Genomic DNA, 230,686 nt, shown 5'->3' with positions numbered 1-230,686 from the left:
GCAGAAGGTTTGCTGGATTATAAGATAGTGGCGTTCAGCGTAGACCCGGGGGTAGATACACCGGAAACGATGCAGGAATATTTAGCCCAGTATTCGGTGCCTGATGAATCCAAATGGCATTTGCTTACAGGGTATACGCAACCTGAGATAGCCGAGTTTGCGAAAGATAATTTCAGCTCTTTTGTACGGGATGATCCTGAAAGCGACCAAGTCATACATGGCACAAGTTTTTACCTGGTGGATCAAGAGGGGGTTGTCGTCAATAATTACGACGGCTTCGAAAATGTGCCAGTGGAAGACATTAAGAACGACTTACGCGAATTACTGGAAAAAAAGTAAAAAACCGGTCATAGACCGGTTTTTTCTTTGCCCAAAAGATCTCTGATTTCGAGAAGGATTTCCTGGGTTTTGTCCAGTACTTCCGGCTCTTCGTCGGCAGGGATGTCTTTTTTGCGTTTTAGCTTGGTGAAAATACGGATAACCATGAAGATTGAAAAGGCAATGATGAAAAAATCGATAATCGATTGAATAAATAATCCGTAATTCAAGACCACGTCATTGAACGTATAGCTCCAGTTTTCAACGCTGACTCCGCCGACCAATATTCCGACCAGCGGCATAATGATATCTTCCACCAATGAAGAAACCACTTTACCAAAAGCGGCGCCAATTATGACTGCTATGGCTAGGTCAAGGACATTTCCTTTTAAGGCGAATTTCTTAAAGTCTTCCCACATAACATTCACCTCCTATTATTAATTGTCAATCATAGCACAAGAATACTAATAATCCAGCTGAATATTGATTGTTTATATGACAGCATTCTTTTTGGGAAAAGGCAATAGAAGAGAGTTTATGCTACACTGAAAAAAATGAATAAATAGGTGTGGGAAAATGAAAAAGAAAAAATTGCCAATTAGATGGAAGCGGAAAATCGGTTGCCTCATCCTGTTCATTCCAGCGGCGATTGTCGCGCTGACAATCGGTATCCTCACTTTTACGATGATTAATTCCGCTTCGGTGTTTGACGCCATAAAAAAAGCACCCAGCCACTTAGTGGAGTTGGAAGTTCCTGACGAGTATATTCCGCTTTATAAAGAAGCAGCAGATGCCTACAGCATTCCCTGGACATTGCTGGCTGCCCATCACCGGATCGAAACAAGATTTTCCAGGATGGATCCATTGCTGTCTCCAGTTGGGGCAGAAGGGCATCTTCAGTTTATGCCTTGTACATTTGTCGGCTGGAGCCACCCGACTTGTTCGGGCAAAGGACAAGGAGAAATCAGTGAAGAGGACAAGACAAGCCTTGATGTGATTGCTTATTACGGTGGATACGGAGTTGATGGCAATGGAGACGGCATTGCAGATCCCTATAATTTAACGGATGCCTTGTACAGTGCAGCTAATTATTTGTCGCACAACGGTGCCGCTGAAGGCGATTTGGAAAGTGCAGTTTACCAGTACAACCACAGCGAAGAGTATGTTGCCGATGTGCTTCATTATTACCGTCTATATGAAGAGGAATATAATTAAATGCAAATAAAAAAAGAGTGGACGATGTCCACTCTTTTTTTTGTTAGGCTCTACGGCCTTTTCTCATAGATCCCATAATCAGGCTAAGAACGAATACGAAGATCAAAGCACCGATCAATGCTGGGATGATTGCTACGTCCCAAATAACAGGACCTAAATCTCCAAGAATTAATCCACCTAACCAGGCACCAACGATACCCGCGATGATGTTACCGATAATGCCGCCTGGAACATCCTTGCCTAAAATCATTCCTGCGATCCAACCGATGATACCACCCATAATAAGATACAAAATAAAACCCATTTTTTCCAGCTCCTTTAGAGTAATGTATAATTGCTACACTCTAGATATAACCGGATTCAGGACATTTGAAACATAAAAAGGCAAAAAGATTATAAAATATTTGCGCCCAAGGTTGTGGCGAAGTGGCGCAAAGCCCACTCATGGCCCTCTTGATCAAAGCTGGCGACGCCCTTTTCATGGATGAAAATTTCAAATCCTTCATTATAGGCATCAACAGCTGTATGCAGCACACAGATATCCGTGCAGACCCCTACGATGTGGATTTCTTCAATCCTCCGTTCCCGCAAAAGCAGTTCTAAATTGGTTCCGGCAAATGCACTGTATCTTGTTTTGTCCATCCAAATGATTTGATCCTGATGCTTTTTATAGATGTCTGCAAGGCGGCCATATAAGTTTCGGCCGGCAGTTCCTCTTATATTATGGGGTGGAAAAAGTTTTGCTTCCGGATGAAAAGAATTATTCTCTTCATGCAGATCGACTGGCATGATCACCAATTCCTCATCAGCAAGAAACTCTTCCGTCAAGGTACAAATCTTCTCTTCAATGGCCTGTCCAGGCTTTCCGCATGTCAGTGCACCATCGTCCGCAACAAAATCCACCGTGTAATCGACAACCAATAACGCTTTTTTCATACCATTCACTCCAATCCAATCCTTTTTCTTGATTATAAACCTAAATCAAAAATTATCGTAAGTAAAAATCCTTGCTACAGGCAATTGTTTTCAGTATAATCAGACTATTAAAGAAAGAAGGGGTGGTCCTGATGCAATACGAAAACATTGAAAAGCTAGACCGGCAAGCAACGATCTTTGTTATTATCCATACTTTGCTCATTTTCAATTTTGCTTTGGATTTCGGTTTTTTCATATGACCGGAAACCAAAAAACAGCCTATCCCTTTTTTATCGGGATAGGCTGTTTTAATGTGTCCCTCTTTTCAGGCGAACCAAGGAGTCTTTGAGGATCCGTGATGCCGAATCGAGTGAGACACCCAGTATTTCCTGAATTTCTTCCAGGTTTTTATGCTCAACAGAATAAAGGTAATGAACATAAGCGAAACGGATATCACCCGAGCGCATCGGCATGCCGACAAAAGAGGAAAGTGCTTCCGTGTAATCAGACAGCGATCCCATCTGGAACATGGTGTATTCGTTTTTTACTTTGGATGACAGCAAATACGGCGTGCCGCGGAAAATGGCACGTTCAATTCCATCAAGCATGACAGGGATCTCTTTTCCCGAAAAGTCCAGACGGCATTGATAGCCATCTTTCTTTTCAACGGCCAAAGCCAGTTTCCCATCGCGGTCATCAAAATTATCCACATCGATGGCCACCATATCGCGCAGGCGAAGTCCGCGCAAATAAAGGATATAAAGAATCTTGGCATTCAATGATAATTGGACGGCTTCGAGTACGGCATCTTTCTTCTTCAGAAGGTCTTCGTAGTCTAAATAGATATCGGAAGGCGTCAAATCAAGTTTTTCGCTGAATTTAAATTTGGGCATGAAATCGTTCGGAATGCGCCCGATCTGCCACATATAATCAAACCATCTTCTGATGTAAATCAGTTTTCGGTTCAAGGTGCTGTCTTTAATGCCGGATGCATGCTGATCCTGCAGAAATTGTTGGATATCGGAAGGGCGGATATCATGCGGTTCCACCGGTTTTTTATAGGTATGCCGAAGAAAGGCGAAGAGCGAGCGGATCAATTGGACTTCATGGACTACTGTGTTCGGGCTAATGCCGTTGTCCAGCCTAAATTTCTCATAACCGTAAGGCATCATTCGTCACCTCTTCTAAGGGATTTCCTTAAATTATACCATTATTACCGGAAAATAGAACGTATTTTCCCTTGTCCATAAGGAAAGTGAAACTTGGCAGATGGGGTCTGCGGGAAAGCCGTGGGCAAAAGACAGGATGCCATCCCGTTCATGTATATAATTCTGACTGAATAGGGTATGTTAATAGGGATAGGCAATTAAACGGAATGAAGGTGGAAATCAAGATGTTTAAAGAAGACAACGCAAAAATCAGAAACCAAATACTTCAAGCAGTAGAAGGCATGACTGATGAAAAGCTGAACCAAAAGCCGTCGGCCGAAGAATGGTCGCCGATTCAAATTCTAGACCATCTTCAACTAATGGAGAACACAATTGCAAAAGGAATTTCCCATGAGCTAACGAAAGAAGGGGGCCACAAAGCGCTGAAAAAGCCGATCGGGTTGACAGTCAGCCGTTCATTCAAGGTGAAGGCACCGAAACATGTGGTGCCGACTGATGAATTCGTTACACTCGAAGAAATGAAAGAACGTTTGAATGCCTCACATAATTTCCTGTACGAAGTATTTGGAAGCGCAACTCCTGAACAACTAGAACAAAAATCGATGGATCATCCGGTGTTTGGAAAAGTGCCGCTGATTCAGTGGTTTCCGTTTGTGGGGCTGCATGAAAAGCGCCATTTCAAGCAGTTGGAGAAGACATTAAGTAAACTCGATTGATTCTGGGAATAGTCATTCGAAAAACTTATCACAATGTATAATTTTAATGTAATTTACTTATGCTCCCACTTTCGGTATGATGGAAGAGGAGAAAAGCGCTGTCACGGGCCTTTTCATAAGATTCAAAGGAGGAACACACACATGGCAAAGAGCAGTTTGCACAACAGCCGCACTTCTTTTGAGCTAAATGGCAAAACGTATAACTATTATCGTTTAGCTGCATTAGAAGAAGCAGGAGTCGCTAAAGTATCACGCCTCCCTTATTCGATTAAAGTTCTATTGGAATCCGTATTGCGTCAGCACGACGGGTATGTAATCAAAGACGAGCACGTTGAAGAATTAGCAAAATGGGGCAAAGATGCCAACAAAGAAGCAGAAGTTCCATTCAAGCCTTCACGCGTTATCCTTCAGGATTTCACTGGCGTACCAGTAGTCGTCGATTTGGCTGCACTACGTTCAGCAATGGCTGAAATGGGTGGAGACCCGAACAAAATCAACCCTGAAATTCCAGTGGATCTTGTAATTGACCACTCTGTACAGGTTGATTATTACGGCACAGAAGATGCACTTCGCATCAACATGGAGCTTGAGTTCGACCGCAATGCTGAGCGTTACCAGTTCCTTAGCTGGGCTCAAAAAGCTTATGACAACTACCGTGCGGTTCCACCTGCAACGGGTATTGTTCACCAAGTTAACCTTGAGTACTTGGCAAACGTTGTCCATGCAGTCGAAAACACAGACGGCACGTTCGAAACCTTCCCTGACACATTAGTCGGAACAGATTCACATACGACGATGATCAACGGAATCGGTGTTCTTGGATGGGGCGTTGGCGGTATCGAAGCTGAAGCTGGCATGCTTGGACAGCCTTCTTACTTCCCAATTCCGGAAGTTATTGGCGTTAAAATGACCGGTGAACTTCCAAACGGTGCAACTGCAACCGATTTGGCGTTAAAAGTAACACAAACATTGCGTAAAAAAGGCGTAGTTGGTAAATTTGTTGAGTTCTTCGGCCCTGGCGTTACAACATTGCCGCTTGCTGACCGCGCAACGATTGCCAACATGGCTCCAGAATACGGCGCAACTTGCGGATTCTTCCCAGTTGACGAAGAAGCACTTGACTACATGCGTTTGACTGCACGTGATGCAGACCAAATCGCTGTCACTAAAAAGTATTTGCAGGAAAACGATATGTTCTTCACTGTTGAAAACGAAGATCCGATCTACACAGACCTTGTGGAAATCGACCTTTCTGAAATCGAACCAAACCTTGCAGGACCGAAACGTCCACAGGATTTGATTCCTTTGTCTCAAATGAAACCTGAGTTCAACAAAGCTGTAACTGGCGAAGAAGGACCACACGGTTTTGCACTTGATGCAGCTGAAATTGCGAAATCAGCAACGGTTAACTTCAAAGACGGCAGAACTGCTGAAATGAAGACTGGTGCCTTGGCGATTGCAGCAATTACATCGTGTACAAACACTTCTAACCCATACGTAATGCTTGGTGCTGGATTAGTAGCGAAAAAAGCAGTTGAAAAAGGATTGACTCCACCTGCTTACGTGAAAACTTCATTGGCTCCAGGATCTAAAGTTGTTACAGGTTACTTGAACGATGCTGGTTTGTTGGATTACATGAACCAAATCGGTTTTAACCTTGTCGGCTACGGCTGTACAACATGTATCGGCAACTCGGGTCCATTGCTTCCTGAAATCGAAGAAGCGATTCTGGATAACGATTTGCTGGTTTCATCTGTATTGTCAGGTAACCGTAACTTTGAAGGACGTATCCACCCGCTTGTAAAAGCCAACTACTTGGCATCTCCAATGCTGGTTGTTGCTTATGCACTTGCTGGTACAGTGGATATCGACTTTGCAACTGAGCCGATCGGCACAGACAAAGAAGGCAAAGACGTCTTCTTCAAAGATATCTGGCCTTCAACTGAAGAAATCAAAAAAGTCGTTAAAGACACAGTCACTCCAGAATTGTTCCGCAAAGAGTACGAGCATGTATTCAACGAGAACGAAGCTTGGAACGCGATTGAAACAAACGACGATTCGTTGTATGAATTTGATGCAACATCAACGTATATCCAAAACCCGCCGTTCTTTGAAGGTCTTTCAAAAGAGCCGGCTCCGATTCAAGCGTTATCTGGCCTTCGTGTCGTTGCGAAATTCGCAGATTCCATCACGACTGACCACATTTCACCAGCTGGTGCCATCGGCAAAGATACGCCAGCCGGACTATACCTTCGTGAAAACGGCGTAGAGCCACGTAACTTCAACTCTTACGGATCTCGCCGCGGTAACCACGAAGTCATGATGCGCGGAACTTTCGCCAACATCCGTATCCGTAACCAGGTAGCTCCAGGAACAACTGGCGGTTACACAACTTACTGGCCAACTGGCGAAACAATGGCAATTTATGACGCTGCCATGAAATATCAGGAACAAGGCACAGGACTTGTTGTCTTGACTGGTAAAGATTACGGCATGGGCTCTTCACGTGACTGGGCTGCTAAAGGAACATTCCTTCTAGGCATCAAAACAGTCATCGCTGAAAGCTATGAGCGTATTCACCGTTCAAACCTTGTGATGATGGGCGTTCTGCCATTGCAGTTCGTTAACGGCGAAAGCGCTGATTCTCTTGGATTGACTGGCCACGAAACCATCAGCGTCAACTTGACTGATGACGTGAAGCCACGCGACGTCCTTACTGTTACAGCTACTGCTGAAAACGGTAAAGTGACTGAGTTCCAAGTCTTGGCACGTTTCGATTCCGAAGTGGAAGTGGATTATTTCCGCCACGGCGGCATCCTGCAAATGGTGCTCCGCAACAAATTGCTAGAAGTATAAGAACCATATGAAAAGGCTGCCGGAGAATTCTCCGGCAGCCTTTTTTGTTATATAAAGAAGAAATATCTTGTATACTGGTAAAGAGAAACTTCAATCAGTGGGGTTCATCCCCACTGATTGTTAGTTGATCCAATCGGACTTTTACGGTCAGTGGATCTCCCGCTTGTAGAAGCGGGAGTCTTACTGCCCGTTAAAGCGGGATAAAGAGGTGAAATGGACATGTACATAAGCGAAAAAGAAATAGAAATCCGTTACGCGGAAACCGATCAGATGGGTGTTGTTTATCATGCCAATTACATCATTTGGCTGGAAATCGGGCGGACCAAGTTGATTGAGGACCTGGGATTCACATATGCAGGCATGGAGAAGGACGGTTATTTGTCTCCGGTGACCGACATCTCCATTCAATACAAAGCGGCTATGCGGTATGGGCAAAAAGCCTATGTTCGGACATGGGTGGAGGAACATGGACGCCTGCGCACCAAATACGGCTACGAAATCGTCCATGAAGACGGGACAGTCGCCGCAAACGCAACATCCGAACACGTTGTCGTCAAAAAAGAAACATTCCGCCCGGTCTCCATCAAAAAAATCTATCCGGAATGGCATGAGAAATACGAAGAAATCAAAAGGCAGGCTGCTGATGGCGTTCGGAATTAAGCGGGATGAACTGGAACGCTGGAAACAGGGAGTCAATAAGGGCCAGATTTCATTTTTAACCCATTACTGGGTGGATGACCGTTTTCCAGGATGCAGCACGGTCACTAAGGTCGGCTGCTGTGACCTGGAGAAGCTGGAATCCTGGGGCAGGCAGTATGGTTTGCAGCGTGAGTGGATGGATTTGCGGGGAAATTACCCGCATTTTGATTTGTTCGGAGATCGCCAAAAGGCCATTCTGCAGCGCGAAGGCCAATTGGAGCAACTGAATAAACTGCAAAATAAAAAAGCATGAATAGCTCATGCTTTTTTATTTTGTATATGAATAATCAAGTTCGTGCAAGTCATCATTAACGCTGACCTGTAGATTATGCCCATCAAAATACCAGACATCGGTTTGTTCAATAAAATAGGTGACTTGGTCCTGTTCTACTTGGACAGCCATCTCATGCGGATGATCTTTGGTTACGCCCAACGAAAACCCGGGCTGCAGCTTGCTGGAACCGCCATAGCGGACGAAAAAGCGAACTGCTTCTCCAGGCGCAACTTCCATCTCTTCCTTAAACCAGTCCAATGCGTCTTCACTGATGTTAATCTGCATATCACACGTCCTTCCACTGGGATTACCAGTTGATTTTCGGCTCTGTACCCGCGCGGATGCGGGAAATATTGGCGCGATGACGGAAAATGATGAAAAAAGCCAGAATGTAGATGACAACCATAAATAGGTAATCTCCTGTAATGAGTGCATAAATGGTGGTGTAGATGATGGCTACCACCGCCAAGATGATTGATGATAAAGAGACCATTTTGGTGATTTTCAGTGCAATCAGCAGTACAGCGACCGCCATGACGAACAGGGGCCATTGATAGCCGAGCAGAATACCGCCTGAAGTAGCCACTGCTTTGCCGCCTTTAAATTTGGCGAACACCGGATAAATATGGCCGATGACCGCGATGACGCCGAATGCCAAGGGATGGATATCGGTTGCGATGTAAAGGGGGATCAGTGTTGCAGCCGTACCTTTCAGAATATCCAGCAGGGTCACCGCAATTCCGGCTTTTTTGCCGAGTGTCCGGAAAGTGTTGGTGGCACCCAAATTCCCGCTTCCTTTGGTCCGGATGTCGGTGTTGTAGAATAATTTCCCGACCCATAAGGCAGACGGAATCGAGCCGAGCAGGTAAGCTAATAGAATGGGAAACAGTATAGTCATCATGAACTCCTTTAACACAACCTTATTTTGTAGTTCCAGTTTACCATGACTGAAGATCTTTGAACAATAGACGGGAGATTATTCAACAGGCAGGACGAATTCGTGTATGATAGAATAAAAAGGACAGGTGATGACCTTGAACAATCCTAGCCGTGAAGAAATCAAAAACGTACTCGACAATGCGAAAACAATTGCTGTTATCGGCCTTAGCCCAAACCCGAGCCGGACTTCCTATATGGTATCGGAAGCCATGCAACGGGCAGGTTATCGCATCATCCCAGTCAATCCGCAAGCAGATCGAGTGCTGGGTGAAAAAAGTTACGCCTCTTTGAGTGAAATTCCAGAAAAAGTGGATATCGTCAACGTTTTCCGGCGCAGTGAGTTTTTAGGGGATATTGCTGAAGAGTTCATGAAAATCGATTGTCCGGTGTTCTGGACCCAATTAAATGTAGTGGATGAAAATGTATTCAATCGCTTGGCTGACGCAGGGTATACAGTCATTATGGATCGTTGCATCAAAGTGGAACACGCCATTCTGAAATAAGGCATTACCGCTAAAGGGCGCTCAGCGCTCTTTTTCTATGAAGTTTGACAGATGGCTATAAAATAGAATACGATTAAGAGAGATTAATATGCGAACAAATGTTTGTTGGAGGGAATTAGATGGCTAAAATTCAAAGTACGGCATACAACGAAGAAGCAATTCAGGTACTCGAAGGCTTAGATGCCGTTAGAAAACGTCCAGGGATGTATATCGGTTCGACGGATACACGTGGACTTCACCATTTGGTCTATGAGATTGTCGATAATTCAGTCGATGAAGCACTCGCAGGCTATGGAGACAGAATCACCGTTACTATCCACGAAGACAATAGCATCAGTGTGCGGGATTACGGACGCGGCATGCCTACAGGAATGCACAGAAGCGGAAAACCCACTCCAGAAGTGATTTTGACGGTTCTTCATGCTGGCGGAAAATTCGGCCAAGGCGGCTATAAGACCAGTGGCGGCCTTCACGGCGTCGGCGCGTCTGTTGTCAACGCCTTGTCCAGCTTTCTGGAAGTGACGATTTACCGCGACGGCAAAAAGTACCGCCAGCGCTTTGAGAACGGCGGCAAGCCGGCCACGACCCTGGAAGAAATCGGTTCGACAAAAGAAACGGGCACGATGATCCACTTTTTGCCGGATGAAACCATTTTCTCTGTGTCCAAATACAATTACGAAACGATTTCGGAACGTCTGCGCGAGTCGGCTTTCTTGTTGAAAGGACTCAAGATCGAGCTGTTTGACCAACGGACAGAAGCCAAGGATGTGTTTCATTACGAAACCGGCATTGAAGCGTTTGTCGCTTATTTGAATGAGGAAAAAGACGTGCTGCATCCTGTCGCCTATATCGAAGGGCAGCAAGATGAAATGGAGATCGAATTTTCATTCCAATTCAATGATGGCTATTCCGAAACAATCCTGTCGTTCGTCAACAACGTACGGACCCGCGATGGCGGTACGCACGAAACCGGCGCAAAAGCGGCCATGACACGGGTCTTCAACGACTATGCCAGAAAAATCAACTTGCTGAAGGAAAAAGACAAAAACCTTGAAGGCTCCGATATCCGCGAAGGATTGGCGGCCATCGTTTCTGTCCGCATCCCAGAAGGCATGCTGCAGTTTGAAGGACAGACAAAGAGCAAGCTTGGAACCAGTGAAGCAAGAAGCATCGTTGATTCTGTTGTTTCCCAGAAATTGATGTACTTCCTGGAAGAAAATGCTGACCTCAGCGCTTCTCTGGTACGAAAAGCAATTCGTGCATCACAGGCTCGCATGGCTGCCAGAAAAGCTAGGGAAGACGCGCGAAACGGCAAAAAGCGCAAGAAATCGGATGCACTGCTGTCCGGTAAATTGACGCCTGCCCAATCCCGCAATGCCTCGAAAAACGAATTATACTTGGTGGAGGGAGACTCGGCCGGAGGTTCTGCAAAACAGGGACGCGACCGGGCCTTCCAGGCGATCCTGCCGCTGCGCGGAAAAGTCGTCAACACCGAAAAAGCGAAGCTTGAAGAAATCATGAAAAACGAAGAGATTTCAACCATCATCCACGCGATTGGCGGCGGGGTATCTTCCGACTTTTCGATTGATGATATCGCTTATAACAAAGTGATCATCATGACCGATGCAGATACGGACGGAGCGCATATTCAAGTGCTGCTGTTGACGTTCTTCTTCCGCTATATGAAGCCGTTGATTGAAGCAGGCAAAGTATTTATCGCATTGCCGCCTCTCTACAAAGTATCCAGAGGCATCGGCAAAAAAGAAGTGATCGATTACGCATGGACAGAAGCTGATCTGGATGCATCAATCAAGAAAGTCGGAAAAGGCTACACGCTGCAGCGATACAAGGGTTTGGGTGAGATGAATGCAGACCAATTATGGGAAACGACCATGAACCCGGAGACCCGTACGCTGATTCGCGTTACAATTGAAGACAGTGCGCGTGCTGAACGTGGCATCACCACCTTGATGGGGGATAAAGTGGAACCTAGGCGCCGCTGGATTGAAAATAATGTCGACTTCGGAATGGAAGAAGACAGCAATATTCTTGAAAATGATTTGATTCACGCTGAGGAGGAACTTGTATGACACAAACCGAAAAATTTCAGGATTTGCCACTGGAAGAAGTGATCGGCGATCGGTTTGGCCGTTACAGCAAATACATTATCCAGGACCGGGCGTTGCCGGATGCCCGTGACGGGTTAAAACCTGTTCAGCGCCGGATTTTATATGCGATGTACCACGAAGGCAATACCAATGACAAGGCATTCCGTAAATCGGCAAAAACTGTCGGTAACGTCATCGGCAACTACCACCCGCACGGAGACAGCTCTGTTTACGAGGCGATGGTGCGTTTGAGCCAGGATTGGAAGATCCGCCACATGCTCGTTGAAATGCACGGCAACAACGGCTCAATGGACGGAGATTCACCTGCCGCGATGCGCTACACCGAAGCCCGCCTGTCTGCTATTTCTTCTGAACTGTTGCGGGATATCGACAAACGAACAGTGGATTTCATTCCCAACTTTGATGATTCCGATATGGAACCGACCGTTTTGCCGGCCCGATTCCCGAACCTTTTGGTCAACGGATCGACCGGGATATCTGCCGGTTACGCCACGGACATCCCACCGCACGCCCTTCATGAAGTGCTGGATGCGGTATTGATGCGCATGGACAATCCGCAAGCGACGGTCGCAGAACTGATGACCGTCATTAAAGGGCCGGATTTTCCGACCGGCGGCATCATCCAGGGAATTGACGGGATCCGCAAAGCCTATGAAACCGGCAAAGGCAAAATCATTGTCCGTTCAAAAGCCCGAGTGGAACCGTTAAAAGGCGGAAAAGAGCAGATCGTCATTACGGAAATTCCTTTTGAAGTCAATAAAGCCAATATGATCAAAAAAATCGATGATCACCGATTCGACCGCAAACTTGAAGGCATCTCCGAAGTGCGTGATGAATCCGACAGAACCGGATTACGGATTGTCATCGAATTGAAGAAAGATGTCCAGGCTCATGGGATTTTGAGTTATCTCTATAAAAATACCGATCTGCAGGTCAGCTATAACTTCAATATGGTGGCGATCTACAAACGCCGTCCGACAATGATGACTTTGCAGACGATGCTGGATGCCTATATCGATCATCAGAAAGAAGTCATCACCAAACGATCGGAGTTTGATCTGCAAAGAGCAAGTGATCGCATGCATATTGTGGAAGGCCTGATGAAAGCTCTGTCGATTCTGGACAAAGTGATCAAGACCATCCGTTCTTCAAAAGACAAGCGCGATGCCAAAAACAACTTGATTTCGTCATTCGATTTTTCGGAAGCGCAGTCGGAAGCGATCGTTTCCCTGCAACTATACCGGTTGACCAATACCGATATCACGGACCTGCAAAAAGAAGAAAGCGACCTGAAAAAACTGATCGCTGAATTGACAGGCATCCTGACCAGTTCCACAAAATTAAAGAATATCATCAAGAAGGAATTGGCAAACATCCGCAAGCAATTTGCGGAACCGCGCCGATCAGTTCTAGAAGACAAAATTGAAGAAATCACCATCACACGCGAAATCATGATCCCGAGCGAAGAAGTGGTGGTGACGGTAACCAAAGAAGGCTATGTCAAGCGGACCAGTACACGTTCGCATGCGGCTTCAAACGGCAAGGACTTTGCGATGAAAGAATCGGATCATCTGCTGTTCGAAGGCAATTTGAATACGCAGCATACCATTCTGATTTTCACTACGGCAGGAAATTTCGTCTTCCAGCCGATCAATGAATTGCCTGACATCAAATGGAAAGACCTGGGCCAGCATTTATCCAGCATCGTACAATTGGATGCCAATGAATCGATTCTTGCAGTGTATCCATTTGAAAACTTCGATGCAGATGCCAGCATCCTGACCGTTTCAAAACTGGGGCAGGTCAAACGGTCTGCCTTGAAGGACTATCATATTCAGCGCTATTCGCGCGCCATTAAGACAATGAACCTAAAATCTGGCGATGCCATGATCTCTGCCGCATTGGTGACAAAAGAAACAGAATTGTTCATCGGCACCAAGCAAGCCTACGGAGTTCGTTTCCCGCTTGAAGAAGTGCCGCTGACCGGACTCCGCACCGGAGGAGTCAAAGGCGTCAACTTGAAAGACGGGGATGAGGCTGTTTCAGCGGTCATGATCGATCCGCAAGTAAAGCAGGAACTCGTGTTGATCACCCACCGCGGCGCAGCGAAGAAAATGAAGCTGCAGGAGTTTGAAAGCGGCAGCCGTGCGAAGCGCGGTGTAGTCATGCTCCGCGAATTGAAATCGAATCCTCACCAGGTCGTGGCTGTAGTCGGTGCAACCGGAAAAGAAGAAATCATTCTGGAAACCGACAAAGGCGCCCGCCTCTCACTGATTGCGAATTCGTTAAAAAATGTAGACCGTTATTCAAATGGTTCATTCATCGCTGATGAAGCAACCGATGGAAAAGTAGTTGCTGCGTACCGCGTTGATTTAAAAGAATGACTTAATAACCCGCCCCTTTATTCAAAGGGGTGGGTTATTTTTTATTCAATAATATTCATTTGTTTATCTTATGGGAGCAAAGCGTTTAAATTCATCCTTATTCAAGTTGGGAATCGCAGAAAAGTGAGTTGAATAAAAATGAATCGAACGATTGTTTCTGATTGCCTGATTGCTGTCTGCTGCAGAGGCTTCCAATTCGTTATAAGGCAAGCCGGAAAAACTTTTCATTGAATTGTCGCAATTTTCTCACCAAGTAAGTGCTCTGATGTGTTAGAGTAGTGAGATAAATAAAAATAAGAAGGTGACATCTATGGCTAAGAGCAACATCACAGAGCTTGACAGAGAAGTAAAGCTAGCTAGAGTATCAGTGGAAGAAATTATGGTAGCCAACCAGGCGCTCAAGGATGTCGTCAATAAAACGCCTTTGCAGAAAAACGAACTATTGTCCGCACGGTATGAATGCAATGTCTATTTGAAACGTGAGGATCTGCAGGTGGTCCGCTCCTTTAAACTGCGCGGGGCCTATAACTTCATCCGCAGCCTGAGCAAAGCAGACCGTGCCAAAGGCGTCGTATGCGCCAGTGCCGGCAATCACGCACAGGGCGTCGCCTACTCGTGCTTCGCACTCGGCATCGAAGGAAAGATCTTCATGCCATTGACGACACCTCGCCAAAAAGTATCACAGGTCAAACGTTTCGGTGGAGACAAGGTATCGGTTGTGTTGACGGGGGATACCTTTGATGATTCATTCACTGCAGCGATGGAATACTGCACGGCGGAAGAAAAGGTCTTTGTGCATCCGTTTAACGACAGCCGCATCATCGCGGGTCAAGGGACGGTTGCAGTGGAAGTGCTGAATGACATGCAGGAGCGGGTCGATTATATGTTCTGCGCAATCGGCGGAGGCGGATTGGCGTCCGGTGTCGGATCCTACTTAAAAGGAATCAGCCCCTCGACAAAACTGATTGGCGTGGAACCGGCCGGTGCTGCAGGCATGAAAGCATCGCTTGCAAATGGCCAGGTGACGCGTTTGGACACCATTGACACCTTTGTCGATGGTGCAGCAGTCAAACAGGTCGGCGATCTCTCCATGGCCATCTGTGCGGATGTATTGGATGATATCGCTTTGGTGCCGGAAGGCAAGGTCTGCACGACGATTTTGCAGCTGTATAACGAAAATGCCATTGTGGCAGAACCGGCCGGCGCCTTGTCCGTTGCTGCCCTTGATTTCTATAAGGATGACATCAAAGGCAAAAACGTGGTATGCGTCATCAGCGGCGGCAACAACGACATTGAACGGATGCAGGAAATCAAAGAGAAATCCCTGATCTACGAAGGGCTGAAGCATTATTTCATCGTCACGTTCCCGCAGCGCGCAGGAGCGCTCCGTAAATTCATGGAGCAGGTTCTGGGTGAAACGGATGACATCACCCATTTCGAATACACGAAACGGACGAACCGCGAAGAAGGGCCGGTGCTGGTCGGCATCGAACTGAAATGCCAGGAAGACTACGAACCGCTTGTCAAACGCATGACAGAAAACGGCTTTCCGTATAAAGACCTCAATAACGACTCCCTGCTGTTTAATTTATTGATTTAACAGCTGTGTTGACTAAGTAAAAGGACGTTTACCAGATGTGTCGGCATATATCTGGGCGTCTTTTTTTGTTTGCCGAAAATATGGACAATATGGAGGCCATTCTCAAATGGTATAGTAGAGTGAGCTATATGAAGGGGTGGATCGAGTGGAAAATCGTTGTTTATGGGCTCAAAGCAATGCGGTTATGCAGGCCTATCATGATGAGGAATGGTGCAGGCCGAGCCGGGATGACCGGTACATTTTCGAAATGTTGACGCTCGAAGGCGCACAGGCCGGTTTATCGTGGCAAATTGTGCTTTCAAAGCGTCAAGCTTACCAGGCAGCTTTCCATCAATTCGACGTTGCCTATTGTGCAGCACTGGCGGATGCGGATCTCGCGTCCATTAAGGAAAACTACCTGGTCATCAAACACAGGGCAAAAATCCAATCTGTCCGCACCAATGCCCAGGCAGTGCAAAGCATCCAAAAAGAATGGGGCAGTTTTGCTGAGTTCCTGTGGAGCTTTACAGACGGCAAGCCTATCACGAACAATTGGGAGACGGATGCACAGATCCCGGCACAATCGCTTTTGTCTGTGCAGCTCAGCAAAGAATTGAAGAAGCGCGGCTTTAAATTTGTGGGGCCGGTGACGACCTACTCGTTCATGCAGGCCATCGGAATGGTCCATGACCATATCAACAGCTGTTCCTATAGTATGGTAAATCAATAAAACAGCCCTTGAACGATAGCAGTAGCCGCATACTGGACTTTTTTTGGAATTCAACCGCCTTTTGCGAGTTTTAAATCCAGGCTCTTCTTTTTTGCACTAGAGCTTACAGGGTTTCTGGGGTAAACTGAATCATAAGGAAGCTTATTTTTCCTGCTGCTGGGGTGCCGGATGGCCTTCGATTAAAAGGAGGCTTTCATTGTCATCAGAAAGCGGAAAAAAAGAGCTGGCTAGAATGCCTTATATCGAAAAAATTCAATTCTATGTGCTGGAGTAAATATGTTTTCATTCAAAGTTAACAGGGTTCTGATTAACTGCTGGTATTTTTTATAGTTGCCGTGTTATTTTCTGCCGAAAGACAGAAACAACAACGAGTTGCGAAAGGAGTCATATCATGTTGAACTTAAAATACTTGGATCTGTTAGCGCAAAAATACGATAGCGAAGAAAAAGTGGCGACTGAAATCATCAATCTTGAGTCGATCCTGGATCTGCCTAAAGGGACAGAGCATTTTGTAAGCGATTTACACGGGGAGTATCAGGCGTTCCAGCATGTGCTGCGGAATGGCTCGGGAAATGTGAAAGTGAAGATCAAAGACCTGTTCAAAGATGAGTTGAGCATAAAAGAGCTGAACGAATTTGCGACATTGGTCTATTATCCGGAAGAAAAACTGCAATTGATCAAAAGCAATTTCACCAACAAAGTGGAGTTGCAGGAATGGTACATAGAAGTCATTGAACGGATGCTGAAGCTTGTGTCTTATGCAGCGTCCAAATACACACGCTCGAAACTGCGCAAAGCCTTGCCGAAGCAGTTTGTGTATATTATCGAAGAGCTGTTGTACAAGACGGACGAGTTCAAAAACAAAAAAGAGTATTACGCCAAAATGGTGGAACAAATCATTGCACTCGGCCAGGCTGACAAGCTGATCATCGGATTGGCTTACACCACACAGCGCTTGACCGTGGACCATCTGCATGTAGTGGGCGACATCTATGACCGTGGACCGGATCCGCATAAAATAGTGGACACACTCATCGATTATCATTCTGTGGATATCCAATGGGGCAATCATGACGTTCTTTGGATCGGGGCATTTGCCGGCTCTAAAGTGTGCCTGGCGAATATCCTCCGAATCTGCGCGCGCTACAACAATTTGGATATCATCGAAGATGTCTATGGCATTAACTTGCGGCCGCTATTGAATCTGGCGGAAAAATATTATGATGACAATCCGGCTTTCCATCCGAAAAAAATTGCGGATGAAAAACTGACGGAGCAGGAACAGCTGCAGATCACCAAAATCCATCAGGCGATTTCCATCATCCAGTTTAAGCTGGAAAGCCCGATCATCAAAAGGCGCCCCTGCTTTGCAATGGAAGACCGGCTGATGCTTGAAAAAGTCGATTATGAAAAAAATGAAGCAACCATCCACGGAAAAACCTATCCGTTGGAAAATACCTGTTTCGCAACCGTCAATCCCGAACAGCCAGATGAATTGCTGGAAGAAGAGCAGCAAGTCATCGATAAACTGCTGTTTTCTGTTCAGCATTCGGAAAAATTGGCCAGGCATATGAATTTCCTGATGAAAAAAGGCAGCCTTTATTTAAAGTACAACGGCAATCTGCTGATCCACGGCTGCATTCCATTGGATGAAGAAGGCCATATGGAGAAAATGGAGATCGAAGGAAAAGACTATGCCGGCCGCGAGCTATTGGATCTGTTTGAGCGCTATCTCCGGCATTCATTTGTCCATTCTGAGGAAACCGACGACTTTGCGACCGATATGGTTTGGTACCTATGGACAGGAGAGTATTCTTCGCTTTTTGGAAAGCGGGAAATGACGACGTTTGAACGCTATTTCATTAGAGACAAAGAAACGCATAAAGAACGGAAAAACCCGTATTATTATTTGCGTGAAGATGAGGCCATGTGCCGTAAAATACTGGAAGAATTCGACTTGAATCCGGAATACGGCCGCATCATCAATGGCCATACGCCGGTCAAGGAACGTGATGGAGAAAACCCGATCAAAGCGAATGGCAAGATGCTGGTCATCGATGGCGGGTTTTCAAAAGCCTATCAATCGACCACCGGAATTGCCGGCTACACTCTCTTGTATAATTCCTACGGGATGCAGCTGGTGGCGCACCAAATCTTTAATTCCAAAGAAGAGGTATTGCAGAACGGCACCGATGTATTGTCCGCAAAACGGCTGGTCGATGAAGAGCTGGAGCGGAAAAAAGTCAGGGAAACCAATATTGGAGAAGGATTAATGCAGGAAATTTTCAATTTGAACAGCTTGAGGGAATACCGTTACATGAAGTAATGGCAGTTTCAGGCGGTAGTCGAATAAAACAAAAAAAGGAAGAGCCCACGCGACAGCGCTTGGGCTCTTCCTTTAGCCTTCTATAAAAATCACTCTTTTACCGAGTTTCTCATCCCGATGGATTTTCTTTTCAAGGCGAAGTGCTGCTCCAATTTCGGGCCCAGCTGAAACAGCAGGACGCCGCCGCTGATCAATAGGACGCCGAGCAGGGACTGCCACGTGAAAGCGACCTTTTCCAGGCCGAACCAGCCCAGTGTATCCCACATCAGGCCGAAGAAAATCTGTGACACCATGATTAAAGAAATAGCGCGGCTGGGTCCGAGAAGCTGGACGCCTTGAGTCACACAGGCAACGACGCCGACGCCGAGAATGCCGCTGAACCAAAACCAGGGCTGTGCCTGGAATTCGAATAGGCGGCTGCCTTCAAACGCGAGCCCCGCAGCAAAGGAAGCCAGAAATCCGAGAAGCAGGACCAGCGCCGTAGTAGACCAGACGCTGACCTGTTTTTTGACATTGGCGTTGAATGTGTTTTGAAGGCAGACAAATGCGCCCCCGAGCAATGCCAGTAAGATGCCGATTGCCATATCTATTCTCCTATTCGTAAATATTTTGACCAGCTTGAGCAAGCAGCGCGGAACGGTCAAGGATGGTGATTTTCCCGCGCTTTTTGGTGATCCAGCCGGCTTGTTCGAATTGCTGCAGCACACGGTTCAAATGGCGATAGCTGGTGCCGATCAAGTCAGCCATATCGATGAGGGAAGTGGATTCGAGTTTTGGCTCTGTCGGTGTCATGGACAGCAGGTAACTTGCCAGACGAACATCCACCGGGTAAAGCAGGTTGAAGTTCATTGCGTGCGACTTCATCTTGAATTTCCGGGTAACCGTTTCAAGGAGGAATTGAAGCCAAACGGGATCGCCGGCCAGCTCTTTTTGCAGGACATCGTAGGGAATGCGGATGACCCGTGTCGCAATGACAGCTTCCACGGTATTGATCAGTGGGCATTGCTGGACGTATTCAATATCGCCGACCAGATCAAAAGGGCTTTTAAAGGCTGAAATCAAGCGTTTACCATCAGGAGACAGCATGGAGATCTTCAGTTTCCCTTTGACCAACAGGTAAAGTGTCGCGGAATCATCACCTTGCGACAGCAATCGGTCTCCTGGCGCCAACGTTTCCATCTGCATCGCCTGTTGGACACGCTCCGGAAACAACTCCGCCAGTTTATAACAATGCAAATAATCCTTGATGGACTGTTCCATTTCCACCCTCCTCACCACTTCAGAACAACGACTCCCGCAATCATCATCAGCAGTCCGGCAAGCTGTGTCCGCCCGATCCGCTGCTTGGCCATGCCGAACCAGCCTTTGCGGTCGATCATGACTGCCGCTATCAGCTGGGCAATCAGGAAGATGCCTATTGTCAGGGTCACTCCCATCCGGTGAACCGCTGTCATATTGCTGTAGAGGACAACGGCTGCCAGCATACCGCCAGATGAATAGAGCGGCGGCACGTTTTTTATATTCCGGTAACTGCGGTCCCGGAGCATGACGACAATCAGCAATGCCAGCACGAAGCCGGTGAACTGTGTCATCGTAGCTGCCTGCCAGGTCCCGATGCTTTCGCTGATCGCGGCATTTGCAACACTCTGGAAGGTCAGGAAGAACCCGCCTGCCAGCGCAAAAAATATTCCTTTCATCCAGATCACACACCTTTCTTTCATTTTACAGTAAAAGAGGATGAAAAATATGAAAAGGACATATGTCCCATTTGTAAAAAAGATTTAAAGCAAGTAAATTTAGCCGGGTATTGCTTAAACTGTACAATATAAGTGAAGGTGCCGAAAAAATCTGTGGTTTTGTTTATAATGTAAATATAAAGTAGTTTCCTGTTCAGCAGGCAGGAGAGCCTGCCAATTGGGCAAGGAAGCACTAATCGGAAGATTTTCAGGTATTATTTTGCCCTCTTCAGTCAAAGGTGTGGCCTATACGTAGGGATGCCTGAATCCCTCTGTTGCCTGATTCAGCCTATTGATTGCGGAAAACTCTAAACATAGCTGCAAAGTGGAAAATTATCAGCCAATGCAAAATAATTTGTGGTAAGCTACTGACAGAATATCCCGCGAAACACCGGGAGTGAACTTAATGTAAATTTAATTTCCTAAGGACCAAGAGCGGAGCGTATAGCCATGTTAAAAGAACAAAAAAGGTATTCGAGACTGGCAGAGCTGACAAAAATCATCAATACGAAACTGGAACTTCATGAAGTGCTGCAACATGTCACTGCGGCTATCTCTGAAGAGATCGTTCAATGTGATTCTGTCGGCATCTATCTGCCTGATGAAATCGGAACTTTCAGGGCCATTGCCGGAAAACCGGATTTCATCAATGGCCAGTCCATTTATTCCCAGAAAATTGATCTGGAAACGGATGACTTTGCGAGAGATGTCGTGACGACAAAACGAACAATTTATATTCCGGATACATCCAAGGATACACGTCCAAATCCGAACGCTGTTGCTGCGTTCAATATCCATTCACTGCTTGGGATCCCGATTATCTATGAAGAGCATCTATTCGGCCTGGTCTTCCTGTTTGATTGCGGGAAACCGATGGACATTACAGAGCTTCAGATACAAAGTGTAGAAGCTTACGTCAATATGGCGGCTGTCGCTATTCAAAACGCCGATAACCTTAAGCAAAAAGAGCAATTGCTTGCGGAGAAGCAGCTGCTGCTTGATGCCAACCGGGAACTGTCCATGTGCTCAACGATACAGGAAACCCTGGATACCTGCTTCTATTATTTGGATAAGACCGTGGACTGTAAAAACGTAGCCGCTTTTCTCCGGGATCCCCAAAAAGGGGGGATTCTCAGCTTTAAGGAAATGAACAGGGAATCCGAATGGACAAGAGCAGAATGGAAAAATGCCTTGAAGGATATTCAGGAGGACCGAAAATCTGAAAACACCATCCATGAAGTTATGGTGAACAGGACGGTCAAGTTTATTCCGAATGAGAAAAGATGCCGGATGCTGCTGATTCCGATGATTTCCAAAGGGGACGTTTTCGGGTTTATTGCCATTGCCTGTTTAATGAAGACTCTTCAGTCGGACGGGAAATCCCAGGTCCATCTGGCGCATTCCATTGTCGATGCGACAGCCCTGACCTATTCGAATTTGACGTATATGGATCAGCTGGAGCTGCGGGTGAAAAAGCGTACGAACCAATTGGCAACTGCCAACGACAAAGTCACCAGTGTCATCGAAAGCATAACGGATGGTTTTTTTGCCCTGAACAAGGACTGGGAATTCATCTACATCAACAAGCATCAGCAATTGCCGGAAGGGAAAACGGCTGCGAATGTACTTGGCAAAAGCATATGGTCCGTTTTCTCAGATAAGCTCAATGCTACTTTGTACAAAGAACTCAACCGGGCGATGTCCGAGCGGGTCCCTGTGCAATTTGAAGTGTCATCGACTGTTGACTCTTATTGGTATGAAGTGGTCGCATATCCTTTTGACGAAGGCATTTGCTGCCTATGTAAAAATACGACGGAAAAAAAGAAATACGAAAGTGAACTCAAGCGCTTATCCAACCTGGAGCTGATCGGGCAGATGGCTGCAGGAATCAGCCATGAAATCCGGAACCCGATGACCACGGTCCGGGGTTTCCTGCAATTGCTTACAGATGATCAGGGGTTGAAGAAATACAACAATTACTTTGATCTCATGATTGATGAGCTGGATCGCGCCAATTCGATCATTTCAGAATTTCTGTCGATAGGCAATACACGGTCATCGGAAATGAAGATGCAGGATTTGAATGCAGTCATCTACGATATCGCCCCGTTATTGGAAATCGACACGTTCAATCAAAATAAATTCATCGAGTTCGAGACCCAGGAGTTACCGGAAATATCTTTGAACCGGGATGAAATCCGCCAACTGCTCATTAATCTGTGCCGGAATGGCTTAGAGGCGATGAAGCCGGAGAAAATGCTGTCGATTCGCACCTATATGGGAAATGAAAGCACAGTGGTACTGGAAATTCGCGATCAGGGAGCTGGAATGGACAAGGAAGTGCTGAAGAAAATCGGTACGCCATTCTACACCACAAAAGAAAATGGCACCGGATTGGGGCTGGGTGTTTCTTACGCGATTGCTGCCCGCCATAACGCGAACATCGATGTGCAATCAACTGAAGAAGGAACGGTGTTTTTTGTTAAATTTCCCCAGCTGGAATGCTAATGAAATCGACAGGTTGCAGAACAATTGGAGCTCTTGCTTAGCACTGTGACAGAAATTAAAAGAGATTGCCCTGATTCGTTTTATTACTTCGTTTCTGTTTTGAAACCAAAAGAATCGGGTTGCTCCTGCAATAAGAAAGAGGGCGATACAGAGTCTGATGAAAACAGACTCTGTATCGCCCTCTTTTATCTTTTCCGAAAATCTATGGCATCAAAAATGGTGGAGACCCTGGTGAATGCCCGGAAGCAAAATTCACCAATGGGATGATATAGGCAATGGCGATTGAAAGTGTCGCCAGTGCCACCCAGATTGTCCAGCGGTCCATAAACAGCGGAGAAGCATCTTTTTTGCTGTAATCTTCTCCGATTGGAAATTCAGTATCTCCTTTTGGTGCGAAAAATGCAAGTTGGATCCAGATATACACAAGCAACAGGATGCCGATAAAGAGGATCATTCCGCCCATCGCCATCAGCATTTCATACATCGCCCAATCCGAAGCGGCACTGTGGCCATTATACGTTGTATTAGCCGTTCGGCGAGGGCTTCCAAGGAGTCCATTGAGGTGCATGGAACCCGACATGAGAAGCATTCCGGTTGCCCAGATAACCGTCTGGGCAATGGCCAGGCGATTGATGGTTTTTGTGATTTTTCTTCCTGACAGAAACGGGATCAGCCAATAGGAAATTCCGAAAAATGTCAGCATGACCGTCGTACCCACAGTCAAATGCAAGTGGCCGGTTACCCATATTGAATTATGGACCACTTGGTTGACCTGGTTGCTGGCATTGATGATGCCGCCAAGACCAGCTGGAATATAGGCGAACATGGCGATAACCAAGGCAAAGAAGCGGGCATCAGACCAAGGAAGTATTTTCCACCAACCCATTAAACTGGTGACGCCTTTCACTCTGCCGGTCCGCTCCATTGTAGCGAGTATGGCAAAGGCTGTCATAAGGGAAGGGAAGATGATCATGAATGTTTGGATAACATGCAGGAATTTCAATTCCACCGACAATCCTGGATCAAGAATCTGGTGATGGAAACCACCCGGTACATTGGCGACCACCAGTATAACCACCGCGACCCGCGCAAGTGAATCACTGAATACTTTTCCGCCGATGATTTTCGGTATTGAGACATACCAGGCAGAGATGGAAGTCAACATCCAAATATTAACGAGCGTATGGCCGAAAGCCCAGAACAATGTGCGGCCGATCATCGGATCGATCGTCGGAACCCAGCCGAACGCCCAAGGGATGACCATCCCGACAACGAACACTGCGATAAATAGGGATGCGAAAACCCAGAGTATAAAGACAGCATTAGCGAAAAATGCGAAAAGCGGCGTCAATTCTCCAGGGTGTCGTTTTCTCCAGCTGTGGTAGGTGATGAACATACCCACACAATTCAGCAGGATTCCAACGACCAACAACGCTAATCCGATATAAAACCAGGGATGTGCCTGCATCGGCGTATAGAATGTGTAGAGCACATTGGCGTCTCCGGAAAGGATGAAAAATGCGGAAATTGCTGTTCCGGCTGTCATCAGCGCAAATCCAGCCCAGCCGCAAACCAACGTTTTACTGGCAAGTCCGCCAAGTACCCGTGAAGTCCCGGCATATAAATAGCCGATACTGAAGAAAGAACTTAATACCAGTACCAGTAAGACTCCATGAGCTGTCAGCAGTGCGTAATAGCTGAGCCAGGAAGGGAATTCCAAAAAGCCGCTTCGGACAAAGCCCTGCAGTAAACCGGCAGCGCCGCCGATGACTAAAGCAACAAAGGCAACGGATAAATTGGCGATGGATAAACGGGAATCCTGTTTTGAAATTTTAACGATGCCATCTTCCTGAACTGCTGATTTTTTGTGATCGATTGGTACGTCAGTTATATGCGTCATTTTTTCCCCTGCTTTCTAGTAGATCGATTATAGAAAAAATGTTTTGCCGGTATGGATGGAGTGGCAATTCACTTGACGACAATGGAGTTTGCCATATACTCATGTCCCAAACCGCAATATTCATTGCATAAAATCAAGTATTCTCCCGGTTCATCGAAGGTGTGGCTGACTTTCGAGATATGCCCGGGGACCACCATGACGTTTACATTGGTGTCGGTGATTTTAAAGCCGTGCGTTACATCTGGAGATGCCAATATGAAATGGACGGTTGCCCCTGCTGGAATTTCCAGGTCTCCCGGCTGAAAAGCAAACATCTCAGCGATAATGGCGATTTCGTACTCGTTGTCCCCAACTTCAGTCAGTTCGGCATCTGCAAACATTTCCGATTCGCGGACAGTTTGTGGATCAATGGTTTCAGCGTGGCTTGGCGGTCCCATTTGAAGGAAAAAGGTTTGAATAGCTAAGATTGTCAGAAAAATAACTAAAATAAGAGAGCCAATAATCAACCAAAGTTTTTCATAATGATGAATATGCATAAATGACAAGCCCCTTTCTGTTTTTTACTTGGTAACTCACGTTAATTGCGTTCCAAAAACAAAATGAAAATACTGAACCAAGAGATAAGCATGAAGACAGCAACGATCATGACGGAAACAAAAGTGCCGCTTAATGAACTGACATCGTACTTTTTGTGGCTGTTCTTCTTTTTGTTTGCAGAAGCTGCACCCTTCATATTAAGCTCCTCCTTTCCTTATTCTTACAGATATATTCAGTGATCAAGGGCTGTTTAAGGCACAAAGAATTATAAATGTAAAAATTATACTTATTGTCTAAATGTTATTAGAGCTTCAATGAATTTGATAGGGCTATAGAAAATTCCCTGAAAAACCAACAGCCAAGTTCCTGATTCCTTATCTTACTGAAATTCGACCAGGAAAAACTTGACCTGCATCAAGGAAAAACAAAAACGCAACAGAATCACCAAAAGAAAAACAAATTTCACTCTATCTACCCAATATTTTTTTCAAGATTCTTGATGCAGATCAAGAATCTGGCGGAAAGAATGATTTATAATGAAGAAGAAAAAAGGATGGATAATTCAGTTGCTTGTATATTATTAAGTTGAATACTGGATTGAAAGATGAAATCGTGTCCTATTGATGCTGACTCCTAAAGCAGGGTCAGACAATAACTCAGTCTGGAGGAGATTCCCATGCTTGTGATCATGTCTTTAGTACTTATCGTTGCGGCACTCCTGACTCTCATCATAGCTGTTGAAGTAAGCGGCACGGATGAGGGCAACTGAGGCGATGCCGATCAATTCGGATAGGCATCGAATAAGCACATCCGTGCAGGAGTGCACAGAAAAATGGCGAAGACAAAAGAAGAGGTGAATCTGCTGGTGCGGCATAATCTCTTCTTTTTGTCTTCGCCCCATTGTCTGGAATTCAGCCTATCCGCGTAAACAAGAACAAGAACAAGGAGTTTGATTCAATGGAAATTTGGGATGTATTCGACCGATCAAGAAACCCTCTTGGCAAACACTGTGTCCGGGGAGAGGCAATGTTGCCGGATGAATACCACATTGTAGTGGAAATCTTCACATTCAACAGAGATGGCAAGCTATTGATCACGCAAAGGGACCCGGCAAAGACGTACCCTATGCTGTGGGAATGTACAGGAGGATCGGTAACCACTGGAGAAACCAGCCTTATTGGAGCAGTTCGCGAGTTGGAAGAAGAAACGGGGCTCTGTGCCAATCCGCAGGAGCTGCATTTAATCGGCAGCTTACGGAAAAGTGATTATTTTTTGGACAGTTATCTATGGAAGAGCCCGGTGAACCTCGCGCTTACGGATTTAAAGTTGCAGGGAGGGGAAGTATGCGGCGCAAAATTTGTCACATTGGCCGAATGGGAAGAAATGAATTCAGAAAAGCTCGTTGTCCCGCTCGTATGGGAGCGTTTCATGCTCTTCCAAAATGCTGCAGCGGAATGGGTGGGAAAAGTGGAACAGAATTGAATCTGATAGTAAGGGGGGGATTTTTTTGATGCTGCAAAAATAGGAAACAATTCCAGCTTCTTCACTCCCAAGCACATCCTGTCTGCGGCGGCGATTGTCCTCAATGAACACGGAGACATTTTGCTGATCAAAGGTCCGCGCAGAGGATGGGAAATGCCAGGGGGACAGGTAGAGGAAGGCGAGTCTTTGAAAGAGGCGACGGCACGGGAAGTAAAAGAAGAAACGGGTGTTGAAGTGGAAGTGGTGAAATTTTGTGGAGTGTTTCAGAATGTCAGCCACTCCATCTGCAATACGCTCTTTTTGGCAAAACCGATCGGAGGCATCGAAACGACGTCAGCTGAAAGTCTGGAAGTCGGCTATTATCCAGTTGCGGAAGCGTTGGAGATGGTGACTTGGAAAAACTTCCGGCAACGGATCGAGTATTGCCTCAATGACACGACCCACCCGTTTTACATCGAATTTTAGCGGGGACAAGAAGAAGCCATTCACACAAAAAAGCCAGGAGCCTCAAAGCTCCGGGCTTTTTTGATTTAATCATCTGCACCTATTCCTCATTTTCCAGATCTTCAATCAGCCTTTTCATTTCGGCGATTTCCTCCCGCTGCGCTTCGATGATTTTGTCTGCTAGTTCGCGTACGCGGGGATCTGAAATATCCGCTCTTTCACTTGTCAGAATGGCAATCGAATGATGTGGGATCATCGCTTTCATCCAACCACTGTCTTCAATCAGCGCCTGGCTGCGGACAAGCCATAAGGAAAGCAAGAAAACAGCTGCACTTCCTGCCAGAATCGCAGTGTTGATTTTTTTGTTTTTGTACATAGGCCACATGAACAGCAGCATGACAATCGCCATAATGGATCCCATAATCAACGCCATATAGACTCTCGTCTCGCTGAAAGTTACATGGTCCAGTTGAAAAACATTTAAATACATCAACCAATACATCAAAAACGTGGAAGTTCCGATCATAATACCGAATTTCAGATAAGGATTCATCAGGTATTCTCCTCCTTTTCCAGATGATTTGCATATAAATGGTTTCTTTCTATGTATATACCATAGAGATAGCGCAATAAACTCCATAGAAACTGCATATTTCGTCTTTTACCGTCAGCAGGTACCGCGGTGAATAAATTAATTATTGCAAATTGACCGAAGGGGATAATGGTATAATTATCCCAATTAGAAAATCGACTGGAGGCTCGTGATGGAAATTTCGACAATCTTAGCCTATTTGACAAAAGAAAAAATCCTTCCTCCTGCCGACTGGAAGTGTACGGCTATGGCCGGCGGGACAATGAGTGAAGTCTATCTTCTGCAGCCGGAAATAGGCATGCCGGTCGTCGTCAAAATAAATGAAGCGAAAGCAACCCAATCAGAAGCGGAATTTCTTTCGTTTTATCCTTCCATTTCGCTTTTGCCGCGACTTGTGGCGGTTGATCCCGAATATCGGTTTATGGCCTATACCTATATTCCAGGTTCCACGGACAATTCGCCTGGCGGCAACAAAAAAGAGCTTCTTCAAGCACTTGTCACCGGATTGATCAATCAGTATCAGTTTATATATTCAGGTAAAGGCTGGGGATGGCGGGATGCGCCGGTCAGATCCTGGCAACAATTCTTGATGGAAGAAATAAAGGCTTCTGAAGAAGTTCTGGACCCCTATCTAAAGAAGAAGAATTTGAGTATTAAATCACCATCGACAAAAGGCCAAAAGCAAAAAATGCCTGATTCTGCTCCTTATTTAATCCACGGCGATTGCGGTGTCCATAACTTCATCCTTCGTGAAAAAAGGCTCGCAGGTGTCATCGATCCGATGCCGGTGCTTGGGTGGCCACATTATGATTTGATCTATGCATTCTTTTCGACGCCGCATGAACTGACAAAAGAAATGCTGGACGCTGCTATCGAAGGTTTCACCTTGCCGCTCCCTGACAGGCAGCAGTTATACAAGGAAGTGCAGATCGGCTTGTACCAGCGCTTAGCGATTTGCGTGAAGCACCATCCGGAGGACTTCCATGCATATCTGCGGGCTTGGAGATATTGGGAGAAGATTATTGGCAAAGAGCCGCTTTCTGTCAACAAATCAGAGAGAAAAGAAGTTCGATAATATCAGAGAAGCTGTAGGCAAAGGAGGGTGGCAAATGAAGGAGAAACTGATATTCTCATTTTTGGTCGTATTGACGACCGGCTTGATGGGGTCTTCCTTTGTGGTGGCTAAAATGGGCTTGGTTTACATATCGCCTTTATTATTGGCCGGCATGCGTTTTGTGATTGCCGGCAGCATCATGTTGTTCTTCGTCTGGCTGTTTAAAAGAAGGCAGCCTGCAAAGCCCGCTGAATGGGGAAAAGTCATCCTGATTGGTGCCGTTCAAACGGCGGGCGTCATGGGAGCCATCTTTTTGAGCCTGCGTACGATTACTTCCGGCGAATCCGCCATCCTGACATTCATGAATCCTTTGCTGGTTGTGATATTTGGGACATTGGTGATGGGTGTCCGCTACCGGATGGTGCAGTGGACAGGGGTGGTGATCGGCTTTATCGGTGTGTTCATTGCGATGGGAAGCCATATGACGATCGAAATCGGCACGTTTTTAGGGTTTTTGAGCGCTGTTTTTTGGGCTGTAGGAACCCTGTTGATCAAAAAATGGGGCAAGCTGTTCGATATCTGGGTGTTGACTGCTTACCAAATGTTTTTCGGCGGCATCATATTGCTGGTCGGCTCCGTTTTCATGGAAAGTTCCCGTCTTGTCATCAATTCCACATCCATTTCAATTCTTTTATGGTTGTCTATCCCAGCTTCAATCGTCCAATTTACCGTGTGGTTTTACCTGCTGCAAAAAGGCGATTCCGGAAAAGTCAGCGCTTTTCTTTTCCTGGCTCCCTTGTTTGGGATTCTATTCGGCTGGCTCGTGCTGGAAGAGCAGCTTGGCTTGCCATTGCTGATTGGCGGGAGCTTGATCTTCGCGGGGATTTTTCTGGTGAACTGGCCGGAGAAGCAAGTGGCGGTCAAAGTGACTGTTTGACAAAAATTGCTATAGCCATCGCTGGAAATTAAGAAAGGAAGTTGTAAATTTGGTTGAAATGATTGGGGAAAAAGTGAAACTGACAAAAGCAACAAAAGCACAATTGGACGAGCTCTACTTCTGGCGTTTTGAGGAAACACTGCAGGAAGCTAAAAAATGGAATGGTCCGTATATTCCGGAAGCTTGGCTAAGCAAAGAGCAGCACCGGGAAAAGTGGTTGAAAGCAGATGCTATCGCAAACGGTGTGCCGGCATCGCTTATCATCACCGCTGACAGAAAAACAATTGGTTATGTAGGTGCTTATTGGGTGGACCGGAATACAAACTGGCTGGAAACGGGCATCGTTATTTATAATACCGATTATTGGAATGGTGGATATGGCTCGGAAGCTTATCGGCTATGGATCGATTTTTTGTTCGAATTCACCGATTTGCATAGACTTGGCATGTCGACCTGGTCAGGCAATGAACGGATGATGAAAGTCGCCCAAAGGCTCGGCATGAAAGAAGAAGCCCGCATCCGAAAAGCACGCGTGGTGGAAGGCGAGTTCTACGACGCCATCAAGATGGGGATGTTGAGAGAAGAATGGACAGGGCAGTGTGAATGAGCTGTTTGATAATGGAAAGCAAGAAGGAGAAACAACAGCCAGCTGGTTGTTGTTTCTCCTTTTTTTACACAGAATTCAACTGTAATTTCTTTAAACCGCAAAATACGTAAAGACTGACAGCAATATTGATGTGATCAGCATCGCAGCGAGCGGCAGCATGGCGCGTTCGCGCAAATCCCGCAAGCTGACAGTCAAGCCGAGCCCGACCATCGCAGCCGTCAACAGCCACGTAGTCAATGCCGAAACAAAGTCACGCCACGCCTCCGGAAACGGAACAGAGTGGCCGAAGACATAGCTGCCCAGCACACTCATCAGGATAAAACCAAGAAGAAACCACGGGAATTCAATGGCAGCTTCTGTTTCCTGGTCTTTGTTTTTCCGCTTCATCAGGAAAATGAAGATGAAGCAAAGTGGAACCAACAAAAAGACGCGGCCCAATTTCCCCAGCAACGCCATTGCCAGGCCGTCTTCTCCAGCGGGTGCTCCGGCCAACGCCACATGGGCGATTTCATGGAGGCTGATGCCGACCCACATGCCGTATTCGACGTCGTCAAGCGGCAAAAACGGGCGAAGAATGGTGTAGGAGATGGCGAAGACCGTTCCAACCAGCGCGATGATGCCGACGCCGATGGCTGTGTCTTCATCTTTGGCTTTGATGATCGGGGCGATTGCGGCAATCGCAGCCGCTCCGCAGACCCCTGTTCCGACACCGAGCAGGAGTGAAATGGTCTTGTCTGCTTTAAAACGCTTCGCCAGCCACACCGTCAGCAGGATAGCGAAGGCAATGACCACCATGTCCCTCAGCAATAACCCCAGCCCATCGCTCAGAACGGTGTCAATATTTAATTTGAGTCCATATAGAATGATGGCAACGCGCAATAAGCGCTTTGAAGAAAAAGTGATGCCCGAGCGGATGGCATTCGGGTAGCCGAAAATCTGCCGGTAAAAAACCGCGAGGATGATGGCGCAGGCAAGTTGCCCGACCTGGTCGAAGCCGGGCGCCTGGGCTAATAGATAACCCAGAAATGCCAATAGAAATGTAAAAAGAACACCGCCGATCCAGGCAGTGGCCGGTAAAGTCCATTTGGAATTGGAAGGGGCAGGCTTATTGGTATTTGCAGACATGGGAAGACCTCCTGCAATAAGTATAGAAAAACGCTATACATTAGTAAAATAAGTATCTAATATAGTTATGATAAGTAAAAGGTTATACAAAAAGGAGGGCGAAAATGGATCAGCGTCTGGAAGTATTTATCAAAGTAATCGAAAAAAAGAACTTTTCCAAAGCAGCCGAAGAACTTCATATGACACAGCCGGCCGTCAGCCAGTATATCCGGTCTTTGGAAGAAGCTACGGGTGTCAAATTGCTGGAGCGGACCAATAAATACGTACGGCTGAATAAAGCAGGGGAAATCGTCTACCACCATGCGATTGAAATTAAAGAGCTTTACACAAAAATGAACCATCTTCTCGATGACCTCACGAATAAAGCGAGCGGATCGATCGCCATCGGAGCCAGCTACACATTCGGGGAGTACCTGCTGCCGCAAATAATCGCAGAAGCGAAAGAGCAGTTTCCGGATATCAAGCCGACTGTTACGATCGGCAATACAACCACGATAGCCGGCCTTGTGCTCAGCCACCAATTGGATGTCGGCATCGTCGAAGGACATTTTAAAGGCGTGCAGGAATTGAAGACCGAGCCGTTTGCGGAAGACAGAATGGTCGTAGTCGCATCTGCGGACCATCCATTGGTTCAACGCACCAAACCCATAAAAGTAGAAGAGCTGATTGAAGAAACCTGGATATTGAGGGAACTTGGCTCCGGCACAAGGGAAGCATCAGAAAATGTCTTTAAGGAATTTTCAATAGAACCCAAGTCCCTGATGCATTTTAGCAGCACACAACCGATTAAAGCGATGGTCGAGGCGGGCATGGGCATCAGCCTGGTATCGGAATGGGCAATACAAAAAGAACTGCGCTACGGAGACTTGAAAGTTTTGGATGTAGAAGGGTTGCCTTATACAAGGGATTTTTCAATTGTGACAAGATCTCCGTTCCGGACAAAAGCCCTTTCAGCATTTCTGGAATTGTTGATGAGCCATAAGCAACTGACGGATTTTAAGATTTTATAAAACTTGCGTTATGTTGTTGTTCTTGAGGGTGTGCTTTTACGAGTGATCATTTTCTGTTGAATTTTGTTTGATTGTAAGGTCATGCTCTTTTATATGGTATTATTGGTAAAAAATGAAAATTGGAAATCGCTCTCCAGACTTACAATCGCTAAGAAGGAGGACTATATTGTGGACTGGAATTGGAATAAGACCAGCATCAAGCTTCCTTATTCATATGAAAATTTTAAGGTTCTATTAAAAGCAGTCTGCAGGAAAGAAAATCAATTCAGCCAAGTAGACTTCTGTATGTGGTGCGATAATTTAACGATGGCTTGGGACGAAGACGATTTAGGCGATCAGGATCAATTAGCTTTTCATATTGCACGGGATATTGAAGCACAGTGGGACATGCATTGGAGCGAATTCTATACACAGGAAAAACTGTTGAAAATGGATCTCTCCCAATTGGAATTACCAAATGACTGGTTTGGAAAATGGGCGGCTGAGTTGGACGGGAATAACCAATAGGTTGCATTCACATCGCATATCACGCATTTTGATGAATTGGAATGGGGCAATGACAAGTGGCTGAATTTGAAAGTTATTCTTTTTCTCGGTTGTACAGGGATGAAAATATTGAGTTCTTTTTTATTATTGGAGTAAATGATTCGGATAGTAGAATCTCCATACACTCCTTTTATTCAAAACATCGTCCGCAATGATATTCCTCATCAAATTTCAGAATCCATGACCGAAGAAACCTTATTTGATGATTAATTCAGTTGCCAGTCAAAAATCTCTTTAAAAAGTATAGAAAAAAGCCGATCGCAACCAATTGAATTATTTAGAAGGAGTAAATGTGCATCCAGTATTTCTAGGAATTATCTTATTTTCTTTACTTGTTTCTTCTCTGGCAGGTCTTTGGATTATAAAAACAAAAGCAAATAAATGGACAAGAATTTTGGTGGCCTTTTCTGTAAACGCACTTATCCTTTCGATTGCTTCAGCTTATCTTTACAAATTGGACGTTCAAACTTTTCATAAACAGAAAGAAGGCCTGTTTGATTCAATGGGTTTAGGGAGATTAGTATTTTTCTTTCCGATAAACACATTCATAAATATTCTCGTTATGGAGTTCTTCAAAAATAAAAAAGATTGTATAGGTAATGAGCGGCCAATCTGAACGTAACTTGATCTAAATCCAGTTACATTCAAAAAGCTGGTTTATGAATCTTTTAAGTTGGCTTAATGAAGAATACCTAAACTTATGTAAATAACGCATTATTGGAGGCGCAAGATGAATGGATTTGGGAAAACAATAGTAGGAATATTGATCATCGCTGGCATTCTTTTTGTATTTTTTGGAGGAGCACTTCATATTTTAAATACAGGAGATGTTCATTTAGTTGCCCTCTTTGGTGCAATCATCATTTCGCTGATAATTTTCTTTATTTTCATTACAGAGAACAGAAGCGGCAAAAAAACGGCTATTTGGATTTCTTTAGTTTTAGCGGGTGGAGCAGCCTTCGCAGTTCCTCATTACTATAAAGAAAGTTTCGAGCAAGTGAATGATTCAGAAGTGGACCTCTTTGTCTATGAACCGTTCAAAGAAAGTGAGGACCTGGCAAGATTGGAAGGGAATGCTTCTTTTCAAATAGAAGGGGAAGTGCCGATACTGGATGGGGCAACGGCTCTATACCCTTTATTTGCAGCATTTGCGGAAGCAACTTATCCGGTAGGTGTATATGAACCCTATACAGGTCCGGTCGCTACAACGACAACTCCATCTGCCTATAGCCGGCTCATTGAAGGGAATGTCGATCTGATCTTTGCCGCAGAGCCTTCCAGCGGGCAAATACAGGCAGCAGAAAAAGCTGGCGTTGAACTGCAGATGACGCCCATCGGACGTGAAGCCTTCGTGTTTTTTGTCAATGCACGCAATCCCGTAACTAATTTATCGAGTGCGGATATTCGGCAGATCTATTCAGGTGAATATGGGAATTGGAAAGAGCTTGGCGGGAAAAACGATGAAATCCGTCCTTTCCAGCGGCCTGAAGACAGCGGCAGCCAAACCATGTTCATTAAATTCATGGGTGACACAGAAATCGAAAAACCAGAAACTGAAGAAGTGGCTGAAGGGATGGGCGGTATAATAGAAGAAGTGGCAAGCTACCGGAACTATAAAAATGCAATTGGCTATACTTTCCGGTATTATTCCACCGAGATGGTCCGCAATGAAAAAATCAAATTGCTATCCGTTGATGGCATAGAACCAAGCATCGAAAATATCCGATCAGACAGCTACCCATTGTCTTCTGAATTTTATGCTGTTACGGCCGGAACAGAAAATCCGAACGTGCAGCCATTCATTGATTGGATCCTTTCTGAAGAAGGGCAACTATTAGTGGAAGGTACAGGGTTTGTGCCAGTTCAGTAGTATTTCAATAAAAGAGGGATGGTCCCAGTTCCAGGAGTGAATAAAATAGCAGGAAAAAAATCCACAAACTATTAATTATCAGTCTACTTTGATAAAATAAATTCAACACAAACAACTCCTTTTTTATTGGTTTTTGCGTCAAATCAACCATACAAAAAAGTCCGGGTTGTTTGTATTTTTTTTCTTAAAAAACTTAGTAAGCTTTAGAGCAGAGTTAAGTAGGGACCGAAGGCAAAATGCAAAGGAGACGATCATTTTGCAAAAATACGTGATGGATTTTCAAGAAGTGGAAAAAGGCGATTTGCTGCTGGTGGGCGGAAAAGGCGTGAATTTAGCAGAGCTTGCGAAAGTTCCAGGCGTTCAGGTGCCGGCAGGATTTTGCATTACGACTGCCGCATACAAGCGCATGATTAACGGCAATCCCGCAACTGCGGAATTGATGGAGCGATTGGCAGCGCTTGAATCCACAGATGCAGACGAAATCCGATTGATCAGCGAAAGGCTAAGAGAAGCCATCGGAAGCACGGAGATTCCAGCGGAGATGAAGCAGGAAATCACCGATTCTTTTGAGCAATTGGGAAGCAAGTTCGCCTACGCGGTCCGGTCGAGTGCGACAGCGGAGGATCTGCCGACGGCGTCATTTGCAGGACAACAGGATTCGTTCCTGAATATTCGCGGTGAAGAGCAGCTCTTTGGGCATATCCGCAAATGTTGGGCTTCCTTATTTACGGAACGGGCAGTCGTCTACCGCATCCAAAACGGATTTGACCATCAGAAGGTCCATTTGTCGGTTGTCGTCCAGCAAATGGTTTTTCCTGTGGCTTCAGGAATTTTGTTCACCGCTGACCCGGTCACGTCCAACCGAAAAGTGGTATCGATTGATGCAAGTTTCGGTTTGGGTGAAGCGCTCGTATCGGGCATTGTGTCCGCAGACAATTACAAAGTCCGGGAAGGGCGGATCATCCAAAAAACGGTTTCCGTGAAGAAGATTGCTGTTTATGCAGTGGGAGGCGGAGGCACGGTACAACGGGAAGTTTCTCTCGGACAACGGGAACAGCAAGCGATAACCGATGAGCAGATTCTGGCGCTGGAGCGGATGGGTCGCCAAATTGAAGCGCATTTCGGACAGCCTCAGGACATCGAATGGTGCCTGGCGGATGAGTCGATCTATATTGTGCAAAGCCGGCCGATCACCACCTTGTACCCGCTGCCGGAAACGGGTGACGGAAAGTACCGCCTCTACCTGTCCGTCGGCCATCAGCAGATGATGACCGAGCCGATCAATCCGCTTGGCATGTCATTTTTTGCTTTTCTTTCCGATTACAGCTTGGCGCAAGCCGGTGGACGGCTATTTATGGATTTGTCTCCTGAACTTGCTTCAGTTACTGGGCGGGCGATTATCGTCTCCTCGCTTGGAAGCAACGACCCGCTGATGAAAGATGCATTGACCAATTTTATGAAGCAGAAACCGCCGTTCGCTAAAGGAAAGCGCATGTATAAATTGGGGAACGAACTATTTACTTGGAGCTTTCCGGTGGAACTGTTGAAATTGTATCGAAAAAATGACCCTAGGCTGGCCAGTCAGCTGATCAATTTTAACGAAGCTTCCCTCCGCTCAGTCCAATGGCGCATTCAAACGGTTTCAGGAGATGGATTGTTCGAGTCCATTAAAGAAGACCAAAAACAATTGAAAAAAGAAATTTACAATCAGGAAAGCTTTGGCGCAATCATGGTTGGCATTTACGCAGTCAACTGGCTCAATAAACACATGGAAAAATGGCTGGGGGAAAAGAATGTCGCAGACACCCTTAGCCAATCGGTTGCCCATAACGTGACTTCCGAAATGGGGCTTGAACTCCTGGATGTAGCAGATGTGGTGCGGAATTATCCCGAGGTGCAAGCTTATTTTGAACAGCCCCGGAAAGAAACGTTTTTCGAAGACTTGGGAGAAATGCATGGCGGAGCGGCAGTCAGTACAGCGTTAAGGGAGTATCTTGAAAAATACGGCATGCGTTGTGCTGGTGAAATCGACATTACGAAAACACGGTGGAGTGAAGACCCGACAATTTTGGTTCCTGTTATCTTGGGCAATATCAAAAACTTCGAACCGAATGCGCATGCCGCCAAAGTGGCTGAAGGCAAACGGAGAGCCAAGCAGAAAGAACAGGAATTGCTGGAGCGCCTGGCCAAGCTGCCGAGGGGTGGGAGAAAAATTAAAAAGACCAAGCACATGATCGGTTTGCTGAAAAACTTCCTCGGCTACCGGGAATATCCGAAATTCAATTTTATCAAACGCTATTTTCTTTATAAGCAGGAATTGATGAAAGAAGCTGGATTACTCTATGAAAAAGGGGCAATCCAAACGCCGCAGGATGTTTATTATTTATCATTCGAGGAATTCCGCGATGCCGTCAACGGCAAGAACATAGACCAGCAGGTAATTGAAGAGCGGAAAGCGGCCTACCGCTATTACGAAAAATTAAAAGTGCCAAGATTGATGACTTCAGAAGGCGAAGAGATTTTCGGAAGTTATCAACGGGATAAGTTGCCGAGCGGCGCAATTCCAGGCATCGGGGTGTCGTCCGGTATCATTGAAGGACGGGCGAGGATCGTCATGAAAATGGAGGATGCTCAGATCGAACCTGGGGATATCCTCGTAACAGCTTTTACGGATCCCAGCTGGACGCCGCTATTCATTTCGCTGTCGGGCTTGGTGACGGAAGTGGGCGGCCGGATGACACACGGCGCGGTCATTGCGCGGGAATATGGCCTGCCGGCTGTGGTCGGGGTAGTTAATGCCACAAGCATCATCAAAGATGGGCAAAAGATTCGCATCAACGGTTCTGAAGGCTATGTGGAAGTGTTGGAGTAGCTGAGCTGCAAAACCACTGTTCAAAAATATTAAGCCATATAATAGATAGTGAACGGTTAATGGAAATACAAGCTGCAAGGCGGGGGAAAAAATGACGAACTCTGAAGAACGCCCAACATCAAAGAAAAGAAATGGACAGCTTGTTTCCAAAAACAAAAAAACAAGGATCAAGAAAGTCCTGTTGTATATATTGGTGCTGATCGGCGCAATGGGAGGGGTCTTAATTTTGTTCATCAATCTTCATCCAGGTTTTGGCAGTAACCCGAGCAAAGAACAAGAAGAAGCATACAAGGCCTTTGATAACTACGAAGATGGGAAATTTGTCTACCAGCCTTCAACAATGGAAACGGTCAGCGTGGAAATTCCTCCCAAAACCCCAGAACCCGATTCAGCGGATAAAGAAAAGCAGCCGACTGGACAAATTTCCGTCTCTGAAATTGATTGGAATAAAATCAATGACAGCGAAGATAGTCTGACCTGGCTTGGCCATTCAGCTTTTATCCTGAGCCTGGATGATAACAAAATCCTGATTGATCCCATGCTGGGTCCCACTGCTTCTCCTGTTTCCTTTATAGGGCCAAAACGCTATAGTGAAGATTTCCTGGAGATTATAGAAGAAATGCCGCCTATCGATGCAGTCTTCATCACACATGACCATTATGACCATCTGGATTATCAGTCCATAAAAAAACTGAAGAGCAAGGTCGGTCACTTTTTTGTCCCTTATGGCGTCAGCAGCCATTTGATCCACTGGGGTGTTGCAAAAGAGAAAATCACCGAATTGAATTGGTGGGATGAAACCGAATTCCAAGAATTGACTGTGGTTTTAACACCTGCCAACCATTTCTCGGGCAGAGGGATTTTGAATCGAAACTCGACTCTTTGGGGAGGCTGGGTCATCCTGGGAGAACAAACCCGCTTCTATACCAGTGGAGACGGTGGATACGGTGCGCATTTTAAGGAAATTGGTGATAACTACGGACCTTTTGATATTGCTTTAATCGAAGGCGGCCAGTATGATGAACGCTGGCCCGACTCTCACATGCTTCCGGAAGAATCCGTACAGGCCCATGTCGATGTACAGGGCAAACAAATGATGTTGACCCACTGGGGCGCCTTTACGCTGGCGCGGCATGGTTGGACAGAGCCGATAGAACGGGCATCAAAAGCGGCAAAGGAAAATGGTGTGAATCTCATGGCTCCCCGAATCGGTGAAACTGTTCAACTGGATGGAAACATGCCTGTCCCTGCTTCAACCTGGTGGGAATGAAAGTCCCGCAACCATTCTGGGGTGAAATTGATAATGCATTTATGTTATAAATGAACAGGTATCTAGATACTGCGGCGAACTTGAGCTTTAGGTTTTGCCGAAACGGATTGAAAGGATGATTTTTTGTTTGATTTAGAAAATTTTAACTGGGAAGGCCTGCTTTTGGGAGCGGGAGTGATTGCGGCACAAGTAATCGGTATTCTGATCGCCTTTGTTATTGTAAAGGCAATCGGGAACAAACTGATCAAGCGGTTTTTCGCTAAGTTGACGGGCAAAGGCGACGTCACGAAAGGCCGGGCCCTGACGCTGCAGACTTTATCGGAAAATGTTTTTTCTTACGTACTGATTTTTATCCTTGTTGCCACGATATTCAACATATTCGGCCTATCGGTGGCCAGCCTGATTGCAGGTGCCGGCATTGTCGGCTTGGCAATCGGTTTCGGAGCTCAGGGCCTCGTCAGCGACGTGGTCACTGGGTTCTTCCTGTTGCTTGAAAAGCAGATAGATGTCAATGACTATGTCACTGTCGGAAGCATCGACGGCATCGTTGAATCGGTCGGCTTGCGGACCACCCAACTCCGCAGTTTCGACGGCACGCTGAATTACATTCCGAACCGGGACATCACGACTGTCAGCAATCATTCACGCGGCAATATGCAGGCGCTCGTGGATATTGGTGTGTCTTACGATCAAGACATCGATAAAGCGATTGTTGTTCTCCAAGCAGCGTGTGAAAAGGCTGCTGCAGAAAATGAAATGATCATTGAAGGTCCCGATGTTATCGGTGTACAGGCGTTCGGTGCGTCCGATGTCACACTAAGGATCATCGCCAAAGCCAAGAACGGAGAGCAATGGGCAGTGGAGCGCCATTTGCGGAAAGCCATCAAGGAAGCTCTGGATGCAAATGACATTGAAATCCCGTTTCCCCATCAGGTCAATATCCATAAAAATAGCAAAGTGCAGGAATAGTAACTGGATGAAAATCAGTGAATGCGAAGTGCTGTACAGCAAGTCGGCGAAGCTGCTTTCGTGAATCGTCAGTTTGAATCCATAAGCATTTTCAGAATATGAATCAAGAAAGAGGCAGTCGGAACAGTTCCGACTGCCTCTTCTTTGTTCATAACATCCAACTTGTCTTTCAAAACAGTACGTCCGGCTACATGGCACCCTTTTTCCGTTGTGTCATCAAGAGGAAAATGAAATAAGGCGCACCGACAGCGGCTGTCCAGACACCAGCGGGAACTTCCAGCGGTGCAAAGGCTACACGCCCGATCAAATCGGCGATAAGCACCAACAAAGCGCCGATCCCCGCTGAAAACAGCACCATCTTCTGGAATTGGGGTCCGACGATTCTTCTGGCAATATGCGGAGCCAGAAGTCCGACAAATCCAATTCCACCGGCAAATGCCACCGCGACACCCGTCAAGCCTGTGCTGATCAGCAGTAAGAAGAATCGATTCCGCTGAACGCGGGAGCCCACCCCCAACGCGATATCATCCCCAAGTTCCAATATGTTCATTTGTCTTCGCAGTAGAAGAGAAACGACAATCAGCAATAGAGTCCATGGCATCAATACGTAGACTTGGGACCAATTAGCTCCGTAGATGCTGCCGGTTGTCCAAACGGTTGCCTGGCTGGCTCTGTAAATTGGGCCCAACAGCATCCATACAGTGGTTCCGGCTTGCATAAATGCGGAAATGGCAATGCCGATCAATAATAGCCGGAACGGAGCCAGTCCGTTTTTCCATGAAAGGGAAAAGACCAGTAAAGCTGTGATGGTTGCTCCTAAGAAAGCCGCTAAGGGCAGCCATTGAATACTTACGGTCAGCGAATTGTTTGCATCTGAAAACAGACTCAAAAATAAGACGACTGAAAACGATGCCCCGGCTGTGATTCCGATAATATCAGGGGAAGCCAGTGAATTTTTTGTGATGCCTTGGAGAATCGCCCCGGAAACCGCAAGTGACATTCCGACAAACAGAGCCATTACAATACGCGGTAGCCGAAAATCCACTACTATCGTTTGATTAAACTCTTCTCCAAATCCGAATAGCGCCTTAACGACGTTCATTGGAGACAAAATAAATTCACCTGAACCGGCCGAAAAAATCATCAGGATGAAGACGGCCAGAAAAACAAGGATGGTAGCAGGAATAGGATAACGTGTAAAATCGATTTTTCTGAAATAGTTCATCTCTTAAAACCCCATCTTTCTGCGTGCCACATAGATAAAGAACGGAACTCCGATTAAGGCAGTCATCACGCCGACAGGCAATTCCTGGGGCATTAGTAGATAGCGGCTGCCAATATCCGCAAGCAGTAAAAGAACTGCGCCGCCCATTGCGGAATATGGAAGAATCCACCGATGATCAAGCCCGACCAAAGAACGGATGAGGTGGGGAATGACGATTCCCACAAAACCGATAGGACCGGCAACTGAGACTGCGGCACCGGCCAGTATTACTGCACATACGCTGAAGAAAACTTTAGTCCACAACGTCTTTTGGCCGAGTCCGGTTGCGATATCGTCTCCAATGCTTAAGACATTCAGTTCTTTCGCACGGAAAAATGCCAGTAGTAAGGCAATAATTATGTAGGGGAGAGCAGTCGTCAATAAATTCAACGGCCGATTGGCAACAGAGCCGGCCATCCAGAACAATACTTGATCAAGTGCATTTTCATTCACTACAAGAAGACCTTGTGTGAAGGATGCAAAGAGAGCGGAAATGGCAGCTCCGGCTAACACTAATTTAATGGGAGTCAGACCTTCCCTTCCCGTTGTGCTTATCACAAAAACCAGCAAAAATGAAAAAGCGGCCCCGGCAAAACTCAGCCACATATAGGACTGCAGACTTTGGACGGAAAAGAATACGACACCCGCCACCACAAAAAAACTGGCGCCTGAATTTACGCCGAGAATGCTCGGGGAAGATAACTGATTTCGCGTGACCGATTGCATGATCGCGCCCGAAACACCTAAGCAAGCCCCAACAAATGCGGCGATTAAAGCGCGGGGAAACCGAACATCGCGAATGATTAGATGTTCGTTGGAATTTGATGGATGGAAAAAAGCCATGTAAGCATCTTTCCATCCCGTATCGGTATAACCGTAAACCATGCTGGCGCATATGAGCAGCAAAATGCAAGAAATGCCTAGGGCAACGCCAACAAAACGGGAAGAATCGGTAAGCAGCATAAGTAAAACCTCGGATTTTTTATTTTTTCAAAAATTTGTTGACAAACAAAATCCTAGCATATAGGCTACAGGATGTAAATGATTATCATTCTCAATAACGAAGGGCAGGAATAATTATGAAGAAGATAGGTGTACTAATGATAGCTTGTCTGCTGATTTTATTGGCGGCATGCGGGAAGACAGAAAGCACTAAAGAAGCCGATGCAAAAACGGCTGACAAAGAAAGCTACACCGTCAGCCATGCAATGGGTGAAACGACGATTGAAGGGGATCCACAGCGGGTAGTTGTTTTGACGAATGAAGGGATTGAAGCTGTTTTGGCGATGGGCATTACTCCGGTCGGAGCGGTAGAGGCTTTTACAGGAGATCAATGGTATGGCCATCTTGCGGATCAACTGCAAGATACAAAATCGGTTGGCAAGGAAAGCGAACCTTCGCTGGAAGCAATTGCTGCGTTAAAACCGGATCTGATCATCGGAAATAAGATGAGACAGGAAAAAGTCTATGATCAATTGAGTCAGATTGCTCCCACAGTATTTGCTGAAACTTTGCGTGGCGATTGGCAGGAAAACTTCAAGCTGTATTCAAAAGCAATCAATAAAGAAGAAGACGGAAATGGCAAGCTGGCTGCTTACAATCAGCGGCTAGAAGACATGAAGGCTTCGTTAGGTACTCAAACACAACAAGAGGTCTCTATGGTCCGCTTTATGGCGGGGGATGTCCGTATTTACCATAAAGACTCTTTCTCTGGCGTCATACTGGAACAACTCGGCTTTGCGCGGCCTGTTGAACAGGATGTGGAAGATTTTGCGGAAAAAGGTGTCACGAAAGAACGGATTCCTGCTATGGATGGAGATATCCTGTTCTACTTCACTTATGATACAGGTGATGACGAAGCAACAAAATTAGAAGATGAATGGATCAATGATCCGTTATTCCAGAACCTTGAAGTTGCAAAAGCAAACAAAGTCTTTAAAGTGGATGATGTCATCTGGAATACAGCCGGTGGATATTTAGCCGCTGATCTTATGCTCGATGACTTAGAAACTTATTTTGAATAAGAATCAAATAGTAGAGAACCCACTTCAATCGGTTAAAGCCGTCAGAGTGGGTTCTTTTTTTGCTTTCTGTTGCATTTAATGGGGATTTGGCTAGTCGGATGAAGTAAAAGATATTCTTTTTAAGAATTTTGTCGATAAATGCAGCTATTATGTCATGAAATCCTCTTTTTCATCAAATAAATAGGCGGATGGATTCGATAGTATCTACTTTCTATCGAGGAGCTTCTGTATATTTCTCTTTCGTAGATCGTTTTACTGGTGGGAGAAGACGATATGCTCATTTTCGCCAAATCAATTGACATTGATAATCATTATCACTAGTATGAACCGTGTTGATAAGCGTTATCAATTAGAAAGAGGGTTGTTTTGGAGTGAATCATCTTTTATTGGAAAGAAAAAGTGAAACTGAAGTGAAAAGAACATTGGAAAAAGAAAATCCGGAAATGGCTAAGGTGTTTGTAAGAAACCTTCCGAATGCAAGAAAACGGGTGCTCCATCAACTCATTCAAGCGATTGTAAGGGAAAACTTCCTTCCTGTATCGTGGCATGGAGAAGGAATAGAGAGACATGTGGCAATATCCGTTCCGAGCGGTGGCCACTTAACTGTACCTGTTATCAAAAAGTATCTTCTGGGCCATATAGAAATCGGTGGGAATGCTCTTTACCAGAAAGATGGAACTGCCAGAGAAATAGATCATCCGGCAGACTTGGCCCAGCTTCTTAAACTCCAGCAAAAAGATAATTTGTTTATAGAGGAACTGGAAAACTCGGTCGTCAATTCTGCTTTGGCCCTAACTGGAGCAGAATCCAGACGGCAAAAACTAGATTGGCAAGGAGATGTCTTTTCTTTTCTGATTGCAGAAAAGAAAAAAAATACCGGTTTCAGCCCGTTGGTTTTTGGAGAGCAATGGGTCATCGACGGCCATACACTTCATCCCTGCACCAAGACAAAATTGGGATTATCCGCGATGGAAGTGATAAAGTACTCTCCGGAATGGGAAGGCACTGCAGGATTAATCCCGGTTGCCGTCCAGCGAGGCCATACGTTTATGAATGGTTTGGAAGAAAACAACATGACGCAGATTTTATTGGAGGAATATCCTCAGTTGGCAATAGAATTCAAGGGTCAGCTCCCTGAATGCGGGAAAGCTTACGACTTGATCCCTGTCCATCCCTGGCAATTGAAACACACCATTAAAACATTTTTCCAGAAAGAAATCGATCAGGCCATCATCATTCCATTGGCGAACATACATATTTCCGCTGACGCTCTTTTGTCCTTCAGATCGCTGGCTCCAAGCGGAAGTCAGGTACGGCACCATATAAAAACGGCAGTCAACGTTCAGATGACAAGTGCCAAGAGAACGGTTTCACCGACTTCGATTAGAAATGGCCCAACGATCTCAATGGTATTAAAGAAAATTGAAGCCTTGGAACCGGTCATTCGCAAGTCCTTTCAATTTTTACCGGAAAGTGCCGGTGGCCATTATCTTCCTGAGCCAACTAAGAACTCCGCATTCCTGATGAAGAACTTATCGGCGCTTTTGAGAGAAAATCCTGAAAAGAACTTAAGCGGAGAAGAACTGGCAGTGCCGGCTGCTTTGTTAATCAGCCGCTCCCCATTCTCCGGGAAGCTCATTCTATTGGAACTTGTGGAACGCTATAGCCAAACCCGTAAAATCCCTCTGCAGGAGGCTGCTCTCCAATATATGGCCATCTATGCAGAATTGCTGCTCCCCGGATTGATGACCCTAATTTCGAAATACGGCATCAGTCTGGAAGCCCATCTTCAAAATACAGTGCCTGTGTTCGACGATGGTGTACCAGTTCGATTGCTGTTCAGAGACAATGGGGGCATACGGATTAAAGAAGAACGGTTCAGCCAATTCGAATGGGGCTGCACAATTGATGATGATACCAATCTTTTAACCCGGGATGACCAGGACCTGTTTAATCTGTTTTCCCATGCACTTCTTCACAATCATCTGGGAGAAATGATTTTCTTTCTTTCAAAAGAGTTGCAGATTGAGGAAGAGATAGTATGGGCACCAGTAAAAGACGTAGTCTATTCCACAATTTCGGAACTGAAAAGACAAGACGGGTGCAAAGAAGCTGTTTCGCTACTGGAAGAGAAACTTTCTGCACCATTTGCACCATTAAAAGCTTTAGTGAAAATGAGGCTGACCGACCAATTTACAGAAAACATGTATACCTTGGTGGCGAATCCGTTACACGTAGCAAAAGAAAGGGTGTAAGGAATGGTTTATAGCGCAGCAAAAAAAGAGCTGTCGAAAGAGCTGCAGGTTGACGAAAAGAAATGCCTGGATTATCTGCAGCACCATCAGCCACATCTGGTTCCTGAATACCTCAATCACTTGAAAACAGGAAGAACCGCGATCTTGCATAAATTAGCGGCGGCTTTACTGAGAGAAGATGTTGGAGGGCTGTATTCAAATTCAACCCGGATGAAAAAAATGGGTGCCGTATTTATCGTGGGCTTGGAAGCGGTAGACAATGCAAAGGAAATGCTAATTCGTCAGCTGTCAGAATGCAGGTTGCGGGAGGGGCTTACGTATTTCATTTTCTTTTTAGAAGAAGGGTTGTTGGTTTTTCCAGTCGAAAAGCAATATGGATTCAGGAGGGTTGGTTTGACAGACGACATCCTCCACATTGCGAAAGAAAAAGTGGCAGTAGTGGAGACCGCAAGCGATTTACTTTTCTTTTTGGAGACATTGCTGCCCAGCCAGAGTGGTACTCTGCAGAGCGAACTCGAAAACGGCACAGCCAATTACACCTTGGCCCTTTCCATTCAAGAGCAGTGGAAAAGCGAAATAAGATTTGAAGCGGAAAAGTTCAATGCGGACTCCTGCATTCAATATGCCCTGGCTAAAAAAGACAGAAATCCATCATGGAGTTCGAGTTTGTTTTTTGAACAATTTGCAGTGGAAGGACATAATCTCCATCCTGGTTCAAAAGCGAAGACAGGAATGGCGCCAAAGGATGTTTTTTCGTTGTCGCCTGAGTTTCGCCAGAACCTCTCTGTTTGTTTTGTGGCCGTCAGAAAGGAAAACATGGTCTCCACTGAAATTTCTACTAACTTTATTGAAACAGCGTTTCCCGAAATTATGGAATCCTACCGGCAGAAAATGGCGGAGCAAGGGTTGGAAACGGATGATTACTGCGTACTTCCCGCTCATGAATGGCAATACCACAATGTAATTCCGGATTTGTATGCTGAAGAAATTAAATCGAGGATCATCGTGCTGCTGACTGGACTGGCCATACAAGGCGCAGCATCGTCATCATTTCGAACCATTTGGCCCGAACTTTCTGGAAAACCAGCCCTCAAGTTAGCGGTCAACAGCCAAATGACCTCTACCGTGCGGTCCATTTCACAGCAAACAGCAATGAACTCAGTGGAATTTACAAAAATGATGGAATCCATTATGGCAAAAGAAGCTTCTTTGAAGAACTTTTTGCCCATCAATGAAGTTGCAGGCTATAGTTTTCTTTCGGAAAACCAAGAGCGTTCCAGAAATTTAACCGTTGTCGCCAGAGAAAACTTTGATGAAAAATTGAATCCGGGGGAAGTTGCCATACCGGGATGCAGTTTATATAATTTGTCGCCGATTACCGGAAAAGCAATTCTTGCTGAAATTATAGACGAATATTGCTGCCATGCTCAATGCGATAAGAAAGAAGGCGGAGCCAGCTTTCTTGAAGACTACCTGTCCATAGTGATTCCCGGCTACTTAACATTACTGGTGAAATATGGAGTGGCATTGGAAGGGCATTTACAGAATAGCGTCCCGGTATTTAAAGACGGCAAATTGGTCCGTTTTTACTTCAGGGATTGGGGAGGAGCGAGGATCTGCAAGAGTCGCCTCAACCAACAAGGAATTGAAATCGACTTTTATCCGGAGTCGGTTTCCATAACTTCAGATGAACAGGAAATGCGCGATAAATCCTTCTATACGGTTTTTCAAAATCATATAGGGGAAATAATTGTGCAGGTAAGCCGGTGCACCAATAGTGAGGAAGGCAGTCTGTGGAAAAAAGTTCGAGAAGCTTGTGACAAGGTTTTTGATGAACTCCATCTCCAAGGTGTGGAAAGCGCACGAAAAGACGCAGCAAACTTATTCGAACCGTTTATTAAGCACAAAGCGTTGATCAGCATGCGTCTGCATCCAGATAGCGGCTATCTCTACAGCGCTGTTCCAAACCCATTGGCATGAGAAGAGAAATAAAGAAATGACCGGGAAAAATTTCTACGCTGCAGCCGATTCATTTGCTTTGAAATCAACTAATTTCCGGACGTTCCTGTATGGAAGCTTCCTGACTAGATTGACAGACTGGATGGATATGACCATTTTGAACTGGGTGGTATACGAATGGACCAATTCGCCATTAATGCTGGCCCTGTTGAATGCAAGCCGACTTTTGCCGGTCTTTGTTTTCAGCTTTCCGGCTGGCATCCTGGCAGATCGATTCGATAAAAGAAAAATCCTGTTTGCAAACTATGTCCTTTTATTTCTGGCAACTATATGGATTGCTTATTTGCTGCAGAAGGAAAGTGGAATCTATTTATTGTTAGTGGCTGTAACGCTACGGTCATGTCTAATGACCGCAGAAGTTCCTGTGCGTAATGCCTATTTGTCTGATTTGGTCCCTCAAACGATGTTGGCAAGTGCGATATCGATACAAACCACCAGCATCAATTTAGCCAGAATGATAGGTCCTGCCGCCGCCGGAATACTTCTTGTTCATTTTAGCCCGGGGGTGTTGATGTTTGGCGTATCCGGAGGTGCACTTTTTGTCCTCTTGTCATTATGGAACCTAACACCTGCCATTCAGCAGAGGATGGCTGTCCAGCGCAAGAAAACAAAACAGCCATTGAAGGAAACCTTGCACTATATTAAACTTCATCCAAAAGTATTGTCTATTTTGCTCATCGCCATCGCTCCGATGATTTTTGGGTTTCCTTATACGACTATGCTTCCGCTATTCTCAAAGGAACTTCTTCAGATGGGCCCGGATGGTTTTGGCTTGCTGCTGTCTGTGTCGTCTGTCGGGGCAGTCGCGGCTACCGTACTGTTATCGATTAAACAACCGAAAAGACCTGAACGGGTCATGGTTGTTTCGGCTTTCCTCTTTGGATTGGGACTCTTTTTCTTTATCCTGCTGAATGATAGTTTCCAACTGGCCCTTTTCTTCATGTTTTTGATCGGATTGGCGAGCCAATATTATCGGACGCTCAGCAGAGTGATTCTTCAGCTGAACGTGGATGAAAGGTATAGAGGCAGAGTATTAAGCATTGCTTTGATGGACCGGGGCTATATCCCTTTGGGGGCACTGATCATAGGAGGGATCGCTAGTGTGGGAGGGGTTTTTTCAGCCGGATTGTTCATGGGAATCGGCTGTTGCCTTTCAACTCTCCTTATTGCTTTGTGGAGAAAAGACTTGTGGAGTGAACAGAAATGAGGGGGAAAAGATGGTGGCCGTCCAAGAAGGTTTAAAGAATATCAATCAGTTGATCGAAAAATTGGCAGCAACCAGAAAACAGCATGAGCCATTTTGCGCTTATATCTATAATCTGAAACAGCTTAGGCTGCATGCTACTGCTATGAAGGAATCCCTGCCGCCTTTTTGCCGGTTATTTTATGCAATGAAGGCAAACCCGGATAAACGGATTTTAAAAGTGCTTGATGAAATAGTAGACGGCTTTGAAGTGGCTTCTGCAGGGGAAATGCAAAGTGCAACAGAAGTTTCCACAAAGCCCCTAATATTCGGGGGTCCTGCCAAAAAAGATTATGAACTTGAACTGATGGCAAAAAAAGGCATTGAACACATCAATATCGAAAGCTTCCATGATGTAAACAGGCTGCAATATTTTGCGGAAGCAGCTGATGAAAAAATACCCGTGATTGTTCGGGTCAATTTACAGGACGATGTATCAAACAGCTATCTGAAAATGTCTGGAGTCCCTTCACAGTTTGGCGTTGCGGAAGAAGACATTCCAAGGCTTTTGAAAAAGCTGCTTCTGGCACCGAATCTGGTTTTAAAAGGCTTCCATTTTCATGCGATGTCCAACAACCTAGATGCCGAAAGTCATTTGAATTTCATTGAATTATGCATCAAGAAAGCGATGGCCTGGAAAAAGGAAGTTGAAATTCCTTCATTGGTCGTCAATGTAGGCGGCGGGATCGGGATAAACTACCAGAACCCGGATGCGCCTTTTGACTGGAGAGTGTTGTCCGAGGGACTTCAACAGCTTTATGACGTGCACAAGCACGATCAAGTGGAGTTGATACTTGAAATAGGCCGTTATCTGGTGGCGCAATGTGGTTTTTATGCAGCCGAAGTCCTTGATTTAAAGGTGAATCATGGTGAGGGGTTTGCATTGATTCGAGGGGGCACGCATCACTTCCGGCTTCCGGCTGCCTGGAAAATGAGCCACCCCTTTACCATCCTCCGAATGGACAAATGGCTTTTTCCATTCGAACGGCCGACTATGAAAAATCAAGATGTGACTATTGCAGGGGAGCTTTGTACACCCAATGATGTATTGGCAAAAAATGTCCGGGTAAAAGAAATAAGGGCAGGCGATGTTGTTGTTTTCGAACTTGCTGGCGCCTATGGATGGACCATCTCTCATCATGATTTTTTATCCCATCCACATCCGGAAGTTTCCTATTTTGAGTGATGCGGATGGGATTTTTAAATAGAAGAAAAGAGTTACGCTATTCCAAGTGATCCTGGATTTTCGAAGAGAGTCAATTCGACGGCTGTTCCAGGAATTCTTCTCTAATATTACAGTAGTCTTTCATTGTCATTAAATAAACAAATATACACATAACAAAGATTCAGCTGGGTAAGCATAGGGAAGTAAGACATTCTGTAAGTGAAAAAGGAGGAATTTCGAATGAAAAAATCACTTTTTAAATTTACAGCACCTGCCTTAGCAGTCGGTCTTGCATTCTCCGTTCATAACGGTGTCTCAGCGGCGGACAATAAACCTGAAGCACTAGAGAATAAGAGTGAATTCAATCATGAGATTACAAAAAGCTCGGATGTCTCCCGTAGCCTGGCGCCTGTTCACAAGAAGTTGCTTGCAAGTTCAGAAGTGTTGAACAGAATGGGAGCTGGATTGGCAGGTCAAGAAACCTTGACAGCTGAAGAATTTGTTCATTATCAAGAACAAGTGGATTCGATATACGGGAGGATGGGAGCGGCTGCGAATCAGTTAGAAGCCGTAACGAAAAGATTTGATAAAAACTCCATTGAAGTGATTGAAGCTGAAGCAGCCATCAGTTCAACAGTGCACGCTGCTGAATTGACGGAAGCGTATTTAAGCACACTTGAAGTAGAAGAGGAAATTCCGGAGCTTGAGGGATCCGAAGAGCCGGCTGCTCCATAATCATGCAGAACAATTTAATTTTGCGAATGCACAATGATCTGCCCCTATCCTTAATTGGAATAGGGGCTTTTAAATTTTCCTTTTTATTTCTCGCCTTCGTTATAATTGCGAAACTATTCTCTTGAATCTTACGTCTTTTCGTTTTTTCTTGGCTTCTACTCCAGATGATCATGGATAAGCCAATCTCTCAACATCCGATTAAATTGCTGTGCTTGTTGAACAGGCCAAGCGTGCTGCGCGCCGGGGATTAAGCATCCGCTTGCACCGGGTATCAATTGCGGCGCAATCTCAATGGATTTGACGATGCCACGAGATTCTTTGTCTCCCGCCACAAATAAACAGGGTACGGCAATAGCCCCATAGGTTTCGTCCAGCCGAAACCGCATGATTTCTTTCCAGATGGTTTCATAGGTTTCACGCGTTAACAGCCGATAGTTGGCGATGAATTCAGCTGTTTTTTCATGGGGCAAGTGGTAGTATTCACGGGCTGCTTTAGTTAGGTACTGGTCATTCTGTATCCCGCGCTGAACTAGCCGTGATTGTACGTTGAGGAAGAATTGAAAATGCATGGGCTCGACGGTAATGCCACTGATAAAGGTGCTGAGAATTTTTTCAGGGTACTGCTTCGCCAACTCCAAGGCGACATGGCCCCCCAATGAAATCCCCACCACATGGACCGTTCGGTTTCTAATCACCTGCTGCGCAATCAACTCCGTCGTATCGGCTAAACTGATCCAAGGTGTGGACACACTTTTTCCGTGTCCGGGTAAATCTGCCAAAATGATTGGGAAATCCGAAAAAGCCGCTTCTTGCTGCCACCACATCCAGCGGCTTGCACCCAGGCCATGGATAAAGAGAATCGGTTCGTTTCCGCTGGATTCCGTCTCCGTGTAATCAATCATGTTAACATCTCCTTCGAAGGTTGCCCATGCATACATGAAAGGGAAGAGAAGACGTGTTTTAAGCAGCACCTTTTCTGCCTCTCCTTAAAAGTATACATTCATGGACGGTGTTTGTATAAGAACTCCGATTGAGCAGAAATAAGTTACAATATACAATAAAGGAAGTAAACTGAAAAAAAGAAATTTGATGCGAGAGGGATGGAGACGATTGAAAACCGAGCCAACATTTCCAAACACAGTAAAGACAGTGGAAGAACTTCGGGAACTCACCGGACAGCCGAGTGAACTCGTGCGCAATAAAGTCATTTCCTACGTGGACGGACATTGCAGGGATTTTATCGCGAACTCACCGTTTCTGACAATGGCAACAGCAGATGGCTCCGGCTTTTGCGATGTGTCTCCCCGGGGAGACGCTCCCGGTTTTGTGCACGTGCTTAACGAAAGCCAGTTGATCATTCCCGAAAGGCCCGGGAACAAGCGGATGGATTCCATGCAGAATATCTTATCCAATCCGGCTATCGGTTTGCTGTTTTTCATCCCGGGACTGGGTGAGACTCTGCGCATCAATGGAAAAGCCAGCGTCATCTGCGATGAAGAACTGTTGGAGAAAATGGCGGTTGAAGGAAAAAGGCCGCTCCTCGGAATCGGCATTGATGTGGAGGAATGCTTTATTCATTGCGCCAAGGCGTTCCGGCGGTCGGGACTGTGGAGCCCTGAGACCTGGGCAGAAAAAGAGGACCTTCCAAAAGGGGCGAAAATCTTAGCGGCCCATGCCAAATTGCCGAATGTGGACGAAGAGGCGATCGGAAAACTTCTGGCGAAGAGCTATCGGGATACCTTGTATTAAAAAGAAAAGGACAAGAAAGGGAGAATCATGACAGAAAGCAGTGGGATTCGCATTACACGGAAATTGAAGGCCATGTTCCTTGCCTCATTTATTTTTTCCATGGCATGGGCTTATTGGGAAATCAAAACAGATGAAGAAATCGTCTACCATTTAGGCAGTCATTTCTACAATATGACGTTAATTTACTTTTTCTACATTGGCTTCTTTGGGCTGACTTATGGGATCTTGGCATCTTTTGTGGTTGAGTCTTTCCAGCGGAAATGGTTTCACCGGGCAGACTGGTTGTACGTCCTGCTCCTTGGCGGCTGCGGTTCTGCCATCGGGTTGCTTTTCCCATTCCAAACTTTTATAGTTGCTGGAATATTGGTCGCTGTCCTCTACGGCGTTATCGATAAATGGCTGTTGAACAGATGGCTGCAGGAGAAGCGGAACAAAGCGCTTTTCGTTGCTCCAGTTTTAGCCTACTTGTTGCTGGGAGGATTGTTTGTGTTGACATCGCCGCCCCTGCCTCCAGTTACAGCAGAGGATGCGGTCGAATTTGCTACATATAATGATGACACAAAAACTGATGATTTCCCGAATAGAGCGGGAACTTGGAAAGGCACAGTGGATGGATATGAGGTGGTGCGGACAACGGCTGTCGAACAAATGGAGAAAAACATTTACCTTGTGATCTTTACGGAGAAGTGGCAAAAAGGGGCGGAGAAGGGGACCTGGATGACTTCCTATCGAGTGGATCGCGGAAGCATAACGCTGCATGATCAACTAGGGGACAGCGCACCCTTTGACTTGATAGAACCAATCGATTGAATGCGGGGCTTAGAAGTGTCCGGAAATACTGGAGCAGGTGGAATGGAGCAAGAAATCCACTTATAAGTTCTGAATATTGACAATATTAAGAACTTATAATAGTATGACTGTGAATTGATATACTGTTGCCAATCCAAAACGAGGGCTCTCCAAAGAAGGATTCCGAGGAGGATATCACATGAAACCGTTAATTGTCTATTATTCCCATTCAGGGAACAACGAGAAATTGGCACTAGAACTGCGGGACAGGATGAACTGTGATATGTACGAAATCAAAGAGAAAAAGAAGCGGAAAAATCTTTCCATTTTGTTCGATGTTTTGACGAAACGAAATTCACGCCTGGCTCCGCTTGATTTTGATGTAAGCGGGTACGGGCCAGTTATTCTGCTGGCGCCTATATGGGCAGGGAAAATTGCTGCGCCGATGCGGACATTCATCAAAATGGAAAAGGATAAGTTAACCGATTATTCCTTTATCACCCTATGCAGTGGAGCGGCCGGGCAGCGGGAAAAAATAGCGGCTGAACTTGCTGCCCTTACAACACAAAAACCGGCGGCGGTAGCAGAGCTGTGGGTCAACAACCTGCTTCCTGAAGAACAGCGCAATAAGATCAAATACGCGACAAATTTCCGTGTTGAAAAGCAGCATATGAAGCAATTTGATGAAGAGATCACGTTTTTTATTGAAGTGTCCCTGCATGCCAAAAAAGAACCCGTGCCTATTTGAAAAGTAAGAAAAGCGAAAGTCCAATGCCTGAACAATCAAAGAAGCCCAGTCTGCTTGATCGACAAGCGGACTGGGCTTCTTTTAGAGTTCAAAAGTAGAAGTTCTATTTCTTCACGTTTCCGCTCTTTTTATCCTATGATTTTCTCGGATTTTTCTCTTCTGACAACCAATACGTCACAGGGGCTGCTTCTGACAATATGCTGAGATACGCTTCCCATCACATAATGTTCAAATGCATTCAATCCTTGGGCTCCACAGACAACAAGATCGGCTTCCAACCGTTTGGCATAATCATGTGCAATGACCTTTTTAGGGGAACCGGGGGTGATGAAGACATTCACTTCAGAAACGCCGGCTTCCTGCGCTTCCTTTTTGTATTTTTGAAGAAGCTCTTTCCCATCCTCAAAAACTTCCTCATCGATATCGGGCACGTGTTTTGTCATAGTCGTATAGGCTCGGGTATCCACTACATGAAGTAAATTCAATATGGCATTATTTTGTTTAGCCATGCCAATCGCCTTTTTAAATGCCAATTCAGCTTCATGTGACCCATCTACTGCTACCAAAATACGATTGTATTCAAGTGTCATGCTTATTCCTCCTCAAATTTTCATTCCTCTACTAGGTTAAATTCTCCAGAACTCTTCAAAACCCTTTCTTTTTAGTTTCAATATTCAAATATTTTAAATCAATTTGCTCCATTGTCGCATCAGTTAAGCCAAAAGCGAAGAGGATGAGCTCTTTTTCTCTTAAAGAAAAGGAGCTAGCGGCAAAGCGGCGGGTTGTTTCCGTTCCCCACAAATATTTGCGTAAGTCGTATCGGTTGTTTCTGAGGGATAGTAGCGATACGCTTAGGAACGAACATACCCCCAGGGGTTTAAAAGAGGCGAGGTGGACCAGCGAAATGACTGAAAAGAGATTCAATCCGGAAAAAGCGGAAGTTTTGTACAGCGAAGCACGTCGAGTTATGCTGCCCGCAGAAAAAGTGATAGCGTATTTAAATTTGCATTCGGAAGATACGGTAGCCGACTTGGGAGCTGGGAATGGGTACTTTACAATTCCTTTGGCTAAAAAAACTGAAAACCAGGTCTATGCAGTTGATATTGAACCGAAAATGTTGGCATTGTTGAGGGAACTTGCAGGAAAAGAAGAAATAGCCAACATCCGGTATATCCAAAGTGATTTGGAAAATATTCAACTAAAAGACCAAACCGTGGATAAAGTGGTTGCTGCATTTGTCATTCATGAAGTCCCGGATATGCCCAAGGCTCTCAGCGAAGCCAGAAGAATCTTGAAATCCGGGGGAACATTGCTGGTGGTTGAATGGGAAGCGGTCCCGACACCAATCGGCCCACCGCTGGAAGACAAAATCTCTTCTCAGGAAATGGCGAAGCTGCTTGAGCAGGGCGGATTCCAGACAGAAGTGATTCACTTGAATGAAAGTCATTACGCGATCATCGCGAAACCTGTATAAGGAAAGGATGAAACCATGAGACTACTGTGGAGTTCGTTATGACCAGCCCAAAAATTTGCGTTCCTGGCAGGAATCGCGTTTCTGTTTTTCATTTTATTCGATAAGTTTCAATGAAAGGCTTCAGGTGCAACCAGTTCACCTGGAAAGTTACTGGAAAAAATAAGTTGGCAAGAAAAAGAGAGGGGAACTATAAATGTTTAATTACACAGTTGAAACATCAAAAAGTAGAGACGAGGCCGTTCGGACGCTCGAAGAGAAGTTGAAGGAAGAAAAGTTTGGGGTCTTGTGGAATTTTGACCTGACTGCAAAACTCCAGGAAAAAGGAACCGATTTTGATACGCCATTCACGATTCTAGAAGTCTGCAACCCGCATGAGGCAAATCGGGTTCTATCAGAAGATTTGCTAGCAGGGTATTTCCTGCCGTGTAAAATTGTAGTCTATGAAGAAAACGGCAAAACCAAAATTGGAATGCCAAAACCAAGTGCATTGGTTGAAATGGTCCAAAACGATCACATCAAAAAAATCGCCTTTGAGATAGAAGAGCGATTGATTGGATGCATCGACAAGTCTGTCTAGCATCTGAGGGTTCTGTTTTCCAAGTACAATACACGGGCAAGCAATGGCTATGTTCACTAGCTCCATGCACGCCATTTGTGAAACCGTCGAAACGATAGAAGGAGGCAGCCGCTGGCTGCCTCCTTTTTTTACAGAAGAAAGCACGTGAAATGTGAATTCCGCTCTTGTATTTTCGGAAAAAAGGAGTATCATCCTTTAATAGATGTTCAATATCCATAATGGATGTTTAAAGTAGATGAAGAAGAGGTGCTAATTATGCAATTGACAAAAGGGGTAGAGCAAGCTGTTTGCATCATCGTCCTGCTGGCTACTCAAGAAAGCAGCGCGCCGCTCGCATCGGATGAAATCAGCAAGCGGCTCAGGGTCTCGCCTTCGTACATGAAGAAAATCATCAGAAAATTGGTCGTCCAGGGAATTGCAGTCTCGGTTTCTGGAAACAACGGAGGCGTGTCACTTGCCAAGCCCACTGCAGAGATTACGCTGCTCGATGTTATTGAAGCAATGGAAGGGCCGATTCAATTGTATCCAGACTCCGGGTTGATCAGCCTTGCGTTTCAAGACGGAAAATATGCACAAAAAGGGCAGGAACTTCTTCGGAAGGTTTTTTCACAAGGAGATCGCTTGTTGATCGAGTATTTTTCAAATGTGACCGCGGCTGATCTTTTGAAAGAAGGATTGGGAACATCGAATGTCCCGACTTTAAACTGGAACCGGGAAACCTTAAGCGATGTAATTGACAAAGAACGGAATGATGACAAGTGAAAATGCTGAAACAGGAATGGAAGCAGTTGTTTTCCAAACCGCTTTTATTGGGAACGATGATCGTCATGATGTTCATCCCGATTATTTATGGGGGATTTTTCCTCGGCTCTTCTTGGGACCCTTACGGAAAAACTGGTCAATTGCCGGTTGCGGTGGTGAATGAAGATCTGGCCGCAGCGTATCAGGGCAAGACATTTGCTATAGGAGACGAACTGGTCAGTAACTTAAAAGAAAATGAAACGCTTGATTGGCACTTTACGGATGCCAAAGAAGCTGAACAAGGCATGAACGATGGCGAATTTTTTATGGTGTTGACCATTCCAAAGGATTTCTCGAAAAATGCAGCATCGGTCATGGATGATCACCCGAAAGCCATGAACCTGCAGTACGAAACCAATCCGGGCCGCGGCTTTTTCATCGAAGCTGTCAGCAAACAGGCGACCATGGCCATCAAGCAACAAATTGCGGAAAATGTGACGAAAGAATACGTCAAAGCAGTTTTTGCACAAATTGAAACGTTAGGGCAAGGGGTGGAACAAGCGGCGGATGGCGCGGAACAGCTGGATGAGGGAACCCTGCAGCTCGAGGACGGCAACAGTAGATTGACTGCAGGACTGCGCGAATTGTCAGAAGGCAGTTTAACGTTCCAGCAAGGCGCCGAGCAATTGGAAATTGGCGTTGGGCAGTTTGCGGGTGGCGCAACTGAGCTGAACCAAGGGGCAGTTCGACTGAATAAAGGGATTTTTGACTATACCGAAGGGGTAGGCAGCCTCCAAAACGGAATAGCTGGACTGGCTGAAGGCACGGCTGCATTAGATGAAAATGGCTCGAGCCTTGTCCAGGGTTCCGAAAAATTGGCACAAGGCATCGGATCACTCCTCCCGGGTGCAGAACAATTGAACGACGGGCTTTCTGAAACTCAGCGTGGCAGTGAACAGCTGGATAATGGCTTGCATGAACTGCAATCACAAACCAGCCAATTGGCGGACAGCTCTTCAGGCATCCAGCAATTGGTTTCTGGCCAAGCCGCGCTAAGCGATGGCCTCGCTGATCTGTCGGCTGGTAGTACAGCACTTCAAGCCGGCCTCCACGTATTGAATGATGGGCTGCCCGAAGCAGGTCAAATCGAAAGCCTGCAACAAGGGCTCACGGGTATTCAGGCAAGCCTCAGCCAATTGAATGGTGCTGTTTCAGCCGTTAATGTACAAGGGGCTGCGGAGCTGCAAGCGGACATGGCTGCGGTGCAGCACAGTCTGGATGAGCTTCAGGCAACGCCTTCCGCTTCAGCCCTTGCTGCTTTGCAGGCGGCACCAGCTTATGGCGGGTTAACCGAAGAGCAGCAGGCTGAGCTATCAGCTGCCGTCAGCGGCAGTGCAGCTGAACAGTCCGCAGTGCAACAGGCTGCTCTTGAAACGCTTGAAGAAAATTTAGCCGCTGTATCGGCAGATGTAAACGAACAGCTTATTCCGGCATTTCAATCTCTTGGTTCATTGCCGGAGAAAATTACGGAATTGAACAAGGCTGCCGAAAGCGTGAATCCTCAAGCAGTCCAGGCACTCGGCGGGTATGCGTCAGTCCAGGAAGCACTCACCGGCCAGCTAATTCCTGGAGCGGCATCTCTTGTTTCCGGTGCGGATGCTGCTGTAGAAGGCAGCGGGAAACTGATGGCCGGTACAGTGGAGGCAACTGAAAATCTCCCTCAGCTGGCGGCTGCAGTCGACCGTTTGGCACAAGGCAGTTCGTCGTTGAATGAAGGCGTTTCGTCTCTTGCTTCCGGATCGGTTGGTCTTGTCGAAGGCGCGAGCGCCCTGCAAAAGGGATCTTTGGAATTGGAGGAAGGAACAGCTGCCTATACGGCTGGCGTATCAAAAACAGCAGAAGGAGCAGGCAAACTCCAACAGGGCACCGATCGTCTGGCTGCCAACTCAGCAGAGCTGAATTCGGGTTCGGATGAACTGGCAGAGGGTGCCGGTCGTCTGGCAGAGGGGGTTCCGGCACTTTCCGGTGGAGCAAGTGAACTTGCTGGAGGTGCAGCTGAATTGCGCGATGGGGCAGGGCAATTATCAGAAGGTTCGGGTGAGCTTGGAGAAGGCATCAACCAGCTTTCAGAAGGTTCATCTGAACTCGCTGCAAGTTTGGGCGAGGGAGCGGCAGACTTAAATGGCACTCAACTGAATGACGCCAACTTCACTATGCTGGCTGCCCCGGCAACAGCCACAGAAAGCCAGCGGAGCGATGTGCCGAACTACGGCCATGCATTGGCGCCTTATATTTTGTCGCTCGGCCTCTTTGTGGGTGCTTTGTCATTCAATTTGGTATTTCCGATCAATCCACCGGCCGGGCGCCCGACATCAGGCACGGCATGGTGGCTCAGCAAATTCTCACTTGGCTTCATCCAGGCGACATCAGCAGCATTGATTGTCGATGCCATCATGCTGTTCGGCTTTCACCTCCAGGTGGAACATATCGGGGAGTTTGTCGCGGTCTCCGTCATCACTTCGCTCACGTATATGTTCTTGATCATGTTCCTGGGGATGACGTTTGGAAATCCGGGACGGTTTGCGGCGATGATCCTGCTTGTCCTTCAATTGGGAGCGAGCGGGGGCATGTTCCCGGTAGAGCTGACAAACGGTTTCTTCCAGACCGTCCACAATTTTATCCCGATGAGCTATGCGCTCCTCGGCTTCCGGGAATCGATGTCTTCAGCGTATGGCGTAGACACATTTATAATGAGCATCTCCGTACTCGGAGCTTTCTTCCTCCTCTTCAATGTACTGCTCTGGCTTGTACTTAGCCTGCGCAGCCGCAAAGCATTCAGGCTGGCTGAAGAAAGTTAAGGGTCAATCCTCTGTTGAAGGGTCATGCAAAATGACCTCCAACAGAGGATTTTTTTGTGGCTAAATCGGCTGATGCCAGCAATGGGAAAGATGCTTATTTTCATCAGAATAGAATATTCAATCATTTCGTGTAAGTGCTGGATTTTTTTGGTATATTAAGGGCGAGGCTAAAAGAGAAAATGATCGCACAGGAGGTTGAAAAAGGATGAAGAAAATAATTTTTCCAGCAATTCTGCTGCTCATGTTAAGCGGTTGCGGAAATAGCGCGCGATATGATTTTTCAGGAAGCAGTGAGAATTGGGACGTGTTTTATGTGGTGGAGGTTTCAGACAGAGATCGGCAACAGGAAAATGGAACCGTCAAATATACCGGTGAGGGCGAAGCGCCGGAATTTATCGATTATAAACTCGAAACCACTTCAGGAGGTTCTGAAGGCACTGGCATCATGTTAGCAAATGGCGTCGGAAATATTGCAACTAGTTCTTGCGAAGGATGCGCGGTTATCCAAGAGGATGAAGAGGTGGAAGTGGAGATCACATGGGATGGGCAAACGGAAAAGATACTTTTATCTACTGAAGAGTAAGCTGTTTTTTAGTTTCGAATGTAACTGATTTGCAGATTCTTGAGAATTGGGTTTGTCGAAGAGAAATCTTATGAAATGATATAGTAAAGCGTCATTATGGTTAATTATTATGGGTATATTATTATTCTGTTTAAATTGGTTCACATCGGAAAGACGTGAATTACCAATGGGCGTTAATGTCTTTCTGGTCAGAAGAAACATTGGAAAAATCGATGGCCAAGCCGAATAGCGGCAAAACTGTCGGTCCACGGCTGGATTATTTCATCAAAAGTGAATCTCCGGACTACGACATCCGAGAACAAATAAAAGGAATCGACATACCAAGTTTCATCTATTCTGGAAAATACGATGCGCAATGCCCCTTGAAATTCGGAGAGGAAATTGCTGAGTTGATTCCAGGGGCCAGGTTTACTGTTTTTAACGAAAGTAATCATAATCCTTTTTCGGAAGAGGAAAGCCGATTCTGTGAATTTGTAAAGAAGACGCTTTAACTCATAGTATAAAATTGTGGGGGGAACTCATTTGATGAAAAAATTGATGATTTTGTTTCTTTCCACGATGCTTCTCTGTAGTTGCAATCCATTTGATACGAGTGATTACCAGGGCTATATCGAGGAAGTTAAGAAATCGAGTGTCATCATCTATCCTCCAGCCACTGACCCTGAAGCTGAATATCCTGTCTATGAAGTCTTTGTCACAGAAAAAACGAGTATAAAAGGAAAAAAAGAGTCATTTGATGAACTCGAGCGTTTGGACAAAGTGAAAGTTTGGGTTGAGGAGACAAGTGAAGAAAAAGAGCTGGCAGAAACGATCGGTGTAGAAGATTAACGCAAACTGTGCCGGTGGGTGCGCTGACTGAACAGATATTCTGACGTAAAGGAAGTGGGAAGAAATGAAGCGCTTGTTTGGTATGCTGGGTATTCTCCTGTTAGTGTTGGCGGGCTGTGGAAATTATGAAGGTGAAGTAACAGAAAAGACAGAGGTCAGTTTTAGTGTGGAAGTGCGGTCGGATGATCCGGAAGAAGAACCGGTTGTTCATGAAATGCATATGACTGACGGTACGAGATTCAAGGGGGCGATCAGTTCTTTCGAGGAATTGGAAGTAGGAGATCAAGTCCGTGTCATTCCTTTTGATGTTCCAGATGATTTCTCCGGAATCCTTCCTTCAGAAGTGATTGTGGAGTGAATAGGTGACGGAGACGACAATTCGCAAAAGTTGAAACGAGGGTTGGGTTCAATCGGAAAGGGAGGGATTCCGGATGTTCGGTATGAAAAGTAAAACTACTCTATGGCTGTCATTTTCAATTGTTTTCATGGCCGGCCTAGGTTCTTTAGGCGGATTGTTTTCTGAAGGACTTTACCGGGATAATGCACTCGTCGTTTCTGCCTGGCGAGGCAATGACATCGTGACCTTGTTTATCGTGGTGCCGCTGTTATTGATATCTGCGTTGTTTACAGCGCGTGCTTCTAACAGAGGCAGGCTGTTTTGGATGGGTTCCTTGTGGTATATGATCTACAATTATGTATTCTACCTTTTTGGAGCGGCCTTTAATAATTTCTTTCTGCTTTATGCAGCCTTGTTCGTAATTTCTCTATCTACATTTGTTATTGCGTTGATCCAAACAGATGCACAGGCATTCAGCCGGAGCTTCAGTGAGCGGATTCCCTACAAATCAGTCAGTATATTCATGTTCTGCTTCGCCATACTCTTAGGCAGCATGTGGATTATCTTGTCGCTCAGCTTTGTCTTTACTGGGCAGGTACACCAAAGTATTTTACAAACCGATCATCCAACTGCGGTTGTGTTTGCAGTAGACTTGACCTTATTGATACCGTCTTTAATCATCAGTGGGATCCTGTTGTGGCAAAAAAATGCATGGGGACCGATCGTGAGTTCAATCGTATTGGTAAAAGCCACGGCATATGGCCTGGCGTTGGCCAATATGACTGTACTCAGTTACCGCAATACAGGAGTGGTGGATCCGTTTATTCCGTTGTGGATCTTACTCACTGCAGGATCTGCAGTTTCGCTGGTTTTGTTGATGCGGAATATCAAAAATCTTCCCAAAGAATGATCTCTGGAGGAAACCAATATGAAGAAGGATATCGAAGAGCAGATTGTGAAATCTTTTTTTGAAAAACAGGTCCAGGAAAGGGTTCTTTACGAATTATTCACTCCGCAGAAAAGGGGCCATGCATTAAATCGGCTTTGCCATCAATACCAAAAGATGTTAAGAGAAAAATACATGATTGAAATTCCTCCACCCAACTCAGACCCGAATGGCATTTATGAGCTTCTTATAAGAAACGGCGCTGAAAAAATATGTTATTCCCTGTCTTACAATGAAGAGGTGGATGGACAAGAGCTTCCGCTGAAAGAAGCGTTGGGCCAAACGGTCGGTTTTGGCTTTCCTTCAATCATTTCATGTATTCCCGGCGAATTGGCCTATTTTGAAGCTGAACAAGGTTTTGGAGCGCCCCCGAGATTTTTATTGAAACGGCCTAGGTTAGCGTTTTAGAAACAAGGCAGGCATCCCTGCTTCTTTGACTGCCTGGAATCAACGCTGCCTTGGGCTTTTTCACGTGCTGCCTTCTGGACAAATCAAAAAGTCCGGGAAAACCGTTAGACGGTTTTCCCGGACTTTTTTAAATTCACCTTGTTGTTGATGGCTTCGAATGTCAAAGTTCGATTTTTGTTCAGCTAATTATAGATCTTGTACTGGTCCTGATCCGAAGTTTTCGCTTCATAGAGAGCCAAATCAGCGTATTTGACCAGTTGTTTTTCATCGCCAGCGTCATCCGGATAGAGGGAAATGCCGATGCCTGCGCCGATTCTGATTTTAAATCCATTGAAGTATAACGGTGCTTCAAACGAGTGCAGGATCCGGATGGCTGTGGTTTCTGCCACTTCCACCGAATCAAGCCCTGGCAGAATGATGCCCATCTCATCACCGCCCAAACGCGCAACTGTATCACTGGAGCGGATGCTGTTCTGCAGCCGAACGGCCATTTCCTTAATGACAGCGTCTCCTGCGTCATGGCCAAACTGGTCATTGATCTGCTTGAACTTGCGCCCATCGAGCATTAACACCGCGACTTTTTTGCCTGTGGTATTCGCTTGATGAATGGCTTTTTTCAATTTTTCATCAAAAGTACGGCGGTTAGGGATGCCAGACAAATGGTCGTAAAAGGCCATTTTCGCGACTTTATCCTGAAGTCTTCTTCGCTCCGTGATGTCTCTCGCAATGGTGAAAAATTGTTTCAATTCTCCGTTCGACAAGACAGGGGTAGGGGAGACCTCCATCCAGATGTAATGGCCATCCCGGTGCAAATAACGCACTTCGATAGCCGTCGGTTCTCCTCCATCGATCAAGGAAGCCACATTTTCCATTAAGTCGAAAGCATCTTCAGGATGGACATTGGTGGTGAAAGGACTGCCTATGTAGGTTTGATCAGGATATCCCAAGATTTTTTCACTTGCAGGGGATACGTATTCAACCTGCCCGGAAAGGTCGATCAACGTAATGATGTCAAAAGTGCTTTCCGTAATCAGCCGGTATTTCTCCTGGCTTTTTTGCAATTCCTGTTCGGCCTTTTTAAGTTCCGTCACATTTTTGTAGACGATCGTTGCCCCGATCACTTTTTTATCTGCATCTCGAAACGGTGAATAGGATGAGAGGATATTCAAGGGTTTGCCGGACTTGTTTACCCGCAGCGTATCATGGAATTTGACCGTTTCGCCATTTAAAATCTTTTCCACGATATTGTCTTGATCCGATTTCATCTGCTGCGGAATAATCGTCCCTTTTCCTGCTTTCATTTCCTCTTCCGTAAATTCAAAGGTCTCCTCAAAAGCTGGGTTTACTTTCAGGATATCCCCTTTTGTATCGATGTAAAAAATCGGATCTGTGGAATTATTCCAGAAAACCTCCAGTTCTTCCTTCGCTTCAATCAAAGCATTCTGGGCTTGATTATTTTCAGTGATATCAGCCACAATTCCATGAATTCCAACCAATTCACCATCCACCATGATGGGGATATTCATCACCTGTAAATCAATTAACCCACCGTCTTTTTTATGGAACGCCATTTCATAACGCGATGGCTGTTTATATTGAATGGCTTCATAAAAATAGCTGCGAACTTTTTCTTTTTCATCCGTCATGACAATCGAGAGAAATGAATTTTCCTGTAATTCGGCTAAGGAATAGCCAGTAATTTTTTCTGTGCCGGCATTTATACTTGTTAACGTACCTGTGCAGTCAAAAGTGAAAATTCCATGTGGGTGGTTGTCGATCAAGGATTTATAACGCTGTTTATTTTCGCGCAAAAGGCGTTCAGTTTTTTTCTGTTCAGTGATTTCTTTGGCGATGGCATAGATGCCTATTACGACTTCCTCGTTAATGATGGGAACCGTATTGACTTGAAAGGTGGCAAGGCGTTTGTTTTTGGTAAAGATGGTAGTTTCGAATTCAACAGGCTGCCCATTTAACGCTCTTTCAAATTGTCCAATGGTGTCCTGCTTATGGCTTTCTTCAACCATGGAAATAATCGAGTGGCCAAGCAATTCTTCTTCAGTAAATCCCGTAACTTCAGTGACCATTTTGTTAATGCTGATGAAGTTTTTGTGTTGATCAAATTCAAATACGGCATTTCCGTTGTTTTCTACCAGAGAGCTTAACCTTTTGCGTTCAATTTCAATATCTTTTCTCGTCTTCTGCAGGTCCTGCTTTTTATGTTCTCTTTCGGTGACATCTCGCACCACAGCCAATATGTACTGAAATTGGCCCTTTTCTGCTGAAATCGGATTGAGCATGGTTTCTCCAATAAATTCGCCATTTTCCGTTTCAATTTCCCCTACAAACTCTATCGGATTTTGAGAAGTTTTCGCTTTTCTATGCTGTTGGATCAGTTGATCGCTTTTTTCCGGAGGGAAGATCTCTTCGATTAGACAGCCAATAATATTTTGTGAAGGCATTAAGGCCAAGGCTGAGGGATTGGCGTAAATATAACGATAGGAATCTTGAACTTCCTCCATCAAAAAAATAGGATCTTTAATTAAATCGAAAAGAGGAGTGGAAGATAAAATGTCCTGCCCGAATTCTCTTGAAACATCTAACATTTTCATTGATCTCCTCTCGTAATAAAGATAATCATTTCGATAAAACTGCATTTGTGATTTCTTATCATCTCGCCTATTGATTCATCAAGTATGTATAAGGGAAAAGTCGTGAATACCGCATAATTCCCCACTAAAAAGGTAGTAATACCCATATGTTTCTAGTTTATAGGATTTTGCCGTTCTAAGATAGTGTTTTTTGACGGAAAATTAGAAAATATTAGGAATATTTTAAATGCCGAAGATTTCATAGGATTTCTCTTGTTGCAAGCATATGAAGGTTGTTTTTTTTCGAGGGATCGATTGGTATATTTGTATTTCGGATAGTAGCACTGAAAAATAAGGACATTTTCTTTTATTGATCAAATGCTCCAGTTAAGAGTCAGGAGGATAAATGATAGAAGCCTGTTTGCTTTGTATAGAAAGGCAAACAGGCTTTTTACCATTCCGTGCGGATCAATGCCGAACTATTCTTTTCTCACTGCTCCTCAGTCCTGTCATCAAGCTCCTGGCTGCGGACCACTAAAACATCACAGGGGCTGCTGCGGACAATGTGCTGGGATACACTTCCCAGCATAAAACGTTCCACTGCATTAATTCCGGATGCGCCACAGATGATCAAATCCGCCTCTACCCGTTTGGCCAAGTCACGCGCGATGACTTTCTTGGGAGAGCCAGGTGTGACGATGGCATTTACATCCTCGACCCCTGCGGCCAGGGCCTCCTTTTTGTAGTTCTCTAGAAGTTTACTGCCGAACTTAAAGGCATCCTGCTCAATTTCAGCGCCGTGGATTCTGATCGGGGTGTAGGTGCGCGGGTCTACAACATAGAGTAAGTTCAATCTGGCGTTGTTCCGCTTTGCAATGTCGATAGATTTGTTAAAGGCCAATCTTGCTTCTTCTGAACCATCGATTGCTACTAGAAGTTGTCGGTACGCTAAAGGCATGGTATCTCCTCCTGTCGGATTAGGTAGTAGAGAGTACTTCTCCACGTGAAGGCCAAATTCCTGCCGACAGATGGCCGAGACCGTTCTTCTTGAAGACGAATAAAAACTCCCCATGTGAGAATGAGGAGTATAATTGTTTTGCCGAAAGGAATTGCTCGTGTTGCTCAAATTGCCGAAAAAGTAGGAGGAGAGTCTGATGGGAAGAAAAACGAAATATAGTCTTATTTTCATTTTGGGAATCATTGCTTATCTTATAATTTCAACAGTACTGGCACTTTAGAATCACTTGTCAGCTGCAGAAACTTGAAAGGCCATCATCCGGATGTTCAGTGTGGCATCCCTATTGATTGACGTTTTTCTTTACTCGTCTATTTGCTTCTTTTTGCCGAAGACAGTCAGAATTCCATAAACCACAGCTGTACAGAGTATAATGATGCCCAAAGCATTTGTCATCAAATCAAAATCAAGTTCGTTGATTGAACCGGTAGTTTTCCCGGACTTGTCGATTGTCACTAAAGTCCAACCGTTGTAATCAAGTACAAAATAAGAAATGGCCAATCCTATCGCCAACCCTCCAACAATCGATATCCAACCCTTTTTCATGTTAACTCTCCTCCTTGTTTTTTCTGCATTCTAAACTTTTGATGGATTTGTTGCGGCTTTCCATAGGTCCTGTACTCATACAATTAAACAGCAGTGCGGAAAACCCTTTTATGGCATTGGCTGTCCGTTGCCAGTTCTCCACCAACTTAAATGGACAGCTATCCTTCCAAGCTCTGCCGATAGCAGAGGGGGAGAGCAGCGGATGGGAAGGGGATGTTCCAGTCAAAAAAAAGAACAGCCCCTTGTCCAGTTTATCGGACAAGGGGCTGTTGGTTTCAAGTCATTAATACTCTTTCACGTCAGGCATAGACGTTGGAGTATAGGTGGTGTTGCTGGCTTTAGGAGATTTTCGATTTTTTATCTTGTTAACCAGACCGATTGCAGTGTTGCTGTATTGGTTGACTTGGGCAATGTTTTGCTTGTCGCGGTCTACTCTTGATGAGATATCAACAGTGATTGCATGGACCGTCGCGTTTAAATCAATGACCGAATTCATGGTGCCTTTTGCAGCATCGACGAAAACGCTGATATTTTCGGATTTCATTTGCACATCTTCTTTTAATTCATTTGCGGTATGGGACAGCGTCGTTGCCTCCAAATTGAGTTTATCGACCCGCTCTTTTAAATTGTTCGCTGAACCTTTTATCTTTTTCACCGGTTCCTTGATTCCTGATATCATCATGACCACTCCGACGATTGCGATGATCAGCCCCAAGACGAAAATCCCAAGTGCTATGTACAGCCACATTGTTGAATCCATGCTGTTTCCTCCTTTAAATTAATTGATGTCTTGGGTATGCTATACCCTTTATGCACCGGTGATTAACCCATCAGAGGGCGGTTTCTGACACGGATCGGCGAAATTCTTCCTAACTGTCGATTCGTGAAAACCATAAAAGCATTCAGGCTTTTGCTGTTTTAGCAATTTGCTCTTTCAGGTGCTTTTTGATGGCGTCAATATCTCCGGAAACGGATGCTTCCCGTTTTTCATCTTTTTTAATTTTTTCAAGTGAATCAGCCAATACTTTTTCTGCTTTTTCACGCGGGACGACCGTGACGCCATCACAATCTCCGACGATGATATCCCCAGGCTCTATCGAAACACCTCCGCAGGAAATCGGAATATTTATTTCACCGATTCCGGCCTTGTTGCTGGCTGCAATCGTCGTTCCTTTACAGAAAATCGGGAAGTCCAATGCTTTACAGGCTTCCAGGTCACGGATAGCGCCATCTACGACAAATCCGCCGATTCCCAACGCTTTGGCCATGCCGAGGACAAAATCCCCTGCGACAGCACGCGACAGATCTCCCTTGGCATCGATGACGATGATATCCCCGGGCTCTGCTGCATCGAGCGCCTTTAAAACACAGTGATTGTCTCCAATGGGCATTTTCACGGTAAGGGCTCTTCCGCTGATTTTATAAGTATCCTTCAGCGGTTTGATGGATGAATGCAGGTTGTTTAAGCCATCCATTGCATCGGAGATTGCGGTAGTCGGAACGGATTTGTATTGTTCGCTGATCGTTTCAGTTGTCATCGTAAAAAAACTCCTTTGTTTTATAATATTTTTCAGGCATGTGAAAAACGAGTATCGGAACTTTTTCGTGAACCTATAATGGGGAGATAGACCAGAAAATTCCGACTTCGTCATTTTGATCATGTAAAAAGTATATCCTGCAGGTGTCCATAAGTAAAATCGATTAAGCAAATGAATAATGATAAGTTATCATTATGTTTGATTTTTAGCCATGTCCAGGATTCTGTTGCAAGTGAGCGGATTTTTGAGTGGAACAAATGCAATGGTCATCTAAAGAGAAGTTTTTTTCGTGAAAGTGAAGAATTTCGACTGGGGAAGTTTCTCTTTGTTTGATAGTTGGTAAAGTAACCACTAACAAATCAGTTTAGGGAGGCGTACAAAATGAAACTTGATCTTATTCGGCATTCGGAATGGGCAGATACCAAATTCACCTTGCATTTGATTTCACAGATTCTTGGAAAGCTGAAATTGGAAACAGCGCCGCAGGAGCCGCAATGGGCGCATGTCGGGCTGGATTTTACCCCTGATGGCTTTTCAACAGGATTATTGTTCGAGGGAAATGCTGTTTTTCAGGTGGATTTGGACATCCGCAACAGCCGGATTGTCGTCAATGTGGATGGAGATATTCAATCTTTTGAATTGACATCCTCCAAGTCCATCAAAGCGTATTTCGAGGAGATAGTAGGATCACTGAACACTCGCGGCATTGAAATAACGATCAATCCCAATCCGCAGGAAATGGCCTATAAAAACAAGTTGAATGAAGATGCCAGCCCTTTGATTTTCAACCAGCGGGATGCGATGAGGGGGTTGCAGCTTTTCCAGTTGGCACTGCACGAACAACTGAAGTTTGTGGGTCCATTAAGATGCCGGAAAATGAAGCCGCTATTGTTTTGGGGCACATTTGATGTATCTCTTCTTATCATCAACAATAAGATGGAACCATTTCCGGAAGACAAAATTATCGAAAAGGCAGCTTTTGATGAGCAGATGATTGAATATGGATTTTGGTTGGGAGATGAAAAAGTGGACGTGCCGACGTTTTTTGTTTTGCCCTATCCTTTCATGTACAAAGATTTAAACAGTGCTCTGTTAAAGCCCGAACAGGCGTATTATGACCAATCGAAGAGTGAGTATTTTCTGGACTTGGAAAGTGCCGCTGCTGCAAAAGATCCGAGTCATGCCATACAGGAATTTTTCCGCACCAGTTTTGAACTTCTCGTACAGGAGCTCGGGTGGGAAGAAACCTCTCACTATTTTATTCCGTTAAAAATGGAAAAACAAAAAGGCCAGGACCATACCGGGAAATCCGTCTGAATCTCTGGTGACGATTCCGTAGGATAACGAAACCTTTAAAAACCCGAGAACGAACAACTGCCCTGCTTCCGTTCAAAGCAGGGCAGTTGTTCGTTCTTAGACATTCTTGAAACAGGGAAATTCCCTCCTTTTATGTACATCGTCTACATCAGTTGATATACTAAATTATGGAATAAAAGAAGGGGAGTTGGAAATGAAAACTATTTGTCAGGCTTTGCTTGGTGCAGCAGCTGTCCATATCCTTTATTTTGCAGCTGTGTTTTCAGTTGGCTATGTTAAGGTGATCACTTACAGACCCAACTTTTCAAATGCTTGGGAAAACACAGAAAATCTGCAAAGTACGGCTGCTTTTGGCTCTGCCGGCTCTCCCATCCTCTATGTAGGAACATTTTTGGCAGCAACTGTTGCTTGTGTGCTGTTGTTAGTCGGGTATAAAAAACTTGCTTCTCTGCCTTGCAAGGTGGAGCGGATAAATAGAGATTAAGCAGCAGTTCTAAAGATGAAGAATTAAAGCCCATTGCCATGCTGATTCGAATAGTCAGCATGGCAATGGGCTTTTGCTTTGAACGGTATGCATAAAGCCAGAACCACTAGAGCTTTCACTTACTCATAAAGACTCTTATAACGCTTCATGAATTTCCCGTCGATGCGTTGCTTGATTTTCCAGGGAATCCTGCCGTGCAGAACCTGCTGGCCATAAGACAGGATAGCTTGACCTTCTCCTGTCGACAAAATCGAAACGAAGCGTTTTTGCGGAATGAACGGGACGAGTCCGTCATCCAATAAGCTGCTTTTCAAATTCTTCCATAGAATGGGGCCTTGCCGAACCGCATAGACGCCATTTTTGGCGAGTGAGGGGTAACGGTCGATTGTGATGCAATCGCCGGCTCCGAAGATGTCGGGATGCTTGACGCTTTGCAATGCATCGTTGACCAGCAGAAATCCATCGTCATCCGTGGGCAATCCGGAGAGGGTGAACAAATCTGAACTTTTCGGCCCCGTCAGCCAAAGTACTCCTGATTGCGGATAAGACCGCCCATCACTCGTCATGATACTGAGCCCGTCCACCGAGTTCACCGAAACACCCGTAAAAAAAGGCAAGGCTTTGTGCTTTGCGATAGTTTCAACTTTTTTCGAAGCGGCATCTCCTTGGCCAGAAAGCAAGGAAGTTGAACTGAATAAAGCCACATTGGCAGGCAGCTTATGCTGTTTTCTCCATGCCAGAATGGAAAAGGCCAATTCAACGCCGGAAGCGCCTCCTCCGACGATTACGGGTGAAGCGGAATTCCGCAGCTGCAGCAATTGCTCTGGAAACCGGTAATTGGGTTTAATAGAGGAAACGTGTTCTCGCATTGCTGCCGGAATAGCGGTTTGTGAGCCGATATCAAACGACACGGCGTCATAAGAATATACTGCGCCATTTGCACCCTTTAATTCTTTCGCCTCGGCATCGACGGCGAGTATCAGATCCTCAACAAATTCTGCCCCGATCTTATCAGAAAATCTTTTCAGATCAATCCGGATATCATCGAGGCTGTAAACGCCTTCCGTGTATCCGGAAAACATGCCCGAATAATACTGGTAAGGAGAAGGAGAAATCAGCAGAACGCGCCAGTCTTGCGGCAACTCATCTTTCGTTTGTTCAAGACAATGCAAATGCGCATGTCCGCCTCCGACCAGTACAAGGGTCTTCATCTTATTTCACTCCTGTCTACTTCAGAATCCGTTTGGCTTCAGCCAAACGTTGGGAAATTGTGACAATCTGAACGGCGAAAAAAATCAGTGTGATTGCTGTTAAGTGCGTTGAAAAAATGATCATTAGGGTAAAGAAGATAAAGCCTTCTGTTCTTTCGGCCAATCCTGCCTGGTAATAGAACGACTTCATGCCTTGTTTATCCGATAACGCGCCAACAGTCAGGAAGACCGTCATCGCGACGATGATGGAAACGCTCAGCAGCAACAATGCCCACATCGAATCGGGAAACCGGAAAGCCAATCCTAAGATGACGCTGATTTCCACCAGGCGATCAAAGCTGATGTCGAGCAGCGTTCCCCAGGAGGACGGCTTGGTTTTCCGCGCCATGGTGCCATCGACGACATCGAGATAACCAGAGAACCAGAGGACAGCCAGGGCCCAGAAAGGCTGATCCAAATAAATAAAAACACCTGAAGACATGCCGATGACAAAAGCGATTTTCGTCACGCCGTCAGCGGTAAAGCCGGCTTTCAGCAAAAAATCAGCCGTTTTTTCTACGGCTGGTTGAACGTGTTTTCGTGCATGTGTATCGAGCATGTAGTTCACCTTTTCATTTTCAAGATATTTTCAGTATAGTATAGGATTCCGATTAGAACCCGTAATCCCACTCGGAGACCCAATTAATGGGCTCGGTAAAAAACTTTTCATATCTGAGTGGGATTAGGAGTAAGTTTTTTAGGATTTTTGATAAGATGGTTGTAATTCAGGAAAAGAAAGGAAATGGTAAAGATGGTAAAAAAGTATGATATCGCAATAATTGGAGCCGGCGCTGCCGGATTGACAGCCGCATTTACAGGAGCCGGATTCTCAAAAAAAGTCGTGTTGATCGACAAGAACCTGCCGGGCGGAGAATGTACATGGTCAGGCTGTATTCCAAGCAAATCACTGATCAATATCGCCAAAGAAGTCCATCATGCCAAAAAATACACCCCGAATCTGCAAGTCGACACAGCTGTCATATTGAAAGACATCCAGGAAGTCATCCAAAAAGTCTATGCGGGTGAATCGCCGGAAGTGCTGAAACAGTCCGGCATCGACTTTATCAATGGCTACGCAAAATTTGTAGGGCCGCATGCAGTGGAAGTCGACGGGGAACGCATTGAAGCGAAGAAAATCATCCTTTCCACTGGATCATCCCCAATGGTTCCACCAATCGATGGTTTGGATAAGGTAGCGTATTTGACCAATGAAACCATCTTCACCCAGAAAACTTTTCCGAAATCCATGACCATTCTTGGGGGAGGAGCTATAGGCGTCGAAATGAGCCAGGCTTTGAACCGAGTTGGTGTGAAAGTGACATTGGTCGAGAAATTCGAACGGATCTTGCCGAAGGATGAAGAAGATCTGGTCCTGATGATCCAGCAGCGGCTGATCGACGAAGGCGTAACCATCCACACCGGCGCCACTGCCGTTAAAGCCGAGCAAAAAGGCGGCCAAATCGACTTGAAAATTGAAAAAGACGGAAAAGATATGACCGTTTCCGCTGAAGGGCTCTTGGTCGCACTGGGACGGCAGGCGAACGTCAAAGGCTATAATTTGGAACGAGCAGGCGTAGAATTTGATTCGAAAAGCATCCAAGTGGATGACCATATGGAGACTACCGCTAAAGGCATCTACGCAATCGGCGATGTTGTCGGCCCTTACCAATTGTCGCATATGGCCAACGCACAAGGCATTACGGCTACGCAAAACGCCATTTTGCCGATCAACAAAAAAATGGATTACGAGCATGTCACGTGGTGTACATACACGGATCCCGAACTCGGCCGATCCGGGTTGTCCGAAGAAGAAGCGCGCGAAAAATACGGCGATTCCATTCGGGTCTATGAACACGATTACGCCGATATTGACCGCGCCAATACGAAAAAAGACAGCATCGGCAAAGTGAAAATCATTCTGGATAAAAAAGGGTATATTTTAGGCGCCAGCATTCTCGGTGACCGCGCCGGTGAAATCATCAGCCAGATCCAGACCATCAAATCTTTGCATATCAATATGGGCAAACTATCGGGTGTCATCCATCCATACCCGACCTACAGTGAAGTGCTGGTGAAAATCGGCAAGAAAGTCTATGTCGACAACCTATTGAACCAGCCGGTCGTCAAAACCTTCAATAAAGCAAGAGCAGGAGAACTGCCGGCGGACAAAGTCGCCATTTATGGAGCCGCTACCGCAGCTGGAATCGGCATCGCCAACATGGCCATTAAAAACAACGTCAAGCCGAAACTCGGTGTGGAAAACGGCCGTCTGAAGAAAATGCCGTCAACGCCGAATGCCGTTTCGTCACAAGCCGAATCAAAAGACAAGCACGTTCCGGCATGGCCGTATAACGGCAGCAAAAGCGAAGCGAAAAAGAACGTGATCGGCATGCTGAAAGGTTATGAAGGCGTGACGATCATGCAAAACGACGAAAATTATGTCTATGCAGTCGCCAAGTCCAAAACCATGCGATTCAAAGATGACATCGAATTCTATTTCAATGATGCCGCACAGCGGATCGAGTTCCGTTCAGCATCGCGTATAGGCTATTCAGATGCAGGCGTCAACCGCAAACGTTATGATGAAATGAGAAACCGGTACTTCAGCATCTCGGCACATACCCGCAACTCATGAGCAAGAGTTCGGCTCTCCAAATAGGGAAATGGCTTTTGGCCGCATTCGCAGTGGGGTTGGTCATTTGGCTCAGCCGCTCGGTTTTTGAAGTCGATGCTACTGATCTCCGCAGCTGGATTTTATCCTTCGGCCTATGGGCGCCGGTCATGTACATCGTCATCTATACCATCAGGCCGCTGATCTTTTTTCCGGCATCGGTCCTTTCGATTGCCGGAGGCTTGGCTTTCGGCGCCTGGCTCGGGACGCTCTACACCATCATCGGTGCCACATTGGGCGCGATGCTGTCCTTTTATGTGGCGAAAACGTTCGGCAAAAGATTGGTCCGCAAGGAATGGACCGGCAATGCCGGCAAGATCCAATCCCAAATGGAGCAGAACGGTTTTTTCTACGTCTTGCTGTTCCGGTTCATACCGGTCATCAATTTTGATTTGATCAGCTATGCAGCAGCTTTTGCGAAGGTCCGTTTCACTTCTTTTGCGCTGGCCACATTGGTCGGGATCATACCAGGGACCTTTGCCTATAATTTTCTAGGCAGCAGCTTTGTCAGTGGCAATCCCAAAATCATCGTTCTGGCGGTAACGGTATTCGTCATTTTGACGGTGGTTCCGATTGTTATCCGAAATCGCTGGAATAAAAGACAGGCCACCGACAAGTAATTAAGGAATTTATCAAAGGATATAGGAAGTGGAAAAATGAAGAAGTTTTCATTAATAGTGCCAGGGCTGCTGGTGCTCGCATTGGCAGCGTGTTCCGAAGAAACCGGAAACGGTGCTGCGGCAGAAGGGGATAGCCTGCTGGCAAGTGGCTGGGAAGACGTTTCAGAAGCGGCGGCAGGGCAGAGGGTCAATATGTACATGTGGGGCGGCAACGACAACATCAACCGCTACCTCGACGAATGGGTGGCTCCCCGCTTGAAAGAACAGCATGACGTCGACTTGAACCGCGTGCCGATGAACGATGCGCAGGACATTATCAACCAATTGGTCGATGAAAAATCAGCCGGCAAGACCGAAGGCAGCATGGACATCATTTGGATCAACGGCGAGAATTTCAAAGCGGCTAAAGACAATGAGCTGCTGTGGGGGGATTTCACAGGGCAATTGCCGAATTTCAATGACTATGTCGATGCGGAAGCACCGGAAATTGCAACCGATTTTGGCGAAACTGTGGATGGATTGGAAGCGCCGTGGGGCAAAGCCCAATTTGTTTTTGTCCACGATGAAAACAAGTCGGAGGATCCGCCGAAATCGATGGATGAGCTGGCCGAATGGGTGCAGGACAACCCTGGCCAATTTACTTATCCGGCCTTGCCTGACTTTACCGGCAGTGCCTTTATCCGCCACGTGCTCTACGAAACAACCGGCGGCTACGAACAGTACCAGCAGCCGGCCGCTGACATCGAAGACCTCGAAGAACGTCTTGAACCGATGTGGCAATACTTGAATAGAATCGAACCGTATTTATGGCGTGAAGGCGAAACCTATCCGGAAAGCCTGGCCAAACAGGACCAATTGTTTGCGAGCGGCGAAATCGGCATGACCATGAGCTACGATCCGGCGCTTGCCGCCAGCGAAGTGCTGAAAGGGCGTTTTCCTGACTCCACCCGTACTTTCCTGCTGGAAGGCGGGACACTGGCCAATACGCATTTCCTGTCGATTCCATTCAACTCTTCGGCAAAAGCCGGAGCGATGGTGGCCATCAACGAGATGATGTCACCGGAAGCCCAAACCGCTAAATTGTCTCCTGAAAACTGGGGCGATTTGTCGGCATTGGATTTGGAGAAATTATCGCCTGAGCAGCAACAGGCCATGAACGATGTGGACCTAGGCGCAGCCACATTGCCGTTGGAAGAGTTGGAGCAACACCGTCTTCCGGAGCTGTCAGCCGATTACATTGAAATCATCGAAAAAGGATGGATGGAACATGTGGCAAAAGACTAAACCCTATCTTTTGCTGCTGCCAGCCATCGGCACCATCGTCCTCCTATTCTTTGGGGGACTTTTTGATGGGCTCCTGAAAAGCCTGGGCTATTTTCCGGCAATTGGGGAAACCCGTTTTGAGTTTACCGCGTACACGGATTTATTCCGTTCTTCCGAGTTTTGGGAATCGCTCTTCCTGACGCTGAGAGTCGCTGCGCTGTCTTCATTGATAGCGGCAATATTGGGGGCAGCCGTTGCCTTTTCATTGTTTCTGTTGAATGAATCGGCAAAATCAGGAACCACTCAAATTTGGCACCGCTTGTTTCAGCTTCCATTGACGATTCCGCATCTGGTCGGCGGCTATATCATCGTCCTGCTGTTTATGCAAAGTGGATTTTTATCGAAGATTTGGGCTTCAGCGGGTTTTATTGATGAAATCCCGGATTTTCCCGTGTTGGTCAATGACCCGTTCGGATGGGGCATCATTTTGACTTATGCCTGGAAAGAGGCACCTTTTGTGTCTTTGATGATCTACCCGGTGCTGTCACGGATTCACCGGTCGTGGCGCGATGTATCGCGTGTCTTTGGTGCCGGCACCTGGGATTATATCCGCGAAATCGTCCTGCCGGTGATGCTGCCCGCTTGGACCATTGCGGCATTTATCGTTTTTGTCTTTACTTTTTCAGCTTTTGAAGTGCCATTTTTACTCGGCGTGACTTATCCGAGCATGCTGCCGGTCTACTCTTATCAGCTGTACACCAGCGGTACATTGGCAGACCGGCCGGAAGCATTGGCGGTCAACATCATTCTTGCCGTCCTCACCATTTTGCTTGGGCTGGTCGTCTATTACTTCAGCAAACGCTGGAACGTCTTGAAGGGGTGGGATTGATGAATACATCCCGGCCATTAGTGAAAATCATTTTATTCACCCTGTTATTCATCGTCATCATCTTTCCGTTTATTCCTTTAGTGTTATCGAGCGTTTCCTTTGGTTGGCGATGGCCCAATCTTTTTCCTGAGTCATTCAGTTTCCGCGCCTGGGAATATGTGCTGGCTGGAAACTCCGGTACTTGGCAGGCAGTGTCAGTGAGCCTGTTGATTGCTGCTATCGTCACAGGGGTGAATATCTTCCTGGCTGTGCCTGCCGCCTATGCATTGGTGCGCCATTCACTGCGCGGCAAGTGGCTGCTGGAAGCGATCATTTTTGCGCCTATCGTCATTCCGCCATTTGTCGCGGTGATGGGAATCCATTTGACCTTTTTGCGCCTGGGCTTGACGGAGACTATTTTCGGTGTGGTCCTGGCGCATATTTCACCGACCCTGCCCTATATGGTCCGCGCTGTCGTGATCAGCTATAATACTTTATCGGTCGATTGGGAAGACCAGGCACGGATGCTCGGAGCGGGGCCGATTTCCCGGTTTACGCATGTGGTGCTGCCGCATTTGTTGCCCGGCATCGCAGCGGGGGCCAGCTTGAGCGTCCTAATTTCCTTGAGCCAATACTTGATCACGTTCATCATTGGCTCGGGCCAGGTCGTGACTTTGCCGATTCTGCTGTTTCCATTCATCAGCGGCGGAGATCCGGCGATTGCGTCGGCCTATTCTTTGTTGTTTGCCGGAATTGCCATCCTGACCTTGATTGGCATGGATGCCGCGTTGAAAAGATATTACCAAAATAAGAAAGCCGCCGCAGAGAAGGGCTAAAGGAGTGGGAATATGAGAAGTTTGCGCATCATCAACATCGAAAAGCAATACCAGCAGACGCAGCAAAAAAACGGTTTGGTGTTTTCTTTGCTGCCGATTGGGCTGACCATCAACGAAGGCGAGTTTTTCACATTGCTTGGCCCTTCTGGATGCGGCAAGACGACGTTGCTGAAATTGGTTGCGGGATTGTTACCGGCGGATAAAGGTGAAATCTGGGTGGGGGATGTTAACTTAACGGAAGTCCCGCCAGAAGCCAGAAAGTTTGCCATGGTGTTTCAGCAATCCCTGCTGTTTCCGCATATGACAGTGGAGGACAATGTGGCCTTTGGTTTGAAGATGCAGAAAATCGGGAAAAAGCAGCGGCTGGCTGATGCACGCGGGATGCTGGAACACGTAGGACTCGATGGATTCGGCAGCCGTTTCCCGAATGAATTGAGCGGAGGGCAGCAGCAACGCGTCGCATTGGCGCGTGCGTTGGTCGCCAATCCACAAGTGCTGCTGATGGATGAACCATTCAGTGCCTTGGATCCGGGTCTCCGGGAAGAAATGAGGGAGCTCCTCAGCCGCATTCAAAAGGAATTCCGTGTCACCGTGCTGTTTGTCACCCATGACCGGGAAGAGGCTTTTCAGTTGTCCGACCGGATCGGTGTGATGAGTGAAGGCTCACTGCTGCAGGTCGGCAAAGCCAGGGATTTATATGAACGCCCTGAAAGCAGGAAAGTTGCTTCCTTTTTAGGCTTAAAAAACAGCATCGAAGGGCTAGTGGCAGATGGCCGGTTTTCATCTGCTGATCGAAGTTTTGATTTTCCGGTGGAAGAAACCGTCGAGCCGGGTCCGTGCCATTTGATCCTTCGGCCAGAAGTGGTGCAGCTCCAAATCTTGAATAATGATCCGCTTCAAGACTCTATTCAGCTTAGCGGAATCATTCAGCAACTGAGATTCAATCATGGGTTCTATACCGGAACAATCCAAATCGGAAGCCATGTATTGGAATGTTCTTTTACCGGCCAACAGGCTGAAGCCATGGTGATTGGACAAGGGGTTGACCTATTCGTGAATAAAAAAGACTTGTGGTTTATCGAATGAATAAAAAAAGACTTGCAACCTTATCGGGTGCAAGTCTTTTTTGTCGGAAATAATTATTCATTTTCTATTCGAATATTTCGAGTGAATATGAATGGGTTGCGATCAATCTCAGTATTCTTAATCATATACCCAAAAGGATGGAGACTCGATTTATGAATATTTTTATTCATTTAGAAATTAGTTAGACTGGTGAATGAAGATGAATTGTTGAATCGGCAAGCTTTGCTGATTTATATCCCAGCTCAGCAGCATCCCCCGGCACTTGACGAACCGCTGATTGTAAAGCTCAGCGGCCGGCTGCTGCAGACGCCGGTTTCCGGCAAATCCAGCTCTACCCGTGCAGCGGCTTCTTGATCGCCCGAAAGATGGGCAACAACAGAGCGGGCTTGTTCAAACCCAGTCGCCATCAGATACGTAGGCGCGCGTCCGTAGCTTTTAGCGCCGATAATATAGAAGTCTTTTTCCGGCTGGCGCAGCTCCCGCTCACCGTGTGGCCGCACAGTTCCGCAGCTATGGACGTTCGGATCGATGAGCGGGGCAAGTGCCGGAACACTTTCAAGCGCCGGATCAAAGCTGTAGCGGACCTCGCGCAGGAGTTCAAAATCAGGCCGGGAACCGGTATTGGCGATTACCCGGTCAAATGGACCAAGCTCAATTTGGCTGCCCCGCTGTTCAGCAACAAGCATGATTTGTTTTTCATTCGTCTTGCTCAGTGACTGGATGAAAGTTGAAGTTTGAAGATCGATTGTTCCTTGTTCCAGCAAGGATTTAACCTGTGTGCCAAGCGCTCCACGTTCCGGCAATTGGTCCGCATCGCCGCCGCCCAAAGCCTGTTCAGGAGAGGTTTTTCGGACAATCCACGTAATTTGTGTCGCCGGATAATCTCTTTTCAGCTGGACAAGATCGAGCAGGGAATTCATAGCTGAATGGCCGCTCCCGACCACTGCCACCTGCTTGTCTTCAAAACGTTTATGGTCAGAGCCGAGAATCGCCGGAATGCCGTAATCGATAAATTCAACTGCTGCATCAGGCGCACCACCGGATACAACGGAGTTGGGGTTTTGCCAGGTGCCGGTTGCATCGATGACGGCTCGCGCGACTATCGTTTCCTGTGTGCCTGTTCCGTTCTCAACAATGAGTTCGAACGGTGTTAACTCCCGGTTCGCAGTGGTCATTTTGTCCAGTCCCTGGCGCTGCAGGTGAACGACCCGGCTGTTTAAGCGGATGAACGGCTCCAACTCGGGAAGTCTGCCAAGCGGCTGAAGGTATTGCTCGGCAATTTCCTTGCCATCAGGCAGCTGATTCGGGTCCGGAATCGGGATTCCGTGCTGCTCGAATAATTTTTGGGATGCAGCATCCATATTGTAGCGCCAAGTCGAAAACAAACGCACATGGCCATATTCAAGAAAATGGGTGCCAAGCGCAGCGCCTGATTCGAATAGAACGAATGGCTGATTGTACTGGACCAGATGGGCGGCAGCTGCCAGTCCTGCTGGTCCGCCGCCGATGATGGCTACCGGTAAAGTGGTTGTCATTTTGATGCACTCCTTCTATAGAAGATCAATTATTTTGTGCTCGCGGCCGAAATCTCATTTGACCGCTTGGCAATTCAGTTTCGGGAGCTGAGGGATTTGTATAGCCCTTCAGGCATTAATTGTGCCAGTTCCTTGTCTGCCAAGGCATAGTAGCTCCAGGTGCCTTTGGTTTCTTTTGTCAGGAAGCCGGCATTCAACAGGATCTTCAAGTGATAAGACAGTTTCGATTGGGGCATCGCCATTTCTTCGGCCAGGTCGCAGACACAGACTGACTTTTTCAGTCCAATCAAATTCAGCAGCTCCAACCGTTTTGGATCGGACAAGGCTTTGAATTTTTGGGCGTAGGTTTCGAAAGTCGTCTGGACTGCGATGTCTTTTTCCAGCTGTTGCGCCATTCCAACCCCTGCTTTCGTTAAATCAATTTTTTTTGATGAATAAATTGTAATCCCTTTCGTACTGGAGTGCAAGGGATAAATCAAGAAAAATTGATTTATTCCAGAATTCTTTTATGGCAATTGACTTATATAACGAAAAGGTTATATACTGAACGCAAAGGAGTGGATCCCAATGGAGACTTTGGCAAAACAATCTGCTGCGGACGTCACGGCTTGCCTGAAGGCAGTCAGCGATCCAACCCGCCTGTTGATGATGAAGCTGGTGGAGGCCCACGAATTATGCGTCTGCCAATTCGTTGAGATGTTCGGCATGAGCCAGCCGGCCATCAGCCAGCATCTGCGCAAGCTCAAGCAAGCGGGACTCGTAAAAGAAAACAGAAGAGGGCAATGGCGATTTTATTCCATGAACCATGAATCGCTGCACGCGCCATTGCTGCAGAACATCTTAAACCATATTGAAGACACCGATCCACTGCTTCAGGCTTTACGCGCCAAAGAAGCACCTGTGGACTGCTGTTAAGAAACCGACCCAAGAATAAAATGAGACAAGCTATTGATCAGCTGCTCAAAAAGGAGAACTCACCATGTCGAAAAAAACCATCTATTTTTTATGTACCGGAAATTCCTGCCGCAGCCAAATGGCTGAAGGCTGGGCAAAACAGCATCTAGCAGGGGAATGGGACGTCTACAGTGCCGGCATCGAAGCACATGGATTAAATCCGAATGCGGTAAAAGCCATGAATGAAGTGGGCATTGATATCTCGAACCAAAGCTCGGACATCATCGATATGGATCTGCTGAATAATGCAGATTTCGTCGTCACTCTTTGCGGCGATGCGGCTGATAAATGCCCCATGACCCCGCCTCACGTCAGACGCGAACATTGGGGCTTTGAAGACCCTGCGAAAGCGCAAGGGACAGATGAAGAAAAATGGTCCGTGTTCCAAACGGTCCGTGATGCAATCGGTACGCGCATCGAAACCTTTGCGAAAACTGGAAACTAAATCATAAAGGAGAATCGATCATGACAAAAGTGATGATATATGACCCCGCTATGTGCTGTGAAACCGGTGTGTGCGGACCTGTAGTGGATCCGAAGCTGACCGCGGTCGCAGCTGCTGTTTATTCATTGGAGAAAAAAGGCTTGGATATCAAACGCTTCAATTTGGGGAATGACCCTGCAGCCTTTGTCGAAAACAAAACAGTCAATGCCTTGTTGTTCGATAAAGGCGTTGACGCGTTGCCAGTGATCCTGGTCGACGGCGAAGTCGTCAAAACCGGCGATTACCCGACTGTCCAGGAATTCGCTCAATGGTTCAAGGTAGAAGCCGCTGAATTGCAGCCCGCAAAACAGCCGGTCAATCCACTGAACGTCAAAATCGCCTCACCCGGTGCAAAATGACCGGCCGTCTGTTTAAACCGTCTGATGTCAGCGGGACACCTTTCCTGTTCTTCACCGGCAAAGGCGGCGTCGGCAAGACTTCGACCGCATCTGCCACGGCTGTGGCTTTAGCGGACTCCGGCAAACGGGTGCTTTTAGTCAGCACGGATCCGGCTTCGAACCTGCAGGACGTTTTCAGCACGGAACTGACCAACGAACCGCAAGCCGTTGATGGGATCCAAAACTTATTTGCCTGCAACCTCGATCCGGAGGAAGCGGCACGCACGTACCGCGATTCAGTGGTCGGGCCCTACCGCGGCAAATTGCCGGATGCGGTCATCAAAGGGATGGAAGAACAGCTGTCTGGCGCCTGTACAGTGGAGATTGCCGCGTTTGATGAATTCACTAAGCTATTGGCCGACGAACGGGTTATGGATGATTACGACCATATCCTCTTTGATACGGCACCGACCGGCCATACGCTGCGGCTGTTGAAGCTGCCAACGGCCTGGAGCGGATTTTTGGACGATTCAACACATGGGGCGTCGTGCCTCGGACCGCTTGCAGGGCTGGATGCCAAAAAGGACCTTTACGCCAAAACGGTACAAGCGTTGTCCGATTCCGAACAGACAACGCTGGTCTTGGTGGCGCGTCCGGATACCGCTTCTTTCAAAGAAGCAGCCCGTGCGTCCCATGAACTCCAAAGCATCGGCATCGTCAATCAGGTGCTGATCTTGAATGGTGTTTATTCACCCGTTCAAAACGAAGACTCTGTCTCCCAGGCATTTGCCCTTCAGCACCAGCAGGCTTTAAACGGGATGCCAGCCCACTTGAAGACATTGCCGGCATACAGCCTGCCGTTCGTCGCGTTTTCATTGACCGGCATCGCTAATTTGCGTCGCCTCTTCAATGAACCCGACTGGCGTCCGGCTCCGGCAGAAAACACCGATCAGCCGCTTGCTGAATTGGCTGGCTTAAAAGATCTGGTCGACCATTATTCAACGCACAATACCCGCGTCATTCTGACAATGGGCAAAGGCGGCGTCGGCAAAACGACGGTTGCGTCGCTGCTCGCAGTCGGCCTGGCTGAAAAAGGGCATTCGGTCCATTTGACGACGACAGATCCGGCGGCCCATCTGGCTGACCGTTTTGAAGGGACCGGCGGTGACCGGTTAACCGTTTCACGGATCGATCCGCAGCTGCAGGTCGAAGCGTATAAAGCACAAGTCATGGAAGCGGCAGGGCCAATGGACGACGAAGCCCGCGCTTACTTGGAAGAAGATCTGCGTTCCCCGTGCACCGAAGAAATCGCAGTATTCCGCGCATTTGCGGAAGTGGTCGCCAAAGCGGACAAGGAAATTGTCATCATTGATACGGCACCAACCGGACACACCTTATTGCTGCTGGATGCCACGCAAACCTATCACAAGGAATTGGAACGTTCAACAGGAGAAATCCCAGAAAGCGTCCAAAACCTGTTGCCGCGTCTGCGCAATCCAAAAGAAACGGATGTCCTGCTCGTCACCTTGCCGGAAGCGACGCCAGTTTTTGAAGCGGCGCGCCTGCAGCAAGACTTGAAGCGTGCGGGGATCCAGGCAAAAAACTGGGTTATCAACCAAAGCCTGGCAGGCACCGGAACAACCGAAGCACTCCTGCAGGCAAAGGCCCAAAGCGAATGGCCATGGATCCGCAAAGTCAGCCGCGAGCTGTCTGAACGGACGGCGTTGATTCCGTGGCAGGCGCAGGACAGCATCGGCTATGAAAAAATGAAGCAACTCGTAACCAACTAAAAGGGGGATTTTCAATGAATATCACACAACCGGCAAAAGACATGCTGTTGGAATCCATGAAAGAAAATACAGCACAAGGCATCCGCTTTTATTTCGCGGGGCAAGGCTGCTGCGGACCACAGTTCGGCTTGTCGATGGACGCGCCGGAACAAGGCGACATCATCAAGGAAGTCAACGGCATCCGCGTGGCGCTTGATGAACGCGTCAGCACAATGGTGGATGACGTATCGCTCGATTTTAAAAACGGCGGCCTGGTACTGGAAGGCCTTCCCGAAAGCAATTGCTGATCTCAATAACTCCAATTTTAAAACCGGCGGCCTGGTACTGGAAGGCCTTCCCGAAAGCAATTGCTGATCTCAATAACTCCAATTTTAAAACCGGCAGCTCCTTTAAACGGGCTGCCGGTTTTTTTATGCCTGCCTGAATTGTCAATCGATTCCGAAAACTGTATTGACACAGATGGGCGTGCTACCTATACTTGATATATAACAGTTTAGCTACTCACAGACGAAAGGGGCCCTACTCATGCTGGCAACATTAACACCACTCGATTGGAAACGCCGCGCAGTCAAATACTACCCGGAGAAAATTGCGGTCATTGACGGAGACAAGAAATTTACATACAAAGAATTTGGAAACCGGGCCGACCGGCTCTCCATCGCTTTACATAACGCCGGCATCACAGAAAAAGATCATGTAGCGGTCATGCTGCCGAACAATCATGCGATGCTGGAATGCTTTTATGGCATTCCGCCGCTCGGAGCAGTCATCGTTCCGCTCAATTATCGCCTGTCGACAAAAGACCTGGCGTATATTCTCAAGCACAGCGATGCCAAGATGCTGATCGTCGATGCGGAATTCGGCAAATTGATCGAAGAAATCCAGGACGAACTGCCGATTGAAAAATACATCATCGTACCTGTAGATGGCTGCGAGTCGGCTATTAAAGGCATTGATTATGAAGACTTTATCGGCGAAGTGCCGGATGACGCCAAAGTGCCGGCCGCAGAACTGGATGAAAACCAGATGCTGTCCCTCAATTATACGAGCGGCACCACGTCCAATCCAAAAGGGGTGATGCAGACCCATCGGACGAATTATATGAATGCAGCGAATTTCCTGCATCACTTGGAAATCAAATACGATGATGTGTACCTGCACACCTTGCCGATGTTCCATACAAACGGCTGGGGCGGCGTCTGGGCGATCACGGCAGCGGGCGGAACGCATGTCTGCCTGCGCAAAGTCGATCCGCCGGTGATTCTGGATCTTTTCGAGAATCACGGCATCACCTCCCTTTGCGGCGCACCGACCGTGGTCAATATGCTGGTCAATGACCCGAAAGCCAAAGAAATCGAATTGACGCAGAAAATTCGGATGGGGACAGCGGGAGCGCCACCTGCCGCGGCGTTGATCGCCAAAGCGCAAAGCATTCTCGGACTGAATATGATGCATGTTTATGGCCTGACAGAAACTTCGCCATTCATCTTGTACTGTGAATGGAAAAATGAATTCAATGAATTGGATCCGGATCAGCAGGCGTCCATTAAAGCGCGCCAGGGAATCGAGCTCGCGTTCAACGGCGAAACCAAAGTCGTCAACCAGGAAGACGGGGAAGAAGTCGCCTGGAACGGCAAAGAGATCGGGGAAATCGTGACGCGCGGCAATGTCGTGATGGCAGGCTATTACAAGGACCCGGAAAAAACAGCGGAAGCGATTCGTGACGGCTGGTTCCATACAGGCGATTTGGCGGTGACCCATCCGGACGGCTATATTGAGATCCAGGATCGCATCAAGGACATGATCATCTCTGGCGGCGAAAATATTTCTTCCACCGAAATTGAAGGGGTCCTTTACAAGCACCCGGCTATTGCCGAAGTGGCGGTCATTGCGGTCCCTGATGAAAAATGGGGAGAAGTGCCAAAAGCCATCATTGTCCTGTACGAAGGGGCAGAAGTGACCGAACAGGAAATCCTGGATTATACTCGCGACAACATGTCCCGTTTCAAAGTACCAAAATCAGTGGATTTTGTAGAAGCCTTGCCAAAAACGGCCACCGGCAAACTTCAGAAGTTCCAGTTGCGGGAAATGTATTGGGGCGGCGGCAAAAAAGTAAATTGATGATAGGCATAGAGGCGAAGAGCGATCTTCGCCTCTATTTTTGGGTTGACTATACTAATAATTCCGAAAGTTCATTTGACAGTAAATAAATGCATTCTTATACTAAAGTAGATATGTTTACGAGAAAGAGATTGAAAGGGGTATGGGAGATTATGATTGCACCATTGACACCACTCGATTGGAAACGCAGAGCCATCAAGTATTACCCGGAGAAAGTTGCTGTCATCGATGAAGAGAAAACCTTTACATACAAAGAATTTGGAAAGCGTACCGACCAATTGGCCTACGCTTTGCACAATGCGGGCATCCAGCAAGGCGACCATGTAGCGGTCATGCTGCCGAATACGCATTATATGCTGGAATGCTTTTACGGCATCTGCCAAATCGGCGCGGTCATGGTTCCGCTCAATTACCGCCTGACCGCCAAAGACCTGGAATACATCATCAACCACAGCGATGCCAAAACATTGATCGTCGATGCCGAATTTGGCAAGCTGATTGAAGAGATCCAGGACAACCTGCCGATTGAGAAATACATCGTGGTGGCAGTGGAAGGCCATGAATCGAAGATCAAAGGGATTTCCTATGAGGATTTCATTTTAGTAGGCAGTGATTTTATGCTTCCTGAAGTGAGAATCGATGAAAATCAGATGCTGACACTGAACTACACGAGCGGCACAACCTCCAATCCGAAAGGCGTCATGCTGACGCATCGCAGCAATTACCTGAATGCCGCCAACTTCCTGTACCATCTGAAAGTGGTGCATGACGACGTCTACCTGCATACCTTGCCGATGTTCCACGCCAATGGCTGGGGCGGCGTCTGGGCCATCACCGCTGCAGGAGGAACGCATGTCTGCCTGCGGAAAGTCGATCCGCCGCTGATCTTGGAACTGTTTGAAACACATAAGATCTCGGTGTTATGCGGCGCACCGACCGTCGTCAATATGCTGGTCAATGAACCGAAAGCGAAAACCATCAACATCACCACCCATCCGCGGATGGGGACTGCCGGCGCTCCGCCTGCTGCTGCCCTGATTGGCAAAGCGCAGGAATTGCTCGGCTTGAATATGATGCATGTCTATGGTTTGACAGAAACTTCGCCATTCATTCTGTATAACGAATGGAAAAAGGAATTTGATGAGAAAACGCCGGATGAACAGGCAACCATCAAAGCGCGCCAGGGAATCGAACTGGCATTCAACGGCGAAACTAAAGTCGTCAACCAGGAAGACGGCAAAGAAGTCGAATGGAACGGCAAGGAACTGGGCGAAATCATCACCCGGGGCAATGTCGTCATGAGCGGCTATTACAAAGATCCGGAAAAAACAGCCGAAGCGATCCGTGACGGCTGGTTCTATACAGGCGATTTGGCTGTAACTTACCCGGACGGTTATATCGAGATCCAGGACCGCATCAAGGACATGATCATTTCCGGCGGCGAAAACATCTCTTCCACCGAAATCGAAGGCGTGCTGTACAAGCATCCGGATGTCTTAGAAGTGGCGGTCATCGCGGTGCCTGACGAGAAATGGGGAGAAGTGCCGAAAGCGATCATCGTCCTGCAGAATGGAGCGACTGTCACCGAACAGGAAATCATCGCTTACACACGCGACAATATGGCGCATTTCAAGGCACCGAAATCCATCGAATTCGTCGAGGCGCTGCCAAAAACCGCAACCGGCAAACTGCAGAAATTCCGTTTGCGCGAAATGTACTGGAGCGGGCCGAAGAAAGTGAATTGATCTGAATAGATGAAAAAACGAAACGTCCGTAAAATGCTGGTAAGCATTTTACGGACGTTTTTTTATAACTGATTCAAAAAATGATATAGTCGAATAAAAGAACTTAGTATCAGTGAAATGCATCATGGTGAATAGCATCACAAGGTCTTTTGCAAAAGTCAAAAGCCCAGGATTGCTACGAAAATCAGCGTGAATACTAAGCTGATGACAGAAGACTTTACCCAACGGAATTTACGATTGATTCCAAGAAGCATACTGACGGCAACATGGATCAGTAAAATGGCTGTAAAAACAATGAGGGCGGTTAACAGAAAATAGAGCACGAATTATTTTCATCCTTCCATAAAGCGAATTTGCCCAGCTTTAAAATGAGCCAATAAAACGAGGAGTGAATCCATATGAAGCTGATTTGCCGTACGTGCCGACTGAAAATTTCAAAAGAAGTAAGGGAATTGCAAGACACCAGCCTGCTGAGCCATGACGATGGCCAAGATTATATTCCTGAAGGATTTTACATTATTGACGACAATAAAATGCACCTCGACTTAAGAGATGCCATCATCATCAACCTTAAGGATCTAGTCAATTCAACGCGCCATTCAAACCGCAGCCGGCTGAATGGCTGCTGTGGCATGGATGGGCTGGATGGAAAGAACCGTCTTTGTTTGAAAAAACATGAAATAGGCACAGAAAAATCGGATTGCTGGATGTCGCATTTTATCGCGTTAGATCCAGAATCGGTTCATTTTGAATGAATAGTATATTCATTATTTTTTATTCGAATACGGCGAATAAAGAGTGTTTCTGGCGAGGGGGGATTATTCATAAATAATCCTATCGCCTCAAATTTCGCAACAGCGTTCTGATTTGTCCTCTATGGCTGATTTCATCTTCCATGACATGGAACCAAAGATAGTGATTATTATAAGGGACGCCGTTTTCCCACCGGCTTTCTTCCAGCAACCAGGGGTCTTCTTTGGATTGCAGCAAGGCTAAGGTGCTGTTTCTGGTTTGCTGCAATTGGGTTAAATAATATTCGAGTGGCCGATTTTTTATAGTTGCTCTCGCCTCATCGCCCAATTCTAAAGGGATTTTCCATTTTGTATATTCAGTAGTGGTCAAATCTCTCCTTTCATTGGAAATGACTTGATGCACAAATTCGATAGACGCCACATGCAGCAGCAAAGCCGCAATGGAGTTTGAACAATCATCCGGCAAATAATCCAATTCGTTTTGGGTCAGGCCGGAAATTTCATTCAAAGTGACATTTCTTGTATGTTCCAACATGAAGACAAGCGCACCTACTTTTTCCGTGTAAGGTTCTGCTGAAAAAATTCGGTAGTCAATCATCTATTCACTTCCCATTCATGGATTGTATTGCGTTGCGAGCATAAAGAAGAGGAGGCCAGCGGAGACATCCGCTGGCCTCCTCTTTTAACGTTTGATTATTGCTCTATCGTTTTCCGAAAATGGCATCTGCTGTGATAGGCGATTAAGCTGACTAGTGCGAGCAATATACCCGATAAGATAAAGACAGAACGGATGCCGATTGCATCAGCCAGTATCCCCATCAATAGGGAAGAAACGCCGAATGTCCCAGTTCCGATCGCACCCAATGTCGTAAATACTGTCGGCAGCCGGTCTTTCGGAACGCTCATTTGGACGATGGTCTGCTGCGGAATGTTCTTGATTTGGCTGAAAATGCCGACCAGAACAGAAAGCAACAGCGCTAGTACCGGAACAGCGTTCAATCCGAAAAGGGAGGTGGCCAAGCTGCTGAAAACTGCTCCTCCGACGATGAAAAGGCTTAGATTCTGTCTAATCCAATCCGAAAACCATAGGCACAAAAGGCTACCGGCAATCAATCCCAGGAAGAAGGAGCCATTGATAAAGCCCCACCACATTTCTTCGAGTATCAGCGCTTCGCTGACGAATACATAAAGGATTGCGGCGATCCATACCGTATCGGCGATTGTTTCGAGTACATCCATCAAAGCAATCCGTTTCAGCACAGGAGAGGCGGAAACGGTTTTCCAGCCGCTGCTGATTTGCTGCCATTTGCCCTGCTTGCTGGATGGTGTGAAATCGGCTCTCTCCAGCCTGCTTAACAGGAGACTGGACAGGAAAAACAAACCGGCGGTTATCCAGATCAATTCATTAGCTGTCAGCCAGACCAACAGCGAACTGCCGACAAACCACATGGCGGTCTGGATCAATTGTGTCACTGTCTCGGTTATTCCATTTGCTTTCAAGAGAAGTTCATTTTTTACATAAACCGGGATAAGCGAGCGGGTGACGGGATTCGCACAGCCGTCAAGCAATGCCACCAAGCTGATGAGCAAAAACAGCCACAGATAGTTAGCCAGTGAAAGCTGTGGCATGAAGAAAGCAAACCCCACCAACAGGGCCGTTTTTCCGATTTGCGAACCCGTAAGCAGCCATTTCAAGTTGAACCGCTCCATCAATAAAGGCGTCAATGTGTTCGAAAAGAACATCGTGCTTGTGATGGTGAAAGGTACGAAAGCGGCAGCAGCGGCGGATCCGGTCAGTTCAAAAATCAGGTAGATAACACTGACGATGTAAAGCACATCGCCGATATTGGCAAGAGACTGCCCAGTCAGCAACAACTTGAAATTCCTATTAAGTTTCATCATAAAATCCCCCAAGAGTTCAATTGGTAAATGACTTCTAGAAGGGAGGAGTTAAATTGGACGAGTGTTCATGAAAGATGTTCCTTTCCGGGAATGATGATCTTCGGGGGATTGAAGTACACCAAAATGTTTGATTATTCCCATTATACGTGAATTATTTGGAAAATAAATGGCTTGTTAAGAAAAAAATGGATATAGTTGAAATTCACCTTATTGTAAAATTTAAGGGTAGTGAAGGGATTTACAAGAAGGGGGCTGGGTATATGAAAACGGTTATCCGCTTATCGAGCATGATCTTACTGGCCATCATTGGATTTTATCTGATATTGACGTTATTGATTTTTACGGTCAGTGACAGCGATGAAGTTCTTCTCTATGCATTCGCGATTGTTATTATCACGTTCCTAATCTTGGTACTCAACCAATTGGTCCGCATCACCGAGCGGCTAGATCAATTAAAGTGAGCCTGATCAGGCCGGATTAATGGATGTGCTTAATTTTGTAAGACCTCATCGATTGAAAATCTCCTTTAAAGCTTACTTGTCCGTTCTGAATCAATGAGCGGATTCGGTAATCGATCCATGAGTCAGAGATTGGCTGCCCAGACAGGCCATATGCTTCACCAATTACCCGGATGGCGTCTATGTAATCATTGCCGGCAGCTTCTGCAACCTGTCCTTTTATACAATCGATGATAAAAGCGTCGTCACGGGTTTCGACTTCTTCTATAATTTCTCCATTTTTCCAGGTACGGACCTGGCTGGTACTGTGAAGCAAGTTCTTTCCATCCTGTTCAAATGTGGTTCGCATGTCTTTTGTTAGGGGGAGGGAAGAGTAGTTATAAAAATGTGCCAGTTGCTTGGAATTGCATTCACCTGAATGCCGGACGGTTTGCTGCATTTCCTGATCCTTCAAGTATTCATTCAAGGCTTGCTGTGTATTTACTAGGGAGAGCCCGACTTGTTTGCCTGTCAGTAAGAAGCAGGCAATGCGCAGCCCGATTTGTTCTGAGGTGTTTTCGCATGTCCAGATGGTTAGCTGTTCACCATTCTTTACATCCTGCAATTCTTTCAAGGAGCGTTGGTGTATCGATAATGCTTCATCAGAGCGGTTATTCATTGGGTGAAATGAAGAAGCTTCCCAATCAGCGCGGATTGAGACACCGCTTTCCAAGTGGATTGCTGTGATTGGACCAATGGAAAAATCAACTGGCAATGAGATGATTTGATCGGTGGTTTCCGGAAATGTGTTTTTTAGCGCGGCCGCAGCCGATTCGCCATTGACAATATGAATCATAGTAGCACTCCTTCAGTTAAGTAAATGGTCTATTCATTACATGCATTAATCGTAGCATAGTTCTTCAACATGAAACAAACAGACATGCATTGAACTAATGGAAACGAATCTGCTTTCTATTCATTGCATAAAATCTGTGAGAATAAACGAATAAACGAATAAACGAATAAATGAATAGATGAAATTTAATGGAAAAGAGGATTTTTGAAATGAATCAACAAATCATTAGCTATTGGAATGAATATTGCGCAAGTCATAATCAGGAATTACCAGCAGAGGCTGATGCTTTTCAGTTTGGAGCAGATGCGGATCAGTTGGCTGAGCTCGTTGTAAAGGGTAAGAAAACAGCTACCTGTTCAGCTCATATACTGTATGAATTGGAAAGGGAGGAATTGCCTCAAGCCGGTCAATACAGCATCGTGCTCAATTCAAAAGAAATGCCTGTAGCCATCATCCGCCTAACAAGCGTATCACTGATTCCGATGAATGAAGTATCGGAAGAATTTGCATTAGCAGAAGGTGAAGGAGACTTCGACTATTGGTGGACGGTTCATCAACAGTTTTTTAGCCAAGAACTAAAAGCACATGGTTTAAGCTACTCAGATGATCTTTTGCTTGTTTGTGAGCGATTCAAGCTTATCTACAAATAAACATTCAAGTATTCATATTTAAAAAGGGGGAATCAAGCTGGAAGAGATCGGTCAACAGGTGGAAGTCGGAGAGTTGTTTCATCTCCGTGAATATATTGGAAAAAATCATGAACATGTAGAACTTGATCGCCATGCATCAATTGAATAAACAGCTATTATCGAAAATAGGATGCACTTGAAGAGGTGAGGCGTTCTATTGTTTTGAGTTTCTAATAATCAGGTGTTTTAATATATAAATGTAATAAACTACTTAAGGAATTATTGAAAAATTCAAAAACCGCAAACAAGAAAATGAGCAAAAGTGAAAAAACTGATGATAACTACAAAAAAACAACATCAAAAAGAGAATAGGACACCCAGAACCACTGACCGGAGAATGAAAAATTATCCCTATACCATTTCGGCATATAAAAATGGCAAAACAGGTATAGCCTAGTAAACAGATTTCAGCAACTAAATTAAAGAGTTCAGGAGGCTAAGGGATGGAAAGAATCACAAAAGAGTTTTCTGTTGAATTTTCTGCTGAACAAAGTCCTTATTTCCAAGTAGAAGAAGAACGACGATTAGCCATTTCTTTTAACCAAGTAAAAGGAAACGCTTCATTTCAGCAGGCGTTCCTTCGACTCTTATTTGATGAAGAGTCTCGGATCGATGTTACTTTTTTAAAGAGGTACTCATTTGGCAAAAGCAAGCGCTTCATATGTTTTGAAAAGAAAGCTCTGCATCAGGCGATTCGCATCCGGAATTGGCGTGAAGACCTTGTTCTTAAACAGGATCATGTTGATTTCCGCTTGAGTTACGTAACGGTACAAGACATTGCACCGCGCGATGTTCTTGCCTATATTCGATCCATCATGCGAGGGAAAAAACCTTCTTATATCGGCTTTTACAATAATCGCTACTTGCTGACAGTGGATACTGATGAATTTGTAGTGATTTCCAAAGATCCAGAAGACTTGAATGATGTACGGAACTTTATCCGAGAAATGAATGGAGAGGAATCAAGATGGCAAAAGTGTATTTTGGCATGATTGTTTCACTTGATGGATTCGTCAATGACCGCCACGGCAAAATAGACAAGCTCTATGAAAGTTACCAGCCGCATTATGAGTCTCCAGGAGCTGTCGTGATGGGGCGCAATAGCTTCGACATGGCCAGCGATCCGGATGGCTACGCCGACCATTACGAGTTTCAAGTGCCATTGTTTGTACTGACCCATCATCCACCGGAAAAACACCCAAAAGAAAACGACAAACTGTCCATCACTTTTGTGACCGATGGCATAGAATCGGCCATCAGCCAGGCGAAGACCGCGGCAAATGATAAAGATGTGCTGGTGTTGGGAGCGAATGTCAGCCAGCAGCTGCTTCGGGCCAAACTGGCTGATGAGCTGCAGATCTGTTTTGCGCCGGTGCTCTTGGGAAAAGGGACGCGCTTTTTCGAGCATTTGGAAGATCTCGAGATTCAATTGGAAAAGATCCGGACATACGTGGACAACCAGCAAGTTGAAAGTTGGTATAAAATCATTCAGCAGTCCAACTAATATCAGTTTTTATTCATTCATGCGGCCAGCCGCATACAAATAGAACGGAAGTGATTGGCATGCGAAAAATTGAAGCGGTAACAGCATTGATTCGTTTGCGCGGAGATTTTCCGCATGAACAAGGAATGGACGCCTGGCGTGATTCTTATGCACAAAAAGCAGCGCGGATCAACGGCGTGCTCGAATACCGGCAGCATCATTTCAGCACGAATCAACCTGGACATTGGCCGAGTCTCTCTGGAGTAGACACCATGGTCCAACGGTTACACCGAATCGACGGAATGGAAGAGTATGTATTAAAAACAACCGCAGCCAAACGGCACCGGCAACTTACCGGCATCTATGGGAAACCTGTATTCACCGATAAGGTGTTCTATAAGGCTCGCCTGAAACACAGCCGAATGCTGCGTCATCCCACTCGCCATTCACAAGCAACTTACCGGGAAATCGTGCTGATCCGCAAGAAACCATCCTTCCGGCTGCGTGATTTCCAGTCATTCATCCAACACAGTCTGGCCCCTGCCATTGCCGCAATTCCCGGTTTTTCGGAAGTCCGTTACCAATTGTTCGAGGCATCCGAAAAGAAACGGAATACATCCATTCGGGATTATGAAGCAATGCTGGTTCTTGGTGCCGCGGACGCTCCTGCATTCCTGAAGGCGCTCGAATCATCCGCTTTGCTGGCAACTCAGGAGGAACAGAAAAAATACTGTGCAGCGATTCATGCCTATTCTGTTGCGGCATCCTATGTATTCACCAAAGCTGGCCGGCCGACGCTTCCGCAAACCAATCCTGAACCCAAACCACCCTTGGAGCCGGTACGAAGGAAACTGCCGCCTGCGCCACCGCGTGCCGCCCGCAAATCCAGCCGAACTGCTTTCCCACGCGCCTGGCGCATTCCGCTCAGCGGCTACGGGCCGGAAGATGTCGTCGTTGATGGACAGGGGCGATTGATCTGCGGCGTGGAAGATGGGCGCATTTTGCGCATCGATCCGGAGCGGCCTCTAGAAGAAACCATCGCTGATACCGGTGGCCGCCCCTTAGGCCTTGAAGTTCTGTGGGATGGGCAGCTGTTGATATGCGACGCCCAGAAAGGTCTGCTTCGGCTGGATCCAGAGGCTGGTGTGATCGAAACACTGGTCCAGTATGTCGACGGGGTCCCGCTCCGTTTTTGTTCCAATGCCGCAGCCGCAAGGGATGGCACGATTTGGTTCACGGAATCCAGCAGCCGCTATGACTTTGGACAGTATACAGGCGCCTTGATGGAACACCGGGCATCTGGTCGGTTGTTCCGGCGGGATCCAAGTGGGCGCGTCGAAGTGGTTCTGGAAGGCCTGCATTTTGCCAACGGCATCACACTGTCGAGTAACGAACAGGCCGTGATCTTTGCAGAAACGGATGGCTACCGCCTCAACCGGCTATGGATACGGGGAGCTCTTGCCGGAAAGAGGGAAATTCTGGCTGCCAACCTGCCGGGGTTCCCGGACAATATCTCTCGCCTAAGCGAAGGCACGTTCTGGGTGGCTATGATGACGAACCGCAATCCGTTACTTGACCGGCTGGGCACGGCGCCTGCGTTTTTGCGAAAGCTTTTGTGGCGCGTGCCGGAACGCCTGCAGCCAAAAGGCGCGAAAACCGCTTGGGCCATGCTTTTTGATGAACAGGGAAACCGCCTGTTCGATCTGCAGAGTTCATCTCTTGATTATCACGCCGTGACCGGAGTTGTGGAATCGGGCGGCATGCTGTATTTCGCCAGTATTGAAGAACAGGCGCTGCTCGCTGTGGAATTAATGCCTGAGAAAAATAGAAATCAACCAGCCGCTCAGCTGCTGTAAACAGAAACAGCTGAATAAAATCTGCTTTGAAACGGATTGTTTTCCATAGAGCATTACACCTTTCTCTGGAATATTGTATAGTTAATAAGGATTTATTATAGAAATGAAAGGTGTTATCTTGATATGTTGCAGAACCCCACAGGAAGAAAACGGCTCGGTCTGGCCTTGATCCTCAGCATGCTCGGCATACTGGCTCCGCTGAATATCGATATGTACCTGCCGGCTTTTCCGGCGATCGCAGACGAATTGGATGCACACGTCTCGCTCGTCCAGCTCAGTTTGACGGCTTGCTTGATTGGACTTGCGGCAGGGCAAATCGTCGTCGGACCATTCAGTGATGCAGTCGGCAGGCGCAAACCGTTGATCATCTCGGTCATCCTGTTTGCGCTGTCGTCCGTGCTTTGCGCAGTAGCGCCGAACATCGAAATGCTGATTGCCGCTCGCTTTTTGCAAGGATTCACTGCTTCGGGCGGTGTGGTCCTTTCCAGAGCCGTGGTCAGTGACATCTTCACCGGCCGTGAAATGACGAAGTTCTTCGCATTGCTCATGGTCATCAATGCCGTGGCTCCGATGGCCGCACCAATTGCAGGCGGCGGCATCTTGGCATTGCCGTTTGCAGGCTGGCAAACCATCTTTTATTTTCTTGGCTTGCTGGGTGTCATCATGGTGATCGTCGTCATCTTCCGCCTGCCGGAGACCTTGCCGCCGGAAAATCGTGTTCCGAGCTCGCTTGGCCATTCTGTTAAAACGATGGGCAGTTTGTTCAAAGCGCGCCCTTTTATCGGCTACGCTCTGGTGGTCGGCTTGGTCCACGGCGGCAGTTTCGCCTATGTTGCCGGGACGCCTTTTGTCTACCAGGAGATTTACGGCGTGTCGCCTCAAACCTTCAGTGTGCTGTTTGGCATCAACGGCATCGCGATGATCATCGGAAGCTTTATCATCGGCAAATTCGGCGGCATCGTTTCTGAGCACCGTCTGCTTCAGGGAGCGGTTATAGTTGCAGCCAGCGCGACGTTCGTCTTGTTGGTCATGACAATCATCGAAGGGCCGCTCGCTTCACTCGTAACGTCGATTTTCATCTACATGATCGCAATCGGGATGATCTTCACCAGTTCGTTCACCTTGGCGATGAGAGGCCAGAAACACCGCGCGGGAAGTGCCAGCGCGGTTGTCGGCATGCTGCCGCTGGTCATCGGGGCTCTCGTATCGCCGCTTGTCGGCATCAACGAAACCTCGGCTGTTCCAATGGGCGCCATCCTGTTCGGCACGTCGGTCCTTGGTATGCTTGCCTTTTTCGGACTGACCGGACACAAGGGAAAAGTTGCTGTGAATAAAAAATAAGGATTAGTCAGGCAAACGCACGTATGCGGTTTGCTGAATGGAAACAGGAGCGGGAGAGATTTCTTCCACTCCTGTTTTTTGCTATTTTAATCGGTGTCTCCTTACTTGCTTTTACAGGCTCAAATAATGAATCAGAGATGAGAAGAATCTACAGAATCAAACTCAGAAAACGATTAATTTCCTAAATTCATCTGTAAAGTGTTCGTAATAGTACATGCAAATTCGCGAACGTTCGTAAAGTGTTTTGATATGTTTACGAACGCTGTTTTTGGTCCTTTTCAGCCCTTTTCAAGGTGTTCGTAAAAGTGTACTTTTGCGAACGGTTTTAACAGTGATTGAATAAATTTGAAAATTTACCAAAAAGTATCTTAATCATGCGATAATCTAAAATAAAAAGAAAAACTAAAAGTTTTTACACGTTAACGGGTGTACAGGCAAAGCTTTTCTCAATGCCAGCTTGTTATATGAAAAAGAGTACTAATTATATTAGGAGGTAGGCCAAAAATGAAATCCATACGAGTGACAAAGTACAACCCAAGAAATAGAGACGCAAAGGGGCATTATACCTTAGTGGATGAATGGACCAGCATCTCTGATGTCGGCGATTCATATGAAAACCAAGTTTTTACAATAGACCAATACCTGGCCGCCGAAGAAAAATATATAAAAGCTGTGGAAGTGCTCCTGCAAAACACCGGCGCCACTAATCTGAAGATTGTATCTTTGGAAAATCACAATAATGAAACAGACTTAGATTTAGCAGAAGGGAAGACTATTCCACGAAGATTGGTTAAGGAACTGGTCAAGATGATTCTCCGAGAAAGGGTTTGGGGGAAACTGGTTGCCAAAAATCAATTTGAAGTACATTTTGGCTATGATTACTACATGTATTTTGTGGGAGAAAGCCTTACAAATGAGATTGTAGAAGAATTAAAAAGAATCGAAGGTTTGTATGTGGAAAATTTTCAATCTCCTTATCTTGATCAATGAAGTAGAAGTATCAATGCAAAGATAGCCAATGCTTTGAAGGATCGAATGTAATAAAAGTGCAGTAAGGTTACATTCAAATTACAGTTTCAAGGGATTTTCCATCTGAGGTTTAGAAATGGAGGTATAAATAGTGCGATTAAGTGGACAAGATATTGAAAAGAGATTAATGACTACGAACTACATTGATACAGAATTAAAAGAATTAGATTTTAATAACAGCAATCATTTAGTGACAATGAAATATAGGGATTCAACGGATGAAGAGATAAAAGAAAGAGAATATACAGTTCTGTTTAAAGAATGTTTTTCAGCCACCTTCAATACCTGGTTGGAAGGGGCACAAGGAGATATTCCACAATCACCAAATGACATGGATTTCTATTTTCACGACATCTCGATTAAAGATGTTGTTGTGAACGGTGTCCATCTTTATGAAGTTGAAATGGTTATTCCCATGATGGGTTGTCAGCTCACCTGTAAGTCGATTGAGATAGTTAGAAGTGAAGATTGAATGTAACTTAATGTGAATTAAGTTACATTCAAAACATTAGAAAATGAGTATTAACACGGTAATTAATCATGCTGCTAAAAAGGATGGGATGTAGTGAATTGGAATAAGATTAATAGCTCTACAGACATTGGAAATTTCATGGATCTCTTCGGAGGATTTCACGACAGCTGTTTGAAAGAACTTTATATGTCGACGGAGACTTTCGTTGATGAAGACCTCTCCATGAGTATGTCGGTCAATCTAGATACATGCGTCCGTATTTTATTCCAAAGACAAGTCCGAGGTCCCTCGGCCATCGAATTGCTCTTTAAAGGGGTCACTCACTTTCATATACAACCACGTTCAGAAGACCAGGACTCAATCATCTATGGAGCAAAACTAGTACTAGAAGAAGGACAATTCTATTGGGCAGAGGATGAAGAATGGCAAATTAATCACCCTCCTGTAAGCTGGATTTCCGCTAAAGAGCTCCACTGGCGAGATGTTAGCCAATGGATGGGCAAAGAGCAACGATATGGCGTAATTAGCAATGAAGAAAATCTGTAAGTAATGTGAATTCCGAATGTAACTTATAAGCAATTAAGTTACATTCAAAAAACTATTTTATTAAGCTTTGAAGAAGTATGGAAAAGAGGCTTTGCAAAACTTATTTTTTAAAAAATGAGGTCGGATCGATGAAGAAACAAGTGTTAAAAATTCTAGATAAACATTATAAGAATTACGATTTCCCCATCTTAGAAAATGCGAATTTTGATTTATCTCAGGCTCGTTTAGAGGTTTACTTGAATGAGGAAGATGATTGGATTATTTCCATTCAAACCGTAGGAGTTTCAGAATCTGCCCCATCTATGTGGATCTACTTGTACAGCAACGTACTTCCTGACACCTTCTTGTTTATCGCGGATGATGAAGTAATTGCTTTAACTGCTGATTAAGACATATTCGATGATCAAGGAGCGTTTCAAATAGATTTATTTCAGGACAAGGTGCTAATTCAAAGGAATGAGTACTCCTTTAACTATACGGATGACAGCTATAAAGCGAAGGGGATGGTAGTAAAAGATACCGATTCCTATCCTACTTACTTTATGCGCATGCTTGCTGAAGTGACTGAGACAAGAGAAATGCTATGGTGCAAAGAGGAAGAGTTAAAAGAAACATTGAATTTACCGCAAAATTGGAAACTATTCTACCGGACAGATAACTGGGAACACACAGAAGTCGAAGAAGAAAAACCAAGCAAAAGCCTGTTCTTCAAAAGTCTAGCTGAGGCAATGGAGAAAAAAGACAAATCGGTTATTGAGTTAGGGAAAGTAAATACTCACTGGAAAAATTGGGTGGATTACGATTTTGAAAATCAAGCTGATTGGGAGTACTAATTCTCTTTTAACTTGATTTCCTAATATCAGTTTGAAGAGTCTTTTTTATTGAATCTGAATGTAACATAAGTCTAAGTAAGTTACATTCAGAATCCTAGTTTTAAGGTGCAGGAAAAGACGGAGAATAAGGGGCGACATAGGTGGAAACGAGGGGTTAGCCAACAAATAAAGGGATATGGGGTGAGAACATGAAGGACGGCGAATTAAAGAGACAAATAACCGAGCTGGTTTCCAATCGGAAATTAGAGAAAGCGGAAGCTTTATTGATCGATTATGTACACAAAAACCCCGACGATCTAGAAGAGTGGAATCGATTGATTATCCTGGAAACCTTAGCTCCCATTGAGGATTATGAACAGGCAGCTGAGTATACCAAAGAGGCGCTGACGCATCACAACGACCAGGCGATTTATTTCGTTTTGATTTTGCTTTTTTCTCGCTTGCATAGGGGAGAGTTGGATCATGTGTTGGTTGAACAAGCAAAGGGTGCGCTAAACAAAGCAGATCCGGAAATTGCTTCCATGATTTCCCTTCTCCTTGCCAGCTACTATGAACGGAGAGATAGCGTCCAATATGAGGCCTTCTTAAAAAAATCGATCGAGGCCTATCCTTATTTTGTTAAGAACTACCTGGAATTAGGGCAATATTATGTAGCGAATGGGCAGAGGGGGCTTGGGAAAGAGTTGATCAGAAAAGGTCTGGCTCAAGTGCAGCTTATCTACAAAACAGAAGATGACGACGAAGAGCTCGATTGGCTGGATATTGACCGCTATGTAAATGAAATGCTCACCCGCGTTTTCATCACGGAATCTAGTTATAACGATTTTGAGGAATTGCTGCAACAGGAATAGCGCAGCGAGTCTCCAGCCTGGGATGGGTCTGTATTCGGATGAACAGCCGATAGGGAATTCAAGAAAATTTCTACTCAATTTGAATGTAATTTAAGTCTAATTAAGTTACATTCAGATTCAATGAAAGTGAGCTTTGTTTTATTTGACCAAAAGGAGGGACTAGTTTGGATGTTACCAAAGTGATGGCTTACTTCTGCTTAGTAGGTGACCATTTTCCACTTGAAGAAATTACCGAAGTACTGACCATTGAACCGACTGAAACTTATACTAAAGGCGATATTATTGAAAAAAACAGAGCTACTACGTTTTCACCAGAAGTAAGGAAAAGAGTAGAAACCGATTGGACGTTGAGTACAGGATATCAAGATTCATACGACATCAATGACCAGTTGAAGTCACTGTTGAATTTTCTTGAAGGAAAACAAAAAGACATAATCAGACTAAAAAAGAAATATGAACTAACATCTATTTTTATAATCGTCATAGAAATTGAAAATAACCAAACACCTGCTATGTGCCTCGAAAAGGAAATCATTGATTATGCAAGTACAATCGGTGCTGAAATACATTTCGATTTATACGTAATGTAGCTAAAACTTGAATTTCATGAAACATCTGTAGAATATTTTTATTGGATCTGAATGTAACTTATCTACAAGTAAGTTACATTCAGAATCCACATTCTATTGACTTCACGAGAAAACTAAGCGAAAGTGGACTTGCTAGAAAGAATGATACACTCAAAAAACTATTCTATAAGGTTTAGAGTCAGAATTGTGATGTACATATTTACAATATCAAAAGGAGGAGGAGGAATGTGAAAAAGGTAATTTCATTTTTTATTATGGCAGTTATTTTTAGTGGTTGTACAAGCGAAGAGGAGAATATTTCTTCGGAAAGTGTCACTAACGAAGACAATTATATTTTCACAGGCAACAACGAAAATTGGGAAGTATCTTATGAAGTAGATGTTATTAATAAAGGGCAAGGTGAAAATCAAGTAGATGAAAATGGGACAGTTAAATTTATCGGTGAGGATGAAGCTCCAGAAATGATAGATTACAAACTTGCAACTGAAACTGGTTTAAACAGTTCTGAGGGAACTGGTACACCAATTTATGGTGGAGTCGGAGGTTTTGCACAAGGATCTTGTGGAAATTGCATTCCTGTACAAGTTGATGAAGAACTAGAATTAGAAATTATCTGGAACGGTAAGTCAGAAAAAATAGTATTAACAGCTGACGAATAACATCGCTTTAAACTTTCAAACGGCGCAGTTTTTCGAAGTTTTACCTATTAGTTTAGTTTACATATCATCAGGTTATCGGAAGTTCATAACACTAAAGAAGGAAAACGCTAACTGAAGATTATCCTCTCTATTTTTGTCTGTAAATTCATACAGTTATTAGCTTTTTTATAAAAGGACAAAACTAGGGGCATTTCTTCATTGAAGAAATGCCCCTAGTTTATTGTTTTCGTGGACGGAATTTATTTAGATACAGAAAATTTGGATATATAAACTGCCGCTAGAGATAATCGAACGGTTTAACAATGGGTGGAGTATCAATATTAAACTCAATTTGCGACGAAACTATTTTGGAAAATAAATGGAGTAGCAAGTTGAATATACTGTTCAGCTGGCAAAGAACTGTTCTGTTTCCAGTCTAATGTTGCTCCATATATACTGGCGCTTATTATAGTCGCGCCGACGGTAATGGCATTTGAATCCAGAAGGGGATTTTGTTTCTCTAGAATCGATTTTAACTTATTCTCTAACACCATTTTTATTTTTGATTCATAAACAGAACTGAATAAGTTAATGCTTCGTCTGCAGTGGGAAGGCAAATCTTTTTCCAACTCTTTCCGAAACTTGATGAGAATCATGAAAATGTTGCTGATTGTTTCTTGATTGATGGTGTCGTAATCCAAAAGAACTTTTCCGATTTCCTTCAAAATGTTTTCAGAAATGCAACTCTCCATTAAATCGTACTTATCCTCAAAATGCGCATAAAAAGTGGCACGGTTTACCGTCGCTTCATCGGTTATATCCTTGATGGTTATATCTTTAAAGTCTTTTTTAAGCGTGATATTCATAAAGGCATCCATTAGGAGTTTTCGCGTTCGTAAAACTCGTGGATCAATTTTGGTCTCCATCCTCACTTCTCCTCTCTTCCTAACGTACCCTATAAAGAAAATGGGAACATGTCTAATAAAACTTCCCCTTATCAATAATCGCGGGTCAACCTTTCGTAAGATTAACTATACAACATATGTAGCTTAAACTAAAGAAGTTGAGTTGATGGACAGCACACAGATGATTACTTAACCGACAAAATCATTGAAATGTAGTTTAGACAACAATCAAGTGTTATTGATGATTGAACAATCAATAGGGTTCCCTTAGAATCAACTGGGTAACAGCCATATATCATCGGGATATGATTAACACGCTAAATACTATTTAACCAGCGGAGGCTTATCGATGGACAACAAAGTTGATTGTGATATTCGCCAGTTATTAGATAAAATTTCATCCAGGATGCGCCGGGATTATAGTAAAAGCCTCAGGGAACTGAATCTTTATGTAGGTCAGGATAATTTGCTCGCCCGTTTATGGTCGAGCGATGGAATCACACAGATGCAACTATCTGAACATCTGAAATGTGAACCGCCTACAATCACAAATATGGTGAAATCGCTGGAGCAAAATGGGTTCATTTACCGTAAGAAGGATGCGCAGGATGCCCGAGTGATGCGCATTTATCTGACCGATAAGGGCAAAAAAATAGAGGAATTGGTTGATTTTAAGTGGAAGCAGCAACAAAACAAATTACTGCATGATATCTCTAAGGAAGAACGCTTGATTTTGAGAGAATTAATGCTGCGGATGGAGAAAAATTTGAAATAATTTTTTTCAAAATGATTAGCAGGCTAAATATTCGATTCTTTTCTGTCATTTTGACACCGCGATTAACAAGAGAAGAGGTGCAAACGGTGGAAGTGGAGGATATTATTCTCACTTGTATAAAAGAACAGCCAGGCATAAGCGCAAAGAAAGTGGTTTCTTGTTTGGATTCAAAAACAAGCGATCTCAAAGGAAGAGAAGTAACAAATTCGCAAGCTTCGATTTATAAACAATTAAGGACGCTAAAAAAAAGGGGAAACCTTCACAATAACGGCGACCGCTGGTACGTACTGAAAGGCAATATTGGATAAGCATCTTTTAAAGGGGAGACAGCAAATTGGTCAAGGTTGAAATTATTAGAAGTGTTTCTAATGGGGAAATCATCTCTTACGTTTCTAAGGGACATGCGAATTATGATGGACATGGCAAAGACATTGTCTGTGCAGGGGTATCGGCTGTCACTTTTGGAACGGTTAACTCAATAGAAGCATTGTTGGAAATTGTGCCAGATCACACAATATATGAAGGCTTTTTGAAAATAGACATCCCTGAACGAATTGAGCCAAAAACTTTTGAGCAGGTACAGCTTTTGTTGGAATCAATGGTCGTCATGTTAAAATCGATCGAAGAATCTTACGGTGAATTTTTAACTATTAAAGAAACTATAAAATGATTTTCTTGATTTTACAGGAGGAAGACATGTTGTTTTTCACTTCTCTAACATATCGTTATTTAGCGATATGTTAGAGAATTAATATGATTGCGATATTTGAAGGGAGATTATTATGAAAACAAAACACATGACTATCGGAGTTGCTATGTCAGATTTCTATGGAAGTCATCCAAATGCATGGCGTTCTGAGGAAACAGATCCATTAACTTACATTAATATTGATGAACAAATTAAATATGCAAAAATTGCTGAAAATGGGGGGCTTGACTATATTTTTATGCCGGACAGAGTTTTTTTACATCTTGGTTTTACCGGTATTGTTAATTTTCCGATCGATTCTATTGTCCAATTATCGGCAATTGCTGCTCACACAAAACATATCGGATTGATTCCAACATTATCTACTTCCTTTAATGAACCTTACACGATAGCTCGACAGCTTCGTGCATTAGATCTAATCAGCAAAGGGAGAGTGGGATGGCAAGTCGTTCCTAGTTTTGAACCGGATGCATTTGCCAATTATGGCCAAAGTGTACCTAATAGTAGAGATAAATATGAACGTCTTCATGAGGTGGTTCAGATTACACAAGCATTATGGGGAAGTTGGAAGAAAGAAGCAGGTGAGCCTAATCAGGAGACTGGCGTGTTCTTAAATAATGAGCATATCCAGCCAATTAATTTACAAGGGAAATATGTAGGGGCTCGTGGTCCTTTGCAGGCACCTCCTTCACCACAAGGGCAACCGATTTTGGTAATGCCAGCAGCTAGTAATTCAGGAATTCAGCCAGCTGGTATGTATGCCGATGCAATCATTGGAATGCCAAATACTATTGAAGAGTCTGTTCGTTTACGAGGAATTTTTCGTTCAGCAACGCAAGATGCGGGAAGAAATGCGGATGAAATTAAATTTATGACCTTTTTCACATTTGGACTAGGAAAGACGCGCCGCGAGGCACTAGACCGGAGACGCGCAATGGAAAATCCAGAAGATTTGCCAGAACGATTGAGACATCTCTCAATGCTCTTAGGTATCCCACTTTCTGAATCAGCTGTAGACGAACCATTAAAGTCTATTCAACTCCGCGCGCTACAACAGAATCCCCACGTTAATAAATCAACTCAAGCGATTCGACTCGCTAAAGAGGGTTATTCACCGCTAGATATTATTGCTCACGGTGTTCTAGATAATACGCCTGGTGTGGTGGGGACTGCTGAAGATGTAGCAGATTATTTACAAGAATGGTTTGAAGCAGGCGCAGCCGATAGTTTTGTTATAGTTCCTGATCGACTTAGTGATGCTTTATCCGACTTTGTAAATCAAGTAATTCCTGTTTTACAAGAACGTGGCTTGCGTCCAGAAAACTACATGGGTAACACCCTCCGAGAAAATATGAATCTAGATTATCAGCTAGGCGTTGACCCACGTATTTTAAATGAATCAGATCAGATTAAATGATTAAAAAATATAAGATTAAAGATTGTAGATAGTTATAGAACGTTTGACTCGTTATTGTCTATTTATTTTTGAGTCATATTAGCAAGGAGATACGATATGAAAATAAATTAGGGGGATTTAGTTGTGTCTGAAAAAAAACAAATGTTGCTTGGTTTAGGATTTACAGGGGCATTCGGTGCAAATGCTAAAGCTTGGAAAAGTGAGGGTGTCAATGCGACTACTTATCCAGATATTAATGCAGATATTCGCTATGCTCAACTTGCTGAAAAAGGTAAATTTCAATTTATATTTGTAGGTGATTTCCCTGGAGCAATACCCGATGATAACAGGGAGGTGCCATCGATGACGCTTGAACCTATCATTACTGCCACTGCAATATTACAACAAACAAAACACATTGGTGTGGCGTCAACTGTACATACTCAGTGGAATAATCCTTTTACTTTAGCTCGTCAACTTAAAGGGATAGATGTAATGAGTGGTGGACGTATTGCTTGGAATGCTGTTACGGGATCAAGTCCAAAGGCAGCAGAAAACTTTGGTGTAAAACTAATGGATAGTAGATCACGTTATGAAAGTCATTATGAGTTCGTAGAAACTGTACAGCACTTATGGGCAACATGGGGAAAAGATGCTCTAAAAGCTGATAAAGAAACCGGTGTATTTGCGGATTATAGCCAAGTAAAACCTGTTCATATATCTGGTAAACATATACAGGCAATTGGAGCCTTGCCACTTCCACCTTCACCACAAGGACAACCGGTCATCTTTCACTCGGGTGGATCTCCAAATAGTATTGCGTTTGCAGGACGCTATGCGAGTGCAATGATTGGTGAAGTGTGGACGATAGAACAAGGTATTGCTACAAGAAATGCACTACGCCAGGCTGCGATAGACGCGGGTCGACATCCAGATGAGATTAAATTTATCGCAGGACTCATGCCGGTTGTTGCAAATTCTAAACGTGAAGCAATAGATCGTCACGCAAGTTTCATGGATGAAAATACAGTACAACAACGTGCATTTCATATCGGAATGGTATTAGGAATCAGCTTAACTCCTGAAGATTTAGAACGCCCGATCGCACCAGAACTTTTAGACAAGGTAAAAATCGACCGTTACTCTGATCCTCGTGCTGAGAATGTTTTAAAGGTGGCGCGTGAAGGTTGGACATTACGCGATATCATTTATCATTCTGTGATTGATTACCATCCTGCAACATTAGGTGATGCAAAAGAAACTGCGGATTACCTAACTGAAATGTTTGAAAGTGGCGCAGCAGATGGCTTTTGGATACTACCAGATGCTTATGAAACCGACTTAAAACGTTTTGTAGAAGAAGTGGTCCCTATCTTACAGGAACGTGGTATATTCCATGAAGATTATGATGGAGAGACATTAAGAGAAAATCTTGGTGTGCCCTATCAATATGGCGTAGATAAACGATTATCTTAATAGAAGTAATATCGAGCACAGGCTGATAATGGCCTGTGCTTCTTTATGAGCGTAAAAAACCAGGTCTTAAGAAAGCACGTAAATCACCACGGTTCTCAAAACGTTAATAGAAACTAGTTTTCAGAACTATAAATTCTATTCATAAAAGCTTCCGAAAACTTGTCGGCATTTTAGTTTACATATCAAAATTTATCAGAAGGAAAGAAGGGATCAATCTAACTTCTTTCCTTCTTTTGTTTGTTTAAGTGTATTTTGCGAACACTTTTCTTTCATTAACAGCGGTGTCTTTGCTTCTTTTATTTAATACTAAAGTTAGGAAAAGTTGTGACGGATTACTGCTTTTGTGTGTCTAATTAGATGAGAGGATGGTGATTCTATGGAAACGGAGTCCTGGTTCGAAGATTATGCTGAGGAAATCTATAAATACATCTTATTTATGGTGAAGGATAAAGCGACTGCAGAAGATCTGACGCAGGAAACATTTATCAAGGTTTTTGTCCATTCCACCAAATTCACAGGAGATTCCGCAGTCAAAACCTGGCTTTACCGGATCGCTTATACAACGACAATGAACCATTTTCGCAAAAAGCATCCGGTTTCTGCCCTTTTCGATTTACCTATCAACAGAAAAAGCGCAGAAGAGACTTTCCTGGAACAAGATGATCTGAAGGAATTGCATCAGGCGATTGTCCGTTTGAAGTTGAGTCATCAAAAAGTGATTATTTTAAGAAAAATCCAATTGCTGTCTGTCAAAGAAACTGCTGCTGTCCTCGGATGGAGCGAAAGCAAAGTGAAAATGCAGCTCTCCCGGGCCTTGGTATCATTAACGAATTCCATCAAGAAGCAAGGAGGGGTAAGCTATGAAAAATCGACAAGATGAGGACTTCAAAAGACTGTCCGACGCTTTTTCGCTGACTAACGAATCGAAGGAAAAAATGCGGCGCGCTGTTTTAAATGCACCGCGAAAACGAAAGAACTCGCTTGCGCCTAAAATCATCGGAAGCATTTTGGCGGTTTTTGTCCTGACGCTCACGTATCTCCTGGTTTTCGATGGTCCGAATATAGTGACGAACATGAGTACCGGAGAAATCATAGATGGGCAAACTTCAGCGACTTTGTCCAGTGTTCCAAGAACGGAACGGACCTTCACCGTGGAGTGGTTATCCGATTCAATGGATAGGGGAAATCATGAGTTAGATACGTCTGTCCATGGCAAGTTGCTTGTTTCAGAAGACGTTGAGCCTTTGGAACGCGGTGATATCCTCTATTACCAACACCAGGGAGAAAATCAGTTGGGACGTCTTATCGGGTTGTCTGGGGAAACAGTGGAGATACAAGAAGGACAAGTTTATGTAAACGGAAAGAAACTCAACACTTTTTATGGGGTTGCAACTAGCCTCGGCCTCACGAAAGACGCATATTTTGAAAGAGTGGATGCAGAGAACGTCAACATAATAGAGATGGAAGACTATTTCGCTACGTCGATGGAACCTGTCACAGTTGGTGAAGATGCCGTCTTTGTCTTGGTGGATATGTGGTGGAGAGGGAGGGACAGCAGAGAGTACGGTCCCATCCCCATTGAACAGCTTCAGGGAAAAGTGTTGGGATATGAAGAATGAATATTGAAGAAGCTGCTTTTTAGCGCTTAAATCAACTCACTTTTCATCATTCGGACAGGGGGGAAAGAAATATAAAGTCACATCTTCACTAAGGTGAACTGGAACACTAGCTTTAAGAGCCGCTATCACAGCAGCTCTTCTTTTTTTTCCGTCAAGGTGTATTTTTACGAACGCTTTGAACCAGAAGAATCCATGAAATATAAAAGAGTATTGTCTCATTATGCTTGGTTAAGGTGGAATCTACATTTCATATACGAATCAGGGATGCATTGATATACTAAAAACTAGAAGAGAAGAAGTGAATTGGGATCAGAATTTTTTCAAAAGCTTTAATAGGAGCAATTGCTATCCATGGTATATATTTCACTACTGCTTTTGCAGTAGGATACATAAAAATACTGAATTATAAACCAGATTGGGAAGAAGCCTGGGCAAATGTAGAAAATCTGCCAAGCGAAATTGCTTTCGGCTATGCATCTTCGCCTTTTTTGTACGTAAGTTCGTTTTTGACGACGGTATTAGCATGTGGAATTATTTTAAGTATATATGATAAATTCTCCTCCAATTCTTCCGAAGCAGGGGTATCATAAACCTTTTATATTTAGCGAATCTGAATGTAGCTTAAGAGCAGTTAAGTTACATTCAAAGTGCTATCAAACCTCAGTTTTATTTATTTATAAATAGTTCTTTTGCATAACAAATTCTTGGTATAGAATCTGTACACGTATCTCCTAAAATTACTCTCACCTCATCTTGCGCACGCAAACTATCTCGATTTAGTTTAGTGTCTTGAAGATTTTGAATACTGGTTTCATCGTTAACATTAACCCATATTACTTTCTCATTTTCTTGTAGCTCTTGTGATAGTTCCAAAAGAATTTTATCTTGATTTATATCCGTTATAGTCCCAGACACCTCATGAGTTGACTGTTCTAAAGTTTCAGTATTTTCTTCTTGTTCTTGGCATCCACTCAATAATAAAATTAATATAAAAAACCAAGTTTTTTTCAATATATCGTCTCTCCTTTTCTTTATAAAACAATGAATACCTCACTTTTTATTTAGACGAGAAAAACACTTTATAGTTACATTAATTGGAAAAATGATAAGTTCTCACTTAATAAAACTAATATAACTTATTAGCAAATAAGTTACATTCAAACTCAAAGATAACCCCCGATCAGCCATCTGGCCAATCGGGGGTTATTCCATGCGCGATTGTTAACTTTTCACGAGATCGGAACTGGTTTTTTTCTCGTCTTGCTTCTCGTCATATTCTTGCATCAGGGAAGGAACATCCGTCTGAAGGGCTGCAGCTAGCGATTTCAAGCTTTTCAGGGTCACATTCTGACTTCCATTTTCAATGCGAGATACCACGTTTTGCTTGGTGTGCATACGCAAAGCGACTTCGCTTTGCGTAAGTCCAAGCCGATTTCGTTGGCGAATGATGTTGCGAGCGAGTGTGTATTCCAGTTCACTGTCCGCCCATTCCTTAGCAAACTCTGGATCTTTTAGGTTTTCTGCTACGTAGCTTTCCAAAAAACTCATATCGAATCCCTCCCTTTTTGTCGTAAATAATCGTCTCGATAGCGTTTGGCACGATCGATTTCACCCTGCGGTGTTTTCCCGGTTTTCTTTCGGAAACCATTTAACAAGATGAATTCGCCATTTTCGTAATGGAAATGGAACGCGCGAAAGATATTGTTGCCTAAAACCGTCCGAAGTTCATAGATGTCCTGATCGATTGGCCTTCGGTGTGGCATCCGCAGTGTCGGATCTAACTCTCCCAGTAATTGAATGGTGCGCAATACCTTGGCTCTTTCCTTTGGCGGAAGCGAGTTTAAAAACTCGGCAGCCGGTTCTTCACCATTGTCTTTTTTATATGCATTGACTGTCCATTTCGACTTTTCCATACACCAAATATAACATATAAGTAATAAAATATCGAGCATGCTAAACAGGATGTGAATGTAACATATTGCTAAGTAAGTTACATTCAAAATCTCTATTCCCACGAAATTCAGAGAGCTAGAAGAGAAAGTAAATTTGTTAGAAAAATGATACATTCAAAAGGCAATTGAAGCTTAACTTTTCTCCCTTTCTATCTGTAAACTTCTGCTTTTTAAAATTGCTTAAATGGCAATCCAGCCCTAAAAATTAATTCTACTTCACACCTTGAACCTATTCCAATAATGAATTTAAATGGTAAAATTTATAAAAAGAAGAGTCGGAAAATTCTTGATAATCATAAAAAATTTTATAAAAAGGTGCTGGCTAAATGCATAACTATACTTTATTGGAGAGTGCCTTATTTTTCTCTTCATCCTTCAATTTCGAGAAGCTGAAAAAAGAAGTGGATGGAAAGACCGTCTTGATAACCGGAGCGAGTTCAGGGATCGGAAAAGAGCTCGCCTATCTATTGGCGAACACTGCTGCACATCTGATTCTGGTGGCCCGCAGAGAAGAACGCATGAACGTCATGAAAGTGGAAATCGAAAAGGCTTCAGCCAGTGTAACGGTATTCCCTGTAGATTTGCGAAATGAAGAGGAATTAAAGAGATTGCTGGCATTTCTTCATCAATTATCGGATGGTTTGGATGTCGTCGTGAGCAATGCCGGAATCTCCATTAATCGTCCAATTGCCCAGTCGTTGGACCGCTACCATGACTTTACGCGTACCATGGCGCTTAATTACTTTGCTCCGGTACAGTTATTGCTGTCGCTCATTCCGGTGCTTGAGAAAAAGAACGGGCATATCATTAATGTCTCCACCATCAATGCTTTGCTGCTTCCTATACCTTACTGGGCTGCCTACCAGGCGTCGAAAACTGCTTTTGATACGTGGTTGCGCTCGGCAGAGCCGGAACTGAAAATCAAAAACATTTCCACGACCTCAATTTATCTGCCGCTGGTGAAAACACCGATGATAGAACCGACTATTGCTTATCAGACTTCATCGGCCATGTCGCCTGTCCATGTTGCTGAAATTATCGGACACGCTTTGTATACGAAAAGAAAAGTCTATAAACCCTGGTGGCTGATTTTCGGGCAAGGGGCTTCGGTCATTTTCAGAGCGCCATTGTCGTTTATCATCCCCAAATTAATAAAGAAAAAGGAGCGTGAAAGGGACAATGTTTAATTTGCTGAAAATATTGTCGCTTCTCGATTTTCTTTCACTGTCAAAGTTAGGCCGTCTGGGATTCGCAATTCATCAAAACGGCATCAATCTCATGCTTTTATTTACGTTAACGGAAAAAAGGGGAGACGAGAAAACCGCTTTGGTGGATAGCCGTGAAACACTTAGTTATCAGGAGCTGCAGAAACGGTGTGAAAATCTCGTTCATTTTCTGAAAGATCGGTATGGGATTGGGAAAGGGCAGAAAGTGGCGTTTTTATGTAAAAACCACGCGTCGTTAGTGCAGGGTATTTTTGCTGCTTCACGCCTGGGGGCAGATTTATACCTGCTCAATAGTTCCATGAGCCAATTGCAGTTTAACCGGTTAGTGGAAGAGCATGACTTCGATTTTTTGGTTTATGACAATGAGTTCAGTGGTTTGATTGAAAGGTCTCCTTATCGGAATCCGAAAATCAGCAGTTATCATGAAAAAAATGAAGCAATCAGCACTTTGCCAGATGTGTCTCTACATAGAAAACAAAAACTGGCACCCTCTTCCAGCGGAAAGATCGTGTTGTTGACCGGGGGGACCACTGGAAAGCCAAAACAAGTGATTCACCGGCCATCCCTCTTTAATTTCCTTGATCCTTTTGCTGCTTTACTAAACCGCCTGCAGCTACCAAAATACAGCACCGCCTATATTGCGACGCCGATTTACCATGGCTATGGCATCGCCGTGCTGTTATCATTTCTTGCTTTGGGAAAGAAAGTGGTCATTCAGGAGAGCTTTGTTGCGAAAGGAGCCTGCGCCCTCATTCGGCAGCATCAAGTAGAAGTGGTCACGGTGGTTCCGCTGATGATTCACAAAATGTTGAAGCACGATAAAGAAGCCCTCGGTTCCCTAGCATGCATTGCAGCTGGAGGTGCGAAACTCAATCCGGTATTGGTGAAGGAAGTGAGCCAGCTTCTGGGGGATGTCTTATACAACTTGTACGGAACTTCGGAAGCAGGTTTGAATATCATTGCTGCACCTGAAGATTTAAACTATCATGCCAACACCCTCGGAAAAGTGATCGCCGGAGGCCAATTGCAGGTGGTAGAGGAAGGAAAAGAAGTTGGACCAGGCAGCATCGGCCAATTTTGTATTCGGAATAGGTGGTCGATGAAGAACAGCCCAAGCCGCTGGATTCAAACAGGCGATATCGGATACCGAGACGAGAACGGCTATTATTTCCTGTGCGGGCGAACAGACGACTTGATCATTTCAGCGGGCAACAATATCTATCCGCTGGAAATTGAAGTTGCTATGACCAACCATCCGAGTGTAGAAGACGTCGCTGTAATCGGAGTTGAGGATGTCTACGCTGGTCAAATTCTGAAAGCATTCGTCCAGCTGTATGAAGATGAAAAAATGACTGAAGAAGCACTTTTAAGCTGGTTACGCACACGAGTGGCAGAATTTCAAATCCCACGTGAAATCACTTTTGTTGAGGAGCTGCCTTATTCACCCGTTGGAAAGCTGGACAGAAAACAAGTTCAAACAATTACAAGCAACGATGGCTGGGGAGTTTAAGAGTGGGATTTATAAAAATTAAATGTCACATACGAAATGCTGTTTTATAAAACTACAAACTTGGAACTTCAATTGATAGGTTACCATATGAGGGACTATCGGCAGATATTAATTAAAGAAAAGAAAAATAAGATGCTCAATTGAGCTGAACCCCAAATGGCAGACACGCTAAAAAATTGTGTCTACTTTTGCGAAACATTTTGTACAACAGTTAAATTTTGCTACACTGAGTTCTTTTTGTTTCTTGAGCCACTTTTTTAATGCGATAAGCTGAACCGATCTTAACGAAAATAGGGTTGTCAGCGTAAAACAAACAATTGGGAATCAAAAAAACTGACAACCCCAGAGTAAAGAGTAGTCAGTTTGAAGAGGTCAGTCGTTTTCGATAGATAGAAATTCACCAGTCTCAGCATTTAAGTGCACATCGACTTCTTTGTTTCCTTCTTTGAATTCGCCTGTAAACAATGGCATATTTGTATCATCATCTGCTTCTAAATTCCACGAAACGAGTACCGCATTTGGTGCTTCGTCCACCGATGCTGCAATCAGTTCTTCACTGGTCATCAAATCATCAACCATTAACTCTCGGTCATCATGGTCTGCATCTTTCTTTTCGGTGTTATTTTTTGTTTCTTCTCCGTTTTCAGCATTGATTTCCCATTCAATTTCTTGAGTATCATCAAAACCATTAATTTCAAATGAATATTCTCCGAAATCCTTGTCAAAATCAACGGAAGAAATAGCTGCCGCAGGATAAGCTTCCTGGAAAGCGGCAATCGCTTGCTCATACGTTACTGAAAAACTTTCTCCTTCAAAGTTGGCTGTTTCAGCATTAGAATCAGTTGATTCCATTGTTGAACTTGCTGAATCATTTGCGGGTTCTTCTTGGCCGCCGCACGCTGCTAATAGGAGCATTGCACTCCCACCGATCATGCCTATTTTTAATTTTGTTATCATTGTCTTTTCTCCTCCTGTTTAAGATTCTATAGTAACACACCTAGGGGTATGCAGTCGTTTGCAACCTTCGTCCAATCAATAGAAAGAAATAAGCACAGAATAGCCTATATTTTTAAATGGCTTAGGGAGAAAGTATTGCTTGTCGTATTTTCTGCGACACTTTCTTCCTGGAACGCGGGGATATCCTTTATTATCAAGTTCAAGGAGAAGACCAGTTGGGACGCCTCATTGGATTACCAGGGGAAACAGTGGAAATACAAGAGGGACAAGTGTATGAGGACGGCAAAAAACTCAACACTTTTTATGGGGTGGCAACTAGTCTTGGCCTAACAAAAGACGAGTATTTTGAAAGAGTGGATGCCGAAAATGTTGAGACAGAAGAGATGGAAGCATATTTTAATACATCGATGGAGCCTGTTTCCGTGGGTGAAAGGACCGTCTTTGTCTTAGTCGATATGTGGTGGAGAGGAAGGAATAGCAGAGAATACGCGCCTATCCCTTCTGAACAGTTGCAAGGAAACGTGTTGGGATACGGAGAATAGACATTGATCGAGAAACAACCCATTGCCATGAATAAGAAGAGATGACTATTCAGGTATGCATTTTGCTGAATCAAAACAGGAGCGGGGAGAATTTTCTTCCCGCTCCTGTTTTTTTATTTTCTGCTACTTTAATCGATATTTTCCGTAAGATTAGTCCATTTTTCCAGTAGGTAAGAATTCGTCCATTTATTTTCAATTCTTGACGAAGATCAAGTTATCTTTATTCGAAACGATTTATGATGAATGGGTAGAGAAAAATTAGCTAAAGAAAAGGGAGGCGCAAGAAAAACTGAAAATCAATAAGGGGCAAAGTGGTATGTAAAACCAGCACCCGAACACTACTAGGAGGAATTCTGTCATGTCTGAAACTACCACCCATGAACACCATCCGGCCACCGCGGCTTTTATGGTCAATCATTTAATCGCCAATCAAAATGTACTATTCGTAAAACTTCACCAATTCCATTGGTATTTACAAGGTCCGGAATTTTTTACATTGCACGGGAAATTCAATGAACTCTCTAACGAAGCAAACGAATATTACGATGCTTTTGGTGAGCGCCTGATTGCTATGGGCGAGAAACCGTATTCAACTCTAGCGGAATATTTGGAACATGCCTTTATCAGTGAGGAACCTTATGAAGCGCGCCTTTCTTCTGAAGACATGGTTGGCATACTAGTGGACGATTACCGGGTGATCCGGGATGTCACAGCCAAAGCGATTCATCTTGCTGCGAAAGAAGAAGACGATGTCACCGCGGACATGCTGACCGGTTACAAAGCCAGCCTTAATAAAAATGTCTGGATGTTGCAAGCTTATCTGGGACATGATGCCCTGGAAGGAGAAGACGACGACGAATAAGAAATAAATTATTTGGAGAAATAGATGCTTTGACGCATAGAACACCGCTTCCTATATTATCAACAGCATTCAAGATTAAAGAATTCACAACTCAGGAGGAATTTTAGTATGAAAGCAGCAGTATGGTATGGAGAAAAAGATATCCGCATCGAAGAAAGAGAGTTAAAAGCATTAAAAGACAATGAAGTAACGGTGCGTGTCGCATGGGCTGGCATTTGCGGCAGTGACTTGCACGAATACCAAGAAGGGCCGGTATTTGTCCCGACTGAAAAAGAAGACCAACTAACAGGTCAAGTAGCACCTCTTATCATGGGACACGAGTTTGCGGGCGTGATTGAAAAAGTAGGATCACAAGTAACCAAGTTTAAAGTAGGAGATCGCGTTGCGATTAATCCAACTTTGACATTTGGCAACAAACCGGAAGATATTGATCAATACGATGGTTTCAGCTTTATTGGTCTTCACGGAGACGGGGGCTTCACGACGTTTGCCAATGCACCCGAATCGAATGTTTACCTTCTTCCAGAAACATTAAGTTTGCAAGAAGGCGCGCTCGTTGAACCAACTGCCGTGGCTGTCCAGGCAATCAAAGAAGGCGGACTTCAATTTGGGGATACGGCCGCCATATTCGGTGCTGGACCGATTGGATTGGTGACCGTAATTGCCGCAAAAGCTGCAGGCGCAAGCAAAATCATCGTGTTGGATCTATCGGAAACACGTCTTGAAAAAGCCAAAGAATTAGGGGCAACCCATGTAGTCAACTCTGGAAACGAAGATCCGGTAGAAGCCATTCGCGCCATTGTTCCAGACGGAGTGGATGTATCGTTTGAAGTTGCGGGTGTCGCGCCCACATTTACCCAAGCGATCGCGTCGACAAAAGCACGCGGAACGATGGTGATTGTGTCGATTTTCGCGAGACCCATTGAATGGAATCCCCTTCAATTGACCAATACAGGCGTTAAAATCACGTCTTCGATCGCCTATACACCGACTTCCTTCCAACAGACGGTAGATTTGATGGGGACGGGCCAGTTGAATCCGCAAAGCATCGTCACTTCTCAAATCCACTTGGATGACATAGTGGGAAAAGGGTTTGAGGCGTTGACAAAAGATAAAACACAGGTGAAAATCCTTGTGGAATTAAGCGGTGAAAAGTAAGCAGTACGTATTCAAATGGTAACCCAATAAGAACTCACGCTCCGGGCTATCTCCAGTCTGAGGATAGATGGATTCAGCTGCCCATAACGATTGCTTTCTTGACGCAGATCAAGTTTATTTAAGCAAAGAACTTGTATGATGGAACAGTAAGAAGGAAACAAAAAAGAGAAATGCAGAAAGATCACTGAATATCCATGATCAGCCTAATTTTGTCCCGATGAGCACTAAGAAAATAGCAAAATAGAATGGAGCAAATATCATGACCATTAAAAAATTAGCAGATCTTCAAACATATGACGAGAAAAAAATGTCGAAGCAAATAGTTATAGAAGAAGCTAAAAGCAAAGTAATTGTCTTCAACTTTCTGCCAGGGCAAGTAATGCCTAAACATGGCCATCCACAAAAGAATGCGTATGTGTTTGTAGTCGAAGGAGAAGGCACCTGTTACCTGGATGATGTCGATTCTGCTGTCCAACCAGGAGATATCATTCACTGCAACCCACAGCAAAAAATCAGCATAGAAAATAACGGCACCACTTCGATGACTGTCTATGTGGTGCATGCAGACGAATAAATTATGAATAAAGATGAATAACGGGAAAGCCCGAGCCGATACCTCATCGGCTGGGCTTTTTTTTTATGTTTTTCTTTTATTTGCATGAGACCCGATAGTGCTGGAAATAAGGGTGTTCTAAAATGAGCATCCACATAATTCAGGATGCCTGCTGCTATTGTTTATCTCTAAAAAGGATGGGGAATTACTGTAGGAAGAATGCATCGAACTAACAAAGGGCAGGAGGTTTTACTATGGAAGAAGTAGTGATTCTAGGAACAGGACCGGCTGGGTTGACAGCCGCTGTTTATCTGGCAAGAGCGAACATGAAGCCACTGGTTATTGAAGGCGCGGAACCTGGAGGACAATTGATGTTAACGACGGAAGTAGAAAACTTCCCTGGATTTCCCGGGGGCATCATGGGACCCGAGTTGATGGACCATATGAGAAAACAAGCGGAACAATTTGGAGCCCGCTTTAAAAGAGGCTGGGTTACGGATGTTGATCTGAGTGAAAAACCTTATCAGCTGTCTGTTCAAGGAAAGGGGAATATCGAAACTCATGCACTTATTATTTCTACAGGAGCGACAGCCAAAATGCTGGGGATTCCTGGAGAACAGGAAAACATAGGGAGAGGCGTCAGCACATGTGCAACCTGCGATGGATTTTTCTTCCGCAATAAAAAAATAGTCGTTGTGGGCGGAGGGGATTCAGCCATGGAAGAAGCAAGTTTTCTGACGAAATTCGCCTCTGAAGTAGTCGTTGTCCATCGCCGGAGTGAACTTCGCGCCTCGAAAATTATGCAGGATCGAGCGCGGGAAAACGAAAAAATTTCATGGGCGCTCAACAAAACGCCTCTAGAGGTCATAACAGCTGACGGAAAAGTCGGAGGATTGAAGGTGAAAAACAATGCGACGGGAGAAGAAGAAGTGGTTAAAGCAGACGGGATTTTCGTAGCAATCGGTCATTTGCCAAACACTTCATTTCTTAAGGGGCAAATTGAAACGGATGAAATCGGCTATATCAAAGTGAAGCCTGGTACTACAGAAACGAATATACCTGGTGTGATGGCCTGCGGGGACGTGCAGGACAAAAAATATCGTCAGGCAATCACCGCTGCAGGCACAGGCTGTATGGCGGCATTGGACGCGGAACGCCACTTGGAAGGCCAGGAAATCATGGACTGGAGCCAGACCCTGCCCTGAGCTTTGGTTAGTTCTAATTGTAAGGTTTGCAGAGACGCACAAGAAGTCCATTCTTGTGCGTCCCTTTTGGCGGTAAATAGTTAAAACTGAGAGATTTAATCCGGAAAAAACAGCAGTATTGTACAGTGAAGATATAAAGAATGGATAATCCTTGACCGCTGATCAATGTCTGGCTGATTGAAGCACTCGACTCAATAATTCTATCTTCTTTTGAGAGATCATTATAATCGACACTCTTATCACTGTTCAGAAGGGCAATCACACAAATATAGGTTCAGTTAGTAAGAATACAATGTTTTGAGAATGTTGATTCAAACAAGTAAAATGTTCCGGATCATAATCAACGACGACAAAGCATCTAAAGGTAGTATAGCTATTAGGTATGGAAACTTGATTCAACATGGAAAGCTCTTCCTTTTGGTTCATGCTTTTCCAGAAGATATTTTAAACTCTCGATTATTTGGGGAGAAGAAGAAGTGTTGACATTTATTTGTTTTGCGTTATACTTTTTTGTGATAACTGAATTTTATGAAAACATATTTTATTCCCTCGTAATACCACCTAATTTAATAGGAGGCCCGTGAGAAGGGTTAAATAAAAAAATAGGTGGTCATGAATCGATGCCATTGCAATCCGGTACCATTATAAAAATTCAAGAAAAGAGGAGATTATCTAATGAGAAAATTGTTTCCTAGTAAACGTGAGGACTTTACCCCAAGCTTGTTTGAAAGCGGATTTGAAACTGATTTATTAGACCGTTTCTTCAAAGAATCCCATTACCCGAAAGTAGACATTAAGGAAGTAGATGATGGCTACGAGTTGAAAATGGATGTGCCCGGTTTCTCCAAGGAAGATGTCAAAGTCGAATACCGCGACGGCTATCTCGAATTGCAAGGTACCCACGAGGAGAACAAGGAGACGAAGGAAGACAATGGCCATTATATCCGAAAAGAGCGATCTTATGGCTCATTTAAACGAAGCTTCTATGTAGGCGATATCGATGAAAGCAAGATTCACGGATCGTTCAAGGATGGCATGCTGCAGTTGCAGGTTCCGAAGCCGGATGAAGAAGAAGAGAAGAAAAATGGCACGCAGATTCAAATAGAATAAATCTCAGGTGCACAGTTTATATAAAATCAAACAGATTCGATATGATATTTGATTAAATAAAGCCGGATTCGGAAACTCCCAAGGTTTTCGAATCCGGCTTTTACGCGTCGGCTAGGCAATGGCGACTGGCAATCGCAAATCAAAAAAAGCCGCACTCCAAAATCATGGGGACTTCAGACTGCAGCTTTCCAAATGACATGTAGTTTATACCGCGTATTGATCAACCTAGAAGTGTCAAACTGCTCCTGCTAAGTGCAAAGTACTCTTGCAGAAATGGCAGCGATGCATTCAGCCAATCCAAAGGCTAGTATTTTCTTGACTGCCCCTTTTTAAAAGCTTGTCTTAACTCGCATTCCTTATAATCATTTATCTGGCGGAATCATCTTTTTCAATAAAACAAGATGAAGCAGATTTCTTTATACTAAGTAAGTCATCATATAATTAATAAAAAAAGTTGAATAACCTGTTTATCCAGGACAATCGGGGTACACAAATAAAGAAGAAAAAATCGGTTGTTTGGACTAATTTTGAAAAGTAATCAAACTGGTGAATTCTTTCAATAATTCACCTTAAACGAAAAAAGATAATATTTCTTGTGCAAAAAAACTTAGAAAGGAGGAGAAGGATGGCTGCTGAAAAACTGGGAGAAGTGAATTGGAAATCGCTTTTGGTTTGTGTCACCCTTGGTGTGGTTCTGTGGTTCATCCCCTCACCTTCCGGACTAGAGACGGATGCTTGGCGTTTGTTCAGTATCTTTGTTGCGACTATTGTGGCCCTAGTTATTAAACCGATGCCAATGGGAAGCACGGCCATCATTGCGCTGACTCTAATTGTTTTAACGAAAATCCTGACTTTGGAACAGTCGTTAAGCGGATTTCAAAATACGACGATATGGCTGATTGTCATCGCTTTCTTCATCTCAAGGGGATTTATTAAAACGGGGTTGGGAACAAGGATTTCTTATCTTTTTGTCCGTCAATTCGGGAAGAAGACGCTGGGGCTGTCTTATTCCATGGTACTCAGTGATTTGATACTGGCACCAGCAATGCCGTCCAATACAGCCCGCGCTGGCGGAATCATTTTTCCGATTATCCGCTCTCTTTCAGAAACATACGGATCAAGAGCGGGAGATGGGACTGAACGGCGTGTCGGAGCTTTTTTAGTCAAAGTTTCTTTTCAAGGAGATATGATTACCTCTGCTATGTTTGTAACGGCAATGGCAGCGAATCCGCTTGCTGTCCAGATTACACAGGAAATCACTGGGGAGACAATTACTTGGGGAGGTTGGGCGCTTGCAGCACTAGTGCCAGGTTTAATCAGCTTAGCCTTGATACCTTTTGTGATTTATAAACTATATCCACCCGAATTAAAGGAAACACCAGAAGCTTCTTCAATTGCAATAGAGAAATTGAAGGAGATGGGCCCGCTGAAAAAAGAAGAACGCTATATGATTGGCGTATTCGTACTACTTTTAATCCTTTGGATTTTTGGTGGAAACTTTGATATTAATGCAACTACGAGTGCTTTTATCGGACTTTGTGTGTTGCTGCTCAGCGGAGTGTTGACATGGTCTGACATAAAAAAAGAACAAGGTGCCTGGGATACATTGGTATGGTTTGCGGTTCTGGTCATGATGGCCACCTATTTGAATGAATTAGGCATGATTCCCTGGTTCAGTGAACTTATGGGGAATGCGGTAGGCCAACTGCCATGGGTATTGACATTGGTCATCCTTGCTATTGTTTATTTTTATTCACATTACTTTTTTGCCAGCAATACGGCACATGTTAGTGCGATGTATGCAGCTTTCTTATCTGTCATCGTGGCTTCAGGCGCTCCGCCGTTGTTGTCTGCATTGATTCTAGCATTTTTCTCCAACTTATTTAGCTGCTTGACGCATTATGGTGCCGGTCCAGCACCTGTCTTTTTTGGAAGCGGCTATGTCAACCAGCAGAAATGGTGGGTGCTTGGTTTTATTATTTCCATCATCCACATCATCATCTGGTTTGGTGCAGGCGGGTTGTGGTGGAAATTGCTTGGCCTTTGGTGACGGAGAGGAAGATGAAAACTATAAAATTGAGTAAGATATCAATCACTATTAAAAAAGAAATAAGTTCAAGCGATCTATTACAACTTCAGATGCGACTGGTCGCTTTATTGGACTAGAAAAGTATAAAAGTGATAGAGATTAGCAATATATCCTACGGAATTAAATTAAAAAACATGAATCCAGTAGAATACTGGATTCATGTGAAAAAGGCGACTTAAATTGTTGTCTGGCTTTAGAAGAGACAGTGTACTTACAATGCCTGTTTCTTTATTTCTTCTATGTTTAACTGCATTCGGTTCTTAAAGGCATTTCAGGAAATAGAGTGATTGACTGCTGCTCTTTACATTTTATTTTTTGGATGATAAACGTTGTTTGAGTTCTGTAAATTCTTCTTTGAACTTGCTGCGGTATGCTTCGACTTTTTCTTTTCGTTGTTCAGAACGTTCCTGCCGTATTTCCTTTTTTGCCTGTTCACGGAGTTTTTCCTCTACAGCCTGAGCATGTACTACTTCTTCCTGAATACTGCTCGCACGGTATCGCATGGTCTCTGCATCAAACTTCTCTAAAATAAGGTCATAAGATTTCGGGGACAGCTCTTGCGCAATTACCACAATTGCCACATCGCCTTCTTTCATCCGGGAGGTAATCCCTGAAATAAGATTCGATTCTTCCAAAGCTTCTTCTGAATCTTTGGCAAGCCCAACTAATGAGCCAATCCCGAATCCCAGCAACATGCCAATCGGTCCGCCTAAGATTCCAACAAGGGAACCTATCAATCCGCCTTTCCATTTTAATTATATTCCCAATTTTCAGATAAATAACCATGTATTATATTTTTCCCAGCTCACTTCGATTATAATGACCTTGATCCTCTTCTGAATGATTGGCAATCCAGAAACTGAAGGACAATTTACCCATAGCTGGACATTCCGATGTCTGGGTTAGTCGCGAATAGCACAATAAGCCAGCCAAATACTTGTTGACTGATTAGATTTTGAGTTCTCCGCTGTATTTTGCCATAGAAAAACGTTCGGAAAGTGTAGGTATTCAAATTTAACTTTTGGGAGCAGCACTATAATTTCTTTTTACTAATGGTTTTATTTCCGAGGATTAAAATTTAAAATTTATTTTATGGGAATTTTTAGTATAATGGAAATAGTTTATAAGAAGATAGCATGTCAAGTAGTTTAACAGGAACCCAAATTGAGCAATTTAGAGAAACTTCAATCAATACATAAAAAGATTCACGATATATAGCAGTCAGGATGTTTACAAAGAGACTCGAGGGAGTGTTTATTACCATGGAAACCCCAATACATACCGAGTATTTCATATTGAAAAAAATGGCGACTGGTATATTTGCTGCAATCGCCAAACCCGGGAACGGTGCATGGAGCAACGCAGGAGTTGTCGATTTAGGAACCGAACTGCTTGTGTTCGACTCATTCAATACCCCATCTGCAGCGCAAGAATTGAAGAAACAAGCCGAAATACTTACGGGAAAAAAAGTGAAATACCTCGTTAATAGCCATTATCATGGAGACCACATTTTTGGCAATCAAGCCTATAAAGAAGAAGTGATTATTTCTACAGAAGCAACCAAAGAATGGATCAAAGAGAAGAATGCGATAGGGGATATTGATACCGAACTTAGAGAAACCACACAGTACCTGGATAACCTCAAACTGCAAATTTCAACAGAGGAACATGAAGTTGTAAAGAAAAGTTTGACCAATCAATATTCGGAGATGACTAAATTATTAGCTGAGCTCCCCAGTTTACAACTCGTTCTTCCTACTCTTACGTTTGAACGAAAAATGACCATTTTTGGAACTGAGCGAAATGTTGAATTATATTGCTTAGGAGGAGGCCATTCGCCGAGTGATACATTCCTGTATGTGCCGCAAGAGAAGGCTGCCTTTATGGGAGACATTGTAACTGAAGAACTGCATCTGCCAATTTTCCAACCGGAAGAGTTTTTAAGTATTTTGCAAGAAACCAAGAAGATGGAAATAGAGATGCTACTGCCTGGACATGGAGAAGTTGGAACTACTCAACAAATCGATATCATGATTCGTTACATAACTATGCTAATTAACACAGTAAAGGACGCACAGCAATCTGATGTTTTTTTAGCTGATTTCGTTTCTGATTTTATTATTCCTGATGAATATAAAGAATGGAGAGGCGTGCAGGGAATTCAGCGCAACTTGAAAACAGTGTATAACTTTTATTCCGAGAAAAAAGAAAATCATGTAAGGGGATGACGTCTTGATATTAAAAGAAGCTAACTTTGAGATGCAATTAGAAACAGAGAGATTGATAGTAAGACCACTTAAAAAAGAAGATTTTCAAAACTGGCTGAGTGAGTTTGAAAACCGAAACCCTTCTCAACATAGACACGATGAAGGACAAAAGGACATGAGCGAATGCACGGAGGAATGGTTTCTGCAGCTGATTGAAAAACATCAAGAGTTGGCTGCAAACGATATTGCATATATTTTTGGGGTATTCTGTAAATCTGACAACAAACACCTCGGGATGATTGATTTTTCTACCTTGGAACGAATGGATTTCCAGTGGGGCCGGATTGGCTATACGATTCATAATCAGCACTGGAGAATGGGCTATGGCCAGGAAGCTGTAAAAGCAGCTCTTCGTATAGCACATAAGGAATTGGGGTTTCATCGCATTGAAGCTCATATCAATATTGATAATGCGCCTTCAATAAAATTAGCAGAGAGTGCTGGGATGAAGTTTGAATGTAAGAGAGAAGGATTCATTTTTGAATTTGGTGAGTGGACGGACAACTTAATTTACTTTATTAACTTCAATGATCTTCTGGTTTCTTCTAATGGAAAATGAGAGGCGGTAAGCATCTTGATTTAGTTCCACAGCTGTATAAAAAATCAAGAAAGAACATACTGACTTTTCATGGGAGGAAAAATGATGAATAGCAAGATTCATATCCTGGGAGCTGCGGGATCAGGAACATCGACACTCGGCAACTCGTTAGCAAAAATTCTGCCGCATACCCATCTTGATACAGATGACTATTTTTGGAGTAGCAAATACACAGAACAAAGACCCGTCCCTGAAAGGAAGGAAATGCTCAGGAAGGATTTGTCGCGAGATGATGAATGGATCTTGTCAGGAGCTGTAGCTGGCTGGGGTGACTGCTTCATGCCCTGCTTTGACCTGGTTATTTTCTTGTGGATTCCGCCGGAAGTCAGGCTTGCGAGATTACAGCAGAGGGAAGTGGAACGGTACGGAAAGGAAGCATTGGCTGGTGGCAGCAGATACGAGGAGTCGCAGGCTTTTCTGGAGTGGGCCTCACTGTATGACCATGCAGGCATGGAAGTCAGGAGCAAAGCCCTGCATGAACAATGGATAGCCGAATTATCTTGTCCGGTACTAAGAATCGTGGGCGACTATTCAATCGAAGAGCGTGTTGCTGCGGTTATGGATTACTTGAATAGTAATAATCCGTGTTAATACTGGAACAGGAATTGGCATTAAAAATTCAAAAAGAGGCTTTAGCATGGCATTCAAATCAGTTGAATACAAACATGAAAGGAGGAGAATAATGGATCGGTTTATTCACGAACTGGCAAACAGGATAAAGATGGCGGACAAAAACTCGTTATCGGGATATCTGGCCATGGTGCTGCTGGAAAAACCACGTTTACAAACAGGCTCATCAACCTTTTGGATAAAAGTAAAATCAATTACATAAATACAGACCCATATATTATAGATAAAAGAGCACGCAATCATGCGACTATCGATTATACATATCAAAACGAAATTCATCGATACAAGATGACAGCTTGCCACCCTTCCGCTCATCATTTACCCTCATTGGAAAGAGACGTTCGGATGGTTAGAGAAGGTTTGGATTTCTGCACAATCGATACGCATTACATGAAAAGCGAGTTGATTTCATCCAAAAAAACTATAACTGTTGTAGAAGGAATGAGCGTCGCCTTTATTGATCCAGCCTTTAACATAGCTGCTTCAATTTGTATGTGCCAACACAGAGAGTTGCCGGCATAAGCGAGTTGTTTGCGGAATACGCGTGTTTGTTTGCGCAATCCCGCTCGTTGTTTGCGCAATAAACCACTTTGTTTGCGGAATACGCAAGGTTGTTTGCGGTATAGCACTTTTGTTTGCAGTAAGCTCAAAAATCCACGTGAATGGCTGAAAAAAAGCTTCAGGCGATGACTTTGCCTGAAGCTTTTTCAATCTGTCTATCGCGAAAAGACCATCAACAGGATTTGGATCATCGTCGCCATTCAATACTCTCCAGCAAGTTAGCCAACTTCCGACACACCGAGAGCCAATAAAGAAAAGGTTATGAATTTGCAAGAGTAACCTTTATAGTGAACCATAGAAAGAAGCTTATACGTACAGAGTGAACCTTTAGTTCGGGTGGTTTGCATGCTGGAGCCTTTTTTCTTTCTCAACTATTTCGAGCTGTCCCAGTTTGTCGTACCTAGTCATTGGAGAAGAAGTAATTGTACATTAATTGGAGGCAAAAGAATGAATAAAGAATACCACTCATTTGGCTGGTACGCGTCTAAAGTATCACCGTACCTGCCCAAATATGCGTTTAAACGGGTTCCAGGGCGTTTACTTGGCGGCCTCGCTTATTTGATCATTTCCATCGCGGGCATGTTGGCGATCGGCGTATATGATTTGCCGTTTCTTACAAGCATCGCCCTTTCGTTTGCCATTGGAACAAGTTTTGCAGCCATGGGATTCTTAGGACATGAAATCTTACATGGAACGGTAGTGAAAGGAGCTGGGTTGCGTAATTTATTAGGGGCTGTTTTCTTTTTCCCTCTGCTTACCGGACCCAGACTATGGCGCAAATGGCATAACATGACCCATCATGTTCATACGCAAAATGAAGAGAAAGATCCGGATACCTGGATGACTAAAGATGAATTGGACCGAAAGCCTGCACTGAAACTTATCTATCGCTTGCCTTTTTCAGTCCGTGCATTTCTGGAGTTTTTCTCATTGTGCTTTCTATTCACGCTGCACTCCACGCGAATGTTCTTCAATTACGTTAAAGAGTTTCAGCCTGAAAAACGGGGAGCTGTTTGGATCCAGTTTTTAATTCCTTGGATTGGTTGGACAGGCTTGATTTTCTTTGTGGGGCTAAGCAATTGGGTATTCATATTTTTGATTCCGCATTTGATAGCGAATGCCATCGTGATGGGGTATATCTCTACGAATCATCGGTTGAATCCACACGTTCCCGTCAATGATCCACTGGCAAACACCTTATCGGTGACGGTTCCTAAATGGATCGACGTCCTGCATTTCAATTTCTCTTATCACACAGAGCATCACATCTTTCCAAGTATGAGTTCAAAGTATTATCCTTTAGTGAAAGAAAGTATAAAAGACAACTGGCCGGGTCTTTATCACGAGATGCCGATGTCGAGTGCTTTAAAAGCATTATGGAAGACGCCGAGAGTTTATTACAATGGCAAAGAATTGATTGATCCTCAGACAGAGCTGGTCTATGGCTCACTCGGAAATGGCCTGAATCCAGAAGCAATCAATCCGCGACCTGTGAACAGCGGGATTTAAAAAGGAGCAACCCAAACCTGAAGTTCTAAAGGGCGGGCATAGCGCTACCGGATGTATGAAATGAAAATCGAAAGACCCGTAACCTTTTAACTGAGGTTATGGGTTTTTCGAATTTTCTACGGCATAACATTCAATTTGGTGCCATTCTTCTCTAAAATTTTCTTTCGACAACACCCGTTTTCCTGTTTAATCAGCTGGGCAATGGTGGTATAAAATTATTAAAGAGCCGGACTAGATGCAGTTCGGTTTGCGAAAAGAGATGCGACAGGCTTGGACCGGTACCACCGATACGCTTGCCCCGCAGCCAAGGGGGAGTAGCTGGAGGAACACCTCTTTCACAATCGTCAGGACATGATGATGCGTCATCATCGGTTGTGAGGACAGATTTGATTGCTCAGCGAGACCTTTGCCTATCTAATTAGGCATGGGTCTTTTTTGGTTGATTTCAAGAAGGAGGAGAACAGCAGTGGATGTGTTAGTGCTGCAGTATGCATGGATTCTGTTGGTGCTGGTGGGCCTTGAAGGTTTGCTGGCAGCTGACAATGCGGTGGTGATGGCGGTCATGGTCAAGCATCTGCCGAAACCGCAGCAGAAAAAAGCCTTGTTCTACGGATTGTCGGTGGCATTCCTATTCCGGTTTCTGGACTACCGTATTAAAGATTGAAGTCGCGGACATCGCGTTTGCGGTGGATTCGATGCTCGCAGCGGTGGCGCTGGCCATGACGTTGCCGCATTGGGGAGCGTTCACCATCGGCGGCATCAACGGCGGGCAATTTTCCGTCATGATTGCCGGTGGCTTGATCGGGGTGGTGATCATGCGCTTTGCGGCCCATAAATTTGTCCAATTGTTGGAGCGGTATCCGTCGCTTGAAACCGCCGCCTTTATTGTCGTCGGATGGGTCGGCGTGAAACTGGGCCTATTGACGCTGTCGCACGAAAAAATCGGGCTGCTGCCGCCTGACTTCCCGCATTCCCTGCCGTGGACGGTGGTTTTTTGGTCGGTCATGGTCGGCATTGTGGCGGTGGGTGTCTGGACGGGAAAAAAACTAAAAGATCAAGATGCCGCCAAGTAGCCGAATTCCAGTATGTCCGAAGAGCGTTTACATGCTAAACTGATAGCAAGAAAATCCAGGATTCCGAAAGGAGATGTGGCATGAAACGGATGGGATTACTGAATGCACTGCGCTTGACGCACCGCGCGCGGGCGCTCTCCCAGGAACAGTTGCGCCAACTTCAGCACGAGCGCCTGACGCGCCTCGTGCAGCATGCCAAAGAGCACAGTCCGTATTTCAAGGCGAAACTTCCGCATCTCGACGGACCGTTCCGCTTGTCCGATTTGCCCGTCACCCAGAAGGAGGAGCTGATGGCGAATTTCGATGATTGGCTCACCGACCGCTCCGTATCAAAACAGGATGTGGAGCGGTTTATGGAAAACCCGGACAACATCGGGCGGAAACTGAACGGCCGCTACCTGGTCAATACGACATCGGGCTCTACAGGGCATCCGGCCATCGTCCTGTATGACAAAACCACCATGAACGTGGTGTCGGCCATTGCGGTTTTGCGGGCGGTTGCCAAACGGGAAGACTTGAAGGCGTTCCTGAAAAACGGCAAACGCACCGCGGGGCTGTTCGTCGATGGCGGCTTCTACCTCGGCAATGGGACAGTCCGTTGGAACCAACGGCGCATGCCGTGGAAAAAAAACCAAATCATCGTCGACGCGCGGCAAGACACAGACCAAATCGTCAAGCAGCTGAACGCCTTTCAGCCGGCGCTCCTCGGCGGCTACCCGACCGCACTGGAACTGCTGCTGCCGGAATTGCGAAGCGGCAAGTTGGCCATTTCACCGGTATTGATCATGGCGGGCGGCGAACATTTGAGTAAGGAACTGCGCGCACAGCTCCATGAAGCGTTCGGCTGCACGGTCCAGTCGACTTACGCCTGTACAGAAACCGGCACGATTGCCTGTGAATGCCGGGAAGGGCGTTATCACCTCAATGAAGACTGGCTGATCGTCGAAGCGGTCGACCAGATTTTTCAGCCGGTTGCGGATGGGTTGCCCGCCGAGCAGTTGCTGATCACCAATTTGTTCAATTACACGCAGCCTTTTATCCGCTACGTGGTGACCGACCGCGCCACCATTTACAGTGAACCTTGCCCATGCGGCAAAACAACCCGCTGGATCGAGCTGGAAGGGCGCACGGATGAGATCCTGAGCTTTGCTGGAGGGCGCAAAGTCGCGCCGCTCGCTTTGCAGTCGGTGATTGCCGAAGTCAAATCCATCCAACGGTTTCAAGTGATCCAGCGCGATAGAGAGACGCTGGAGCTGCGGCTGCAAGCACAAGACCCGGAAGCGGCATTTGCAGAAGCGGAACAAAAGCTGCAGGCGTTTTTCAACAAGCAGGGCATTGGCGTGCGCGTCTGGATGTCTGCCAAAGCGCCTCAGGCCCATCCGGACAGCGGAAAATTCAAGCATATCTATACCTATCCGGCGCAGCCGCCTGAAAAGGTCCATTGAGCGGAAAAACTAGTGGAGTTCTTTAATGCCGATAAGGGGGAGGATGCCTATGAAAAAGTTTGTTGGTTCAGTACTCGGCGGTTTGCTGATCGGTCTGCCTTTGGCATTTTGGTGGATTGGCTATGAAGAAATCACCTACAGCCAGCTGAACGTGGCCGGCGCCGATGAAGTCGTGGTCCGGGAAATGGATTTCGACTTCGTGTTCACTGCCTCGTTACTGGTGGTTGCCATTGCGGCAGTCATTTACGGCCTCTGGAGCTGGATTGATAAAAAACGGGAAGACCGGTTTTACCGGAACTGCCGGAAAGATTCCAACTAAGCACGAGAGCTTCATTGCCGCAGGTGGCAATGGGCTCTTTTTTTCATGTCCTGACGTTTAATGCTAAGCGGCTGGAGGTATGAGCAAGAGATAAGGGCTTATGCCTAAATTCTTGAAAGCGAGGGATGTCCATGTTTGACAGGACCGCAGGAAACCATGTTGTTGAGTTGCTGAAGGCGTGGGAAGTCGATCATATCTACGGGATGCCGGGAGACTCCATCAATGAATTCATGGAAGAACTGCGAAAAGAAGAAGCAATCCGCTTTATCCAGATCCGCCACGAAGAAACCGGAGCGCTTGCGGCGGCCGCCTATTCCAAATTGACCGGCAAAATCGGTGTCTGTTTGTCGATTGCCGGTCCGGGAGCGGTGCATCTGCAGAATGGCCTGTACGATGCGCAAAAAGACAAAACACCGGTACTGGCGATCGTCGGCCAGGTCAGCAGCGAGCTGGTCGGCACCGACAGCTTCCAGGAGCTGAAAATGGAGTCGCTGTTTGAGGAAGTGGCCGTCTACAACCGCCGCGTCCAAACAGCAGAACAGCTGCCCGACATGCTGAATCAGGCCATCCGGACCGCTTATGCTGAAAAAGGGCCGGCGGTGCTGATCGTTTCAGACGACCTGTTCGGCACCAAAATCAAGCGGGACCATGCGCTGACCTCACCCGCTTATGCCACGCCTCGTATCCGGGCGTATGAAGAAGACTTGCAGTCCGCTTTAAAGTTGCTGCAGGCTGCGAAAAAACCGGTCATTTTGGCCGGCAAAGGCGCAGCCGGCGGCACGCCGGAAGTGCTGGCGTTTGCAGAAAAGCTGAAAGCGCCGCTGATTGCCTCGTTTCCGGCAAAAGGCATCATTCCAGACAGCCACCCGCATAACTTGGGGCAACTGGGGCAGCTCGGCACCGATACGGCAGAACAGGCCATGAAAGAAGCGGATTTGTTGATTTTGGCGGGCACCGCGTTTCCGTACCGGGAGTATTTGCCTGACGACGCACCGGCCATTCAAATTGATGTCGACCCGAAAGCCATCGGCAAGTATTATCCAGTGCTGGTCGGAGTGGCCGGGGAGCTGGCACCGGCTGCCGCCTGGCTGACCGCACATTTAGGGGAGAAGGAAGATGCTTTCCTTTTGAAGTACCAGGAAAAACGCGCACAGTGGCACGAAACCCTGCACAAGGATATGGCACAAGAAACGGAGCAGCTGCAGCCGCAGCACGTAATCGCAGAAGTGCAGCATATCTTGGAGCGGGACGCTGTGGTGTCACTGGATGTCGGCAGTGTGACGCTGTGGGCGGCGCGTTACCTGCAATTGTCCCAGCAGCGGCTTGTCGTGTCGGCGTGGCTCGGCACTATGGGCTGCGGGCTTCCGGGAGCCATTGCCGGGAAATTGGCCTATCCGGACAAACAAGTGGTCTCCCTGCTCGGTGACGGCGGGTTTTCGATGGGCATGCAGGACTTGGTCACCGCAGTCAAATACAAGCTGCCGATGATTCTGGTCATCTTCAACAACCAAAAAATCCAGCTGATTGAACACGAACAGCAAGAAATGGGCAACCCGGCGACGCAGACGGAGTTGGCGAACATCGACTTTGCGGCATTTGCCCATGCCTGTGGAGCGGAAGGCTATACCGCGAAGACGCGGATTGAACTGCGGGATGCCCTGGCAAAAGCCAAGGCGAGCCAAAAACCGGTGGTCATCGACGCTTATGTGGAAGACAGTGCGCCGCCTTCGTAATTTAAATTGACACAAAAAGACGGCCGCAAAAATGCGGCTGTCTTTTTTGAAGAGGATCATTTCTTATAACGGGTGGACAAATCCAACAATTCCGCAGGCAGGGCGCGGCCGAAATAATAGCCTTGTCCTTCGTCGCACTGTTCCTCCTGCAGGAAAGTCAGCTGGGTGTTGTCTTTAATGCCTTCTGCTACGACGGTGAGGTTCAATTGATGCGCCAAGGAAATGATGGTGGCGGTGATCGCTTTGCCGTTCAGGTTCTTGTTGATGTCTTCGACGAAACTGCGGTCGATTTTCACCCGGTCAAAGGAGAATTGCCGCAAATAGCTGAGAGAGGTGTAGCCGGTGCCGAAATCGTCAATGGACATGGAGATGCCCAGTTGTTTTAAGCTCAACAAACTGCTTTTAAGCAGGTCTGTGTCCACCAATAAAATGCTTTCAGTCACTTCCAGCTCCAGCCACTCGGCGTTCAGGCCGGTTTCGTCCAGAATCGCCTTGACCGTCTGGACGAAATTTGGCTGTTGCAGTTGGATGGTGGAAATATTGACGCAGATCTTAATGGGCGGGCAGCCTTCATCTTGCCAGGCTTTATTTTGTGTACAGGCGGTATGCAGGACCCAACGGCCGATAGAGACAATTTGGCCATTTTCCTCGGATACCGGGATAAAACAGTCAGGCGGCACCAATCCCAGTTCCGGATGGTTCCAGCGGATCAATGCTTCCACAGCTTTCAGTTTGCCGCTCTTTAACTCGACGATGGGTTGATAATGCAGCACCATCTCTTCTTTGGTGAGGGCCGACTTTAATTCTCTTTCAATGGTCAGCCGGTAAGCAGTCTGTTGATCCAGCTCTTCCGAATACACCGTGTATTGATGGGTCTTGTATTTTTTGGTGTAGTACATGGCAGTGTCCGCTTTCTTGATCAGCGCATCCACGGTTTCTTCCGGTCCGATGCTGAAAGCGATGCCGACGCTTGCGGAGATGGAGACGGAATGGCCCAGTGCTTCAAAAGGTTCGCCCAGTGATTCGCGGAGTTGTTCCGCCAATTGGAACACCTGTTGCGGATTGAGGTTCGGCAACAGCACCGCAAACTCATCGCCTGCAAACCGTCCCACAGTATCCTGCTGGCCGACACCATTCAAGAGACGTTGTGCGATCCCTTTTAGAAACTCATCACCAAACTGATGGCCGAACGAATCATTGATGAATTTAAAGCGATCCAGGTTCAGAGACAAAACGGCGGGGTTGATTTTGTCGCCCTCGGTGCTTTCAATCGCCTGCTTTACCCGGTCTTCGAATAATTTGCGGTTCGGCAGCTGCGTCAAGGGATCGAAAAACACCAGCCCTTCCATCAATTTTTTGTAGTTGATTTCATCGGTGATGTCTTTAGCGATGCCATAGGCGCCAATGATGTTTCCGCCTGCTTTCATCGGAAAATTGGTCACCAGCAGATTCCGCTTTTCTCCATCTTTTCGGATTATGGCGAGTTCATAGGTGTTAGCTATGCCGCTTAGGGCATTGTTGAAGTGAAGCAGGGCGGTGGGCAGATCTTCTGAAACGATCAAAGACGTGAACGTTAATTGAAGAATTTCCGCAGTGGCATAACCGGACAGTGTTTCACATCCCAGATTGGCTGTTTTGAATTTCCCTTCCAGGCCAAACGTGAAGACCGCATCGGGATTGTGCGCGAAAAGGGAATTCAGCCGCTCTTCATTTTCTTTTAACTGAAGATTGGCCGTCACTTCTGCGGTAATGTCAATAACGGTTCCAAACAGGACCCGTTTGCCTTGCCATTGTTTTTTAGCCGAATGGATTTCAACGTGGAGCAATTGGCCGTCACGTCTATAGACCCGGACACGGTAACGCGCATAGGTGTCCGGGTCGTTCGGTTCAGTTGAAATTCGGGCTTGAATAATTGCCTGGTCCTCCGGATGGATTAAGGTGTCCGGTCTGACGCGGCCGCTCAGCAGTTCTTCTTCGCTGTACCCCGCCAGTTCACAAAATTGCTGATTCACATAGGTATAACACCAATCACTTAATATGTACATGCTGACAGGTGCCTGATGGACCATCCCGTCAAATAGCTCCTTGTACAACAAGTCATTGGAAGAAGAGATTTCTTTGCTCGTGGAGGAGTTTATGTTGTTTTTGTCATTTTTCACTGATCTGCGCCTCCCGGTGACTGGAACTCATGGCATCCGAAACTGCGGGTTTGCAGTTGGATAAATACGTGCCATCTTTCACAAAAATATGTTTTCTTGATATATATGATAGAGGAATTCCCTAACTAATACCATTTATATTTTAATTTAACAGATAATTCCCTGATTAATAATCAATTTTTTTGGTTGAATTCGAGCCGGTAATGCCTGGGCGTAGTGCCGGCCATCTTTTTGAATGCCGCCTGAAACTGTGTAGCGCTTTTATAGCCGACTTTGCTGGCGATGACCGCTACTGGATTATCGGTGCTGATCAGCAGTTGTTGTGCCGTATCCATGCGGCAGCCGATGATGTACTGAAGCGGACTCATGCCGGTATGCTGCTTGAAAAGGCGGCTTAGCTGGTATTTATTCAATTCGAACTGATCGGCCAAACCTTCCAGTGTCAAAGAGCGGCAGTGATGTTCTTCCATATAATGCTGAACCTGTCGGATGGCTTCTTCAAAATCCCGTTCGTTTCGGGAAGGTGCGGTTTCTGCGGAGCGGCTGACCAGCGCCAGGATCAACCAGGTCAAATGATGGGCCATCCGTTTGGAATCAGGCTGTGGTTGCTCTTTTTCTTGTTGCAGCCGGCCAATCAGATCCGCTACTCCGGTACAGTCGCCAACCTCGATAACCCCAGGCAATTCCGCCAGATGGGAAAATTCTGCGAAATCCTGCCAAGCAAACGATAGGCGGCAGGATTTTTGCTGTTGTGCGGCGCCATACCATAGTTCATGCCAGGAACCGGGCGGCACAAGAAAAACCGTACCAGACGGGACTGGAAGGGCGCGATTGGCTAACTTGCAATGGACGGTTCCCTCCAGCACCAGCAGCAATTCCGCTGTTTCTGGATGGCGGTGGAGCGGTTGATGCCAAGTTTCACCGTGCGGAATGGAAAAATGCTGGATGGAATGGTAAAACAAAGGGGCTGTCATGGAGTTCGGGGCTTGGGACAAAGGAATCGCTCATTTCTTCTTTTCTTCTAGTCTACCAAGAATTAATAAGAATTTCTGTATAATACCGGTAAATATAGATAAAAAGTAGAAAGATGAGTCAAGAATTGATAGAGAAATTGTTAAGAAACCATTCCACTGAACAAATTACGGAATACAAAGGGGAGATGTTGTCTCAAGATTGCCAGGAATTGAAGGTTTTTGGATATGAATAATCTGATAATTAAGCTAAAATCAGAGGAAAGAAATGAAAAAGGAGGGAATCGCACAGCAAATGAATGTACTGGAATCTAGGCATAGAAAGCAGGTGAAAAATCATGAAAGAGCTTTGGATCAACTTACCGGTCAAGGATTTAGACAGGTCGAGAACGTTTTTCGGTCTGGTCGGATTCAATGTGATGGAACCAGGCGAAGCCGGCAATGAAATGATTGGAATGGTTGTTGGGGATCATCAAGTGCATGTCATGTTGGTTTTGGAGGAGCGGTTTAAACGATTTTCGCTCAATGCATTGGCGGATGCCGAGCAATCGACAGAAGCATTGTTTTCGATCTCAGTCGGCACAAGAGAAGAACTTGATGAGATGATCGGCAAAGTAAAAAGAGCAGGTGGATTTGTATTTGCAGAACCGTCTGAACAAGATGGCTTTTACGGTGCAGGATTTGCGGATTTGGACGGACACCGGTGGAATTTGCTGGTGATGTAAGTTAAATGGAGTTTGTGCTGGAAACTTAAACGCAGCTCATAGTTGCATACGAGTTGCGTTTAAGTTATTGAATTGGATCTGTAAAACTTGCTGAAGGATTTTTTGGTGACTGATCCAAATTTTCGGTTGACAGATCCAACAAGTAATCAGTCTAGGCATGCAACAAAAACACAAAAATACCACTTAGACAGAAATCCGTGTATGGAGCGAAAACCGCAGAAAACAGCGGAAAAACCGATTCCGTCTCACTGTCATAAGAATACTTAGCGAATGAGACGCTACTTCCGATAATTTATATTATGTCTACTAAAATAGAATTTTAAGAAAAGAGGCCTTTTGCTATCGGCTCTCCTTCTATCCGGGCCGTCTGCCGGTTCATGACATGTCCCTTAAAACGGAATGCCTTCAACAACGCCTCTTAGACGTGTTGCCGTCCCAAGGTTTCTTCTATAAAAAACATCTCACGCCCGTTAAGCTTGTTTGAACCTGGCACAGTCCACCAGCAGCTGATCAATTGCTTTAAGGACATCTTATGGTCGACAAGCGTTCATTTTATCCATCAGCTACTGTATGGAGTTATTCATTCTTATTCGCTGGAGTGCGCTGCAATAAATGCTGTTCTCCTTTTGGATCTTCAACTATGACAAACTCCGTCTCATCCTTTACAGAATTAACGATGGTTCCTTCTTCAAAAAAATTACATTGGTTAGTGGCCGGTAAAACGTCTGCTGGAACTTTCTTCGTTATTTACCCTATCATTTTAGGATTCATTTGCCCCCAACCTATCCTTTAGGGGGATAACGGCTAAATCCATTAAATCCAAAAAAACACCCAGCCCACAGCTGAGTGTTTTTGAATTATAGGTTCGAACCCTGATATGCAGGTTTGGCTACCGTTTCTTCTTTTTGGTCTAACCGGTAACTGATGAATGCCAACCCGGACGCAATCAGCGCACATAGTCCCCCGACCCACGACAAGTGGATCAAGCTGCCGTTTGCGACGACGTATCCTCCCAGTGTTGCTCCCAGTGCGATTCCGATGTTCACAGCAACGGGCGTGAGTGAAGAAGCGAAATCTTTGGCAGCTGGAAAGTACACGGCGGCCAGGTTCATCAAATACAGCTGGATCGTAGCATTCATGACATAGATCATGACAGCCATCAGCATGATGCTGACGAGCCCGGCAACGGTCGATTGCATGGTGAAGAACAAGGATCCCAAGATGATCGCCTGTGCGATAAACACAAAGCGCAGCTTGCTGATGCCGTTGCGGCTGGCGATCTTCCCTGCCAAAACATTGCTGAGGATGGAAAATGCGCCATAGCCCAGGAGAATGATGCTGATGTATTTTGTCGGGATTCCCAGTCCTTCTTCCAAAATCGGGGTGATATACGTGTAAACCGTGTAGGTCCCTGCAATGGCAAAGGTCGGAATAAAGAATGCCAAAACCATTCTCGGATTCGTCAATAACTTCAATTGCTCTTTAGCGGATGCTTTTTCGACCGGCAGGTGTTTCGGGATGATGAAGATGCTGATGACCAAACTGATGACGCCCAGCAGCGCTGTAAACCAGAACGTCAACTGCCAGTTGCCGAGCTGGCCGATGAACGTCCCTAAAGGCACGCCCAGGACATTGGCGATGGTGAAACCAGCGAAAATGAGGGCAATGATCGATCCTTTTTTGGCTTCTGGCATGGTATCACTCGCGATGCTCATCGATAAGGCGATCAATACCCCGCTGACTACAGCAGTTACAATGCGCGATAAGATCAATAGTTCATAAGATCCCGACAATGCACTGATGACATTGCCGATGATGAAGATGGAAATGAATAAGAGCATCAAGGGATATTTCGGGAAGCGGCTGACGTAAGCCGTCAATAGCGGTGTGCCGATTGCATAGGCGATGGCGAATCCTGAGATCAACGATCCCGCAGTAGCCAGCGTGATATTCAAATCGCTTGAGACCTCGGTCAATAACCCGACGATGACAAACTCGCTTGTTCCCATCACAAAGGTCAACAAGGTTAATGTAAATGCCAATATTTTTTGCTTAGTCGTTAATAGATCTTCACGTGCATGTGTGGCCATAAAACGATTCACTCCAACTTCTGGTTTGATTTATCGTGCGTATTCCCTACTCTTTTTTCATAAAAGTCTGGAGTGTGAAATATAGATATATCTAGAAAAATCGATATATAAAGCCGACAGAGATTTGCCTCCACCTGGAATCAAATCTCCTGTTTCACGAATTCTGCAATTTTAGCCAAGGTCTCTTCGTTCCGTCTGTAATACGTCCATTGCCCGTACCTGACCGCTTCCAATAGTCCGGCTTTTTGCATGAGCGACAGATAATGCGAAACCGTGGACTGGGATAAATTCACTTTATCCTGTATGTCCCCGACGCAAACCCCACCTTCGATGCTGACCTCCTTCGGCAAATGCGCCTGTTGTTTCGGGAAGTTTTTTTCAGGTTCTTTCAGCCATTTCAAGATATCCAGACGGGTCTTATTCGACAAAGCTTTAAATACCTCTAATTCATTTAAATTATCCATGGACGTATTGTATATCGATTTTATTCGATATGTCAATTAATAAGTGCCGGCGATACCATCCTCTTATACGGATCAAAAAAACAGCCACAAATTTGAGTGGCTGTTTCTCTTTTTCTGCATGTAGTTAATTTTCACAAGCATAGTCATCTTTGTCTCGATCCATCTTGCTTTGGTATGCAGCGTGCCCTTTTGGGACACCTCCTGGGTGAACTGTACGAAGTTCCGTGCAGTTCGCAAATTGTGTTTGCGCGGATGTGCTGGCAACTGGTGAGGTATTTGAACTGCTCGATTGCGAAGAGCTTGCTGAGGATGCAGCAGCTTCAGCTTTTTCAGCAGCTGCTTGTTCGGTTGCGGCATTCTCGTCAGCCACACGTTTGGCTTCCTCTTCTTCAGCTTTTTTCTTAGCAGCCAGTTCTTCAGCCTCTTTAGCAGCGGCTTCTTCTTCTTTTTTCTTTTTAGCTTGAGCTGCTTTGGCTTCTTCTTGCTCCTTAAGGGCATCTTCCTTTTTCTTTAATGCTGCTTCTGCGTCCTTGTATGTCTTATTTTCTTTTTCGAGCTTATCAATAGCTGCCAAATGTTCACTTTCACTTTTCTTATAGCTTTCAATTTCTTTTTGTTGAGAAGAAATTTGCGTATCTTTTTCTTCCACTTGCGCTTGGGATGGACCAAATAATGAGCCGATCAACAGCATGAATAAGGCTACAAAGATAATGACGATGTGTTTGCGGATAAAAACTAATAGGTTTTTCATTCACTTTTCCTCCTGATGGATAAATCATTATGGGTCTACATGGCAGTACTAAGAATATCACATATCCATTTAGAAATGATTAGTAATAATAATAAATTTTACTAATTAAACCAAATGAAAATCTATCCAGAGAGACTAGTTCATAAAAAGACATAAATAGGATTCAACTTCACAGAAATTCCTAGTAAAAAGAAAAAAACGCCGCCTAAAGGCAGCGTCCAGTTAGTCTGTTTCTATTCATCGTTTACCAGCGCTTGACGCAGTCCGTCCTCATAGCCATCCAAGTACTCGATCTTCCCGATTTTTCCTTCTTCAGGGGTGATTGCTTGCCCTTCAAAATTGAATTGGCTGGATTCTCCTTCTTCATTTGCGTAATCGACTTGAAAAGTAAGGTCGTATAGCGTTGCTTCGTTTTCATTTTGAACAATTTCAATAGCGGAAGGAGTCAACGTATAATCATGATCAAACCCAGAATACATAAAAGCGGCTGTATTTTTGAAGGTCTCATAGCCGTTCTCGGTAAAATAGGATGCATAAGTTTCTTCCATATAGCTCATTAGGTCTTGGTATTCCGTTGATTCCAGAAAAGCTTCATAATCATCCATGTATTTTTCTGAAACCTGAGCTTCCTCCATTGCATCCCATAATTCGTTGTACTTCTCATCTGGACCATTGAATTCCTTTTCAATAACAGCCCGAATCGCTTGATCATTTTTATCAACGGCTTCAGCCTCGCTGTCTTCTGATGTGCCACTTGCTGAACAACCCGCAATCAACAAACTGGCAAAAATTAAAACCAAAAGACCAATAGTTTTTTTCATCGATGCATGTTCGTTGGCATAAAAAAAATACATAAAATCCCTCCTTCTATAGTCAGTAAAAGGTCTTAACTGTTTTCTAAAGAGTAATACGGATCAAACGGTAAACGGTTTCACTTTTCTTCCAGTCGATTTACATATTATGGCTGCTATAGAGACTTTCTCTTCTTTTAAATAAGACTCTTCAGCTCACCGAATAGAAAAGACCGTTAATTCAACTGCGAATTAGCGGTCTGGTTAAGCCGGGAGAATTACGGCGCAAACCCATAATAGAAGAAAACGTGCAGGTAAAACCCGATAGCGGAAAAAATCAGGGTAAAGACGATGAACATCCCGATCATCACCACTTGAGTCAGTTTCCCGACGGCCAGCTTCCCGATCCCTTTATATGTATGGATCCACAAAGCCGCAAGGAGCGGCACCACCAGCAAGAAATAAAACAGAATGATGCCGTCTCCGAACAATTCTACATAATCGCGCGAGAAACTTTCATCTGCTTGAAAGCGGCTGCTGGTCCAAGCGAATAAAACCAGAAAAGCCAGCTGCACAATGGCAGCATAAATAAACAGAGGAACACGCACTCTGCCCAGATTGCTGAGCTTCCAGAAGACCAAACAATAAATGAGGGCAACGGCTATTCCGATGTACAGGTTCGTTGGATAAAGAATGTCATCCCTCCTAATTAGTCTAATGGGTCATAACTGAATGGTATCAATAATACCCAGTCATTACCAGTTGGAATCGACTTTAATTTCTTTCTTCGGCTTTCAGGAGAATCCAAAGAGCGGCAGATTTTGCTCACAATAGAAATCCGGATATAGAAAAAGACCCATCATTGTGATGGGTCTTTGCCTAATTCAACCGATATAAGTTATGGCATCGATAATCGCTTTGCACTCTTCAATGAGATCCCGGTCAGCTTTATCTGTTAACTTTGCGGCTCGGGCAAGTGGATCGATCGCCTTTATCTTTTCACACAATACATACCCTGTTGTTTCGTTATTCATAGTTCTTCCATTGACAGGCACATGAGTTGGATACCCTTTATTGGTGTTTGTGATGGGCAAGACCCAAATTAAATCCGTCTCTTTATGTACAGTTTCTTCTGATACGACGATGGCCGGACGATAACCTTGCTGTTCATGTCCTTTTGCCGGGGACATATCGATTTTTATGATGTCGCCAACTTTAAAATATCCCGTCATTTCCACTCCCCCTATGAATAATGCCTGTACGGTTCCATTCGAGGAATTAAGTACAGGCAAAATTCTTTAATGCGATGAATAGACTACCATTCTTCTTTCCCAACTGGCTCTGCTTCATCCCAGAGAGCTTCGGGCTCGGGTTTTCCCCCGTCGTAGCCAGCGAATAACTTTTGGAAAGGAGTCAATTTGTTTTTTCGAACCAGCGAAATTCGATTGGGTTCAATCTCCACGTCCAGTACAGCATCGTCGACTTCATCAAAGCCTGCTTCCTCCAACATATCCTTTGTAAGGCGTACCGCTTTACTATTGCCCCAGCTCTGAAGTTTAACTTCTCGGCGACTTATATTCTGCTTGATTTTCGGCATATTGATTCAGCTCCTCGCCATGCTTTTTCTACATTTAGTATATACATTGTATCTACATCTTACAAGTACTAGAAGCAGATTGGACCATTACTCCCCCTGCAATAGAAAAGCACCCTTTTCAGGATGCAGCTTCTCTTATGTCGTGCTTCGTTTCATATCGCGTATCGCCTGAATCGACAAACGCACCAGGAGGATGACACACAGGAACAATCCGGTATAGGCGGCTGTATTCAAGTAGACCGCGTATGCGGTATTGATGAACTGTGCAATGGCCAGCAATGCGGCCGACACCAGACCAAACGTGATCCCAGACATCAGCAGCACGAACCGGGAAAACAGCTGAAGCACAAAATTGGCATTGTGCTTGTCGGAGAAAACGTCGTGATGCAGGATGATTTTGCCGCCTTCGATGCGCTGGATCAATTGATCGGCCCGTTTCGGCAACTTCATCATTTCGGGAATCAGCAGCGCCAATTCTTCTTCAATTTTCTGTTTGGTTTCGCGTGGTTCGGTAAATGGTTTTTTCAGTACAGCGGTCTTATATTTTTTTGCAAAGACCTTGGCTTCTGTGAACATATCGAACTTCGGATCGATGGTATGGAGTGTGCTGTCCAAACTGATCAAAGACCGGAGTGCCATGCCGACAGAAGGATAAAATGCCAAACCGAATTCGCGGACGATGTCAAACATGGCGTGAATCAGTTCTTCGGTCTGGATCTTATCGACGTAAGAAACCTTCAGCAGCAATTGGCCAACCGCCTGTTCGAGCTTTTGGCGTTCGATTTGGCTGTTGTCTTCCACTAATATATTGATGGCGTCGCAAATGACTTCTGCATCGTTTTGCTGGACGCCGATGATGAAGAGGTTCAGTCCGTCCTGTTGAGGAGCGGCCAGCCGTCCGACAGCACCAAAGTCCAGAAGGATCGGCTGGCCGTCCTGTTCATCGATAAAGATATTGCCGGGATGCGGATCGGCATGAAAAATTCCAGAAAACAGCATCTGTTCGAAAAATGAAAACAGCACGGTGCGGCCGAACGCCTTTTGGTCGACATGGAACTGGTCAAAGACGTCCTGTCCCCGGGAAATGCTTTTTCCTTTGAAATACTGCATGACGATTAAATTGTCATTGCTGAATTCTCGGTAAACATGCGGAATCTTGACCGGGTAATCGCTTTTCTTTAACGCATTGGCGACTTGGATGGTGTTGCGGGTCTCAATCTCAAAATTGATTTCTTCACGAAGACCGTTCGCAAAGCCAATGGCCAGTTCACGGAAGCCGATGTTCTCGGCCCATTTTGACTTGCTGGCAACCCATTCGGCAAACTCAACAAGAATATCCAAATCATTGCGCATGATGCCTTTGACGTCCGGACGCAGTAATTTGACGACGACATCTTCCTGCGTCTTTTTCAGCACAGCCTGATGGACTTGGCCAATGGAGCCCGCTGCCAGTGGTTCCATACGGAATTCCGAGAAGACATCTTCCACACTCGCCGATAAGGAATTCTGTAAGATGGTTGTGACTTGTTCACTGGTCAGGGGTTTGACATCCTGCTGCAGCGTTGCCAGTTCTTCGATGAAGACGGGTGAAAACAGCTCAGTGCGCGTGGACAGCACTTGCCCGAACTTGATGAAGATGCCGCCGCTTTGTTCCAGCGTATCGCGGAAAGCGATGGCCAAATCCCGGTTGCTTTCCCGGTGGCGTGCATAGCGGATAGTGCGCGAAAATCCGTTTCGGACAGCGATTTCCAGCACTTGGCTCAGGCGTTTCTGGCGCCGCCACCGATGCCTCATTCGCTGGATAATGAATTTTTGGTTGGTGATGCGCTCTCCCCGTTCCCCAAGTTCAATCGGATCGAACAGCTCGAAAAATAGATAGAACAGCATCGAAATCAGCAGCATGCTGCCGATCCAGATGATGGCGCTTGCGTCAGCGACCGTATCAGTGATATTTTCACTTAAAAAATCCGTATAGCGCAAATAAGAATACCAATAGACAAAAGTTGTTAAACTGACGCCCAATAAGACAGAAAGAATTCGTTTAGTGAAATTGACATGTGACCCCATTAACCGGCCACTCACATAATAGATGAAAAAGACCACCGTTAAAAGTCCCAGCAACATAATGAAATAGATCATGAAGAGCATTCTCCTTTCATCACCAATCCTCAACAGCAAGAGGCGGGCTTTGTTTCTTCAGTATAGCAAAATTTGGTTGATAGACCGGAAGCGATCAGGAAATATGCCTCAGTGTTTTCTTGTGCGATTACGGCTTTGATTCTGCAGGCGCTGGCATTTTTTTGATCAGTTCCAGCAGGCCGACAGGATATAGAGTAGTTTCGCCAAGCGCCAGTTCTTCCAGACTGACCCATTTCGCCTTGGTTTTTTTGCCATCTTCCATTACATCAAACGCTTCTTGATCGTAAAGGCTTTTTTCCTCAAATTCGACTTCGTAGACGAGTGCGAGTTCATGAAAGACCTGGCCTGCCAGCGTAAAGATGTTTTCCACTACATCCAAGTAGTCCGCCACACGGATGTCGGCACCGATTTCTTCTTTAAATTCCCTTTTCAATGTTACAGCGGACGGTTCCCCGAGCTCGATGGTGCCGCCCAAAGGCCGGTAGAACGGACCGTCTCCGGCTGAATGGGATTTAAATTGCTGTTCCAGGAGAATCGCATCGCCTTTTCTGAGGATGCCCAAAGTGATAGCCCGCGGCTGTAGATGACGGTTCTTTTGAAGGTCATAATCAGTCACCACAGATGCCACAATATGAATAGTGTTCCATTCCCCTTCTGAAAATTGAACAAGCGGATAGGTTTTTTGAAAAAGCTGCCGATCGATTTCATGTGGACGCACCCCTTCTTTGTGCAACTGAATGATCGTTTGTTGGAGAGTTTCCAAATTATGCAGTTTTTGTTCCAGCAAAATGCGGCCGTTTGCCAGGTAGCCTGCATGGCTGCAGAACACTGACTGGAACGGCAATGCCAATAGTTTGCGCAGCGATGCGGCCATGAGCTGTACCGATTCACTCTCCATCATGACGCGTGTTTTCGGTGAAACAAACAAGTCGCCAGTGAACAGGCGGCCCGATTCCTCATGAAACAAAGCCACATGGTCGTCTGCATGGCCCGGTGTATGGATGACTTGCCAGTTGAGCGTACGGGAGCGGACGCGCTCACCAAGCGGCTGTGCAACAAACGCGCGTCGGTTGCCCCAAGTGATTTTCCGGTACTTCGGGTATTCCCCCTCCGTTTTCGTAATTTCCAATCCCAAGGAATGGATGGCGAATGGAATGTCCCGATTTTGCTGGAGCCAAGCCGCATTCCCGGTGTGGTCCTCGTGATGGTGTGTCAAGACCACTTGGTCAAATGAATGCTCGTTGAAAAAATCGATCAAGTCCTTCTGCAGTTTTTCAGCCCCTGTATCGATCAGCATGCCATCAACCAGAAAAACGAAAACTTTGCTGCGGGTTTCTGTGAGCACCCCTTCGACGCACACTACCTGTTCTTTTTCATAGACCTTGATCATGTTCCATTTCCCCCTCTGGTTCCCTATCCATTTTCTTCATGATACAAATCTGGCGGTCTCTTGTCACGCGAAGCTTTTTCTGCAGTTTCTTTTGACAGTTGCTGTCTGTTTTTTTCTTTTCTTGTAGACGGTTTTGAATTTTAATGATAAGACCTTATGTAACAAGTTACATATCTAATAAAAAAGAGCGGTCATCGAGCTTTCAGAAGCAGATCGGCCATAAATTCTGCGATTTGCCCCCGATTCCGAAGAACCCTGGTTTTTTCAGGAACGGATTCCAGCTTTCTCAAAAATTCAGGTTTCATCGTTTCTTCAAAATAACGGTTCCATCCAAACATTTTCACGAGCATCGAAAAGCGGGGTTTGTAATTGGACCGCTCCTTCCCCATCTTTTGTTTCAGGTAACGGACAATAAATTGGTACGTCCTCAAATAAAATGGAATGTCCAAAAAAACCACGATGTCTGCAGAGGAGATCGCGTCTTCCGTCCAGCCGCTGTGGACACCTTCGATAATCCATTCTGGCTGCATGATTGCTTCAAGAAACCGTGCATCCCTCACGGCAACGGCATTCCGGACGTCTCCGCCTTCCTGCCGCTGCCAGACAAAATTATCCGTTTCGAAATGTGTGGCACCTAGTGCTAATGACAGCTGCCGCGCCAAGGTGGATTTGCCGCTCCCGACTGAGCCGGTGATATAGATTTTCATGATTCCGCCGCCTCGACCACCCGCTCCATCAAACTCTCCACTTCCTGCCTGCTGCTGTTTTGCGGATCAAGCTTCAGCAAGGTCTTCCCCACCAGGTTGACGCCCCTATTAGAGCCGCTGTAGACAAATACCGTCTGATCATCGCTCTTTTTGGTCAAGGCAAAGCTTAAGGAGATCCGGAAGAGCCCTGCGGCCACAAAACTGATGTCTTTACGCTTTTGTTCCGGCAAATCCTCATAGGCAGTGATTTCCATGACATAACTGACCAGGCGGTTGCCCATCCGGTTCTGCTGCGCGTATTTCGAGCCGACCTGGTTGGGCGGCCCTTCCACCAATTGATGTTTTTCCAGCTGCGGCATGATGGTCTGCAGCTGCTCATCCGAAAACAGCGCCCATACCTTTTCGATAGGAGCTTTTATTATCCGTTGCTCATTCCACTGGATCATCTTCCCACTCCCTTCTATAGCTTCAACGCTTCATCCCTTACCCGCTCCATGAACGTGGTGACCGTCTGCCGGCGTTTCTTTTTGCTGCCCGCCAACAGCATCGCCTTGCCCATCATCCCTTGGCCTTTGTTTGTGCCTTCATAGATGAACTTTGTGCGGTGTTCTCCGTCCTTCAGCAGCGTAAACGAATAAAACACCTCAAAGCTCTGCCCCATCTCGAATTGGGTTTGTTTAAGTTTTTTGTCCGGCCCGTCTTCATAGCCGACGGTCTCGATGATATAGGTCTGAAATTGGGTGCCTTCGTGGTAGCTTTGGGCGTGTTTTGCGCCCAGCTGGTCATTGTCATTTTCCAGCAGAATATGCTCTTCGACTCTTGGCATCAGCTTTTTGATGTTGTCATCCCGGAACAAACTCCAGACTTTTTCGATGTCGGCATCGATCACCATTTCTTCTTTCCACTTAACCATGGGGGTTCCTCCTTTGGTCTAACTTGCTCTCAGCCATTATCCCATGACTGCGCCAAACATTCACGTCCGCATGCTCCCGCCTCAACGCCGATAGAGTGGTTGTCCTGCCTGCCGGAACTTCCGTTCACTTGAATTAATCGGCAGCATCTCTATAATGGAAAAAGGAACGGAGTGATCTGATGAAGACCGCAACCATTTTAATTTTATTCATACTGGCTATGCAATTGATTACGGCCGCAAACTCGCTGCTGTTCAGCGGCGTGCTGAGCGACCTCGTCTTTTGGTTCAATTCAGCTCTATTCATGGGCGCATTGGCCACTTATGTCTACCGGATGGACAAGGACAAAGAAACGGCACGGAAAAAATAAAAAGCAGCAAAGACGTCTCACGTCTTGCTGCTTTTTTTCAATTGCCTATCGTTCGATCACGGTCTTTTCAAGATGGTGGACTTGATTGTAGTTCCGGATGATCCAATTCGCTTGGTCAAAATGGATATGGCTGAGGCAGGCGTTCAAAAGCCGTGTTTTTCCGGAACCGATTTCACCTTCCGACAACTCACCGAGTATGGCGTTGATGACGCCTCCGTGGGAAACCAATAGAACACGCTGCTCCTTGTACCGGTCGTTGATGATTTTCAATCCCGTGGCCAGCCGTTCAGCGAATAGCTCATTGTCTTCCTGGTTCGGGTAACACCTGTCCGGAAAAGTAAGTGCCCGCTCCTCATAGGTCAAGCCTTCTGCGTCGCCAAAATGCTTTTCCGCAAACTCTTCCATTTCAATCAATGGCAATGCCAAGGTTTCGTTGATGATTTCGGCCGTACGGCGGGCGCGCTTTAATGGGCTCGTAATGATCAGATCCCAATCGGAGTCGGATAAATATGCCCCGCATTGCGCCGCTTGCTGGACACCGTCCTCATTCAACGGAATATCGGTCTTCCCTTGAATCTTCCCTTGCGCATTCCAATCGGTTTCTCCGTGGCGTACCAAGCATACGATGGTCATATTTAATCACCTCTCCATCAATTATTACTATTTTTTCATTTTACCACAAAAGAGCATGCTGCTCACCCGAAAAGCTTTGGGCACAGCTATAGACAGACTCGATTTCTTTCTACCTGCTTGAGTCATTTTGCATTGTCATTTCGTCTTTGTTGGCTGTTTTGAATTGATTATCATATAACCTTATGTAAGTAACTACATTTATATTTTCAACCCCATCATTTACTGTCTTCCAGCTATGCCCCATAAAAAAACCCCTATTAGGCCATAGGGGTTTTGCATCCAATATGTCTTTATTGTTTTACTTCGATGACAAAGGTGGTCAGTTCTTTTACTTTTTCGCTGTTTTCCGCTTCCATTACGTAAAAATCACAGTAGGCGTAAACTTTCGGCTCATCCGCCAGCCCTTTTTTTATCATCGTTCCCTTGACTGCCGCTTCCCCGTTGACGGCAACAGCATGATCGATGGTGAAATCCACATCCCCGTAGCCGTCCTCCACACCGAATGCCGCATCGAGAAATGCCTGTTTCCCAGTAATCGGTTCTGAACCGACGATCGTCCACACGACATCATCTGCGATATGGCTTTCAATGAACAGACGATCTCCATGAAAGAAAGCACTATTGAAATGGTAGAAAAAATCTGTATTGTTTACCGCTTTCATAGCCAGCCGCTCCTTCCCGTCGCGTTGTCCCTTTCTTCATTTTTCCCGGATTGAATAAACCCAAAAATCTTCCCTGTTTTTACTGGCCGGTTCCCCTGGAAAATCGAGGCCATGCCCGATCCTTTCCAGACAACCACTCCTCCTGGCTGTTCACCTCTTTCTCATCGTTTATGTTGAAACGGCTCCGCTATCCATTGTTCCAGCTGTATTATCCAATACCCAATTTCGATTGGAATCAGTCATGAATTCCTTTTTCTGAAAGATTTTTTTCTGTTTTTGCTGATGGATATAAAAAAACCGCTTCAGGATAAAAGACCTGAAGCGGTTGTGGATTATGCAGCAACGGCTACCCGTTTTTTCAGAGAACCGACAACGATCGCCGTAACGACAGCACCGGCCAGAATAGCCAGAATGTACATCAGGATGCTGGCAACCCCTCCGTCGACGAGGCCGATGACAAAGACGCCGCCGTGAGGTGCGCGCAATCCGATGTCAAACAGCATGACCAGTGCACCGGTCACCGCCGCTCCGGCTACTGAAGCCGGAATGACGCGGGCCGGATCGGCTGCAGCGAACGGGATGACGCCTTCGGTGATAAAGCAGGCACCAAGGACGTATGCGGTCTTGCCGGCTTCGCGTTCCGGTTTGCTGAATTTATTCTTGAACAGCGTCGTCGCAAGCGCCAGGCCAAGCGGCGGAACCATTCCGGCCGCCATGACCGTCGCCATGAAATTGAAGTTTTGCGCATCCAGCATCGCAATGCCGAATGTATAGGCTGCTTTGTTGATGGGGCCACCCATATCGATGGCCATCATGCCGCCTAAAAGCAAACCGACCAGCACCAGGTTCGTGCCGCCCAAGCTTTCAAGGAAAGCGGAAATCGTTGTGTAGACTTTGGTCAGCTGCGGATTGACGAGCATCATGATGATGCCGGTGATGGCAATCGCAAAGACCGGGTAGAACAATACCGGTTTCAAGCCTTCCAAGGAGTTCGGCAGACCGGCAAACGCTTTTTTGACCAATAGCGTCACGTAACCGGCCAGGAAGCCGGCGATCAATCCGCCAAGGAATCCAGAACCGCCGCTTGCTTCTTCAACACCGGTAACGGTAATTGCAATCAATCCGCCGATCATACCCGGTGCAAATCCGGGACGGTCGGCAATGCTCATGGCGATAAAGCCGGCCAGTACCGGAACCATCAGGAAGAACGCGTTGCCGCCGCCGATAGTGCTCAGCATAGCCGCGAATTCGTTGTATTCAGGACTGTCAGGGTTGGAGGCGTTAATGCCCCAGAAGAACGAGATGGCGATCAAAATACCGCCGCCGACAACAAACGGCAGCATATTCGATACGCCGTTCATCAGGTGCTTATAAAAGCCGCCTTTGGTTTCTCCTGCATCGGCTTCATCTTTGGACTTATCGTGTTTATAGGTTGGGGCGTCACCCGCTACCGCACGGTTCAACAGATTGTCCGTTTCGTAGATCGCCTTGCCGACCCCTGTCTGGATGACGGGTTTGCCGTCAAAGCGGCTCATTTCCACTTTGGTGTCTGCTGCCACGATGATGGCATCCGCTCCGGCAATGTCTTCAGCGGTCAAGCGGTTTTTCACGCCGCTCGAGCCATTGGTTTCCACTTTCAAGGCAATGCCCAGCTCTTTGGCGCGTTCATTTAGTTTTTCTGCAGCCATATAAGTGTGCGCAATCCCTGTAGGGCACGCCGTGACCGCCAGGATTTTCTTTTGCGTGCTGTCTGCGGGAATGTTTTCCGCTGCCGCTTCAGGTTCTTCCAGGGAAGCTTCTTTATCGGTCACCACTTGCAATACATCCTGTTTCGACTGTGCAGCGAGGATATTCGTACGGAATTTGTCGTCCATCAGGAATGTTGCGAGGCGTGACAGCGCCTCCAAATGATCGTCATTGGCGCCTTCAGTGGCGGCGATCATGAAGAACAGGTTGGCCGGCTGGCCGTCCAGTGATTCAAAATCAAGTCCGTCGGCTGCACGGCCAAAAGCGATGGCCGGAGATTTGACCGCGGAAGATTTTGCATGCGGAATGGCGATGCCGTCTCCGATGCCGGTGGTGCTTTGGCTTTCACGTTCCAGGATGGCTGCCGTGAATGTGCGTCTGTCCGACAATTTGCCGGCGCGTTCCAATTGGCCGGCAAGCTCTTCCAGCACCTCTTGCTTTGTTGTGGCGGAAAGGTTCAGGATAATGGTTTCTTCTGTTAACAGCTGTGTAATTTTCATTTTGTCACATCCTTTTCTTCATATGGGTAAATCTCTACCTCATCAAGCAACTTCTCGACATCTTCCCTGCGGCATAGATCCGAACGGAAGGCGGTGGCACTGCCGCTCGCCACACCGTAGCGAAAAGCGAGTGCAGGGTCCTGATCGGTGGCGTAGGAAGCGATAAATCCGGAGACCAGTGAATCGCCGGAACCGACGGTGTTGACGACGGTCCCTTTTGGGGCATTGGCGATCAAGGCAACATTCTTTGTGACCAATAGCGCACCCTCCCCGCCCATAGAGACGACCACATGTTCCGTACCCCGCTCCACCAGTTTTTTGGCGTAATGGAATGCTTCAGGCACAGTGGCAATCTCCACACCGAACAATTCGCCCAGCTCTTGTTGATTGGGTTTGGCCAGAAACACCGGAGCGGCAATCAGGCTTTCCAGTGCCGGCCCTGATGTATCCAGCACGAACCGGACCCTCTTGGCCGCGCAGATTTCCGCCAACTCCAGAAAGTAATCGGCAGCAATAGAAGCTGGCAGACTGCCCGCCAGCACGAACCAGTCGCCTTCAGCCATCCCTTGGACTTTTTCCGTCAAAGCATCCAGTTGCGCAGTATTCAAGTTGGGACCTGGCCCATTCAGCTCGGTTTCCTGGTCTGATTTGATTTTGACATTGATACGGGTGATCTCTGCGGTTTCAATAAAATCAGTGTCGACGCCTTCGTTTTTCAGAAACGCCTCTATATATTGTCCCGTAAAACCCCCGGCATAGCCGAGTGCCTGGTTGGAGACGCCGAGCCGCTTTAATACACGGGAGACATTGATGCCTTTTCCGCCGGGATAGTAATAAACTTCATCGGAGCGGTTCAGTTTCCCGCTTTCAAATTCGGGTACATATACTGTGTAGTCGATAGATGGTGTGATCGTGCAGGTGTATATCATGGTGCCACAACCTTTACTATTGTCTTTTTCTGGAGTCCAGCATTGGCTTCTTTGGAAATTTCATCTACAATTAAAGTGGCGCGGTCCAAATCCATGATCTTGGCAAAACTGATTTTATTGGCTTTGGACTGATCAGCGAGCGCAAACGTCTTCCGTGACAAGGAACTGGCCATCTGCTTTACCGCGGCTTCTTCGGGATCCGGCGTTGTATAGCCATAGTCCGGATGGAAGCCGTTGATGCCCAGGAAACAGATATCGAACCGGTAGTTCTGCAGGGCCTGGATCGTATGGGCACCGACAAATGCGCCGGTCCGCGGCTTCATCAGGCCGCCGGTCAAATAAGTCGTGATGCCTTGTTCGTTAAGGGCTTCAACAAGCGTCAGCCCGTTGGTTACGACCACCAGATCCTTGTCTTTCAAAAACGGAATCAGTTGAAAGGTCGTGGTGCCGGCATCCAGGAAAATACTGTCCCCTTGCTGGATGAACGAAGAGGCGAATTCCGCAATCTTGATTTTTTCTTCAAGAAACTGTGTGGATTTGTCCCAGATGCTGGGTTCCGTCAGATTTTGGCCCGGCAATATGGCCCCGCCAAAAACGCGTTCCAATTTCCGTGAATGCTCAAGATCGGTCAAATCCCTTCGGATGGTTGATTCTGATGCACGGGTGGATTCCACCAGCTCCTGTATTTTGACTGTCTGCTTTTCTTCCAACAGCCGAAGAATATAAGCATGCCGTTCGTTGGTAAGCAAGTTCTCACCTTCTTTTTAATAGAGTCAAAGTTCTGTTAAATAGATAATACTTGAAATCGCTTCCACAATCAATCATAATCGTTCATAAGCAATCAAAAACCGCCATTTATTTTTTTGTTCACTCAAAAGCCGTCAAAAACGGTCAGTGAATGCATCATATGGCTGCACTTATCAAAGGAGGAAATCAATCATGGTCGAAAAACAATTTACAATTACAGATGAAGCAGGTATGCACGCACGTCCGGCATCCGCGCTAGTTGGAGCGGTGTCAAAATTCAAATCAGAAATCACAATTGAACACAAAGGCAAGAAAGTAAACTTGAAATCCATCTTGGGCGTTATGTCTTTAGGTATTCCAAGCGGTTCAGTCGTCACCATTGCAGCTGACGGCGAAGACGAAAACGAAGCGGTTGAAAAAGCGGCGGATGTAATGAAAACAGAAGGGATCTCAAACCAATGACACAAACAATGTCCGGAATAGCAGCATCAAATGGCATCGCTATCGCTAAGGCTTTTCGCTTGGAGAATCCGGAATTGAATGTTGACAAACGGACGATTTCGGATGTAGAAAGCGAACTGGAACGAATGACCTCCGCTTTGGACAAATCCATTGCGGAACTGGAAGTGATCCAGAAGAAAACCGCGGAAACGATCAGCGATAAGGAAGCGGCGATTTTCGGCGCTCACCTGCTGGTCCTGAGCGACCCTGAACTGGTCGGCCCGATTACAGAGCAGATCACTGCAGACAAAGTCAACGCAGAGTTTGCATTGCAGGAAACGACGGATATGTTCATCTCAATGTTCGAAGCGATGGACAATGACTACATGAAAGAACGCGCCGCGGACATCCGTGACGTCAGAAAACGGGTTTTGGCCCATCTTTTAGGGGTCACCATCCAAAGCCCGAGCATGATTTCCGATGAAGTCATCGTCATTGCGGAAGATTTGACCCCTTCCGATACGGTTCAATTGAATGCCCAGTTCGTCAAAGGCTTTATCACCGATATCGGCGGACGCACCTCGCATTCGGCGATCCTGGCGCGTACGCTGGAAATCCCAGCAGTGGTCGGCGCGAAAACAGCAATGGCGGACATCCAGAACGGCATGACCGTCATCGTCGACGGCTTGGACGGGAAGATTTTGATCGACCCGGCAGACAGCGTCATCGAAGAATACAAAAACAAGCAACTGGCCTATGACCAGCAAAAAGCGGAATGGGCTGTATTGAAAAATGAAGCCACCGTTTCCGCGGATGGCCAAGCCGTTGAACTCGGAGCCAATATTGGGACGCCGAAAGACATTGCCGGCGTGCTTGATAACGGCGCCGAAGCGATCGGCTTGTACCGCACAGAGTTCCTTTATATGGGGCGTGACCAGTTCCCGACAGAAGATGAACAAGTCGAAGCGTATGCCGCTGTGCTAAAAGGCATGCAAGGCAAACCGACCGTAGTCCGCACCCTGGACATCGGCGGCGACAAAGAGCTGTCCTACCTGGATCTGCCGAAAGAACTAAACCCATTCCTTGGCCTGCGCGCAATCCGCCTGTGCCTTGAAATGCCGGATATGTTCCGGACGCAGCTGCGTGCTTTGCTGCGCGCAAGCGTGCATGGCAACTTGAAGATCATGTTCCCGATGATTGCGACTCTTGATGAATTCCGCGAGGCGAAAGCGCTCTTGCTGGAAGAAAAAGCAAAGCTGCAAGCTGAAGGCGTGGAAGTCAGCGAGACCATCGAAGTTGGCATCATGGTCGAGATTCCTTCGACTGCTGTCATGGCGGATACATTCGCCAAAGAAGTCGATTTCTTCTCGATCGGCACCAACGACCTGATCCAGTACACAATGGCCGCGGACCGCATGAATGAAAGCGTGTCGTATTTGTACCAACCATTCAACCCGGCCATCTTGCGCCTGGTGAAAATGGTCATCGACGCTTCTCACCGCGAAGGAAAATGGACCGGCATGTGCGGAGAAATGGCGGGAGACGAAATTGCCATCCCGATCCTTCTCGGCTTAGGTTTGGACGAATTCTCGATGAGTGCTTCATCGATCCTGAAAGCCCGTTCACAGATCAGCAAACTTTCCAAAGCGGAAATGGCTGAGCATACAGACCGCATCCTGGCATTAAGCAATTCCCAGGAAGTCGAAGACTATGTAACAAAGCTTTCTGCTAAATAAGAAAAACGAGCCAAGGGATAGTTTCCCTGGCTCGTTTTTTTTTGCATTAAAAAGGATTGGTGGCCCACTGGCTCGATGTCGGAATAAAGATGCGCGGATGCAGCTTGAGCTGCGCCACCATATATTCCGCCAAATCCTCCGGCTGCATGAACTTTTCTTTTTCCTGGTCGGTTTCGCCTTCCTTATGCGTCAAATCCGTCACAACACGGCTTGGTGTTAAAGCAAACATCCGGATATTGTGTTTGCGGACTTCCTGTGATAAGGATTCCGTCATGCCGAGCACCCCGAATTTCGAAGCGCTGTAGGCACTCGATCCGGCTGATCCCCGCAAACCTGAGCTGGAGGAAATATTAATGATGTCTCCCCCATTTTTCTCGATCATCTGCGGCAGGACGGTTCGGGTAACATAATACATGCCCATCAGGTTGACATCGATGACCCGTTTCCATTCTTCCGGCTCCAGTTCCAAAAAGGGTCCGTATTTGCCGATTCCGGCATTATTGATCAATATATCAGCCGTTCCGAGTTCATTCGTCAATTTTTTCACGGCCGCTTCCACCTGTTCTAAATCGGAGACATCCGCCACTGCATAAGCTGCCCGCCCGCGCAATGACTTGATTTCTGCCGCCAACTTCACAAGATCCGCCTCTGTGCGCGCAATCAGCCCGACATTGACTCCTTCGTTCGCCAAGGCTAACGCCGTTGCCCGCCCGATCCCTTTTCCTGCCCCTGTTATAAAAGCCGTTTTTTCCGTCAATAATTGCATAGTTGCAAACTCCACCTCTCACTATTCTATTCCATTCATCTATCTTCAGCCGATATTTTGCAGAAGATAAATAGCGAATCCAAAACATATACGCTTTTTTCTTTACCCCTTTTTGACGGATGCCTAACAGCCCAGCCGCAGGAATAACAGCTAACCATCGCCATTCATATTGTGAATAATAAATAAAAAATATTCATTCAGACGCATCAAATAAATGAATAAAAGGTTTTCTGGATATTCATAAACATGATGAAAGTTGGCGCTGGCCAACTCGCTTTTTTAGCCTCCCCTTATTATTCGGTTTCATTCAATGGATAAACTTATTTATCCGGTGAAGAATCTTCTTTGCCGGTTTTGGCTGTATCTTCATATTGCTCTTTTTGCCGGTCCTGCCTGTCTTCCGATTCAAAATCCGGAAACTGCTCTTTGGGGGAGCCGGTGAATCCTTCTTTTTCCCCTTCTTCTGCTTTTTTCTTTTTATCATTATTCATCATCCCGTTTCACTCCTTCAGACTATAGTTACCTTTTAAAATACCCGCTCTGGGTTACTTTAATCAAGAACGGCTATTCCTGCTGATTTCTTTCGCTGAATCGCTTTGGATCGGTCAAAAAAACCCTGTGCACAAGCACAGGGTTAAGGTTGCTGCTGTTTTGACAAGGTATCCATGATTCCCATGGAACTGACTTGCATATCCAGCCGGATATACGGATAGACTTTGTGGTCATCCGGTACGCCCTGGGTTCTTAAATAGCCCTGAACCCGGTCGAATAGGCGTTTGGCCAATTCATCAGGCGCTAGACCCGCTGTAAAGGCCCTCTGTCCTTCTTCGACGAATACCTCCAGCCATTCCTGGGACTGGCGCAGTGCTTGCTCGGGTTTGTCGGTTTTGCTGAAATGGCCGTAATAGATGGCGTCCAGCTTTGCAGCAGACATCCGTTCAATGGCGTTTTGCATGGCTTCCGGATTGAATTGGTTGGGCGAGGTCGAAGGCAGGTACAAGTCGATCCCTTCTCTCACCAATTGATCATAGCGGATGCCCACGGTATCTCCGGCGAAAATCCCGTTGCTGACCGGGTCATAGATGCTGAAATGGTGGTTGGCATGTCCTGGGGTATCCCAAAATTGGAGCGTACATTCAGGGCCGATATTGAGGCTATCGCCTTCCGTTTTTATGAGCAGGCGGTCCTCTGGAATGGCGACGATCGGGTCAAACAATTGATCAAACTGCTCTCCATACACCATCCGTGCTCCCGCTGTCAGACGGCTCGGGTCAGACAGATGCCGTGCGCCTTTCGGATGGACCACCACTTGGGCGTTCGGACAATCCTGCAGCAGCAGACCCGCTCCCCCCGAATGGTCGAGATGGACATGCGTAACGATTATGTATTTAACGTCCTCCAGTGCAAAGCCCAAAGCTGCCAGCCCTTTTTTAACATATTTGACAGAAGGGCTCGGCCCCGTATCCACCAGCGTCAACTTCTCTTCAGCGATGACATAGGTACCGGTCCGTTCCGGCAATCCCAAATCAAATCCGTCAATCAGGTGCATGCGTTCATTCAAGCGAATCGGTTGTTTATCTTCCACTTTATCCATCCCCTTTGCTTTATCGAATTGCCAACAACGCGTCAGCTTCTCGCTGGGCCAATCGGCTGTTATAAGAATATTCTACCATTAACCTTATGGATTTGAAGCCTTTTCAAGTAAAGTCCACCCTTCGCAGCCAGGCATTTGGCTGTGCGACACTGGCAAATAGGGAGCATAGAACTGCAGAACCGGTGATTTTTGCATTCCAAAGAGATTTTGCGTAATGTTAAGCGCATAATCAGAATTGCAAAAACAGGAGGTAAATGCAGATGTGCCCATTACAAAAAACGCCACAGCTGTGGACGGCAGAACAAGTAAAAGCGACACTTCCCAAAAGGGGTCCGAACAGCCACAAAGGAAGCTACGGTACGGCTCTATTGATTGCCGGGACTGAAGAAATGCCCGGCGCAGCACTGCTCGCCGGGCTTGGCGCCATGCGGAGCGGTGTCGGCAAGCTGGTCATCGCAACAGCAGCGGAAGCGATGGCGATGATCGTGCCGCGCCTCCCCGAAGCCACCTATTTGCGGGATGGCCTGCGGCGGATCGCAGAAAAAAAGGATTCAGTCGATTTCTACCGGGCTGCGGCCATCGGACCTGGCACCAATCCCGACGCGTTGACGGAAGACGCCCTGCGCGTTCTTCTTGAAAGTACGCTTCCTGTGATTGCCGATGCCGGCGCTTTGAGCAAGCGTTCTTACCCCGGGCGTGAGGCTCCTGTCATTTTGACCCCGCACCCAGCTGAATTTTCACGCATCACCGGCGTCGATGTCCGCGAGCTGCAGGAAAATCGGGCGGATCACGCCGCTGAATGGGCTGGAAAATTAGGCGCCACGATTGTCCTGAAAGGCCAAAACACCATCACGGCTTTTCCGGATGGCGAGATTTGGGCAAATCCGACCGGCAACAGCGCCCTCGCCAAAGGCGGTACCGGCGACACCTTGACTGGCATGATGCTTGGCATGCTGTGCTGCCACAAAGACTGGAAGCATGCGGTGCTGAATGCGGTCCATCTCCACGGGGCCTGTGCGGATAAATGGACCCGGAGCCGCTCGCCCCATACCCTTTTGGCGCACGAATTGACAGAGCTGCTGCCGGAAGTATGGGCAGCATTCGAATCATGAAAAAATGGAAAAGCGGGCGGGAATAAATTCCCGTTTGCTTTTCCATTTTCCGATTAAAGTTGATGGTCTTCCCTGATTTTCTCAAGCAAAGCCTTGCAGCCATCGGTTACCAGCCCATAGGTTTCCTCAAAATCTCCAGTGAAATAAGGATCCGGCACATCTTTCAGATGGTCGGTCAAATCCAGGAAACGCATGATTTTCGGGTGGTGCGGCTGGCCGAGCATCGAGCGGATGTCGGCTATATTGGTTAGGTCCATGCCGATGATATAGTCAAAATCATCGAAATCACCCTTTTGCAGCTGCCGCCCTTTCATGCCTTCAGCCGGGATGTCATTGGCTTTCAGAATTTCCAGCGTCCCCGGATGCGGATGATTGCCGACATGCCAATTTCCGGTCCCGGCCGAATCCACTTCTATTTTATGAGATAAATTTTGCCGGTCCAATTGCTCCCGCAGAACCGCTTCTGCCATCGGCGATCGGCAAATATTTCCCAGGCACACAAACAATACGCGTATCATAACTAGCCCACCTTTCCTGTCAGCCAAAACGGACGATGCAAAACTTGGCATCTTTCCATTCCAGTCCTCCGATTATAGCATCAATTCTTCTGCGAGCTGCAGTCATTCCTCCAGCTGGCGGTGAGCGGTTTTTCCGGCGAAAAGGTTTAAGGGATGCCTATTGCGGAATACTAGTAGAAAACACCGAAAGTGGGGAATCCGATATGACTGTACAAATCGAAGCTTTGCCATCGACCCAGTCGAAGGCAAATAACGCGACACCTGACCACATCAACCAAAAAATCGAACGGCAGACCGAAGCCCGCATCAACACCTTCAAGAGAAGGAGTCCCGAGGCGATCAAACAACGCATCTCGGAACTGGAACGCGAATGGGATACGGAGCGTGTCCTGGAAGTCAATATGGCTTCCCTTGCACTCGCTTCCTCAATTCTAGCGCTCACCGCCGACAAGAAATGGGCATACTTCAGCGGCGCTGTCAGCGTATTCATGCTGCAGCATGCACTTCAGGGCTGGTGCCCGCCGCTGCCCTTGATCCGCCGCATGGGGGTCCGCACAATGAGCGAAATCAACCTTGAGAAACAAGCGCTGCAAAATCTCCTGAACGGCGAACATTATCCTATTTGAACCAAAAATCATAAAAACGGCTTGTCCCAATTGGAAATGGGGCAAGCCGTTTTTATACCGGAAATCAGATTTTAAAATGCCGTCTGCCGGTTGGTTTATTGCGTACTCGTTTTTCTTTGTAAATTACCCACAGCAAACATACGATGCCGACGATACTCAATGAAAAAAAGGTGACCTGATAAGGACTCAGGCTGCTATGCATCATCATTTCTGCATAGCGGAAACCGTTCATCATAAAGATCAGTACCGGCAACCACAACCAATTATTAGAAATTGACGCTTCCTCCCTTTTTAAGAGCGACCGGCTTTTTCTATGAAAGCTTCTAATCATCTCAATTTCTTATTTTATCAAAAAAACAGGAAAAATAAAGGGTTTTTTTATTTCTGTTAATTCAAAAACAGATTTAAAAAGTAAAATCCTACGAAAAAAGCAGGCTGCGGGAGCCTGCTTTCGCGGTAAGTGGGACAAAAAACCCAAGTATGAAGTTTTCTTTATTCGACCATTGCGGCCGTCTGAACTTCTGCTTTCCGGTTCCTTCTGGCTTTGGTGTAGAACATCACGATGATAATGCCCGTAAGAAGCAGGCCAAGGATGAATGACAGATTCAAATCCAGATTAAAACCGATTTTCTGATTGAGTATATAAACAAAAACCATGTAGGTGATGAAAATCGCCGGAGCAAGTGATACCAGGTAGTTTTTTCCCTGAATGTAGAGATACATGGTGGCAATCCATAAAGCGATCGCTGCCGTCGCCTGGTTGGCCCAGGAGAAATAACGCCACAGCAGATTAAAGTCAACCTGTGTCAGGACCGCTGAAATAATGAAAAGCGGTATGGCGATGAGCAGACGTTTCATCAGCTTGGTTTGGTCGATCTTGATGTAATCCGCAATGATGGAACGCGCAGCGCGGAATGCCGTATCGCCTGACGTGATCGGCAATACGATGGCGCCGAGAACGGCAATCGTCCCGCCCACAGCACCGAGAAGGGTCATGGACACTTCGTTGACAACCGCTGATGGCGTACCGGAATTGATCAGCCCGCTCAGCGTTTGCCCATCAAAAATACTCATAGCAGCAGCTGCCCAAATCATAGCGATGATGGCTTCTGCAATCATCATGCCGTAAAAGATGTAGCGGCCCTGGGATTCTTTTTCAACCGTCCGGGAAATGATCGGCGACTGGGTGGCATGAAATCCGGATAGCGCGCCGCAAGTGATTGTAAAGAACAAGATCGGGAAGATCGGCAACTCGCCGGGATGCATGTTCGTAAAGTTCAGTTCCGGTATTTTGTATTCAGAGAACAATAGCGCAACGCCGACGCCTATAGTTCCGATCAACAACACCGCACCAAAATATGGATAAAGCCGGCCGATGATTTTGTCGATCGGCAGGATTGTCGACAGGAAATAATAGATGAAGATGAACACGATGATGATGCCGACCGCAACTTTGCCATCCAGTAAGATCGACAGCAGCGATGCCGGCGTCGTGACAAATACCGTTCCGACCAATAACAGCAGCAGCAATGCGAAAACGTTGACGATGTGCCGCGAAGCAGCCCCCAGGAATTTGCCGGCAAGCTCCGGAATATGCGCACCTTTATTGCGGATGGAAATCATGCCGGTCAAGTAATCATGAACGGCACCGGCAAAAATCGAGCCGATGACGATCCATAGAAATGCCACAGGTCCGTACAACGCCCCCATGATGGGACCGAAAATTGGCCCAGTGCCAGCGATGTTCAGCAATTGAATCAGCGCATTTTTATGCTTGTTCATTGGAACAAAATCCACACCGTCCGCATTCGCGTAAGCCGGTGTCTTTCTCGATTCGATCGGATCGAACAGTTTTTCGATAAATTTACCATATGTAAAATACGCCACCACCAAAATGACGATGGAAATTAAAAATGTAAACATTGTGCACCCCTATTCTATGTTGTAAACGCTTTCTCGGTATAATGTAATTTTCCTCGCAATCCTCTTTTTCTTTTGTTCTATCCTCCTCTACACTGTCAGGCTAAGCTTCTGTCTCTAAACTTTGAAATCTTCTTCCCTGGAACAGAAGTATATTTTATATTAGTATTTTAATTTAAAATAGTCAATCTTTTTTGGGAAATACAAGAAAAACTATGTACATCTTCAATTCCCGGTAAACAATCCGGAGCAATTCGTTTTTGCCAGAGCTGAAAACGCCTCCCGTAAGCCGGAAGGCGTTTCATGTTATTTCAGGAATTCCAATATCCCTTCCATCAATCCATCTGCCAGGGGCAAATCAGGGTTGCCGTAGCTTGCCATATTTTCCGTCGGGTCGGAAGAGGTGTTTTTCAGCACATGATTCATGTTGTCGACGATCAGCAATTCGGCCTCACTATGCGCCTTCTGCAGCAGCTCTGCATCACTGATGGGCACCTGAAGGTCCGTCGTCCCGCCAACGACCAGCACTGGCATATCAAGCTTTGCCAGTTCCGTCTGTGGATCATACGCCAGCCAGGAAATCAGGTAAGGCTGGACCGATGGCCGGAAGATGCTGGCCAGTTCCGGACTGATTGGCTCCACTGTACGTCCTTTCTTCAATTCACTGATGATTTCACGCGACTCATTCAGCAAATTTTCCGGCAAATCCTCCTTTAGCTGCTCCATTAAGAGTTCGTCTGCAGGGCGCCCGACTCCGGCCAATGAAACAAATGATGCAGCCCGCTGTTGCCCTGCCGCAATCATGCCGATCAAAGACCCTTCGCTGTGGCCGATGACGCCTACGGAGGAAAACCATTCCTGAGATTGGGCATAGCCGATCCACGCGGAAGCATCTGTGATATAATCCTCAAACTGCAGATCTTCTTCTTTTTCCATCAGGCCGACATTGTCTCCAATCCCGCGCTTGTCATAGCGGATTGTGGCGATTCCTTCTGCAGCGAGCGCCTCGGCCACCATCTTCAAGCTATTATTTTTCCCCACAATCAGCTGGGAATTGCCGTTTTTATCGGTGGGTCCGGAACCCGACAGCAACAGCATGGCAGGAAACGGCCCCTCGCCTTCAGGTGTCAGGATCAGAGCCGCCATGCTCCCTCCCTCCACTGCTATCTCTGTGCGTGTGCCTATTTCCTCCTCAGCGGCAGCCGCTCTGGAAAGCTCGAAAGGAAAGGATTGCCCCTGCTGAGTAAATGTGCCGGCAATCGAATCTTGTTCGAGCGCGCCATCAAAGACGAGCAATTGGCTTTGGATCGTCATTTCAAAATGAATCGCCGGATCCGTAAAATTAAGGGCGGTCAGCGGAAAATCCTTGATTCCCTGAACAGGAATGGAAATCGCTCCATTTTCCCCGTCAAACTTGACAGCAATCGGCAATGCCTGACCCGGCACTTGGATCGCCCCTTCCCAATTTCCAATGAGTTCATCCATCTGTCCACTCTCCTCCACTCTGTCCTCATCACCGCTGCAGGCCTGTAAGATAAGAAAAAGGGCTGCACATATTGAATAAAAAAGGATCATTCTGTTCATCCCGTTCCCCCTTTCTTCTATACAATACTTATTTTCATTATCATCAAAACGACAGCAACCTTCAATCTTTTCGGCAAAAGAAAAAAGCACAAGGAGAGTTCCCTGTACTTTTGCATCTATTCATCATTCCGTTATTTTTTATTTGGAAGAATGGTGAATCCTGTCGTGGATAAGGTATGGAGCAATAATTCATGCATCAGTTTATAGCCTTCATCATTTGGGTGAATAGCATCAAGCCAAATCGACGGATTTTTCCCCATGGCGTTTGTTTTGGAGACGATGACTCCCTTTTCGCCGATTGCCGTATTCCACAGGCGGAACAACAGGTTGGTAAAGCCGAAATACTGTTCTTCTTTTTTCATGGAATTGTACAAGTTGTTTTGGACGATGATGACTTGGTCATTGGCGTGTCGGAGCAGCGCATAGATTTGGAGCAGGTTTTGGCGGTAAGTGCGCTTCAGGATGGCGAACTGCCGTATCAAGCCCTTGGCTCCCCCGTCCCGGAATCCGCGAAGCAAGTCGTTGCCGCCAATATTCAACAGCACAAGATCGGCTTGTTCAAGTGATGTGCGCCAGGAGCCTGTCTGCATTTTTTGGACCAGCCCGCTGCTGGTCAAGCCGTTGATGCCCAGATTGGTGATGCGGCTTGCCGGGAAGGTTTCTTTTAGGTGGTTGCTGATGCCGCCTTTGGTGCCATAGCCATAGGCCACCGAATCACCTAAAATGACGATGTTTTCTATATCAAGTGGGGTTTTGGGTTTTTTCGAAGCGAGAAAAGGTGCTCTTTCAGAAAGGGCACCGGATCGGATTTTAATCAATCTGCTGCACGTCCCTTCTTGCTAATTTTCTCTCTTATTTTAACATATTTCGGCAGTCGACCTATCCCTTGAGGATTCCTGAAAGTCGTTTTTTTACATTTGTGACCGCAGGCTTTATTATAAAAAAGACTTTATGGAGAGGAGGGATTTGATTGATCAACGACTGGTTGTTGAATTCAACACATATCGTGGTTTTTACCGGCGCCGGCATGTCGACGGAAAGTGGGTTGCCGGACTTCCGCTCAGCGAATCAAGGATTATGGCAGCAAAAAGATCCCAGCCAGGTTGCCAGTGTCGAGGCACTGAATACAAATGTCGACGAATTTATCGACTTCTACCGGAAACGCGTTCTTGGTGTGAAGGAATACAGCCCGCATAACGGCCACCGGATTTTAGCGGAATGGGAAAAGCGGGGCCGGCTCCAGTCCATCATCACCCAAAATGTCGATGGCTTCCATCAGCAAGCCGGCAGCAAACATGTTGCCGAACTGCACGGCACGCTGCAGAAGGTCCATTGCCAATCATGCGGAACCTCCAACAGCAGCGAAGCATTTCTTGAAAGTTCCTACCGCTGCGGCTGCGGCGGCATTTTGCGGCCCTCTGTCGTGCTGTTCGGGGAAATGCTGCCGGAACAGCCTTTTGAGATGGCCTATCAAGAAGCTGCACGCGCTGACTTATTCATCGTTCTCGGTTCTTCGCTTTCCGTCACGCCCGCCAACCAGTTTCCGCTCATCGCTAAAGAACATGGCGCAAAACTGGTTATCGTCAACCAGGAAGCCACACCGATCGATGATTACGCCGACCTGGTGATCAATAACCGCCAGATTGGCGATGTCTTAGCGGAATGGCAACGCTTTGAATCGGTTTAAAACATCAACAGCCGGAAATTCAATAAGGTTGCTGGAATCGGTTCACTGTGGATTGCTTTGAAATTTTGGCGGGCACAAAAATGTCCCATCAAGGCAGTTTTAAAAACGGCCACTCCGACATTCCAGGAGCATTTTAGCGCGCGGACAGTATTGTGCCGAGTTTCGACTGTATTTCATTCGTTTGGACAGTATTTATCGTATTTGGACTGTATTTTACCCAACTTGGACAGTAAGCTCTATTAATGGAATAAAACAAATTTTTTCAAATAAAATCCAAAAAAAGTCTCGGTCCACCATCTCCTGACAACTGCATACAAAGCAAAAACCACGGGAGAAAAATCAATCATTTTTCTCCCGTGGTTTTATTTTAGTGCCTTACGCGACTGCCCCTAATTTCCATTGTTCCACTCCATATTTTTGAAAACCAGAGCAAGCAGCGGTAAATCAACGAACAGTTCCGGAAAGTTAAGGAAATCCTCATCCGTCTGGCCGTCTCTTTTCAAGCGCGCTTCTATTTCTTCAGCCACCGCAAATATCCAAACCCCATATCGGGCAGAACTCTCAATCCTTGCCCCGTCACCACAGGAAGCAGATTCTCGATTTCCGAACGCATCCTTTCGGCCTACTTAGCGGGATAAGACCAGAACCCCTATCCCTTTTCTGCACGTTGCTCTTTCTGCTCTTAACCCTAAGGTCCTCTTGTGTCTGCTCAGCCCGTTAATTGGTATAATCAAGGAAATAAGTGAAATTCACTCGACTGAAAGGGGCATTTCTGTGATTCATACCATACCGCTTGATTCAATCAACCTCCATTCTTCCTTTAACCGGGATTACAAGCCGATTCTGACCGTCGATTCGGGCGATACCATCCAGTTGAAGACGATCGATATCCAATGGGGCTATTCAGCAGCCCAAAACGAAGAACGGACGATTTTCACATCCCGTGAACAGGAAGACAAGCTTGCCCATCCGATTTTCGGCCCTATCGCGGTGGCTGGCGCAAAACCCGGCATGGTGCTTGAAGTGCGCACCAATAAACTCATTCCCGGCTGGTACGGGCGCAATTGGGCAGGCGGAATCCCAGCTTGGCAAAATGACAAGCTGGGCATCACCGACAGCGAACGGCTGCAGGTGGATTGGAAACTCGATGCAGCAAGAATGACGGGCAGCTGTAAACTCGCCGGGCAGGAATTCAAAATCGGTTTGTCCCCGTTTCTCGGACTGATGGGCGTAGCGCCTAAAGAAGCCGGGACTTTCCCGACAAAACCGCCGGGCTATTACGGCGGCAATATCGACTGCAAGGAACTGGTGCCAGGCAGCAGTTTGTTTCTGCCCATATCTGTAGACGGTGCGTTGTTTTCACTTGGCGATGGCCATGCCCTTCAAGGCGACGGCGAAAGTTCCGGCACAGCAATTGAATGCCCGATGGATCTCGCTGACATCACGCTGATTCTCCACAAGGACATGGAACTGTCCATGCCGCGCGCCCACACACCGGCGGGCTGGATCACATTCGGGTTCAATGAAGACCTTAACGAAGCGGCAGCTGGCGCGTTGGCTGAAATGGTCTCGTTCATGCAGCAGCTGTACGGCATAACGCGCACGGAAGCCACAGCTTTATCAAGTCTGGCTGTCGACCTGCATGTCACACAAATCGTTAATGGGGTGAAAGGAGTTCACGCCATTTTGCCTCACGGCGTCCTTCGCTGACGGGTGTTTTTGAAACTTTTTGCGGGGTGCCCCGTAAATAAAGGAAGAGGTGATGGAGATGTACTGGAAAATACCAGCTAAGATTTTATTAGGGGTCCTGCTGATTTTCATGCTGTTTCCCTTGCAGGCCTTGGCCGTTGAGTATTCGATTTCTGAAGTGGAGATCGACGCACAGGTAAACGCGGACGGCACCGTGGCTGTGGTGGAACAGCATACCTACGAATTCGAAGGCGAGTTCAACGGCATCACACGGGAAATCGTTCCGAAAGAAGGAACGTCGATCCAGAAGTTCAACGGCTTTGAAGATGGAGAAGAACTGGAAACCGAACGTGACGGCGATCTGTACAAGGTATTCCGTGCAGGCGAAGACGAAACCGTAACGATTGAATTGCGCTATGAAATCCAGGATGCGGTGGATAAATTTGAAGATGGCGCCGAATTCTACTGGCCGTTCTTCGATGACCGCAATGAAAGTGATTACGGGCAGATGACGATCACCGTCCTCCCTCCCGCTCCGTCGGAAAATACGGAATTTGTCGGCTATGATGAAGCCTACGGAACGGGCAGCCTGCAGGACGGCGGCGCCGTCCGCTTTGATATGGACGCTGTGCCGGAAGGATCCAATGGCGATGTCCGCGTCATCTTTGACGCACAGCTCTTTCCCGCCCTGGTCCAACAGGATGGATTTATCCGCGGGGAGCTGGCAGCTGAACAAGAGCGGCTGGAAGACGAAGCCATCGCTTTTGCGGCAAGACAAGACACAGCTGCTGCCCTCGGCAACGGACTGATTCCAGCTGCTGGTGCTTTGCTGCTTGCAATGGTCGCCTGGGCATGGAACCGTGCCCGCAAAACCAAACAGCAGGCACAGCCAGGCACCGATGCCTTCTTTGTGCCGAAGCAGAAAATGAGCATTCCAGCAACGCTGCATTTCACCAAATCCTCCATCTTGACGCCTGCCGTAACAGCAGCTGCCTTAATGGAATTGGTGCGCAAAAAGAATATCGAACAGCTGTCTGAAGAGCAATTCAAACTGATTGACCGCAACACCGAATTTGCGCATGAAGCCACATTGATCGACTTGTTGTTCGATAAAGCCGGTGACGGCGAAACTTTTGAAACCAAGGATCTTGAAAGTTATACGAAAAACGAACTGAACCACTCTTCCTATAACGAATCGATCACCGCCTGGCAACAGGGTGTCGCTGAAGAAGTGAAGCAGCACAGCTTGTACGGCAAGCATCCGTTGCTGCGCTGGACGGTCGGGTTGATCGGACTGGCCTTATTTGCAGCAAGCATCTTTTTCGGGGTAATGGCTCTATTGCCATTGATGTTTTTTTCTCTCTTCATCGGCATCGGTTTTGTCGCATTTTGCTTCTACTCCCCGATCACTCGTGAAGGCCACGAGATCCGTGCGGAATGGAAGCAACTGCGCACGGCTATGGAAAACCTGGATGCTTCGGAATGGGAACGCTTGACGCAGGATGAAAAAATGCGGGCTTACGCCTACGTACTGGGAGCAGATGAAAAATCAACAAACCCGAAAACACAGGGCTTCACCAATGCCTATAGCGAATCGGCTTTTGCGGACTTTGGGGTGTTCTACAATCCAGTCCTCCTGACGGGTATTTTCCTCGCTGCGAATTCCAGCACCAATGCCTCGGCGAGCGGGACAGGCTCTATGCCTGCCGGCGGAGGAGGAGTCGGTGGCGGCGGTGGCGGCTCCGGCGCTTTTTAATCCACAGACAAAAACGGCTGAGACTTTCTCAGCCGTTTTTGTTTTGTCTGGTGTTTCTTAGGGAAGTAAAAAAGAGACGCTATTTTTTGCATATGGAGGAATATTTGATGATTACTGCCCACTCAGCTTTATTGACGAAAGAAGATTTTACCGTACGGACAGATTTGCCTGAATGGCTGCTGGCCGAGTATAAAACCTTTCACGAAACCGTGACCGACAAGACCTTCCCCTGCTACTTCGGGATGAGCGGCGAGTTGAAGGGAGAATTGCGCTACGCTTATATCACGCAGGACGACTGGCGCAATTTGCCGGCTGCCGTTGAGTCCTTCTTGACGCTATTCAATGATCCGAAACATAAGCGCCACGGATTATTCGTTTTTGTGGAACCTTTCAACGAAGAAGGTTCACTGGAAACCTACCGCCAGCAGTTCTGGGACATTCTCCAATACCTGCATGACGAAGATGAGATGGAATGGCCAAAAGATGCACCGCGCGACCCCGACCATTATTTATGGGATTTCACCTTCCAGGGAGAGCCAATCTTCATCTTCGGCAATACGCCGGCCTACAAGCAGCGGAAAACCCGCGACCTTGGCAACGCAATGGTTCTGGGATTCCAGCCCCGCCGCATCTTTGAAGGATTAAAAGGAACGGAAAAAGGCGGCGTCATGTCGCGCGAAAAAGTACGGCAGCGCGTAGAGGCATGGGATCACTTGCCGACGCATCCGGACATCAGCCACTTCGGTGATCCTGACCACAACGAATGGAAACAGTTTTTCATCGGAGACGACAGTGAACCGATACAGGGAAAATGTCCGTTTACGCATAAAGAAATGAAATAATGACAAGCTTCATCTTTATCTAAAGAACAAGATCAAAGACATAAAGCAGTATTCTAAGTTTTTTAACAAATATTGGCCAATAAAAAAGAGCTGTACCGGCAAAATAACGGTACAGCTCTTTTCACTTGGGGTTAATACCAGTTCTTTTTAGGGTAGTAAAGCTATAACGGGGAAACAGAAAATGCATCCTGCTCTCTGTGTCTCTTCCCTTCCTATAGGCGTACTGTGGTTTTCCGCTCATGCAAGACAACATCCCGGTTGACATTAAATGCTTCATCCTGATCGAGCAGCAAGATATCAAAAAGCCTTTTAACGGCTTCCTGCCCCAGATTTGCAAGACTGTCGGTTGGACCCACAGATGTCAATCCGAACGCTGAATGCTGCCCGATTTCTGAATTCCCGATGCCGAGGATGCTGATATCTTCAGGGACCTGGTACCCAGCCTCCTGGTAAAAATCCAAAAGCTGGATGGCGATTTCATCCGTGGCGGCCACGATAGCCGTCGGTTTTTTCTTTAAACCCTGGAGTTCTTGAAAAGCTTCGTACAAAGAAGCTTTATCCGTATCGGTGATCACCAAACGTTTTTTACGGACTTTGCTTTTCGCCTCCTGTAATGCATGGATGAATCCTAAAAACCGATCCTTATAGGTTGGATTAGCCAAAGGCCCTCCAACCCAGGCAACTTCTGCATGGTTTGCATTAAGCAAGTAGCTCGCAGCTAAATAACCAGCTTCGACATTATTCAGACCGATTGCGTGTTGGGCACCAGCATAACTTGAATTCAACAGAATGAATGGAATATTTGATTGAGCCAATTTCTCATGACTCGTTTCATCGAGCATTACGGACGCTAGAATAATGCCATCTGCTTTGCTGGATAAGACAGCATCGTATGTGTCCGTTTCATTTTCTTTTGTGACAAAATGAACGTTGACCTGATAGCCCTGTTCTTTTGCATAGCTTATAATAGATGGAGCAGCACCGATAAAAATCGGGTCATCCAAAGGGCCGGCAATCAAACTGATTGATTTGGTTTTTTCGGCGATTGGAACTGCCTCTTCTTTCCCATCCAGCGAATAATTCAAGTCATTTACAGCAGCCATCACTTTAGTGTAAGTTTCCTTTTTTACTTGATCTGGTTTATTCAATACACGTGAAACTGTGGTCTGTGAAACACCAGCATGTTTTGCTACATCTGTTGTCGATACCAATTCGATCACCCTGCCCTCTGATTTATTATGAATGACTTTTAGCCAGTCATTCGGATTCATTATTCGTTTGAATTTTATTTGCTCTTTTACTATACCACGCGCCGCCTTTATCTACACCTAAAATTTAAAATGAATGAATAAAATAACGACTGTGCTTTTATGGAGGCATTTCAAACCACCGAAAGGAATGAATAAAAAGAATGAATAAAGAAAACTACCTGAAGCGATTTAACGCTTCCCCGGCGCAGGAACATTACCTCCAGAACTTGACTGAGCTGCAATCTTTGCATATGCAGAATATTCCTTTTGAAAACTTAGATGTCATTCGCCGGACTCCGATTTATTTGAATCTGGAAAGCATTTACGACAAAATCGTCAATCAACACCGCGGCGGCTATTGCTATGAAATAAATGGTTTGTTCCATTGGCTGCTGAATGAATTGGGATTTGATGCAAAACTGATTTCCGCTACTGTCCAAAAGCCAGATGGCACCTGGTCGAAATCTGATACACATGCAGCCATTCTTGTTGAGCTCGATACCTTCTATCTGGTCGATGCAGGATTTGGGGATTCCACCATTAGCCCGATTCCGCTCGGCGGTGAACGGCATACAGACCATAGCGGCACTTACCGTGTGGAACAAGTTGACGAGGTTTATTATGACTTGATTCGTGAGAACGATGAAACGGAGAAAGTGTTGTACCGGTTTTCAACAACAGCAAAACAGCTGGCGGATTTCCACGAAGGATGTGTTTTCAACCAAGTCTCACGGGACTCTCCTTTTACTCACGATGATCTGGTCACGCGTGCCACTGAAAACGGCCGAATCACCTTATCCGGAAATCAGCTGACGCGTTCTGAAAATGGCGGAAAAGAAAAAACCCAATTGTCTGAAGCGGAAAAAAGAAACGTGTTGAAAGAGGAATTTGGCATTGACCAGGATTTGCTTGAAAAACAGCTCCACTAATGCCTCCTCCTTTGAATGAATTAGAAAACCCCGCTCAAGTTTGAGCGGGGTTTTCTGCTATTATTCGAATGCTTCCGGATAAACGGTTTTAGCCACTAATTCAACGGCATCCCCGATTCGCGGACCGGGACGGGAAGTGATATCGGAATCCAGGAAAAAGACCTGATCATTTTGAATTGCCTCGATATCCTTCCACCCTTCACGGGCTTTGATTTCGTCAATTGGATTTTCCACGTATGAAACGGTTGTCGCAATGATTTTCGGATTTCGTTTGATGACTTCTTCTTCAGAAATCTGCGGCCATCCTTCCAAATCGCCAAATAGATTCTCCACATTTGCGTGGTTCAGAATTTCCTGTTGGAACGTGTTCTGTCCAGTCGTGTAGATTTCCGGTGAGGGGCTGATTTCAAAATACAATTGCTTTGTCTCAGCCGCCTCCACTTTTTCCTGGACGCCTTCGATCTGTTCTTGGATAGACGCAATCAGTGCGTCGCCTTTGTCTTCAAGCCCCATTACAGTGGAAATCTGCTCGATGTCCCCATAGACGTCTTCAAAAGATGTGGCCGACTCGATGACAAACACTTGTATTCCAGCTGCTTCTAAATCCTCATAACCGGTTGGTGCGCCTGTCGAATAGCCGATGACGACATCAGGATCCAGTTCAATGATGCGTTCTGCATTAAAAGCCACCGAATCGGAAACACGCTCCACTTCGGCTGCCTCCGCCGGGTAATTATCGTAATCCGTGGCGCCTACGACTTTGTCTCCAGCTCCGATTTCATAGAGGATTTCGGTATTGCTTGGAATCAAAGACACGACAGTTGCAGGAACTTTTTCAAAAGTCAATTCCTTGTCCAAATCATCTGTTACTGCGTAGTTTGTCTGTTCTTCAGCTTCGGCTGCTGTTTCTGTATCAGCCGTTTCGGATTGGCATGCGCCAAGAGTTAATGCCACAGCACCGATGGATAAGTACTTGAATAAGGAAATTTTCATTATTAGTTGGCCACTTCTTTCTTTTTGGGTTTGGTTGGATAGGACTTGCTGGCAAATGGAATTTCTTCCACTCCGTGATGCTGGTTGACATAAACAGCCATGGTGAACAGCACATTCGCCAACAGGTTGGCGTAATCAAAAAGGATTTCCGGAACTTCCCGTTCCAGGCTCACTTTGTGCAGGGCGCGGACAGATTTCTTCGCCTCACTACGGCAGACATGCAGTACACAAGCGCCTTGAGTCCCTTGGGGCAAAACGAAGTTGCCGATTTTGTCCCTAGTGGAGTTGACATAATAATCATACATGCTACTTAATGCGGTCAAATCTTCTTCCTGGACGGCTAGTTTTCCGCGCACGGAGCCATTTAAATGATAGGCTACCGGCTGGAGCAGCTGCAGATCCCGCTGTACTGCTGCTACTTCCTTTGTCAGCGCCAGGGCTTCCCCGATGCGCGTGGTCAATGAATCTGTCCTGATCTCAAAATCCACCGTGGATGCAGATTCCCGCATGAATGGGTAACAAAGGTAACGCATGTCTCTCTTCATCTTTTCACCTCGCTTTTGTCTGGTGAAAATCACCGCATTGAACGCTCCCGCAAAACAGCAAAAAGCCGCCCTCAAAAAGAGGGCGGCGCCATAGCTATTCAGAGACATACTTCAGCAGTCAAAAATAGAAACGTTGCCGTATGATTCCCTTATCTTCCGAAGAGTAAAAATACGTTCAAAAAAAGGTAGGTCTCCTGGCTTGTGCATCGATTTACTCTAAGAACCTTCCCGTTGGGATGACTTGGGTCATCCGTACAGTGGCATTTTCTTATTTCATACGCACTTACAGTTGCGGAAACAGCCCCGGAATCTAACCGGGTTCCCTGTTATGCTGACGAATCAGCACCTTTTTTCTGCATGATTATTCACTTGTTTTCAGTGTAGCATATTCCAAACGCAAATAGACAGATAAAAAAATCTATTACTCCTGATTTGTCAGCAATTTCACTTTTCTCGGTTCTGCAAAAACAATCCGTTTGTGCCATCTTAGATAAGGCGCATGTTCAGGTGAGACCGGTACTTTCATGCTCTTGCGCAATCTGTAGACCGGATAGTCTTCTTCAGCAATCCGGCTCGAAATATGGAGCCTGCCCCCGCCGGTGAATGCAATATAGCCTGCCGAATAGAGTGCTGAATGATTGGCGCAAAGCAGGATCCCGTTGAATGGATCCAGCCGCTCTGTGTCTGAGCTGTCTTTCCATGGCTTGGCGTGGGTCGCTTTCAGGACCGCTCCGATCGCAATGCCGCAAAGCGGACATTCGCCGTTCCATTGCGGCAGCAAACTTTCACGGAATTGCTCCTTGCCTCTGCGCATTTTTGTTTTGATTTCCAGTTCCGCTTCGGCAATCAGCCCAAGCAATGGATTGTGTTCGGTTTTTTTGATGACTTCCATTGATAATTCCAGCTGCTCTACTTCCAAAGTGAAAATATTCAACGCGCTGATCAGCTCCAGCAACTTCATCGCCAGCTCTTCATTGCAGGGGTAGAGGTAACCTGAATTGCCGCTTGCATCTTCCTGGAATGCCGAATACTTCACCGGCAATAAAGGCTCGATTTCCGCAAAGAAGTCCTTTACGGACAACGGCTGATCCAATTCGCGGTAAGCGGCGTGCGCGATAAAGGCGGCTTCGTTTCCGCTTTGCTGTCCGTCCGGATCTTTCGGCTTCAGGCCTTTATGGACATCTTCCCGCACGCGGCTGATGGCCACGAAGGAGCCTTTTACATAATGAAAAACGACATCGCCTTTTTCCAGCTCCTGCATCCGGTTCCAGGAATGCGGCACCATGCCTGATTTGTCGATCTGCGGCGTCCAAAGAACCCCTGCATTCCGTTCGTCCTGATAGGTTTCGCCTTGCATAACAATAAAACTATTCATGAATTGCCTCCTAATGATGGTGATGCTCAAATCCAGTTGATCTTATATAGTAGAGCAGATTATTCGAATCCAAACGCTTACCTCTAGTTTAACCCAAAACAAGAGATTTTGCCGGGGAAAAAGAAAAGCGGAAACGGCCGTTCAGCTCCGAAAGGCATAAGACGCGCTGACGAAGCGGCGCCCTTTGCCGCATAGTCAGTGTGGCTTATGACCCGAGGAGTTGGCCGTTGGAGCTGGACAATAAAGAAAAGCGGAAACGGCCAGCTAAAGGAACGTAAGCTATAAGCGCGACTTCCTGTCGCAACGCTTACATGATCCGCATCCTGCGGACCTCCGACAGGCATAAGGCAGACCAGCGAAGGAAGCGTCATACCTCCTCCGCCATTTCACTTTTCCGCGGAGCAGTGGCTTTATACCACTGCCAGCAAAGGATGACGATAATGGCCAGCTCAATAAAATCCCCGCCGTAATACATCACCATGGCCCCTGTTTCTGCCTGTTCTCGCGGCACACCAGCCGGCGGATTGGCATAGATGAGTTTTGACAGGATTTTATGCGCCGCCAGCGATAAAATCAGAACAATTGACCGGAACACATACCCCAGGCGATGACTTGTTACATCAATATAGATGATGGAAGCGGTGAATAGGTACCCCGCCAGAAATATGTGCAGATGAATTAGGGCATACACGATCAGGGATTGGTGCATAAACGCATATAAATCGGTCATATACAGCCCATACAAACCGCCGATATTCAGGATAAATGCGGTAATCGGATGGCTTAACAGCCGAAATGGCCGACTTTTCAAGAGAAAAGATACCCTTCTGGCCAACTGAACAGGCAGTGACCTCAATAACAATGTCATCGGCATCGCCAGCAGGAACAGCAGCGGAGCCAGCATCCCGAGCAGCAGATGCGTCCACATATGTCCGATGAAATTTTCATGTGCATATTCCGCCAAAGGTCCTGTAAAGACGTTAGCTGTGACAAAAAGACCAAGGCTCCACAACAAATAGCGATGCAAGGGCCAGGTTTTGAAACGCAAACTTGTCAAAACAGCGGCCAACGGATACAACAGGAAGGCCAGGAAAAGTAAAACAACGGCGATTGCCTCCAGACTGGTTACACCTACAGGCAGGTTGTGTTCCATCCCTGCCCCTCCTTTCTTGATCGTTCTGGCAAATCCGGATTACACTTCCTTTTCCCCCTCTACCCGCTTCTTCATTCCGTTATGTATCATGGACCGATTCTACTAAAAAAAAAACAGCCGCTCCAATGAAAAAAGCGGCTGTCTGACTCCAAGAATCTTATTCTACGCATTCACTGCTTCTGATTCCTTTGCTTCCACAAAAGCTGTCACTTTGTTTCTTCCATTTCGTTTGGATTGGTAAAGTGCCTGATCTGCTTCCCCGATCAGCTGGTCCAGCGTTTTATTGTAGGAATTCAAGGATATTCCCATCGAAACGGTCAACTTGCCTTCCGGCTGCTGCTCTTCGCCTTCAAAATGATACTGCTCGATCCGGTCACGGACCCGCTCGGCAATCTTCAATGCTTCCGCGTCATCCAAAGGGTCTGTGATGCAAAAGATGAATTCTTCCCCGCCATAACGGGCGATATAATCTTTTTTCCGTGTATGGTCCCGCAAGAGCTGGCCTATCGAGCGGAGTACTGCATCTCCTTTTTGATGGCCATGGGTATCATTATAGGTCTTGAAATAATCCACATCGATCATCACAATGGCCATAGGGATATGCTGCGCTACCAGCGTTTGAACTTTGTTCCTGAAAAAGCGGATATTGGGCAATTGCGTCATGGGATCCTGGTTCGAATAGAACTCAAGTTCCTTGCGGACAAGGATGTGGTGATTCTCTCCATTTGCGATCAGCCCCATAGCCAACGCAGCAATTACCGCAAAAAACATCATCGAAAGGGTGATGAAAATGGTTGCTGGTGTAGTGACCAGCATCGTCATCGATTTAAGGACTTCAAACACGAGAAGTCCCAAGACCATCCTTTTGATATCCAATAAGGCAAAAAACTTATTGGCTGTTTTTTTATTGCGGAACAGGCTGCCGATGATGACCGGCAATACCACCGTCTGCAGAATCCCTGCAATTACCGTAGGCCCTCCAAGGGAGTAGCGGTAGACAGAAGGAAATACCGCAGACAAGATGCCCACTCTCCACCCCCCGACATATGAGATGAAATAAAGCGGCACTTCCCGCAGGTCAAGCCTCATTCCTTCATGGATATAAGGATTGTACATAACGGAAAAAGTCAAAAATCCGATGAAGAGGACAGTCAGCAGCAATAAAAGCTTCGATTCAGTCAAATCCGGAAATAACCATTCCTTTATTTTTAAAGCCAGGTATAATAGCGCAATGATCAACGCCATATTTTCAAGAAAGAAAAAAAGCAATGAATCCATCCATCCAACTCCCTACACAAACATTCCATTATCAGTTTACAGTTTTCATCTCTAAAAATATAGATTAACTACACTATTTTACAGAATATCAGTAAAAAAAAGACAATAGGTTGTCGATTTCTTCCAAATTTCTGTTCACAATGAAAAAGCCCTTCACCAGTCGTGTTCCCTAACCGGTTGAAGAGCCTTGTTGCAGATTACAGCAATTTCGACATATACAGTTCATTGGCATAGTTGCCGTCAATCCATAGGGAATCCCGCTTGATCCCCTCCATTTCAAATCCGATCTTTTCATATAATGCAATGGCCGCTACGTTATGCTCAAGCACCGTCAATTCCATGCGATGGATTCCTGTACCTTTCGCCCACCGCTCCAATGCCTGAAACAACCGGGTGCCTCTGCCTTTTCCCCGTTCGTTCTGCCGAATGCCCAGCACTACATAAACGGAATGCCGTTTCCGTTTGACTCCTTCACCCATCGCAAACAAATAGCCCGTCAACTCCGACGCTTCTTCCACCACCAGCACGACCGTTTCTTCCCCTGCAGCAGCAAGGCGTTTCTCAAGCAGCTCAGCGGTAGTCTTGCGTTCTCCCGGTTCAAACAGCATAAAATTCGATTCTTCCACATGTTTCATAAGAACGGACAATTGAAACGCGTCCGACGGAACTGCTTTTCTGATGATCATCACCATTCTCCTGACATTAGTTTATTGCAACTGCCATTTCAGATAACTTCTGGTGCAGCCATTTGCTCTTTCTTCGACTTTCTGGCAAACAGGCCCGTATAAACGAGGAGCGTGCCGATCATCAGCAGGACGCCGATATAGACAGACATCATGGTCGGAATCAGAAAAGCTCCGATGATGATGGTCGACCGTGCCAGCATATCCGCTCCACTGAAGGAAACATTGGAGAAAGCCGAATAGGAGCCCCGCTTGTCTTCCGGTATCATATTTGCCATTTCTGCGTTGCGGACTGGTGAATACACCAGTTCGCCGATTGTGCCGATAAAGTTGAACAAGAGCAGCAAGTACCAGCTGTTCGCTGAAGTTATGGTGACATAGCCGATGCTGTAAAGCAACAATCCGGTCAATAGGACATGCTGTTTGGAAAAGCGGTCCGTGAATTTATTGACCATGAATGTCAGGCAGACGACCAGCAGCATATTTTGGATATTCAAAAGGCTCAACATGCGGACCCCTGCAACTTCAAAATCCCCGATGGTAAAGGAATCAAAGCTCTCCGCCAGCCGGACGCCGATATAGCTGTTCAAAGAAAACTCCGCCGAAAAGATGAACATGGAGCCGATCACCACTTTCACAAAAGGGCGGTCCTGAAAAGCCACTTTGTAATTTTGCAGCAAATCGATGACGACATTGCTATGCTGCTTTTTCAAACTTTGGACGCGTTCATCCTGCAACCAAATCTGATAAGCGACCGGCAGACTGGCGGCTGTTACGGTCAATAGAACAAACAACTCGATCTGATGGTTGAGATACAACAAACCACCCAGTGCTGCCCCTATTGCCATCGACAAGTTGATCATCCAGTAATCGATGGCATAAATCGCTTTGCGGTTTTCCGGAGTGGTCGAATCGATGATGATGGCGTGCATCGCCGGTCTGCCCAAACTGCTGGTAATGATAAAAATGACATAGGCCAGCGCAAACAGGCTGATCCATTTTTCACTCGGCACCAAACTGATCGCCATCAGCAGGAACATGACAGCACTGAGTGAGGAAGTCATCACCAATACTCGTTTTCGCGGGAAGCGATCAGAAATATAGCCGCCGATCATGTTGACAAAAAATCCGATGAAAACGGTGATGATCAAAAAAGTTCCGGCCCAGACCTTGCTCATCTCCTGAGCAAAAAACAGGGCCATGAATGGCATGACGGCTGAAGAGACAGCGCGGTTAAAAAAGGAAGTGATTAAACGGACTTTGATATTTTGTGGATAGTCTTTCCATTTCATCTTGTCAACCTCCCTTGTCTTATGTATATTAAACTAGACAAAAGATACTAAAAATAGACAATTTTATGAATTATGTCCACTTTTATAAGGAGGCAACATGGAAAAATCCCTTTTAGCTTTATGGCAAGCTGTTCCATCCGGCAACATCAAGCAAACGCTGCTGGCGGATTCACTTGGACTGAGCAGCAAACAGACGACGCGGCTTTTGCGCAAATGGGCGGATGAGGGCTGGTTCACTTTTACGTCTGGCCGCGGCAGGGGCAACGCTTCTCATCTTGAATGGCACAGACATGTTGAAGATGTCTATGAACAACAGCTCATCCAATTGATCGAAGAACAATCTATCGAAGCTGCCGGCAAATACCTGCTGTTTGACTGGTCACCGGAAGTCAGGCAGCGTTTATTGCACCAGTTCCGTTCTAATTTTGGGTATGTCCAAAATGCGGCAAGCCAAAACGATAAGCTGATCATACCCAGGAAATACCCGTTGCTGACGCTCCATCCGCTGGAAGCGGCAGATGTCCACAGCGCCAATATGGTCGCCAATGTATACAGCCGTTTGGTCTCAGTCAATGAACACGGACAGGTTTCTCCGGAACTGGCACACAGCTGGGATCTTACATCTACGAAGCTTCGGCTGTACTTAAGAAAAGAAGTCAGTTTTCATGACGGCTCTTTTCTAAGCTCAAAAGATGTGGCCGAGTGCCTGAACAGGCTGCGAGAAAATGCTTCTTACTCAGATTTGTGGGCGCCCATCACGGATGTACAAGCAATCTCACCTCATGTTATCGAAATTTCTTTTCCTGGTGGATGCAGCTATTGCCTTCAAATGCTGGGCATGATCAATGCCAGCATCTATAAAGAAACCGCTTTGCATCCCATCGGTTCGGGCAGCTTTTATGTCGCGGAAAATAACAAACGGAAAACCACATTGATGGCATTTGGCGGTTATTTTCAAGAACGTCCCTTGCTGGACATCGTGGAGTTTCTCCAAGTACCCGAAGACTTCGACTTTGCATATCGTTCTTCAGCGAATGAACAAACGGATGAAACATTCCAGGTGGAAAGTGATTCGGGGTTCGGCGTGGTCATATTGAATGCATTCAGGGATTCGCCCATCAACCGGAAAGAAGTCCGCGATTATGTCCACTACGCCATTGCCAAACATCGCCATAAAATCGGGCAGTTTCATCCGCGTGCTTTGCCCAACCACCACAGTTGCCTGATCGGCCAAAAACAATCTTATCTACAGCCGCAGCCTGTTTGTCCTCAGCTTGAAAAACCATTGATCATCAAAGCGGCGAACTACACCAACGGAGCTACCCACTGGCTCAAAAGAGCACTGGAAAGCGAAGGCATTTCCGTGGAAATCGAGTGGCTGTCTTTCCAAGACAAGCTGTTGGATACAAAAGAAGACCAAACAGCTGACCTTTTTGTCCACGGGGAAGTATTTGAAATGAACCAGAACTTTTCGTTTTTTTATTTTCTTTCAAACGGCTATTCTCCGCTGGCAGCCATTATGAAATCCCAGCCGCGATTCAATAATTACATGCAGCAGTATGCAGAAACGCCATTTGAACAGTGGACGGCACTAAACCTGGAAATTGAGCGTGATTTGATCGAATCAGCCATCATGCTGCCTTTGTATTATGAAAAACGGCAAATTCCCTTTTCGGTTGACTTGATGAACATTTCCATCAGCCATTTCGGCTATGTCGATTTTTCCAAGCTATGGGTCAGGCCGCTTATTCTAAAGTAAATAGAAAAAGATGGGGTCTGATGCATTTCTGCGCCAGACTCCATCTTTTATAGAAGAACTTAACCGGCTGATTGGCCGTAGCTGCAGCATGAAGCGATGAAATCTTGGTTGAGGAGGAGTTACAGGGAGTGCAGACTGGTTGAAAATATAAGGTATAAGCTTAAAGTCAGTATATTGAATAAGACAAGATTGAATTTCAGATCGCCTTTTGCTCCAAACACTGCCGCCACAATCCCTAAACTGCTCAGCACACATGGCAAATGCAGATGAAGGCTCATTAAAATCCCAAGCGGTTTATGGGACCAATGGATTGCTGCCAACATTAACGGCAGCATGGTTGAGAGAAAGAGAACTGCTGAAATGTACGATAACCATTTTCCCTTCATAAGAACACCCCCTTTTCTGATTGTCGGCATTAGAATCAGACAAGCAATCAAAAAAATTAGAATTTGATTGCTTTTAGCGCAGATGCCAGACGTTCAGCAAATTGTTCGGGACATTCGCGGGATTCCATGTAAAGGCAATAGACATTCGGTTCCATGAACAGCCGCTGCGAATAATTGTTCGGCAACGGGTGGGCATGGTTAATCAGAGCTGACAAAAACCGGGGCAGTTCTGAAGGCAGCAGAAGAATTTCAGCATGATTGATTGTAATTCCTTTTCGATGCAAATCTTGAATTGTGATGATGCAATCCACTTTGAAAGAAAAACTGGATGGTCCAGACAGGATGACTAAGTCACGAAACTTTTTTACCAAAAAAACATTGCCGGTCGCCTCTACCTCTTCTTCCAAAGCTTTGTTCAGGATTAATGTGACATCATTTATCGGATTTGCTGTAATCATTGTCATCATCCCTTCAGACTATCTTTATCAAACCAACCAAAAAATAATGAAATCCAGCTGAACAATCGGTCTCTATAAAAGAACAAGATGTCTTATAACCTATACATTTTACTTTTAACTAGAAAATTAAAGTTCCGTGTAACACTATTAGACTACAATCAATTATACATCTTGTAAACAGAAAACTATTAATTTGACATTTTTATTGCATCAGAAACTACTTTAAAGAGTGCATTTTGCTGTATTTCATCCTCGTTCTTCTATCCTTGTATATCTTTGATTCAATATATATTTATTAGCTTCGCTTACACAGTTGGTAAATCCGACCATTGGGCACTTTTCTTTTCGCTAGATAATTATTCAGGACAAACAGAAAAATTTTATTTTCTTTTGGCCTTTATTTTCTTGTCGTTATTCCTTTTTTCAAAAAAAAAAGAACCCGTTAAGAGTTCCAGAGTGACAACTTAAATTTACCAAGCAAGTCTTTCAACGCCGGCCTTTCATTGCCATCACGTCCAACAACAGCTTCTGCGGTGATCAATGAATTCAGCACCGCTTCTTCTGTAGCTTCTCCTACAGCTCTGAAAGCTTCGTCCATGTCATCTTCATGGATGGTTTCAATTAGAAGAGCTGTAGGCGGTTTGGCGTGGGGAATTAGCGTGGCGGTAGAGAAACCAAGTACGATTTCACCGCTCCCATTGGTGATGATGGAACCGGTTCGTGAAAGTCCGGTGACTGATCGTTTCAGGATCCGGTTCAATTGCCGCTCCGATAACGGAAGGTCGGTGGCCACGATGACCATGACCGAGCCTTTGTCTTCTTCTTTATGCGATTGCAGGATTTTTTTCTTCAACTCTTGACCGATCGGATTGCTGTTGACTGTCAAATCACTCAGCATTCCGAAATTTGACAGTACCAGTACGCCCACTGTATAGGTTCCGTGCGCCAGCTCCATAATGCGCGAAGCTGAACCGATTCCGCCTTTCAGCGAATAACACAGCATGCCTCTGCCCGCTCCGACTGCGCCTTCTTCAAATTCAACGCCGGTGTTGTCCAGCGCTTGACGAACGTGCACTTCTTTAACAAAACGGCCCCGCACATCATTTAAAAACATGTCGTTGCATTCGCCGATCACCGGATTTACCGTGCCAGTGGTGTTGCCGATATCCGGATTCTTCTCCAGCATATAATCGATGACGGCATTCGCTGCTGTGCCGACGTTCAATGTGTTGGTCAGGACGATCGGTGTTTCCAGCGTGCCGAGTTCCGCCAATTGGATGGTCCCCATCGTTTTTCCAAAGCCGTTGATGACATGGCTCGAAGCGATCAATTTGTCGTGGAACAGATCTCCCTGATGCGGCAGGATTGCCGTCACGCCCGTTTGCATATCGCCGTCGCTTAATGTGACATGGCCCACGGTGACCCCTGCCACGTCGGTTATGGCGTTAAGAGTTCCTGTCTTCATACTGCCGATTTCCACACCATAGTCCCGAATCCGTTTTTGGTTATGCACATGCCCACCCCTATAAATAATTGATTTAATGCGTTTCTTACTAGTGCATTCGTCACTTTCAGCTGGCAATGGCTTTGCCTGTAACTTTAAGAGCCAAGCTGCCTTACCCACTCTTTCTATTTTGGATATTTCAACTTTTCCTTCTGTCTGGATTTATTGAATAAATTATAAAGGCTATAAATTCCAATCATCCCTAGAGTAAACAGGCCAAGTCCATGGAATATCGACTTAGCCATATGGTTTATTGAATCATTGCCACTGATGGCACCCGATCCTAAGACGAAAAACAAGATAATCGCGAACAAGATTCTATCTTTCAACTAATTCCACCCTCTTTTTATATTCAATCATTCGAAGATTAGAACTTACCCGCAGACAATATAGATTCCACTCACTCTACTGGCCCACTTAATTTATGAGAGTGCCAAGAAGTATACATAAGCAAAATTTTTTTAACGCTGCTAACCCACTTCAGTTCTTATACTTATTTTACCATTCTGAATTTTTAATGATAGGAGGATGTATACGATCTTGTCCGGAATAAAAAATACCCCGGTCCCTCCAAACAGAAAGAGGCATGCCCTCCAAGGACATGCTTCTTTCGAATTTCCTTCTTTGTTATTGCAATTCTGTATCATCCGACTCGGATACTTCCTCCAATACCATGCTGGCATTGTCGTCTGTGCGGTCTCTTACGGCAATGTCGCCTAATGAGACGATGCCTAATAACTGATCATTTTCTAAAATCGGAAGCCGGCGAATTTGGTGTTTGGACATTAACTCAGCAGCGTCTTCGATAGACATATCTGTTGTTCCGGTAACCATCTCTGAAGTCAGTATCTGTGATACAGGGCTGTCCAATGAAACTTGGGAAGCAATTCCACGTATGACAATGTCACGATCAGTGACGATTCCAAGCAATCGTTTGCCGTCGCTGATGGGAATGGAGCCTACATCCAGTTCCAGCATTTTGGATGCAATTTCCTGGATCGACAATTCTGGAGCACATGTCTCAACGTCTTTCGTCATGATGTCTGTAATCTTCATGAATAGTTCCTCCTCTGGATATTTTACTGCTTATGCTCAGCCCACTGGCTCTAGGGACGACTGGTCTGATTTGTCAATTCACCCCTCGCCAAACCTCCTCCTTTCTTTTCATCTACTATTCCTTATCCATCCCACAAAAAATAAAACGTATTTTCATCAAAAAAATCATATTTTCATTTTTTTTTGATTTCAGGAACCTGATCTGCCAAAAACGCAAAATCCAGCTCGTTGGATTTTCTTCAAAGCCTTAGTATAGCTATGGTAAAATAGATTCGAAAAGGGCTCTTTTGTAACTAGCAAACTTTCAAGCCTTACAGGGATTCTTCTTAAAATCACATCATCTGAAGGAGGCTGCGCTTATCGCATCTTTACCCGTGGCATTCGAGTTTTTATTTCTTCTTTTCGTCAATTTAGCAGTTGGCGCTGTCGGCTTTATTCCAAGTGTTCTGGTGACAGTTGTCAATATACAATCTTTCGGCCTATATGCCGGTGCAGCTTTAACTTTCACAGGTGAAATACTCGGTGCCTTGCTTGGATTCTATCTGTACCGCATTGGATTTTCCAAAGCAGATCCAAAATGGCTGCAGCACCCTTTCTGGCAAAAGTTCCAAAACCAGTCAACAAACCGCGTTTTCAGTTTGGTGATTCTGCTGCGGCTGCTTCCCTTTATGCCATCCGGTTTCGTTACAGCAGGTGCAGCATTGACAAGCATCAGCGGCAAGCTGTTTTTTACCGCCAGCACCATCGGCAAGATTCCGGCTGTCCTCCTGGAACTGGCTGCTGTTTACGGATTTACACAAGTTGTCCCGGCAACCATCCAGTACATCCTATTCGGCGCAGTATTGGCTGTTTCACTAGCTATCTTTTTTAAATCTTCTAAACAGAAAAAAAGCCCTCAATCCGTTGATTGAGGGCTTTTTGTATGATTCAATAAACTTTATCGCCATTAAAGATGGAGTTTTTGACGATAACATAATCCACATTGCGGATCGCCAGCAGTTTGTCTCCGCCGGCATACGAAATGGCGGATTGAAGATCTTCTTCCATTTCGACCAAGGTGTCTTTCAACGATCCTTTGTATTCCACGAACATCTTCTTGCCTTCAACATTTTTCTTCTCACCTTTTTGGAACTCTGAGGCTGAGCCGAAATATTCTTTCAGCAGTTTGCCATCTTTGTTGATGGTTTCTCCAGGTGATTCTTCATGTCCCGCAAAAAGCGAACCAATCATGACCATGGATGCCCCGAAACGGACCGATTTGGCAATATCGCCATGTGTGCGGATGCCGCCGTCTGCGATGATCGGCTTGCTGGCTGCTTTTCCGCACCAGCGAAGTGCCGCAAGCTGCCAGCCGCCTGTGCCGAAGCCGGTCTTGATCTTGGTGATGCATACTTTTCCGGGTCCAATGCCCACTTTTGTCGCATCTGCTCCGGCATGCTCCAATTCCCGGACTGCTTCCGGCGTGCCGACGTTTCCAGCAATCAAAAAGCTTTCCGGAATCAATTTTTTGATGTGATGAATCATGTTGATGACAGCATTGGAATGGCCATGAGCCACATCGATTGTGATGTATTCCGGTGTAATCTTTTCATCTGCCAATAACTGCACAAACTCATATTCTTCCGGTTTCACACCGACACTGATGGACGCGTAAAGGCCGCGCTGCTGCATGTCTTTCGCAAACGCCAAGCGTTTTCCAGGTTCAAAGCGGTGCATAATATAAAAATAATTATTTTCAGCGAGAAATACGGCAATTTTTTCATCTACAATGGTCTGCATGTTCGCAGGCACGACCGGCAATCGGAATGTCCGTCCGCCGAATTTAATTGATGTATCACATTCTGAACGGCTGTCCACCACCGCTTTTGCAGGAACCAACTGAATATCTTCGTAATCAAATACATTTTCCATAAATTACACCCCTATACACGAATGATATATCTATATATCTTAATAATTGTTCGTCCATATGATAATGTACTTTATTTCAGAAGAGATGTCAAAGAGGACAGTTGCTTCTAGCTGGAAGAGTGGGATTCCTTAAGTCTTGTCCATCAGGTGCGTCAGCTTGGGTATATACAAAATCAAAAAAACAGATCTGCCCAGGCTGAATAGGATGAACGCCAGCCATAGCCCATGGTTCTGCAAAAGCGGAACCCCCGCCCACAGCGCCAGCAAAAATACCGCCAAAGACAAGAGCATGGAGTTTCGTATCGGTGCTGTTTCAGTGGCTCCCGTAAATACGCCATACAAGACGATGCCGAAACTCGAAACTAAAGGAAACAGCAGGAGCCAATCTCCATAGACCCCGCCCAGTCTAATGACTTCCGGAATCGTCGTGAAAAACGAAAAGATGGCCGTGCTGAATAGCCAATAAAGCGCAGTCAGCGCCAGAGATGAATAACAAGCCCATTGAAAAGACAGATTCAAATTTCTTTTGAAAAGCCCGGAATCTTTCGAGCCGATCGCTTTTCCGGATAGGATGCTGGATGCGTTGGAAAGGCCGTCATAAAAATAGGCCATGAGATAATGGATCTGCAGCAGTATGGCATTGGCTGCCAGGTTTTCCGTACCAAACGCGGCACTTTTATAAGCGAATACGTTAAAGACCACAAGCAGGCAGAGGGTCCGAATAAACAAGTCCTGATTGACCGCCATCATCTTTCTGACAGACGAACCATCAGCCACCAGTTTAAAAGAAGGCGTCTGGAACCGGTAAGCTGTGCCGCGCCAGACAACCAATAAGCCAAGCAGGCAGGCTGTCACTTCCGCTATTACTGTAGCAAACGCAACTCCAGAAACTCCCCACTCGAACCCAAAAACAAAAAGCATATCCAGTCCAATATTCATTAGATTCATGAAAACCTGAATCAGTACGGAAATTTTAATCCGGGACATGCCGATCAGCCAACCCATGATGACATAGTTGACCAAAGTGAAAGGCACGCCCCATATACGGATGCCGAAATAATCGGAAGCCAGTGCTGACACATCATCAGCTGGATTGAGCAAATTTAATGCCAGGTATTCAATCGGTTTCTGAAACAAGAAAAAGCCGATTCCCACAGCGACTGCAATAATTAGCGGCCTGATGAGGGCAAGCGTCCCGAGCAGCCGATCATCGGCACCATGAGCCTGCGCGGCAAAACCTGACGTTCCAATACGCAGGAATCCAAACAGCCAGTAGAGCGTGTTAAAGATGACCGTGCCGATTGCAACGCCGCCAATAAAAGCAGGATTCGGCAATTGCCCCAAAACTGCGGTATCAACGGCTCCCAGCAAAGGGGTCGTAATCGTTGAGATGGTGAGGGGAACCGCCAGTGCAAGGTATGTACGATGATTCATCTTGAAACTCCTAACCACTCGAAATAGTTTTGATCCAAACCGACTTCATAACTTAGAAGTTCCATCTATCCGAACATCGACACCAATTCTTTCGTATACGGATGGCGGCTTTCCAAAAATAGTTCGTCGCTGCCAAAGCCATCCACCATACGCCCTCCTTTCATAACCAGCAGATTTTGGCTTAAGGATGCAACTGCCGCTAAATCGTGGGAGATGAACACATAGGAAAGTGAAAATTGCCGCCGAAGATCCTCCAGCAATCTCAGCAATGATGCCTGGGACAGTACATCGAGGCTGGAAGTCGGTTCGTCCAGTATGATGACTTCCGGCTCAATGCTGATGGCCCGGCTGATGGTCACGCGCTGCTGTTGCCCGCCGCTCAGTTCATGCGGATAACGGTCAGCCAGCTGGCTTGGAAGTTCAACAGCCTCCAGCAGCTGTCCAATATAGTTTTCCCTGCTCGTGTAACTGAAATGCTGCAGCTTTTTTTGGCTGCCAAACTGCAAATATGGATCCATCAAGGAATCCCGTATTTGCAGTTTGGGATTCAGGGAAGCAGATGGATTCTGGAATACGGCCTGTACCTGTTTTCTGAAAGGTTTGAGTTTTTTTGTCGTCAGATTGTGGACTGTTTCGCCATTCAGTGAAATTTCTCCTTCATCTATTTTTTCCAGCCCAAGCAGACAGCGGGACAATGTGCTTTTGCCGCAGCCGCTTTCTCCGATGATGCCCAGACATTCCCCTTTTACAAGAGAAAAGGAAACATCGTTAAGCACCTGCAAGCCATTTGAATAGGTTTTATTGACATGGCTGATTTTCATGATCTCCATCGTTTGCCTCCTCTTACTTTAATTTTTCGTCTGCTTGAAAACCGGAATGGCGTCGATCAGCGCCCGGGTATAAGCATGTTCAGGGCATGCAAGAATCCGTGCTTGTCCTCCCTGCTCAACGATTTCCCCTTCTTTCATCACCAGAATTCGGTCCGCGTACTTTGAGGCATGCCGAAGATCGTGGGTGATATAAAAAATGGCGCAGCCTGTCTCCTGCTGCAGCTTGGCCAGCAATTGCAGGATCCTGAAAGAAGAAATGCTATCTAAGGCAGTTGTCGGTTCATCCGCAATCACCAAATCAGGTTTCAGCAGCAAAGCCAGCGCAATAGCAGCGCGCTGCAATTGTCCTCCGCTCAACTGGAAAGGGTAACGGCTCGACAACTCTGTTGACAGACCTACGGAAAGGAGGGCCTGTTGCGTGTTCTCCATTCGCTCTGATTTCCCTAAACTCAGATGGGTCCGCTGGTATTCGTCGAAATGCTTGCCGATCGTCAAAAATGGTGTAAACGAACTTTGATAATCCTGAAAAATATAGGCAATCTCTTTGCCTCGTATCCTTCTCATATTTTTTTGGGGGACCCCCAATATATCGTTGCCGTTGAACCGGATTGTGCCGGCCGCTGTCAAATTCGGTTTCAGCAGCCCGCCGATTGCGGAAGCTGTCATGCTTTTTCCGCTGCCGCTTTGGCCGACAACCGCGATCCATTCTCCCTTTTGAATATCAAATGAAACCTCTTTGACGCAGAGCTGGCTTTTTGTGCCGACGGTCAACCCTTTGACTTCCAATAAACTCATGACTGCACTTCCTTTTTGACATCGAACTTGTCCCGCAATAAATCGCCCAGCACATTGGAAATGAGCACCACGATGACTATGGCAAGACCCGGATAAATCATCAGCGAGGGCATGGATTGAAAATAAGGGCGGGCATCATTGAGCATGGCACCCCATTCAGGCGCGGGCGGCTGTGCGCCAAGGCCGATATAGGACAGAGAGGAAATCAGCAGGATGATTTTCCCGAGATCGAGGCTGGCGAGCACCAAAACGTGTCCGATGATATGTGGGAAAAGATGCTTGCGGATAATCTGGCCATCTCCCAAACCGTTAATCTTCGCCATGGCGATATAGTCTTTTTGGCGTTCGCTGACTACTGTGCTTCTGACGAGGCGGGCATAATTGACCCATTTCACAAAGACTATTGCCAACAGCAGGTTTTCAATTCCCGGACCCAACAGGCCGCTCAAGACGATTGCCACAATGGTATCCGGAAAAGCCATAAAAGTGTCGGCAATGCGCATCAAGATCCGTTCCACGAAGCCGCCTTTATAGCCTGCCGCCAAGCCGATCGGCAAACCGATGGCCACCGCTGCCAGAAGAGCCATCAAAGCGGAACCGACTGTCAGCTGAGTCCCCAGAAAAATACGTGTCAGGACGTCCCGCCCAAGATGATCTGTTCCAAAAGGATGTTCAAGGCTCATGGGCATCAGCTGAGAAGTTAAATCGACAGCATCCGCATCATGCTTCAGAAACAGGAACGTGTAAGCCACAAGCAGCGCGAGCAAGCTTAGCAGCAGGACGAGCATAGCCGCTTTCCAATTCCATTTACGTGGCTTTATTGTCAAAATAGGCATCAGCTCTCGTTCCTTTCCTTTAGTCTGATTTCCGGATTCAAGTACCGGTAGGAGATGTCCACCAAGCTGTTCACGGCAAAAACAATGATGGCCATAATGAACAGGTATCCTTGGATAACTGGATAATCCCGTGATCTGATCGCCTCGACCACCATCTTGCCGATGCCTGGATAAGCAAAAATCACCTCTATCACGACCACGCCGCCGATCAGGCTTCCCAGACTGACGCCAAAGACCGTAATGACCGGCGGCAATGCGGCGCGCAGCGCATGGGTGAAAAAGATGCGGATTTCAGAAATTCCTCTCGAACGGGCTGCTTTTACATAGTCATTGCTTAACGAATCAATCAGGCTGGAGCGCAGCAGGCGGACATAGACACTGGTGATGGCGAGACCCAATGTGACGGATGGCAGCACCATCGAAACAACCCCATCCCGACCCATCGTCGGCAGCCATTTCAGCCGAACGCCAAACAAATCGATCAATAATAACCCGAGCCAAAAGCTTGGCACCGCCGCTCCGACCAGAGCGAACCAGCGGCTGAGCTGATCGATCCAGCTGCCCCGGTACAGTGCGGCGAGTGATCCCAGAGGCAGCGCGATGAAAGTCATGACGAGCAGCGCTCCCATAGTCAATTCCAGGGTTGCCGGAAGCCCGCTCAATAACATTTCCAGAACGGGTTGGCCGGTCAGATAAGAAGTTCCGAAGTCCAACCTCACGAAATCCAGGAACCATTCCCCGTATTGCACGAGCAGCGGTTCATTAAAACCCATATCTTCCCGCAGCGCTTCCACTTGTGCCGCCGTCACCGATACATCGTCAACCCGGAGGATGGACAGCACCGGATCTCCCGGTGCCAGCCGCGCAAAAAGAAAGCTGACAAACGTCACCAACAAGAGGAAAACAGCTGCTTCGATCGATCTTTTCACTAAAATCCGCAGCATTTATTTCACATCCAAGGTATTGGTCAACATATAATACTCACTCCGGGACGTCACCCAATTTTCCACTTTATCGGCATTATAGGCGACCAATGTATTGGGATGGAGGATAAAGGAATTGTAAACCTGCTCGTCCACATAGAATGCAATCTTTTCGGCAATCACCGAACGCGCTGTTTCGCCGACAGTCACATTCAGTTCATCAATCAGCGCGGTCAATGCGTCATCGTCCGCTCCACTAAAGTTCAAGGCACCGTTCGGATGATACGTAGCATTTAAATAATAGCCGGCATCTCCACGAGGCGCGGTCAGGTTGCTGTAGGTGGTCAAATCCCAATCACGGTTGGCTGCCATGTATTCTTCCGGCCCTTCAATTTGCTGGATGTCCACCGCAATCCCCAATTGCTTGGCGTCCGACTGGAATACCTGCGCGATCAACGGCAAATCTGCACGCGCACTATAGGTCAATAAAGTAAGCTCCAATGGCTTGCCTTCTTTTTCCATCACCCCATCTTTTTCTTCATACCCCGCTTCAGCTAAAAGCTTTCGGGCTTCTTCTACCCCAGTTTTCTTTTTAGGGTAATCCGGTGCAAAAGTGAATGTCGAAGGAAATGGACCAACCGCCACTTCCGCATGGCCTTTCAAGACGGTTTCAGTGATCGACTCGCGGTTGATCAGCACATCTACCGCTTTACGGACATGGATATCTTTCATCGTTTCCCGCTCAAGGTTCATGGTCATTTGATGGACCCGGAAAGTGGACGTGGACTCCACTTCCATCCCATCAATCGCTTCCAGGTTTTCTAAGCCTTGCACTTCCGGACGGAACACGATGTCCGCATCTCCCGATTCCAGTGCCAGCGACCTGGCGTTGGCGTCTTCATTGAATGAAAATCGTGCCGCTTCCAATTTGGCTGCCCCGTCCCAGTAGCCGTCGTAACGGATCAGGTCCACTGCCGTTCCTGGAGTAAATGATTCGACGGCAAAAGGACCAGTGCCGATTGGCCGGTTGATCCAGTCTTCTTCCGCCACATCGATAATGGATGTATTGGGGTGCACCAACTCAGATGGGAATTCCGGAAATGGCATGATTGTTTTTATGGATAGCTGCTGTCCATCCGCTTCGATCGATTCAATTCGAAGCGCATTGCTGATTGCGATATTGTCGGCCATCGCACGTTCCAACGAAGCTTTCACCGCATCCGCATCCATTGGATTACCATTTTGGAACGTGACACCTTCCCTCAGTTGAATGGTCCACTCCTGACCGTCTTCACTGTCCCAGCTTTCTGCCAGCCATGGTTCCAGCGTCAGCGTGTCATCGTTCAAATGCACCAAAGTCTCGGTAACCCCTGCCCGCAATGGGACATAGCTGCTGTCCACGTTGGGATCAAGCGATCTTGTGGCGAAATTGAACAGCAGGTTGAGTTCTTTGCGGTCCTCTTCCTGGTCTGCTGCACCTGATGTACAGGCGGCTAAAAATAACATTACTGCTATCAGCAGAAATCCAAATGCTTTTTTCATCAATAAACACGCTCCTTTTTAAAATGTAATTATTACGATTTGTAAATAAAAAATATTCCCTGTTTTCTCCTTGTCCAGCTAGGAGAAAAAGGGAATTTTCTTCTTCAGCTTTTCTCTACTCAATTCTATGTATTCCGCAAAACGTAACAGTTACGTTTTAAATCTTATCCTTTTGACGTTTTCATTGCAATCTTTTTTTGAAAAATTTTTATCCCTCCCAATGAATCCTGCAAAATTACACCTGTACGGATGGCTCCACTTTTTACGGATAATTAACAAAAAGACTGCCCCGAAGCCTGTTTTTGGCTTCTGGGCAGTTCTTTTCATTTTTCACCTGGGTTGTAACTATTTTTATTATTGTTTGCGGAAACGCAAAGCAAGAGTTGTCGTCAATCCTGCAAGCATCAGGCCAGCTAAGATCCAAAGGTATGGAATCGTACCTGAATCCGCTGTGCCGCCCATGCCGGTAGCCGGCATTTCTGAAGGCATTTCAGTTGCGCCGAACTCTTCCGGGAACTGGTCAACGATGGCCGCTGATAATCCAGCTGCCGGCATTGTCATATGCGCATACGCTTCACGGATCGAGCTGTAAGCCGTCTCGTAGTCGCCTGCTGCATACGAATCAAAAGCCATCAGCAATTGATCGACATGAGCCGTCAATCCTTCTTCCAACGCTTCAGCCGGAACACGGCCTTCTGTCGCTGCATCAAGCAAGGCGGCCTGTTCAACGATGTAGCCGTCAAGATCAGCTTTCGCCTGGTCCTGTGCTGCTGTATCGCCTTCACCTGTCGCTACGACATAATCCACGAAATAGCCGATATGGGATTTCCAGATTTCAGAGAATTGCGCTCCCGCTTCTTCTCCGTAGACAGATCCCACTGCCGCAGACAAATCATCTGCGTTGGCGATCAATGCAGCAGAAGCTTGTTCAAAGCTTTCAGCTCCATCAGCACCGTCCTGCATCGCCATAGCGGCAAGTCCGGCATGCTCAGTGAATGTCGTATTCAATTGAGCGCGAAGATCCACAGCTGGCGTGTCCGGATTCGATTCTTCAAATACATCCGGGAACTGGTCTGCAATGGCAATCGACAAGCTTTCAGCAAACATGCTCATGTGGTGAATTGATTCGCGTTCTCCAGTGTAGGCTGCTTCAAAGTCGCCAGCAACGTATGCATCAAATGCTGTAAGCAATTGGTCAACGTGCATATTCAAGCCATCCAATACAGCGTCGGCTGGCAATCTGCCTTCTGTTGCGGTATCAAAGAATGCTGCTTGCTCCTGCTTGTACTCTTCAAGTGAAGCAAGTGCTTGGTCTTTCGCTTCCTGGTCATCTTCACCTGTCGCTACTACGTAATCCACGAAATAGCCGATATGCGAATTCCAGATTTCAAGGAATGCCGCTCCGCCTTCTTCTCCGTAAACAGAAGTTACTGCTGCCGCAATGTCATCGGAATTGGCCAAAAGCGCCGCTGACGCCTGATCGAAATCTGCTGCGCCATCCGCTCCTTTGCGCATGGTTTCAACTGCTAAAAATGCGTGCTCCGTCAAAGCCGTATCGAGGGTGATGCGCAATTCCGCTGCTGGAGTGGCTGTGCTCGACTCCATCGCCGATTCACTTGAGGTTGAATGGCTTCCGTGGCTGTCCGCCAGTGCCGCCGTCGGTACCAATAATGCGAGTGATAGTGGAAGTGCTAATAGACATTTGTTTAATTTCAATTTAATCTCTCCTCTTTTTTTTATAGTTTCATAGACATAACGGAGAGCGTTTTCATTTAGATCACCTTTTTTTAAAAAAGATTCAAATAAAAAAACTGACCGCAAAAGCGGCCAGTTAAATTCCTGCACTCATGACAACTTCACCTTCGGGCAATTCGTTTCCAGCCTGAGGTTCGAGCGTGATGGCGATCGTATCCCATTCGGTTGAATTTTCATCCAGCTCATAATAGCTTGCCCCTTCACCGTTTGGATTGGGTGAAAAAGCGCCTGCTGGTATCGGCTTGTCATCCTTGATCAACCACACCTGATACACCTGGCTGGCTTCCAGCTCTGCCAATTGATCGGCTTTTACAACTAAATTGAGCGAACCTTTTTCTTCAATCATTGCTGCAGTCGCGGATCCTCCAAATGCTTCATTCGGCTCCAGCTCGATGGACTCGATCGCCGTTTCCGGTGCATCGTCCTGATCTGACAGTTGGAAGAACGCATAGGCGTTGCCCACTAAGGAAGCAAGAAAGACTGCCGCGAGAAGCGGTCTCCATATGCGGACCTCTCTTTTCGGCTTGTGAATCGGTATAGCGGCCATTTCCGGTTTCAAGGCCACAGGCGGTTCATCCTGTTCCGGTTCTTCTTCAAATACATTGGACAGGATCCGTGCTTTCATGCCTGCCGGCGGTTCCACTGCGTCTGCAAGATAAGGGAGCTCGCCTGTCGCTTCTGCTATTTCCTGGCATTCCGTACATGTTTTCATATGCTGTTCAAATTGCTGGATTTCGTCTGCTGATAGCGTGCCGTTCAAATAATCCACTAAACGGCCACAATCCATGTTAGTCATCATAAGCCCCCCTTTCCTGCAACCCGTGCAGAGATGTTTTTAATTTTTTTAACGCCAGCCGGATTCGGCTCTTCACAGTTCCCAGTGGAATATCGCACATATCTGCAATCGTTTCATGTGTATGTCCCTTAAAATAAAACAAATCGATCATTTTTTGCTGCTCTGTGGACAAATGCTGAACAGCCGTTTCAATCTGCCCTTTCTTTTCCTGCCACTCCACCTGCTCTTCAACGGGTGCATCGTGGCTGGCCATTTGGGCGGCGGCTTCGATCGGCATGTTCGGCTTTTTACGTTTCCGTATCAAGTCGATGGCTGTATTCTGCGCCATTCTGAAAAGCCAGGAAGTGAACTTCCCTTTGCTTTCATCGTACACCCCTTTGCCGCGCCAGATTTTGATGAATACTTCCTGCAACGCCTCTTCAGCCAGATCCCGATCTTCCAGCATCTTATATAGAAAAGAGAAAAGGATTTTTTCATAGCGGTCGTATAATTGTTCAAGCGCGGCTTTGTCTTGGTCATTGATCCGCGTATATAACTGTGTATCGGTAGTTTTTTCCATCCCCTGTCTCCTTTTTACATATTTCGTATATCTACCTTACTATACTTCCCGCTACAGGAAAATCTTTTCTTTCAATACAAGGTTCAATATAAAACCGATATCGTTTAATTTATGCAGATACAGACAAAACGCATGAAACAAGCAATTAGTTCACTTTTTCGCTAAATCGGGAATATACTTGTAGAAAGAAAACAGAATGACTGGAGGAATCCCCATGATCTACAACATCACCGCTGCCACCGGAAATCTTGGTGTTAAAATCGTAGAGGAAGCATTAGAATACATTAATCCAGAACACCTGGTGCTGACCGTTCGGAATCCTGAAAAAGCTGAAGCTTTCCGTCAGCAGGGCATTCGTATAAAACAGGCAAATTACCGCTCTGAGCAGGCATTGGCTGAAGCTTTCAAGGGCACAGATGTACTCATCTATATTCCAAGCCTGACTTTTCCAAGTGTGGCGCGAATCATGGAATTTGAGAATGCGATCATTGCAGCCGAAAAAACGGGCGTCAAACAGCTGATTTTTATCGGCTTTATGGCTGACCACGGCAATAACCCTTTTAAAATGAGTCCTTTTTTCGGCTATGTCCAGCGCCGCCTGGCATCTGGAACCGTTCCGTACACCTATATCCGAAACGGCATGTATTCCGACCCATTGCCGCCTTACCTTCCGGAACTTGTCAGACGGGGAAAATTACTTTATCCGGTAGCGGATGAGCAAATTTCCTTTATTTCACGAAAAGATCTGGCAAAAGCCATTGTGCAAATTGCGCTAAAAGAGGAGTTGCATGGCTGCGAATACACCTTGACCGGACCGAGAGCCTGGTCCATGAATGAGCTTGCCGAATTGCTTAGCCAAGTCAGCGGTTCACCGATCGTCTATGATCCGCTCAGCCACCAAGAGTTTGCAAACCTTTATGATGAACCGAAAGGGTTTGGGCCTGTCCTTGTTTCGTTGTATGAAGCTGCAGCCAGAGGATTGATGGCAGAGGTTACAGAAGATTTTGAGCGTATCACCGGAGAAGCAGCGGAAGATTTATCAACTTATGTCGCGCGGGAATACCGGAATCTTCCATGATTCCGAAAAAAGACCGAAGGGTCCCACCAGATGGAGCAGCTAGTGGAAATATCCTCAAGCAATCTTATCAAAGAAGAAAACGGAATCATTGGCGCATAACTTGCTGGATTTCTATTCCCTCAAACCACTTGCATCTTTGGGGGTGTCGGATTCATTCATGAAAGGTATATTTAGTCCTCCCTGCCCGAATTAGCGCATTGGTTCTCCCTCAATCGCTTCGAAGCTGTTAGCGTGCATGAAGATGTCCCGTCAAGGCAGTTTTAAAGACCGCCACTCCGACATTCTGGAAGCATTTTAGCTTGCAGACAGTATTTCATTCGTTTGGACCGTATTTTTCGTATTTGGACTGTATCTGCCCAACTTGGACAGTAAGCTTTATTACTGGAATAAAACAAATCTTATTTTCCAACAAATTCCAATAAGGCTTCCCATAATCTCCTAACAACCGCATAAAAAGCAAAAACCGCTGGAGAAAAATCATTGATTTTTCTCCAGCGGTTTTATTTTAGGGCCTTACGGGACAGCCCCATCTTTTTCTTTTGATAGCTTCGCATGAAATTATTCAATCATAATCTGATGCCCTTCTTCTTTTTTCTCTTCTTCTTTTGCTTTTGGCACTTGCAGCTTCAACACGCCATCTTTGAAAGATCCGGAAATGTCTTTTTGTTCCACTTCACCGACATAGAAGCTGCGTTTGAATGATCCATAGGAACGTTCTTTTCGGATGTAATGGCCATCATCTTCTTTAACTTCCTTATTTTCTTCCTTCTTGCCTTGAAGCTGAAGATAGCCATCTTTGTATTCCACCGAAATGTCTTCTTTTTTGAACCCAGGTACATCCACTTCCACTTCATAATGATCATCTGCGTCTTTGATGTCTACTTGCGGATAATTGGCTTCTTTGAAAAAGCGGTCAAAAACATCTAATTCAAAGTTGCTGTCAAAAAGGCTTGGGAAAAAGTCTTCTCGTTTTCTTGGTAAAAGTTTCATATTAAAACTCTCCTCTCAGATAACCTCTTTAGTAGAATTTCACTTTCACTCTTTCCTTGAAATCGCTGCAATGAAAACTATGCAACCAACGCCTTCCCACCAGAATGCCTTACCTCCTTTACCTGTTCATCATTAGTAGTGTTGGCTATCACTCTCTACTAATCATTATAGAAAAAGATACTTTTTTGTCAATCAAAGATGACTGAATTTAATATTAATTAAGAAAACAATCCCTCCTTAACTTTTCAGCACTGGTGTTCATCTGCATTCTACAGAAATCTGCTGGTAGACGAAGTTTTGCAGGCAGCTATCTGTTCAAGCGTCCCTTCAGCGATGACGCGTTGCCGCCTTCCGGTCCGAGATCGATGACCCAGTCGGCTTGTGGAGTCCAAAAAGAAGTCTCCATTCACAGAGGGTTGCGGCATTCAATCGTTAAAAATAGCCCTCCATAATAGGATGTGACTTTCTCTATGTCCAAACCGGATCTTTTCACCAGTTGGAGTGTATCCCGGTTTAAATGGCAGCCATCACAGACTTTTTTCCAGATGGGCGTCAAAGCCTCCTGAGTTTTACCCAACATTTTTTGGTCCATTTTCACATGTTCGAATAGGAGAACTTTCGCACCTGGCTTGCTGGCTCTTCGAATTTCCTGCAGGGCACGCTCCGGTTCTGGAATGGTGCAAAAAACTAAAGTCGCGACAACCGTGTCGAAGCTATTGTCGGGAAACGGCAGCTCTTCCGCTTTTGCCTGATAAGCATGAATGGGTGTCCGGATTTTTTTGATCCGCTTCATTGCCTGCTTGGCCATTGCGGGATTCGGTTCGATGGCGTCAACCCGCTCGACATTTCTGTAATAGCGGAAGTTTGCGCCTGTTCCAAAGCCGATTTCCAAAACCCGGCCTTGTGCTTTCCTGACAAGGCCTGCACGAATCCTCTCAAACCGTGTTTTTTCCAGCGGCTTCATTGCCACATCGTATATATGGGGTAACCATCCAGCCAATGTTCATCAGCTCCTTCTATTTGTTTTCGGGTTACAGGTAGAATTCGACTCTTCTTTTATAATTCCCTTGTTATCATTAGAAACTCGCTTCCAGCGGTGCTGCTCCAATAGCTATGCTTGCAGCAAAAAGATTGGAATCTGCCGGTCTGGGACAATTCTTCAGAAGTCGCCGTTTCCGAGCATAAAAATGACGGCAACTCCGATTACAGAGTTGCCGCCGCATGATCTGTTTAGTTTTTTGTATTGTTGACAAATGGTCCGTACTCACGGCGTTGATGCTGAACCGACAACCATTTTAAGGTAGTGAACTCTTCAAGCACCCATTCGCCGTTAAAGCGGCCAAGACCTGAATCTTTTTCGCCGCCGAACGGCATATGCGCTTCGTCATTGACCGGCTGGTCGTTGACATGGATCATACCCGTATGGATTTGATGCGCAATGTTCGTGCCGCGCTCGATATTCGCCGAATGGACCGCTCCGCTCAACCCGAATGGATAGAAGTTGGCCATTTCAACCACTTCTTCATCACTGCTGAAAGGAATCAAAATCGCTACAGGACCGAAGATTTCATTTTCAGCCAATGGCATATCGTTCGTCACGCCCGTCAACACAGTTGGCTCCAGCACGTTGCCATCTGCATTGCCGCCAAGCCGTACTTTTGCACCCTGTGCAACCGATGCTTCAATGTCTTTCAGGATCCGGTCCACCTGATCACGGTTGATCAGCGGGCCGACCTGTGTATCCTGCTCTGCCGGGTTGCCGAACTTCAATTTGCCGGCACGTGCGATAAACTGCTCCGCGAACTCATCGTAAATATCCTGATGGACAAAAATACGATTGATGGCCATGCAAATCTGGCCCTGGTGATAGAATTTGCCGAATAAAGCAGAATCCACCGCCTGGTCCACATTGGCATCATCCAAGACGATAAAGTTGTTGTTGCCGCCAAGCTCCAATGCCGTTTTCTTCAATGCGCCGCCGGCAAGCTCGCCGATGCGTTTTCCGACAGGCGTTGACCCGGTAAAGGAAATGAGCCGCGGCGTTGGATGAGTGACGATGTCATCGCCAATTTCGGAACCGCGTCCGACCACTACATTCAACAGGCCTTTAGGCAAGCCAGCTGCTTCAAAAATGCTGGCAAACAACAAGCCTCCGGTTACCGGTGTATCGGTAGCAGGCTTTATGACCACGGCATTTCCTGTTGCGATGGCCGGCGCAATCGAACGGATTGCCAGATGCAAAGGGAAATTCCACGGGCTGATGATGCCGATGACACCCAATGGATTGCGGTATACACGGTTTTCCTTGCCTGCTTGTTGTGAAGGAAGGATTTTGCCTTCCAAGCGGTAAGGGAAAGTCGCCGCTTCTTTCAAAATATCGATTGCTGCCCCGAACTCGACAGTCGCTTTGATGACCGTACTGCCGGCTTCTTTGACAAGCCAGTCGATGATCAGCTCTTTGTTTTCCTGCATGACTTCCATCGCCTTTTCAATGACTGCGCGCTTGGTCTGCGGCAATTCTTTTGCCCAGGCAACCTGTGCTTCAGCAGCCGCTTTATAGGCAGCGTCCAAATCGCCTTTATCGGCTGCTTGAGTGGTCACCAGCTCTTCTCCCGTAAATGGGTTGGTATTTTTCATTTGGCTGTCGCTTGAACCTCTAGTCCATTCACCATTTATATAAATCTGCGAAAAATCGGTTTTCATGTCTATCTTCTCCATTCTGTTTAGTTTACGGCTGTTGTCTGGGGCGAATTAAGATCTCGTTGACATCAACATGTGCCGGCTGTTCCACTGCATAAGCGATGGCATTTGCAATATCCTGCGCTTGAAGCATCTTCATCGCTCCACCTTCTTTAAAGGCAGCCAGCACATCTTCGTCCGTAATGGTATTGGTCAATTCCGTTTCCACCGCACCTGGTGAAATGATGGTCACGCGAATTTCATGTGACGGATCGATTTCCTGGCGCAGCCCTTCTGAAATGGCACGAACAGCAAATTTGGTGCCGCTATAAACCGCACTTCCTTTGGAGATGGTATGGCCTGCGACTGAAGAGACATTCAGGATATGCCCGAATTTCTGTTTCTCCATGACTGGCAGCACTGCGGCGATTCCGTATAGAACACCTTTGATATTGACGTCGACCATTTTGTCCCATTCGTCAACTTTCAATTTATTCATGAAAGACAGAGGCATCAGTCCGGCATTATTGACCAGCACGTCTATTTTCCCGGTCTTCTCAAGTCCGGCAGCCACTAAGGCTTTCATCTCGTCCGCTGAAGTCACGTCGGTTACTTTATAATCCGCCGTCCCTCCGGCAGCCTCAATTTCTTTTTTCAATTCAATTAAACGATCTTCGCGTCTGGCGGCGAGCAATACATAATAGCCTTTGGCAGCCAATTCCTTGGCAGTTGCCTGGCCTATCCCACTGCTCGCTCCAGTTATAATTGCGGTTTTATCTATAGTCATAATTGTACATCTCCATTTCTGCACTTTAGACATTTTTCTTTATAACAGTCTATAATTCTTTGCTCCCTCTCTCTTTACCCTTTCAACGGGTTGAGCTAAACTAACCGGTCTGAAAAATAGGCATCTCCAGCCCAATTTCCTGTGTTATAATTTTCACAAGATGGGGGTGTTTATATGCGGAAAATTTCTCCAGAAGAGCGGCGGATAATGCGGCGTTCCTATGCTGAAAAAATAATGGAAACTGTCCGGACAAAGGGATTCATCACGTTAACGATTCAGGATCTGGCACGTTTGATGGGAATCAGCCGAGCTTCCTTATACAACTTTTTCGCATCAAAAGAAGACATTATCCTGGAAGTCAGCGAAATTTACATTGATTACCTGACAACAACCAATGCTTTCATCAACAACCCGCGCTATCCCTATAACCAAAGATTTCCAGCAGTTTTTGAACAGGCTGTTTTTTCCGCTGTCTACGCCTCGGAAATTTATTTGGACGAATTAAAAATAACCTGTCCTTCCTTATATGAAAGCAAACTGAAGCTGGCGAATGAACGAATCTCCATGCTCCAGACTTTTTATGAAAACGCTATGATTGATGGAGACTTCAACCTCCTCAATCCATCCTTGATCATCGCCCAGGACGATGCTGCTTTGCGGAAAATATTAAATTCTTCATTTTTAACTGATGAAAACATAAGCTTGGAAGATGGCCTGTACGGCTATTACAAAATCATGAAGTACCGTACTTTTGCCCATGCCTCACTGAAAACCAGCAAAGATCCCTATATCGACAAAGTAGTAGACGTTATCGTCGGACAATTGACGAAAAAGTAAATCTCTATCTATTGCCAAAACTGTTGCGACAATTTAATTTCTATGATCCGAAAGGCTTTGCCGCAGACCTGTGGCAAAGCCTTTTTCCTTTCATTAGAGCCAAGCACAAAAGTATAGAAGTGGGCTTATATAAAAAAATCACGCCAATCTGCGAATTAAAGTTTTAAAATTCTGACAAATAGAATATAATGATAATCAACTACTTAGAAAAGGAGATGGTTAAAATGAACTTGAACTCGATTAAAGGCTCAAGCATGATCGTGAAGATGGCGCGTGCATTAGTAGAAGAAGGTTGGTCATTTACTCCCAATGAATTCGATGTCATCGTGAAAGCGGAACATAAAGATACAGGAGAAGCCATCTCTTTTAATTCAATCGGCAACCTAAAAAGATGGATGTATGAAAAAGCACTCAGCTATTGAAATTTTCCCCTATAAACAAAAAGCTCCAATGCCGATATGGCATTGGAGCTTTTTTTGACTTTTTTTATAAACAGGTTGCTTTTTTGCACAATTCCGCTTTAATGCCACGGATTTTCAGGAGTTCAACAATTTCACGAGCTGTTTTCGGTTTGGGATTTGTATAAAATAAGGTTCCGCTCATTTTCATCATCCTCCAAGACTTTTTCATGGTCTCAGTATACAGAATAAATGTGAACAAACTATTAACAAATAGAAATTCTTTAAAAACATTTTCCCGAACAAACGTCCACAGCCTGTTCCACTAGCGCAATTATCTCTTACGGACAACAGCAGGTATCGATTGGAATCCCGCCAACCTTGTCTGAACAGAATTGAACCGCTGGCACTCAGCTTACCTCACTGAACAAATCCATGATTTCATCTTCTGAAGCAGCGTTCAGGATCTTATCGATATTTTCCTCTTCGGAACAGACAATCGCTATATTGGAAAGGATCTCCAGGTGCTCATTGTTCTTTCCGGCGATGCCGATCAGGATTTTCGCGATATTGCCGCTGCCGAAATCGACTCCTTCCGGGACAGTGACAACTGAAATGCCAGTTTCCAACACGTTCGCCTTGGCATCTTCTGTGCCATGCGGGATCGCCAGGCTATTGCCCATGAATGTGGAAGCCATCCCTTCCCGCTCGAGCATTTTGTCGATGTAACCCGCATCGACATAGCCGTTGTCCACCAGAATCCCGCCGGTATAACGGATTCCTTCCTCCATCGTGGCTATTGGGACGTTCAATTTAATGTTTTCCCTTTTCAATACTGCTTTGGCCATGATCATCACTCCTAATTTTTATTGCTTCCATTCCCGCGCTTATTTTTTCAAACGCTGTGCCAGCTTGTCGTATTCCGGGCTGTTCATGAAATTCTCCACTGAAATATGTTCCGCCTGCGGCAATTTTTCTTTTGCGCGCGGCGTCAGATCTTTGTGGGTGACTACAATATCAGCGTCATCAGGCAACTGGCTGATGGCGGTGTTGGTGACCGGGATATCAATATTTTCTTTTTTGAATTTGTTTTTCAGCAAGGAAGCGCCCATAGCACTTGACCCCATACCGGCATCACACGCGAAAACGACACGACGCACCTGATCTGCCTCTTTCATGCCTGGATCGGAAGTTACGACCGCACCTTCCTGAAGCACATCCCCATCAGAAGTGGCTGTCGGACCCTGCGCTGCCTGAGGTGCCAAGTATCCAGCCGCTGTGCTCTTCTTGCCTTTCATTTCTTCCATTTTGCCGGCAGCAGCCGACAAATCCTCTTCCACATCTTTGGTCATTTTCAATATGACGGAAGCAATGGTGAAAGAAACAGCTGCGGCAACAATTACGCCCAGTACGACGCCGACGTAGTTTCCTTGCGGCGTCAACGCCAGTAATGCAAAGATACTGCCTGGCGACGGCGTGGCAACCAAGCCTGCATCCAATAGGACAAAGGTGAAAATGCCGCTCATCCCGCCGCCGATGACCGCCAGCAGCAATAAGGGTTTCATCAACACATAAGGGAAGTAGATTTCATGGATACCGCCGAGAAACTGGATAATGGCTGCACCCGGCGCTGAGCTTTTGGAAATCCCTTTCCCAAAAATACTGAAAGCCAGCAGGATGCCAAGGCCCGGCCCTGGATTTGTTTCCAGTAGGAACAAAATCGATTTCCCGTTCGCCGCCGCTTGTTCAACACCCAGCGGACTCAGCAGCCCGTGGTTGATGGCATTATTCAGGAACAATATTTTCGCAGGTTCGATGATGATGCTCGCCAGCGGCAACAGGCCATTGTTGACGATGACTTCAACTCCTGCTGCCAGGCTATTGGTCAAGGAATTGACGATCGGCCCAACTCCCAACACCGAAATACCTGCCAAAACGGCCCCTAAGATACCAGCCGAGAAATTATTATAAAGCATTTCAAATCCAGCTCGGATCTTGTCGAGGAAAAGCTGGTCGACTTTCTTCATCAGGTAGCCTGCCAGGGGCCCCATGATCATCGCACCGAGGAACATGGGGATATCCGCACCGACAATGACACCCATCGTCGCAGTCGCACCAAGCACACCACCCCTGAAGTCATAAACAAGCCGTCCACCGGTAAAACCGATCAGCAATGGAAGGAGATAGGTGATCATCGGACCGACCAATGCCGCCAGCGGCTCATAAGGCAGCCAGCCGTCTGGAATAAACAATGCCGTGATAAGTCCCCAAGCGATGAACGCGCCGATGTTCGGCATGATCATTCCGCTTAAATGACTTCCAAAACGTTGGATCCTTGCACGATTCTTACCTTCAGCCATGTGAATCCCTCTCTTCTGAAATTAGTTATGAAAAATAACAGGACAAACGATGAGGTTTCTGCTAACTTGATGAAGTTCGGATTGCCTTACGCTGAACGATGTGACGTGTTGGCTGATTGCTTCAGCCTGGCTTATCCTGAAGACCTGCTGCTACATCGGTTCTCACCTCTTTCTATTAAGAAGAACATCAAGAAGGCTGCAAACTGCAAAACTTTAATTAAATGGTAGCATAATCATAACAAAATATGTTGTTTTTTCTGAATAATCAGTTTTAATTAACAAGGTTTTCTGAATTTTAACAGCATTCTAAAAAGACCAGCGGTGAAGACAGAATTGTTGTCTTCACCGCTGGTCTTTTTGTGAACTGCCGAAAGCCTGGAGGCATCGTGGCAGTCTGCCCATCAACCTATTCTTTGCAGATCATCTTCAAATGATAAACGATCATTTTTCGCTGCTGCTCCCTGTTTGCCCGTTCCGGCCTGACCATGGCATCCAGTACCATGCCATCCAACAGATTGATCAGTCGGTCTGTTTCAAGCGGAACGTCCAACTCCCTTTTTAAGAGATTCAATAAAATCAAATTCGACATGATGTTTTTGATCGCCTGCAAAGCGACATCCTGTTCTTCCTGATAGACCTTATTGCTGGTGTGCCCCTGAAGTTTAAAGATCAGCCTGACTTTGGCTTCAATCTCCAACTCATCGCCCGCAGGCAGGAATGCCATCAATACGTCAATGATCTTTTCCAGTGGAGTCTGCTCTTGCTGGAAGATTTCTCCTGTTTTGTCTGTCAGCCGTTGAAAAACCAATGCTTCTGCATAAATCATCAGCTCTTCTTGTGATGAAAAATAGTAACGCAATGCCCCTAAAGACAAACCGGCCTCCTTTGCAATATTCCTTGAGGATGCGCCTTCCATCCCCCGTTCCACCATGATTTTCCACGCGGCCTGTGCAATTGATTGCTTTCGTTCAATGGGATCAATTAGTTTTGGCATAGCTCTATACTATCAGAATAATAATAATTTTCAATCTATTTAGCGCAACTGTATTGCGTCAATTTCGGCACAGTATTTTTAACAGTACGGCTGTATCATCAAAATATTAACAACTTTCAGACATTGTGGATAACCGTCTTTATCTGTGTGCAACTGTGCACAGCGGCCTGTGGATGCGGAAAAACTAATTCCGCAGCATTCGCCCCAGGAAATACACCACTGTGCCGAGAATCACTGCCAAGAAGACGGGCAGAAAGAAGCTGCCCAAACCCTCTGCAGCCCCCAAAGCCACTCGGACCGACTGGATAGTGAAGAAGCTGAATAGCAGCACGATTTCATTTTTCAGTACATTGATCATCAAACGGGCGTTTTTATACTGTGCCTCTGCATTTTCTTCTGTCAGGTTCAGGTAATTATAAATATGTGGATACTTTTCAAGCACCGTCATGCCGACCCACAATGCCAACCCAATTATCGGCAGAAGAAACAGTTCTGCTTTTCTGCCCCAACGGTCAACTTCTCCTGCCGCGTTAAAATGTCCAGGCACCTGTTCAGGCAATCCACTATATTCAACAATCAGATAGGCAAGCGCCACAAAAAAGATCAGTACCGAGACAACATTCAGAAATGTCTCCAGAGCTGAATTCGGAAGCGTTATTTTAGGTTTTTTCTCCAAAAAAGTCCCCTCCCCTCTCGACCTCTTTTTTTCAAAAAAAATATGACACCAGCTGCAGCAAGGGGTTGAGCTATCAGCGAATAAAAGAAAGCAGATTCTTACCAAACATAAAAACCATTTTTAAAAAAACGGTTTTTAACTTACTCCCTCTACCGGTCCACCGTAAAATCCCACTTTACCACGGGGCTTCGTTGCGTCTGCCCGCCGGCCACTGCAAGTGGTTTTCCGTGAATTCCCACAGAATAGCTGTCCCGGAATTTCACGGTTTCAGCTTCTAAGGATTGGGATTCCTCGTCCACTTTTCGGTGCGGGTGCAGTTCTATGTCTCCTCCATCCCGATGGCTGAGAAGAAACATATCTGCGTAATCTCCCTGGCACCGGTTTGCTCTTGACCCTCACGCAACTGTCCGAAAGCTTTAGTATGAGCATTTTACCTATGTATTATTTGACAGCGTTCATCGTCTCATCATGATTTTCAATTGGCCTTTATTCGTTAAATTTTCATAAAGCTGTGTGCCCATTTTCCCAAACATACCCTAGTTAGTAATTTAATTTACATTTTTTGTACTTCTGCCCTTTAAAACAGCTTCGCTTGTACTATAATAAATGGAAAGCCTTGATTTTTCAATCAGCTTAGAGGAGGCATCAATCATGTTCACGAATTTTTTTCGCAAGTTCACAAAGCAACCGCAATCTCCTATCCCACAAGCCTCGACCCCTAAAATAGACATAGACAAGATTTATCTTTTTGAGTCCAATCAGCAGGAACTCGACCGGATCATCCAGCTTCCGGCACAGCCCGGCAAAGCACCAGGCTATGTTTATTTTGTTCAGGAATACATGACCGGTTCGTTTAAAATCGGTAAAACGAAACACATCGATCGACGGATGAATGTCTTCAATGTCAAGCTGCCCTTCGAAAACAAGCTAATTTTCCTTATCAAAACTGCTGATCATCATCAGACCGAAAGCGCTTTTCATCAACATTTTTTTGACAAACGCCTCGAAGGCGAATGGTTCAGCCTGACGCGGGAAGACCTGGCATGGATAAAAAAAGGGTTTTATACTGAAGCGATCCATAAGACCATCAATTCCCCTTCCGAAGTCGCCAAGCAGCTGTCCGCCAATAAAGCGAAAACCGAAGAAAAGCCACTGACGCAAAAACAGATTGAATTTGCCAAAACATTGGTGCTGAAACTCGAACAGAACTATGAGCTCAGTACAGAATATACAAATTGGACGCAAAAAGACTTGAATCGTTTAAGTGGCTATTTCCGTTTCAGAAATATCGGTGCCTTAAACAACCTTGTGGAAAGCGGTGTCCTGAAAGCAAAATAATGCCCTTATTGACCGATGAGCCTAATTCTTAACATCTGCTTAAAAGCAGCTCAACAATCTTTTGCGATACTGGAGTTAGAAAAGATTGAAAGGGGCGGAACAGCAGATGAAAATTGCGGTTATTGGCGATTTGCATTATCCGGCATTAAAAGAAGCCTATTCCTTTATCGAAAAAGACCGGGAAAGTTTTTACGAGATTTTCCTGGAGAAGTTCTTTTCAATTCCAGCAGACCTTTATGTATCAATCGGCGATTTGACTAATTTCGGAACCCCAGATGAGTTGGCAGATGTCTATTCCATCATCAAAAAGCACGGAAAGCCATTCAAACACGTTCTTGGCAACCACGACGTTTACGGGATGACACGGAAAGAAGTGCTGGCCATTACGCGGCAGCACCGTTTCCACCAAGTTTCTACGGATTCGGTTGTACTGGCATTTTTGGATACTGCACAGGAACAAAATTATGCCAATTGGGGCGGAACCTTGGATCTGCTGCAGCAGGGCTGGCTTTCGGCGGTGGTTAAAGAAACCGAAACCCGCCCCCTTATCGTCTTCGGGCATCATCCGATTCACGGCACCACTAAAAATTCCACAAAGGATAAACGCTGCATCCATCCCGATATCCCGGTTTGGGACATCCTTTCCGAGAAACAAGGGGTCGGCTTGTACGTCAACGGCCATAACCACTTTAATTCCATTGCCGCACGTGAAAACTGGACTTTCCTTCAGCTTGCAGCGGTGCTCGATGAACAGGCTATCCGCTTGATCGAAGTTTCTGAGTCCCTGCTGTCCATCGATTATATCTCTTTCGCTGATCTGCAACTGCACAAACATGCACAAGCTATCGGAGATGCCATCGACCATTTCCGGCTGAACCCCTATCCCTTAGGAACTGCCGCTGATGTGAAATACGCCATTCCGCTTGCTGGAACCGATATCCTCACAGCTGTTCCGGAATAAAGAACACATAAACCCACTCAACAAGCCGCAGCTCCAGTGAGGAGCTGCGGCTTGTTTTCATTTTTTCAAACTTCAAAATGCGCAAAACTCATACATCAAACAACACCAAAAAAACAAGCACTTCTTTCTCCTGTAAAAATTTCTCTATTTCTGAGATCGCCACTTGTTTGGCCTGTTCTTTCGGATACCCATAGATCCCTGCCGAAATCAGCGGAAAAGCGATGGAAGCACAATCGAGCGACAACGCCAATTCCAATGAATTGCGGTAGCAGGCACGCAATAAATTTTCTTCCCCTTGATCTCCTCCTCGCCAAACGGGTCCGACCGTGTGGATGATGTATTGGGATGGCAGCCGGAAACTATCGGTAAACACCGCTTTTCCGACAGGACAATAACCGATTTCATCACAGGCATGCTGCAATTCTTCTGCACCGGCTGCCCGAAAAATCGCCCCGCAAACCCCACCGCCCATCTGCAGTTCTGAGTTGGCGGCATTGACTATCGCATCTGCATCAACCTTCGTGATGTCACCGTCGACAATTTCCATAGGCATGCTTTACAACCTCCTCTACTTTTGAAATAGACATTGATGTCCAGTGCTTTCCAACTCATTATCCGGCATTTTTCTATTCCCAAAACCCGGTTTTCTTAACCATAAACCCTCCATAAAAAGATGTAAAGCTGCTGTTCCGGGCGCAATTTCCCACAGCTTTTCCGACTGCGCTAGAGTAAGGCGCTGATTTTCGTTATACTGAAGAATAGAGATCAATGATTACGGTTGTAATATAGAATAGACCGTCAAAGGAGCTGCTCCATGTACGAAATACCCTATGAAAATCCATTTAAGAAATCGTTTTTCGATTTGAAGGAACTGGTCGACAGCATTCAGGAAAATCTGCTGTGCCCAGCAACGATCGAAGATACAAATCACCGGCTGCATGCTTACAGCACTCATGAAGATGACGCCGATTCTGCACGAATCGGCACCATCATCTCACAACGCGTGCCCGAAAAAGTCATCAATCGCCTGTGGAAAGAAGGCGTCATCCCGAAATTGATGCAATCGGATTCCGCTTTGCGCATTCCCCATATCGAGGACATCGGACTTCGCGACCGCGTGGCGATTGCCATCCGAAAAAACAATGAAATACTGGGTTATATCTGGGTTGTTGAAGGCAGCAGCAAATTAAGTGATAGACAATTGGATCTGCTGAAGGATGCTGCAGCAGCAGCTACACCGTTAATGTCCAAGCTGTATCAGAACCGCAAACGAAAAGAAGAAAATTACCAGGATTCCCTGTGGAAGCTGTTGACCGGCCAATACACAACCCTTGAAGAAATCCACAATACATTTGATGAACTGAACCTTAAAATACCGGAGCGCTTCACTGTTCTCACTTTCCAGTTCCAGCAAAATATCACCCAAAAGATGGAAGAACAGATTTCCTACTTGATTACGACCAGCCAGAAGATCACCAATCATTTTCTGGTGGTCATGGGAGAGGAATTGGTCCTGATTGCTTCTCCCCATCCCTCACAGCCTGATGACAAAGTATTTGATGAATTTATTGTATTCTTCATTTCTGAAATGGCGAACCGTTTCTCCATCTCCGGTATCAAAGGAAGTTCCGGGACAAGTTACAGCGATTTCGGCAGAGCCGAGACGAGTTATGAAGAGGCGCAAAAAGTGTTGAAGTTGAAAGAACGTTTTCCCGAAGAGCTGGAGGATGTATATCATTTCCGGCACCTTGGTGTTTTCAGGTATATGGACCAACTTCAAAAAGATCTGCGCTCTCAGCGTTTCGAGCATCCAGCCATCGCCAAACTGGAAGCATATGACGCCCAGCACAAGTCCAATCTGCTGAAAACATTGGAAGTCTTTATCCAGCAGGACAGCAATATGAACGATGCCGCCAAAAAGCTGTTTGTCCATACCAATACACTGCATTACCGTATCAAGCGCATATCAGAAATCGGGGATATTCGTATGACCAATGTCCATGAAAAAATGGGCATTTATATGGATTTGAAAGCTCGAAAAATGGAGAATAAATAGTCTTTTGTGAAATTTCACAAAAGAAACCGCTTTCTTTCTTTGTTTCATACAATGAAGAATCACGGGCTTCCGGCTATACTTATGGATATCTACACTATTCGTTTTATAGGGGGAAGAAAAATGATTATTGGAATTCCGAAAGAAATCAAAAACAATGAAAACCGAGTGGCAATCACTCCAGCTGGTGTCGACGCTTTTGTAAGAGCTGGACATCAAGTCATCATCGAAACCGGCGCTGGCCTTGGAAGCAGCTTTACAGACGCTGATTACACAGCAACTGGTGCAAGAATGGTTGAGACAGCCCAGGAAGCCTGGTCTGCTGAAATGGTCATGAAGGTTAAAGAACCCGTTGCTTCTGAATACAAGTATTTCCGTGAAGACCTTCTATTGTTCACTTACCTGCACCTTGCAGCTGAACCTTCGTTAACAAAAGCTTTAGTTGACAGCAAAGTAACTGCAGTCGCTTATGAAACCGTATCAGTAAACCGTACGCTTCCATTATTGACGCCAATGAGTGAAGTGGCTGGAAGAATGGCTGCCCAAGTCGGCGCTCAATTCCTTGAAAAAGTTTATGGCGGCAAAGGAATCCTGTTATCTGGTGTACCAGGCGTACAGCGCGGCAAAGTGACGATCATCGGCGGCGGTGTGGCAGGTACGAATGCTGCGAAAATGGCGATCGGCCTTGGCGCACAAGTGACTGTCATCGATTTGAGCCCGGAACGCCTTCGCCAATTGGATGATATTTTTGGAACTGATGTCACAACATTGATTTCCAATCCATTCAATATCGCGGAAGCAGTGAAAGAATCTGATTTGGTCATCGGCGCTGTATTGATCCCTGGATCAAGAGCACCTAAATTAGTGTCAGAAGAAATGGTCCAATCCATGAACCCTGGATCAGTTATCGTAGATATCGCCATCGATCAGGGCGGAATTTTCGAAACGACTGACCGCATCACTACACATGATGATCCAACTTATATAAAACATGAAGTGGTACATTATGCAGTTGCCAATATGCCTGGTGCTGTTCCACGCACATCGACGATTGCATTGACGAATGTCACTGTCGGCTATGCACTGCAAATGGCCAACAAAGGCGTTCAACGAGCGGTTGCTGAAAACCCGGCATTGAAACTTGGCGTCAATACAGCAAACGGCAGCGTAACATACGAAGCTGTTGCTAAAGACCTTGGGTTTGAATTTGTTTCTGTTGATGACGCTCTTGTGAAACCTGCATCATTGGTATAAAAAAGTCTGAAAGATAGTCCTCCGTTGCCTGCTGGCAGCGGCAGGGCTATTTTTTTAGATCCAAAACTGAAACCAAGCCTCATTCTGCCGTGTACATCCGATTTTTATTGTTCTATATTTAGGAGGGGTGATGAAAATGAAGATAAAATTCTATAGCAACGATGGGCAATTTGTATCCGGCATGACGCAAAAAGATTCTTCGGAGCCTGAACAAAATAATATGGCCTTGCATGCTTGTGAAAATCCACAAACGGTTTTGGCGAATCGGGCAAAATTAGCTGAGCTTTTGGATGTCCCGCTTGCTGATTTCATTTGTACACAGCAGACGCACAGCGCCAATTTCCGGCGTGTGTCTAGAAAAGACAAAGGCCGTGGTGCATACGACACGTCGGATGCCTTTTCCGATACGGATGCCTTATATACCTATGATTCAGGAGTCGTTTTATGCAGCTTTGCGGCTGACTGCGTCCCTGTCATCATCCGTGACAGAAGAACAGGGCTGATCGGTGTTGTCCATTCCGGGTGGCAAGGGACCATTAAAGAAATCACGTTCAACTTGCTGCAGCACCTGATTAGAAGTGAAAACTGCGATCCAGCCGATATGGAAATCCAGATCGGTGCCGCCATCAGCCAACAGCGGTTTGAAGTCGACCAGGACGTCTACTTGAAGTTCGATTTACTCCGCTATGCCAGCGCATTTATGGTCTTCAACGGCGCGACAAACAAATACCATATTGACAATCAGGCCATTGTAAAAAGACAATGCGAACTTGCAGGCATCCCTTCTGGGCAGATCCTTATTGATCCAACCTGCACCTTTTCAAGTCCGGATGGCTTTTCTTACCGGCAGGACAGAAGGATTGGCAGACATTTGATTTTCGTAATGAAAAAATGATTATCCGGATTGTGGAAAAATAGATATGGCAATCCGAAATTTTTCATGCTAAAAATAATAGCGGCTCACTTCCCTTTGTTTCGGTTTTATCGAATTCCCCTGCCGTTCCCAGAAATCACCGCCAGCCTCCAATTCCCTTGAGAATTCCAGTATAAAAAAAGTCGTTTCCAAAAACCTAAAAGGTTAGTGGAAGCGACTTTTTTGTTTAGCGTATTTTAGAAAGAAGAAAATCAATCTTCTATTAAAACACAACTAATTATTCATTTTCATTTCTCTTAAAATTGATTCTATAGAATCAGTTGAATCAGTTATTTCCTTCTTGAAGATTAAGTCCTTTTGAAGAGACATTCGCATTCTTTGGATCCTGCAGCCGCTCAACTCGTTTAATGTCCCAGCGGATCAATAGCGAGATCAGGAATGCGATGGAAACCAACACAATGAAGACGTAGAACACCGGAACATAGCTGTCTGTCCGCTCGCGGATCTGCGAAACGATTGCCGGTCCGATGATGCCCCCCATTGACCAAGTCGTCAATAAGTACCCGTGAATCGCGCCCAATTGTTTGGTTCCAAATAAATCGCCGATAAATGCTGGCAGATTGGAGAACCCACCGCCATAGCAGCTGACAATGATTAAAATCAATGCTTGGAATACCAATACATTGGTGATGTTTGGAAGCATAGTGAACGCTGCGATTTCCAGTGCAAAGAAAATTGTGAAGATGGTTGGGCGTCCGATGTAATCGGAAAGTGCAGCCCATCCGAGTCTGCCTCCACCATTGAAGATTCCCATGATGCCGACTAACGTAGCAGCACCGGCTGCTGAAAGTCCCATCATTTCCTGTGACATTGGTGAAGCAACAGAAATGATCATGATGCCGGCACTGACGTTAATCAGCATCATTGACCAAAGCATCCAGAAACGGCGTGTTTTCACGGCTTCTCTGGCAGACAACTGCGCTAAATCTTTTTTCATCACTTTTTTACCGGAATCGATAGCCTGCTGCATGCCAGCTGGCATCCAGTCTTTTGGTGGCGGCGCGATATATGAGGCGCCTAATATGATTAAGATAAAGTAGCTGATTCCCAGAATGTAGAACGTTGTGCTGACACCGTATGAACCGATGAGGTTAGCAGCAACCGGTGCAGTGATCAATGCGCCTGCTCCAAAGCCCATAACTGCCATACCTGTAGCCAATCCCCGGCGATCCGGGAACCATTTGACAAGTGTCGAAATAGGTGCAATATAGCCTACCCCTAATCCAAGTCCGCTTAACAAACCGTAAGTAAGAAGAAATAATACAAGTGAATCGATTTGGATTGCAAAACCTGCACCAGCCTGTCCAACACCGAATAAGACAGCTGCTACAATTGCCGACCTTCTAGGTCCGTTCTTCTCAACAAAGCCTCCAAAGAACGCGGCCGAGATACCGCCAAGTGCCATCATGATTGTGAAAGCATAGGTGATTTCTTTAGGAGCCCAGCCCATTTCACTGCTGATTGGTGTCGTATAGACACTATAGGCATAAGCTGCCCCGATCGATAATTGGATGGCAATCGCCGCTAAGGCGATCAGCCATCTGTTTTTTGTTTTTCCCATCGAATATCCTCCTTTTATGTAAAACCCACCTCGTTATATTTGGAAGTGATTCTACCGAGAATACATTGTTATTCAAAATAAAACAAATACTTTTTTAAAAATTAAAATTATATTCATGCAGCTTGCTGTAGACAAAACCAGGTGGCTGTAAGAAAAATGGTACTAAAAATAATTTTTATACTTAAAAATAAATTATAATGAAATAGTGTATTATTCCATCTTAAGTAGTTTCTATATACATTCTTTTCTCATGAATTTAAAAATCCTCTTCTTCAGCAGTTGAATATGCTGCTTTAATCGCAATAAAGGCAATCGCAGTCATTTTACATAGTATTTTTATTAAAATAAGTTAAAGTAACTAAATAGCACAAAATAGTCACAATTACTCCAAGCTTACGTGTTGACCTTTTCCAGAATGATCTTCAGTATCAAAATGTAAACGCTTAACTGATTATTCATGCAAATTTATTTTGAATGGCAAGTCGGCACGACAAATAGCTTGAATAGACTAAAAGGAGAGATTTTAATGACAACAACTAAAGGTTTAGAAGGTGTAGTTGCAACCCAATCCGCGATCAGCTCAATCATCGATGACACACTTACGTATGTCGGCTACGATATCGATGACTTAGCCATAAACGCAAGCTTTGAAGAAGTGATTTACCTGCTTTGGCACCAGCGCCTGCCAAAAGCGGATGAACTGGCAGAACTGAAGCAGCAATTGGCCGACAACATGGCCGTTCCACAAGCTGTGCTGGATCATTTCAAAACATATGACATCAAGAAAGTCCACCCGATGGCGGCGCTCCGCACAGCGGTTTCCATGCTTGGCCTGTTCGACGAAGAAGCCGAAGTGATGGAACCGGAAGCGAACTACCGCAAAGCGATCAAGATCCAGGCGAAAATTTCGACGCTTGTGACCGCATTCGGCCGCATCCGCAATGGCCAGGAGCCGATTGCCCCAAAATCGGACTTGAGCTTCGCAGCGAACTTCCTGTATATGCTGTCTGGCAACGTGCCGGAAGCGATCGAAGAAGAAGCGTTCGACAAAGCATTGGTGCTTCACGCAGACCACGAATTGAACGCCTCGACGTTCACGGCACGTGTAGCCGTGGCAACCTTGTCTGACGTTTATTCCGGCGTCACAGCTGCCATCGGCGCGCTGAAAGGCCCCCTTCACGGCGGCGCCAACGAACAAGTGATGAAGATGCTTACGGAAATCGGCTCAGTCGACAACGTGGAACGCGTCATCACGGAAAAATTGGCCAACAAAGAAAAAATCATGGGCTTCGGCCACCGCGTCTACCGCAAGGGCGACCCGCGCGCGAAGCATTTGCGTGACATGTCCCAGAAACTGACGAAGATCCGCGGCGAAGAAAAATGGTACGACATGTCGGTGAAAATCGACGAAATCGTCACAGGCCAGAAAAACCTTCCGCCGAACGTGGATTTCTACTCGGCATCGGTCTACCACAGCCTGAACATCGAACATGACCTGTTCACGCCGATCTTTGCGGTTTCCCGCACATCCGGCTGGCTGGCGCATATCCTTGAGCAGTATTCGAACAACCGCCTGATCCGCCCGCGCGCGGAATACATCGGGCCTGGCATGCAGACTTATGTGCCGATTGAAGAAAGATAAGCAAAAAAAAGGCTGTCCGCTCCATTCTCTGATCGGACAATATGGATGGTTCACCCCAATAGCAACCCAAAAGGCGATTCCTGTTTGCTCAGGAATCGCCTTTTTATGTTTGGCCGGATTATCCGCCGATATACGACATACCGATTTTTTTACGATTTTTTGCTGTGAATTCAGTGCGTTCATCCGAGTAGCGATCGTCCCGGCGCTCCCAGACAGCCGAGATTTTCTCCAGTAATTCCTCATCGCTGAGGCCGTTCCGGATCAGCTCACGGATATCAAAATGGCCGGTTGCAAACAGGCAGGTGTAGAATTTTCCGTCTGATGAAAGACGGGCACGTGTGCAGGAAGAACAGAATGATTCAGAGACAGATGTAATAAATCCGACTTGGGCATCCCCTTCTTCAAAACGATAGCGCTTTGCCACTTCCCCGTAATAATCCTTATCGACAGGATCCAGCTTGTATACTGTCTGCAATTTTTCAAGAATCTGTTTTTTGGTTACGACTTTTTTGAAACTCCAGCCATTGTCATTGCCGACATCCATGAATTCAATAAAGCGCAAGGTGATGCCCCGTTCTTTGAAGTAAGCTGTCATAGGCAGGATTTCCTGTTCATTGACATCTTTTTGGACCACCATATTGACTTTGATTTCAAACCCGACCTGTTGGGCAAAATCGATTTGCTTCAGGATGTGCGAGGGCTCGACCCCTCTGCCGTTCAGTTGTCCAAACAACTCCGGATCCAGTGCGTCCAGGCTGATGTTCAAACGCCGCAGGCCAGCATCGTAAAGTGCCTGTGCCTGGTTTCCAAGAAGCAGGCCATTTGTCGTCAGGCCTATATCCTCAATCCCTTCAACCGAAAGGATTTTTTCGACCAATTCAGGCAACCCTCTGCGCATCAGCGGCTCGCCGCCTGTCAAGCGGATTTTTTTAACACCCATCGCTGCAAAAACCTTGGTCAAACGATGGATTTCTTCAAATGACAATAATTCCTGTTTTGGCATAAACACGTAATCATCGCCGAAAACTTCTTTTGGCATACAATATGAACAACGGAAATTGCAGCGGTCAGTGACTGAAATCCGCAGATCCCGTATCGGCCGTTGAAATTGGTCTTCTATTGGTTTAATGGCCATTACGCCACCTCCTCTTTTAATCATCGGGCTGATTCAAGTTGCGGAATACGAGAGGATCTTCGTGAATCTGTGATGAATCAATCCACTCGGTGGTTACTTTCTCCATAAATTTCATGACGCGCAATTGGCCAGTCTCCAACTCCCGTTGCAGCTGCTCCTTGATTCGAATATCCCAGATGCTGAACAAAGGGATTTTTTCATCCGGGTTCCTTATTGCTGTAATGTCGGCAGAACTGTCGGCCAAGGCCAGCAGCTTAGCTGTTTCATCAGGTCCTACAAAGGGCATATCGCAAGGCAGCACCACATACTTCCGGGCATCTCTTGCAGACATGCCTGACAGGATTCCAGCTAATGGCCCCTGCCCCGCAACCCAGTCGAGATCTGTGATGACATCAACTTCAGGCGGAAAACGCGGCTTCAGCTCTGGCCTGGATATAATGACCACGTGATCACAAATGCCAGCCAACGCTCTGTACGCACGTTCATAGAACAGCTCGCCTTCAATGAGCGCAAATGCTTTAGGCGAACCATACCTGCGTGACAGGCCGCCAGCCAGCAGGATGCCTACGGTAGAATTCATCCCCCGCTTACCGGCGGAATAAAAGCCACAATGTCTCCAGCTTCCAGAACATCCGTAGGCAAGGCATATTCTTCATTGACCGCCACGCGTGCTGCTCCCGAAATGAAATCCGGATATTTTTCGGTAGCCCATTGCCAAAGTTCCTCTACTGTCCGTCCAGCCATATCCACCTGTTCTTCGGAAACTCCAGTCTGTTCGCGGAGTCCTGCAAAATAACGCAAGTTGATCATGTCAATTCCCCTTCCGGTTTTTTCTTCTGGTCGCCGATCCATTCTTCGCCGTCTTCCCAGATTTCCTTTTTCCAGATCGGCACAATTTCTTTTATCCGTTCAATGGCGTATTCATTCGCCTCGTAGGCTGTTTTCCGGTGCGGCGACGAAACGGCGATAACGACGGCGATGTCGCTGATCTGCAGCTCGCCAATCCGGTGGGCGATCGCCACTTTCGTCCCATCCCAGCGCTGTTCGATTTCTTCGCCGATCTGCGCCAATTTCTTCTCTGCCATAGGCACATAAGCTTCATAGGATAAATGCAGTGTCCGAACACCTTTCGTCCATTCACGGACATGTCCGGTAAATAAAGTGACTGCTCCCGCTTCAGGCCGCAGCACTAAATCCGCATAAAGTTGAGGATTGATCGCTTCTGTCACTATTTCATATGCTTTCATTTCTGTCACCATCCATCCAATTAGTAAACCAAGATTGCACTTGTCCATTGTCATTCTGCAGAACCGTTGGAATCTGGTCCAGTTTCATCATTTCTGGTGCAACTGCTAATACGATATGCTTTAACTTTTGAAGCTCCAGCCAGTCTTCTGCTGAACGCAGCAAAACAATTTTTTCATAATCAGCTTCTTTAAAGCCTTCCACCAAAATCAAATCCGGCTTTCCAGCAGATGCCAGAACAATCAATTCATCCAGTGTCGCTTCTTGTTTCCGCTGATGCAGCTGAACCACTCCACCGCCGTATGCGATGGAACAGTCCGCTCCTTCTTCAAATAACCGCATGCTGTCGGTTTCGGCTGCCGGCAGCTCAAGTGAACCGCCGTGGCCGTGATGCTTAATAGTAGAAACGGATATCCCTGTACTGGTTGCCAGCTTGAGAAGATTTCGGGTCAATGTCGTTTTGCCGCTATTTTTAAAGCCCACGATCTGCAGTACTTTTACAGCCGCCATTGGCCGGATCCTTCTTCCATACCCAGAAGCAGCACATCGACGGCATCGCCTGAGCGGAAACCGCGCGAGCCTCCAGGCAAGACGATCAATGCATTGCCTCGTGCGATAGATGATACAGCATTCGACTTGTTGAAGCCAGCGGGCGACACTTTTTCCCCGTCATAGGTGGCGCGGATAAATCGGGTGAATGGATTGGCTTTTGTAAAATCTTCTCCCAAGATCGCTGTCGTGTGCGGCAAATAAAGTTTGTTAGCTCCCATCATCTTCAACAATGCGGGCCGGACAAATAATTCAAAACCTGTAAAGCAGGCAGACGGATTGCCGGACAATCCGAATAGATAGCGGCCATTTGCCACGGCAACCGTCGTTACACTGCCAGGTCGCATTGTGACTTTGTTGAACAATACCTCAGCGCCAAGCCGTTCATAAATCGCTGGCAGAAAATCGAAATCGCCGACGGAAACGCCTCCTGTGGTAATCAGGCAATCGGTTTCTTCTGCTGCTTTTTTGACCACTTCGTAGCTTTCATCCAATTGGTCGATCGACATGCCGTACATTTTGCAGCGAAATCCCATCCGCTTTAGTTGCGCCATAATCATCGGTCCATTGCTGTTGCGTATTTTCCCTGGTACCAGCTCGTCTCCAACTGCCAATAATTCGGTTCCAGTGGATAGGATTCCGACTACCGGCTGTTTGGCTACCGATACCTGTGAATAGCCGAAAGTGGCGAGTAGCGCGATGGTTCCAGGATTGATAGAGCTGCCGCTGTCGATGACCACGTCGTCTTTCCGTACATCTTCACCCTGCAAAGAAACATTTTCCAGCGCTTCAAACGGTTTGCGGATGGTGATGGCATCCTCTGATTCCACTGTCTGTTCGAACATCACTACTGCGTCAGCACCTTCTGGCAGCTGCGCACCGGTCATGATGCGGATTGCTTCATGGGCCTGCAGCTTTTTGGCCGACACTTCACCTGCTCCGATATGGTCAATCACTTTGAACGCGATTCGATTGTCTCCTGATGCTCCAGCAGAATCCGCTGAACGGATTGCGTAGCCATCATATGGAGACCGGTCGAACGGCGGCACATCATTTGAAGCGACAATCGGTTCAGCCAGAATGCGGCCATAACTTTCTTCCAATTCCACTTTTTCAGCCCCTAGCGGAAAAGCATGGTCCAATATCTTTTTAACCGCTTCAGCAACGGGAATCGGTGTGCGTTTTTCAACCATTGTCCTTCAGCTCCTTCAACTTTATTTTGGGTTTCATTAAAATTGCATGCTGTTTCGCTATGTATTCTTTTTTTGTGCAAGCCTTAACTCATTTCTTCCTAAGTATAACGCTTTCCGTACTAAACTTATACAAAGCCAGGCGGGACTGTCAAATCCGCCCGGTCGGATTCAAACAAAAAACAACCTCGAAAATAACGCTTTCAAGGTTGTTTCGGTATTTGTCTCCATCTTTTTACCGTTTGCAGAAATTGCTTCTATTTCTCATTGCCGGTTTTGTTTCAGTCGCTGACGGCTTCAGCTGCAGCGGGCACAGTAATTTCAGCGTTTTTGGCACGGATCCGACGGATATCAAGACGGATGACCATCGAAATGACAAGCGCGACCACAAACAGAGCGGCGAAGAACAACAGACTGCCTTCATAGCTTCCTGTTTTATCCTTCATGAACGCGGCGAAAAGCGGTCCGGCAAGTCCCGCTGCTGCCCAGGCTGTAAGGATATAGCCATGGATTGCGCCGAGCTGCTTGGTGCCGAAAATATCTGCGATATAGGCTGGAATCGAAGCGAATCCGCCGCCGTAGCACGTGTAGATGATGGCCAGCATAATCTGGAAGAAGATTGCATTAGTCGTGAATGGCAATAAGGCGAATAAAGCGATCTGGATCACGAAAAATGCAGTATAGGTGTTCGGGCGCCCGATGTAATCGGAAATTGCCGCCCACCCGAGACGTCCCAGGCCGTTGAAGATTCCCAGAACACCGACTAAAGCCGCTGCCTGGACGGTCGTCATGCCGATGCTGTCGATGGCCATCGGTTTTGCGGCCGATAAAATAGCGATGCCGCATGTTACGTTGATGAACAGCATAACCCATAAATAATAAAAGCGCTTGGTCTTCACCGCTTCGTTGGCTGTCAGCTGGGACAGATCGATTTTCCGTTCTGCTTTGCCGCTGTTGACTTTTTCTTCAAAGCCCGTAGGCGCCCAGCCTTCTTCCGGTTTTTCAAGGTATAGGGATGACAGCACCATTATCGTCAAATAGGCAGCACCTAAAATATAAAAGGTTTGCTCTATCCCGACAGAAGTGATCAGCACTTCCATGATGGGGCTGCTGATGGCTGCGGCGAAACCAAAGCCCATGATTGCAAGTCCTGTAGCCAGGCCACGGCGGTCCGGGAACCATTTCACCAAAGTCGAAACCGGTGCAATATAGCCAATTCCAAGGCCAATCCCGCCAAGTGCGCCGTAAAACACATAAAGCATCGGCAAAGAGGAAGCGCTTACAGCAAATCCTGAGCCGATAATTCCAGTTCCGAAGAACAACGCTGCGACAAGGCCGGCTTTTTTGGGTCCGTACTTTTCAACAAAACTGCCAAAAAAGGCGGCGGACAATCCCAGAAACAGGATGGCAATACTGAACGTCAGTTGCACTTGGCTGGTGGACCATCCAAACTGGTCGATCAACGGGTTCGTAAAATTGCTCCATGCATAAACAGAGCCGATTGAAATATGTATCCCCACTGCAGATAATGCAATCAACCATCTGTTTTTCGGCTTCTTTTTCATTTTCCCCTAACCTCCTATTGTCATCGATCAAAGCATATATAAAATGATTTCAAGCTGCGAAATCATAAATTTTTTCTTTTTCAAGGCTCATTTTTGCCATGTGGAAAAGGCGGGAAATTCTGGATTTCAGTGGAGGAATGGCCGCTGGAATCCAGCTGGATGCAAATGAAAATCATAGGGAATATGCCAGCTTTGTTTACGGAATAGTAAGACGATTAGAAGCATAGCACCCTTCCCTTTTCTTGTCACCTGATTTTATTTTTCATCAAACCGGAAGTTTCTTCACTGACGATCCGTTTCGGATGCGTATACAGATTAAACGATTCACCGCGGATAAAACCGACTGCCGTTATTCCAAGCTCGTCAGCCAGTGTCAATGCCAATTCTGTCGGAGCGGATTTCGACAGTACAATCTCACAGCCGATCTTTGCCACTTTCAGTAAAATCTCAGAAGAAATCCGGCCGCTGAAGGCAATGACTTTGTCGCGGACGTCAATCCTGTTCATCAGGCAATGCCCATAAATTTTGTCCAGCGCATTATGTCTGCCGATATCCATCCGCGAAACGATGATGCCATTTGCATCACAGAGCGCTGCATTGTGGACGCCGCCCGTCTGCTTGAACATTTCTGCTGTAGAGGCCATGTCATCCATGAGCTGAAAACAATTTTCCGGCGTCAGCGTGACACTGACATCAGACTTTTTCTTGGCAATCATGGCATCATGCGCAAAGACAAATCCCTGGCGGCTCATGCCGCAGCAGGAGCTGATGAAACGCTTATTCTGCAGCTGTTCAAAAAATGGATAGACTTTTTCTGCGGTGACATGGACTGTCCCGCTCTTTTCGTCTACCCGGATTTCCTGAATGTCCCGGTAATTGGGAATGATGCGTTCAGAAACCAAAAAACCAATGGCCATTTCCTCTATGTGCTCAGGTGAGCAGACGATGGTGATGAACTCCTTGCCGTTAATTTTGATGGTGGCTGGCTGTTCGATGACGACACGGTCCTCTTTTTCACTAAACGCCCCCTTCTCATAGCGGAGAATTTTCCGTATTTTGTCTTGCTTCATCAGTCTTTCCTCCTTCTTGGCTTTTTCGGTCGATCGGTCGGTCAAAAAGAAAAACAGATACCGCGATATCGTCTTCGACTTTGATGTCCGAGAAAAGATGGACGAATTTTGCCCCTACGAGTTCTTCCATTCCCTCCGGCGCAGCTGTTGCATAAACACTTTGGATCATCCGTGTTCGTGCAGTATGGACCATTTCCCTGCCTTCCGGTGTTCTGGCAATAAATTGTTCTGAAGGGCTCAGGTTTCCGTACAAAGTCGCGATGGCCATGTCATTGACAAAGACCGTCTGGATGCGCTCCGGCCCTTTGCCGAAAAGGTTTTTCCGAAGCTTTCGGATGATGTCGTTAAACTCATGGATCTGTCTGGACATATAGATCTTCTCCTTCTTCGGACTCGTTATTTTTTGAGTATTTGATATTCTAGTTGTGCATCTCATTTTAACTGTTTATAATAATAGCATATGTTGGTCTTGCCGTATTTAGATGCGGCAGCGCTTTCACTTTACCCTATACGGTTGGATTGGTCATTTAACAAGTCCTGTTAAGACACTATTCCACTATGAAACAGATGCACTTGTCAAGTGTATTTTTCATAGTGGAATTTTTTAATTTATAAAAGGAGGTTTTGGCATGTCGATTAAAATTAACGGCTCTCCCGTCGAATTCGAACAGGGGAAAACCATTTTACAGGTGCTTAACGAAGAAAAGATTCTTCATCCGCAAATCTGTTACATGCCCGAAGTGGACCCGATTGAAACTTGCGACACATGTATCGTCGAAGTGGACGGCAAGCTGGTACGTTCCTGTTCAACTCCCGCAGCAGCGGGCATGGATGTCCAGTTGGCTTCGCCCCGCGCGAAAGAAGCACAGACGGAAGCGATGGACCGGATTCTTGAAAACCATCTGCTTTACTGTACCGTCTGCGACAATAACAACGGCAACTGCAAAATCCACAATACCGTCGACTTGATGGAAGTCGAACATCAAAAATATCCGTTCGAACCGAAATGCTCGGTCGATGAAGTCGATTTGACCAACCCGTTCTACCGCTACGATCCGAATCAGTGCATCGCCTGCGGCCAATGCGTAGAAGTTTGCCAGAACCTGCAGGTCAATGAAACCTTGACGATGGACTGGTCGCGCGACCGGCCGATCGTCCTATGGGACGGCGGCGCCAAAATAAATGATTCTTCTTGTGTCAGCTGCGGCCAATGCGTAACCGCCTGCCCATGCAACGCCTTAATGGAAACATCAATGCTTGGTGAAGCAGGCTTCATGACCGCCATTCCGGAAAAGATCCTTCAGCCGATGATCGATTTGGTGAAAGATGTTGAACCAGGCTACAGCGGCATCATGGCCGTTTCGGATGCCGAAGCGAAGATGCGTGAGACACGCACGAAAAAAACCAAAACGGTTTGTACATTCTGCGGGGTTGGCTGTTCATTTGAAATTTGGACAAAAGACCGCGAAATCCTGAAAATCCAGCCGGTTTCAGAAGCTCCGGCCAATGCGATTTCCACATGCGTCAAAGGCAAGTTCGGCTGGGACTTCGTCAACAGCGAAGAACGCATCACCACTCCCCTGATCCGTAAAAATGGGGAGTTTGTCGAAGCCAGCTGGGAAGAGGCGCTTGATCTGGTCGCTTCGAAGTTCAAAACGATCAAAGAAGAGAACGGCAAAGATTCCATCGGCGTCATCTCATCTTCGAAAATCACCAATGAAGACAATTACATTCTCCAGAAACTGAGCCGCCAGATATTTGAGACGAATAACGTCGACAATTGCTCGCGCTACTGCCAGTCTCCAGCAACAGACGGGCTGTTCCGTACAGTCGGAATGGGCGGAGATGCCGGCACGATCAAAGACATCGCCAAAGCAGGACTGGTCATCATCGTCGGAGCCAACCCTGCAGAAGGCCATCCGGTTCTTGCGACTCGCGTAAAACGCGCCCATAAATTGCATGGACAAAAATTGATTGTTGCCGATATGCGTAAAAATGAAATGGCTGAACGCTCGGATATCTTCATTACACCGAAGCAAGGTACGGACCAGGTTTGGCTGATGGCCGTAACGAAATACATGATCGACCAGGGCTGGCACGATCAGCAGTTTATCGATGACAACGTCAATTATTTCAACGACTTTAAAGAAGTGCTCGGCCAATACACTTTGGAATATGCCGAACAGCAGAGCGGCGTGTCCAAAGAAACTTTGATCCGCACAGCTGAAATGATCCGCGACGCTGATGGCACCTGCATCCTTTGGGGCATGGGCGTCACACAGAACACGGGTGGCTCTGATACTTCCGCCGCGATTTCCAACCTGTTATTAGCAACAGGCAACTACCGCCGTCCAGGTGCCGGTGCTTACCCGCTCCGCGGCCACAATAACGTGCAAGGTGCCTGCGACATGGGTTCATTGCCGGGTTGGCTGCCAGGCTATCAGCATGTTACAGACGATGCGGCCCGCCAGAAGTTTGAACGGGCTTATGGTGTGAAAATTGATGACAAGCCGGGCATGGACAATATTCAAATGCTGCAGGCCGTCGACGAAGGCATCATGAAAGCGATGTATGTCGTCGGTGAAGACATGGCCTTGGTCGATTCAAACGCCAACCATGTAGATGAAGTGTTAGCGAAGCTCGACTTTTTCGTCGTCCAGGACATCTTCTTCTCCCGGACCGCACAGTATGCAGATGTTATCTTACCGGCAGCACCGTCACTGGAAAAAGACGGTACGTTCACCAATACCGAACGCCGCGTCCAGCGCCTGTACAAAGCCCTTCCGGAACTTGGCCAGTCTAAAGCGGACTGGTGGATTGTCCAGGAAATCGCCAACCGTCTGGGCGCTGGCTGGAATTACAGCCACCCGAGCGAGATATTTGCGGAAATGGCCAGTTTGTCACCGCTGTTCGCCAAAGCGGATTACGCTTCAATGGAAGGTTGGAACAGTTTCCTTTGGGGAAGCCTGGAAGGAGAAAGCACACCGCTTCTCTACGTCGACGGCTTTAATTTCCCGGATAAAAAAGCGCGTTTCGCTTTATCCGATTGGGTAGAGCCGGTTGTCTTCCCTGCCGAATACGATCTTCACATCAATAACGGCCGCCTGCTGGAGCATTTCCATGAAGGCAATATGACCGATAAATCCAAAGGGATCATTTCCAAACTGCCGGAGACGTTCGTTGAAGTGTCTCCGCAGCTCGCAAAAGAGCGCGGACTGGAAGATGGCTCGACTGTCCGACTGGTTTCTCCTTACGGCGCGTTAAAATTGCCGGTTATTGTAACGGGTCGAGTCAAAGGCAATGAGCTGTTCCTTCCGATGAATTCGACGAAAAAAGAAACGGCTATCAATTTCCTGACAGGTCCTGCCGTCGATCAGCGAACCAATACGCCTGCCTATAAGCAGACCAAAGTCCGGATGGAAGTGCTGAAAGACCATGTCAAACGCCCGCTGCCAAAATCAAATCCGCGAGATAAGAAACGGACGCCGGTATCCGGCATCGAAGTGGAACGCAAATGGGCACGCGAAGGCTATGTGCATTTGACAGATCAACGATAGAAAGGTGATGTCCTATGGCAAGTCCAATAACACAGATCAAGAAGAAAGAATGGACCGCTGATGAAATCCGTCAGCAAAAGCTCTACGAATTGGAAACCCTGATTGCCGAACAGGATCAAGCGCTCAATAAACTCCTGGCCATCACCGGTGATCTGGATGATGCTGGTGTGCTGGACGCTGTTCTCGCAATGGTCAAAGCAAAAGAAGGCATTGCGGAAGTGGTGATGGGCCAAGCGACCCGCGAACCCGTAACCAATCTCATCAATAACATGTTGAGTGCAGCAGGTGCACTGACAGCAATTGACCCGGCATCAACGGGCAAGTTGGCGTCGAGTGTTGTAAATGGTTTGAAAGAAGCCGAAGCGCAAAATCATAATGGGAAGAAACTTGGTGTGTTACAGATGGTGAAGGCATTTCGAGATCCTGATATTAACCGCACCATCAAGTTCGGCCTCAATTTCCTGAAAGGCATGGGAAAAGGGCTGGATCGCTAAACACTTTGAAAAACATATTTTTTATAGAAACAGCCGCGGCTCTTTACATAGCCGCGGCTGTTTTTTGTCGATGATGGCTTCACTGCTGACGTTGGCCAGGTTGAGCAGATTTCCATGTGTCTGTTGGCAACTACGCCAGCAATCATAGATACATTCTATTATATAGAAGGAACTGCAAAATGTTTGCCAGCGATTCCACTCTTCCCTCCAGCTACATCATGGCTTGGAGCACATTTTCTCCTGCATAGATTTTTGTGTTCTTTCTATAGAAAGAAATCGGTTCGACTGTACTTTTAACTTTTCTGATCGCCTTTATCAGCAAGAGCAGCCGCATTGTCTTTTTATACCGACACTATTCTAATGATTTCATGCTTCTGCAATCTTTTCTCCTCAAAATACTTGGTTATTTTTAGCTGTCTTCTGTATTTTCCCTCTTTACAGCGAAAGAGCCTTTCTAAGCAATTATGCCTCTCCACCACCGTTCTTCCTTCTTAAGGCCGCTATCCAACCTGTAATGCAACAGCCTGTCAGAATACTCACACTCCTTTGTCGCTGATTATCTGCTTTTATCACGAAATAATCGCTTTTATCCGATTTCCAAGACAACTTCCCCATTCTGTTATATATTAATTAACAAGAAAACAAACTGTATTAATACAGATTGTTAAATAAATTCTTCATATCAGAAAGGGATGGATGACATGGTCACAAACAAACAACAACAAATCGAGGAACTGAATAAGAGCTGGGAGCAAGACGAACGCTGGAACGGCATTGAACGTATGTATACAGCTGAGGAAGTTGTCAAGCTTCGCGGTTCTATCCAAATTGAACATACATTAGCGAAAAAAGGCGCTGAAAGATTGTTCAAGTCGATTCATGAAGAAGATTTCGTGAATGCACTAGGCGCATTGACTGGCAACCAGGCAGTTCAACAAGTTAAAGCAGGCTTAAAAGCAATTTACTTGAGCGGCTGGCAAGTAGCTGCAGATGCAAACTCTGCAGGCCAAATGTATCCTGACCAAAGTTTGTACCCAGTCAATTCGGTCCCTGATGTTGTTAAGAAAATTAACCAGGCGCTTCAACGTGCTGATCAGATTGACGGCGTTGAAGGCACAGAAGGCTTCGACTGGTTCGCACCGATCGTAGCAGATGCTGAAGCTGGCTTTGGCGGACCGTTGAATGTCTACGAATTGATGAAAGCGATGATCGAAGCAGGTGCTTCTGGCGTCCACTTTGAAGATCAACTGGCTTCGGAGAAAAAATGTGGACATCTAGGCGGCAAAGTATTGCTTCCAACTCAAAATGCTGTAAGAAACCTGACTGCAGCCCGATTGGCAGCTGATGTACTTGGCGTACCGACCCTTATCATCGCCCGTACGGATGCAGATGCAGCTGATTTGATCACAAGCGACATCGATCCACGCGACCACGCTTTCATCACAGGCGAACGCACACCAGAAGGCTTCTACCGTACGAACCCAGGCATCGACCAAGCCATTGCACGCGGCCTGGCATACGCACCTTATGCGGATCTTGTATGGTGTGAAACTTCTCACCCGAACCTGGAAGAAGCTCAGCAATTCGCTGATGCAATCCATGCAGAATTCCCAGGCAAATTGCTTGCCTACAACTGTTCACCTTCATTCAACTGGAAAGCGAAACTTGATGAAGAAACAATCGCGAAATACCAGGTTGAACTTGGCAAAATGGGCTACAAGTTCCAATTCGTAACATTGGCTGGCTTCCACTCATTGAACCACAGCATGTTCGAACTTGCTCACGATTACAAAGACAACGGCATGGCGGCATACTCGAAGCTGCAGCAAGCTGAATTCGCCAACGAAGCGAAAGGCTACACAGCTACGCGCCACCAGCGTGAAGTTGGTACCGGCTACTTTGATGAAATTTCACAGATCGTTTCAGGCGGCACAAGCTCAACAACCGCTATGAAAGGCTCTACAGAAACAGCTCAATTCACATCAAATAAATAAACAATTGCCATCTTTTGATTAGCGTCCATCCATCGACACGGCATTCAAAAAAACTAAACTATTGGAGGAGATCCTTATGAAAACAACACAAACTTACGAGACACGCACGATGAAAGAATGCCGCGAGTGCGGATGCGAAATCAAGGAGCAGCACCAGTCAATCATCTATGAATGCGAACGCTGCATGTGCAATCAAGACGAATAGAACAAACAAAACCCACTCAAATCGAGTGGGTTTTTGTTTTGCTTTTTTTAGTTTTTGGAAACTTTCAAAATCAGGAAATTCGGGCTCTTCATCAACCGATCGTATTGTTCGGGTGCCAGTTCTTTAAATGCCGCTGTCGGCTTCGGCTCTGTCACTTGTTCAATCGCAAAATGAACCAATAAGGTATTGAAGATGTCACTCAATGGCCTGCGGTAAAACGGCACCTGATAGGTCTTGCCGGATTTAATCCATTGGTCAACAATCAGCTCCGTCGAAAAATACCGGGCTTCATCAAGCAGCTGCAGGTCTGTCAATGGATGATGGATCGACATCAGAAAACTGCCGCCTGGCTTTAAGACCCGGCTAAACTCGGCAAAAACGGCCTGCCAGTCTTTCAAGTAATGCAGGGTCAGCGAGCTGACAATAAAATCAAAGCTTTGGTCCCCAAATGGCAACGGTTCTTCCAGATCCAAACACAGCACTTCGGCATCACTGCCCAGCAGCTTTTTGGTGGTATTGACCATTTCAGGGCTCATATCAACGCTTGTGACCGTTGCTCCTCTGTCAGCTAATTGCTGGGAATACCAGCCTGCCGAACAGCCTGCGTCGAGACCTCTCAGACCCGCCAAATCAGCCGGGACATGCTCCAACATCGCAGGCCTTTCGTATTGCGTATTATAAAGATTATTCGCGTCTCCCATCTTTTCATAGATGCCAGCCAACTCATTGAATGTCTCCAGTACTTGCTTTTTCATCGTTCATCCCCCTACTCATCTATTTTTCCGTTTCTTGTCTGTTGATTTTATACAGCACATGCTTTTTCAACGGACTCTCTCGACCCAGCTTCGGATGCTCGAACTCCCCTATTTTTGCCATTCCAATCCGTTTCATGACAGTTTCAGAGGGCTGGTTGATCACCGACGTGAAGGAATAGACTTCCTTCATGCCCAAGGGGCCGAACGCATATGCTAAACAGGCTTTGGCCCCTTCAACAGCATAGCCCTGTTTCCAGAAGCGTTTATCCAGGCGCCAGCCGATTTCTGCCGCTCCCTGCCCCTCAATCGGCATGGCAATTTCAAGCAGCCCGATAAAGCCGATGAACACTCCATCTTCTTTCCGGTCCACTGCCCACATTGTGTAGCCTTTGTCATCCATATGCGTTTCGAATCGGTCAATCAACCGGCCAGCTTCATCTTTTTCCAATGGCTTTGGAAAATACTGCATCACTTCCGGATCCGCGGTCATCGCCGCGAACGGATTCCGGTCGCTCTTTTTCCAGCGCCTGAAGCCCAAACGCTGTGATTCGAAAATATAGGCTGTCTCCATCCATCTGCCCCTTTCTCAACTCTTTTTTCTTGTGATTTCATTTTACCAAAGACGGCTATTTACGGAAGCTATCAATGCAATTGTCATTTTAACGACTGTTTTTTATTGAAATCATTCATTAATTTCAAAATATAAAAAATAAAGATTGCAAAATGCATTATTTTTTTGCATTATTATAGATAGAGATAATTATTAATGCAAAAATATTTTGCGGTAACATTTTCTCCTTTATTTACATCTTCCATTTCCATCCTTTCAATAATTTGTTCCGTTAAAAAATACAGAGAAGATTGGGGCAATAAAAAATGATCGTTAAAAATTTTTTCATCCATCTTTCAGAAAACCAACTTTTAAATAAAGCAGCACAAAATTATGGCTTCAAGCTGGGCGCCCACAGTGTCGTAGCTGGAACCAATATCGAAGAAGCCATTGGCAGCATCAAAGAATTGAATGCAAAAGGCATCAGCTGCACCATTGATAATCTTGGTGAATTTGTCCACGATAAAGCAGAAGCATTGGAAGCAAAAAAACAGATCCTGGGTGTTGTGGATGCCATCCACAAACATGGAGTGGATGCCCATATTTCCTTAAAGCCTTCACAGCTCGGATTGGACATCGACTATGATTTCTGCCTGGAAAACATCAAGGAAATTGTCAGCAAGGCTTCCGGCTACGGCATTTTCATTAATTTTGATATGGAAAACTATGCACGCCTTCAACTTTCGTTTGACCTGATGGATGAATTGTCGAGAGACTTCGACA

The 230,686-nt window shown here is 46.1% G+C and carries 230 protein-coding genes, 3 pseudogenes and 1 riboswitch (2 of these 234 only partly in view); of the genes and pseudogenes, 126 read left to right on the top strand and 107 right to left on the bottom strand.

What is annotated here, in order from left to right; genetic code table 11:
- On the top strand, positions 1 to 339 hold the 3' portion of the coding sequence (locus AC1MEO_RS04340; RefSeq protein WP_480334577.1) for an SCO family protein. Its footprint begins 225 nt before the window's first position; only the last 339 of its 564 coding nucleotides appear in the window; its start codon lies beyond the left edge, outside the window; its stop codon occupies positions 337 to 339.
- Positions 340 to 347: 8 nt separating this feature from the next.
- On the opposite strand, the gene mscL is transcribed toward AC1MEO_RS04340, so the two are convergent.
- The gene (gene mscL, locus AC1MEO_RS04335) at positions 348 to 737 is read right to left on the bottom strand and encodes a large conductance mechanosensitive channel protein MscL (protein WP_480334576.1); all 390 of its coding nucleotides are present in this window, start codon (positions 735 to 737) and stop codon (positions 348 to 350) included.
- Between the two features lie 157 nt (positions 738 to 894).
- On the opposite strand from mscL, the gene AC1MEO_RS04330 reads away from it, so the two are divergent.
- Entirely contained in the window at positions 895 to 1,533 is a 639-nt protein-coding gene (locus AC1MEO_RS04330; RefSeq protein ID WP_480334574.1) for a lytic transglycosylase domain-containing protein, read from the top strand.
- A gap of 43 nt (positions 1,534 to 1,576) precedes the next feature.
- Here AC1MEO_RS04330 and AC1MEO_RS04325 read toward each other — a convergent pair whose 3' ends face one another.
- The 3 genes from AC1MEO_RS04325 to AC1MEO_RS04315 form a co-directional block, all read right to left on the bottom strand.
- On the bottom strand, positions 1,577 to 1,837 hold the full coding sequence (locus AC1MEO_RS04325) for a GlsB/YeaQ/YmgE family stress response membrane protein (protein WP_480334573.1): 261 nt from the start codon (positions 1,835 to 1,837) through the stop codon (positions 1,577 to 1,579).
- An 89-nt stretch (positions 1,838 to 1,926) separates the two neighbouring features.
- Positions 1,927 to 2,469 carry a cysteine hydrolase family protein gene (locus AC1MEO_RS04320; RefSeq protein ID WP_480334572.1) on the bottom strand — a complete coding sequence of 181 codons (543 nt, stop codon included), beginning with the start codon at positions 2,467 to 2,469 and terminating at the stop codon, positions 1,927 to 1,929.
- 287 nt (positions 2,470 to 2,756) lie between these two features.
- The gene (locus tag AC1MEO_RS04315) at positions 2,757 to 3,620 is read right to left on the bottom strand and encodes a site-specific integrase (RefSeq protein ID WP_480334571.1); all 864 of its coding nucleotides are present in this window, start codon (positions 3,618 to 3,620) and stop codon (positions 2,757 to 2,759) included.
- Between the two features lie 221 nt (positions 3,621 to 3,841).
- Here AC1MEO_RS04315 and AC1MEO_RS04310 point away from each other — a divergent pair, with 221 nt between their 5' ends.
- The 4 genes from AC1MEO_RS04310 to AC1MEO_RS04295 all read left to right on the top strand — a co-directional run bounded on the left by AC1MEO_RS04310 (position 3,842) and on the right by AC1MEO_RS04295 (position 8,141).
- A complete protein-coding gene (locus AC1MEO_RS04310; protein ID WP_480334569.1) occupies positions 3,842 to 4,333 on the top strand; it encodes a DinB family protein in 492 nt (163 codons plus the stop codon).
- Between the two features lie 141 nt (positions 4,334 to 4,474).
- Positions 4,475 to 7,189 (top strand): aconitate hydratase AcnA, encoded by a 2,715-nt coding sequence (gene acnA / locus AC1MEO_RS04305; protein WP_480334568.1) that lies wholly within the window; start codon positions 4,475 to 4,477, stop codon positions 7,187 to 7,189.
- A 219-nt stretch (positions 7,190 to 7,408) separates the two neighbouring features.
- Positions 7,409 to 7,849 carry an acyl-CoA thioesterase gene (locus AC1MEO_RS04300; protein ID WP_480336022.1) on the top strand — a complete coding sequence of 147 codons (441 nt, stop codon included), beginning with the start codon at positions 7,409 to 7,411 and terminating at the stop codon, positions 7,847 to 7,849.
- Positions 7,833 to 8,141, top strand: a complete 309-nt coding sequence (locus AC1MEO_RS04295) for a hypothetical protein (protein WP_480334567.1) — start codon at positions 7,833 to 7,835, stop codon at positions 8,139 to 8,141. Before AC1MEO_RS04300 ends, AC1MEO_RS04295 begins: the two co-directional genes overlap by 17 nt.
- A 15-nt stretch (positions 8,142 to 8,156) precedes the next feature.
- Here AC1MEO_RS04295 and AC1MEO_RS04290 read toward each other — a convergent pair whose 3' ends face one another.
- Positions 8,157 to 8,447: a HesB/YadR/YfhF family protein gene (locus AC1MEO_RS04290; RefSeq protein WP_480334565.1), complete on the bottom strand. Its 291-nt coding sequence runs from the start codon at positions 8,445 to 8,447 to the stop codon at positions 8,157 to 8,159.
- 22 nt (positions 8,448 to 8,469) lie between these two features.
- Entirely contained in the window at positions 8,470 to 9,060 is a 591-nt protein-coding gene (plsY, locus tag AC1MEO_RS04285) for a glycerol-3-phosphate 1-O-acyltransferase PlsY (protein WP_480334563.1), read from the bottom strand.
- A gap of 130 nt (positions 9,061 to 9,190) precedes the next feature.
- Here plsY and AC1MEO_RS04280 point away from each other — a divergent pair, with 130 nt between their 5' ends.
- The 6 genes from AC1MEO_RS04280 (at position 9,191) to AC1MEO_RS04255 (ending at position 18,752) form a co-directional block, all read left to right on the top strand.
- Positions 9,191 to 9,604 carry a CoA-binding protein gene (locus AC1MEO_RS04280; protein WP_480334562.1) on the top strand — a complete coding sequence of 138 codons (414 nt, stop codon included), beginning with the start codon at positions 9,191 to 9,193 and terminating at the stop codon, positions 9,602 to 9,604.
- 119 nt (positions 9,605 to 9,723) lie between these two features.
- Positions 9,724 to 11,694 (top strand): DNA topoisomerase IV subunit B, encoded by a 1,971-nt coding sequence (gene parE / locus AC1MEO_RS04275; RefSeq protein WP_480334561.1) that lies wholly within the window; start codon positions 9,724 to 9,726, stop codon positions 11,692 to 11,694.
- The gene (parC, locus tag AC1MEO_RS04270) at positions 11,691 to 14,117 is read left to right on the top strand and encodes a DNA topoisomerase IV subunit A (protein ID WP_480334560.1); all 2,427 of its coding nucleotides are present in this window, start codon (positions 11,691 to 11,693) and stop codon (positions 14,115 to 14,117) included. The genes parE and parC overlap by 4 nt, the downstream gene beginning before the upstream one ends.
- 310 nt (positions 14,118 to 14,427) lie before the next feature.
- Positions 14,428 to 15,717: a threonine ammonia-lyase IlvA gene (gene ilvA, locus AC1MEO_RS04265; RefSeq protein ID WP_480334559.1), complete on the top strand. Its 1,290-nt coding sequence runs from the start codon at positions 14,428 to 14,430 to the stop codon at positions 15,715 to 15,717.
- Between the two features lie 145 nt (positions 15,718 to 15,862).
- On the top strand, positions 15,863 to 16,426 hold the full coding sequence (locus AC1MEO_RS04260; RefSeq protein ID WP_480334557.1) for a DNA-3-methyladenine glycosylase I: 564 nt from the start codon (positions 15,863 to 15,865) through the stop codon (positions 16,424 to 16,426).
- Between the two features lie 394 nt (positions 16,427 to 16,820).
- A complete protein-coding gene (locus AC1MEO_RS04255) occupies positions 16,821 to 18,752 on the top strand; it encodes a fructose-1,6-bisphosphatase (RefSeq protein WP_480336020.1) in 1,932 nt (643 codons plus the stop codon).
- Positions 18,753 to 18,841: 89 nt separating this feature from the next.
- On the opposite strand, the gene AC1MEO_RS04250 is transcribed toward AC1MEO_RS04255, so the two are convergent.
- Genes AC1MEO_RS04250 through AC1MEO_RS04240 form a run of 3 tightly spaced genes read right to left on the bottom strand, consistent with a single transcriptional unit; the run spans position 18,842 to position 20,449 of the window.
- Positions 18,842 to 19,336: a DMT family transporter gene (locus tag AC1MEO_RS04250; RefSeq protein WP_480334555.1), complete on the bottom strand. Its 495-nt coding sequence runs from the start codon at positions 19,334 to 19,336 to the stop codon at positions 18,842 to 18,844.
- A 10-nt stretch (positions 19,337 to 19,346) separates the two neighbouring features.
- Positions 19,347 to 20,012, bottom strand: a complete 666-nt coding sequence (locus tag AC1MEO_RS04245; RefSeq protein ID WP_480334554.1) for a Crp/Fnr family transcriptional regulator — start codon at positions 20,010 to 20,012, stop codon at positions 19,347 to 19,349.
- Positions 20,013 to 20,023: 11 nt separating this feature from the next.
- The gene (locus AC1MEO_RS04240; RefSeq protein ID WP_480334552.1) at positions 20,024 to 20,449 is read right to left on the bottom strand and encodes a DMT family transporter; all 426 of its coding nucleotides are present in this window, start codon (positions 20,447 to 20,449) and stop codon (positions 20,024 to 20,026) included.
- Positions 20,450 to 20,938: 489 nt separating this feature from the next.
- Between AC1MEO_RS04240 and AC1MEO_RS04235 the strand changes: the two genes are divergently transcribed.
- Positions 20,939 to 22,996, top strand: a complete 2,058-nt coding sequence (locus tag AC1MEO_RS04235) for a GAF domain-containing sensor histidine kinase (RefSeq protein WP_480334551.1) — start codon at positions 20,939 to 20,941, stop codon at positions 22,994 to 22,996.
- Between the two features lie 202 nt (positions 22,997 to 23,198).
- Here the strand turns inward: AC1MEO_RS04235 and AC1MEO_RS04230 are convergent, their stop codons facing one another.
- From AC1MEO_RS04230 to AC1MEO_RS04220, 3 genes are all read right to left on the bottom strand, one after another.
- The gene (locus AC1MEO_RS04230; RefSeq protein ID WP_480334549.1) at positions 23,199 to 24,896 is read right to left on the bottom strand and encodes a cbb3-type cytochrome c oxidase subunit I; all 1,698 of its coding nucleotides are present in this window, start codon (positions 24,894 to 24,896) and stop codon (positions 23,199 to 23,201) included.
- Between the two features lie 68 nt (positions 24,897 to 24,964).
- Entirely contained in the window at positions 24,965 to 25,432 is a 468-nt protein-coding gene (locus AC1MEO_RS04225) for a cytochrome c oxidase subunit II (protein ID WP_480334548.1), read from the bottom strand.
- A gap of 41 nt (positions 25,433 to 25,473) precedes the next feature.
- Positions 25,474 to 25,629, bottom strand: a complete 156-nt coding sequence (locus AC1MEO_RS04220) for a cytochrome c oxidase subunit 2A (RefSeq protein WP_480334546.1) — start codon at positions 25,627 to 25,629, stop codon at positions 25,474 to 25,476.
- Between the two features lie 761 nt (positions 25,630 to 26,390).
- Between AC1MEO_RS04220 and AC1MEO_RS04215 the strand changes: the two genes are divergently transcribed.
- Both AC1MEO_RS04215 and AC1MEO_RS04210 read left to right on the top strand, forming a co-directional pair.
- Positions 26,391 to 26,915, top strand: coding sequence for an NUDIX hydrolase (locus AC1MEO_RS04215; protein WP_480334545.1), 525 nt, complete (start codon positions 26,391 to 26,393; stop codon positions 26,913 to 26,915).
- Positions 26,916 to 26,954: 39 nt separating this feature from the next.
- A complete protein-coding gene (locus tag AC1MEO_RS04210) occupies positions 26,955 to 27,380 on the top strand; it encodes an NUDIX hydrolase (RefSeq protein WP_480336018.1) in 426 nt (141 codons plus the stop codon).
- A 79-nt stretch (positions 27,381 to 27,459) separates the two neighbouring features.
- Here the strand turns inward: AC1MEO_RS04210 and AC1MEO_RS04205 are convergent, their stop codons facing one another.
- Positions 27,460 to 27,912 (bottom strand): DUF305 domain-containing protein, encoded by a 453-nt coding sequence (locus tag AC1MEO_RS04205; RefSeq protein WP_480334543.1) that lies wholly within the window; start codon positions 27,910 to 27,912, stop codon positions 27,460 to 27,462.
- A 211-nt stretch (positions 27,913 to 28,123) separates the two neighbouring features.
- Here AC1MEO_RS04205 and AC1MEO_RS04200 point away from each other — a divergent pair, with 211 nt between their 5' ends.
- From AC1MEO_RS04200 to AC1MEO_RS04190, 3 genes are read left to right on the top strand one after another with little or no spacing between them, the layout of a single operon-like run.
- Positions 28,124 to 29,026, top strand: a complete 903-nt coding sequence (locus AC1MEO_RS04200; RefSeq protein WP_480334542.1) for an aminoglycoside phosphotransferase family protein — start codon at positions 28,124 to 28,126, stop codon at positions 29,024 to 29,026.
- 34 nt (positions 29,027 to 29,060) lie between these two features.
- Entirely contained in the window at positions 29,061 to 29,942 is an 882-nt protein-coding gene (locus tag AC1MEO_RS04195; protein WP_480334541.1) for a DMT family transporter, read from the top strand.
- Positions 29,943 to 29,991: 49 nt separating this feature from the next.
- Positions 29,992 to 30,549 (top strand): GNAT family N-acetyltransferase, encoded by a 558-nt coding sequence (locus AC1MEO_RS04190; protein WP_480334540.1) that lies wholly within the window; start codon positions 29,992 to 29,994, stop codon positions 30,547 to 30,549.
- 90 nt (positions 30,550 to 30,639) lie between these two features.
- On the opposite strand, the gene AC1MEO_RS04185 is transcribed toward AC1MEO_RS04190, so the two are convergent.
- Entirely contained in the window at positions 30,640 to 31,674 is a 1,035-nt protein-coding gene (locus AC1MEO_RS04185; RefSeq protein WP_480334539.1) for a YeiH family protein, read from the bottom strand.
- Between the two features lie 104 nt (positions 31,675 to 31,778).
- Here AC1MEO_RS04185 and AC1MEO_RS04180 point away from each other — a divergent pair, with 104 nt between their 5' ends.
- The 7 genes from AC1MEO_RS04180 (at position 31,779) to AC1MEO_RS04150 (ending at position 40,211) form a co-directional block, all read left to right on the top strand.
- Positions 31,779 to 32,684 (top strand): LysR family transcriptional regulator, encoded by a 906-nt coding sequence (locus AC1MEO_RS04180; RefSeq protein WP_480334538.1) that lies wholly within the window; start codon positions 31,779 to 31,781, stop codon positions 32,682 to 32,684.
- A 168-nt stretch (positions 32,685 to 32,852) separates the two neighbouring features.
- A complete protein-coding gene (locus tag AC1MEO_RS04175) occupies positions 32,853 to 33,191 on the top strand; it encodes a hypothetical protein (RefSeq protein WP_480334537.1) in 339 nt (112 codons plus the stop codon).
- 331 nt (positions 33,192 to 33,522) lie between these two features.
- Entirely contained in the window at positions 33,523 to 33,846 is a 324-nt protein-coding gene (locus AC1MEO_RS04170) for a hypothetical protein (RefSeq protein ID WP_480334535.1), read from the top strand.
- Positions 33,847 to 33,960: 114 nt separating this feature from the next.
- Positions 33,961 to 35,100 carry a PstS family phosphate ABC transporter substrate-binding protein gene (locus AC1MEO_RS04165; RefSeq protein WP_480334534.1) on the top strand — a complete coding sequence of 380 codons (1,140 nt, stop codon included), beginning with the start codon at positions 33,961 to 33,963 and terminating at the stop codon, positions 35,098 to 35,100.
- Positions 35,101 to 35,356: 256 nt separating this feature from the next.
- Positions 35,357 to 37,972, top strand: a complete 2,616-nt coding sequence (gene ppsA / locus AC1MEO_RS04160; protein WP_480334533.1) for a phosphoenolpyruvate synthase — start codon at positions 35,357 to 35,359, stop codon at positions 37,970 to 37,972.
- 208 nt (positions 37,973 to 38,180) lie between these two features.
- Positions 38,181 to 39,242: an MBL fold metallo-hydrolase gene (locus tag AC1MEO_RS04155; protein ID WP_480336016.1), complete on the top strand. Its 1,062-nt coding sequence runs from the start codon at positions 38,181 to 38,183 to the stop codon at positions 39,240 to 39,242.
- Between the two features lie 123 nt (positions 39,243 to 39,365).
- The gene (locus tag AC1MEO_RS04150) at positions 39,366 to 40,211 is read left to right on the top strand and encodes a mechanosensitive ion channel family protein (RefSeq protein WP_480334532.1); all 846 of its coding nucleotides are present in this window, start codon (positions 39,366 to 39,368) and stop codon (positions 40,209 to 40,211) included.
- Between the two features lie 187 nt (positions 40,212 to 40,398).
- Here the strand turns inward: AC1MEO_RS04150 and AC1MEO_RS04145 are convergent, their stop codons facing one another.
- Positions 40,399 to 41,436 carry a FecCD family ABC transporter permease gene (locus AC1MEO_RS04145; RefSeq protein ID WP_480334531.1) on the bottom strand — a complete coding sequence of 346 codons (1,038 nt, stop codon included), beginning with the start codon at positions 41,434 to 41,436 and terminating at the stop codon, positions 40,399 to 40,401.
- 3 nt (positions 41,437 to 41,439) lie between these two features.
- Positions 41,440 to 42,438, bottom strand: coding sequence for a FecCD family ABC transporter permease (locus tag AC1MEO_RS04140; protein ID WP_480334530.1), 999 nt, complete (start codon positions 42,436 to 42,438; stop codon positions 41,440 to 41,442).
- 116 nt (positions 42,439 to 42,554) lie between these two features.
- Between AC1MEO_RS04140 and AC1MEO_RS04135 the strand changes: the two genes are divergently transcribed.
- The 6 genes from AC1MEO_RS04135 to AC1MEO_RS04110 all read left to right on the top strand — a co-directional run bounded on the left by AC1MEO_RS04135 (position 42,555) and on the right by AC1MEO_RS04110 (position 50,916).
- The gene (locus tag AC1MEO_RS04135; RefSeq protein WP_480334529.1) at positions 42,555 to 43,499 is read left to right on the top strand and encodes an ABC transporter substrate-binding protein; all 945 of its coding nucleotides are present in this window, start codon (positions 42,555 to 42,557) and stop codon (positions 43,497 to 43,499) included.
- A 410-nt stretch (positions 43,500 to 43,909) separates the two neighbouring features.
- Positions 43,910 to 45,754 carry an IucA/IucC family protein gene (locus AC1MEO_RS04130; protein ID WP_480334528.1) on the top strand — a complete coding sequence of 615 codons (1,845 nt, stop codon included), beginning with the start codon at positions 43,910 to 43,912 and terminating at the stop codon, positions 45,752 to 45,754.
- Between the two features lie 3 nt (positions 45,755 to 45,757).
- Positions 45,758 to 47,734 carry an IucA/IucC family protein gene (locus AC1MEO_RS04125; protein ID WP_480334527.1) on the top strand — a complete coding sequence of 659 codons (1,977 nt, stop codon included), beginning with the start codon at positions 45,758 to 45,760 and terminating at the stop codon, positions 47,732 to 47,734.
- Between the two features lie 16 nt (positions 47,735 to 47,750).
- Positions 47,751 to 48,980, top strand: a complete 1,230-nt coding sequence (locus tag AC1MEO_RS04120; RefSeq protein WP_480334526.1) for an MFS transporter — start codon at positions 47,751 to 47,753, stop codon at positions 48,978 to 48,980.
- A gap of 10 nt (positions 48,981 to 48,990) precedes the next feature.
- Positions 48,991 to 50,202, top strand: coding sequence for a type III PLP-dependent enzyme (locus AC1MEO_RS04115; RefSeq protein WP_480334524.1), 1,212 nt, complete (start codon positions 48,991 to 48,993; stop codon positions 50,200 to 50,202).
- A 219-nt stretch (positions 50,203 to 50,421) separates the two neighbouring features.
- Positions 50,422 to 50,916 (top strand): hypothetical protein, encoded by a 495-nt coding sequence (locus tag AC1MEO_RS04110; RefSeq protein ID WP_480334523.1) that lies wholly within the window; start codon positions 50,422 to 50,424, stop codon positions 50,914 to 50,916.
- A gap of 155 nt (positions 50,917 to 51,071) precedes the next feature.
- Here AC1MEO_RS04110 and AC1MEO_RS04105 read toward each other — a convergent pair whose 3' ends face one another.
- A complete protein-coding gene (locus AC1MEO_RS04105; RefSeq protein ID WP_480334521.1) occupies positions 51,072 to 51,818 on the bottom strand; it encodes an alpha/beta fold hydrolase in 747 nt (248 codons plus the stop codon).
- 208 nt (positions 51,819 to 52,026) lie between these two features.
- Between AC1MEO_RS04105 and AC1MEO_RS04100 the strand changes: the two genes are divergently transcribed.
- The 3 genes from AC1MEO_RS04100 to AC1MEO_RS04090 all read left to right on the top strand — a co-directional run bounded on the left by AC1MEO_RS04100 (position 52,027) and on the right by AC1MEO_RS04090 (position 54,202).
- Positions 52,027 to 52,665, top strand: coding sequence for a pyridoxamine 5'-phosphate oxidase family protein (locus AC1MEO_RS04100; RefSeq protein WP_480334520.1), 639 nt, complete (start codon positions 52,027 to 52,029; stop codon positions 52,663 to 52,665).
- Between the two features lie 27 nt (positions 52,666 to 52,692).
- On the top strand, positions 52,693 to 53,475 hold the full coding sequence (locus AC1MEO_RS04095) for a hypothetical protein (RefSeq protein ID WP_480334519.1): 783 nt from the start codon (positions 52,693 to 52,695) through the stop codon (positions 53,473 to 53,475).
- Between the two features lie 178 nt (positions 53,476 to 53,653).
- Positions 53,654 to 54,202 (top strand): flavodoxin family protein, encoded by a 549-nt coding sequence (locus tag AC1MEO_RS04090; protein ID WP_480334518.1) that lies wholly within the window; start codon positions 53,654 to 53,656, stop codon positions 54,200 to 54,202.
- A gap of 128 nt (positions 54,203 to 54,330) precedes the next feature.
- On the opposite strand, the gene AC1MEO_RS04085 is transcribed toward AC1MEO_RS04090, so the two are convergent.
- On the bottom strand, positions 54,331 to 54,792 hold the full coding sequence (locus AC1MEO_RS04085; RefSeq protein WP_480334516.1) for a universal stress protein: 462 nt from the start codon (positions 54,790 to 54,792) through the stop codon (positions 54,331 to 54,333).
- A gap of 314 nt (positions 54,793 to 55,106) precedes the next feature.
- Here AC1MEO_RS04085 and AC1MEO_RS04080 point away from each other — a divergent pair, with 314 nt between their 5' ends.
- The 10 genes from AC1MEO_RS04080 to AC1MEO_RS04035 all read left to right on the top strand — a co-directional run bounded on the left by AC1MEO_RS04080 (position 55,107) and on the right by AC1MEO_RS04035 (position 62,954).
- Positions 55,107 to 55,676 carry a class I SAM-dependent methyltransferase gene (locus tag AC1MEO_RS04080; protein ID WP_480334515.1) on the top strand — a complete coding sequence of 190 codons (570 nt, stop codon included), beginning with the start codon at positions 55,107 to 55,109 and terminating at the stop codon, positions 55,674 to 55,676.
- A gap of 193 nt (positions 55,677 to 55,869) precedes the next feature.
- Entirely contained in the window at positions 55,870 to 56,253 is a 384-nt protein-coding gene (locus AC1MEO_RS04075) for a DUF302 domain-containing protein (RefSeq protein WP_480334514.1), read from the top strand.
- 255 nt (positions 56,254 to 56,508) lie between these two features.
- Positions 56,509 to 57,015, top strand: a complete 507-nt coding sequence (locus AC1MEO_RS04070; protein ID WP_480334512.1) for an RrF2 family transcriptional regulator — start codon at positions 56,509 to 56,511, stop codon at positions 57,013 to 57,015.
- Positions 57,016 to 57,017: 2 nt separating this feature from the next.
- The gene (locus AC1MEO_RS04065; protein ID WP_480336015.1) at positions 57,018 to 59,852 is read left to right on the top strand and encodes a YhgE/Pip family protein; all 2,835 of its coding nucleotides are present in this window, start codon (positions 57,018 to 57,020) and stop codon (positions 59,850 to 59,852) included.
- A 205-nt stretch (positions 59,853 to 60,057) separates the two neighbouring features.
- Positions 60,058 to 60,435: a membrane lipoprotein lipid attachment site-containing protein gene (locus AC1MEO_RS04060; protein WP_480334510.1), complete on the top strand. Its 378-nt coding sequence runs from the start codon at positions 60,058 to 60,060 to the stop codon at positions 60,433 to 60,435.
- 176 nt (positions 60,436 to 60,611) lie between these two features.
- Complete coding sequence (locus tag AC1MEO_RS04055) at positions 60,612 to 60,926, top strand: alpha/beta fold hydrolase (protein WP_480334508.1); 315 nt, start codon at positions 60,612 to 60,614, stop codon at positions 60,924 to 60,926.
- A 34-nt stretch (positions 60,927 to 60,960) separates the two neighbouring features.
- On the top strand, positions 60,961 to 61,263 hold the full coding sequence (locus AC1MEO_RS04050) for a hypothetical protein (RefSeq protein WP_480334506.1): 303 nt from the start codon (positions 60,961 to 60,963) through the stop codon (positions 61,261 to 61,263).
- A 64-nt stretch (positions 61,264 to 61,327) separates the two neighbouring features.
- Positions 61,328 to 61,621 (top strand): hypothetical protein, encoded by a 294-nt coding sequence (locus AC1MEO_RS04045; RefSeq protein ID WP_480334505.1) that lies wholly within the window; start codon positions 61,328 to 61,330, stop codon positions 61,619 to 61,621.
- Between the two features lie 73 nt (positions 61,622 to 61,694).
- Complete coding sequence (locus AC1MEO_RS04040; RefSeq protein ID WP_480334503.1) at positions 61,695 to 62,510, top strand: hypothetical protein; 816 nt, start codon at positions 61,695 to 61,697, stop codon at positions 62,508 to 62,510.
- A gap of 18 nt (positions 62,511 to 62,528) precedes the next feature.
- Complete coding sequence (locus AC1MEO_RS04035; protein WP_480334502.1) at positions 62,529 to 62,954, top strand: hypothetical protein; 426 nt, start codon at positions 62,529 to 62,531, stop codon at positions 62,952 to 62,954.
- Between the two features lie 182 nt (positions 62,955 to 63,136).
- Here AC1MEO_RS04035 and AC1MEO_RS04030 read toward each other — a convergent pair whose 3' ends face one another.
- The 5 genes from AC1MEO_RS04030 to AC1MEO_RS04010 form a co-directional block, all read right to left on the bottom strand.
- Entirely contained in the window at positions 63,137 to 65,563 is a 2,427-nt protein-coding gene (locus tag AC1MEO_RS04030) for a PAS domain S-box protein (RefSeq protein ID WP_480334501.1), read from the bottom strand.
- A 469-nt stretch (positions 65,564 to 66,032) separates the two neighbouring features.
- Entirely contained in the window at positions 66,033 to 66,500 is a 468-nt protein-coding gene (locus AC1MEO_RS04025; RefSeq protein WP_480334499.1) for a universal stress protein, read from the bottom strand.
- 360 nt (positions 66,501 to 66,860) lie between these two features.
- Positions 66,861 to 67,103 (bottom strand): hypothetical protein, encoded by a 243-nt coding sequence (locus AC1MEO_RS04020; RefSeq protein WP_480334498.1) that lies wholly within the window; start codon positions 67,101 to 67,103, stop codon positions 66,861 to 66,863.
- 283 nt (positions 67,104 to 67,386) lie between these two features.
- On the bottom strand, positions 67,387 to 67,863 hold the full coding sequence (locus tag AC1MEO_RS04015) for a DUF948 domain-containing protein (RefSeq protein ID WP_480334497.1): 477 nt from the start codon (positions 67,861 to 67,863) through the stop codon (positions 67,387 to 67,389).
- A 142-nt stretch (positions 67,864 to 68,005) separates the two neighbouring features.
- Positions 68,006 to 68,641, bottom strand: a complete 636-nt coding sequence (locus AC1MEO_RS04010) for an RraA family protein (RefSeq protein WP_480334496.1) — start codon at positions 68,639 to 68,641, stop codon at positions 68,006 to 68,008.
- 381 nt (positions 68,642 to 69,022) lie between these two features.
- Between AC1MEO_RS04010 and AC1MEO_RS04005 the strand changes: the two genes are divergently transcribed.
- Complete coding sequence (locus tag AC1MEO_RS04005) at positions 69,023 to 69,958, top strand: DUF5996 family protein (RefSeq protein ID WP_480334495.1); 936 nt, start codon at positions 69,023 to 69,025, stop codon at positions 69,956 to 69,958.
- Between the two features lie 187 nt (positions 69,959 to 70,145).
- The gene (locus tag AC1MEO_RS04000) at positions 70,146 to 70,442 is read left to right on the top strand and encodes a hypothetical protein (protein ID WP_480334494.1); all 297 of its coding nucleotides are present in this window, start codon (positions 70,146 to 70,148) and stop codon (positions 70,440 to 70,442) included.
- A gap of 119 nt (positions 70,443 to 70,561) precedes the next feature.
- Here the strand turns inward: AC1MEO_RS04000 and AC1MEO_RS03995 are convergent, their stop codons facing one another.
- Both AC1MEO_RS03995 and AC1MEO_RS03990 read right to left on the bottom strand, forming a co-directional pair.
- Positions 70,562 to 71,653 (bottom strand): FAD-dependent oxidoreductase, encoded by a 1,092-nt coding sequence (locus tag AC1MEO_RS03995; protein WP_480334492.1) that lies wholly within the window; start codon positions 71,651 to 71,653, stop codon positions 70,562 to 70,564.
- 16 nt (positions 71,654 to 71,669) lie between these two features.
- Entirely contained in the window at positions 71,670 to 72,251 is a 582-nt protein-coding gene (locus tag AC1MEO_RS03990) for a CDP-alcohol phosphatidyltransferase family protein (RefSeq protein ID WP_480334491.1), read from the bottom strand.
- A gap of 192 nt (positions 72,252 to 72,443) precedes the next feature.
- Between AC1MEO_RS03990 and AC1MEO_RS03985 the strand changes: the two genes are divergently transcribed.
- From AC1MEO_RS03985 to AC1MEO_RS03960, 6 genes are read left to right on the top strand one after another with little or no spacing between them, the layout of a single operon-like run.
- Positions 72,444 to 74,327, top strand: coding sequence for an FAD-dependent oxidoreductase (locus tag AC1MEO_RS03985; RefSeq protein WP_480334490.1), 1,884 nt, complete (start codon positions 72,444 to 72,446; stop codon positions 74,325 to 74,327).
- Positions 74,324 to 74,983: a TVP38/TMEM64 family protein gene (locus AC1MEO_RS03980; RefSeq protein WP_480334489.1), complete on the top strand. Its 660-nt coding sequence runs from the start codon at positions 74,324 to 74,326 to the stop codon at positions 74,981 to 74,983. The genes AC1MEO_RS03985 and AC1MEO_RS03980 overlap by 4 nt, the downstream gene beginning before the upstream one ends.
- Positions 74,984 to 75,019: 36 nt before the next feature.
- Positions 75,020 to 76,267 carry an ABC transporter substrate-binding protein gene (locus tag AC1MEO_RS03975; RefSeq protein WP_480334487.1) on the top strand — a complete coding sequence of 416 codons (1,248 nt, stop codon included), beginning with the start codon at positions 75,020 to 75,022 and terminating at the stop codon, positions 76,265 to 76,267.
- Complete coding sequence (locus AC1MEO_RS03970; protein ID WP_480334486.1) at positions 76,251 to 77,135, top strand: ABC transporter permease; 885 nt, start codon at positions 76,251 to 76,253, stop codon at positions 77,133 to 77,135. Before AC1MEO_RS03975 ends, AC1MEO_RS03970 begins: the two co-directional genes overlap by 17 nt.
- Positions 77,135 to 77,950 carry an ABC transporter permease gene (locus AC1MEO_RS03965; RefSeq protein ID WP_480334484.1) on the top strand — a complete coding sequence of 272 codons (816 nt, stop codon included), beginning with the start codon at positions 77,135 to 77,137 and terminating at the stop codon, positions 77,948 to 77,950. The genes AC1MEO_RS03970 and AC1MEO_RS03965 overlap by 1 nt, the downstream gene beginning before the upstream one ends.
- A gap of 12 nt (positions 77,951 to 77,962) precedes the next feature.
- Positions 77,963 to 79,036, top strand: coding sequence for an ABC transporter ATP-binding protein (locus tag AC1MEO_RS03960; protein ID WP_480334483.1), 1,074 nt, complete (start codon positions 77,963 to 77,965; stop codon positions 79,034 to 79,036).
- Between the two features lie 242 nt (positions 79,037 to 79,278).
- On the opposite strand, the gene AC1MEO_RS03955 is transcribed toward AC1MEO_RS03960, so the two are convergent.
- A complete protein-coding gene (locus AC1MEO_RS03955) occupies positions 79,279 to 80,571 on the bottom strand; it encodes an NAD(P)-binding domain-containing protein (RefSeq protein ID WP_480334482.1) in 1,293 nt (430 codons plus the stop codon).
- Positions 80,572 to 80,645: 74 nt separating this feature from the next.
- Positions 80,646 to 80,966 (bottom strand): ArsR/SmtB family transcription factor, encoded by a 321-nt coding sequence (locus AC1MEO_RS03950; protein WP_480334480.1) that lies wholly within the window; start codon positions 80,964 to 80,966, stop codon positions 80,646 to 80,648.
- Positions 80,967 to 81,138: 172 nt separating this feature from the next.
- Between AC1MEO_RS03950 and AC1MEO_RS03945 the strand changes: the two genes are divergently transcribed.
- The 7 genes from AC1MEO_RS03945 to AC1MEO_RS03915 all read left to right on the top strand — a co-directional run bounded on the left by AC1MEO_RS03945 (position 81,139) and on the right by AC1MEO_RS03915 (position 88,003).
- The gene (locus AC1MEO_RS03945) at positions 81,139 to 81,486 is read left to right on the top strand and encodes an ArsR/SmtB family transcription factor (RefSeq protein ID WP_480334479.1); all 348 of its coding nucleotides are present in this window, start codon (positions 81,139 to 81,141) and stop codon (positions 81,484 to 81,486) included.
- Between the two features lie 64 nt (positions 81,487 to 81,550).
- The gene (arsC, locus tag AC1MEO_RS03940; RefSeq protein ID WP_480334477.1) at positions 81,551 to 81,970 is read left to right on the top strand and encodes an arsenate reductase (thioredoxin); all 420 of its coding nucleotides are present in this window, start codon (positions 81,551 to 81,553) and stop codon (positions 81,968 to 81,970) included.
- A gap of 20 nt (positions 81,971 to 81,990) precedes the next feature.
- Positions 81,991 to 82,368 (top strand): arsenite efflux transporter metallochaperone ArsD, encoded by a 378-nt coding sequence (arsD, locus tag AC1MEO_RS03935; protein WP_480334476.1) that lies wholly within the window; start codon positions 81,991 to 81,993, stop codon positions 82,366 to 82,368.
- Positions 82,365 to 84,137 (top strand): arsenical pump-driving ATPase, encoded by a 1,773-nt coding sequence (gene arsA / locus AC1MEO_RS03930; RefSeq protein WP_480334475.1) that lies wholly within the window; start codon positions 82,365 to 82,367, stop codon positions 84,135 to 84,137. The genes arsD and arsA overlap by 4 nt, the downstream gene beginning before the upstream one ends.
- A 14-nt stretch (positions 84,138 to 84,151) precedes the next feature.
- Positions 84,152 to 84,424, top strand: a complete 273-nt coding sequence (locus tag AC1MEO_RS03925) for an adhesin (RefSeq protein ID WP_480334473.1) — start codon at positions 84,152 to 84,154, stop codon at positions 84,422 to 84,424.
- Positions 84,425 to 84,662: 238 nt separating this feature from the next.
- Positions 84,663 to 86,258: a long-chain-fatty-acid--CoA ligase gene (locus AC1MEO_RS03920; protein WP_480334471.1), complete on the top strand. Its 1,596-nt coding sequence runs from the start codon at positions 84,663 to 84,665 to the stop codon at positions 86,256 to 86,258.
- Between the two features lie 152 nt (positions 86,259 to 86,410).
- Positions 86,411 to 88,003: a long-chain-fatty-acid--CoA ligase gene (locus AC1MEO_RS03915; RefSeq protein WP_480334470.1), complete on the top strand. Its 1,593-nt coding sequence runs from the start codon at positions 86,411 to 86,413 to the stop codon at positions 88,001 to 88,003.
- A 158-nt stretch (positions 88,004 to 88,161) separates the two neighbouring features.
- Here the strand turns inward: AC1MEO_RS03915 and AC1MEO_RS03910 are convergent, their stop codons facing one another.
- Complete coding sequence (locus AC1MEO_RS03910; RefSeq protein WP_480334469.1) at positions 88,162 to 88,326, bottom strand: hypothetical protein; 165 nt, start codon at positions 88,324 to 88,326, stop codon at positions 88,162 to 88,164.
- A gap of 75 nt (positions 88,327 to 88,401) precedes the next feature.
- Between AC1MEO_RS03910 and AC1MEO_RS03905 the strand changes: the two genes are divergently transcribed.
- Positions 88,402 to 88,758, top strand: a complete 357-nt coding sequence (locus AC1MEO_RS03905; protein ID WP_480334468.1) for a hypothetical protein — start codon at positions 88,402 to 88,404, stop codon at positions 88,756 to 88,758.
- Between the two features lie 79 nt (positions 88,759 to 88,837).
- Here the strand turns inward: AC1MEO_RS03905 and AC1MEO_RS03900 are convergent, their stop codons facing one another.
- Both AC1MEO_RS03900 and AC1MEO_RS03895 read right to left on the bottom strand, forming a co-directional pair.
- Complete coding sequence (locus AC1MEO_RS03900) at positions 88,838 to 89,353, bottom strand: DinB family protein (protein WP_480334467.1); 516 nt, start codon at positions 89,351 to 89,353, stop codon at positions 88,838 to 88,840.
- A 95-nt stretch (positions 89,354 to 89,448) separates the two neighbouring features.
- Positions 89,449 to 90,654 (bottom strand): MFS transporter, encoded by a 1,206-nt coding sequence (locus AC1MEO_RS03895; protein ID WP_480334465.1) that lies wholly within the window; start codon positions 90,652 to 90,654, stop codon positions 89,449 to 89,451.
- Positions 90,655 to 90,917: 263 nt separating this feature from the next.
- Between AC1MEO_RS03895 and AC1MEO_RS03890 the strand changes: the two genes are divergently transcribed.
- Entirely contained in the window at positions 90,918 to 91,118 is a 201-nt protein-coding gene (locus AC1MEO_RS03890; protein WP_480334463.1) for a hypothetical protein, read from the top strand.
- 16 nt (positions 91,119 to 91,134) lie between these two features.
- On the opposite strand, the gene AC1MEO_RS03885 is transcribed toward AC1MEO_RS03890, so the two are convergent.
- On the bottom strand, positions 91,135 to 91,950 hold the full coding sequence (locus tag AC1MEO_RS03885; RefSeq protein WP_480334462.1) for a DUF1835 domain-containing protein: 816 nt from the start codon (positions 91,948 to 91,950) through the stop codon (positions 91,135 to 91,137).
- Positions 91,951 to 92,159: 209 nt separating this feature from the next.
- Between AC1MEO_RS03885 and AC1MEO_RS03880 the strand changes: the two genes are divergently transcribed.
- From AC1MEO_RS03880 to AC1MEO_RS03825, 12 genes and pseudogenes are all read left to right on the top strand, one after another.
- Positions 92,160 to 92,600 carry an ASCH domain-containing protein gene (locus tag AC1MEO_RS03880; RefSeq protein WP_480334460.1) on the top strand — a complete coding sequence of 147 codons (441 nt, stop codon included), beginning with the start codon at positions 92,160 to 92,162 and terminating at the stop codon, positions 92,598 to 92,600.
- A 482-nt stretch (positions 92,601 to 93,082) separates the two neighbouring features.
- Positions 93,083 to 93,631: a hypothetical protein gene (locus AC1MEO_RS03875; RefSeq protein WP_480334459.1), complete on the top strand. Its 549-nt coding sequence runs from the start codon at positions 93,083 to 93,085 to the stop codon at positions 93,629 to 93,631.
- Positions 93,607 to 94,143: a dihydrofolate reductase family protein gene (locus tag AC1MEO_RS03870; RefSeq protein ID WP_480334457.1), complete on the top strand. Its 537-nt coding sequence runs from the start codon at positions 93,607 to 93,609 to the stop codon at positions 94,141 to 94,143. The genes AC1MEO_RS03875 and AC1MEO_RS03870 overlap by 25 nt, the downstream gene beginning before the upstream one ends.
- Before the next feature lie 59 nt (positions 94,144 to 94,202).
- Positions 94,203 to 95,978 carry an SMP-30/gluconolactonase/LRE family protein gene (locus tag AC1MEO_RS03865; RefSeq protein ID WP_480334456.1) on the top strand — a complete coding sequence of 592 codons (1,776 nt, stop codon included), beginning with the start codon at positions 94,203 to 94,205 and terminating at the stop codon, positions 95,976 to 95,978.
- Positions 95,979 to 96,101: 123 nt separating this feature from the next.
- On the top strand, positions 96,102 to 97,319 hold the full coding sequence (locus tag AC1MEO_RS03860) for a Bcr/CflA family efflux MFS transporter (protein WP_480334454.1): 1,218 nt from the start codon (positions 96,102 to 96,104) through the stop codon (positions 97,317 to 97,319).
- A 504-nt stretch (positions 97,320 to 97,823) separates the two neighbouring features.
- Complete coding sequence (locus AC1MEO_RS03855; RefSeq protein ID WP_480334453.1) at positions 97,824 to 98,309, top strand: hypothetical protein; 486 nt, start codon at positions 97,824 to 97,826, stop codon at positions 98,307 to 98,309.
- Positions 98,310 to 98,439: 130 nt separating this feature from the next.
- Positions 98,440 to 98,820, top strand: a complete 381-nt coding sequence (locus AC1MEO_RS03850; RefSeq protein ID WP_480334451.1) for a hypothetical protein — start codon at positions 98,440 to 98,442, stop codon at positions 98,818 to 98,820.
- Between the two features lie 93 nt (positions 98,821 to 98,913).
- Positions 98,914 to 99,366, top strand: a complete 453-nt coding sequence (locus tag AC1MEO_RS03845) for a hypothetical protein (protein ID WP_480334449.1) — start codon at positions 98,914 to 98,916, stop codon at positions 99,364 to 99,366.
- A 77-nt stretch (positions 99,367 to 99,443) separates the two neighbouring features.
- Positions 99,444 to 100,199: pseudogene (locus tag AC1MEO_RS03840) on the top strand (DUF7003 family protein).
- A 188-nt stretch (positions 100,200 to 100,387) separates the two neighbouring features.
- Positions 100,388 to 101,050: a hypothetical protein gene (locus AC1MEO_RS03835; protein WP_480334447.1), complete on the top strand. Its 663-nt coding sequence runs from the start codon at positions 100,388 to 100,390 to the stop codon at positions 101,048 to 101,050.
- Between the two features lie 182 nt (positions 101,051 to 101,232).
- Positions 101,233 to 101,640 carry a DUF4279 domain-containing protein gene (locus AC1MEO_RS03830; protein ID WP_480336013.1) on the top strand — a complete coding sequence of 136 codons (408 nt, stop codon included), beginning with the start codon at positions 101,233 to 101,235 and terminating at the stop codon, positions 101,638 to 101,640.
- Between the two features lie 227 nt (positions 101,641 to 101,867).
- Entirely contained in the window at positions 101,868 to 102,299 is a 432-nt protein-coding gene (locus AC1MEO_RS03825) for a hypothetical protein (RefSeq protein ID WP_480334445.1), read from the top strand.
- Positions 102,300 to 102,625: 326 nt separating this feature from the next.
- Here AC1MEO_RS03825 and AC1MEO_RS03820 read toward each other — a convergent pair whose 3' ends face one another.
- Positions 102,626 to 103,204 carry a TetR/AcrR family transcriptional regulator gene (locus AC1MEO_RS03820; protein ID WP_480334444.1) on the bottom strand — a complete coding sequence of 193 codons (579 nt, stop codon included), beginning with the start codon at positions 103,202 to 103,204 and terminating at the stop codon, positions 102,626 to 102,628.
- Positions 103,205 to 103,532: 328 nt separating this feature from the next.
- On the opposite strand from AC1MEO_RS03820, the gene AC1MEO_RS03815 reads away from it, so the two are divergent.
- From AC1MEO_RS03815 to lepB, 8 genes are all read left to right on the top strand, one after another.
- Complete coding sequence (locus AC1MEO_RS03815; RefSeq protein ID WP_480334443.1) at positions 103,533 to 103,958, top strand: MarR family winged helix-turn-helix transcriptional regulator; 426 nt, start codon at positions 103,533 to 103,535, stop codon at positions 103,956 to 103,958.
- A gap of 86 nt (positions 103,959 to 104,044) precedes the next feature.
- Positions 104,045 to 104,266, top strand: a complete 222-nt coding sequence (locus AC1MEO_RS03810; RefSeq protein ID WP_480334442.1) for a hypothetical protein — start codon at positions 104,045 to 104,047, stop codon at positions 104,264 to 104,266.
- Positions 104,267 to 104,292: 26 nt separating this feature from the next.
- Positions 104,293 to 104,628, top strand: a complete 336-nt coding sequence (locus AC1MEO_RS03805; protein ID WP_480334440.1) for a ribosomal-processing cysteine protease Prp — start codon at positions 104,293 to 104,295, stop codon at positions 104,626 to 104,628.
- Positions 104,629 to 104,740: 112 nt separating this feature from the next.
- A complete protein-coding gene (locus AC1MEO_RS03800) occupies positions 104,741 to 106,084 on the top strand; it encodes an NtaA/DmoA family FMN-dependent monooxygenase (RefSeq protein ID WP_480334439.1) in 1,344 nt (447 codons plus the stop codon).
- Between the two features lie 123 nt (positions 106,085 to 106,207).
- The gene (locus tag AC1MEO_RS03795; protein WP_480334437.1) at positions 106,208 to 107,539 is read left to right on the top strand and encodes an NtaA/DmoA family FMN-dependent monooxygenase; all 1,332 of its coding nucleotides are present in this window, start codon (positions 106,208 to 106,210) and stop codon (positions 107,537 to 107,539) included.
- 35 nt (positions 107,540 to 107,574) lie between these two features.
- A complete protein-coding gene (rpsI, locus tag AC1MEO_RS03790) occupies positions 107,575 to 107,646 on the top strand; it encodes a 30S ribosomal protein S9 (RefSeq protein WP_157756165.1) in 72 nt (23 codons plus the stop codon).
- A gap of 269 nt (positions 107,647 to 107,915) precedes the next feature.
- Positions 107,916 to 108,419, top strand: a complete 504-nt coding sequence (locus AC1MEO_RS03785; RefSeq protein ID WP_480334436.1) for an RNA polymerase sigma factor — start codon at positions 107,916 to 107,918, stop codon at positions 108,417 to 108,419.
- Positions 108,400 to 109,158, top strand: a complete 759-nt coding sequence (gene lepB, locus AC1MEO_RS03780; protein ID WP_480334435.1) for a signal peptidase I — start codon at positions 108,400 to 108,402, stop codon at positions 109,156 to 109,158. Before AC1MEO_RS03785 ends, lepB begins: the two co-directional genes overlap by 20 nt.
- A gap of 666 nt (positions 109,159 to 109,824) precedes the next feature.
- Here the strand turns inward: lepB and AC1MEO_RS03775 are convergent.
- From AC1MEO_RS03775 to AC1MEO_RS03765, 3 genes are all read right to left on the bottom strand, one after another.
- Positions 109,825 to 110,169 carry a hypothetical protein gene (locus AC1MEO_RS03775; RefSeq protein WP_480334434.1) on the bottom strand — a complete coding sequence of 115 codons (345 nt, stop codon included), beginning with the start codon at positions 110,167 to 110,169 and terminating at the stop codon, positions 109,825 to 109,827.
- A 210-nt stretch (positions 110,170 to 110,379) separates the two neighbouring features.
- Positions 110,380 to 110,706 carry a helix-turn-helix domain-containing protein gene (locus AC1MEO_RS03770; RefSeq protein WP_211655506.1) on the bottom strand — a complete coding sequence of 109 codons (327 nt, stop codon included), beginning with the start codon at positions 110,704 to 110,706 and terminating at the stop codon, positions 110,380 to 110,382.
- Positions 110,703 to 111,071: a type II toxin-antitoxin system RelE/ParE family toxin gene (locus AC1MEO_RS03765; protein ID WP_480334433.1), complete on the bottom strand. Its 369-nt coding sequence runs from the start codon at positions 111,069 to 111,071 to the stop codon at positions 110,703 to 110,705. Before AC1MEO_RS03765 ends, AC1MEO_RS03770 begins: the two co-directional genes overlap by 4 nt.
- A 365-nt stretch (positions 111,072 to 111,436) precedes the next feature.
- Between AC1MEO_RS03765 and AC1MEO_RS03760 the strand changes: the two genes are divergently transcribed.
- Positions 111,437 to 112,297, top strand: a complete 861-nt coding sequence (locus AC1MEO_RS03760) for an SDR family NAD(P)-dependent oxidoreductase (protein WP_480334432.1) — start codon at positions 111,437 to 111,439, stop codon at positions 112,295 to 112,297.
- Positions 112,290 to 113,846: an AMP-binding protein gene (locus AC1MEO_RS03755; protein WP_480334430.1), complete on the top strand. Its 1,557-nt coding sequence runs from the start codon at positions 112,290 to 112,292 to the stop codon at positions 113,844 to 113,846. Before AC1MEO_RS03760 ends, AC1MEO_RS03755 begins: the two co-directional genes overlap by 8 nt.
- A gap of 372 nt (positions 113,847 to 114,218) precedes the next feature.
- On the opposite strand, the gene AC1MEO_RS03750 is transcribed toward AC1MEO_RS03755, so the two are convergent.
- On the bottom strand, positions 114,219 to 114,803 hold the full coding sequence (locus tag AC1MEO_RS03750) for a PepSY domain-containing protein (protein ID WP_480334429.1): 585 nt from the start codon (positions 114,801 to 114,803) through the stop codon (positions 114,219 to 114,221).
- 215 nt (positions 114,804 to 115,018) lie between these two features.
- Here AC1MEO_RS03750 and AC1MEO_RS03745 point away from each other — a divergent pair, with 215 nt between their 5' ends.
- The 7 genes from AC1MEO_RS03745 (at position 115,019) to AC1MEO_RS03715 (ending at position 122,283) form a co-directional block, all read left to right on the top strand.
- A complete protein-coding gene (locus AC1MEO_RS03745; protein ID WP_480334428.1) occupies positions 115,019 to 115,345 on the top strand; it encodes a S26 family signal peptidase in 327 nt (108 codons plus the stop codon).
- A 358-nt stretch (positions 115,346 to 115,703) separates the two neighbouring features.
- Positions 115,704 to 116,207, top strand: a complete 504-nt coding sequence (locus tag AC1MEO_RS03740; protein ID WP_480334426.1) for a Dps family protein — start codon at positions 115,704 to 115,706, stop codon at positions 116,205 to 116,207.
- Between the two features lie 108 nt (positions 116,208 to 116,315).
- Entirely contained in the window at positions 116,316 to 117,365 is a 1,050-nt protein-coding gene (locus AC1MEO_RS03735) for a 2,3-butanediol dehydrogenase (RefSeq protein ID WP_480334424.1), read from the top strand.
- Between the two features lie 259 nt (positions 117,366 to 117,624).
- Positions 117,625 to 117,939 (top strand): cupin domain-containing protein, encoded by a 315-nt coding sequence (locus AC1MEO_RS03730; RefSeq protein ID WP_480334422.1) that lies wholly within the window; start codon positions 117,625 to 117,627, stop codon positions 117,937 to 117,939.
- 233 nt (positions 117,940 to 118,172) lie between these two features.
- The gene (trxB, locus tag AC1MEO_RS03725; protein WP_480334420.1) at positions 118,173 to 119,123 is read left to right on the top strand and encodes a thioredoxin-disulfide reductase; all 951 of its coding nucleotides are present in this window, start codon (positions 118,173 to 118,175) and stop codon (positions 119,121 to 119,123) included.
- 675 nt (positions 119,124 to 119,798) lie between these two features.
- Positions 119,799 to 120,233 carry an Hsp20/alpha crystallin family protein gene (locus tag AC1MEO_RS03720; protein WP_480334418.1) on the top strand — a complete coding sequence of 145 codons (435 nt, stop codon included), beginning with the start codon at positions 119,799 to 119,801 and terminating at the stop codon, positions 120,231 to 120,233.
- A gap of 625 nt (positions 120,234 to 120,858) precedes the next feature.
- Positions 120,859 to 122,283: an anion permease gene (locus AC1MEO_RS03715; RefSeq protein ID WP_480334417.1), complete on the top strand. Its 1,425-nt coding sequence runs from the start codon at positions 120,859 to 120,861 to the stop codon at positions 122,281 to 122,283.
- A gap of 347 nt (positions 122,284 to 122,630) precedes the next feature.
- Here AC1MEO_RS03715 and AC1MEO_RS03710 read toward each other — a convergent pair whose 3' ends face one another.
- Positions 122,631 to 123,059: a hypothetical protein gene (locus AC1MEO_RS03710; RefSeq protein WP_480334416.1), complete on the bottom strand. Its 429-nt coding sequence runs from the start codon at positions 123,057 to 123,059 to the stop codon at positions 122,631 to 122,633.
- Between the two features lie 513 nt (positions 123,060 to 123,572).
- Between AC1MEO_RS03710 and AC1MEO_RS03705 the strand changes: the two genes are divergently transcribed.
- From AC1MEO_RS03705 to AC1MEO_RS03665, 9 genes and pseudogenes are all read left to right on the top strand, one after another.
- Entirely contained in the window at positions 123,573 to 124,550 is a 978-nt protein-coding gene (locus tag AC1MEO_RS03705; RefSeq protein ID WP_480334415.1) for an MBL fold metallo-hydrolase, read from the top strand.
- A 4-nt stretch (positions 124,551 to 124,554) separates the two neighbouring features.
- Positions 124,555 to 125,148, top strand: a complete 594-nt coding sequence (locus tag AC1MEO_RS03700) for a GNAT family N-acetyltransferase (protein ID WP_480334414.1) — start codon at positions 124,555 to 124,557, stop codon at positions 125,146 to 125,148.
- A gap of 84 nt (positions 125,149 to 125,232) precedes the next feature.
- Entirely contained in the window at positions 125,233 to 125,778 is a 546-nt protein-coding gene (locus AC1MEO_RS03695; protein WP_480334412.1) for an ATP-binding protein, read from the top strand.
- Between the two features lie 91 nt (positions 125,779 to 125,869).
- Positions 125,870 to 126,282: pseudogene (locus AC1MEO_RS03690) on the top strand (phosphoribulokinase); the annotation flags it as partial.
- 543 nt (positions 126,283 to 126,825) lie between these two features.
- Positions 126,826 to 127,887, top strand: a complete 1,062-nt coding sequence (desB, locus tag AC1MEO_RS03685) for a Delta(10) desaturase DesB (protein ID WP_480334410.1) — start codon at positions 126,826 to 126,828, stop codon at positions 127,885 to 127,887.
- A 424-nt stretch (positions 127,888 to 128,311) separates the two neighbouring features.
- Positions 128,312 to 128,960 (top strand): annotated as a pseudogene (locus AC1MEO_RS03680) (TerC family protein).
- Between the two features lie 80 nt (positions 128,961 to 129,040).
- The gene (locus AC1MEO_RS03675) at positions 129,041 to 130,405 is read left to right on the top strand and encodes a phenylacetate--CoA ligase family protein (RefSeq protein ID WP_480334408.1); all 1,365 of its coding nucleotides are present in this window, start codon (positions 129,041 to 129,043) and stop codon (positions 130,403 to 130,405) included.
- 49 nt (positions 130,406 to 130,454) lie between these two features.
- Complete coding sequence (locus AC1MEO_RS03670) at positions 130,455 to 130,724, top strand: hypothetical protein (RefSeq protein WP_480334406.1); 270 nt, start codon at positions 130,455 to 130,457, stop codon at positions 130,722 to 130,724.
- Positions 130,725 to 130,855: 131 nt separating this feature from the next.
- Positions 130,856 to 132,457, top strand: coding sequence for a pyruvate oxidase (locus AC1MEO_RS03665; protein ID WP_480334405.1), 1,602 nt, complete (start codon positions 130,856 to 130,858; stop codon positions 132,455 to 132,457).
- Positions 132,458 to 132,513: 56 nt separating this feature from the next.
- On the opposite strand, the gene AC1MEO_RS03660 is transcribed toward AC1MEO_RS03665, so the two are convergent.
- On the bottom strand, positions 132,514 to 134,616 hold the full coding sequence (locus AC1MEO_RS03660; RefSeq protein ID WP_480334404.1) for a sensor domain-containing protein: 2,103 nt from the start codon (positions 134,614 to 134,616) through the stop codon (positions 132,514 to 132,516).
- Positions 134,617 to 134,789: 173 nt separating this feature from the next.
- Positions 134,790 to 135,611 (bottom strand): helix-turn-helix transcriptional regulator, encoded by an 822-nt coding sequence (locus AC1MEO_RS03655; protein WP_480334403.1) that lies wholly within the window; start codon positions 135,609 to 135,611, stop codon positions 134,790 to 134,792.
- A 314-nt stretch (positions 135,612 to 135,925) separates the two neighbouring features.
- Between AC1MEO_RS03655 and AC1MEO_RS03650 the strand changes: the two genes are divergently transcribed.
- Positions 135,926 to 136,312: a VOC family protein gene (locus AC1MEO_RS03650; protein ID WP_480334401.1), complete on the top strand. Its 387-nt coding sequence runs from the start codon at positions 135,926 to 135,928 to the stop codon at positions 136,310 to 136,312.
- Positions 136,313 to 137,169: 857 nt separating this feature from the next.
- Here AC1MEO_RS03650 and AC1MEO_RS03645 read toward each other — a convergent pair.
- The 12 genes from AC1MEO_RS03645 to AC1MEO_RS03590 all read right to left on the bottom strand — a co-directional run bounded on the left by AC1MEO_RS03645 (position 137,170) and on the right by AC1MEO_RS03590 (position 147,154).
- On the bottom strand, positions 137,170 to 138,402 hold the full coding sequence (locus AC1MEO_RS03645) for an MFS transporter (protein WP_480334400.1): 1,233 nt from the start codon (positions 138,400 to 138,402) through the stop codon (positions 137,170 to 137,172).
- A 140-nt stretch (positions 138,403 to 138,542) separates the two neighbouring features.
- Positions 138,543 to 138,866, bottom strand: coding sequence for an ArsR/SmtB family transcription factor (locus AC1MEO_RS03640; protein WP_480336012.1), 324 nt, complete (start codon positions 138,864 to 138,866; stop codon positions 138,543 to 138,545).
- Between the two features lie 124 nt (positions 138,867 to 138,990).
- Positions 138,991 to 139,557, bottom strand: a complete 567-nt coding sequence (locus AC1MEO_RS03635; protein ID WP_480334399.1) for an excalibur calcium-binding domain-containing protein — start codon at positions 139,555 to 139,557, stop codon at positions 138,991 to 138,993.
- A 293-nt stretch (positions 139,558 to 139,850) separates the two neighbouring features.
- Entirely contained in the window at positions 139,851 to 140,471 is a 621-nt protein-coding gene (locus AC1MEO_RS03630; protein ID WP_480334397.1) for a hypothetical protein, read from the bottom strand.
- Between the two features lie 215 nt (positions 140,472 to 140,686).
- Entirely contained in the window at positions 140,687 to 141,016 is a 330-nt protein-coding gene (locus tag AC1MEO_RS03625; protein ID WP_480334396.1) for a hypothetical protein, read from the bottom strand.
- Between the two features lie 276 nt (positions 141,017 to 141,292).
- Positions 141,293 to 141,640: a type II toxin-antitoxin system PemK/MazF family toxin gene (locus AC1MEO_RS03620; RefSeq protein WP_480334395.1), complete on the bottom strand. Its 348-nt coding sequence runs from the start codon at positions 141,638 to 141,640 to the stop codon at positions 141,293 to 141,295.
- 83 nt (positions 141,641 to 141,723) lie between these two features.
- The gene (locus tag AC1MEO_RS03615; RefSeq protein WP_480334394.1) at positions 141,724 to 142,005 is read right to left on the bottom strand and encodes an AbrB/MazE/SpoVT family DNA-binding domain-containing protein; all 282 of its coding nucleotides are present in this window, start codon (positions 142,003 to 142,005) and stop codon (positions 141,724 to 141,726) included.
- Between the two features lie 135 nt (positions 142,006 to 142,140).
- Entirely contained in the window at positions 142,141 to 144,144 is a 2,004-nt protein-coding gene (locus AC1MEO_RS03610) for an ABC1 kinase family protein (RefSeq protein ID WP_480334393.1), read from the bottom strand.
- A 127-nt stretch (positions 144,145 to 144,271) separates the two neighbouring features.
- Positions 144,272 to 145,534 (bottom strand): MBL fold metallo-hydrolase, encoded by a 1,263-nt coding sequence (locus AC1MEO_RS03605; RefSeq protein WP_480334392.1) that lies wholly within the window; start codon positions 145,532 to 145,534, stop codon positions 144,272 to 144,274.
- A gap of 191 nt (positions 145,535 to 145,725) precedes the next feature.
- Entirely contained in the window at positions 145,726 to 146,241 is a 516-nt protein-coding gene (locus AC1MEO_RS03600) for a P-loop NTPase family protein (RefSeq protein WP_480334391.1), read from the bottom strand.
- Positions 146,238 to 146,687: an SRPBCC family protein gene (locus AC1MEO_RS03595; protein ID WP_480334390.1), complete on the bottom strand. Its 450-nt coding sequence runs from the start codon at positions 146,685 to 146,687 to the stop codon at positions 146,238 to 146,240. Before AC1MEO_RS03595 ends, AC1MEO_RS03600 begins: the two co-directional genes overlap by 4 nt.
- Before the next feature lie 14 nt (positions 146,688 to 146,701).
- Positions 146,702 to 147,154, bottom strand: a complete 453-nt coding sequence (locus AC1MEO_RS03590; RefSeq protein ID WP_480334389.1) for an SRPBCC family protein — start codon at positions 147,152 to 147,154, stop codon at positions 146,702 to 146,704.
- 179 nt (positions 147,155 to 147,333) lie between these two features.
- On the opposite strand from AC1MEO_RS03590, the gene AC1MEO_RS03585 reads away from it, so the two are divergent.
- Complete coding sequence (locus tag AC1MEO_RS03585; RefSeq protein ID WP_480334387.1) at positions 147,334 to 147,522, top strand: hypothetical protein; 189 nt, start codon at positions 147,334 to 147,336, stop codon at positions 147,520 to 147,522.
- 45 nt (positions 147,523 to 147,567) lie between these two features.
- Here AC1MEO_RS03585 and AC1MEO_RS03580 read toward each other — a convergent pair whose 3' ends face one another.
- From AC1MEO_RS03580 to AC1MEO_RS03560, 5 genes are all read right to left on the bottom strand, one after another.
- Positions 147,568 to 148,155, bottom strand: coding sequence for a histidine phosphatase family protein (locus AC1MEO_RS03580; protein ID WP_480334386.1), 588 nt, complete (start codon positions 148,153 to 148,155; stop codon positions 147,568 to 147,570).
- Between the two features lie 290 nt (positions 148,156 to 148,445).
- A complete protein-coding gene (locus AC1MEO_RS03575; protein WP_480334385.1) occupies positions 148,446 to 148,817 on the bottom strand; it encodes a nuclear transport factor 2 family protein in 372 nt (123 codons plus the stop codon).
- A 332-nt stretch (positions 148,818 to 149,149) separates the two neighbouring features.
- A complete protein-coding gene (locus AC1MEO_RS03570; protein WP_480334383.1) occupies positions 149,150 to 151,063 on the bottom strand; it encodes a PTS fructose transporter subunit IIABC in 1,914 nt (637 codons plus the stop codon).
- Positions 151,060 to 151,992 (bottom strand): 1-phosphofructokinase, encoded by a 933-nt coding sequence (gene pfkB, locus AC1MEO_RS03565; RefSeq protein ID WP_480334382.1) that lies wholly within the window; start codon positions 151,990 to 151,992, stop codon positions 151,060 to 151,062. Before pfkB ends, AC1MEO_RS03570 begins: the two co-directional genes overlap by 4 nt.
- The gene (locus tag AC1MEO_RS03560; RefSeq protein ID WP_480334381.1) at positions 151,989 to 152,741 is read right to left on the bottom strand and encodes a DeoR/GlpR family DNA-binding transcription regulator; all 753 of its coding nucleotides are present in this window, start codon (positions 152,739 to 152,741) and stop codon (positions 151,989 to 151,991) included. Before AC1MEO_RS03560 ends, pfkB begins: the two co-directional genes overlap by 4 nt.
- 190 nt (positions 152,742 to 152,931) lie before the next feature.
- Between AC1MEO_RS03560 and AC1MEO_RS03555 the strand changes: the two genes are divergently transcribed.
- Positions 152,932 to 153,201, top strand: a complete 270-nt coding sequence (locus tag AC1MEO_RS03555; RefSeq protein WP_480334379.1) for a phosphocarrier protein HPr — start codon at positions 152,932 to 152,934, stop codon at positions 153,199 to 153,201.
- Positions 153,198 to 154,916 carry a phosphoenolpyruvate--protein phosphotransferase gene (gene ptsP, locus AC1MEO_RS03550; protein WP_480334377.1) on the top strand — a complete coding sequence of 573 codons (1,719 nt, stop codon included), beginning with the start codon at positions 153,198 to 153,200 and terminating at the stop codon, positions 154,914 to 154,916. The genes AC1MEO_RS03555 and ptsP overlap by 4 nt, the downstream gene beginning before the upstream one ends.
- Before the next feature lie 46 nt (positions 154,917 to 154,962).
- Here the strand turns inward: ptsP and AC1MEO_RS03545 are convergent, their stop codons facing one another.
- The 3 genes from AC1MEO_RS03545 to AC1MEO_RS03535 form a co-directional block, all read right to left on the bottom strand.
- Positions 154,963 to 155,682 carry a 3-ketoacyl-ACP reductase gene (locus AC1MEO_RS03545; protein ID WP_480334375.1) on the bottom strand — a complete coding sequence of 240 codons (720 nt, stop codon included), beginning with the start codon at positions 155,680 to 155,682 and terminating at the stop codon, positions 154,963 to 154,965.
- Positions 155,683 to 156,002: 320 nt separating this feature from the next.
- Positions 156,003 to 156,176, bottom strand: a complete 174-nt coding sequence (locus AC1MEO_RS03540; RefSeq protein WP_480334373.1) for a hypothetical protein — start codon at positions 156,174 to 156,176, stop codon at positions 156,003 to 156,005.
- 140 nt (positions 156,177 to 156,316) lie between these two features.
- Positions 156,317 to 157,267 carry an MBL fold metallo-hydrolase gene (locus tag AC1MEO_RS03535; RefSeq protein WP_480334372.1) on the bottom strand — a complete coding sequence of 317 codons (951 nt, stop codon included), beginning with the start codon at positions 157,265 to 157,267 and terminating at the stop codon, positions 156,317 to 156,319.
- 269 nt (positions 157,268 to 157,536) lie between these two features.
- Here AC1MEO_RS03535 and AC1MEO_RS03530 point away from each other — a divergent pair, with 269 nt between their 5' ends.
- On the top strand, positions 157,537 to 158,388 hold the full coding sequence (locus AC1MEO_RS03530; protein ID WP_480334371.1) for an NAD(P)H-hydrate dehydratase: 852 nt from the start codon (positions 157,537 to 157,539) through the stop codon (positions 158,386 to 158,388).
- A 53-nt stretch (positions 158,389 to 158,441) separates the two neighbouring features.
- Here the strand turns inward: AC1MEO_RS03530 and AC1MEO_RS03525 are convergent, their stop codons facing one another.
- A complete protein-coding gene (locus AC1MEO_RS03525; RefSeq protein WP_480334370.1) occupies positions 158,442 to 158,906 on the bottom strand; it encodes a low molecular weight protein-tyrosine-phosphatase in 465 nt (154 codons plus the stop codon).
- 203 nt (positions 158,907 to 159,109) lie between these two features.
- On the opposite strand from AC1MEO_RS03525, the gene AC1MEO_RS03520 reads away from it, so the two are divergent.
- Complete coding sequence (locus AC1MEO_RS03520) at positions 159,110 to 159,532, top strand: YgaP-like transmembrane domain (RefSeq protein WP_480334368.1); 423 nt, start codon at positions 159,110 to 159,112, stop codon at positions 159,530 to 159,532.
- Positions 159,533 to 160,024: 492 nt separating this feature from the next.
- Here the strand turns inward: AC1MEO_RS03520 and AC1MEO_RS03515 are convergent, their stop codons facing one another.
- From AC1MEO_RS03515 to AC1MEO_RS03505, 3 genes are all read right to left on the bottom strand, one after another.
- The gene (locus tag AC1MEO_RS03515) at positions 160,025 to 161,455 is read right to left on the bottom strand and encodes a carbon starvation CstA family protein (protein WP_480334366.1); all 1,431 of its coding nucleotides are present in this window, start codon (positions 161,453 to 161,455) and stop codon (positions 160,025 to 160,027) included.
- A gap of 303 nt (positions 161,456 to 161,758) precedes the next feature.
- Entirely contained in the window at positions 161,759 to 162,937 is a 1,179-nt protein-coding gene (locus AC1MEO_RS03510; RefSeq protein WP_480334365.1) for an alpha/beta hydrolase family protein, read from the bottom strand.
- 230 nt (positions 162,938 to 163,167) lie between these two features.
- A complete protein-coding gene (locus AC1MEO_RS03505; RefSeq protein WP_480334363.1) occupies positions 163,168 to 163,854 on the bottom strand; it encodes an SGNH/GDSL hydrolase family protein in 687 nt (228 codons plus the stop codon).
- 152 nt (positions 163,855 to 164,006) lie between these two features.
- Here AC1MEO_RS03505 and AC1MEO_RS03500 point away from each other — a divergent pair, with 152 nt between their 5' ends.
- The 4 genes from AC1MEO_RS03500 (at position 164,007) to AC1MEO_RS03485 (ending at position 169,010) form a co-directional block, all read left to right on the top strand.
- Entirely contained in the window at positions 164,007 to 164,723 is a 717-nt protein-coding gene (locus AC1MEO_RS03500) for an NAD-dependent protein deacylase (RefSeq protein ID WP_480334361.1), read from the top strand.
- 774 nt (positions 164,724 to 165,497) lie between these two features.
- On the top strand, positions 165,498 to 166,433 hold the full coding sequence (locus AC1MEO_RS03495; protein WP_480334360.1) for an acetamidase/formamidase family protein: 936 nt from the start codon (positions 165,498 to 165,500) through the stop codon (positions 166,431 to 166,433).
- A gap of 58 nt (positions 166,434 to 166,491) precedes the next feature.
- Positions 166,492 to 168,168, top strand: coding sequence for a DUF2207 domain-containing protein (locus AC1MEO_RS03490; protein WP_480334358.1), 1,677 nt, complete (start codon positions 166,492 to 166,494; stop codon positions 168,166 to 168,168).
- 107 nt (positions 168,169 to 168,275) lie between these two features.
- On the top strand, positions 168,276 to 169,010 hold the full coding sequence (locus AC1MEO_RS03485; protein ID WP_480334357.1) for a YqcI/YcgG family protein: 735 nt from the start codon (positions 168,276 to 168,278) through the stop codon (positions 169,008 to 169,010).
- A 212-nt stretch (positions 169,011 to 169,222) separates the two neighbouring features.
- Here the strand turns inward: AC1MEO_RS03485 and AC1MEO_RS03480 are convergent, their stop codons facing one another.
- Positions 169,223 to 170,230: a LacI family DNA-binding transcriptional regulator gene (locus tag AC1MEO_RS03480; protein WP_480334356.1), complete on the bottom strand. Its 1,008-nt coding sequence runs from the start codon at positions 170,228 to 170,230 to the stop codon at positions 169,223 to 169,225.
- 191 nt (positions 170,231 to 170,421) lie between these two features.
- Here AC1MEO_RS03480 and AC1MEO_RS03475 point away from each other — a divergent pair, with 191 nt between their 5' ends.
- Positions 170,422 to 171,189: an arylamine N-acetyltransferase family protein gene (locus AC1MEO_RS03475; RefSeq protein WP_480334354.1), complete on the top strand. Its 768-nt coding sequence runs from the start codon at positions 170,422 to 170,424 to the stop codon at positions 171,187 to 171,189.
- Between the two features lie 60 nt (positions 171,190 to 171,249).
- Here the strand turns inward: AC1MEO_RS03475 and AC1MEO_RS03470 are convergent, their stop codons facing one another.
- The 7 genes from AC1MEO_RS03470 to AC1MEO_RS03440 form a co-directional block, all read right to left on the bottom strand.
- Positions 171,250 to 172,182, bottom strand: coding sequence for an ABC transporter substrate-binding protein (locus AC1MEO_RS03470; RefSeq protein WP_480334353.1), 933 nt, complete (start codon positions 172,180 to 172,182; stop codon positions 171,250 to 171,252).
- Positions 172,183 to 172,184: 2 nt separating this feature from the next.
- Positions 172,185 to 172,727, bottom strand: a complete 543-nt coding sequence (locus AC1MEO_RS03465) for a hypothetical protein (RefSeq protein WP_480334352.1) — start codon at positions 172,725 to 172,727, stop codon at positions 172,185 to 172,187.
- A gap of 167 nt (positions 172,728 to 172,894) precedes the next feature.
- Positions 172,895 to 173,093, bottom strand: a riboswitch (cobalamin riboswitch).
- A gap of 55 nt (positions 173,094 to 173,148) precedes the next feature.
- Positions 173,149 to 174,102, bottom strand: coding sequence for an HNH endonuclease (locus AC1MEO_RS03460; protein ID WP_480334350.1), 954 nt, complete (start codon positions 174,100 to 174,102; stop codon positions 173,149 to 173,151).
- A gap of 367 nt (positions 174,103 to 174,469) precedes the next feature.
- Positions 174,470 to 175,255 (bottom strand): cytochrome c oxidase assembly protein, encoded by a 786-nt coding sequence (locus tag AC1MEO_RS03455; RefSeq protein WP_480334348.1) that lies wholly within the window; start codon positions 175,253 to 175,255, stop codon positions 174,470 to 174,472.
- Between the two features lie 162 nt (positions 175,256 to 175,417).
- On the bottom strand, positions 175,418 to 176,533 hold the full coding sequence (locus tag AC1MEO_RS03450; RefSeq protein ID WP_480334347.1) for a GGDEF domain-containing protein: 1,116 nt from the start codon (positions 176,531 to 176,533) through the stop codon (positions 175,418 to 175,420).
- A gap of 197 nt (positions 176,534 to 176,730) precedes the next feature.
- Positions 176,731 to 177,219, bottom strand: a complete 489-nt coding sequence (locus AC1MEO_RS03445) for an N-acetyltransferase family protein (protein ID WP_480334346.1) — start codon at positions 177,217 to 177,219, stop codon at positions 176,731 to 176,733.
- Positions 177,220 to 177,257: 38 nt separating this feature from the next.
- A complete protein-coding gene (locus AC1MEO_RS03440; protein ID WP_480334345.1) occupies positions 177,258 to 178,508 on the bottom strand; it encodes an MDR family MFS transporter in 1,251 nt (416 codons plus the stop codon).
- A 97-nt stretch (positions 178,509 to 178,605) separates the two neighbouring features.
- Between AC1MEO_RS03440 and AC1MEO_RS03435 the strand changes: the two genes are divergently transcribed.
- On the top strand, positions 178,606 to 180,267 hold the full coding sequence (locus tag AC1MEO_RS03435; protein WP_480334344.1) for an ABC transporter substrate-binding protein: 1,662 nt from the start codon (positions 178,606 to 178,608) through the stop codon (positions 180,265 to 180,267).
- A 119-nt stretch (positions 180,268 to 180,386) separates the two neighbouring features.
- Here the strand turns inward: AC1MEO_RS03435 and AC1MEO_RS03430 are convergent, their stop codons facing one another.
- The 4 genes from AC1MEO_RS03430 to AC1MEO_RS03415 all read right to left on the bottom strand — a co-directional run bounded on the left by AC1MEO_RS03430 (position 180,387) and on the right by AC1MEO_RS03415 (position 183,671).
- Entirely contained in the window at positions 180,387 to 180,653 is a 267-nt protein-coding gene (locus AC1MEO_RS03430) for a hypothetical protein (RefSeq protein ID WP_480334343.1), read from the bottom strand.
- A gap of 56 nt (positions 180,654 to 180,709) precedes the next feature.
- Positions 180,710 to 181,111: a DUF1259 domain-containing protein gene (locus AC1MEO_RS03425; protein ID WP_480334342.1), complete on the bottom strand. Its 402-nt coding sequence runs from the start codon at positions 181,109 to 181,111 to the stop codon at positions 180,710 to 180,712.
- 442 nt (positions 181,112 to 181,553) lie between these two features.
- Entirely contained in the window at positions 181,554 to 182,624 is a 1,071-nt protein-coding gene (locus tag AC1MEO_RS03420; protein ID WP_480334341.1) for a DmpA family aminopeptidase, read from the bottom strand.
- Positions 182,625 to 183,242: 618 nt separating this feature from the next.
- Positions 183,243 to 183,671, bottom strand: coding sequence for a CBS domain-containing protein (locus tag AC1MEO_RS03415; RefSeq protein WP_480334339.1), 429 nt, complete (start codon positions 183,669 to 183,671; stop codon positions 183,243 to 183,245).
- Positions 183,672 to 184,045: 374 nt separating this feature from the next.
- Here AC1MEO_RS03415 and AC1MEO_RS03410 point away from each other — a divergent pair, with 374 nt between their 5' ends.
- A complete protein-coding gene (locus AC1MEO_RS03410) occupies positions 184,046 to 184,582 on the top strand; it encodes a TVP38/TMEM64 family protein (protein ID WP_480334338.1) in 537 nt (178 codons plus the stop codon).
- Between the two features lie 16 nt (positions 184,583 to 184,598).
- Here the strand turns inward: AC1MEO_RS03410 and guaC are convergent, their stop codons facing one another.
- The 10 genes from guaC to AC1MEO_RS03360 all read right to left on the bottom strand — a co-directional run bounded on the left by guaC (position 184,599) and on the right by AC1MEO_RS03360 (position 195,052).
- The gene (guaC, locus tag AC1MEO_RS03405) at positions 184,599 to 185,582 is read right to left on the bottom strand and encodes a GMP reductase (protein WP_480334336.1); all 984 of its coding nucleotides are present in this window, start codon (positions 185,580 to 185,582) and stop codon (positions 184,599 to 184,601) included.
- Between the two features lie 129 nt (positions 185,583 to 185,711).
- The gene (locus AC1MEO_RS03400; protein ID WP_480334335.1) at positions 185,712 to 187,016 is read right to left on the bottom strand and encodes an MATE family efflux transporter; all 1,305 of its coding nucleotides are present in this window, start codon (positions 187,014 to 187,016) and stop codon (positions 185,712 to 185,714) included.
- A 65-nt stretch (positions 187,017 to 187,081) separates the two neighbouring features.
- On the bottom strand, positions 187,082 to 187,846 hold the full coding sequence (locus AC1MEO_RS03395; RefSeq protein WP_480334334.1) for an ABC transporter ATP-binding protein: 765 nt from the start codon (positions 187,844 to 187,846) through the stop codon (positions 187,082 to 187,084).
- Positions 187,847 to 187,864: 18 nt separating this feature from the next.
- Entirely contained in the window at positions 187,865 to 188,641 is a 777-nt protein-coding gene (locus AC1MEO_RS03390) for an ABC transporter ATP-binding protein (protein WP_480334332.1), read from the bottom strand.
- On the bottom strand, positions 188,638 to 189,477 hold the full coding sequence (gene nikC, locus AC1MEO_RS03385) for a nickel transporter permease (protein ID WP_480334330.1): 840 nt from the start codon (positions 189,475 to 189,477) through the stop codon (positions 188,638 to 188,640). The genes AC1MEO_RS03390 and nikC overlap by 4 nt, the downstream gene beginning before the upstream one ends.
- Entirely contained in the window at positions 189,477 to 190,421 is a 945-nt protein-coding gene (gene nikB, locus AC1MEO_RS03380) for a nickel ABC transporter permease (protein ID WP_480334329.1), read from the bottom strand. Before nikB ends, nikC begins: the two co-directional genes overlap by 1 nt.
- Entirely contained in the window at positions 190,422 to 191,942 is a 1,521-nt protein-coding gene (gene nikA / locus AC1MEO_RS03375) for a nickel ABC transporter substrate-binding protein (protein ID WP_480334328.1), read from the bottom strand.
- Positions 191,943 to 192,296: 354 nt separating this feature from the next.
- Positions 192,297 to 193,658, bottom strand: a complete 1,362-nt coding sequence (locus tag AC1MEO_RS03370; RefSeq protein ID WP_480334326.1) for a copper amine oxidase — start codon at positions 193,656 to 193,658, stop codon at positions 192,297 to 192,299.
- Positions 193,659 to 193,773: 115 nt separating this feature from the next.
- Complete coding sequence (locus tag AC1MEO_RS03365; RefSeq protein ID WP_480334325.1) at positions 193,774 to 194,493, bottom strand: anti-sigma factor; 720 nt, start codon at positions 194,491 to 194,493, stop codon at positions 193,774 to 193,776.
- Entirely contained in the window at positions 194,486 to 195,052 is a 567-nt protein-coding gene (locus tag AC1MEO_RS03360) for an RNA polymerase sigma factor (protein ID WP_480334324.1), read from the bottom strand. Before AC1MEO_RS03360 ends, AC1MEO_RS03365 begins: the two co-directional genes overlap by 8 nt.
- Positions 195,053 to 195,266: 214 nt before the next feature.
- Between AC1MEO_RS03360 and AC1MEO_RS03355 the strand changes: the two genes are divergently transcribed.
- The gene (locus AC1MEO_RS03355; RefSeq protein ID WP_480334323.1) at positions 195,267 to 196,130 is read left to right on the top strand and encodes an SDR family oxidoreductase; all 864 of its coding nucleotides are present in this window, start codon (positions 195,267 to 195,269) and stop codon (positions 196,128 to 196,130) included.
- 558 nt (positions 196,131 to 196,688) lie between these two features.
- Here the strand turns inward: AC1MEO_RS03355 and AC1MEO_RS03350 are convergent.
- From AC1MEO_RS03350 to AC1MEO_RS03335, 4 genes are all read right to left on the bottom strand, one after another.
- Positions 196,689 to 197,120: an Hsp20/alpha crystallin family protein gene (locus AC1MEO_RS03350; protein ID WP_480334322.1), complete on the bottom strand. Its 432-nt coding sequence runs from the start codon at positions 197,118 to 197,120 to the stop codon at positions 196,689 to 196,691.
- Between the two features lie 406 nt (positions 197,121 to 197,526).
- Entirely contained in the window at positions 197,527 to 198,120 is a 594-nt protein-coding gene (locus tag AC1MEO_RS03345) for a class I SAM-dependent methyltransferase (RefSeq protein WP_480334320.1), read from the bottom strand.
- 230 nt (positions 198,121 to 198,350) lie between these two features.
- A complete protein-coding gene (locus AC1MEO_RS03340) occupies positions 198,351 to 199,823 on the bottom strand; it encodes an aldehyde dehydrogenase family protein (protein WP_480334318.1) in 1,473 nt (490 codons plus the stop codon).
- 25 nt (positions 199,824 to 199,848) lie between these two features.
- Positions 199,849 to 200,586, bottom strand: coding sequence for an SDR family oxidoreductase (locus AC1MEO_RS03335; protein WP_480334316.1), 738 nt, complete (start codon positions 200,584 to 200,586; stop codon positions 199,849 to 199,851).
- Positions 200,587 to 200,760: 174 nt separating this feature from the next.
- Between AC1MEO_RS03335 and AC1MEO_RS03330 the strand changes: the two genes are divergently transcribed.
- Together AC1MEO_RS03330 and AC1MEO_RS03325 are read left to right on the top strand one after the other, a co-directional pair.
- Complete coding sequence (locus AC1MEO_RS03330) at positions 200,761 to 201,423, top strand: TetR/AcrR family transcriptional regulator (protein WP_480334314.1); 663 nt, start codon at positions 200,761 to 200,763, stop codon at positions 201,421 to 201,423.
- Positions 201,424 to 201,647: 224 nt separating this feature from the next.
- Positions 201,648 to 201,845 (top strand): hypothetical protein, encoded by a 198-nt coding sequence (locus AC1MEO_RS03325; protein WP_480334313.1) that lies wholly within the window; start codon positions 201,648 to 201,650, stop codon positions 201,843 to 201,845.
- A gap of 386 nt (positions 201,846 to 202,231) precedes the next feature.
- Here the strand turns inward: AC1MEO_RS03325 and AC1MEO_RS03320 are convergent, their stop codons facing one another.
- From AC1MEO_RS03320 to AC1MEO_RS03300, 5 genes are all read right to left on the bottom strand, one after another.
- Entirely contained in the window at positions 202,232 to 202,669 is a 438-nt protein-coding gene (locus tag AC1MEO_RS03320) for a PTS mannitol transporter subunit IIA (protein ID WP_480334312.1), read from the bottom strand.
- 39 nt (positions 202,670 to 202,708) lie between these two features.
- Positions 202,709 to 204,181, bottom strand: coding sequence for a PTS mannitol transporter subunit IIBC (locus tag AC1MEO_RS03315; RefSeq protein ID WP_480334310.1), 1,473 nt, complete (start codon positions 204,179 to 204,181; stop codon positions 202,709 to 202,711).
- A gap of 406 nt (positions 204,182 to 204,587) precedes the next feature.
- Positions 204,588 to 205,175: a TetR/AcrR family transcriptional regulator gene (locus AC1MEO_RS03310; protein WP_480334309.1), complete on the bottom strand. Its 588-nt coding sequence runs from the start codon at positions 205,173 to 205,175 to the stop codon at positions 204,588 to 204,590.
- 184 nt (positions 205,176 to 205,359) lie between these two features.
- Positions 205,360 to 205,851: a DUF1648 domain-containing protein gene (locus tag AC1MEO_RS03305; protein ID WP_480334308.1), complete on the bottom strand. Its 492-nt coding sequence runs from the start codon at positions 205,849 to 205,851 to the stop codon at positions 205,360 to 205,362.
- 149 nt (positions 205,852 to 206,000) lie between these two features.
- Positions 206,001 to 206,207, bottom strand: a complete 207-nt coding sequence (locus tag AC1MEO_RS03300) for a hypothetical protein (RefSeq protein ID WP_480334307.1) — start codon at positions 206,205 to 206,207, stop codon at positions 206,001 to 206,003.
- Positions 206,208 to 206,502: 295 nt separating this feature from the next.
- Between AC1MEO_RS03300 and AC1MEO_RS03295 the strand changes: the two genes are divergently transcribed.
- Entirely contained in the window at positions 206,503 to 207,189 is a 687-nt protein-coding gene (locus tag AC1MEO_RS03295; protein WP_480334306.1) for a GIY-YIG nuclease family protein, read from the top strand.
- Positions 207,190 to 207,274: 85 nt separating this feature from the next.
- Entirely contained in the window at positions 207,275 to 208,150 is an 876-nt protein-coding gene (locus tag AC1MEO_RS03290; protein ID WP_480334305.1) for a metallophosphoesterase family protein, read from the top strand.
- Between the two features lie 88 nt (positions 208,151 to 208,238).
- Here AC1MEO_RS03290 and AC1MEO_RS03285 read toward each other — a convergent pair whose 3' ends face one another.
- Entirely contained in the window at positions 208,239 to 208,703 is a 465-nt protein-coding gene (locus tag AC1MEO_RS03285) for a macro domain-containing protein (RefSeq protein ID WP_480334304.1), read from the bottom strand.
- Positions 208,704 to 208,964: 261 nt separating this feature from the next.
- Between AC1MEO_RS03285 and AC1MEO_RS03280 the strand changes: the two genes are divergently transcribed.
- The 3 genes from AC1MEO_RS03280 to pgeF all read left to right on the top strand — a co-directional run bounded on the left by AC1MEO_RS03280 (position 208,965) and on the right by pgeF (position 212,352).
- Positions 208,965 to 210,206, top strand: coding sequence for a PucR family transcriptional regulator (locus AC1MEO_RS03280; RefSeq protein ID WP_480334303.1), 1,242 nt, complete (start codon positions 208,965 to 208,967; stop codon positions 210,204 to 210,206).
- A 120-nt stretch (positions 210,207 to 210,326) separates the two neighbouring features.
- The gene (ald, locus tag AC1MEO_RS03275) at positions 210,327 to 211,457 is read left to right on the top strand and encodes an alanine dehydrogenase (RefSeq protein ID WP_480334302.1); all 1,131 of its coding nucleotides are present in this window, start codon (positions 210,327 to 210,329) and stop codon (positions 211,455 to 211,457) included.
- A gap of 136 nt (positions 211,458 to 211,593) precedes the next feature.
- Positions 211,594 to 212,352, top strand: a complete 759-nt coding sequence (pgeF, locus tag AC1MEO_RS03270; RefSeq protein ID WP_480334301.1) for a peptidoglycan editing factor PgeF — start codon at positions 211,594 to 211,596, stop codon at positions 212,350 to 212,352.
- A 304-nt stretch (positions 212,353 to 212,656) separates the two neighbouring features.
- On the opposite strand, the gene AC1MEO_RS03265 is transcribed toward pgeF, so the two are convergent.
- Positions 212,657 to 213,952 (bottom strand): L-lactate MFS transporter, encoded by a 1,296-nt coding sequence (locus tag AC1MEO_RS03265; RefSeq protein WP_480334300.1) that lies wholly within the window; start codon positions 213,950 to 213,952, stop codon positions 212,657 to 212,659.
- A gap of 526 nt (positions 213,953 to 214,478) precedes the next feature.
- Between AC1MEO_RS03265 and citZ the strand changes: the two genes are divergently transcribed.
- Positions 214,479 to 215,594, top strand: a complete 1,116-nt coding sequence (gene citZ / locus AC1MEO_RS03260; RefSeq protein WP_480334298.1) for a citrate synthase — start codon at positions 214,479 to 214,481, stop codon at positions 215,592 to 215,594.
- Positions 215,595 to 215,712: 118 nt separating this feature from the next.
- Here citZ and moaA read toward each other — a convergent pair whose 3' ends face one another.
- The 9 genes from moaA to AC1MEO_RS03215 form a co-directional block, all read right to left on the bottom strand.
- Positions 215,713 to 216,729, bottom strand: a complete 1,017-nt coding sequence (gene moaA, locus AC1MEO_RS03255; protein ID WP_480334296.1) for a GTP 3',8-cyclase MoaA — start codon at positions 216,727 to 216,729, stop codon at positions 215,713 to 215,715.
- A 16-nt stretch (positions 216,730 to 216,745) separates the two neighbouring features.
- Positions 216,746 to 217,309 (bottom strand): molybdenum cofactor guanylyltransferase, encoded by a 564-nt coding sequence (mobA, locus tag AC1MEO_RS03250; RefSeq protein WP_480334294.1) that lies wholly within the window; start codon positions 217,307 to 217,309, stop codon positions 216,746 to 216,748.
- Entirely contained in the window at positions 217,306 to 217,539 is a 234-nt protein-coding gene (gene moaD / locus AC1MEO_RS03245; protein WP_480334293.1) for a molybdopterin converting factor subunit 1, read from the bottom strand. Before moaD ends, mobA begins: the two co-directional genes overlap by 4 nt.
- Entirely contained in the window at positions 217,536 to 217,976 is a 441-nt protein-coding gene (locus AC1MEO_RS03240) for a molybdenum cofactor biosynthesis protein MoaE (protein ID WP_480334292.1), read from the bottom strand. Before AC1MEO_RS03240 ends, moaD begins: the two co-directional genes overlap by 4 nt.
- Positions 217,963 to 218,484: a molybdopterin-guanine dinucleotide biosynthesis protein B gene (gene mobB / locus AC1MEO_RS03235; RefSeq protein WP_480334291.1), complete on the bottom strand. Its 522-nt coding sequence runs from the start codon at positions 218,482 to 218,484 to the stop codon at positions 217,963 to 217,965. The genes AC1MEO_RS03240 and mobB overlap by 14 nt, the downstream gene beginning before the upstream one ends.
- Positions 218,472 to 219,716, bottom strand: coding sequence for a molybdopterin molybdotransferase MoeA (locus AC1MEO_RS03230; protein ID WP_480334289.1), 1,245 nt, complete (start codon positions 219,714 to 219,716; stop codon positions 218,472 to 218,474). Before AC1MEO_RS03230 ends, mobB begins: the two co-directional genes overlap by 13 nt.
- Positions 219,717 to 219,994: 278 nt before the next feature.
- Positions 219,995 to 221,278, bottom strand: coding sequence for an L-lactate MFS transporter (locus AC1MEO_RS03225; protein WP_480334288.1), 1,284 nt, complete (start codon positions 221,276 to 221,278; stop codon positions 219,995 to 219,997).
- A gap of 245 nt (positions 221,279 to 221,523) precedes the next feature.
- Complete coding sequence (gene fdhD, locus AC1MEO_RS03220; RefSeq protein WP_480334287.1) at positions 221,524 to 222,348, bottom strand: formate dehydrogenase accessory sulfurtransferase FdhD; 825 nt, start codon at positions 222,346 to 222,348, stop codon at positions 221,524 to 221,526.
- Entirely contained in the window at positions 222,311 to 222,718 is a 408-nt protein-coding gene (locus tag AC1MEO_RS03215; protein WP_480334286.1) for a Na-translocating system protein MpsC family protein, read from the bottom strand. The genes fdhD and AC1MEO_RS03215 overlap by 38 nt, the downstream gene beginning before the upstream one ends.
- Before the next feature lie 259 nt (positions 222,719 to 222,977).
- Between AC1MEO_RS03215 and fdhF the strand changes: the two genes are divergently transcribed.
- The 4 genes from fdhF (at position 222,978) to yhfH (ending at position 228,598) form a co-directional block, all read left to right on the top strand.
- Positions 222,978 to 225,905: a formate dehydrogenase subunit alpha gene (gene fdhF, locus AC1MEO_RS03210; RefSeq protein WP_480334285.1), complete on the top strand. Its 2,928-nt coding sequence runs from the start codon at positions 222,978 to 222,980 to the stop codon at positions 225,903 to 225,905.
- A gap of 14 nt (positions 225,906 to 225,919) precedes the next feature.
- Complete coding sequence (locus AC1MEO_RS03205; protein ID WP_480334284.1) at positions 225,920 to 226,399, top strand: helical membrane plugin domain-containing protein; 480 nt, start codon at positions 225,920 to 225,922, stop codon at positions 226,397 to 226,399.
- 701 nt (positions 226,400 to 227,100) lie between these two features.
- A complete protein-coding gene (aceA, locus tag AC1MEO_RS03200; RefSeq protein WP_480334282.1) occupies positions 227,101 to 228,393 on the top strand; it encodes an isocitrate lyase in 1,293 nt (430 codons plus the stop codon).
- A 76-nt stretch (positions 228,394 to 228,469) separates the two neighbouring features.
- On the top strand, positions 228,470 to 228,598 hold the full coding sequence (gene yhfH, locus AC1MEO_RS03195; RefSeq protein WP_480334280.1) for a protein YhfH: 129 nt from the start codon (positions 228,470 to 228,472) through the stop codon (positions 228,596 to 228,598).
- A gap of 47 nt (positions 228,599 to 228,645) precedes the next feature.
- Here yhfH and AC1MEO_RS03190 read toward each other — a convergent pair whose 3' ends face one another.
- Positions 228,646 to 229,353 (bottom strand): class I SAM-dependent methyltransferase, encoded by a 708-nt coding sequence (locus tag AC1MEO_RS03190; protein WP_480334279.1) that lies wholly within the window; start codon positions 229,351 to 229,353, stop codon positions 228,646 to 228,648.
- Positions 229,354 to 229,372: 19 nt separating this feature from the next.
- Entirely contained in the window at positions 229,373 to 229,924 is a 552-nt protein-coding gene (locus tag AC1MEO_RS03185) for a GNAT family N-acetyltransferase (protein WP_480334278.1), read from the bottom strand.
- A 305-nt stretch (positions 229,925 to 230,229) separates the two neighbouring features.
- Between AC1MEO_RS03185 and AC1MEO_RS03180 the strand changes: the two genes are divergently transcribed.
- On the top strand, positions 230,230 to 230,686 hold the beginning of the coding sequence (locus AC1MEO_RS03180) for a proline dehydrogenase family protein (protein WP_480334276.1). 515 nt of this gene lie beyond the right edge of the window; only the first 457 of its 972 coding nucleotides appear in the window; it begins with the start codon at positions 230,230 to 230,232; its stop codon lies beyond the right edge, outside the window.

This window comes from Planococcus sp. BI3 (assembly GCF_056680115.1).
The sequence above is the reverse complement of the archived record's forward strand: the minus strand, read 5'-3'. Positions and strand labels throughout refer to the sequence as shown.

Coding starts and splice junctions, on each gene's coding strand:
- AC1MEO_RS03755 (WP_480334430.1), top strand. CDS start 112,290: ATGTTTAATTTGCTGAAAATATTGTCGCTTCTCGATTTTCTTTCACTG.
- AC1MEO_RS03415 (WP_480334339.1), bottom strand. CDS start 183,671: ATGAAGATTACAGACATCATGACGAAAGACGTTGAGACATGTGCTCCA.
- AC1MEO_RS03800 (WP_480334439.1), top strand. CDS start 104,741: ATGAAAACAAAACACATGACTATCGGAGTTGCTATGTCAGATTTCTAT.
- AC1MEO_RS03585 (WP_480334387.1), top strand. CDS start 147,334: ATGAAGACCGCAACCATTTTAATTTTATTCATACTGGCTATGCAATTG.
- AC1MEO_RS04135 (WP_480334529.1), top strand. CDS start 42,555: ATGAAGAAGATAGGTGTACTAATGATAGCTTGTCTGCTGATTTTATTG.
- AC1MEO_RS03640 (WP_480336012.1), bottom strand. CDS start 138,866: ATGGATAATTTAAATGAATTAGAGGTATTTAAAGCTTTGTCGAATAAG.
- AC1MEO_RS03555 (WP_480334379.1), top strand. CDS start 152,932: ATGGTCGAAAAACAATTTACAATTACAGATGAAGCAGGTATGCACGCA.
- plsY (WP_480334563.1), bottom strand. CDS start 9,060: ATGACTATACTGTTTCCCATTCTATTAGCTTACCTGCTCGGCTCGATT.
- AC1MEO_RS03515 (WP_480334366.1), bottom strand. CDS start 161,455: ATGTTTACATTTTTAATTTCCATCGTCATTTTGGTGGTGGCGTATTTT.
- AC1MEO_RS03265 (WP_480334300.1), bottom strand. CDS start 213,952: ATGGGAAAAACAAAAAACAGATGGCTGATCGCCTTAGCGGCGATTGCC.
- AC1MEO_RS04245 (WP_480334554.1), bottom strand. CDS start 20,012: ATGGAACAGTCCATCAAGGATTATTTGCATTGTTATAAACTGGCGGAG.
- AC1MEO_RS03885 (WP_480334462.1), bottom strand. CDS start 91,950: ATGATTCATATTGTCAATGGCGAATCGGCTGCGGCCGCGCTAAAAAAC.
- AC1MEO_RS03610 (WP_480334393.1), bottom strand. CDS start 144,144: ATGATCTATTTCATTATGTTGCTGGGACTTTTAACGGTGGTCTTTTTC.
- AC1MEO_RS03440 (WP_480334345.1), bottom strand. CDS start 178,508: ATGAAATGGAAAGACTATCCACAAAATATCAAAGTCCGTTTAATCACT.
- AC1MEO_RS03605 (WP_480334392.1), bottom strand. CDS start 145,534: ATGATCAAGGTCTATGAAAAAGAACAGGTAGTGTGCGTCGAAGGGGTG.
- moaA (WP_480334296.1), bottom strand. CDS start 216,729: ATGGCCATTAAACCAATAGAAGACCAATTTCAACGGCCGATACGGGAT.
- AC1MEO_RS03545 (WP_480334375.1), bottom strand. CDS start 155,682: ATGCAATTATTGACGGAAAAAACGGCTTTTATAACAGGGGCAGGAAAA.
- ilvA (WP_480334559.1), top strand. CDS start 14,428: ATGGCTAAGAGCAACATCACAGAGCTTGACAGAGAAGTAAAGCTAGCT.
- AC1MEO_RS03540 (WP_480334373.1), bottom strand. CDS start 156,176: ATGATGAATAATGATAAAAAGAAAAAAGCAGAAGAAGGGGAAAAAGAA.
- AC1MEO_RS04315 (WP_480334571.1), bottom strand. CDS start 3,620: ATGATGCCTTACGGTTATGAGAAATTTAGGCTGGACAACGGCATTAGC.
- AC1MEO_RS03650 (WP_480334401.1), top strand. CDS start 135,926: ATGAAAGAGCTTTGGATCAACTTACCGGTCAAGGATTTAGACAGGTCG.
- AC1MEO_RS03395 (WP_480334334.1), bottom strand. CDS start 187,846: ATGGAGATCATGAAAATCAGCCATGTCAATAAAACCTATTCAAATGGC.
- arsC (WP_480334477.1), top strand. CDS start 81,551: ATGTCGAAAAAAACCATCTATTTTTTATGTACCGGAAATTCCTGCCGC.
- AC1MEO_RS03390 (WP_480334332.1), bottom strand. CDS start 188,641: ATGAGTTTATTGGAAGTCAAAGGGTTGACCGTCGGCACAAAAAGCCAG.
- AC1MEO_RS04180 (WP_480334538.1), top strand. CDS start 31,779: ATGGATCAGCGTCTGGAAGTATTTATCAAAGTAATCGAAAAAAAGAAC.
- AC1MEO_RS04325 (WP_480334573.1), bottom strand. CDS start 1,837: ATGGGTTTTATTTTGTATCTTATTATGGGTGGTATCATCGGTTGGATC.
- AC1MEO_RS03960 (WP_480334483.1), top strand. CDS start 77,963: ATGAGAAGTTTGCGCATCATCAACATCGAAAAGCAATACCAGCAGACG.
- AC1MEO_RS04310 (WP_480334569.1), top strand. CDS start 3,842: ATGTTTAAAGAAGACAACGCAAAAATCAGAAACCAAATACTTCAAGCA.
- AC1MEO_RS04185 (WP_480334539.1), bottom strand. CDS start 31,674: ATGTCTGCAAATACCAATAAGCCTGCCCCTTCCAATTCCAAATGGACT.
- AC1MEO_RS03300 (WP_480334307.1), bottom strand. CDS start 206,207: ATGTTTCTTCTCAGCCATCGGGATGGAGGAGACATAGAACTGCACCCG.
- AC1MEO_RS03880 (WP_480334460.1), top strand. CDS start 92,160: ATGAATCAACAAATCATTAGCTATTGGAATGAATATTGCGCAAGTCAT.
- AC1MEO_RS04155 (WP_480336016.1), top strand. CDS start 38,181: ATGGGAGGGGTCTTAATTTTGTTCATCAATCTTCATCCAGGTTTTGGC.
- AC1MEO_RS03320 (WP_480334312.1), bottom strand. CDS start 202,669: ATGGCCAAAGCAGTATTGAAAAGGGAAAACATTAAATTGAACGTCCCA.
- AC1MEO_RS03615 (WP_480334394.1), bottom strand. CDS start 142,005: ATGCCGAAAATCAAGCAGAATATAAGTCGCCGAGAAGTTAAACTTCAG.
- AC1MEO_RS03340 (WP_480334318.1), bottom strand. CDS start 199,823: ATGAAAACCGATTTTTCGCAGATTTATATAAATGGTGAATGGACTAGA.
- AC1MEO_RS03365 (WP_480334325.1), bottom strand. CDS start 194,493: ATGACTAACATGGATTGTGGCCGTTTAGTGGATTATTTGAACGGCACG.
- AC1MEO_RS04295 (WP_480334567.1), top strand. CDS start 7,833: ATGGCGTTCGGAATTAAGCGGGATGAACTGGAACGCTGGAAACAGGGA.
- AC1MEO_RS03510 (WP_480334365.1), bottom strand. CDS start 162,937: ATGGATGAACTCATTGGAAATTGGGAAGGGGCGATCCAAGTGCCGGGT.
- ald (WP_480334302.1), top strand. CDS start 210,327: ATGATTATTGGAATTCCGAAAGAAATCAAAAACAATGAAAACCGAGTG.
- AC1MEO_RS04020 (WP_480334498.1), bottom strand. CDS start 67,103: ATGAAAAAGGGTTGGATATCGATTGTTGGAGGGTTGGCGATAGGATTG.
- AC1MEO_RS03630 (WP_480334397.1), bottom strand. CDS start 140,471: ATGTATTTTTTTTATGCCAACGAACATGCATCGATGAAAAAAACTATT.
- AC1MEO_RS03925 (WP_480334473.1), top strand. CDS start 84,152: ATGAATATCACACAACCGGCAAAAGACATGCTGTTGGAATCCATGAAA.
- AC1MEO_RS03190 (WP_480334279.1), bottom strand. CDS start 229,353: ATGAAAAAGCAAGTACTGGAGACATTCAATGAGTTGGCTGGCATCTAT.
- AC1MEO_RS03995 (WP_480334492.1), bottom strand. CDS start 71,653: ATGAAGACCCTTGTACTGGTCGGAGGCGGACATGCGCATTTGCATTGT.
- AC1MEO_RS04090 (WP_480334518.1), top strand. CDS start 53,654: ATGAAACCGTTAATTGTCTATTATTCCCATTCAGGGAACAACGAGAAA.
- AC1MEO_RS03230 (WP_480334289.1), bottom strand. CDS start 219,716: ATGGTTGAAAAACGCACACCGATTCCCGTTGCTGAAGCGGTTAAAAAG.
- AC1MEO_RS04200 (WP_480334542.1), top strand. CDS start 28,124: ATGGAAATTTCGACAATCTTAGCCTATTTGACAAAAGAAAAAATCCTT.
- AC1MEO_RS03525 (WP_480334370.1), bottom strand. CDS start 158,906: ATGATACGCGTATTGTTTGTGTGCCTGGGAAATATTTGCCGATCGCCG.
- AC1MEO_RS04115 (WP_480334524.1), top strand. CDS start 48,991: ATGGTGGCCGTCCAAGAAGGTTTAAAGAATATCAATCAGTTGATCGAA.
- AC1MEO_RS04290 (WP_480334565.1), bottom strand. CDS start 8,447: ATGCAGATTAACATCAGTGAAGACGCATTGGACTGGTTTAAGGAAGAG.
- AC1MEO_RS03620 (WP_480334395.1), bottom strand. CDS start 141,640: ATGACGGGATATTTTAAAGTTGGCGACATCATAAAAATCGATATGTCC.
- AC1MEO_RS03895 (WP_480334465.1), bottom strand. CDS start 90,654: ATGAAACTTAATAGGAATTTCAAGTTGTTGCTGACTGGGCAGTCTCTT.
- nikA (WP_480334328.1), bottom strand. CDS start 191,942: ATGAAAAAAGCATTTGGATTTCTGCTGATAGCAGTAATGTTATTTTTA.
- AC1MEO_RS03815 (WP_480334443.1), top strand. CDS start 103,533: ATGGACAACAAAGTTGATTGTGATATTCGCCAGTTATTAGATAAAATT.
- AC1MEO_RS03215 (WP_480334286.1), bottom strand. CDS start 222,718: ATGTCCAGACAGATCCATGAGTTTAACGACATCATCCGAAAGCTTCGG.
- mobB (WP_480334291.1), bottom strand. CDS start 218,484: ATGGCGGCTGTAAAAGTACTGCAGATCGTGGGCTTTAAAAATAGCGGC.
- citZ (WP_480334298.1), top strand. CDS start 214,479: ATGACAACAACTAAAGGTTTAGAAGGTGTAGTTGCAACCCAATCCGCG.
- pfkB (WP_480334382.1), bottom strand. CDS start 151,992: ATGATATACACCTGCACGATCACACCATCTATCGACTACACAGTATAT.
- AC1MEO_RS03980 (WP_480334489.1), top strand. CDS start 74,324: ATGAGCAAGAGTTCGGCTCTCCAAATAGGGAAATGGCTTTTGGCCGCA.
- AC1MEO_RS04330 (WP_480334574.1), top strand. CDS start 895: ATGAAAAAGAAAAAATTGCCAATTAGATGGAAGCGGAAAATCGGTTGC.
- aceA (WP_480334282.1), top strand. CDS start 227,101: ATGGTCACAAACAAACAACAACAAATCGAGGAACTGAATAAGAGCTGG.
- AC1MEO_RS03695 (WP_480334412.1), top strand. CDS start 125,233: ATGAATAGCAAGATTCATATCCTGGGAGCTGCGGGATCAGGAACATCG.
- AC1MEO_RS04280 (WP_480334562.1), top strand. CDS start 9,191: ATGACCTTGAACAATCCTAGCCGTGAAGAAATCAAAAACGTACTCGAC.
- AC1MEO_RS04045 (WP_480334505.1), top strand. CDS start 61,328: ATGAAGCGCTTGTTTGGTATGCTGGGTATTCTCCTGTTAGTGTTGGCG.
- AC1MEO_RS03855 (WP_480334453.1), top strand. CDS start 97,824: ATGAAATCCATACGAGTGACAAAGTACAACCCAAGAAATAGAGACGCA.
- AC1MEO_RS03425 (WP_480334342.1), bottom strand. CDS start 181,111: ATGATTACAGCAAATCCGATAAATGATGTCACATTAATCCTGAACAAA.
- AC1MEO_RS04030 (WP_480334501.1), bottom strand. CDS start 65,563: ATGAAAATGTTAGATGTTTCAAGAGAATTCGGGCAGGACATTTTATCT.
- AC1MEO_RS03315 (WP_480334310.1), bottom strand. CDS start 204,181: ATGGCTGAAGGTAAGAATCGTGCAAGGATCCAACGTTTTGGAAGTCAT.
- AC1MEO_RS03520 (WP_480334368.1), top strand. CDS start 159,110: ATGACTGTACAAATCGAAGCTTTGCCATCGACCCAGTCGAAGGCAAAT.
- AC1MEO_RS03670 (WP_480334406.1), top strand. CDS start 130,455: ATGAAAAAGTTTGTTGGTTCAGTACTCGGCGGTTTGCTGATCGGTCTG.
- AC1MEO_RS03665 (WP_480334405.1), top strand. CDS start 130,856: ATGTTTGACAGGACCGCAGGAAACCATGTTGTTGAGTTGCTGAAGGCG.
- AC1MEO_RS03860 (WP_480334454.1), top strand. CDS start 96,102: ATGTTGCAGAACCCCACAGGAAGAAAACGGCTCGGTCTGGCCTTGATC.
- AC1MEO_RS03955 (WP_480334482.1), bottom strand. CDS start 80,571: ATGACAACCACTTTACCGGTAGCCATCATCGGCGGCGGACCAGCAGGA.
- AC1MEO_RS04205 (WP_480334543.1), bottom strand. CDS start 27,912: ATGAATCCTTATCTGAAATTCGGTATTATGATCGGAACTTCCACGTTT.
- AC1MEO_RS03740 (WP_480334426.1), top strand. CDS start 115,704: ATGTCTGAAACTACCACCCATGAACACCATCCGGCCACCGCGGCTTTT.
- AC1MEO_RS04320 (WP_480334572.1), bottom strand. CDS start 2,469: ATGAAAAAAGCGTTATTGGTTGTCGATTACACGGTGGATTTTGTTGCG.
- AC1MEO_RS03280 (WP_480334303.1), top strand. CDS start 208,965: ATGTACGAAATACCCTATGAAAATCCATTTAAGAAATCGTTTTTCGAT.
- AC1MEO_RS03865 (WP_480334456.1), top strand. CDS start 94,203: ATGCGAAAAATTGAAGCGGTAACAGCATTGATTCGTTTGCGCGGAGAT.
- AC1MEO_RS03460 (WP_480334350.1), bottom strand. CDS start 174,102: ATGAATAGTTTTATTGTTATGCAAGGCGAAACCTATCAGGACGAACGG.
- AC1MEO_RS04215 (WP_480334545.1), top strand. CDS start 26,391: ATGGAAATTTGGGATGTATTCGACCGATCAAGAAACCCTCTTGGCAAA.
- AC1MEO_RS04125 (WP_480334527.1), top strand. CDS start 45,758: ATGGTTTATAGCGCAGCAAAAAAAGAGCTGTCGAAAGAGCTGCAGGTT.
- AC1MEO_RS03430 (WP_480334343.1), bottom strand. CDS start 180,653: ATGAAGGGAAAATGGTTATCGTACATTTCAGCAGTTCTCTTTCTCTCA.
- AC1MEO_RS04075 (WP_480334514.1), top strand. CDS start 55,870: ATGTTTAATTACACAGTTGAAACATCAAAAAGTAGAGACGAGGCCGTT.
- AC1MEO_RS04300 (WP_480336022.1), top strand. CDS start 7,409: ATGTACATAAGCGAAAAAGAAATAGAAATCCGTTACGCGGAAACCGAT.
- AC1MEO_RS04085 (WP_480334516.1), bottom strand. CDS start 54,792: ATGACACTTGAATACAATCGTATTTTGGTAGCAGTAGATGGGTCACAT.
- AC1MEO_RS04015 (WP_480334497.1), bottom strand. CDS start 67,863: ATGGATTCAACAATGTGGCTGTACATAGCACTTGGGATTTTCGTCTTG.
- nikB (WP_480334329.1), bottom strand. CDS start 190,421: ATGCTGCGGATTTTAGTGAAAAGATCGATCGAAGCAGCTGTTTTCCTC.
- fdhD (WP_480334287.1), bottom strand. CDS start 222,348: ATGAAGCAAGACAAAATACGGAAAATTCTCCGCTATGAGAAGGGGGCG.
- mobA (WP_480334294.1), bottom strand. CDS start 217,309: ATGAATTCTACCGTAGGCATCCTGCTGGCTGGCGGCCTGTCACGCAGG.
- AC1MEO_RS03355 (WP_480334323.1), top strand. CDS start 195,267: ATGATCTACAACATCACCGCTGCCACCGGAAATCTTGGTGTTAAAATC.
- AC1MEO_RS04250 (WP_480334555.1), bottom strand. CDS start 19,336: ATGGCAATCGGCATCTTACTGGCATTGCTCGGGGGCGCATTTGTCTGC.
- AC1MEO_RS03635 (WP_480334399.1), bottom strand. CDS start 139,557: ATGCTGTTGATCGGCTCATTATTTGGTCCATCCCAAGCGCAAGTGGAA.
- AC1MEO_RS03600 (WP_480334391.1), bottom strand. CDS start 146,241: ATGAAAATCTATATCACCGGCTCAGTCGGGAGCGGCAAATCCACCTTG.
- AC1MEO_RS03475 (WP_480334354.1), top strand. CDS start 170,422: ATGAATAAAGAAAACTACCTGAAGCGATTTAACGCTTCCCCGGCGCAG.
- AC1MEO_RS03465 (WP_480334352.1), bottom strand. CDS start 172,727: ATGAAGAGAGACATGCGTTACCTTTGTTACCCATTCATGCGGGAATCT.
- parE (WP_480334561.1), top strand. CDS start 9,724: ATGGCTAAAATTCAAAGTACGGCATACAACGAAGAAGCAATTCAGGTA.
- mscL (WP_480334576.1), bottom strand. CDS start 737: ATGTGGGAAGACTTTAAGAAATTCGCCTTAAAAGGAAATGTCCTTGAC.
- AC1MEO_RS03285 (WP_480334304.1), bottom strand. CDS start 208,703: ATGCCTATGGAAATTGTCGACGGTGACATCACGAAGGTTGATGCAGAT.
- AC1MEO_RS03350 (WP_480334322.1), bottom strand. CDS start 197,120: ATGAAACTTTTACCAAGAAAACGAGAAGACTTTTTCCCAAGCCTTTTT.
- AC1MEO_RS03890 (WP_480334463.1), top strand. CDS start 90,918: ATGAAAACGGTTATCCGCTTATCGAGCATGATCTTACTGGCCATCATT.
- AC1MEO_RS03490 (WP_480334358.1), top strand. CDS start 166,492: ATGTACTGGAAAATACCAGCTAAGATTTTATTAGGGGTCCTGCTGATT.
- AC1MEO_RS03730 (WP_480334422.1), top strand. CDS start 117,625: ATGACCATTAAAAAATTAGCAGATCTTCAAACATATGACGAGAAAAAA.
- AC1MEO_RS03485 (WP_480334357.1), top strand. CDS start 168,276: ATGATTACTGCCCACTCAGCTTTATTGACGAAAGAAGATTTTACCGTA.
- AC1MEO_RS04220 (WP_480334546.1), bottom strand. CDS start 25,629: ATGAAGGGTGCAGCTTCTGCAAACAAAAAGAAGAACAGCCACAAAAAG.
- AC1MEO_RS04120 (WP_480334526.1), top strand. CDS start 47,751: ATGACCGGGAAAAATTTCTACGCTGCAGCCGATTCATTTGCTTTGAAA.
- AC1MEO_RS03945 (WP_480334479.1), top strand. CDS start 81,139: ATGGAGACTTTGGCAAAACAATCTGCTGCGGACGTCACGGCTTGCCTG.
- AC1MEO_RS04025 (WP_480334499.1), bottom strand. CDS start 66,500: ATGCCTTTAGCGTACCGACAACTTCTAGTAGCAATCGATGGTTCAGAA.
- AC1MEO_RS03975 (WP_480334487.1), top strand. CDS start 75,020: ATGAAGAAGTTTTCATTAATAGTGCCAGGGCTGCTGGTGCTCGCATTG.
- AC1MEO_RS03900 (WP_480334467.1), bottom strand. CDS start 89,353: ATGATTGACTACCGAATTTTTTCAGCAGAACCTTACACGGAAAAAGTA.
- AC1MEO_RS04060 (WP_480334510.1), top strand. CDS start 60,058: ATGAAGAAAATAATTTTTCCAGCAATTCTGCTGCTCATGTTAAGCGGT.
- AC1MEO_RS03335 (WP_480334316.1), bottom strand. CDS start 200,586: ATGACTATAGATAAAACCGCAATTATAACTGGAGCGAGCAGTGGGATA.
- AC1MEO_RS03920 (WP_480334471.1), top strand. CDS start 84,663: ATGCTGGCAACATTAACACCACTCGATTGGAAACGCCGCGCAGTCAAA.
- AC1MEO_RS03785 (WP_480334436.1), top strand. CDS start 107,916: ATGGAAACGGAGTCCTGGTTCGAAGATTATGCTGAGGAAATCTATAAA.
- AC1MEO_RS03445 (WP_480334346.1), bottom strand. CDS start 177,219: ATGATCATCAGAAAAGCAGTTCCGTCGGACGCGTTTCAATTGTCCGTT.
- AC1MEO_RS03575 (WP_480334385.1), bottom strand. CDS start 148,817: ATGAAAGCGGTAAACAATACAGATTTTTTCTACCATTTCAATAGTGCT.
- AC1MEO_RS03765 (WP_480334433.1), bottom strand. CDS start 111,071: ATGGAAAAGTCGAAATGGACAGTCAATGCATATAAAAAAGACAATGGT.
- AC1MEO_RS04035 (WP_480334502.1), top strand. CDS start 62,529: ATGAAGAAGGATATCGAAGAGCAGATTGTGAAATCTTTTTTTGAAAAA.
- AC1MEO_RS03360 (WP_480334324.1), bottom strand. CDS start 195,052: ATGGAAAAAACTACCGATACACAGTTATATACGCGGATCAATGACCAA.
- AC1MEO_RS03435 (WP_480334344.1), top strand. CDS start 178,606: ATGGAAAAATCCCTTTTAGCTTTATGGCAAGCTGTTCCATCCGGCAAC.
- AC1MEO_RS03595 (WP_480334390.1), bottom strand. CDS start 146,687: ATGATCCAGTGGAATGAGCAACGGATAATAAAAGCTCCTATCGAAAAG.
- trxB (WP_480334420.1), top strand. CDS start 118,173: ATGGAAGAAGTAGTGATTCTAGGAACAGGACCGGCTGGGTTGACAGCC.
- AC1MEO_RS03830 (WP_480336013.1), top strand. CDS start 101,233: ATGGCTTACTTCTGCTTAGTAGGTGACCATTTTCCACTTGAAGAAATT.
- ptsP (WP_480334377.1), top strand. CDS start 153,198: ATGACACAAACAATGTCCGGAATAGCAGCATCAAATGGCATCGCTATC.
- AC1MEO_RS03735 (WP_480334424.1), top strand. CDS start 116,316: ATGAAAGCAGCAGTATGGTATGGAGAAAAAGATATCCGCATCGAAGAA.
- AC1MEO_RS03400 (WP_480334335.1), bottom strand. CDS start 187,016: ATGAATCATCGTACATACCTTGCACTGGCGGTTCCCCTCACCATCTCA.
- arsD (WP_480334476.1), top strand. CDS start 81,991: ATGACAAAAGTGATGATATATGACCCCGCTATGTGCTGTGAAACCGGT.
- moaD (WP_480334293.1), bottom strand. CDS start 217,539: ATGATCAACTTGCGTTATTTTGCAGGACTCCGCGAACAGACTGGAGTT.
- acnA (WP_480334568.1), top strand. CDS start 4,475: ATGGCAAAGAGCAGTTTGCACAACAGCCGCACTTCTTTTGAGCTAAAT.
- AC1MEO_RS04230 (WP_480334549.1), bottom strand. CDS start 24,896: ATGACGCATATAACTGACGTACCAATCGATCACAAAAAATCAGCAGTT.
- AC1MEO_RS03295 (WP_480334306.1), top strand. CDS start 206,503: ATGTTCACGAATTTTTTTCGCAAGTTCACAAAGCAACCGCAATCTCCT.
- AC1MEO_RS03205 (WP_480334284.1), top strand. CDS start 225,920: ATGGCAAGTCCAATAACACAGATCAAGAAGAAAGAATGGACCGCTGAT.
- nikC (WP_480334330.1), bottom strand. CDS start 189,477: ATGCCTATTTTGACAATAAAGCCACGTAAATGGAATTGGAAAGCGGCT.
- AC1MEO_RS04070 (WP_480334512.1), top strand. CDS start 56,509: ATGCAATTGACAAAAGGGGTAGAGCAAGCTGTTTGCATCATCGTCCTG.
- AC1MEO_RS03225 (WP_480334288.1), bottom strand. CDS start 221,278: ATGAAAAAGAAGCCGAAAAACAGATGGTTGATTGCATTATCTGCAGTG.
- AC1MEO_RS03590 (WP_480334389.1), bottom strand. CDS start 147,154: ATGGTTAAGTGGAAAGAAGAAATGGTGATCGATGCCGACATCGAAAAA.
- AC1MEO_RS04055 (WP_480334508.1), top strand. CDS start 60,612: ATGTCTTTCTGGTCAGAAGAAACATTGGAAAAATCGATGGCCAAGCCG.
- AC1MEO_RS04065 (WP_480336015.1), top strand. CDS start 57,018: ATGCTGAAACAGGAATGGAAGCAGTTGTTTTCCAAACCGCTTTTATTG.
- lepB (WP_480334435.1), top strand. CDS start 108,400: ATGAAAAATCGACAAGATGAGGACTTCAAAAGACTGTCCGACGCTTTT.
- AC1MEO_RS03820 (WP_480334444.1), bottom strand. CDS start 103,204: ATGGAGACCAAAATTGATCCACGAGTTTTACGAACGCGAAAACTCCTA.
- AC1MEO_RS03330 (WP_480334314.1), top strand. CDS start 200,761: ATGCGGAAAATTTCTCCAGAAGAGCGGCGGATAATGCGGCGTTCCTAT.
- AC1MEO_RS03835 (WP_480334447.1), top strand. CDS start 100,388: ATGAAGGACGGCGAATTAAAGAGACAAATAACCGAGCTGGTTTCCAAT.
- AC1MEO_RS03455 (WP_480334348.1), bottom strand. CDS start 175,255: ATGGAACACAACCTGCCTGTAGGTGTAACCAGTCTGGAGGCAATCGCC.
- AC1MEO_RS03675 (WP_480334408.1), top strand. CDS start 129,041: ATGAAACGGATGGGATTACTGAATGCACTGCGCTTGACGCACCGCGCG.
- AC1MEO_RS03760 (WP_480334432.1), top strand. CDS start 111,437: ATGCATAACTATACTTTATTGGAGAGTGCCTTATTTTTCTCTTCATCC.
- AC1MEO_RS04010 (WP_480334496.1), bottom strand. CDS start 68,641: ATGACAACTGAAACGATCAGCGAACAATACAAATCCGTTCCGACTACC.
- AC1MEO_RS03750 (WP_480334429.1), bottom strand. CDS start 114,803: ATGATAACAAAATTAAAAATAGGCATGATCGGTGGGAGTGCAATGCTC.
- parC (WP_480334560.1), top strand. CDS start 11,691: ATGACACAAACCGAAAAATTTCAGGATTTGCCACTGGAAGAAGTGATC.
- AC1MEO_RS04140 (WP_480334530.1), bottom strand. CDS start 42,438: ATGCTGCTTACCGATTCTTCCCGTTTTGTTGGCGTTGCCCTAGGCATT.
- AC1MEO_RS03645 (WP_480334400.1), bottom strand. CDS start 138,402: ATGGCCACACATGCACGTGAAGATCTATTAACGACTAAGCAAAAAATA.
- AC1MEO_RS03580 (WP_480334386.1), bottom strand. CDS start 148,155: ATGACCATCGTATGCTTGGTACGCCACGGAGAAACCGATTGGAATGCG.
- AC1MEO_RS03185 (WP_480334278.1), bottom strand. CDS start 229,924: ATGGAGACAGCCTATATTTTCGAATCACAGCGTTTGGGCTTCAGGCGC.
- AC1MEO_RS04240 (WP_480334552.1), bottom strand. CDS start 20,449: ATGAAAGGAATATTTTTTGCGCTGGCAGGCGGGTTCTTCCTGACCTTC.
- AC1MEO_RS03950 (WP_480334480.1), bottom strand. CDS start 80,966: ATGGCGCAACAGCTGGAAAAAGACATCGCAGTCCAGACGACTTTCGAA.
- AC1MEO_RS04105 (WP_480334521.1), bottom strand. CDS start 51,818: ATGATTGATTACACGGAGACGGAATCCAGCGGAAACGAACCGATTCTC.
- AC1MEO_RS03905 (WP_480334468.1), top strand. CDS start 88,402: ATGAAGCTGATTTGCCGTACGTGCCGACTGAAAATTTCAAAAGAAGTA.
- AC1MEO_RS04040 (WP_480334503.1), top strand. CDS start 61,695: ATGTTCGGTATGAAAAGTAAAACTACTCTATGGCTGTCATTTTCAATT.
- AC1MEO_RS04080 (WP_480334515.1), top strand. CDS start 55,107: ATGACTGAAAAGAGATTCAATCCGGAAAAAGCGGAAGTTTTGTACAGC.
- guaC (WP_480334336.1), bottom strand. CDS start 185,582: ATGGAAAATGTATTTGATTACGAAGATATTCAGTTGGTTCCTGCAAAA.
- AC1MEO_RS03870 (WP_480334457.1), top strand. CDS start 93,607: ATGGCAAAAGTGTATTTTGGCATGATTGTTTCACTTGATGGATTCGTC.
- AC1MEO_RS04095 (WP_480334519.1), top strand. CDS start 52,693: ATGACAGAAAGCAGTGGGATTCGCATTACACGGAAATTGAAGGCCATG.
- AC1MEO_RS04165 (WP_480334534.1), top strand. CDS start 33,961: ATGAATGGATTTGGGAAAACAATAGTAGGAATATTGATCATCGCTGGC.
- AC1MEO_RS03570 (WP_480334383.1), bottom strand. CDS start 151,063: ATGAAAATTACACAGCTGTTAACAGAAGAAACCATTATCCTGAACCTT.
- AC1MEO_RS03240 (WP_480334292.1), bottom strand. CDS start 217,976: ATGAAAGCATATGAAATAGTGACAGAAGCGATCAATCCTCAACTTTAT.
- AC1MEO_RS03470 (WP_480334353.1), bottom strand. CDS start 172,182: ATGAAAATTTCCTTATTCAAGTACTTATCCATCGGTGCTGTGGCATTA.
- AC1MEO_RS04050 (WP_480334506.1), top strand. CDS start 60,961: ATGAAAAAATTGATGATTTTGTTTCTTTCCACGATGCTTCTCTGTAGT.
- AC1MEO_RS03990 (WP_480334491.1), bottom strand. CDS start 72,251: ATGCTCGATACACATGCACGAAAACACGTTCAACCAGCCGTAGAAAAA.
- desB (WP_480334410.1), top strand. CDS start 126,826: ATGAATAAAGAATACCACTCATTTGGCTGGTACGCGTCTAAAGTATCA.
- pgeF (WP_480334301.1), top strand. CDS start 211,594: ATGAAGATAAAATTCTATAGCAACGATGGGCAATTTGTATCCGGCATG.
- AC1MEO_RS04005 (WP_480334495.1), top strand. CDS start 69,023: ATGAAACTTGATCTTATTCGGCATTCGGAATGGGCAGATACCAAATTC.
- AC1MEO_RS03875 (WP_480334459.1), top strand. CDS start 93,083: ATGGAAAGAATCACAAAAGAGTTTTCTGTTGAATTTTCTGCTGAACAA.
- arsA (WP_480334475.1), top strand. CDS start 82,365: ATGACCGGCCGTCTGTTTAAACCGTCTGATGTCAGCGGGACACCTTTC.
- AC1MEO_RS03970 (WP_480334486.1), top strand. CDS start 76,251: ATGTGGCAAAAGACTAAACCCTATCTTTTGCTGCTGCCAGCCATCGGC.
- AC1MEO_RS03530 (WP_480334371.1), top strand. CDS start 157,537: ATGTGCCCATTACAAAAAACGCCACAGCTGTGGACGGCAGAACAAGTA.
- AC1MEO_RS04225 (WP_480334548.1), bottom strand. CDS start 25,432: ATGCATATTCATCATTATGAAAAACTTTGGTTGATTATTGGCTCTCTT.
- AC1MEO_RS03985 (WP_480334490.1), top strand. CDS start 72,444: ATGGTAAAAAAGTATGATATCGCAATAATTGGAGCCGGCGCTGCCGGA.
- AC1MEO_RS04110 (WP_480334523.1), top strand. CDS start 50,422: ATGAAAAAATCACTTTTTAAATTTACAGCACCTGCCTTAGCAGTCGGT.
- AC1MEO_RS03915 (WP_480334470.1), top strand. CDS start 86,411: ATGATTGCACCATTGACACCACTCGATTGGAAACGCAGAGCCATCAAG.
- AC1MEO_RS03310 (WP_480334309.1), bottom strand. CDS start 205,175: ATGCCAAAACTAATTGATCCCATTGAACGAAAGCAATCAATTGCACAG.
- AC1MEO_RS03715 (WP_480334417.1), top strand. CDS start 120,859: ATGGCTGCTGAAAAACTGGGAGAAGTGAATTGGAAATCGCTTTTGGTT.
- yhfH (WP_480334280.1), top strand. CDS start 228,470: ATGAAAACAACACAAACTTACGAGACACGCACGATGAAAGAATGCCGC.
- fdhF (WP_480334285.1), top strand. CDS start 222,978: ATGTCGATTAAAATTAACGGCTCTCCCGTCGAATTCGAACAGGGGAAA.
- AC1MEO_RS03965 (WP_480334484.1), top strand. CDS start 77,135: ATGAATACATCCCGGCCATTAGTGAAAATCATTTTATTCACCCTGTTA.
- AC1MEO_RS04235 (WP_480334551.1), top strand. CDS start 20,939: ATGTTAAAAGAACAAAAAAGGTATTCGAGACTGGCAGAGCTGACAAAA.
- AC1MEO_RS04195 (WP_480334541.1), top strand. CDS start 29,061: ATGAAGGAGAAACTGATATTCTCATTTTTGGTCGTATTGACGACCGGC.
- AC1MEO_RS03450 (WP_480334347.1), bottom strand. CDS start 176,533: ATGGATTCATTGCTTTTTTTCTTTCTTGAAAATATGGCGTTGATCATT.
- AC1MEO_RS03770 (WP_211655506.1), bottom strand. CDS start 110,706: ATGAGTTTTTTGGAAAGCTACGTAGCAGAAAACCTAAAAGATCCAGAG.
- AC1MEO_RS03720 (WP_480334418.1), top strand. CDS start 119,799: ATGAGAAAATTGTTTCCTAGTAAACGTGAGGACTTTACCCCAAGCTTG.
- AC1MEO_RS04145 (WP_480334531.1), bottom strand. CDS start 41,436: ATGAACTATTTCAGAAAAATCGATTTTACACGTTATCCTATTCCTGCT.
- AC1MEO_RS03325 (WP_480334313.1), top strand. CDS start 201,648: ATGAACTTGAACTCGATTAAAGGCTCAAGCATGATCGTGAAGATGGCG.